The organism is Synechococcus sp. WC10meta (assembly GCF_047461475.1).
Genome location: NZ_JANSHF010000002.1, coordinates 1 through 175,377, shown reverse-complemented (window position 1 = coordinate 175,377; position 175,377 = coordinate 1). Strand labels below are relative to the sequence as shown.

The following is a 175,377-nucleotide window of genomic DNA, read 5'->3' as shown; positions in this document are numbered from 1 at the left end:
CGTGGAAGCAGGAAGAAAGCGTCAACCTGGAGCAAAAGTCCGCTTTTGTCCAGCGTTGTATAAGTCTTTCAGAGCGGATCTCACCCCCTTACAATAGACAGCAACTTGATTCCATCTTCATGGCCTTGCTGCTTGCTAGGTCGGCAGCAGGGGTTGCTTGAGTCGAAGTCTTTCGGGAAGCTTGGGTGTTGAGAGCGGTGAAGTATTCCCAGAGTCTTTGCTTGCCTTGGCTGGGGGCAAGGTTGGCTTTGGCAGGCCTAGTGGGATCCCTGCTGTTGCTCCCTTCGGCAAGGGCGCAGTCGGGCTTTGTCATCACTGGCAGCGAGGGGGTGCCTGTCCTCAGCTATCGGCTGGATTTTCGCGGCATTCGCGGCCGGCTGGATCGCTATCGCCTGAAGATCCCACCCCAAAATGTGGCAGTGGCAGAGGTGCAGATCAAGGCGGATAGCAATTTCGATGCCGTCATCGACCCGAAGAATGTGCGCCTAGAGGCGGAGGGCAAGCCGGTGGAGCTGGCGGAAGTGTACTGGAACGAGGAGTTTCGCTCTTTGGAGGTGGTAGCCCGTCAACCCATTGCCGCCGGCCAGGAGATCCGCTTGGTGCTCTCCAATGTGCGCAATCCTTCCGCTGCTGGCATCTACCGGGTAGAGGCGCGGGTGCGGGGGACAGAGCCCAACCCCCTCTTCCGCAAGGTGGGCAACTGGCTGATTACCATCGACGATCCCGAGCGGCTCACGTTCTAAGGGGAACTCTCCTCCAGACGGCAGCCTGGTCTATCGAGAGAGACGGTCTTTGGTGCTGGCCGACCTCTGGTATCCCAATTGGTGGCAGGCCCTGCTCTTAGGCATGGTGCAAGGGATCACCGAGTTCCTGCCCATCAGCAGCACAGCCCACCTGCGGGTGTTTCCAGCTTTGCTGGGCTGGCCAGATGCGGGAGCTTCGTTTGCGGCGGTGATCCAGCTGGGCAGTCTGGGAGCAGTGTTGATCTACTTTGCCTCTGACCTGCGCCAGTTGCTCCTCGGCTCCTGGAAGGCTTGGCAGGAGCGAGACTTCCAGCAGGAGTCTTGGCGGCTGCTCACGGGGATCCTGGTGGGAACGTTGCCGATTGGGGTGGCCGGATGGGCCGTCAAGGCCATTTGGGGATCTCCGCCCCGCCAGTTGTGGGTGATTGCTGCTGCCGCTATTGGCTTGGCCCTGGCTTTGGGCTGGGCGGAACGGGTGGGGAAACGCCGGCGAGGCCTAGACAGCCTAGGCATTTGGGACGGGATCTGGGTGGGGCTGGCCCAGGCCTTGGCTTTGATCCCAGGGGTATCCCGATCCGGCGTGACGCTGACGGCGGCTCTGTTGCTCGATTTGCAGCGCTCGGCTGCCGCCCGCTACTCCTTCTTGCTGGGAATCCCCGCCCTCGTTTTGGCCGGGGTGGAAGAGTTTGTCTCCGAGTTCAGAACAGAGGCGCTGCTAGCGCAGGGGCTGGGGGCGCTCTCGGCCTTTGTCTTCTCCTACTGGTCCATCGATTGGCTCATTCGATTTTTGCAGCGCAGCAGCACCTGGCTGTTTATTGTCTATCGGATGGGTTTTGGCCTGTTCATTTTCTTGGGGCTGGCGCTGGGGTTCTTGCAACCTTAGACCGACTTCTGTCCCCGCAGAATCTGCAGCGCTTTGGGCAGGTGCTCCGCTAGGTGGGCCGGATCCACCCCCGTCGGACCCCGCTCCCCCACCAGCTGGATAGCTGCCTGGGCATGCCACCACACCCCGGCACAGGCGCAACTCAGTAGCTCTGAGATCCCCATCGCCTGACCCAGTTGGGCCCTTCTGCGCGCCACTAGTCCACCAATTAAGCCAGTTAAAACATCGCCGCTGCCGCCGCGAGCCAAAGCTGGTGTGCTCTCCGGGTTTACCCAGCATTCCCCTGTGGGAGAGGCGATTATCGTCCGTGCCCCCTTCAAGACCACCACCGCCCCACTCTGGGCTGCTGCCTTTTGGGCTGCCTCGAGGCGATCCTCAAGCGAGATCCCAGGAAAAAGCCGGCGAAATTCCCCCAGGTGCGGGGTGAGGATAGCTTGGATCCCGTTTTCTGGCAGGCGCTCCACCCCCATCTCCGCTAAGGCATTGAGGCCATCGGCGTCGATCACCCAGGGGATCCCGGCCCAATCCCGCAGCAAGATCTCCAAAAGCAGCTGGCGGGTTTCCCCGAGGCCCGGCCCCACCGCCACCGCCTGGAAGGGCTTCTCAGCTACTAGCGGCAAAGAAGGGATCCCTTCCCAGTGGTGCACCAACACCTCCGGCAAAGCGCTGTGGATGATCCCCTTTAACTCCGCCGGCACCACTAGGGTTACCATGCCCACGCCGCTGGCACGGGATCCCAGGCCGGCCAACACTGCCGCCCCGGCATAGGCCGTCGAGCCTGCTACCAGCAGCAGGGATCCCTGGCGGTACTTGTGGGTGTCCAAGGGCGGGTCGGGGGGGAAATGGGGCCAGGGTTGCAGCAATAGCTGGGGAACCGCCTCCGCCGGGCAGGCCCAAGGGGGGATCCCAAAATCAATGCGACGCAGCTGTCCTACCCAAGGCAGAGCTGCCTCCTGCCACAGGCCCCGCTTCCAGAAGCCCAGGGCATAGGTATGGCTGGCGCGGATACAGCAGCCCCAGATCTTGCCTGTCTGGTCGTTGAGGCCAGAGGGCAGATCCAGGCTGAGGATGGGAATGCCGCTGCCGTTGGCCCACTCCACTGCCTCTGCCCAGGGATCCCCCAGGGGTCGGTTTAGGCCAATGCCAAACAGGGCGTCAATCAGTAGATCGCAGTCGGCCAACTCCTCCAGCCGATCCACAAACTCCGCCCCCAGCGCCCTGAGATAGCGAGCGTGGTCGGCAGTCAGGGGCTTGAGATCATCCGGCTTGCCCAGCCAAACCTTCACCCCCTTTTGGGCCAGCCGCAGCTCTCGTCCAACCACCAAGCCGTCGCCGCCGTTGTGCCCTGTCCCGCAGAGGATGCCGATGCGCTGCGCATGGGGGAAATCCTGCCGCAACTGGGCAAAAACGGCCAGGCCCACCTTTTCCATGAGAGCGGCCACAGGCATGCCGGCAGCGAAGATCTGCTCCTCGAGGCGCCGCATTTGGGCCGAGCTGACTAGGGCAGTGGAGGGGTCAAAGAGGGGCAGGGCGCCGCGCCGCTGGGGCGAACAGGGCACTGTCATCGCAGTCATGGCTGAGGAGGACTTAGGGAGCTTAGCTCGATCACGTTCCCGTCGGGATCCCGAACAAACAGCGCCGCTCGCCCGGAAGCGCTTGGCTGCACCTCGTAGCCTGCCTGCAGCAGGCGGGCCTTTACCGCTTCCAGGTCTTCCACGCCCAGCGCCACATGGGGAAGGCGCCCCCACTTCGCCTTGCTGCCCCCACTGGCTGGCTGCCCTTGCCCAAGCGGCTCCTCAGTAACAATCAAGTGAATCTGAGAGGAGCCCACCTGGTACCAAGCGCCGGGAAAGTCAAAGGGAAACCGCTCTGCTTTGGGGAGCCCGAGCACCGTCCTGTAGAAATGCTCAGCCCTGGCCAGATCGCTAACCCAAAGGGCAGTATGTAGGTGCCGATAGGCAGTCATGACGTTAGGTCTAATGAAGTTCTTCTGAAGTTCTTCTCTGAGGGTCTGTTCCGCCTGTGCGCTAAGTTGGAGCTAGGGCAACGAGTGTTTGGCCTTGCCCAGGGGTTGGTCTATGGGATCCCGCACCAAGTTTTTCGGCACTGTCCTGGCCATGCTGGCCGCCAACAGCATCTATATGCAGTTGCAGCAGCTTGCCCTGCGGCTAGAAGAAAAGGTGAAGCCAGCTCCCTCAGAGCAAGCCTCTCCAGAGCCTCAGAGCAACGCGCAGCCGCCGGATCGCTGAGAGCCTCTGGCCCAAGTTTTCCGGAGGGTGCAACTGGCCAGGGCCGGCTTTGTCGGGATCCCCTAGAAGCCGGGTGGTGCTTTGCAAAGGGGATCAAACTCCGTACCATAGAGGAGCAGGCTCCCCTGTTTTGCGGTTTACACCTTGGGTACTCACCATGACTCAGCCCTCAGCAGCTTCTGGGCAAAAGCCGATTGTCGTCGCCCCTTCTATTCTTTCAGCCGATTTTAGCCGCTTGGGGGAAGAAGTGCGGGCAGTGGACGAGGCGGGGGCCGACTGGATCCACGTAGATGTGATGGATGGCCGCTTTGTGCCCAACATCACCATCGGCCCGCTGGTGGTGGAAGCGCTGCGGCCGGTTACGGCCAAGCCTCTGGATGTCCACCTGATGATTGTGGAGCCGGAGAAATATGTGGCCGACTTTGCCAAGGCGGGGGCCGACATCATCTCCGTTCACGCCGAGTCCAGCTCCACCATCCACCTGCACCGCACCCTCAGCCAAATCAAGGATCTGGGCAAACAGGCAGGTGTGGTGCTTAACCCGGCCAGCCCTCTGGAGCTGATTCAGTACGTGCTGGATCTGGTGGACCTGGTGTTGATCATGAGTGTCAACCCTGGCTTTGGCGGCCAGAGCTTCATCCCGGCGGTGGTGCCCAAGATTCGCCAGTTGCGGGCCCTGTGCGACGAGCGGGGCTTGGATCCCTGGATCGAGGTGGATGGCGGCATCAAGGCCAGCAACGCCTGGCAGGTCATCGAGGCGGGGGCCAATGCCCTGGTGGCGGGCTCAGCCGTATTCAAGGCCAAGGACTACGGGGAAGCCATTCGCGCCATTCGCCACAGCCGCCGCCCCGAGCTGGTGACGGTTTAGGGCTTTCTTCCCGTAGGCCGGCAACGCCGCAAGCAGCCCCAGCTTAAGCCCTAGCCCGCGCAAAGCTTTAGCGCAGAGCGGCCGTCTTCTTCTGGGCAGCGGCAGGGGAGGCACCTGCTTCAGCTTGACCTAGGCAGTGAGGAGGCGCAGAGGGGGGAACGAGCGGCTGAGGCGAGGTAGGGCTGAAAAAAACCTGGCAGAAGGGCAGGCGGCTGTTGCGCTGAATGTCGGCAAGGTAAGGGGGAGGGATGGTGCCCCAGTAGGCTCTTAGGACATGCTGGTCGGGATCCTCTGGCAGCACCTGGTAGTGCAACATTAGGCGGTTATCGGGAAACCAGGCGCGAACAAGCCTTTGCAGTTGCCTGAAATTGAAGCCTGGCTCTTCCGGATTGTAAATGAGGTGCATCCCCACTAGCCGCCCGCCCATGAAGTAGGCCTCTACATAAAACCCGCGGGCATAGAGGGGGGGCTCTGAGGGATCCCGCGACGGAGGGGCATCCGGCGGATAGAGGGCCTCACCGCCCGGTCGCAGTTGCCAGCGGCTCCAGCGGGGATCCTCTCGGTCGCTGGAAATAGTCTCCCAGTTGTTGGCGTGGGCGTAGCCTAAGAAGCGCTCCTCCACCATGCCTAGATAAAGCATCTCCATCTGCAAGGAGGGTCGGGCCCGCGTTTGCAACAAGGGCAGAGTGCGCACTTCTCCTTGCTTGAGCACCAAAACTTCCGCCAGGGCTGGACAAGGTTTCCACGCCAGCAACGCCGCTAGGACCCCTGCCCCAACTGCCCGGCCCAGGTAGCCGAGACCAGGCTTGACCAAGGCAAGCAGCCATGGGGCTAGCCTCGGGAGCTGGAGAGACAGCCTAAGCTGAGTGTCCAACCCAACAAAAGCTGGAACGTAAGATGAGATCACCGCAATTTCAAAGAGCCCAAAGCTGTTAGGAAGTCTATTCTAGCCACAGAGCTAAAGCCTTTTAGAAATTTTGTTGACTTGCATAAATTTTTGCAGGTTCTGAATGTCTGCCACCCAGTACAACAAGTAACACTTCCGGCATGGTAACTCCAGGCCTAATTGTTATTGCCGGCCCCACCGCCACTGGCAAGTCACGTCAGGCGCTGCTGCTGGCCCAGCGGCTGGGATCCCCTCTGCTGAATGCCGACTCTCGCCAGGTCTACCGGGAGTTCGACATCGGCACTGCCAAGCCTACCCCCGCTGAGCGGGCCCTCTGGCCGCACGAGTTGATGGACTTTGTGGATCCCCGCCACACCTACACCGTGGCCGAGTTTCAGCAGGCGGCCCAGTCGCGCATTGCCGAGGCCCATCGGCAGGGACAGACTCCCATTCTGGTAGGGGGGACGGGGCTCTACATCCAATCCATTACTGCAGGGTTGGGGATCCCGGCAGTTCCGCCGCAGCCCGAGTTGCGCGCTCAACTAGAGACGTGGCCGCCCGAGATCCGCTACGCCTGGCTGCAGCAGTTGGATCCCGTTGCCGCCGAGCACATCCATCCCCATGACACGGTGCGCACCCTGCGGGCTTTGGAGATCATCTACACCACCGGCAAGCCAGCTTCCCGCCTGAGGCAGGCCCATCCTCCCAGCTACCCCATCCTCATCTTGGGGCTGCGCTGCCCAATGCCCCGTCTGGAACAACGCATTGCTCGGCGCACGGCAGAAATGCTGGCAGCAGGCTGGATTGAGGAGGTGAAAACGCTGCGGGAGCGCTACGGGCCAGACCTGCCCCTCTTACAAACCTTGGGCTACGCGGAGATTGGCGCCTACCTAGAAGGGCGGATCCCAGAAGCAGAGCTGCAGCCTTTGATTGTGCGGCGCACCCGCCAGTTTGCCAAGCGGCAGATGACCTGGTTTCGGGCCATGCCAGGGATCCAATGGCTGGACTGCGAGGCCGAGGATCTGCCGGAGCAAATCTGGAGCCGGGTTACGGCGTGGATGGCCGCTCAGACCAGCGCTGAAACCAGTCCTGCCGTCGCTGCGCGTCCGCCCGCCGATCCGTAAGGATCTCCAACACCCGCACCCCCTGGGTCGGCAAGGGATCCAAGGCTTGGGCCAGCTCCTCCCAGGTCTCTATCCGCCGGTGGGGGATGCCATGGGCCTGGCAGAGGAGGGCAAAATCCACGGCCTGGGGGGTGGCAAAGTAGGTCTCAAAGGGAGGGTTGGGCTCCTGGCGAGCCGCCTTGGCAATGGGCAAGAGCTCAAAGATACCGCCCCCCTGGTTGTTGATGAGAAGAATCGTCAGGGATCCCTGAAGGCATTGGGCAAGACGCAGGCCACCGCAGTCGTGCAAAAAGGCCAGATCCCCGGTCAGCACCACCGTCGGGCGCTGGCGATGGGCCACCCCAAAGGCGGTCGAGAGGATGCCGTCGATGCCGTTGGTGCCGCGGTTAAAGTAAGGCCGGATGCGGCGGTCGTTGGGTGGCCAAAACCACTCCACATCCCGCACCGGTGTGCTGTTGGCAATAAACAGCGGCGTCTCCGGCGGCAGGTGATGGGCCAGCCACCAGGCAATCTTGCCCTCAAACCACTCCGGCAGAGCTGCCAGCAGCCGATCCAGCTCAACCCGAGCTTTTGCTTCCGCCTGCAGCCAGGTTTGCAGAAAAGCGGTTGTTTTGGCTTTGCCTACTGGGATCCCTGCCGCCACCTCCTCCAAGGCAAAGGGCAAGTGGGTCGTGGAGTTGTGGAGAGGATCGGCGTTCTGGGGCCGAGGGTCGAGCAGCCAGGTGCGGGGTCGGGCTTGGGCCAGGGCTTGCCGCAGGGCCTTGCTGGTGGGCAAGGGTCCCAGTTGGATGACCTGCTCCGGCCAAAGATGGGGCTGCTCTCCCTGGAGGAGAAAATCGTAGGTGGTGATGAGGTAGGGGTTAAGGGAAGCGTAGTTGCGCAGGGGGGAAAGGCCTTCTGCCAACACCGGCCAGCCCAGGGCTAGGGCCAGACGGGCCACCGCCTCAGCGTAGGCGCGGGGATCCGCCGCTTGGGCCGGCCCTGCCAAGATCGCTCCCCGCTCACAGCTGCACCACTCCTGCCAAAAGGAAGCCCTCTCCATCTGAAGACTGCCCCGCAGCGCCTGGCAGGAAGACCCGGCCGGAGCAACCCCCCGAAAAAAGGTCTTCTCGAACTCCGGATTTTTCTGCCAACGGGCCAGGGGCGCGGTGCTGCCGTCAGCAATGGGAGCCAAGGGCTCCCGCAAGGGCACGTTGAGATGCACTGGACCCGGGAAAGGGTAGAGGGCACGCTCCCAGGCGTGAATGACGGTCTGGCGCAGGTAGGCCAGAGCTTCTAGGTCGGCACTGGGCAGGGCTAGCTCCGCCTGCCAGTTGGGGTAGTGGCCGTAGAGCTTCACCTGGTCGATGGTCTGCCCGGCACGGCAGTGGCGCAGCTCCGGCGGCCGATCCGCCGTCAAAACCAAAAGCGGCCAACCACTTTCTGCTGCCTCGATGAGAGCGGGAAAAAAATGGGCGCCGGCACTGCCAGAGGTACACACTAGCGGGATGGGCTGCCGTAGCTGCTGGGCCAAGCCAAGGGCAAAGAAGGCCGCCGACCGCTCATCCAGCACCGGAATGGCCTCGATCTCAGGGTGCTGCGCCAGAGCATAGGTGAGGGGGGCAGAGCGGGATCCCGGACACACCACGGCCACCCGACAGCCCAGCCGGCTCAAGGTCTCGGCCAAAACGGATCCCCAGAGGGTGTTGAGGTTGCGCCAGTCCAGCCGTTGAGGACAAGGCGTGTCAGCCATTCCAGCCACAAGAGGTAGCGGGAGAGAACCCAAGATGGGCACATCCTGTTACTCTAGGCCCATCGACCACCCCGGGGAAGCCCCCTCTCCTATCCACCGCTTGTTATGGCCTCCTGCCGACAGGAGGAGCCGGAGGTTGGTCAAGTTTCTCGAAGGGGGGAATAATGTTTATCGACCTTTGCTGCAGCCAAGCAGGAGCGCCCATGCCCAGAAAACCCGATGGCTACCTCGTTCACATCATGCTGGAAGGGGGTCAGACCCTACAGGTACGGGTCAAGGAAGCCAGAGAATACACAGAGCTGATCAACCAACTGATGGTGGGTGGGGACGAGTTCATCACCTTGCCCAAGCAAATGGACAATGAGTACATGATCGTGCGTCCCCAGCGGGTGGCCGGTGTGTCGGTGGAGGCAATCTACAACTCCAGCGTTGGTATTGACTTGTAGGAATCCCAAGAGCCAAGCCAGGGATCGCGCCCGAAACCCCCAGCCTTGAAGCTGGGGGTGCTAGGAAGGCTTTCTACAGACTTAGATTTTAGGATTGCAAGGCCGAGAAGACTATTTCTCCGGTGGCAGGAGGACTTTGTCAATGACGTGGATAATGCCGTTGGAGGCTTTGAGATCGGGGGTTGCCACCTTGGCGTCGTTGACCCGGATCCCATCCTTGACGGAGATCTCCACCGGCACTTCAGCAAGGGTAGTCACCTTACCGGCCTTTAGATTTTGAGAGAGAAGCTCGCCAGACACGACATGGTAGCTGAGCACTCGCTTCAATTTCTCCTTGTTTTCTGGCTTGAGCAAGTCGTCTAGCGTGCCTTTCGGCAGGGCCGCAAAGGCTTCATCAGTAGGGGCAAAAACGGTGAAGGGGCCCTTCCCAGAGAGCGTCTTCACCAGGTCAGCAGCCTCCAGGGCTTTGAGCAAGGTGGAAAAGGAACCAGCCTCAGCAGCAACATCCACAATGGTTTTGGCTTTTTGGGCAGGAGCCGCAGTCTTCGCGCTTGCAGGCGCTGGGCTAGGGCTGGGGCTGCTAGCCTGGACTCCGGGAGCTGCAGCCAACACCGTGGCCGAGGCAACGGCTAAAGAGAGCGTGAAGAGCTTACGAACCATGGAATGTAACCCTCCGTAAAGAGTAGGTTTACACCTCTTTACGACGGACAGCCTCTGGCTCGAGTTCCTTACTTCCCGTGGTGGAGCTGCTAGCTGTTTAGGCGTTGCCCCTGCGGCTTGCCGAGGGATCGCCGCTGCTTTCGGCTGGGTTGGGACTGGTCAAATCGTTGAGGCGGCGCAGGATCCCCCATCCCTGCAGGGCTTCCAAGAGGGCCTCCCGCACAACGGCCACGGTTTCTTGGTCAAGGGCCAGGCGCAGATAATCCACTGCCAGCCGAGTTTGTTCGGGATCCAGATGGGGCAGGCGGCTCTGCAGCCGGCGTACCCCCAGCAGCCGCCTGTAGGGATCGGGGGAAGCAATGTCGCTAAGATCCCGCTCCCATTGAGAACGCTGCCGCTCTTGCCGGCGGCTGAGCCACTCCCAAAACAGCAGTGACAGCAGGGCAAAGGTGGCTAGCCCCTGCACAATGGCGCCCGTGGCCAGCCAGCGCTGGTTGGCTTCTGCCCAGATTGAGACTGCAAGGTAGGTGCCGAGGGTGGCGGCTGCCCCACCAGTAACGGCTAGCAAAAGGGAGCGGTCAGCTTGGCGAAACCAAGCCTGCCACTCCTGCCAGCGGCGGCTAAACTCAGGGCTGCAAGCCGCGTACACCCCTAGCATCACCCCAGTGCCCACTGCTAGGGAAAGGGCCAGGCGCCAGTGCCAAAAGGCTAGCCCCGCCAACGCCAAGCCTGACACCGCCAAAACCCGCCCCTGCGATCCCCCCAGCAGCCACCCCGCCGCCTGGGCTCCCCTTTCCTCTGCCCCTTTCTGAACCCGCTGAAGATACTCCTGCCAGGATCCCTGGCCAGAAGAGGGGCGACTGGATCCCTTCTTCACCGCCGGCAACTCTCCCAACTTTTTCTCTGCCAAGACAGGTCAACGCTTTAATTATGCTCTGTCGGCAGAGCGGAGATAGGCTTTCCACCCCTGAGCTTGCAACTGGGCATTTTTCTCCTGCACAGCCTGCTTGAGGTTTTCCCGGTAGGCAAGCACCCGCTGCAGCAGTTCAGGATCCCCGCTGGCTAGGATCTGCACCGCCAAGAGACCGGCGTTATAGCCGTTGCCAATGGCTACGGTAGCCACGGGGATCCCCTTGGGCATCTGCACTATCGAATACAGGGAGTCCAGCCCCTGCAGGGACTGGCTGAACACCGGCACCCCGATGACTGGCAGAGGGGTAAGGGAGGCTACCATCCCCGGCAGATGGGCCGCCCCGCCAGCGCCGGCAATGATGACGCGGATGCCGCGGGTGTGGGCACTGCGGGCAAACTCCACCATCGCTTCGGGGGTGCGGTGAGCGCTGAGGATCTGGAGGAGATAGGGGATCCCAAACTCCTCGCACACCTGAGCGGCGGGGGCCAAGGTGGGCAGATCCGAATCGCTGCCCATCACGATGGCGACAAGAGGGGAGTCTTCCATGGCTTGCTGGCCCGTCGTAGCCGATCCATAATCGCATAGCCCAGCCCTGTCAAAACCGGGGGGGGCTCAGCCAGCAGCAGGGTGGCTGCCCCTTCGTCCAAGCGGCGCAGGCTGGCAAAGAGAGCCCGCGCTGCCGCAGTGGGATCCGGCCCCAGGCATTCAAAGGTCAGCGCAACTCCCGGCCAGTGGTGGGCAAAGCTTTCCGCCAGCGCCTGGGCATCGGCTGAGAAACTGAGGACGCCCAGGTGGGCATGTTCAGCTGTCTCCTGCCGCAACCGCTGCCACTCCTCAGGGCGGAGCTGGTCAAAGGCAACAGGCAACAACCAGAGGGGCTTGGTGGGGGCGTAGTGGCTGCTAAGCCCTCCCGGTGCCTCGGGCCTTAGGTTGCTGTCCGGTGCAGTCTGGAGGGGCAGGCCGAGATGAGCTTCCAGCACTTCCCGCGGGATCCCGCCAGGGCGCAACAGCGTGGGCGTGCCGTCAGGGCTGAGCTTAAGCACAGTCGATTCCAAGCCCACGCTGCACTCTCCTCCGTCCAAAATGTAGGGGATCCGCCCCGCCAACTCGGCATAGACCGCCTGGGCGGAGGTGGGGCTGAGGCGGCCAAAGCGGTTGGCGCTGGGGGCAGCTAAAGGCACCTGAACTGCTTGCAGCAAAGCCTGGGCCACGGGGTGGGCAGGCATCCGCAGCGCCACTGTAGGCAAGCCACTGGTGACGAGATCCAGCACCCGGGGTCCCTTGGGCAGCACCAGCGTCAGCGGGCCCGGCCAGAAGGTGTCGACAAGGGATCCCAGCCGAGCGCGGGCGGCGGCAGTAAAAGCCGACAGATCCACCAGCTCCCCGTCCAGCGCCTCAAGGCAGACCCCAGCTGGCAGGTGCAAGATCAGGGGATCGAAACGGGGGCGCTCCTTGACAGCAAAGATGGTGGCCACCGCCTGTTCGTTGAAGCCGTGGCCCGCCAGGCCGTACACCGTCTCCGTAGGCATGGCTACCAGTTGACCTTGCCGCAGGGCTTCAGCGGCTAGGGCAAGGTGCTCGGGGGTGGGGGGAAGAATCTGCGTTGGCATTGGGCGAGCGGGAGATCCCCTTCCTACCTCCATTGTCAAGCCAGGGGGAGGGCAATGTCTCCTTCTGCAGCTCAGCGCTTGCTCTCTTCCTCCACGTGGGTGTGCAGCACCCTGCCGCGTAGGGTCTTGCCCAGCCAGGGAGTGGCCTGCGAGTGGGAGCGGAGCGTGGCTGCCGAAACTGTCCAGGTATGGGTTGGATCAAAGAGCACCCAATCGCTGCCGGGCTCCAGGCTGGGCGGCTCCAACCCCAGGCAGCGGGCTGGGTAGAGGCTAAGGGCCGACCAGAGCTGTAGCGCCGTCAGCGCTCCCGTCTCCACCAGGTTCTGCCACAGCAGCGGCAGGGCCAGCTCCAGACCCATGGCCCCAGGGGGTGCGTCGGCAAAGGGCAGGGTCTTCTCCTCGTAGGTGTAGGGGGCATGATCGACGGCAATGCCCAGGCTACCGCTGCGGATCCCAGCGATGAGGGCCTTCCGGTCGGCGGCGTGGGGAAGAGGAGGCAGTAGGCGCAAGTTGGGATTGTAGCCACTCTCGAAGACAGCTTCCTCAGACAGGAGGAGGTGCATCCAGGTGGTACTGGCGGTAACCGGCAGCCCCTCTGCCTGCGCCTGCTGGATAAGCTCCAGGCTGCGGGCCTGGCTGAGGCGCATCACATGCACTGGCGGCGGCGAGGGAACGCTGCGCAGCACTTCCAGGAGGCGGGCTAGGGCGGCGGTCTCGGCACTGGCTGGGATGCCCTTTAGCCCCAGCCGCAGGGCCCACACCCCCTCGTAGAGACTGCCCGAGCCAGCCAGGGTGGGATCCCAGGCCCAAACCAGCAGGGGCTTGTTCCAGGGCCGCAAGTACTCCAGAGCTTGTCGCACCAGGGCCAGGGAGCGCAGCGACTCTGCTCCCCCAAGCCGGGTCACAAAGCCAATGGCTCCAGCGCGGGCCAGCTCTCCCCAGGGGCTGGGAGCTTCTTCCCGCCCACCCAAGCTCAAGGCAGCCCAGGGCAGCCAGCGAGGATCCCCAGGCCGGCGACGATAGCGACCTAGCTGCTCTGGCTGATCCAGCACGGGAAAGGCTGCCGTCCCCGCAAGAGGAGTGGGCAGCAGGCCAACTTGGGTAAAGCCGCCTGCCCGCGCCGCTGCTGCCAAGGAAGTGAGAGTCTCGCGGCCAGCGGAGAGGCCATTGTCTTCCAGCTCGCCACTAGAGGTGTACAGGTCGATCAGGCCTGGGCCCAGCACCCAGCCGGCGGCGTCCAGACGGGGGATCTTGGCGGGGATTGCCGTTGCCTCGACAAGCAGGAGGCGGCCCCGACGTAGCCAAACGTCAGCCACGCCATCGCGCTGGCGGCAGGGATCCAACAGGCGTACCCCTTGGAGGCAAATGTCTGGCAAACCCAGGTCGGCAAGGAGAGGGGATCCCATCTTTTACCCCCTAGAGAGCGCCCGCCGTGGTGCAGTCGAAAATCTGGCCGGACAGGTGGGTGGTGAGGTTGAGCACTCTTAAGACTGGGGCACCCTCCTTTCCTTCCGGGTAGTCGATGACGGTAATGCCGCCATTGCCTTGCTTGAAGATCCAAAAGGCATGGGGAGAAAGGTCGAACAACTGGCAGATGATGGCTTTGTTGATGGCATCATGGGCTACCACCACTGCCGTACCTTCAGGAAACTGAGCAGCAGTAGTGGCCAAAATTTCTTCCCAGGCTGAGCGGGTGCGGGCCCAAACTTGGTAGAGATTTTCCCCGTTGGGCATCTGCACAGCCGCAGGATCCCGCTGCCAGCGCTCCAGCTCGCCGGGGTATTGGGCCTCCACCTCGCTCTGCAGCTTGCCCTCCCAGTCGCCGTGGCAGATTTCTTGCAGCTCCACCATTGGACGCAGGATGAGGTTGGGGTGGTAGCGACAAATGGCATCAGCAGTAGCCCAGGGCCGCTTGAGGGGGCTGGAAAAGGCTAGATTCAGCGGCTGATCCGCTAGAAATTCGGCTACCTTGGCTGCCTGCTCCTCACCGGTGGCGTTGAGGGGGATATCCCGCTGCCCCTGGAAGCGTTGCTCCCGGTTCCACTGCGTCTCGCCATGGCGCACGAGCAGAATGCGCATCCCCTGCTTGCGCTGGGGCAGGGATTGGCCCAGGTGGGCGGTGATGTTCCAGGATTCCAGTTGGGGTGGCCCCCCCAGACCCTGGGGAAAGTTGAGGACGCTAATGGCACAGTTGTTTTGCCCCAGGCGGTGGTAGTGGACTGGCCCCAAGCCAATGGCCGTGCTGACCAGGGCACGGTTGAGGCCGCTGTGGCCGACGATAAGAACGTTGAGGGGATGCTTAGGATCCCCCCCCCGCTCTGAGCGGGGATCCGCCTGCACCTGCTCAGCCAACTGTTGCCAAAAGCGCTGGGCTTGCTGCCAGAGATCCCGCACTGGAAAGCGTCCCCCTAGCTCCAGCTCGTCGGGATGGTACCGCCATCGGGAGTACTCTTCTGGGTACTTTTCCTTCACCTCGGCAAAGGTCAGGCCTTCCCACTCCGTTAGGTCGATCTCCCGCAGCTGCTCGCTAATCAACAAAGGGACTCCCGCTCGCTCCTTGAGAAGAATGTGGGCAGTGTCGAGGGCGCGGGAGAGAGGGCTAGAGTAGACATAGTCCAAAGGGATCCCGGTCAGGACCTCAGCTACCCGTTGCGCCTGCGCTTCTCCACTGGGGGTGAGGCGAGAGAGATCGGAGCGGCCTTGGATGCGGTTTTCGACGTTGAAGGTGCTCTCACCGTGGCGCACAAGCAGGATGCGCAGGGCAGGCTGAGCCATCGTTTGCACCGGTTGAACTCGAGAACACCTTACTAGAGTATCGCCTAGAGCCCTGCTGTGGGGTTTGGCTGGCCTCCCTAGAGATGAGCCGCTCACAAAGGGGTAAGCCGCGCTAGGAAAGCCCCCTCCGCCTCCTGGTAGAGAATTTGTCCTTGCCAGCCGTTGGCGTGGGCATAGTGCAGCAGGGTTTCTGGGTCCACAAAAAGCCAGGGGAAAGGATCCCCGCGCCGGCCGTTGTATTCAGCCACAAAGTTCACTACCTTGGTTTTTGCTTTCCCCCCCTCTAAGTCCCTAGGAACGGTCGGCTCTGGATCTGGCAGCAGATCCTCCAGAGGCGCCGAGTCGCCCTCTTCGCTGAAGTCGCTGAGCTCGGTGGAGTCCACAAGCAACTGGCCGGTGGGCTGAATCCAATGGCGAGCCCGGCACAAAAAACGCTCCAACCCCGCTAGGGATCCCAATAGGCCAGCGCCGTTCATCAGCAACAGCAGCGTGTCGAAGGGCTCTTCCGGCCCTGCCCAGTGGAACAGGTCGGCAGCAATGCGGCAGCGCACTCCCCGTTCGGCCATGATCTGCAACGCCACCGGCGAGCGATCCAAAGCGGCCACCGCCAACCCTTCTTCCTGCAGCAGCAGGCTGTGGCGGCCTGTGCCAGCGCCCAGGTCCAACACCCGACCCCGACAGAGATCCAAAGCCAGGGCCTCCACCTCCGGCAGCTCTTGGGTGAAGAACACCTCGGGGGAGACCACCTGGGGCTCTTCCGCCAGAGGGATCCCCTCCAGACTGTAGGCGTACAAGCGCAGGGATCCCTTGGCCTGGCCGCGGTGCCAGTCCCACAAGGCCTGCTCGAGCGGATCCTGAGGCCAAGGGTTTTCGACAACCTCTACCATGGGAAGGCAAACTAGCGTCTTGCCCTGCTGGCCCTCGTCGCCTTTCCTGGCGCTGCTGCTTTGGGATCGCTGCGGTGGTTTGGGCCACGTCTAAGCTAGCTCCAGGCGAATGGAAAGCTGGAAGCCCCACCTAATTGTGGAGCAACTGAAGCGCCAAGCCGCCAGTCTAATCCTTTGGCCAGAAGGGATCTCTCTGCCTCAAGTGTCGCTAGGGCGCAGGAGCTGCTCTTAACTAGCGGCGAGCGCACCCTCTTTGCCGATAGCAGCCCCGCTGCCGTGGCTGCAGCAGAGCTAATCCACTAAGGCAATTTCAGGGCAGCGATCCCGGTGTTGGAGGGGTGGAGTTCGACCCAATAGCAGCCGACCTCAACGCCCAAACCAGCCTGCGGAGAGCTGTAGAACAGGGATCATCCCAAGTAGCTTTTCTAGCTCCCACGGCTTCTGTGGCCGAAAAAGCGCTGGCCTGTGGCCTGCCAGAACGCTGCCCTCGGCAAGCCCCTTGCGTTGGTGGGAGGGGATGTGCTCTTCAGCCTCACCACGCTCAAAGATAAGGAGTGGTACCTGGCATCCCGATCTGCCCCGCAACTGGGGCTTTGCCCGGAAGGCAGCCGAACTTTGGGGAGGGCAGGTCAGTTGGCGCACGGCATGGGCCTACGACGCCAAGCGTGCTTTTTCACCGGCTATCCACCAGGGATCCCCCAGCCGCAGCGCTGTGCTCGCCGCCCTGGGCGACCCGAACTTCCGCTTGCCGGACGGCGCTTCCGGAGAAGTGCGCTTCTTGCCCTCCGGCGACCGCAATGCTCCCCATGTGCTGGTGCGGGTTGAGCCCGGCAACCGCTCCGGTACCGGCTACGATTTTGTGCCTCTCCCCTAGGGATCCCGGCAGACGCTACAGTGGGGGATGCTCTCAATCTCCTCAGAATCGAATGGATCCCATGCCCACTCGGATCACAGCCTGCTTTCAGGCGCTGCGCAGCCGTGGTGAAAAAGCCCTCATCCCCTACCTCACCGCTGGGGATCCCGACTTGGAAACCACCTTTGAGGCTTTGCAGGTTCTGGATCAGAGCGGCGCCGATCTTATCGAGCTGGGGGTACCCTACTCGGATCCCCTCGCCGATGGGCCAGTGATCCAAGCAGCAGCTAGCCGTGCTCTCCGGCGGGGCGTGACCTTGGGCGCCATTTTGCAGGGTCTGCGGGGCCTCTCGCTGCAGGCCCCTCTCATCCTCTTTACCTACTACAACCCCATCTACCAGCTCGGCATTCCCACCTTTGTGCAGCAGCTGCGCCGGGCCGGCTGTGCCGGCTTAGTCGTCCCCGACCTACCCCTAGAAGAGGCTGAACCCCTGCGGGAAGCGACGCAGGCAGAGGGGATCGACCTCATCTTACTGGTGGCCCCCACCAGCCCCCCTGAGCGCATGAGGCGCATCGCCCAACACTCCAGCGGCTTCATCTACCTGGTCAGCACCACCGGCGTTACCGGCGAGCGATCCACTCTGGAGCAGCGGCTCCCCGCCTTGCTGCAGCAGTTGCGCCAATCCACCTCCCTGCCGATTGGGGTGGGCTTCGGCATCTCTACCCCTGAGCAAGCCCGCCAGATCGCCCTCTGGGGAGCAGATGCAGCTATTGTTGGCAGCGCCTTTGTGCAGCGGCTGGCCAGAGCTCCCACCCCTGCCCAGGGGCTGCAACAGATTGCCTACTTCTGCCGCGATCTCAAGGCTGCCCTGCAAGGAGTGGGAACTCTGCACCTTTGACGGCTGCAGCCGGAGCCCTCAAAGGGAATGAAACAAATATTTACATCCTTTTAGCCCCCTGCCGGCCAATTCCCTGCTCGCTGGACTCTAGAACTGGAAACTCGGCAGCCGACTAGACCTTTCGGTGTCGGCTTGTTTGTAAATCTTCACAAAATCCTCATCGCTCCCGCGCTATAAAATTGACCTGGATGCTCGGCTGTCTGAAGGTTGCAGGAGTTCTCGACCGATCTCAAACTCTGGGGCTTCAGTGGGGGAGTTTCAAGCAACCTCCACGGGATCCCCGGTTTTTGGGAAACGGATTCCGCATCCAGCAAGGCTCGGTAGCTGGCTTTTGAGAGGATCAGCCAGTCGCTCATCCTTGACTTTGGAAAAAAAACAAAAGGAGATCCATTATGCAAGACGCCTTTACCCGGGTGATTACTCAGGCAGATGCACGTGGGGCTTTTCTAAGCGAACAAGACTTTGCCCGTTTGGAAGCTTTGGTGGCAGAAGGCAACAAGCGCCTGGATGCCGTCAATCGCATGACCAGCAACGCTGCCCAAATTGTGGTCAACGCAGCCCGTTCTCTGTTTGCCCAGGAGCCAGATCTCATTGCTCCTGGCGGTAACGCCTACACTAACCGTCGCATGGCTGCTTGCCTGCGCGACCTTGAGATTATCCTGCGCTACATTACCTACGCCACCTTGGCAGGGGACAGCTCAGTGCTGGAAGATCGCTGCCTGAACGGTCTGCGAGAAACTTACATTGCCCTGGGGGTGCCCACCAGCTCCATGGCCAATGCCATTGCGGCTATGAAGAGGGAAGCCCTGGCCAAGATTATGGATCCAAACGGCATCACCCCTGGCGACTGCTCAGCAATCCAAAGCGAAGTGGCCAGCTACTTCGATAAGGCGGCTGCTGCCATTCTGTAAGGTATCTCGGTTTTCGGCGAGGGTCAGTTTCTTTCATAGCCAGCCGAGAATCTAACGGGGCAGTAAAGGAGCTGCCTGTTGGTTGCTTTTACTAACAGTCAACGTATTGAGGAGTTGCAAATGAAAACCGTTATCACCGAAGCAATTGCCGCTGCTGACAATCAAGGGCGCTTTCTCAACGCCAGCGAGCTGCAGGCGGTGAGCGGTCGCTACCAGCGGGCTGCTGCCTCTCTAGAAGCGGCTCGGGTGTTGACCCAGAACCAGCAGACGCTGGTGCGCGAAGCGGTGCAGGAAGTGTTCAAGCGCTTCCCCTACTTGAGCCAGCCGGGTGAAATGGGGCATGGCGAGGTCTTCCAGGCCAAGTGTGCCCGTGACATCGGCTACTACCTGCGCTTTATCACCTACTCGCTGGTTGCCGGTGGCACTGGTCCTCTCGATGAATACCTGGTGGCCGGTCTGCGGGAAGTGAACCGCGCTTTTAACCTTTCCCCCAGCTGGTACATTGTGGCTCTGCAACACATGAAGAGCCGTGCTCTGGGCATGCTGAAGGGCCAAGCGGCCAATGAAGCTGCCATCTACTTCGATTACGCCATCAACGCCCTTAGCTAGGGGAGGCTAAGCTAGGCCTCCTTAGGCAGGAGGGCAATTCCTTCTAGCAGTTTGCCTGGCAGGCAGCAGCCTGGAGAAAGCCGGGTTGCTTGCCTGCAGGCTCAGGCCAGAGGGAAGGCATTCCTAAACTTGCTGCAAAGCAGTTTGATAGCGCTTTGGAAAAGCTCCTTTTTGCCCATGCGACTTTGATAAGCGGGAGTGTTAACAGCGGGGGAAAGCCATGTTTGGTCAAAGCACCAGCAGCCCGGAAGCTCTAACGGAAGCCGGTAGCCGGGTTTACAAGATTGAGTACACTGGCCTCCTTAACCCGCCCGACGCCCTGACCACCTCAGCGAAGGTACGCCGCAGCACTGCTACGCTTACAGTTCCCTACAGCCGGCTGTCTGCTGAGATGCAGCGCATTCTCCGGATGGGTGGCAAGGTTCTCCGGGTTACTCCTCTTACGGGATCTCCTACTTCCCAGTGAAGGATCTGGCTGCGCTGGAGCGTGGCTCTGGGCAAGCAGTCGTTGAGAGAGCTGCCCTAGTTTCATGAACGGTTCGGCAACAGCTCGCATAGCCTCCAACACGGCGGTGCTGCCCCAGCAGCTTACCTGGGAGCAGGCAATAGCCTGGCTGCAAGGAGACGATCCGCAGGATCGCTACTATGCAGCCTGGTACCTGGGCACGACTCGCGAGGCGCGGGCAGTGGAGCCTTTGCTGTTGGCGTTGCAGGACGAGCGGGATCGCACGGCGTTGGGAGGCTATCCGCTGCGGCGTAGTGCCGCTAAAGCTCTAGGGCAAATTGGCGATGTCCGGGCGGTACCTGGGCTAATTGAGGCGCTTAGCTGTAGCGATTTGCTGGTGCGAGAAGAGGCGGCCTACGCTCTAGCCCAGTTGGGAGATAAACGGGCGGTGCAGCCTCTTTTAGCTTTGTTAAGGTCGCAAGAGGAGCAGCCTTGGGAGGCTTTCATTGAGGCGCTGGGCCACCTCAACGCCACAGAAGCGGAAGCAGCCATTCGGCCCTTCTTAGATCACCCCTCAGAAAGAGTGCGCTCGGCAGCAGCTTGGGTACTCTATCGCTTTACCCAAGCGGAGGAGCTGACCCAGATTTTGGTGGCGCTGCTAGCCCACCCCAACTTCAGCTTGCGCCAGGCGGCCCTCTTTGATCTGGCTGAATCGGGCTGGCTGGCGGGGGCATCCCTGCTGGCAACCGCCAACGTAGCCCTCAACCTGCGCCTCAATGCTTTAAAGCGGCTGTTTGACGTGGCCTTGCAGTTGGGGTGGGTGCCGCCAGATCAGGTGGCAGCGGCAATTATCCCCCAGCTGGACAAGCTGTTTTAGACCTGGAACCTCTAACCTTACTACCTTAGCTTCTAGGCTGGTCATGTCCTCTTCATCAGCTGCACAAGGGCTTCCTCCTGCTGTGGCCCAACTGGCTACCCAGCTGGAGCAGGCCACTTCAGAGGCAGAGCTGCTGGGGGTGGTGCGAGCCCTGGGATCCCTAGGACAGGTAGAAGGGATCCCCCTGCTCATTCGCGCTTTTGGCTTCAACCGTCCTGCTGTAGGGGAGGCGGCTCTGGAGGAGGTGCTGCGCTTTGGAGAAGCGGCAGTACAGCCCTTGCTGGCCAACATTGACGGCTTTGACTACGGGGCGCGGGCCTACTCGGTGCGAGCTTTAGCCCGCATTGGCCATGGGGATGCCTACCCCTTTCTGGTTGAGGCCATTGTGGCCGATTTTGCCCCCAGCGTGCGGCGGGCAGCAACGCGCGGGCTGGGACGGGTGGCTGCCCAGCGACCCCTGTCCGATCAAGAGCAAGCTTTGCAGCTACTGCGGCAATGCCTGGGGGATGCCGATTGGGGAGTGCGCTATGCCGCCGTTGTAGCCCTAACGGATCTAGCCCGCCTGGGAGAACTTTCTCTGCGAGCTGCTGCCGAGGCAGCCCTTCAGATAGCTTTGCAGGATGCGGATCCTCTGATCCCTCTCCGCGCCCGCCTAAGCCAGCAGGAACTGGCTAGGGAGGCGTAGGCTCTTTTCTTTGTTGTTTGTTTCTTGTTAGGAGCACAGCCTATGTCTCTTCCGTTGATTGCCGATCGCCCCACTACGCAAAACGAGCGGGTAAACCGCTACTTTGTACCCAGCGACGAAACTCCGCCCGTCTACCGCCCCGATGACCCGGCGGGCATTGAGAATGTTATCCGCGCCGCCTACCGCCAAATCTTCAGCGAGCACCTGATGCTGGAGAGCTACCGGCAGAAAGCGCTGGAATCCCAGCTGCGCAATGGAGCAATTTCGGTAAAAGAGTTTATCCGGGGCCTGGGCAAGTCGGAGGTCTACCGCGACTTGGTCATGGTTCCCAACGACAACTACCGCTTCGTTGAGATCACCTTCCAGCGCTTCCTGGGTCGGCCCACCTACAGCCAAATGGAGCGCATCAAGTACTCCATCATTCTGGCCACCCGCGGCCTAGACGGCTTTATCGACGCCATTGTCGATAGCGAGGAGTACGACGCTGCTTTTGGGGACGATGTGGTGCCCTACCAGCGCCGCCGCCTTTCGGAGAAACCGACCAACTTGGTTACCCCCCGCTACGGAGCCCGTTGGCGGGATATCTCCGGCGTGAGGCCCTCGGCTCGGGAGGTGGTGCGCACCTATCGGGTTGTTCGCTTGCCTAAGCCCGGTGATCCGGAGAACTTCCTCAACATGGCTCGCATGCTCAACCCCAAGCCGGCAGCGCGGCAAAACATTAGCGTCTTCGATCTGAAGATCCCCGACATGACCACCAACCGTCGCTAGCCCTAGACAAGCTCTCTAGGACAATTGCTTGCGGGACTGCCGGGCCGATGCTCCGAGGCTGTTTGGCTGGGGGGGCTCGGCAGTTCGGCTGCGGCAAGATTCGTTATAATCTGGGTGATGCTTCTTAACACTTGGGCTGCATGAGGAATCCCGTTGTGCGAGCTTTTTTCGTCGGCAAAGCAGTGGCCGATGTTCTGCGCGAGCGTTGGGAGGGCGCTCTTGCCGACCTTGCTGCGGAGGTGGGCAAGCTGTGGGCAGAGCTGCAGGAGGGCTGGCAGACTTTTGCCCAGGATGTCATGGCCCGAGCTGAGGCGGAAGCATCGCTAGCTACCCAAGAGATGGCCTCGTCCACCTACAAGGTGGAGGATTTGCAGGCAACTCTAGATGACCTGCGGGCCGAGGTGGCGCAGCTACGCTCTGAGTTGCAGAAGTACCGGAATCGAAGCGCTTGAAGGCAAGCACAGCAAAGGGATCCAAGCCTGCTAAGCCCTACACCGCCTACCGGTGGGCCCGAGAGAACTACAGCCGCTGGGGCCGTCTTTTCGACATCTGGCGCTTTGTGCTGACCTGGCTCTTCTATCTCTGGCTGGATCAGCAGGCCTGGAGCTATGGGGGGCAGCCCACGCCAGAGCGAAAGGCTAAACGCCGCCGCGCCCGAGCCATTTGGATCCGCGAGACGTTGCTCCACCTCGGCCCTACCTTTATTAAGGTGGGGCAGTTTTTCTCCACCCGCGCCGATCTCTTCCCCTCCGAGTACGTCGAGGAGCTGTCCAAGCTGCAGGATCAGGTGCCCGCCTTTGGTTACGAACAGGTGGCGGCCATCGTGCAGCAGGAGCTCGGCAAGCCCATTGAGCAGATTTACAGCTACTTCGATCCCACCCCTTTGGCAGCAGCCAGCTTGGGGCAAGTGCATCGCGCCAAGCTGAAAAGCGGCGAAGAAGTGGTGGTGAAGGTACAGCGACCGGGCTTGGTGCAGCTATTTACCATTGACCTGGAGATCGGTCGCGGCATTGCTGAGTTTTTTCAGCACCACACCCCGTGGGGTGGAGCGGGCCGCGACTGGCTTGGCATCTACGAAGAGTGTCGCCGCACCCTCTGGGAGGAGGTGGACTATCTCAACGAGGGCCGCAACGCCGACACTTTCCGCCGCAACTTTCGCGACATGCCCCAGATTGCTGTTCCCAAGGTGTACTGGCGCTACACCTCCCCCCGTCTGCTGACATTGGAATACCTGCCAGGGATCAAAATTAGCGACTACGAGGCACTGAGCGCGGCGGGATTGGATCGCAAGGCTTTGGCCCGCTTGGGGGCGGAGGCCTATCTGCGGCAACTGCTCAAAGACGGCTTTTTCCACGCCGATCCCCACCCTGGCAATATTGCCGTCAAGCCAGATGGCACGCTGATCTTCTACGACTTCGGCATGATGGGGCGCCTTCGTCCCGGCATCAAGGAAAAACTGGCAGATATGCTAGCAGCAGTGGTGGCCAAGAATGCCGACCAGGTGGTAGCCCTGTTGGTGGAGCTGGGTGTTCTAGTACCCACTGCCGATCTGGCACCAGTACGCCGCTCGGTGCAGTACCTTCTGGATCACTTCCTAGACAAACCCTTCTCCAGCAAGCTGGACGAGATCTCGGTGGCGGCCATCAGCGAAGACCTCTACGAGCTGGCCTATGAGCAGCCGTTTCGCTTCCCCGCCACCTTTACCTTTGTCCTGCGAGCCCTCACGACCCTGGAGGGGCTGGGAAAAGGGCTGGATCCAGAGTTTAACTTTATTGAGGTGGCCAAGCCTTTTGCAGAGGAGCTCATGAACAGTAGCCACCCGGAGAGGGAAACCCTGCTGGCTCAGGTCAGCCGCCAGGCGGTAGAGTTTACCAGCACCAGCCTCAGCCTGCCCCGCCGCCTGGAGACGGCCTTAAGTAAATTGGAACAGGGGGAGCTGCGCCTGCGGGTTCGCTCCAGTGAGACGGAACGCCTGCTGCGTCAGCTCAACTCGACGGGCTGGGGCACCACTTACGCGGTGCTGTTTGCAACTTTTTTTCTTAGCGCCACGCAGCTATTTTTGGCTGGGCATGCTACTTTAGCGATGGTCACCCTGGCCTTGGCTGTCTTGGCCGCCGCGGCGCTGCTCAGGGTACTCTTAAAGGCAAAGGAATTGGATCGGCTGAGGTGATGCGACGCTATGCTGGCGCTACGGATCCGGGCAAGGTTCGCAGCGGCAATCAGGATGCTTACTACTGCGATCCGGAAGGTCGCTACTTCATCGTTGCCGATGGCATGGGTGGACATGCAGCAGGAGCCGTAGCCAGCCAGCTGGCAGTTGAGACCATTCGAGCCTATTTGGATCGAGGCTGGGAGATGGTGCCGGCGCCCAAGCTCCTTAGCGAAGCAGTGGAAGCCGCCAACGAGGCCATTCTCAAAGATCAGCGGGAAAACCCGCAACGGGCAGACATGGGCACCACTGTGGTGGTGGCGATGGTGGATCCCAAAAACAATTGCTGGAGTGCTCACATCGGCGACTCCCGCCTCTACCGCCTGCGCGGATCCCAGCTGCAGCAGATGACGGAAGATCACACGCTAGTCGCCCGCTCGGTTCGCCAGGGGGAGTTAACCCAAGAGCAGGCCCGCATCCACCCCTGGCGGCACATCCTTGAGCGCTGCCTGGGCCGGCCTGACACAGGGCCACCTGCTATCCAACCCATTACCCTGCTTCCTGGGGATCGCCTCCTGTTGTGCAGCGATGGACTAACCGAGGAGCTGGACGACGAAGTCATTGCCGAATATTGCTTGAAGGTGCCAGACTTGGAGCAGCTTGTCCTCGAGTTAATCGAGGCAGCCAAAGAGCGAGGAGGTCGGGACAACATCACGGTCGTTGTTGCCGAGTACGCGTGACGTCCTCCCCTCAATCAAGGTTGGCCTTACCCCAAAATCCAACGAGTGGGAGTTGCGCTGGCAGTGAAAAGCAGGGGCTTGCCAGTCATCTCCCCGGCAAACCCCTACTTGTCGAAGACAGCAGCCCAGTCTTTAGCTCTTCGGCTCAAACACCTTCAAGTCTACGATCTTCCCGCCCTTGAAGGTCCAGTGGGCAAAGGTTCCGGCTACGTCTCCCTTTTCATCGAAGTCCAGCGAGCCAGAAGCGCCAGTGTAATTGATGTCTTCCCCTTTCTTCAGCAGCTCCACCGCCTTGGCCCACTCGCCAGGCAGGATTTCGGTGCCAGGGGGATTGGCCACTTGCCGCAGGGCATCGCGGATAGCAGTGCCATCGGTGCTGCCTGCTTTTTGGATGGCCAGAGCCAGAAGGAAGGCAGCATCGTAGGCAGTGTCGATGTAGGGAGTGGGGGGCACTTCCCCGTAGGCAGCTTTGTAGGCTTGAACAAAGCTCTGGTAAGCCTTGGTGTCAGTACGGGCCTGGGGCGAAGTGCCAATGGATCCCTCTAGCTTATCTGCCCCCACCTGGGCAGCCAGATCAGGAGAGCGCATGCCGTCTGTTAAGACAAAGCGCTTAAATAGCCCCCCTTCCAAGGCTTGCCGCAAGATAACCGCGCCGTTTTCTGGATAGCCAATGACCACCAGCGCCTGGGGGTTCCCTTCCTTGAGCTGATCCAGCTCGCCGCGGTAGGAAGCTTTGCCTGGCTCGTAGGGGACGGCCTTGGTGATCTTGCCCCCCCGCTTCTCAAAGGCAGCCTTGAAACTGTCGGCTAGACCCTGGCCGTAGTCGTTGTTGATGTAGATAACAGCCAGGCGATCCAGCTTCTCTTCACGGGTAATCTGCGCTAGGGCTACCCCTTGGAAAGCATCGGAAGGAACGGTGCGGAACAAAAAGTCATTGTCGTCCAAGGTGGTGATGGTGGGCGCGGTAGAGGCCGGTGAAATTTGCGGAATCTTGCTGGGAACCGTTACTGTCGTGGCCACCGGAATGGTAACGCCACTGCCCAAAGCGCCAACAATGGCGGCCACCTTCTCCACGTTCACTAACCGCTTGGCCGCATCAATAGCCGGCTGGGCTGACGTCTGGTCATCCGCTTCCACCACTTGAACTTGAGATCCGAGGACGCCGCCAGCTTCGTTGATCTGCTTGAGGGCCAGCTTGATGCCCTTGAGGCAGTTTTCCCCATAGGCCTGCAGGTCGCCCGTCAAAGACAGCAGCGCTCCTATCTTGATCGGGGCTTTGGCTGCTTGCTGAGCTGTGCTTGGCAGCAGGGTGGTGGCCAGCGCCGCTGCCGTCAGGGCTGCCGCCGTCGCGAAGGCCCGCCGGGTCAGTTTGTGCATGGGAGACATAACCAAGAACCTCCAATGAGGGAATAAAACTGCAATTCTCAAAGGTCGGTGGTATAGAGGCAGACGCTGGCCCACCTCGAAGAGTTCCCTCCAAGAGCCAGCCCAACCCCCGCGGAAGGGCTTCTTGGCAAACCTACCCGCATTTGGTTAAGCAAGCTTCTTTACCCTACCATGAAAGCTCATAAAATGGTGAATCCATTCGGGAATGGAGCTTTCCCAGGGTAGCGGTGTGATCGTTATTGACAACATCTCCAAACAGTTTGGCGGCGTCAATGCCCTAGATCACTGTTCCTTCCGCATCGAAGCTGGTCGGATCACGGGCTTGATTGGTCCCAACGGGGCGGGGAAAACAACTCTTTTCAACATCATCGCCGGTTTTATTCGGCCCAATAGCGGACGCATCTGGCTAGATGGGGAAGACGTCACGGGCTTGCCTCCCCACCAGTTGTTTCGACGTGGGCTGGTGCGCACCTTCCAGATCCCGCGGGAGTTTGGCCGCATGACTGTTCTGGAAAACTTAATGGTTGTTCCTCCCCATCAGGCTGGAGAAAACCTATTTAACGCCTGGTTCCGCTGGCGGCGAGTACAGCGGCAGGAGCGCCAGCTTCAGGCTCGGGCTGAAGAAGTTTTGGAACGGCTCAACCTCATCCACCTGCGGGATCAACTGGCAGTCAACCTTTCGGGCGGGCAAAAGAAGCTGCTGGAACTGGGACGCACCCTGATGACCGATGCGCGGGTCATCCTCTTGGACGAGCCGGGGGCTGGGGTCAACCGCACGTTGCTGGCAGACCTAATCCGCTTTATTGAGTACCTCAACCGCGAGCGCGGCTGCACCTTCTGCATCATTGAACACGACCTGGATCTGGTGACCCGCCTTTGCCACCATGTGGTGGTCATGGCAGGGGGAAGGGTGTTAACCCAAGGATCCATGCAGGAAATTCGGCAAAACCCTGCCGTGCGCGAGGCCTATTTGGGATCCATCGCTTTGGCAGATGCCCTCAGCTCGGGGCCAGCCTCCACCCTCTCGCCGGAGGGATCCCCGCCATGACTCCTTTGCTCGAGATTCAAGATCTCTATAGCGGCTACCGCGGCGTGGACATCCTCAAAGGGATCCGCCTCAAGGTCAACCTGGGGCAAATCGTGGTGATCATCGGCCCCAACGGAGCGGGCAAATCGACAGTGCTTAAATCCCTCTTTGGGTTGGCCACCATCCGCTCGGGCCGAGTGCTGTTCCAAGGTTCTGACATCACGCATCTTGCTGCCGAGCAACTGGTGCGGCGGGGGATCGGCTTTGTGCCTCAGACCAACAATGTCTTTCCCTCCCTCACCGTCGAGGAAAACCTGGAGATGGGGGCCTTTATCCGACGAGACGACTACACTGCCCAACGGGAGCGGGTTTACGAGCTGTTTCCGCCGCTAAGGGAAAAGCGAAAGCAAGCGGCGGGATCCCTCTCCGGCGGGCAGCGGCAGATGCTAGCCATAGGGCGGGCGTTGATGGCGGAGCCGCAACTGTTGTTGCTGGATGAGCCGACAGCCGGCCTGTCGCCGCTGTATGTCGAGCAGACCTTTGCCCTCTTGCAAGAAATCAACCGCCTTGGCGTCAGCATCCTGATGGTGGAGCAAAATGCCAAGCAGGCCCTGAGCTTAGCGGACTGGGGCTACGTCCTCTCGATGGGAGAAAACCGCTTTGAAGATACTGGCCCCAACTTGTTGCGCAACCCCCAGGTGCTGGAGCTGTTTTTGGGGGGCTGAGACAGGAGCTAAGCAGAGCTAGCTAGTTGCAGCTGGCGCAGTTGGGCTGCTTGCTTGAGAAGAGCTTCCACGAAGCTCATCGCTTCCTGGGCGGAGTGGCCGGCAGCCAGTTGGGCCAGTTCTTCCCGGCGCTCCTTTTCTCCTAGAGGATCCACCCGCACGCAAGTTCGCCCTTCTTGCACCACTTTGTGAACCCGCAGGTGGTGATCCGCTAGGGCAGCAATCAAGGGTTGGTGGGTAACGCAGAGAACTTGGTGGCTACGGGCAAGCTGGTGCAGTTTGGCGGCAATGGCCTGTGCTACCTTGCCGGATACGCCGACGTCGATCTCGTCAAAGACCAGAGTAGCCACCGGATCGACGCGGCTGAAGACTGCTTTTAAGGCCAGGAGAAAACGGCTCATCTCGCCGCCGGAGGCAATGTCGGCTAGCGGTTGCAGGGGCTCCCCAGGGTTGGGACTAAACCAAAAGCTCACCTGATCCACCCCTTCGGCAGTGGGAGATCCGGCTTGAATCTGCACCTGGAACTGCACGCCGCTCATCCCCAGGGGTCTGAGTTCCTGCAGCAGGGCTCTCTCCAGTTTCCGGGCTGCCTGCTGCCGCAGTTGGGAGAGCCTCTGGCAGTGGTGCTCCAGCTCCTGGGCTGCTTGGTTCAGCTGCGCCTCTAGTTCCTCCAAGTCGGTGCTCTCGTCCCGCAGGCGGGCTAGCTCCACCTGGACCCGCTCCGCATGAGCCATCACCTCCGCCAAGGTGGGGCCGTATTTGCGGCAGGCCTGGCGCAGTTGAGCTAAGCGCCGTTCAATTTTGCTTAACCGACTGGGATCGGCCTCCAGGGCCTCGCCGTAGCGCAGCAGCTCCCGCCCCGCTTCCTCTACCTGCACGAGGGCGTTGCTAACCATTTCCGCCAAGGGGGCAAGCTCGGGATCCCGTTGAGCCATGCTCCGCAGCAGCCGCTCGGCCTGGGCCAAGAGATCGGCAATGGCTGGCGAGCCGCTGTCATTTTGGTAGAGCAGTTGGTGGGCGGCATGGCTTTGCTGCCGCAACTCCACCCGGTGGACTAGGCGCTCCCGCTCCCGCTCCAGTTTGCTCAGCTCCTCGGGATCCTCCAGGCGCAGGGCAGCCAGCTCTCGGGCTTGCAGCTCTAATAGATCTAGGCGCTGCAGGCGCAGTTGTTGAGTCTGCTGCCGGGACTCCATTTCAGCTTTGAGCTGGCTCCAGGTCTGGTAGCAAGCTGCCACCTGGGTCCGTGCCCGCAGCAGCTCTTCGCCGCCAAAGGCATCCAGCCAGCGGCGCTGGGCTTGGGGAGACTGAATTTGAGCCGTTTGCCCTTGGGCAGTGATCTCCAGCAGTTGGGAGCGCAGCCTGAGCATCTGGGCTTTGTTGACCACCACCCCGTTGACTCGCAGGCGGCTGGTGAGCTTGCCGCTACGCACCACCAGTTCGCGGCTGCAGACCAGGCCCTCTTCCAGGGGCTCGATCTGTTCCTGCTCTAGCCAGGCTTCCAGATCGGCATTGGGTTGAAAAATAGCTTCCACTAGGCCCCGCTGGCTGCCACTGCGCAAAGCCCGCGCTGGCCCCCCCAAAGCCGCATCGAGAGCCTCGAGAATAATGGACTTGCCTGCCCCCGTTTCCCCGGTAAGCACGTTGAGCCCTGCCCGAAAGGGGATCTCCAACTGCTCAATCAGGGCGAAGTTTTCAATCCGCAACAGGCGCAGCATACCCCACCTGCCCGACGCGTCGCTAGCAGTGGCTAGGGCAGTTCTGTCTCAGGTTAGCGCAGCTGCTCCTGGAGCGAGGTTAGAAAGGGAGGTGCCCTTAAGTCTCCGGCGTTTCCCCTGGCTTATCGACTTGCTCGGGCGCTGTGTCGAGGGTTTCGGGGGTTGCCGTTACCTCCTGAGCAGGAGGGCTAGGCTCGGCTTCTGGCTCTGGGGCAGCAGGGGGGATCCCGGCTTCAGGTTCAGAAGCAGCAGCGGTGGAGGGAACGGCTTCTTCTTGCTTTTGCCGCTCGTAGCGGCGCCGTTTGAGGGCTTCGTCCACCCAGACATAGACCAAGCTGAGAAGGGAGAGCCCTGCCGTTGCCACTAAAACCCAGAGTAGAGTGTTGTCTATCGCCATTAGGTGCAATCCACCAAACGCTGCTGCCTGTGGAGAAATGCTGCTTCCTGAATCTTACCGTCGAAGCTGCTTTGCCCAATCTTAAAAGACGGGATCCACACTTTTGCCATGCGCTACCTCAAGTTTTATAAACCCTACGGCGTGCTCACCCAGTTTACCGACCCGGCAGGGCGCCTCACCCTCAAGGCCTTCATCCCAGTGCCCAGCGTCTATCCGGTGGGGCGGCTAGATCGCGATAGCGAAGGACTGCTCTTGCTCACCGATGACGGCCAGCTCCACGCCCGCCTGATCGATCCCAAATTTGGCCACAAGCGCACCTACTGGGTGCAGGTGGAAGGGATCCCTACGCCGCAGGCTCTGCAACAGTTGCAAGAGGGAGTGATCATCCAGGGGCGAAAGACCCGACCGGCTGAGGTTAGAGTTCTGGCCGAGGAGCCGGATCTGCCACCGCGGGATCCGCCCATTCGCTTTCGCCGCTCCATCCCCACCACCTGGCTGGAGCTGACGCTGCGGGAAGGTCGCAATCGCCAGGTGCGCCGCATGACTGCTGCGGTCGGGATCCCGACGCTAAGGCTGGTTCGGGTAGGACTGGGCCCCCTTTCCCTAGCGGGGCTGGCTCCTGGCCAGTGGCAAGATCTCAGCGAGGCGGAGTTGGCCCACTTGCGGCAGTGCTGTTTTGGCCAGTCGCGCCGTCCTCGGCTCGGGCGGGAGTTAGGCTTACAGCACTCCTTTTGAGCTAGGGATCCCATCTTGTCGGCGCGGATCCCGTTCTACGGCCATGCGCAGGGCGCGGGCAAAGGCCTTGAAACTGGCCTCGACGATGTGGTGGGCATTGAGACCCGCCACCTGGCGGATGTGCAGGGTAAGCTGGGCGTGGTTGGCCACCGCCTGGTAAAACTCGCGCACCAACTGGGTCTCGTAGCGGCCAATGCGTTCGACAGTCAGCTCCAGACCATAGCTGAGGTGGGGGCGCCCGGAAAAGTCCAGCACCACCTGCACCAAGGCCTCATCCAAAGGCGCCCAAAAATGGCCAAAACGGTAAATGCCGCGCCGATCCTGCAGCGCCTGCGCCAGCGCCTGTCCCAGGGCAATGCCCACGTCCTCATTGGTGTGGTGGTCGTCGATGTGCAGATCCCCCACGGCCTTGATCTGGAGATCAATTAGCCCATGGGTGCTGAGCTGAGCCAGCATGTGGTCCAAGAAGGGGATCCCAGTGTCGATCTCGTACTGCCCTCTGCCATCGAGGTTGAGATGCACTTGAACGTCCGTTTCGTTGGTGCGGCGGTGAACCGAGGCCGTCCTGGGCTGCAGTAGGCGGGGGGAGTCGATGGCTGTCATGGCAAGGGTAGGGGAGCACTAGGAAGTCCCAGCTCTAGGATCGCACAGGTAGGGGTGTCAGAATCAGCGTCTTTGGCAAGGGGGGCAGGCGGGCTCAGGTTGCAGAGGGGGAGAGTGTTCCTTGCAGGATTGGCAGCAAGTTCAACGGGCCCTCAAGCAGTACTGGGGCTACGAGGCGCTACGCCCACCTCAGGAGCAGGTCATCCGCGCCTTGCTGGAGAAGCGGGATGCGCTGGTGGTGTTGCCGACGGGTTTCGGCAAGTCTCTGTGCTTTCAACTGCCGGCTCTGCTGCAGACAGGGCTGACCCTGGTGGTCTCGCCTCTGATTGCCCTGATGGAAGATCAGGTGCAGGATCTCTGGAAGCGCCGTCTGCCGGCGGCCTGTTTGCACAGCGAGCTGGATCCAGCTCTGCGCAAGCGGGTGTTGCGGGCTTTGGAGGAGAACCGGCTGCGTCTACTGTATCTGGGGCCGGAAACCCTCTTCAGCCCGCCAGTCTGGGAGCGGCTGCAGCAGGTGCCCCTCAACGGCCTCATTGTTGACGAGGCGCACACCTTGGTGCACTGGGGGGGATCCTTCCGGCCCGACTACCGCCGTCTGGGGTTGGTCCGCCCTGCCCTGGGCCAGCCTACCTTTCCCATTGCCGCCTTTACCGCCACTGCCGATCCCGAAACCCTCAGCCGCCTGCGCCACATCCTCGACCTGCAGAATCCGGAATGCATTCGCGCTGACCCGCTGCGAACCAACATTTCTCTCAACGTGGCGGTGGCCTGGAGCCCAGCGGATCGCCGTCGGCGCCTGCTGCGCTTTCTGGCGGAAAACCCCGGCTCGGGCCTGGTGTACGTGCGCACGCGACGGGATGGGGAGGAGCTGGCCGAGTGGTTGGGCCGCCACAACCAGAAAACCGCCACCTACCACGGCGGCCTGGAGGCGGGATCCCGCCGTCGGCTGGAGCGGGCCTGGCTGGAGGGCGAGCTGCGCTTTCTGGTCTGCACCAACGCCTTCAGCTTGGGGATCAACAAGCCCGACGTGCGCTGGGTGCTGCACTTTCACCCGCCCCCCAACTTAATGGACTACCTGCAGGAGGTGGGTCGGGGCGGGCGGGATGGCGGCCCTTGCCAGGCCCTGATGTTGGTCTCCGAGCCGACAGGCCTCTTGGATCCCACCGATCGCCAGCGCCAAGCCTATTTCTATTCCCAGCAGGAGCGCTTGCTGGCCCAGGCGCGGCGTTTGCTGCAAACGCTGCCCCCCCAGGGATCCTACGCCGACTTGCCCCCCGGAGAGACGCGGGTGGCCCTGGGCCTGCTGCAGGAGATGGGCTGTCTGCACTGGCCAGATCCCTTTCACTTTCAAGTGCTGCACCGCCGCTGGCAGCCGCCGCCGCGCCAGGATCCCTGGCGGGGGATGGACGACCTCATCCACAGCCGCGGCTGTCGCTGGCAGGTCATCCTGCGGCATTTTGGCTACCCTGAGAACCAGCCTGGTCTGCCCTGCGGCACCTGCGACCGCTGCCGGGCTTCCCAAAGGCGCTGATGGGTGCTTGCCCAGCCTTGTGGCCAGCGATAGGATCCCCTCGCTGAGGCTTTCCTGGAGTGTCCATGGGTGGTTCTGGATCCCCGGTTGCAGCGCTTGAGCAGCCCTTGTCCCTGGCAAAGCAGGTGGCGCAACTGCTAGTGGTGCCGGTCTCGGCCCGCCTGGGATCCCAGGCTCCTCCCCGAGAGGTTCTCAAGCGGCTGATCCAAGAGGTGGGGATTGGAGGCATCTGGATTACCGATGGCCATGTGGCTGAGGCCCTGCTCCTCATTGAGGAGGCGCAGTCTTGGGCGACTCTGCCCCTTCTTGTGGCAGCCGAGGCCAGTCGCGGCCTGGCTCTGCAGGGAGCCACTTCCTTCCCCCACCCCCTGGGCCTGAGCCGCCTGGGCTCTGAGGCCGAGCGCTGGGCGGAACAGTGGGGAAGGATCACGGCGCGGGAGGCGGCGGCCATCGGCATCAACTGGCTGCTTGGCCCGGTGGCTGAGCCCCTGGGGCAGGGTCTAGCAAGACTGGCGCTGGCAGAGGAGCCACAGCTGGCGTTGCAACTGGCGCGGGCCTTTGTGCGCGGCTGCGAGCAAGCGGTTCCGGAGGGGATTCTAACCACCGCCAGAGCCTTCCCCGGCCAGGGCTGGGCAGAGGGGCGGGCCAACCCCCTGCTGTTGCTAAAGCCAACTGCTGACCCCTGGTGTCCTCGCCTAAGCCTCACCTTGGAGGAGCTGCAAGCAGGACCCTGGCTGCCGTTCCGCGGTCTGGTGGACCAGGTAGGAGCCATCTCGGTTGCGCCAGTGGTGCTGCCGGAGTGGGACGAGCGCTGGCCGCTCTCTCTTTTGCCGGGGCGGCTGACCCAGCTGCTGCGCCAAGAGTGGGGGTTTAGCGGTCTCATTGTGGCAGAGGGCCTCGACCAAAACTTCCTAGCCAACCTGGCTGATCCCCCCCTGCTGGCGGTGCGGGCTCTCCAGGCCGGCGCCGACCTCCTTTTGGCCCCTCCCGACCCTTTGGCGGCTGTCGCAGCCATTGTGGAAGCTGTGCAGCGGGGATCCCTAGACCCCCAGGCCATTGCCCAGTCGGTAACGCGGCTGCTGCGGGCCAAGCAGCGGCTTTTTCCCTCCGCCTCGGCCCTACTCAAGCAGGTGTGGCCGCCCCTGGCAGAAACGGACTTTAGCTTGCTGCCTGGCTGGATGGGGGCTCAGGTCAACCGCGGTTTTCCCGACGAGCACCTAAAACCCCTGCTGCTGGGGGATCCCCTCGCCAAGGATTCACCCCTTGCCAAGCTGTTTAGCGCCCGCTCCCACCTTCCTAGGGCTGCCCAATTGGGATCTCTTCTAGCCGAGAGCGACATTGCCCCTTGTCAGGCAGCCATGGCCCGCGGCGGAGTGACCGGCGGTCAGCCTCTGCCTCTCCCCTTGCCGCCTGGCAGTTGGAACTGGATCTGGCAAGATCTCTCCCTGGGCGCTGAGGCAGTGCTCCTAGCCGAGTCCCCTGCCCTAAGCATTCCCGCGAGCTTGGGTCTTCCGCCCCTACTCAGCCATTCCCTTACCCCCTTGAGCTTGCTGGAGGCAGCCCTCAGTAGCGGCGGCCAGTTGATTTTCCAGGCCTTTGTCCACGAGGCTCTGCCCAACTACGTGGTGGATTGGCTGGGGCGGTGGCGGGAGCGGATAGCAGCCGTTGTTACTTATGGAAACTTGGCGGTTTGTCATCGCCTCCAGAGTTACTTTCAATGGGCCAACGCCATCCACAGCCTCAACGCCGATCCCCTTGCTCAATTGACAGTCATGCGACGCCTGTTTCCCAGCCGACCCCTGCTGGCGAAGGGCAGGCTTCAGCAAGCTGCTGCAGATCATTAAGAGAAAGTAAATGCCGTTACGGATTGTTGGCAGGAAGGGGCTCCTAAGCTATTGTATTGGTGGAAATGTAAAAGATTGAAACGTCTCTCTCAGGGTTGTCGGCTGTGCCTTTCTTTTTCCCCCACCTCGACATTTCCGGTAGCCCTCGCTTGGCTTCTGGCGGGGGAGGAGGGCAAGCCTGCTCTCAGCCCTCCAGGTGGCAGCCCCTGAGCCCATTTTTTGCCCTCCTGCAGGCGATGTGGTCAGTTGACTGGGCGAGGAACCTGGGATTGAGTCTAGCTCTTGTGGGTCTAGCGGTCTTTGGCTGGAGTTGGCTAGCGGCAGCCATGCGGCCGGATCCCTACACCGAGGCTGTTTTAAGTCTAGAAGGGCAAGCCAGCAGGGGAGCCTCGCTATTTGCCCTTAACTGTGCGGCTTGCCATGGCGAAGAAGGGGATGGCCGCGTGGGCCCCAGCCTGCGGGGAGTAAGCAGCCGCCGCTCCGACCGGTTTATCATTGACCGAGTAACTAGCGGCAAAACCCCGCCCATGCCCCAGTTTCAGCCCGATCCCCAAGCAATGGCAGACTTGCTTAGCTACCTGAAAACGCTCTGAGGCCGGCTCATGGGCCTGACACAGCAGCTTGCTTGCTATGCTCTCTGGCTGGCCTCCGTTTTTGCTTTTGCGGAATGGCTGCGCTCCCAGCAGGTAGACGGCGAATGGGTGCGCAAAGTTATCCACATTGGCGTAGGCAACATCATCTTGCTGGCCTGGGCCCTCCAGGTGCCCCGCTGGGTGGGAGTGGGGTTCTCCCTGGTGTTTGCGGGCTTGGCGCTGCTCTCCTACCGGGTGGCCATCTTGCCTAGCCTAAACGGCGTTGGGCGGCGCAGCTTCGGTACTTTTTTTTACGCTGTCAGCGTTGGTCTATTGCTCTTCTGGTTTTGGCGGCCCCAGCAACAAGTTTTCGCTGTCATTGGCATTCTGGTGATGACCTGGGCCGATGCCCTGGCAGGGCTGGTGGGCAAAAGTTGGGGCAAACACCTGTATCGACTGGGATCTCTCCAAAAAAGCTGGGAGGGATCCCTGACCATGTGGGTGGTGAGCAGTTTGGTGATGGCACTGCTGCTTGTGGGGTACTTTGGCTTCTCCCCCTTGTTGCTTGCTGTCAGCGTCGGGGTGGGGGGGGTGGCCATGGGCTTGGAGATGTTGTCTTGGTGGGGGCTGGACAATCTGACTGTGCCATTGGGCAGCGCCAGTCTCTGCTTTGCTCTGCTGCAGCTTCTCAACTATTTGTAACGCTTGCTATCAGTTACATGGCCAGACTAAGCCCAGGCCCAGCAGGGGCTGCTCTTCCTGCTGCTGCAAACTAGAGGTGGGACTCGTCGCCGCTCAGCAGCCAGGTAACCGAGACTCCCAGCGCCTTGGCAAAAGCCACCAGTTCTTTGTCGATGACGCGCCGTTTGCCCTTTTCCACCTGGCCAACCTTGACGTAGTCCAAATGCACACCGTACTTGGCCAGGCGACCCGCCAGTTGATCCTGGGTTAGCTGCAACTTCTCTCGTACCCAGCGCACCCGCTCTCCAATCAAGTTGGCCGCAGGGCGGTGCTGGTCCTTTCCAGCTTGGGGGGTCTGATGGCTTCTCCGGCGCCCCATGGTAGCCTAAGCTAGCACGATTTTGTCGGAGCAGGTAGCCTAGCTGTCTCCTAGGCATCCTACATCAAGCTCTGGATCGAAAATTGCTCACAGCCGTTTATGTCCAGGATGCTTGACCTATCAATCTCCGTTACTCCCGCCTACAGGGAAGAGAATTCTTAGCAAGAATGACTAGCATGATCGATTTTCGCTTACACAGGAGGAGAAACTTTCCTAGACTAGGGAGTGAAGTTCTCTCCTCAGGTGGCTGTGGTTTTCTCTCGTCCTTTATCCCCTCAGGAGCTCGAGGAGCCCTGGCCGGAGGCTCTGGATTCGGCTGCAGAGGCTGATTTAGAGGCCGGTAGCCGGCGCCTCAATGAAGATGCGGTCGATCACTACTTGAATACGATTGGCCGGGTGCCCCGCATCGATCACGCGGAAGAAATCGAGCTGGCGCGCAAAATTCAGCAGAAGCTGCTCATTGATCAAGCCCGCAAGGAATGGCGGCAGCAGCGGGGGCAGGATCCCAGCGATGAGGAATTGGCGGCAGCCCTGCAGATCCCTGTAGCTACTCTGCGCTCGCGCATCCGCCAGGGAGAGCAAGCTCAGCGCAAGCTCATCAACGCCAACCTGCGTCTGGTGGTCAGTGTGGCCAAGAAGTACCTCAACCGGGGGGTGCCCTTTCTGGACTTAATCCAAGAGGGCAACATGGGCCTCATTCGAGCCACTGAGAAATTCAATGCCGAGCGAGGTTTTCGCTTCAGCACCTACGCCCACTGGTGGATTCGCCAAGGCATTACCCGCTGCATTGCCAACCAAGCCCGAACCATCCGCCTGCCAGTGCACATGGTGGACAAAGTGCGCTTGCTCAAGCGCACCAACCGCGAGCTCATGAAGGCCCGAGGACGGCGGCCTACCGAAGCCGAGCTGGCTGAGGCACTGGGCATCAAGATCAAGAAGTTGCGCCTGATCCAACAGGCTGCCGCTTTGCCTCTGTCGTTGGATGTGCCGGTTGGCCAGGAAGGGGAAAGCCGCCTGGGAGATCTGCTGCCGGATGAACGGCAGGAGCAACCCTTTGAGGAGATCCTGGAGCAATCCCTGCGGCAAGATGTGCGTTCTGCCCTGCAGACCCTGAAGCCCATTGAGAGGCAAGTGTTGGAGTTGCGCTATGGGCTAGACGGGCAAAGGGCAAGAACCCTGCAAGAAGTGGGGGATCACTTTAACTTGACGCGGGAGCGGATTCGGCAGATCGAACGGGATGCCTTGCGCAAGCTACGGGTGGGCCGTTCTTCGCGAACTTTGGTGCAGTACCTTCGCTAGGTTTGGCTCCAGGGGCTACTAAGGACTCGCTACAGAGATAGACCCAGCTTCAGGCCCAGCAGGGCATGGGTAAAGAGCAAGCAAAGAATGAGGCTGCCCAAATAGGCATGGGCTGTGCGCCAGGTCTCACGGTTGCCGCCAAAACCGCTCAGGGACAAAGCACTGTTGGCCGCCAGCAGCAGCAACACCAGGGATCCCGTCCAGAAGTGAGGGCTCCTCAGCAGGGGCTGGCCCTGCATCACAAGAGAAAGAAGGCCGCCGGTGTAGCCCAAGGCAATGAAGGTGGCCATCCAGGGGGCTACTTTGCGGTGATCCAAGAGGGGCTTTTGGGCCGATTCCGATAGGGAGCCCCCGCCTGCCAGGCGCAAGACCCGCCCCCGCCAGCCCGTTAGGCCAACAAAGCTGCCCATGACCACTACCACAATGCCCATCATCAGAGGATGTCCCCATTGCACAACTGGTTGGGGCAGGTTGAAGCCAGCAAAGAACTGGGCTACTGGCTGCAAGGCAGCCGTCAGCGACTCGGAAACTGCCGACAGATCGGGCAAGGCCAAGCCCAACATCGGGATCCCTCCACTAGCGCCACAAACCCACAGTCTGTAACAAATCTACAACAAACCTACCCTGGATGACAGCGGCTAGCCAGAGGCTTCAGGGGAACACCTGGCGACGGTAAAATGTCTAGCGGTGAAGGGGCGGCCGAGGGCAGATCCCTGGCTGCAGACGCTAGCGAGCACAACGGAGTTATTCCCATGGCCAAGTTGTTGTTGGGGGATCAGTCCTTTGAGGTGGAGCTGCTAACGGATGTGCCCACCAATTGGCCTGGAATTAAAGTCATGTCCAAGGGAGCTAAGCTAGATATCCCCCCAGGAACGGTGGTGAGGGTGGAGTCCGAGGATGACCACATAGCGGGCTCCTACAAGGTGGTCTATCGTTTGGCACCTGCCTATCCCCGCAGCTGGCGACTCCTCTTGGAGCGGGCAACTGCCGAGATCCCTCAGGAAGCTGCAGCTTCCCCATCCAAGGCTGCCCCAGCTAGCCCTGCCTCAGGCCCCTCGGCGTCCAACCGCGATAAGGTCTTTACCATCAAGGTATCCGGCCTGGTAGGAGGAGGCGTGCGCAAGAGCGTTGTCGAGTACAAAGTGCCCTTCAGCCGGCTCTCCCAAGAAGTTAAGCGGATTACCCAAATGGGAGGCAAAATCGTCAGCATTACGGAGTCCAATTTGTTGAGCAACCTCAGCTAACTTGCCCAGAAGGCAGCTGGGGCGGTGAGCTGTGGCTCTGCTGGATCCCCACCAGCAGATGAGGGTGGTAGGCTAACGCTGGTTTTGCCGGTGAGGAGGAGAACATGACGTCTCGACAGCCGCCGAGGCGCTGGGGTGGCTATCCAGTCCCTAGCGCAAAAAGGGGAAGCCAGCTCCCTCCTTCCTCCTTCCGCCACCGAAGTTTTTCTGCTTCCGTACGGCAACTGCCAACGAAGTTGCGCTTCCGGCTCCTCGGCTTGTTGGCCTTATTAGTCACGGTGCTGGGGTTTGGAGCCGGCGCCCTAGCGGCCTGGGTAACTGCTCATCCCAACTGGGCCAGCCGCCTGCTGGGGCTAGGGCCTGCAGCCGAGATACCAGCTCCCCGCGCCCAAGCCAAGGCGGCCCAACAGCGCCTGACCCTTCCCCAAGAGCCGCAACTGAAGCGAGATCCCTTCGTTCTTCATCCCACAGCCAGCTTCTCTTACGTGCCGGCCATCATGTACCACGACGTGGTAGCTGGCCGCAAACAGGTCTGGTTTGACACCACGGTAGCCGAGCTGCGGCAGCACTTCGAGGCCATTAAGCAGGCGGGGCTGACCCCCATCCACATTGACCAACTGTACAAACACCTACGCGACGGGGATCCCTTGCCGGAAAAGGCTATTTTGCTGACCTTTGACGACGCCTACCTTGGCCTGTACGAGAACGCCTACCCGCTTCTAAAGGAGTACAACTACCCCGCCACCTACTTTGTGCAAACTGGCTTTGTCGGCGTGCCCACCGGCAAGGATCACTTTACCTGGGATCAGATGCGGGAGATGGACGCCAGTGGGTTGATCGACTTTGCCGCCCACACCGTTAACCATCCTCCCGACCTGCGGGTGCTGGACGACGACCGTCTGCGGCGAGAAGTGTTTGACTGCAAGGCCAAGCTGGAGCAGGAGCTGGGCCACCCCATCTACTACTTTGCCTATCCCGAAGGCAATCGGGACGAGCGGGTGAAGCGGTTTCTTGCCGAGGCGGGCTACCGGATGGCTTTCACCATGGATCCTGGCTTTACAGGCCAGTCTCCCAACCTGCTGGAGGTGCGCCGCTTCAACCAGTTTCGCCTCACCGAAGCCATTATTGGCGCTCGCACCTTCACCCTTGGCCGCAGCCCCGACTACTGGCTGGATGTTACTCAGCCGTTGGCTTTGACTGACGAAGTGATTGACGGGGTGCGGGTACTCACCATCCGCGGCGGACGGCCAGCCACGGTGCACGCAGAACGGCGCTACGAGGTAAGGACCCTAGTCCAGCGCTACCAGGCCGATGCGGGCATTAACGGCAGCTTCTTCTCCATTCCCTGGATTAACTCCGCTAGCAACGTCATGGTGGGGCCGGTGATGGCTGCCAACCACAAGACCTTCATCCCCGGTCGCCCCGAAGATGACAAGGTGCTGCGGGGTCGCCCCCTGGTGCTGCTGGGCAGGGATCGGCTGCGCTTTGTGCCCTTTGATCCCGACACTATGACCCGGCTTGAGAACATCCGCCAGTTGATGCCGGATGTTACGGATCTGTTTGTGGCGGGCCTGTGGCTGGTTAAGGACGGCCATGCCCTCTCCCAGGCGGAGATCGATTCCTTCCGCCTCTCTAGCGCCGCCGAGTTTCGCCCCAGGGCTTTCTTTGGGGTGGACAACCAAGACCAGGTAGTGATCGGAGTTACCAAAACCCACGTCAACGCCGCCATCCTGGCCCGTCTTTTGCCCAAAAGTGGGATCCGCGAGGCGGTGCTGCTGGACTCTGGCTTTAGCACCTCGCTGGTCTACCAAGGGGAGATCCTCGCTACTGGCCATGCCGGCCCCAACCAGCCCAGCCGCCCTGTGCCCCATGCCATTCTGCTCTACGACCTGAACCGCCTATGGGCAAGGGATCCCCATCCAGAAGCCGAGGCTGGCTCTGAGGGAGATCGGCTGGAAGGGCTGGTGCAACTTTTGCCGGCTAGCGACCAAGAGGCAGCCAGGGCCCAACTGAAAAGCATTCTGGCCGGCCAGCGCACTTTGAGGCAGGGGGATCGGGGCCCGGCCGTAGTGGCGGTGCAACTGGGGTTGAGCCACCTGGCTGCTCAGCAGGGACGGCTGGATCTGCTCCCCTCTGGCCCCGATGGCGTGTACGGCCAAGAACTGGCCCAGGCAGTGGCGGAATTGCTGCTAGCCGAACCTGGGCGCAGTGAGGAGGGATCCCCTCTAGCAACCCCTACACCCCTAGGCGCGGGAACTGCCCCTCTGTCTGGAGGCGGGGACGCCATCGACGCCCAACTGCTGAAGCGGCTGCTGGAGCGGGTGGACTTCTCTCCTAGCGCTGTGCTGGTGGATACGCGCCTGGAGCGGCCAACTTGGCCTCTGGAGCGCAAGCCAACCCGGAAACTGCTGCCCAGGGTGGCTCTAGATTGAGCTATGGCTGCAAAGAGTCGGTGAGCGCAGCATTTAACCTCAAGCTGAGGCCAAAGCTAGGCCAGGTTCCCTTGGTTTGCGGGGTGAAGTTTGTCACCCCCTGGGTTCTGACAGCAGCCGGGCTGATTGCGACTGTTGAAAGTGGCCAAGGGGGGTTGGGACCTGGAGGGATATCCTTTCTGAAGCTGGTTTTGCTATCTTGCTTTCAATACTTTTCTGCTGCTTCCTATGGCTTCTTCTGCTTCAGCAGATCTGCCTCGCCCTCTTCTACAAGCAGAGGTTGCTCGTCTAGACAGCCTCCGCTACAACGAACAGGGTTTGATCCCGGCCATCGTGCAGGACTACCTGGATGGGACGGTGCTGATGATGGCCTGGATGAACCGGGAGTCCCTGCAAAAAACTTTGGAAACAGGCCGCACCTGGTTCTGGAGCCGCTCGCGGCAGGCGCTGTGGCCCAAAGGAGAAACTTCTGGCCACGTCCAGTGGGTCAAGCAAATCCGCTACGACTGCGACAGCGACGCGCTGGTCATCTTGGTGGAGCAGGTGGGGGATGCGGCATGCCACACGGGGGCACGGAGCTGCTTCTTCCGCCCGCTGCAAGGGGATCCCATTCCGGCAGCCGATACCCTGTCGCAGGTGTTTGCCGTCGTCAAAGCCCGCCAGGCGGATCCCCGGCCCGATTCCTACACCAGCAGCCTGCTGGCCAAGGGAGACAACGCCATCCTGAAAAAACTCGGCGAGGAGACGGCTGAGGTGGTGATGGCGGCAAAGGAGGGGGACAAGACAGCCCTGGCCCGCGAGGTGGCGGATCTCTGGTACCACTGCCTTGTGGCTCTTGCTCACTATCAGGTGGATATTCGGGATGTCTATCGCCAGCTCCAAGCCCGTCGTTCCCCTCAGTGAAGGTGCTCTGTCCAAGGGAGGGGAGCCGCTTTTGGAGGAGATGGATCAGCCCCCAGCCAAGACCCCCTTGGAGTTGCAGGCCGGGCGACGGGGCCAGGTGGATCTGGAAACCGATCGGGAGACGTTGGCTTGTTACCTGCGGGGCCATGGCCAGTGGATCCAGCGCTGCTTCCAGCCGTTGCGAGTGGAGCCCCTCTCTGCTGAAACCTACAGGCTGCAGTTCTTCCGCATGGGCGGCCTAGGATTTGAGCTGGAGCCCAGCTTTGGGATCAAGATTTGGCCGGAGGAAGATTACCTATTTCGGCTCACCTCCATTGAGCTGCCGGGGGATGCTGCCCTGCCCTATCGGGTGGATTGTCAGGCCAGCTTCCGGCTGGAGGAGCTGCCGGGATCCCCTGCCACCACCCGTGTCCACTGGGATCTCCATCTGGATGTGCGCCTGCATTTGCCCAAGTTTTTGCACGTTCTGCCGCGCAAGTTGGTTCAGGGAGTGGGCAGCCAAGTGGTGCAGCAGGTTACCCGCAGCCTCAGCAATCGCTTTACTCACAATGTCTGCAGCGATTTCTACCGCTCCGTTGGTCGTCCCCATCACCCCTATCGCTTGGTTACGGTGGAGGATAGGGCGTGATGCCGTTGCGGGCAGGCTGCTCGGCCTTTCCCGCCAGCCGGTGTAAACGTCGTGCTGTCCTCAAAAACACGACCTTGATGGGAGGTGCGGAGGAACCATCAGACGCGGAAATCCTCCGCTAGTTGTGCCGTGGAAGAGACAGCCGCTGCCAAAACTGAATCCTGTTCCCGCCGAACCTCGCTTGGGTCTCCCCGCGCTGCGCAAGAGGTGGGCAGACCGCGGTAACGGGAGAATAGCGCCCTTCAGGGGTAGGTGGTGGCATCCACCTCGGCGCACCGGTGTAGCCTGCAAGGAGTAAGTAAAGAATCCCACCTCCAGGGTTGGGGAGAATGCCAACCCCTTATTGGGGCACGTGCCTACCATTCAACCCCTGCCAGAGCTTCTTCCGGCCCCACCAGAGCAATGGCTGCGTTAACTAGGTAGGTTTTTGCGGCCTGCTGGAGCTGGGCAGGTGTGAGCTGCCTCACCCTCTGCAAATACTGCTGGTCGAACTCCATGCCCAGGCCCAGAATCTCGTACCAGCCGGCCAGCTGCGCCACCTGGGCGTTGGTCTGTTTGCTGAGGGCATGTTGGCCCAACAGCTTGCGCTGGGCCATCTCCACTTCCTCATCGCTAAGGAGGGTTTTGTGTAGGCGATGGATCTCCGCCTGGAGGCGCTCCAGGGCCACTGGAGTGTTCTCCGCTGCCGTGCCCAGGTAGGCCACAAAAGGGGCAGGATCCCGGCGGGTGGCAAAGAAGGCCGAGACCTCATAGGCCAGGCCACTGCGCTCCCGCAGCTCCACAAACAGGCGGCTGGACAGGCCGCTGCCTAGGTAAGTGGCCAGCAGCTTCAGGGCCGGATAATCCGCAGAAGCAGCGGGGGATCCGCGAAAGCCAAGCACAATCGTTGTCTGCTGGGTGGGTTGGAATAGCTTTCGCAGTTGCGGCTTCTCCAAAGGGGGCAGCGACAGGTCTAGTTCAGGGGCAGGCGGGCTGGCGCTCACCCAATCTCCCAGGACAGCTTCCACTTGGGCCGCCATCGTCTCCGGCAGCTCTGGACCGATTACCGCCATCACCATTCCCTCCGGGCGGCAGTAGGTGGCGTGGTAGACCAGCAAGTCCTCCCGGGTCAGGGATCCCACCGTCTCCAGCCATCCCAGCTCGGGAAGGGCATAGGGGTGATCCCCATAGAGGGTCTGCTGAACCTGGTTGAAGGCAAGGCTGAAGGGTCGCTCCTGTTGGGCGCGAATGGTCTGCAACAGCAGCTCCCGCTCGCGCTCTACCTCCGCTTCCGGAAAGCTGGGCTCCCGGAGGATTTCCGCAAGCAACCTCAGCAGCTCGGGGAAATCAGCCGCCACACACTGTAGCGCGACCTCGAGACAGTCGGCAGAGCTTTCCACCCCAAGCCCAGCCCCTAGGGATTCCACCCAGGCAGCAATGGCCTGGGAGTCGCGCTGCTGGGTGCCCTTGGTGAGGACAGCCGCCAGCAAGTGGCTCAAGCCTGCCTGCTGCGGTCGCTCCACCCGGCTGCCGCCGCGAAAAAAACAGTGAGCAGCCAGGATTTCCGTTGCCGGATTCTGGCCCAACAGCAGCGTGATGCCGTTGCTCAGGCGAAGGCGCTGTAAACGGCCACGTTGCATGGCAAAGAGAGGGAAGCTCCTAGGGGCAAGGGATCTACCGGCAGGCCAGTTGCAGCTCCGAAGCTGCAGCAGCGCCAGAGGCAGCCGGCTTGAGCAAGACCACCACGTAAGCCTCCGGAGAGAGGTACTGCTGAGCTAGCTCACGGACTTGGGCTGGGGTAAACGCTTGCAACAGCTCCAGGTACTCCTGCAGGCGCTGCACCCCAACCAGGGTCTCGTAGTAGCCGTAGATGCTTGCCAGTTGGCTAGGCGACTCGGCAGAGAAGAGGAGTTCGTGGGTCAGCAGGCGCCGCGCTCGATCTAGCTCAGCCTGACCGATACCCTCCTGCTGCAGCTTCTCAATCTCGCGCAAGATTGTTGCCTCCACCCGCTCCAGGTTTTCCACTTCCAGGCGAGCACTAATGCAAAAAAGCCCCCCCTCTTTCAGCACCAGTGAAGAACAGCCCACCCTCCTCACCCAGCCGCGCTGCTCTCGCAACAGATGCACCAGCCGCGAAGTACGGCCTCCCCCCAGTACCGCGGCCAACAGCTCCAGGCCGCAAACCTGCTCCCAGGCCTCGAGGCTGACGGTGGGCCAGGCCAATTTTAGACGAGCCTGCTCCAGGCGGGTATGGGTGCTCTCGCGGCGCAGGATCCCTTGGGGACGAGGCTGAGGCGGGATTGGGGGCCTTGTCCAGGCAGAGCCGCTGGCAGGATCCCCAAACTCTCTTTCCACGAGCGCCAGCACCTGGTCCGGATCAATGCCTCCCGTCACCACCACCGTCATGTACTCGGGTCGGTACCAGCCGCGGTGGTAGGCGCGTAGCAGCTCTGGGGTCAACCCCATCAGGCTTTCTGGCGTGCCCAGCACGGGTCGCCCATAGGGGTGCTCCACCCCAAAGGCAGTTTCCAGGAGAAGCTGATAGGCCGTGTGCCCTAGGTTGTCGGCAGCGCGGCGAATCTCCTCCAAAACCACCTGGCGCTCCCGCTCCATCTCCTCCGGAGGGATCCTGGCCCGCAACACTGCCTCCGCCAGATAGGGCAAGGTATCCGGCAGGTCGGTGGCAGCTACGGTGATGTAGTAGTGGGTGTAATCCTGGCCAGTGGCAGCGTTGGTGATCCCTCCCCGCCCTTCAATAACCCGATCCAGCTCCCCGGGGGCCAGCCGCTCGCTGCCCTTAAAGACCATGTGCTCCAGAAAGTGGGATATGCCCAGCCACTGCGGCGGCTCGTTGCGCCCGCCTGTTTGGACCCAGACGTCCACCGTGGCCGAATCGGCAATGGGAAGGGGGTGAAGAATGACGCTTAGCCCGTTGTTTAGGCGATGGGTGTAAGCAGGAAGAAGACGCGGTGCGCGGCTCAAGGTCAAAGTTCTTAATCAGCAGGGAACAAACTTAATCTTACTCGCACAACCGCCGCTGAGAGCCTTCAGGGAGCAATTGGGTTCATCTTTACTAGTCTTGGGAAGGGGTATCCGTTGATCCTGGCCGCAACAAGCTGGGGGATCCCTCGCCAACTAGGCTCTCTTCTACCTGAAAGCCAGGCGGCCATTCTTCACTTTCACGCACCCGCTGCACCACTTCCTTAGGCAGGGTCACTCCCAGCTCCCGCGCGGCTACGGCCACCACGTCTCCCCGATCGATCAGGCCGGCAATGGCGCCGCTGGGGGTGAAGACCAAGACTCGGCGCGACTCCGCCTGGCCCATCATCTGGATGACCTGGACAATGGGAGTTTCCTCCCGCACCCCTTGAAGTTGCTCCATTGGCTTGAGAATGGCTTTGAGGGTGAGGTGATCCCACTGGCTGCGCTCGATGTCGTTGAGCAGTTCCGGCCTAACCAGGCCCCGGTAGCGACCGTCTTCCTCGGCAAAGTACACTTCCTGAACGCCTCCTGCGGTCTCTGGCTGGAGGGAGGCAGGGATCAGGTAGCGATCGACAAACTCCCGCAGGCTCATGCCCGCATCCACCACGCGAAAGCGGCGGCTCATGACATCTGCGGCCTTCAGGCGAGCCAACACCCGCTGCAGCTGCGCATACTGCTCGTAGCGACGGGCGCTATTTAAAATAAACAAGCCAATTAGCCCCGTCCAAAGGCCATTGAGGCTCCCCAAAAATACCACTACTAGACCCAGGCCCACCAAGCCCCAGCCCACTCCCTGGCCAGCTCGAGCTGCCCACAACATGCCCTTTTGCCGATCCCCTGTCCAACCCCAGATGGCTGCTTTAAGCATCTGCCCCCCATCCAGGGGCAGCCCTGGCAGCAGGTTAAACAGGGCAATCACTAGGTTGATGGCAGCCAAGCTGGCAAGCATTGAGGTCAGCGGCGACCCTGGCCCAACCCAAGCTCCAGCCACGCTGAAGAGGACAAACAAGCCCAAACTGAGAAGGGGCCCTGCCAAAGCCACCCAAAAGGCGCCCAGGGGGCGAGGCACTTCCCGCTCAATGGCCGCCATGCCGCCAAAGATGAACAGGGTGATGGAGCTCACCCGTACTCCATAGGCCCGGGCGACTAGGCTGTGGGCCAACTCATGGGCCAATAGCGAAAGAAAAAGCCCCACCGCTGGCACCACCCCGTAGGAGAGCACCAGCAGCAGAGCCGCTGGAAACCAGGTGTAGTCGAGGAACAAGGGGATCCCCCACAAATTCCCGATGCGCAGGCGACTGGTCATGGCCTTAACTCCTACACAGCTCTTGCCCAGGAGGGCTTTTAGGACAGCAGGCAACCTTTCTCCTTGGGATCCCTTTCTTTCCACTCTAGCCCTTTCCGGGACTTCGCAGCGAATCCTTGTGGTACCCTGGGTAGCTGTCCAGCAAACCAGGCAACCCTGCTAGAGCGGCCGGGTTAGCCACAGTGACCCTATTTTTTTGTCCCTCTTTCTGGGGGACGACGGAAACAGCTATGGTATCGACTTCCTCCTACGAGCAGAGCAAAGCGGTACCCTCGCCCCAGGAACAAGCGCCAGGTTTTGTAGACGAGTTCCCCGCGACAGCCCCAACGGCTGCCCCAGTGTTCTACCGCACCTATAGTCGGCGCCGCCCCGATGGCAGCCGCGAGACTTGGAGTGACGTCTGCGATCGCACCCTGGCCGATATTGCCCGCCTAGGGCGCCTTACTCCCCAGGAGCGGGAGCTGTTGGAACGTCTGCAGCGGCAGTTGAAAGCGTTGATCTCAGGTCGGGCCCTGTGGGTGATGGGCACCGAGTGGATCCAGAAGCCGGAAAACTACTCCGGCGCCTACAACTGCACTAGCCTCACCGTGGTGGACTGGCGCTCCTTTGGCCTGATGATGGATCTGGCCATGATGGGCTGTGGCACGGGAGCGGTGCTGGAGCCTCAGTTCATCAGCCAGTTGCCCCCCATCCTCAACCGCCTAGAGGTGCAGGTAGTAGGATCCATTGGTGCCACCCCCCCCGAAGCGCGGCAGGAACACACCCGCATCCAGCGCCAGGGCTCTCACGTGCACATCCAGGTGGGCGATAGCCGCCGCGGCTGGGTGGAGTCTTACCAAGCTCTCTTGGAGCTGGCGGCGGATCCCAGTTTTGGGGGTCAGGTGGAGGTGACGGTGGATCTCAGCCATGTGCGCCCCGCTGGGGAGCGGCTAAAAGGGTTTGGGGGCGTGGCCAACCCCATCAAGCTGCCCGGCTTGTACCAGCGCTGTGCCGCCATCCTCAACAAAGCCGTGGGCAGGCAACTGAACTCGGTGGAGTGCTGCCTGCTCATTGACGAGGCGGCCGCAACGGTGGTGGCGGGGAATATCCGCCGTAGTGCAGGTATGCGCCAGTTTGCCGCCGACGACGAGCTGGGATCTAGCGCCAAAGACAATCTCTGGCAGCAGGACGAGCAGGGCAACTGGAGAATTGACCCTGAGCGAGATGCCCTGCGCATGGCCAACCACACCCGGGTATTTCACCGCAAGCCAACGCGGGAAGAGTGCATTGCTGCCGTGCGCAAGCAGTTTTACTCCGGCGAGGGGGCTATCCAGTGGGCTGGGGAAGCCGTAGCGCGGGCCAACGCCGACCTAATCAACACCCCCGAGCTGAAGCGGGAGTTCCTCAACGTCTATGCCTCGGAGGGACCCGAGGGAGCTAGGCGCTGGATAGAGGAGCGGCAGGCAGCTAGTAGCTCTCCGTCTGTCCAACCGCCAACGTGGCATAGGGTGCAACGGTATGGGCTGAACCCCTGCGTTACCGCAGACACTTGGATCCACACGGGCGACGGCCCGCGCCAGGTGAAAGACCTTATTGGCAAGCAGCACAGCACCTACGTCAACGGCGAGCTATTCAGCACGACCCCAGAGGGGTTTTTCTACTCCGGCACCAAGCCCGTGCTCAAGCTGGTGACCCAGGAGGGATTTTCTCTTCGGCTGACGGGCAACCATCGTGTTCTCAAAGTCATTGCCCAGACTCCAAAGGCGCAATACACGGAATGGGTGCCGGCAGAAGAGCTCCGCCCGGGCGACCGCATTCTGCTGCACAACCATCGCGACCTAACCCCCTGGGATGGTGAGGGGACCTGGGAGGAAGGCTGGCTCTTGGGGCATTTGCTGGGCGACGGCAGCCTTGCCACAACCCAGTGGAATGACACGGCTGTACTGCGCTATTGGCAGGATACGCAGCAGGAGATGAGCCTACACGCGGCTCGGTTGCTGCAGGCTGCGGTAGGGTACGAACCTCGCCGGCCAGAGACCTGTTATCACCCCAAGCTGAAGTGCCGGGTTATCCATTCCACCGGCTTGGCGAGACTGGCGGCTAAGTTCGGCATGGCTCCAGGACAGAAGAAAATGACTGCGGCACTGGAAGCCACAAGCTTTGATTTCCACCGCGGCTTTTTGTGCGGCCTGTTTGACGCAGACGGCAGTGTGCAGGGCGGTCAAGAGAAGGGAGTTAGTGTGCGGCTTTCCCAAAGCAACCTGGACACCCTCAAAGCTGTGCAGCGCATGCTGGCGCGTCTAGGGATTGTCTCGGTCATCTACGAGAATCGCCGTCCCGCTGGGTATCGTCTGCTGCCTGATAGCAAGCGCCAGCCAGCCCCCTACGCCTGCAAGGTGCAGCACGAGCTGGTCATTAGCGGGGACAACCTGCACCAGTTTCAGGCAGTGGTGGGCTTTCGAGAACCGCGCAAAGCTCAGAAGCTAGGTGAACTGCTCGGCAGCGACCAGCGCCGGCTCAACCGGGAGCGGTTTACGGTTACAGTTGCAGCCCTGGAGCCTGACGGCGTGGAACCGGTCTATGACTGCACCGTGCCCGGCCCAAGCTGCTTTGATGCCAATGGGTTGGTTGTCCACAACTGCGGTGAGATCATCGGATGCGACTTCCACTGCAATCTGGCCGAGATCCACCTCAACCGGCTAGATCCCCACAACCGCCAGGAGCAAGAGGAGGCCTTTACGGCAGGGGCCCTGTCGGCTGCGGCGCTATTGCACCACCGCTTTGTTGAGCCCCGCTTCCAGCGCTCAAGGGAATGGGATCCCATTGTCGGCGTCTCGTTTACTGGTCTATTTGACTTTTGCGTCAAAGCCTTTGGGGTGGACTGGCTGCGCTGGTGGCAGGAAGGGAGGCCCGATACGCCTCTGGGGCGGGAGTTTAAGCAGCAGGAGCGGGAATACCTCAGCTTCTGGAAGGAGGTCGTTCACCGCGTGGTTTGGGACTACTGCGACCGTCACGGGTTGCGCCGCCCCAACCGCTGCACCACCGTTCAACCTGCCGGCACCAAGTCGCTCCTGACCAACGCCTCCCCTGGCTGGCACCCGCCCAAGGCCCAGCGCTACATTCGCCGCATCACCTTTGCCAAAAACGACCCCGTGGCCCTGGCCTGCCTGGACTACGGCTACTCGGTGGTGCCCGCCCAGTCGGACAAGGATGAGCACGGCAACCTGCTCAACGACCCCTTTGATCCCCGCTGCACCGAGTGGTTGGTAGAGCTGCCGGTGGAGGTGGAGTGGGCCAATTTGCCGGGCGCCGAGGAGATTGAGGTTGAGCGCTTCTCTGCCCTGGCTCAGTTTGACTTCTACATGCAGGTGCAAAAGTACTACACCACCCACAACACCTCCGCCACCATCGAGCTGCGCGAGGACGAGATCGAAGCGCTGGGATCCCGCATTTACGAGGCCATCCGCGACGACGAGGGCTACATCAGCGCAGCACTGCTGGCCCGCTTCGACGCTCCCTTCCCCCGCTTGCCCTTCGAGAAAATCGACAAGGCCACCTACGAGCGGCTGATGGCCGAGGTCAAGCAAAGACGAAAGACCGACAACTTTTACGAGGCGCTGGCGCGCTATGACCGCAACCTCGCCCTAATAGCAGAGGGGCCAGCAGGGTGTGATGCCCTCGGCTGTCTGATGCCGGAGGCTAGCCCGCAGGGCGAGAACCCGTCCCGCTAGCAGAGGGGGGGATCCCGCCTCGGGCTCTGGCTACACTGTTCTTGGCCGGGAATCCGAGCACTGCGCGCCTTGGCAGCCCCCTCGGCAAGCTAGGGGCAGGGGGGGTTGGCACAGTCCGGTTTTCCCTGCTCGAGCGTTTGGTGGCTGGAGGATCTGATGCAGACAGGAGCGCAGCTCCCGAGGAAAGCCTGGACAAGGGAAACCTGGCGCAGGCTGAGGGGGCTGGTGCTGGCGCTGGTGGTGCTGCTGGGGATCGCCTGTTCTAGCCTCAAGGGCTCTGGGACCTCCCCTCCTGGATTGATCCCTCCTCCGCCTGAGCCGGGCAGCCGGTCGATTCCTCTAGCGGTGCGCACTCTGGGCACCAGCCGCTTTAAGTTGCTGGGCTTGACAGTGGGTGTGGCTGGGAGCGAGGCTGAAGTGCTTCTGGATACCGGCTCAGCAGGGCTGCGTATTCTGTCGTCGGTGGCAGGGCGCTTTGGCTTAGAGCGGACGGGGATCCCTTCCACGGTAACCTTCGCCGATGGCACGCAATTTATCGGTGTGCTGGCTCGCGCTCCCTTCAGCTTGGGTGGGATCCAAAGTCGAGAGCCAGTCACAATTCAGTTGATTGACCAAATTACCTGTGTGGAGCCGCTGGTGGCCAGCTGTTCCGACAGGCTGTTTGGACCAGGGCGGCCCTTTGCCGGGATCCTGGGCACCTCTTTGGACGAGCGCAGCCCTAATCGCGACCTGTTTAGCCCCCTCACTCGCCTGCCGGGCAATTTTCGCTCGGGGTACATCATCCAAACCGGCGGCTTTGAGTCTGCTCAGGGCCTTTTCACCGTCGGCCTGACCGAGGCCAACACCGCTGGCTTCAGTTTTCGGCAACTGCCCCAGTTGGGAAGCTTTCCCGATGGCACGCCCATCTGGCGGGATGAAGCTCTGCAAGTGGCCTACAGCATCAGCAATACTTCTATCCAAAATGTCCTCAGCCCCACCGTATTTGACAGCGGCGCTTCCGACATCTTCCTCAACGTTCGACTATTGGGATCCGCTCCTTTTCCCACCGCTACCCTACCCCCAGGCTCGGAGTGGCGAGCTGTGCTGGGAGGAGCCTTTGACTACCGCATCCGGGTTGGCTTTCCGGTAACGCCCAGCCGGGATCGGATCTTTGTCAACGGCAACCAGAGCGTGCAACTGTTGGGCATGCCCCTGTTTTTCAACGCCGACGTTGCTTTCGATAGTGAACGTGGTCGGATTGGCTTTCGCCTGCGTTGAGACCAAGTTTTGAGTTGAACTGGGGAGGAAACCAATGCTTGCCCAGGACGGGATCCCTGCGCGCAGAAGGGCACGTCGCTGGCCCTGGATCTGGGTTCTGCTCCTAGTGTGTTGGCTGGGGTTGGGCGGGCCGGCCTGGCCAATTGGTTTGGGAGATCCCTTGCCGGAGTGGGCTCAGTCTATGCAAGTGGGGCGGCAGCGGCTACGCGGCGTGGAGCAGTACCAGGGTCAGGAGCAGATCCGCGCTTACGGCAACCAGGCAGGGCGGGTGTTTTGGATTCAAATCGAAAGCAGTGCCGACCTGCCGCCGGACTACCGGGAGTACTTGGGCGAATACCAACAATTTCCAGTAGAAGTTGTAGCTGTGGTGCCGTTGCGGGCTCGACGGCTGCGCTTCCGTCAGGGGAATCGCAGTGCTGAGTGGCAGGTGGTGGGCATGAGCGGCCACTTTGAGGCTGAGGCGCTTAGCCACGACCTGGCTCCGCCCGAGTTGTTTCAGCTCTAACCTAGGGGGATCCCCAAGGCGCGATCGGGAAAATTAGGGCTTATTCTAGAGAGAAGCTTGAACTCAGAGTTTGCCAATGAGACTGCTTCAGCAGGAAGTCCCAGTTATCCTCAATCGCTTTCTTGTTAAGGAGCTAACTCAGGAAGACCTCACCTTTTATGAGTACAACTGTAGGCCAAACCCCCTCCCAGAGCCAGAGGATGTGCGGAAAACTTTTTCCAAAATCTCCAGGATCTGTAATCAGCTAGAAGTGCTAGCTGTTCGTCTGGGAAATCGAATTATAACTCAGGAAAAAGTTCCAACCAGTAAGCTCAGGACAGAGGGTTGGGAGTTAGAAGAGCTAGGGCCTAGGGTTTTAACCTGTACCGATGTCCAAGAAAGAAGCGCTCTCGAAAGCTTTGAGCGCAAGAGGATAGAGTCCCGCCTTAAGTCTCTGTTCAAAAAAACTGAAGTTGAATCAACAGGGGGAGGCTTGCTCTGGTGGATTACTAGTCAGGAAGGGGTAGAACTTTTCGGGGATGGCTGGGAAATCCACAGAGGAAGAATGATAGATGTTGCTGTTGAAACAGACGGAAAGCTTTATTTAGAAGTCGATATTCATTACCGTCTCTACACACCGTGGACTTTGCATGAATGGCTGGAAAACTATCCAGATGTTCCAATCAAGTTGGTTCGGAACACATACGATAAACACCGGACTTGGAAATATCTGGGTATTCTTTCCAACCGGTCGCCGTGGGAGGTTCCGCTGGCAGGGCTGAACATTAGTCTGGCGGAGTTTCATTTGCGAAAATACAATGCTCCTCTAGAAGAGGTGGAAAGCTCTTGGGTAGTCGAGGTAGCTTCAAGGGAAGGGCGTTTTCCCCATCTTTCTCGAAGACTATCGCCTGTCCTAACCTTGGAAATACTAGCCAGTCTAGAGTGCAACAGTAGCCTCGCTAAAAAGGTTAGCACCGCTGTTACCGAGCGTATTAGAAAAAGTTTACAAGAACGACTGCAAGAGTCTAAAAAGACAGCAAAGACTATTATAGAGAGCGTCTACAACCTTATCAGAAGGGAAATTGAACCACTGAAGACTAAGGGCTACATCTTGCCCAAGCCAAAGCTATTGGGATCGGGTCACAGGCAAGTCCAAAATCCCGCCCGGGTTAGGTACCAGGGATGTGCGAAGGTAGGCGAGACTAAGTTTGGATGTCTAAACCTCTGCGACGACAAGCAAGAGTATCCTAGCGAAGTGCGCAAGTGCTTGCTTGAGGTAGCCCAAAAAAGCGGAGTAAAAGTCGACGTAGACTTCTATGCTACTCGGCAGGACTACTTGCCTAAGAACGAGCTCGCCCGAAAAAGATTCTGGCAAAGCTGGGCTGAGCAAGGGATCAAAACCGTTTTGGTCGTTATGCCGTGGCCACCCAATGAGGACAAGCAAAAGATCCGTGTGGAGGCTCTCGAAGCGGGGATAGCAACTCAGTTTATGATCCCTGGCGCTGATTCCTACAAAGCCCTAAACGTCGTCCTAGGCCTTCTGTGCAAGGCAGCATGGCAGCCCGTACTCCTGGAACCCCTCGACCATCCTGAACGCCCTGAGCTGATCATCGGCTTCGATGTGGGAACCGATCGACAGCTGTACTACGGAGCCTCTGCCTTCGCTGTTCTTGCTGATGGGCAGAGCTTAGGTTGGGAGCTCCCTGCTGTGCAAAGAGGAGAAACCTTCTCTGGTGATGCAATTTATCAGACTGTGTCCAAACTTGTCAATAAGTTTCATAAAAAGCTCAGTCGATATCCCACCAAGGTTCTCTTAATGAGGGATGGTTTAGTGCAGGAAGGTGAATTTGGAAAGACAATTAAGGAGTTAGAAAAAGAAAAGATTGCTGTGGATGTTGTCGGAATACGCAAAAGCGGTACAGGAAGGATGGGGATAGAGGAAGAAGGTAAGTACGAAGATGCCAAAATAGGTACTGTTGTTTTCGACTACTCGCGAAAGTCGTTTACTCTGGTCACAAGCCAGCCCATTAGCAGGGAAGGCACGGGCTCCATTGGTAGCGCAAGACCCCTGCGAGTTGTCCACGAATATGGCAGTACGCCTTTGGAGATCTTGGCCCTGCAGACTTACCACCTTTCCCAGCTTCATCCTGCCAGTGGATTCCAAGCCTGTAGGCTTCCCTGGGTACTTCATTTTGCTGACAAGAGCGGCAAGGAGTTCCAGAACCTCGGCAGCAACATCTTCAGTGTCCTGCAAAACATAGATCGCCAGAAATTGATTGCCGTCTAGCAGGGTAGGGGGTTCTTCCCTGTGGGCCCTGCTAGGATGGGGAAGGGTTTGAGATGCCAACTATGTTTACTCACAACGAGGTCTGGAAGACTTTTCTGAGCAACCCTGTTGTCTTCTGCGGGGGCTTTCTCAGCGGCCTGCTGCGTTTGGATGTAAGGCAGGATCCGCTGCGCAGTTGGCTAGAGTCGCAGGGCTTGAGGGTGGAGGATCCGCCTGCCTCCACGCAAGGCCCCCAGTCTATTGCCATTGAGTAGGCATGGAGACAGGAGAGAGCCTCCCCATTCAGCAAAGTAGGCCAAGGTGAGCTGATGTCCCCCGGACAATCTGTAAGAAGGTGGCGACGGCAGGGATCCCTCTATGGCTATCTGGGCGGGGTTGTGCTTTTGCTTGCGGGGCTAGTTGGCTTACCCTCAGCAGATTTGGCTTTGGCCCAAGCGGAGCTCATTTCCTCGAGAGGCTCTGACCAGGATCCCCAGCTTTGGCTGGAGCGCTACAACGCTGCTTTGAAGCAACTGCCCCCTTTGCCCAACTTGCAGTACCGCCAGCAGGTGCGGGTCGAGGGATCCCAAACCTTTACAGCCACCCTGGATGTGCTCCGCCGCCGCGACGGCAGTTGGCAGGCTTGGGTAGCCGAAGGGGATCGCGTCCGCCTGTTGGATTCGCGGCAACTGGAAGCGGTGAACCAATCGGACTTACTCAGGCTGTATTCGGTGTACGTGAGCCGGCCCGAAGCGCTCCTGCCCTCGGTGAACTTTCACTTAGAGGCTGATCCCACCCGCTACCGCGTCCTCTCCTCAGAACGGGCGGATCTGGCGGGATCCCCTGTCCAGCACTTGCGCCTGGAACCCCTTCAAAAAGGCCAGGTGCGGGAGCTATGGCTAGATCCGGAGTCGGGGCTGCCGCGGCAGGTGCTCTTGTTTTTGTCAGGGGTGTGGGGACAGGCCTACGTCCTCATGGGGTTTACGGCAGTGCCCGCGCCCGAGGGAGGCCTTCGCTATTGGCTGCCGGAGAGCACCCGCATCAACCTGAGCTATGGGTTTTGGACGCTGGAGGGCCTGACCCGCCGCGTGTTCAGAGGATCCCTTGCCATCCGGCACGACTACCAGGACTATCGCATCTTGCCGGAAGGAGTGCAGTTGCGCTTTTTGCCCTCGCAGCCGCCGCTGGATGCGCCGCCAGTGGTGGCCGGCCTGCCGGAAAGCGCGCCCCAACTGGAGCTGGGGGATGTGCAGGTCTTGGGGGTGGATGAGCAGGGGAACCAGCAGTTTAGAATTGGCCTGGGCAGACGCACTGCTGCAGAGACCCCCTTGGAAGACCGCATCGCCGCCTTTAACCTCACCCGACCGGCCAGCCGCAATGCTCTCACCCAGATCGATACCGTGGCCTTTTTGTCTTTGGGGAGCAGTCAGTTGCCCATCTATCTCTTTCAATTCGACACGGGTCGTCCTCTCTATCCCCTGCAAGGGGTGGGGCAGCCGCGGGTGGATCCCAATGAGGTCTTCGATCCCAGGCCGCCGGCCATCAAGCTCTTTGGAGATTAGGTGGGGAAACCCCAGGGAGCGCTGTTGGGAGGGGCTAGAATAGCCCTGGGATCCGGAGGAGAAGCAAGGCGTGATCAAACCCTACTCTGCCCATTTGTTGACCCCCGACTTTCGCCTCAGTCTGGCAGTGTTGGTTTTGGCAGTGCCGCTGTTTTGGCTTTCGCTTTGGGCAGGGCTGGCCATGGGATTGTTTGGCCTGTTTTTGCTGGTGCAGACTTGTCTTATCGGGCTGGCCTTTACCCGCACAGCCCTGCAAGTCTACAGCGGCTCCCGGCGCATCCGCGAGTTCCCCTACAGCGAGTGGCAGGATTGGCAGATTTTCTGGCGGCCTGTACCCATTCTCTTTTTCTTCCGGGAAAACCGAGGCATCCACTTTCTGCCAATGCTCTTTAACCCAGTTGAGCTGCGACTTTGCCTAGAGGAGCACGTGGGACATCTGCACGCCCAGAGATCCCCTTTTCGCGGCGTGGGCCGATGAGCAGTTCGGAGGGCTGGGTTTGGCAAGAGCAAGGGGGGTGGCGTTGGCTGCAGTGTCAGCTCTTGGCAGACTGGCCGCATGCTTTTGGGTGCCGGCGCAGCTCCTTCTATCAACCGGCTGAACTGGCTGAGCAGCTGCGGCTGACCCCCGAACGGGCAGCTTGGGGCCACCAGGTCCACGGCTGTCAGTGGATGTGGGCCGATGCCCTCACCACGATCCCGGCAGGGAAAGCAGAAAGCAGGGTTCAGCGTCCTGCAGTCGATGCCGTAATTGCCCGCTGCCCAGAAGACTCTGCCTGGGTTGGTACTGCTGACTGTGTGCCGATTCTGGTTGCCAGTCGCCGGTGGGTGGCAGCAGTTCACGCTGGCTGGAGGGGGACGGCTGCCGGCATCTTGCCCAAGGTGCTCCAGGTCTTTCTTGGGGGGGGGATCCCTGCCGAGGAAATCCGCATTGCCCTGGGGCCAGCTATTTCCGGGCCAGCTTACCAAGTTTCCCAAGCAGTGGCTGACAAGGTGCTGCAGGCGCTGCCGGCAGGCGTGGATCCGCAGCTTGCCCTCTGGCCTGATCCCATCCCTGGCAAGGTTCGCCTGGATCTGCGCTGGGTCAACTCTGCCCAGGCCCAAGCGCAAGGGATCCCGCCTGAGCACATTGCCATCAGTCCCCACTGCACCTTTGGCCAGCCCCAGGATTTCTTTTCCTATCGCCGCGAGGGATCCCTGGAGGATGAAGAGGGCCGCCGTTGCGTGCAGTGGTCGGGGATTGGGCTGCCCAAAGCGGCCTTGGACAAGCCGCCAGCTGCCCAAGAGAGCTGCTATGATTGAACAGCCCTCCGCTGCCCAGTCCCAAGATGCGCCGTGCTGCCCTTGGGGGATTATCGTGGATAGCTTTGTCCCTCTTGCTTGTTGGTGGCCAAGCCGCGGCCCAGACCTCTGTGACAGGCTTCAACCGCGACAGCGTACGGCAACTAAACCTTGAGAAGAATTCAAGTCGCGAGCCCAGCATTCCCTCGGCGCAGAGGCGGGCGAAGTGGCATACCCGCGCCAATGTCTGCAGGGGCAACTGTCAGAGGAAGTTAGCCGTATCGCCTAAGCAAGCAGTTAGGGTATTAAAGGAAGCCCTCAGGTCGCTGCAGCATGGATTGGGAGAAGCTCTTGGAAGAATGGGTGGCAGCCTTTAGGCAGGCGGCAGAGGCAGGCCTTGCTGCTCTAGAAGCCGCCTTGAGGGAGCTGGGAGAACAGCTGGCCACCCCTATCGAGCAAACCCTCAGGCAGTGGGAAACCTTTTGGCGGCTGGAGGAGGAACCCGAGCGCCCAGAGGAAGCGTCTAACCCTGCCGAGGGGCAGTCCTTTAGCACCAGCCGCTTTTTCGTTAGCCCCTGGGGATTTGGAGGCGTAGTTGTCTATACCTATATCGCTTCGCCGCCTGGCTGGATTGGGGATCCCACCTGTCGCTACAATGCCCTTTCCCCGCAACTGCGCTGTGCCGTCAACCCCTATGGCCCTTGCAAGGGCTGTCCTCACTATGAGCCGCGGGAGGAGGGCTCTACGCGCTAGCCGGCCTGAGGGCGTGGGCTATGCAGGATAGCCGCCTTATTGTTGCTCTAGATACCTCCTCCCTTGAGGAGGCGCTGGAGTGGGTGGAGCGCTTACCCCAGGTGCAGTGGTGGAAGGTGGGCCTGGAGCTGTTTACGGCAGTTGGCCCTCCAATTCTGCAAGCCCTGAAGGAGCGGGGCAAGCGCATTTTCTTGGATCTCAAGCTGCACGACATTCCTCGCACAGTGGGGCGGGCAGTCCAAGTAGCCGTTGGCCATGGGGTGGATTTGCTGACCGTCCATGCGGCCGGCGGGAGCGCCATGTTGCACTCAGCCGCAACGGCCGTCCAGGGCAGTTCCTGTCGGCTGTTAGCAGTTACCCTTTTAACCAGCCTTGGCCCTGAACAGGTGCGGCGGGAGCTGGGCATCGAGCGGGATCCCGGCGACTATGTGTTGCAGTTGGCCCAGCTGGCCTTGGAACAGGGCTTGACGGGGCTGGTCTGTTCTCCCCAGGAGGTAGGGCGGCTGCGCCAAGCTCTGGGGCCGAAGGTTCTGCTGGTAACCCCAGGGATCCGACTGGGGGATCCAGAGGCGGGGGACGACCAGCGGCGGGTCTGTAGCCCTGCAACAGCTCTGCAGGCGGGGGCGGACTATCTGGTGGTGGGTCGCCCCATCACGGCAGCTACCGATCCTCTGGCAGCCTGGCAACGCTTCCAGGCGCTGGTGGAGACTGCGGGCTGAGGGTTGGGGAAATGGCGTTGGGAGGCAGGCGGGGAGCCGCTCTAGCAGTGGTTTTGGGACTGTCCGGCCTGGCTCCTACACTAGCCAGGGGAGAAGTCTGTGCCAGCGATCCCCACACTTGGTCTGAGGCCCTGACGGCCCAGTTGCCTTTGTTTCTCAATTTAGCCCTGAGCCGCTCCCGCTCAGAGTTTCAGGTGGTGCTCGTGGGTCAGCCGCAGGTCGAGCCTCTTGCTGCCAAGGAGTTGGCGGATAGCCCAGCCGCTTCCACTGCCCAGGGCTTTTGCCTCTACTTCACCACGCTGGAGCGCCGCTTGGTTCTCCCTCGGCAGCCGCCGCAGCCGGACAACCCGCTAGCGGGACGGCGCAGCGAAACCCTGCATCTGGCCTATGAGGCCTGTGTATTGCGGGATAAACCAGGAGACCCCTGGCAGTTGGTGCGCCTCCGAGTAACTGGAGCCGGGATCCCCGTTCGCGATGTTACAAACGGGCTCACCGCCCAAGCTATCCGCCGCTGGCAGCAGTCGGGGTGTCCCTCAGCAGGCGATCTAGAGTTGACTAGGCCCTCTTCTCCGTGAGGTTTCCTCCCGCCATGCCTCCTCAGGGCAAACGGCTACTCCGGCGCCGGCAGCCGGCCAAGCTGAGTTGGATAGGCCCCTGCCTGCTGTGTGGGGGAGTGGGACTGCTCTTTGGGCAACGGCTTCGCCTTCTAGCAGAACCGGCTCAGGAAGCGTGGTGGCGCGTTTTGCCTGCCAGTAGCTCTGGGGGATCCCTTGCTCCGCTGGAACTCCCCCTCTACCACTGGCTGGCAGAGAGACTTTTGCCTTGGCTAGGGCAAAAAAGCGGGATCCCGCCGCAAGGACTGCTGGCAACCTTGTCGACCCTAGCCTGTCTGGCCATCCTACTGTTGTGTTGGAGCTGGGGCAATTTCTGGAGCGCCGGCCTGTGGGGGCTTAGCCCCTGGGTGCTGACCCAGGGGTTGGAGCCGAGCAGCGAGATCCTCGCTCTCCTGGTCTTACTAACTAGCAGCGGCATTAGGCCGGGATCCCGCCTGCGCTGGGAGGGGTTGGCGCTGGCCTGTGGGCTGAGCTACCGAGTTTGGCCCTTGGCCTTGCTCTGGGCGCTGCTGTGGATTAGCCAACACCGGCCGCGGCAAGGGTTGCAGGGATCAGCCTTGCTGCTGTTGGTGATGGGCCTCTCCTGGCTCGGGGGAGCGGAGGGGCTTGGGGATCGCTTCCGGGGAACAGAGACTCTCTCTCCAGCCATGGGATCCTATTCGCCCAGAGGCCCAACTGGCCTGCCTACGCTGGCTACTTTGATGTTGCCCCTAGGGCTAGCCTTGGTGCGGCTGGGCTGGCCTTGGGAAGAACGCCAACAAACTTTGCTCAGCCTGGCCGGCTTGGGCCATGCCCTCTGGATGGGCCTGCTAGCAACTTGGCTGGAGGGTCGGGGGGAGCCGCCCCTGTACCTCCTGCAACAAAGCGCCCGCTGGGGCCTAGTGGCCCTGCCCTTCTTGTGCCTGAGCGCTGGCGGTGTCTTGGCGGAGATTCCCTGGAGGGGCTGGCGGCGGCTGTTGGGATCCCTGCTTTTGGTCAGCTCGTTCTTGCTGTCGTGGCAAGCGTTGGCCTAGGGCACTCTTACTCGCTGAGGGATCCCAGCTCCAAACCCGAGCGCTGAGGCGCCCCAAGTTAGACCCTTAGCCTCTTGCCCCAGGTCTTCTAGGGGGATCCCTTTTGTTAAGGAAAAGGACTACAGTTAAGGTCGAGGCGGGTCAGGTGTTCAAAAACGCCACCCCGACGACCCAAGCAGGAGAACAACGTAAGAGATGATGACGGTGCGGGTGCCCCTCGACTACTACCGAATCTTGATGCTGTCGCCACGGGCAGACAAGCATCAGATCGAACAGGCTTACCAAGAGCGCCGCGAGCTCAGGCCAGGCGAACGTTCTTGGCTAGTGGGGTTCTCGCCGCAGGCCGTGGAGGCTCGTGCCCAGCTTGTCCAGGAGGCCGCTTCTGTGCTGCTCGACCCTGAGGCACGGCGCAGCTACGACGAACACCTAACCCTAGCGCATCCCACCCTGACGGTGGACGAGGCCCTTCTGCCGGGAGTGCTGTGCCTGTGCTGTGAAGTTGGAGAGTACCCAGCGGCTTTAAGCTTGGCTCAGCAAATGCTTGATCAAGGACACCCCGCCCGTTCTGATGCCATTTTGGGGCGGGCCGTGGCCCGTTTAGAGCTAGGCCGGGAAGCCTGGCGACAAGGAGCCTATGAAGAAGCCGCGCACTCTTTGCAGACAGGCTTGGCCGAACTGGAGGAGTGTCAGGCTTTTCCTCAGCTCCAGGCAGAGCTCCGCATCGACCTGGGCAAGCTGCGCCCCTACCGCATTTTGCAGCTCCTTGACCCCAATGCCCCAGCTGCCATGGGCAAAGGAGTAGCTGCAGCTCCTGCCCTGGCGCGGCAGCAGGGGCTGGCTCTCCTCAAGGCCATGCTCGACGAGCGGGGCGGCATTGAGGGCGGTGGGCAAGATGGCTCTGGCTTGAGTACGGAAGATTTCTTACGCTTCATCCAGCGCGTGCGCCGCTACCTCACCCTGCAAGAACAGCAGGAGCTTTTTGAGCAAGAGGCGGAGCGCCCTTCCTTGGTCGCTGCCTACTTGGCTGCGCAGGTGCTGCTGACAGCGGGCTACGTGGAGAAACGGCCAGCTCTAGTGCGGCGGGCGCGCGGCTACCTGGTTCGCCTCGCCCAGCGGCAAGATGTGCATCTGGAGCAAGCTATCTGCAGCTTGTTGTTGGGGCAAACTGAAGAAGCCCTTAGTCACCTACGCGCCAGTCAGGAAACCGAAGCCTTGCAGTTTATTGAGGAGCACTCTGCCGGATCCCCGGATCAATTGCCAGGCCTCTGTCGCTTTACGGAAAAGTGGTTCCAGGATGAGGTATTCCCAGAGTTTTACGCCTTGGATCCTGCCCAGGCTAGCCTGAAAGCCTACTTCGACAACCCTCAGGTGCAGGCTTACCTGGACGAGATGCCTAGCCGCGAGAGCTCGCCAGCAGGTACCCTATCTCCACCTCCTACCCTGCCTCTATCCCAACCGCCCGCTGCTGGGGGTGCTAATCACCCGCCTGCTCCCTTCCCGCAGGGAGTTTCCCAAGAGCCGTCGCACTTGCCCAAGTGGCCTGCTCCATGGGACGGGGAGCCAGCCAGCTCTCCCCCATCAGAAGGGAGCCTTCAGGCCTACAAGAGGGGATTGCAGGAGGTGGAGCGTCACCACCGCAGCCACTTGGGTTCTAGACGAAGTCGGCCTGAGCGTCCTGCCTCCTCCCTCCACCTTCGTTTGGCTGCCGTGGTCGGCGGGGGCATTCTCTCCCTCGTGGTTAGCTGGCAGATACTGCGCAGCCTGTTCACCCCACCACCGCCGCTGGAACAGCCCCAGGTGCAACTGGAGCAGCCACCGGTTACTCTTGAGAATTCGGATCAGGCCAAGCCCTCGCCTGAGCCTGAGTTGATTGGCCCCCTGGCTGAGTGGCAAGGAGTCCAACGGGTGCGGGTGATCTCCAACGATGGCATCAATATCCGCCAGCAGCCTAGCCTAAGCGGAGCCATTGTCGGGACGGCCCCCCGCCAAGCTTTACTGCGGGTGGTAGAGGTGCGAGTAGGTGAAGGACAGGTACCTGTCTGGTTGCGCGTCGAGCAAGAGGGGGCGCCAGGAGGGTGGATTGCCGCTCAATCGGGCTCAACTCGCCTGGTTGAGCGACTCTAAGCCTCTTCTGCCATTTGCCTTGCCTAGGCAATAGCTTGTTTCCCGCTTTCCGGTGGTGGATATTCTGCGCAATGCCCCGCTAGGGATCTATCTGGAAGAGCCGCGCACCTGGCTGCACTGTCTTGACCCGCGGGTGAAGTTGGCCTGGTTGCTTAGCTTTCTCCTCAGCCCAATTTTGGCCAGCAGTGGCTGGCGGCTGGCCGTGGTGGCGGTTCTCCTGCTCTTGACGGTAGCAGCCCGTCTGCCGCGCCGGGTCTGGTCGGGCCAGCTTTCGCTGGTGTTGGCCCTCAGCCTGCTTGCTTTTGGGATCACCAGCTTCGCCCCCGATGGCTTAGGGGTCTTCCCCCAGCCGCAGCGGCAGGACGCGCAGGTGGTGGGCTATGGACTTATCTCCAACTCCAACCTGGAGGTGAAGGAGAGGGCAGCGGCCAGACAGGCCTGGCAGCAGCAAACCCGTGCCTGGCCAGCCCCCTACCGCTACCGCTTGCTGCAGGTTTCCCTGCTAGGGCGAACTTTTCAAGTCTCGCGGCGTTCCCTCTCCGTAGCTCTGCGGCTGGGTACCCTCATCTTTACCCTGCTCTATGCCACCAATTTGTTCTTGCTGACCACCGCCCCCGAGGAAATTACGGCAGGGATTGCCCGGCTGTTACAGCCTCTCAAGCGCTGGGGCTGGCCGGTTGCGGAGGTGATTCTCACCCTCACCTTGGCCCTCCGCTTCCTGCCGCTGGTGATGGAGGAAGTCCAGAACTTGGTGCGGGCGGTGCGCACCCGCGATGTGCGCTGGGGATCCCTCAGCTTTCGGGGTGGAATGCAAACCCTTCTGGCTTTGGTGGAGCGCTTTTTTGAAAACCTGCTCCTGCGAGCGCAGGAGATAGCGGCGGCCATGCAAGCTCGAGGGCTAACTGGTCCCGACCATCCTCTGCGCTGGCACCGTCTGCAGCTACGGCGGCTAGATCGAGGAGCGCTGGCCCTCCTGCCCCTGTTTTGGCTGCTGAGAGCTTTGTCGCCCTAAAGATAGCGGCAGGAGCAGCTGGGAAACCGAGCGCCCATCAGAGGAGAGGTAGAAAGACAGCTGCCCCCCCAGGCGCTGCACAATCCGCTGGCAAAGGCTAAGCTCCAAGCCGGGGCTGGCCGCTAGCGGGGACTGGAACAAGGGATCGGCAGAGACGACCTGCCGGGGATCCCCTTGCAGGGCTGCCAGCAGGTGGGGATCAAAGCGGCCTTGATCCACCACCAGCAGTTCTGCATAGCCAGAGTGCTCCGCACCGCTCTCGCCAACGGCGACCCGGCTCCACAGATCCAGCCGCCCCCCCTCCGGGCTGCGCAAAGCAGCGGCAACCAGCACCTCCCAGAGGACCATCTCCAGGCGTCCGGGATCCCCCCAGACGGTAAGGCTCAGGTCGCCGTGGGCGCGCGGCCACAGCTTGCGTTTCTGGGCCAGGCCCCCCAGCCGGCGCAGGCTCTTGCGCACCAAAGTAGCCACAGACAGCGACTGCAACTGCGGCTGCGCCTGCCAGGTTTCTGCCTGCAACAAGGGCTCCACGGAGGCGGCCAGATCCCGCAGCCCTCTGGCAATTTCCACCACCTTTTGCCAGCGCGTGGCCTCGTCTCCTGGCGTTGCTGGCACCTGGCCTAGGCGGCGCAGGCTGTCCAGCAAGGCGCTTTGCAGATCCAGCAGGCGGCGGTGCTTGTACCAGTTCAGCTCGCTGAGCACCTCCTGCCGCTCCTGCAGCGTTTGTACCCAAAGCAAGCGCCGCAGCGTCCAGCCGCAGGTTTGGGCAATCACCGTCGCTGCCGCCTGCTCCTCCGGCTCCCAAACCTTGTCTGCCTCTGCTCCCAGGATCAAAACCCCCAGTGGCTCCAGACCAGGGGAGTCGCCAGTCTCGGGGCCGCCCTCGCCCAGCGGCAGCAGCAGCCAGGATCCCAGGCCCGTCGAGTTCAACCAGGTGCGGCTGGCAGCTGGGATCTGGTCTTGGGAAAGCTGGAGGGGTCCTCTTGCCTGCAGCGCACGGGTCAGCAAGGGATCCTGGCGATCGATCTCAGTGGGGCCGGTGGGGTAAAACGCGGGGGCGGCGGCAAAAGGCGGCTGCAAGCGGGCCCGGCTCTCCCCTGGCTGCCAACTAACCACCAGCGCCAAGGGGATCCCCAACGCTTGGGCCGTCTGTTGGACGGTGGCGGCGTAGAGCTCCGGCAGGGTAGTCAGGTTCTGCAGCGTCAGACAGGCAGCAACCAGGCCGTTGAACAGTTGCTCTTGCCGTTGCCGCCGCTGTTCCAGTTGGATTTGCCTCAGGATCAGGCCCACGGGTTGGGCGATCCCGCGCAGCAGTTGCCGTTCTTCCCGGCTCCAGGCCCGCCGCTGGGGATGGAGCACGAGGATCAGCCCTTGCGGAAGGGCAGCGGGAGTGGCAGAGCCGCCGACTTCCGTGTGGGTGAGCATGAGGGAACGTACCCCCAGAGGGGCCAGTTCCTGCCGCCAGGAGAGCAGGCGCAGATCTTGGTCGTAGTTTTCTGCCACCACCACCTCGCTGCGCAACAGATCCTGCCAATCTTGCTCGCTGAGGGAGCTAAACTGCTGCGGCAAAGCCTGCTGGCCCTCGCTGCGGTACTCGTAGAAGAGGCGGGGGATAGGTTGGTTGGGATCCAGCGTCAACACCGCTACCGCGGCGGCTTGCAGGCGCTGGCCCAGGCCAACCACCGCTTGCTGGAGAGCCTGCTGCAGCTGAGCCGGGTTGGAGAGGGCCTGGCCTACCTGGTGCACGAACTCCTGGTCGTCGGCCAACTGGCGGAGGCGACGATCCAGATTTTCCAGAGGAGTGGCCAAGGCCAGCCCATGGGCGGCAGCGGCCACCAACTGGCGCTCGGCAGCTTGCCAGGTGCGGGGCACCTCCGACTGCACCCAGATAAACCCCAGCAGCTCCTGCTGCAGCCGGATCGGGGCGGCCAAAGCCGACTGCGCTCGCCATTGCTGCATCAACTTGAGGGGAACCTCGGAGCGCGCTGTCCTCAGGTCGCCCACCACCACCTGGCCTGCCGCAAGAGAGGAGTACAGGTTTCCCAATTCCCGGAGCGCAAGGCTGCCCTCTTCCATCGGGATTACCCCGGCTTTGGTTCCTCTGGCAGTGGGGGCAGGAGTAGGCCTAGCGGCGCTTTCATGGGGAACAAACCGTCCCTCGCTGGGCTTGTGCCAGTACACCTGGATGTGAACGGCGCCCAAGCAGGACTGCAGCTCCTGGGTAACCAGGCTAACCCGTTCTTGCAAGGATCCCGCCTGGCACATCGCCGCCCCCAATCTCAGGAGCGACTCTTCAAAGCGCTTTTCGGCCTGCCGTTTCCAGGCATCTTCCAGCTTCTGCAAAGAGGCTGCCAACTGCCCCAGCAAAATCCCCAGGAGCGCCTTTTCCTCCTGGTGGGTGGTAGCGCCCCACAGTTGGGATCCCAGCATCAGGATCCCCAGGCAGCGCCGCCGCCCTACCGTAGAGAAGGGGTAGATGAAGCAGCCTTGGATCCCGCCCAGCCGCTTGGCTTCTCGCTGCCAAAGACCCATGCGCGGCTCCTGGGAAAGGTCGGGCACGCTGATGGGCCGCTGCTCGAACACCACCTGCTCGAGGATCTCCCCCGGCTGTAGGGGATACGCAGCTTGCAAGAGAGGTTGATCCTCCTCTCGCAGGGTCACGCCACCTTGGCCCACCAACTGGTGATTGGCATGGTCGTAGAGGGCTAGCCAGATCAGCGGCGCCCCAAGCACTGCCTTGACATACTCCAGCGTGAGCTGAATCAGGGCCCTAGCGTCGGTCTGCTCCCGCATCTGCTGCAAGGTTGCCTGTAGGGCCACCAGCGGAGAGACTGCCCCCGCTCCACTAGAGTGAGGAGAAACAGACTGAACCATAGTTCAAGCATTGGCTGGGCAGGTTTGAGGGAAAGCAGGCCCAGCCCCCTCTTGGCTCACCTTAACCTTGCTGTTTCTTGGAAGCCAACACTTCCAAGGCAGTTGGAGATGCCCCTGCAGGGTATTGTGCCGTCAATAGAGCTAACTTGCAGTCCTCACTGCCTGGTTACGAGAGGGATCCCGCGCAATTTGGACGTATTGGTTACCAGACTTTGCACAAAGCGCTGGAAGCGCTGCCGCAGGTTTTCGTCCCTGAGGTTGCCCTGCTCATCGAAGGCACTCCAAGCCCGCCCGATGGCAATTTGCTCTGGGATCGCCCAACCGTGCAGCCACCGCACAATCAGGCGCATTTGGTTAAGGGTGTCGCTGTTGCTCTCGCCGCCCAAGACACTGATGAGCCCAAAGACCTTGCCCTCCAAGTGCTCAAAGCTCAGCAGATCCAGAGCATTCTTCAGGCTGCCGCTGATGCTGCCGTGGTACTCCGGGCTGGCCAGAATGATCCCATCGGCCTGCTTCATCGTTGCCCGCAAAACCTCCACATCGGGATAGTCGGGGTAGGATTCCGAACCATCGGCAAAGGGCAACTTCATCTGCCGCAAATCAAGAAGGTGCAGCGGTATCCCCAGCTTCTCGAACTCGCGCCGCACTACCTCCAGGGCCCGATAGGTCAGGGAGTTGGGCCGCAGGCTGCCACCAATGGCCACAAAGCAAGGTGCAGAGGCCGCGGCCAGGACGGTTTGAGAATTGGCGGTGGGGGCTTGCCCAGTTGAAGAAGACATAAGCCGTGCTCACGGATAGATATCAGTTACGCTGCAAACAATCATAACTCATACTAACTCTGTCCTGTGGTCCCTCCCCGATTTCTGCCAATTCCACCCCTCCTAGACCAAGAGCTCTAGGACCAGCGGAGCACCTGCAGCAGGTTGGAAAAATCATCCCGCCAGAGGGGATCCCCGGCTTGGGGCAGAAGGGGCTGCCAGGGATCCCCGTCGAAGCTCTGCAAAGCAAGGGAACCTCTGGCCATCAGCACCCAATGGGAAGGGGCCAGCCCCGCCTGGCGCTGGGCAGCGGTGAGATCTTCCTGGGCTTGATGCCAGGCAGAAAGCTGCAATTCTCTGGCCAAGGCAGCCAACACTGGCGCCAAGTTGAGGTGGCGGTTGGTGATGTTAAAAAGTAGCCAGCCCTGGGGCTTGAGCTTGCTGAGGTAGAGGGTCAGGGCCTCCTGGGTGAGCAGATGCAGGGGCACAGCGTCAGAGCTAAAGGCATCCATCACCAGTAGGTCATAGCTGCCATCAGGGATCCCTTGCAGGCGGAGGCGGGCATCGCCCAGGATTACCCGCACCCGCGCCCGCTGGCTGGCCCAGTCGAGGTAAGCAAAGTAGCGGCCTGCCCAGTCGGCTACAGTGGGATCCAGCTCGAAAAAGGTCCACTCATCCCCCGGCTCGGCGTAGGCGGCCAAGGTGCCGATCCCCAGCCCCAACACCGCAACCTGAGCCGGAGAAGAGCCTAGCTGCGCCCGCCACCGCTGGAGCGCCTGGCCCACCGGCCCTGGGCGGGAAAAATAGGTGAGCGGCTCCAAGGCTTTCTGGGGATCCAGGTTTTGGCTGCCGTGCAGCGTGGTGCCGTGCAGGAGGCTGCGGAAGGATCCCGCCTCGTTGCGGTACTCCACAAGGCGATGGAGGCCAAAGACACTGCGCTCGCTGGCTACCACCTGCAGCCCCGGTGGCAGCCAAGGCTGTCCCAGCAGCAAAACCAAACCCATGGTCACCCCTAGGCGGCGCGGCCATCCTCTCCTGCCTTCTCCCCCTAGGGCCAGCACCGCCCAGCCCAAGCCCAGCCCTACGGCTGCTCCAAGGTGAAAGAGCGCCTGGAAACGAAAGTGCACCAGCAAAAGGGGCAGGAGCAACCCCAACCCCAGCCCTAGGCCCAACCGTCCTCCCTGGGGCGCCAAGGCTGCCAGCGCTAGGCTCAGGAGGAGTGGATACTCCAGCACCGCCTCAAACACCTGGGGTGCTAGCAAAGCGGCAAACAGGCCCCCCAAGCTCCCTCCCAAAGCCAGCCACAGGTAAAACCGGGTCAACTGCTGGGCTGGCGGCCGACAGCGGACCAACTGGCTGTGGCAGGCCCAGCTCACCAAGCCAAAAGCCCCTAGATGTAGAGGCAACACTGCAGACCAAGGCTTCAACCAGCCCATGACCTGCGCCCCTATCGCCCCGCAGGCCAGCAAAGCTGTCGTCCCCAAAGCCAACTCGTTGGGATGGATGCCGCCGAAGGCCAGCATAAAGGTCACTAGGTAAATGCTCAGGGGGATGGCCCACAGCAAGGGCACCGCCGCCACATCGGTGGTCAGGAGGGTGGTGACTGCCACCACCAAACCCGCCGGTAAGAAGGCCCAGCCAGCCCAGCGCCAGCCCTCCCCCGGAAAGCTAGGCTCCGCCCTGCCCATTGCAACCGGCTCCCCTAGGACAGAGGGATCTGTCCCCTGTCTTTTTAGCAGCAGCCCCACCCCGCCTAGGAGCACCAATCCGGCCACCAACGCATAGGCTCCTCTCCAGAGCTGGGTTTGCTCAGCCAAAGACAGCCGCGGCTCCAAGAGCAGCGGATAACCCAGCAGTCCCGCCAAGCTGCCGGCATTGCTGGCTCCATAGAGTCCGTAGGGATCCCTCTTACTCTTGCCCAGCCCCCGTTGCAGCAGTGGCGACGTTCCCGAGAGGAGCAATAGAGGCACCCCTGCTCCGACTGCCAAGTTGGCCAAGAGAACTAGCGGAGGAAAGGCCTCCTCCGGCTGCGGGTGGCTCCTGAACTCAAAAGGCAAAAACTTAAGCCCCGCCAGCATGAGGATCCCGTGGATCAGCACGCCCCGCTCGGGATGGCGGCCCCGCCCCAGGCGATCCGCCCACAGGTAGCCCAACAGCAGGACAAGCTGGAAAAAGGCCAGGCAGGTATTCCACACCAGGGGGGATCCTCCCCACAGCGGCAGCAGCAACTTGCCCACCAACAACTGCCCCCAGAAGAGGCAGAAAGCGCTGGCAAACAACGTAAGGCCAACCAGCCAGACCACCGCTGCTCCCTTCAGCGGGCCTTGACTTGCAAGGGGAAGCGCTGCCTCAGCTCCTCTTCTACCTTAGACAGCCATTCTTCTTGGAACACCCACACTTGCCCTTGCTGCACGCGGCCATCGGGGTTTTGCGTCAGCTCTAGCCAATACACCAATTGCTTTCCCCGCAGCACCACGCCTTGCGTGGCCAAGGCAAGGCTATAGCTGGGATTGCCAGCCAGGGCCGCAGGGGCCGGGTAGCGGATGACCTCCACTGCCTGATCCAAATCGGCGGCGATCTCCGGGCCATAGACCTCGCGAATAGCCCGAAAGAGATCCTCTGCCGTCAGCCCTTGCGGGCGAAAAAAGGTCATCCGTTCCGAGCGGATCGTCTCCCGATCCAGGGGGTTGATGATCCGGCCTGGCGGGGCGACTGAGGCCAAGAAAGTAAACCGGGATCCATCCGGCTCCACCCGATGGATGTTTAACGTCTCGCCCGGGCGGGGCCGCAGCACCGGGTTGTTTTTTACCCAGCTAGCCACCTGACTTGGCGCTTGCCCAGGGATCCCCCAAGCGGCTGCCGAAAGGCCCACTGACCAGCAGGTGAGGGCCCAGCCTACCCCCAAAGCCAAACGCCGTTTTCTGCGATTTGGATCTCGACCGGCGAGTTTCCTGCCTTGCTTGGCACCCAAGACCCGCCATGGATTGAAGTCCACCTTCTCACGCCTCCGCACAAGCGAACCCAAGCAAAATGTCAAGCAATACTCCTCCAGTGTATCTGGGGCTCTCAGGCCGCCTGGTGCGCCTAAGCGTGGGCATTGCAGCCAACAGTGGCAGGGATTTTTCAGCGAGATCCCCAAATCCTGGGATCTTGTCCCGCAAAACGTAAAAGATACCTTAGGATTAACAGTAAGCAAATCTCAAACGCATCAAGTCAGCACCTCAGGAGGTAAGCGATGGCTCTTGTTCCCATGCGCATCCTGCTGGATCATGCCGCCGAACATGACTACGGCATTCCAGCTTTCAACGTCAACAACATGGAGCAGATCCAAGCAATCATGCAGGCTGCCCATGAAACCAACAGTCCAGTCATCCTGCAAGCCTCTCGAGGGGCGCGCAAGTATGCGGGCGAACACTTTTTGCGCCACCTGATCCTGGCGGCGGTGGAAACCTATCCCCACATCCCCGTGGCCATGCACCAAGACCATGGCAACAGCCCCGCCACCTGTTACTCTGCCATCCGCAATGGCTTCACCAGCGTCATGATGGATGGCTCCCTCAAAGAAGATGCCAAAACCCCGGCCAGCTATGAGTACAACGTAGCCGTTACTGCTGAGGTGGTGAAGGTGGCCCACGCGGTTGGCGTGACGGTGGAAGGGGAACTGGGCTGCCTGGGGTCACTAGAGACGGGCCGCGGCGAGGCGGAAGACGGCCACGGCGCCGAAGGGGCTCTTAGCCGCGACCAACTGCTTACCGACCCGGATCAGGCGGTGGACTTTGTGGAGCAAACCCAGGTGGATGCGCTGGCCGTAGCCATCGGCACCAGCCACGGCGCTTACAAGTTCTCCCGCCGGCCTACGGGGGATATCCTAGACATCGATCGCATTGCGGAGATCCACCGCCGTCTGCCCAACACTCACTTGGTGATGCACGGCTCCTCCTCGGTACCCAAAGAGCTCATTGACATCATCAACCAGTACGGCGGCTCCATCCCCGAAACCTACGGTGTGCCCATTGAAGAAATCCAGCGGGCCATCAAAAATGGGGTGCGCAAAATTAACATCGACACGGACAACCGCCTAGCGATTACGGCTGCCGTGCGCCGCGCGCTGGCCGAGAACCCGAAAGACTTTGATCCCCGCTCTTTCCTCAAGCCTTCCATCAAGGAAATGCAAAAGGTGTGCGCCGAGCGCTACATTGCCTTTGGCTGCGCCGGTCACGGCACCAAAATTCCTGTCGTTACCTTAGATGAGATGGCGGCTAAGTACGCTTCCGGCGCTCTGTCGGCTCAGGTGAAGAAGACCGCTGTGGTCTAGGGATCGCTTGCCCAGCTTCTCATCGCTCCCCTCTCCTCTGTAAGGAGGGGGCTATTTTTTGCACCTCAAACCCTGCCCCTGGCAGTGCGGCAGCTCCAGGTGCAGTTAGCTCCAGGACTCTTGAGGGATCGGGCCTAGGGCCATTGCCTCCCAGAAAGGGGCCGAAGGCTGGTGCAGGACGATGCGATTGCCATCGGGATCCCGCAGCTCCACCTCTTGGCCGTGAAAGGCCTGGCGCAGAGGGGAAGGGGAGATTTGGTACTCGGCTAACACCGCCGCTAGGGATCCCAAGTATCCAGCTAGATCCCGCACCTGCAGGCAGAGGCTGGCTGCCCCCCCTGGGACTGCCAACTCCGGCTCACGGCTGTGGTAGAGGCCCAGTCGCAGTCCCGGCAGCCGAAACTCCCCATACACTGGCTCGCCCTGGGGAGGAACCCGAACCTGGGGCGGGATCCCCAAAAGGGCTTGGTAAAAGCGCAGCAAGCGAGGTAAGTTGGGGGTGGCCAAGCTGAACAAAGCCGCGGCAATCTCCATGGCAACCCTAGCCCCCTTTTGCTTTTCCACTCTCTCCCAAGGTTGAACTATAGTAGGTAGCAAGACTTGCTGCCTCTTTACAAAGCAAAAAACTGGAGCAACCTACCGTGCTGGGGCTATTTAGCCGCTTTTCCCGTGACATGGGCATTGACTTGGGCACGGCCAACACGCTGGTCTACGTGGCCGGGCGCGGCATTGTCCTGCAAGAGCCTTCTGTAGTGGCCATCGACCAAAACACCAAGCAACTTCTGGCGGTAGGGGAAGAGGCCAAAAAGATGCTGGGCCGTACCCCCAGCAACATTGTTGCCGTGCGCCCTCTGCGGGATGGCGTGATTGCCGACTTTGACACGGCAGAGATGATGCTCAAGCACTTCATCCAGCGGGTACACGGAGGTCATTACTTGATTGCGCCGCGCATTGTCATTGGCATCCCCAGTGGGGTGACCGGTGTGGAGCGGCGGGCGGTGATGGAGGCAGCCCTGCAGGCGGGGTCGCGGGAAGTGTACCTGGTGGATGAGCCGGTAGCAGCGGCAATTGGGGCTGGCCTACCGGTGCAGGAGCCCGTAGGGAACATGATTGTCGACATTGGCGGCGGCACTACTGAGGTGGCTGTCCTCAGCCTGCAAGGGATCGTGCTAAGCGAATCGGTGCGGGTGGCAGGAGATGAGCTGAGCGAAGCCATCATCCAGTACATGAAAAAAGCCCACAATCTTACCATTGGAGAGCGCACCGCCGAAGAGATCAAAATTCAAATTGGCTCTGCCTACCCCACTCAGGAAGAGCTGAGCATGGAAGTGCGGGGGCTGCACCTCCTCTCGGGCCTGCCTCGCACCGTGACGGTCAAAAGCACGGAGATCCGCGAGAGCATGGCCGAGCCTCTCTCAGTCATTGTGGAGGCCATCAAGCGTACCCTGGAGCGCACGCCGCCGGAGCTTGCTGCTGACATCATTGACCGTGGCATCATGTTGGCAGGAGGCGGAGCCCTGCTCAAGGGCCTGGACGCTCTGATTAGCCATGAAACTGGGATCATGGTTCACATTGCCCCCGATCCCCTCAGTTGCGTGGTGCTCGGCACGGGGAAAGTTTTGGAGGATTTCAAAACCCTGGGTCGGGTGTTGAGTGCCAGCTTCAAGGCCTAGCAGGGTTTGCAGCTCTCAATTTTGGGTGGGAGTGGAGTGGTTAAGAGGAGTAGTGCTTGAGTCGGCTACGCCAATGGAGGCGCAAGGTTGGGGGACTGCTCCTGGCTACTTTGGCCCTAGGGGCCGCCCTAAGTCTGCGCCAAACGAAGGGATCCCTGCTGGTAGAGGTGTACACCTGGCTCACGGCCCCACTCCGTCCAGCCGTGAATCCCGAGGAGGTGCTCCGGCAGGCTGCTACCCGTGAGCTACAGGCCCTAGTAGCCGAGTTGCAGCACCAAAACCGCGAGCTAAGGCGGCTGCTGCAGCTTGCCGAGCAAGGGCCCCAGGTGAAGATCCCGGCAGCCGTAGTGGGCCGCAGTGCCGATCACTGGTGGCAGCAGCTTACCCTTGACCGCGGCAGCCGGCAAGGGATCAAGGTAGGGGATGTGGTGGTGGCGCCGGGAGGATTGATTGGTCGGGTTGAGGCAGTAACCCCCAACAGCAGTCGCGTGCTGCTCATTAGCGATCCCACCAGTCGAGTGGGGGTGACGCTGAGCCGCAGCCGGCAGATGGGTATCTTGCGGGGCACTGGCAGCCAGGAAGCTATTCTGGACTTTTTTGATAAAAATCCTCAGGTAGAGGTGGGCGATGTGGTGGTCACCTCGGGGCTGAGCAGCCTCTACCCCGCCGGGATTGTCGTGGGAACAGTTCGGGCAATTAACTTAGATGCTAGCCCTGCTCCCCAGGCCACTGTTGAACTGTCGGCGCCGCTAGGGTTTCTAGAATGGGCCTTGGTCTACCCCTATGCTCAACCTGCGGCTTCCCCCTCTTAAACCTCACCTCAACTGGCTGGTTACCGTCCTGTCAGGGCTGTTAGCAGCGGTGGCTCCGTGGTGGCGGGGGCCGGGCTTGGAGCTGGCGGGCTTGACCCCCGATTGGCCTTTGATTTGGGTGGTGTGCTGGAGTGTGCGGCGAAAAGCTTGGCAGGGGGCTGTTGCCGGGATCACCCTGGGGTTTCTGCAGGACGCCCTCACCAACCCCTATCCTACCCATGCTCTGGGGTTAGCCGTGGTCGGGATCCTCGCAGCCAGGTTGCAGAAACAGCGCTATATGCACGAGGACTTTATCTCCATAGCTTTGATTGTCTTTGGCATGGTGGTGATTGCCGAAACGCTGATGGCGTTGCAATGGATGTGGCTGACGGCCTTTGCCCCGGCAGGCATGGCAAGTTCCCCGCTAGGAAGCCTTGGCAGCGCCGGCCCCCGCTCCCTAGAGAGCATCTGGTGGAACCATCAACGCAATGTCCTTACCTCGGCCATTTTAAGTAGTTTGTGGGCACCGGCTCTGTACTGGCCTCTTAGCCGTTGCTGGCACTCCCAAGAGCGGGATCTGCAGTAGCTGCGGAGGGAAGAGCAAGCTAGCCCAGCACCCAGCGCTGCAGGGCAATGCCAAGGAGCAGGCCCAGGCCGCCAAAGCGCACCACCTGCCAAAAGGTTGCAGGGAGAAACACTTCCAGCAGATAGGCTTGCAGCCGTTCTTCTAGCTGGCTGACTTCCGTCTGGAGCTCAGCCCATTGGTCAGGGGAAAGCTGCGACAGGCGCTCCAGCTGGCGCAGGTCGGCTAGCCGTGCCTGTAAGATCTCAAGCCTTGCTTGCAGAGCCTCAAGCGGATCCGGGGAATCGGGAGGAGCTGTCACGGCTGGGTCTTGGCTGGAGTGAAAAATCCGGTCTGAATTTCGTTGAAGGGCTTGGCTTGGATCACCCCCGGGGGAAGGGGATCCAGCTGGAAAAGAGCCCGAATGGCGTTCTCCACTTCCGTGATGGGGCGGTTGCCGATGGAGTGGTAGACAAGCTTGCCCTGGGAGTCAAAAAGAAGGGTTTGGGGAACTCGGCCGCTATAGTACTGGCCGCGCTCATCGCCTGGCAAAAGAGAATCCACTGAGTAAGGAATGAAATAGACTGCCCGGCCATAGCGAACCTGCAAGCTGGAGAGAGTTGCCGCGTACCGTTTGCAATCGCTGCTGTCGTCGATGTAGTAGACAAGAAGGGCCGGGATCCCTTGTTCCTTCGCCTGCTTTAGGGAGACGCGCGGCGGAACCATGCCCCCATTGGAGCCGTAGAGGGCAAAGATGTTGCCGTCGTAGCGGTCGTCGTTGAGAAGAGCATGGGCAGGCGGAGACAGCCAACCCGTTAACAGGAAACAGGCAACCAGCAGGAGAAGACGGAGCTGCCGCATATTCAAGAGGGGGCCTGTCGGACAACCCGGCAAGGGGGGACTTCCTCATTGTGCCACTTGCGCGGCGCCGCCTTGTTCCCCTGGGCTGGGATCCAGCTTGGGAGCGGTGGATGATGGCCTCCGCCCATCGTAAGGTAGCCGGCGCTATTCGTGCCCCCTAGGCATTGCCAGCAGGCTACGCAGGAGGTTAGCTTTTGGAACAGTCTCCTGGCAGAGCGACTCTAGAGATGCTGCTCTGCGGAGGCCAGCCTAGATGGAAAGCTGTCCATGGGAGGGTCTTGGATCCGGTGTTGCTAGCTGTCGAAGCCGCTGCTTCCGTTGAGCCGCCAGGGGGAGACAACCTCGCTCCTGTGATCTTGGTGGCGGTGCTGCTGGCACTGGTGGTTATCTACTTGGTCAGCCGCATTGCCGGGGAAATAGCCGTTCGCTTCGGCTTTCCTCCTGTCCTAGGAGAGCTAGTGGGGGGTGTCCTGGTGGGCGGTTCTGCCCTGGGGCTGCTGGTTTTTCCCGAGGGGCCGCCTTCTGCTGAGACGTTGCCTGCTTTGGCCCATGCCTCGGCTCTTATGCAACTTTTACAGGCCACCGCTGGCCTTGACGAGGGATCCCTGGTGCCGGTGTTTGCCTCCCAGGCTGAGATCATCGAGGTCCTCTCGGAAATCGGGGTCATTATCCTCCTCTTTGAAATTGGCCTCGAGTCCGATCTGGGGGAACTGTTGCGGGTTGGCCCCCAGGCGGCGGCTGTAGCCGTTATTGGGGTTGCTATCCCCTTCGCGGCGGGAACACTGGGCCTGCTCTACCTTTTTCATGTGCCCGTCATCCCCGCCATCTTTGCGGGGGCAGCTCTGACGGCAACCAGCATTGGCATCACCGCCCGCGTCTTGGCCGAGCTGCAAAAGCTCACCTCCCCCGAAGGCCAGGTGATCCTTGGCGCTGCCGTGCTGGACGACGTGTTGGGCATTATCATCTTGGCCGTGGTGGCGAGCTTGGCCAAAACCGGCGAGGTTGATGTCGCCGATGTGGGCCTCATCCTTGTCAGCGCTGTCGTCTTTCTGGTCGGCTCTATTGTCTTGGGGCGACTCCTCAGCCCCTACTTTGTGGCTCTCCTCAGCCACCTGAAGACCCGCGGCAACCCCCTTCTGCCGGCTCTGGTGTTGGCTTTCCTGTTGGCCTACGTGGGGCAGGCCATCCACCTAGAGGCGATTCTGGGCGCCTTTGCCGCTGGCTTGATTTTGGGGGAAACGGACAAGCGCCAAGAGCTAGGAGAACAGATCAAGCCCGTTTCCGACCTGCTGGTGCCCATCTTCTTCGTCTGTGTTGGGGCCAAAACCAACCTCGCCGTCCTTAACCCCACCCTCCCTGCCAACCGGGAAGGGTTGATCATTGCCGCCTTCTTGGTTAGTGTTGCCATTTTCGGCAAGCTGGCCGCTGGCCTGGGGGCGTTTGGCAAGCCGGGCCTCAGCCGTTACGCTGTCGGCGTGGGCATGATTCCCCGCGGTGAGGTGGGCCTGGTGTTTGCTGGGGTGGGATCGGCCAGCGGTGTTCTTTCCGACGCCCTCGACGTCAGCATCGTTGTCATGGTGATTGCCACCACCTTCGTTGCCCCCCTCTGGCTGCGGGGAGTGCTGGGGGGTGGAGAAGCAACAGCAGCCACCACGGCAGCTCCAGAGGCCCCTTCCTCTCTCCTAGAACTCCAAGCCGAGGTTACAGAGCAAGATCGCAAAGGGGCTGAGGGCACCCTAGAGCCTGTCCCTCCGGCCTCGGAACGGCTGGGTATTCCCGAGAGTTAATGGAACGGTTGCCGCTCCGCCCATAGGCGCCGCCAGATGGCCTGCACCAGCAGCCGGATAGGATTGCGCCAGCTCGGCTCCCCTTCTGCAACCTTGGCCGCTGCCTGCGCCGGCGGTGCTACTTGGACTGGGGACGGCTCGAACCGCTGCAGCGTGGTTGCCCGCCGATCCAGGACTTGGGTCTTGAGGCTGCGGAAGCTCACCTCCTGGAGGTACTGCTGCAAGTCGGCCTCAGAAGAGCGGCGAACGTAGTCTTGCAGCCGCACCTGCTCTCCCAACAGGATTTGATCCCCGTCTTTGAGTCCCAGCTCAAACATCTCTGCCCGTTGACCGAGAGGCCGTTCGTGCTGCGCTTGCCCTCGATATTCCCATCCAGCAAGCGGTAGGTGTACTGCCCGTCCTTTTGCGGTAGCCGCAAGAGCAGGGCGTGTTGCCGAGAAACAGCCGCCGAATGAATGACAATGGCGTTGCTGGGATCTCAGGTGGCGGCACTGAGGGCCAAGGCTCGCCTTCCCTGCTCGTCGTCGATCACCAAAACGTGCCAAGTTTGGGAAACTGGGTCGGCAGACATGGCTTGGGGTTAGCTTGGCTAGAGACGGAGAGGCCAAAGAGGGCCTTCCCTATGCCCCTATAATAGGGTAGGGCTTTTTGCCCGCGAGGAATCGTAAACACCGGTCATGACTGCACCTTCCTCCCTTCTCCAGGAGCTTCCTCCGATTTACCCTGGCGTTGCCGTGCGGGTCATCAACCCCAACGATACCTACTACCTCTTTGAGGGCCAGGTGCAGCGGGTTACCGACGACCACGCTGCTGTCCTTTTTGAAGGCGGCAACTGGGATAAGTTGGTAACCTTCCGCCTCACGGAATTGGAAGTGGTGGACAAGTCCCGCCGCTAGCTTTGCTTGGGTGTCCCGGGGACTTCCCATGCGCAGCCACTGGCAGGAACCTTTCCTCTGGATCCACGCTGCGGGGATCCTCCTTTTCCCCCTGTGGATAGGGCTAACTGTCATTGGGTTGGCCACGGGGGATCCCCTCCTGCCGGTGGGCGTGGAGCAGGCCGCAGTGGCGGTGGCAGGCATTGGGCCGGTTTTAGCCATGCAGTGGCGCAAGCCCTTCAATGTCTTCAGCCTGTGGGTGGTCGCCTTTCCTCCGGAGGAGCTCTCCCCTGACCAGCGCCGCATCCTGGCTGCTTTTGTGAGCCCGGAACACAGGATCTTGACGGTGTTGGCGGCGTTCCTACTGCTAGAGGTTCTCGAGCGTCTTTACGACTTGGCACCTCTCTTTGCCCCCCTTACTCCCGGCGATGGCAGTCGGCTAGCGGGTCTAGTCATTGCTGCCTTTGGCTTTTGGGGAGCCAATGTGTTTTTGCAGATCCCTCTTGCTGTAGCGCGGGTTCTTTTCTTGAGCGATCTGGAGCTGGCCCAGATCGACCCCATCCCTGCTGAAGAGATTGAAAGCCGCTTTTCCAGCTTCGGCAATCGCCATAACCTTTTGCTGCAGCGGCTGCTGCGCCGTTTGGCCAGGGTCCCAACCCAACCATAAGGCAGAGGTGGAAACTGGTCTGGAGCCCAAATCCCCAGGGCCAGCTTCCTCGGCCAAGACAGCCACACCCTAAAGCCCAGCTTTTCTTTAGCCGAGTTTTGAGGGCAGGTTTCTGCCCCGAAGAGGCTGCAGCTCGATGTTAGATTGGTGGATGGGATCCAGACCATCGGCATTCTCCCGACTTCGAGGCTACTGCACCGGCCATGGCGAGCAACTTTTCCTTCCGCTTCAGGCAATTTGCCCAACGCCTCCGAGAAACCACCCAGCTTCCTTCCTTTTTCACTGACCAAGCCACCAGCGAAACCCAAAACCTGGCCCGGGAGTTGGCCTTGGTGGGGGAATATGCCACCCAGCTCAGCCAGGTGGTGATGGAAGTGGACTTCCTCAACCAGCTCTATACCCGCCTCTTGAACGAGCGAGAAGTGCTGCAGCAGGAAAAAGAGAACTTGGAGGCGCGGGTCTTTGAGTTGCAGCAGGAGCGCAACGAGATCGAGCCCCAGGTGATGCACCTGCGCGAACAACTCAGCCAAGTTGCCTTTCAACTGGAGCAAACCCAAAACCGCGAGCGCAGCCTCAGCGAACGGGAACGACAGCTCTCGGAAATTGTTGCCCAACTGGAGCGCCGTCGAGCTGTGCTCAACCAGGCCATTGAAAACCTTACCAACCAGGAGGCCGACTACACCGTCCGCAACAAAGAGCTGGAAGCGGTGATCAAAGACAACGAGCGCAAAGCTCAGCAATACCTAGAGGCCGTCAACCACTACCGCGCATACTTGGAAGAGCTAAACGCCCAGATCCAAGAGGCCCAGGCCAAGCTGAAAAGCCTCGGGGTCGAGCCCAAACCCGCTAACCTGCCGCGGCTTGAGGATATGGAAAAGCCAACTCCCATCCCCACACCGCCGCCTTCCCCTCCAATTGGCTACCCACCGCCCCCACCTCAGCAGTCTCCTCCCACCCAGCCAGGTGGCTATTGGCAGGAGAGCCCCTTCGACGACGATCCCTGGGCCTAGCCTGCCGGCAGTTGCCGTTTTGCAGCGGAGTTCAGCGTTCCCTCTTCTGACCTATCTGGGGAAGGGGTGGGATCCAACATCACAAACAGAAACGACTCCAGCCCTGCCAGGTAGGTGAGCACCTGCTCCTGAGCCGCTTCCTGGTCTATTCGATTGGCTTGGGCTGCTTGCTCGATGAGGCTGGCCACCGCCGTTGGCCCCTGCAACAGGGATCCCAGCCAGGCCATCTGGGCCCCGGGAATGGTTAGGCGCCCACGGCTAGCCCCTGGCCAATTCATAGCAAACTCCTGCTTTTTTTCGTGGGCCTGGGCGAAGTTGTGGCGAAATTCAGCGTTGTCCGCCAAGATGGGGTTGAGCTGTACCCTGCCTCTCAGCCAGTCTTCATCACTCCAGGGCAAGACCAGGGAAGAGCCAGGGTGCTCCGCCCAAAAGTCGATGAGGCGGTGGTTGGGGCAGATCAGCTCGTAGAGGTGGTTTTGCTCGGCGGGAGAGAGCTTGTCCAGCTCCGCCTCTAGCCAAGCCGGCATGGCTCTGTCTTTGAACAGCAGCGCTGGATCCCAGTCAGCGTAGTCCACAAGGCAAACCAAGCCCAGCTCTGCCTCTTGGAGCATGCGCATTAGGTCTGGGATCAGAAATCCCTTGTCCCCAGGCAAGAGGTAGTTGGCCCGGATGTTGCCGTCGTCGCTGTAGATCTTGGGATCCCAGTGCAGGGCAGCCCGCAGCTCGTCGGAGGCCAGGCTGGCCATAAACTCCCGCACCCGCCGGCAGGCTTCGGGGGTGGGCAGCTCAAACAGGCCCAGCAGCCGGAACGCCTCCTGCATGCGGAAGATCACCTCCCGCTGGTAGGCGTGGTGTAGGTTGGCCCGCAGGATCCCGTTTGGCTTGAGCACTCGCTTGAGGGCCTTTAGCCCAGCCACCGGGTCGTCCAGCAAATAGAGCACATCGTTAAGGCTGATAAAGTCAAACTGCAACCCGAGCCGTTCGACCTCCAACAAGTCTAGGGCGTAGAGCTCCACCTCCCCGAACCCGTGGTAGCGCAGGCGCCGCTCGGCTGCTCGCACTGACTCTGGCGCCAGATCACAGGCCACCAGCCGCGCCCCTGGATTGGCCTCCGCCAAGAGCAAGGTCTCCCAGCCAGAGCCACAGCCGACATTGAGGATGGTGATCCCCTCGCTGGGCAGGATGGCGCGGGTACGGGCGTATTGGGCCGTCGTCCAGCTCAGGCGGTACAGGCTGTCGATGGCGTTGCGGCCTGACGTCTCGAGGGGCACGTTGGGATAGGGCAGTTCCTCGTAGAGTTGCCGCAAAGACTCAGTCGTGCTGCCAGCCATGGGATCCGCTCCTAGGAAGCTGCTTCTTATGCTACTGCCCCAGGAAGGCCGCAATAGCGCCGGCAATGGCCTCATTGCCCCCGCGATCCAGCCCCTCCGGCGCCTGGGGAGGGTGAGGGGGATCCCGCAAGAAGTCCCAGGATCCCTCGAAAAACTCCTCGGCAGAGAGGATGCGATGCCAGCCGTAGCGCCGCAATCCCTCCACCAATAGGGGCGACTCGGCAAACCCAAAGCGGTTGACACAGGCCATGGGCGTGCCACAGCGCAGTGCCTCTGCCAAGGTGCCATAGCCCGGCTTGGACACCACCCAGCGGCAGAGGGGCATCACATCCACTGGCCGCCACACTTGACCGTCTAGGACTCGCAGGTTGGGCAAGGCAGGAGCCTGCTGGTCAAAGGTGAGAAACTGCCAGTCGGGAAAATCCTCCAGCCGCCCGTAGGGCAAGCCCTGCAGCCCCAGCCCGCCAAAGGTCAACAAAACCGTGGGTCGCTCTCGCTCTAGCCCCAGGCGCTGGGCCACCTCCTCTGCCAAGTAGCGCGGATCCGACCCCGTCAGCCCTACTGCCTCTTGGCAGGGAAAGGCGCCCATGGGCTCGGCAAAGGGCAGGCGAAACAGCCGCTGGCACCGCCCGTACAGCTCGCGGATCCAGACCACAAAAGGCTGGAACTGGGGGCCATACTCTTGATAGATAAAGTCCCAGCCGAAGTTGCTCGCCATCCAGCAGGGGATCCCGGCGGCCTGGGCAATTGCTGCAGCCAGCGGCGGCACGTCCGCCAACACCAAGGGTATCCCCTGGGCGCGAATGAACTCCGCTTCTTCCTGAATCAGTGCCTCAGCCCCGGCTTTGAACGTCTTGAGGGCAGCTAACGTAGCCGGCAGATCTGCCTGCAGACCATCGGGCTGCACCACGCCTACATCCAGGGCCCGCTGTCGATGGAGAAACGGCCCCTCCACATAGCGCTCCAGGAGCCAGCGGGGGGCTGGTGTCACCCAAATGGGCAGGACATTGGGATCCCGCCGCCGCAAAGCGTTTACCACCGCCGCCAGGCGGGTGACGTGCCCAAACCCATGGGCCGTTGCCGCCACATACAGAGGGACCGGCTTCACTGCCATAGCCTCAGGAAAGAACAGGCTGAGGTCTTTCCCGCCAGGAGACCCAGAGGTTGCTGGCCAAGATGAGAACTAGGCCCAGCACGGAGCCGGGAGCGATCTGCTCCCGCAACAGCACCGCAATCAGCCCCAGCGACAAGAAGGGTGTTACATAGACCCAATTGGCCAGGGATCCCCGCTCGTTCGCTAGCTCCAGCGCCCGCAACCAGAACACAAAAGTCAGGCCCATCTCCGCCAAGCCGATGTAGGCCGCCCAGCCCAGCCCTGCCATTGTCCACCTCAGCTCCTGAAACGGCAACAGTAGCAGACAGTAGCCGCTGCCGAAGAGAAATCCCATGAACAGCTTCAGCAGGGCATCCCGTCCATCCCGCACATTGAGCAGCCAGTAGAGAGCCCAAATAGCGGCGCTGCCCACTGCCAGCACCACTCCCCAGGGATCCTCCACCTGCAAGGTGCCCCAGGATCCCCCCGTGGCCACCAGCACCACCCCCAGCAGGCTTGTTCCCAAGGCCAGCAGTAGCCGCCCGCGCAGGCGCTCCCCCAACAGCGGCACCGCCAAGAGAGCCAACACCAGCGGCCAGGTGTAGTTCAAAGCCAGCGCCGCCTGGGCCGAGAGGCGATCGTAAGCCTGGAAGAGCACCCCGTAGTAGCCAAACGGGTTAAGCAGCCCCTGCAACGCCGACAGGGCAAGCTGGGATCCCTTCTGTTGGGCAACAAGATGCGCCCGCCCTGTTACCACCAGAGCCATCCCCAAGATTAGGCAGGAGCTGCCCGCCGAAAGAATCAGCAAGGCCGTCGGCGCAAGGTGTTGCAAGCCAAACTTAAAGGCGCTGGCTGCCGTGGCCCAACCCAAGATGGCTGCCGCCAGATAGGCATAGGCTCGGCGGGGATCCCTGGGCATTAGAAGCTGTCGAGATCTCGATCCTCCGGCTTCGGCTTCGCTTTGGTGGAAAGGCCCAACCGCGGTGCCACCACCCAGGCGTAGAGCAGGTAGCCCAGCCCCGCCACCACCGCCCACCTGAGAAGGGTGACGAACACCCGAAAGACTAGCCCAACCAGCAGGATACAGCCCAGGATGACCAGAACCGGCAGCAGGGGGCGCCCCCACCTCCCAACCCAAGCCCAAAGGGCAGCTTTGTCCTGGGACGAGCTCCGCAACTTGGCAGCGGCCGCAGTCGCCTGCTCCAGTTCAAGCTCAAGCTGTTTCAGCCGTTCTTGCTCTGACATAGGGAGCAGTCTCTAGGATCCAGAGCCACCTCCATCTTACGGGCTGCTCCTCACAAAGTCGGGCAACCTAGGCCCGCGCCGAGAGGATCTCTTGGGCCATGGCGCGGAATGAATCCAAAGCTGGGCCGGGGCGACGGTTGGGACGCGGAGCCGGGATCTCGTTGGGCACAAACGGCTTCTCGACCACCACCTTAGGCTTAGCAGGCGCAGCCGTTGGGGCAGGCTTGGAGGAAGCTGCCGGCTGGGTTGAGGCCGGGCGAAAAGGCCCGGTAATGAAATCCACTAGGCCGCCGAAGAGGATGCCAAAGAAGGAAAAAAGACCACCAAACAGCTTTTTGAGAATGCCCATAGCCAATTGCGAAAAAGAGGTAAAGCTATGCAACTTAGCACTCATTATTGAGAGGAACGAGCATCTTGGCTATGGGTAAATGTTCTTAGACTCAGGGATCCCCCACCTCTCTGCCAGTGGCGTCAAAGCGCCGTAGGGGTAGGGCCAGCTCCAGCTCCTGCAGCTCCAAGGGTTCCAGCGGTTCCAAGATGACCCGGCTGCGCCCTAGCTCAAAGCTATCGGCTGCTGCCGGATTGACCTTGTAGCCGATATCCGCCATGGCTCCCACCGTGAGGATGCTCAAGGGATTGGGCACGCCCCGGTCGAGACGGCTGGTCATCAGCTCGCGGCCCAAGACACTCTCCCGCCAGTGGGAATCGCGGGATCCCACCCCAAATTGGTTCTCCAGCGGCACAGAAGGGGCATTGCCTCCTAGCGTGGAGAAAGCCTCAACTGCCCGCGGGCCGATAAAGCGGGGGTCATAGCCCGGCGGCGTCGGCTGATCCCGCCCCACCAAGCCCACTGTCAGCCCCTTGGGATTCCAGACACTGGGCAAAAAGCCAAGGGCATGGCCCAGCTCATGCAGGGCGGTGATGGGCAGATCCCCCCGCTCTTCCAAAGCCGAGAGGTTTTGGCTGTTGAACACAACAACGGAGTAGAAAGGCAGGCCATTGGAGGCCCGCACAAAACAGGGAGCGGCTCCCCCTAAAATCCGCTCGTTGCCCAGGTTTCTCGCCCGCACCTCCACCAGCAGATCGTCGATGGGGAAATCAAGGGGGGTGCTGGGAAACCCCGCATCGCACTCGTCGGCCCGGATGGTGGTAGGCGGCAGATCCGGCTGATCCTCGATGATGATCTCCTGCCACCTCAAGGCCGCGCTGCGGACAATGGCTTGTTGGCTGGGAGTGAGGCTGTTGTCGGGGAAACGAACGTCAATGGTGAACTGGGGAACAGGGGCAACTGTTGGCGAAGGCAGAGTTGGAGGAGGAAGGGCTTCTAGGGAAGAGAAACCCCCTCTTCCCCCGCACGCTTTGAGGAGCAGTAGCAGCACAGCCATGAGGAATCCGAGCAGGCGCAGGCTCCAGGTTCGGCGCCCAAGTTGCCGCAGCCCCAGGAAATGCTTCGCCCTCTTCTTTTGAACAACCATAGCTGGGCTGGCCGTCAAAAAGCCTCCGAAACGCTAACATTGGCTGCAGCGCTAGGGATCCTCGGTGTACATCAGCGTCATCATTCCCACCTACAACCGCCTTCCCATCTTGCAGCAGTGTCTGCGAGCCTTGGCGCAACAGCAGCCCGGCCCCTACGACGGCTACGAGGTGGTGGTGGTAGACGACGGCTCCACCGACGGGACGGTGGAATGGCTGCAGAGCCAGCCGCCGGCCTTGCCGCCCCTGAAACTCTTGTGCCAAGAGCACCGCGGCCCTGCTGCAGCTCGCAACCTGGGGTTTCGCCACGCCCAGGGATCCATCATCGTCTTCATCGATAGCGACCTAGTGGTGGTGGATCACTTCCTGGCCGCCCATGCCCAGATGCTGCGGCGGCATGGGGTTACCGGCAATCCCAACTCGCCCCACGAAGCCAAGGTCTTCACCTACGGGCGGGTAATCAACACCTGCAACTTCCAGGATCCCCGCTCCGAGCCTTTCAAGCTCACCGACTTTTCGGCCGCTTTTTTTGCCACCGGCAATGTGGCTATTGCCCGCCACTGGCTAGAGCAGGTCTGCGAAACCCCCGCCGGCCCCTTCGACGAGCGGTTTCACCTCTATGGCTGGGAAGACCTGGAGCTGGGGGTGAGGCTCAAGCGCCTGGGTTTGCGGCTGGTCAAGTGTCCCCAGGCCACTGGCTACCACTGGCACCCCCCCTTTGAGCTGCAGCAACTTCCAGCGCTCATTGAGCGGGAGCGGCAGCGGGGCCGCATGGGCATCCTTTTCTACCAAAAACACCCCACCTGGGCGGTGCGTTTCATGATCCAGCTAACGCCCCTGCACCAAATCCTTTGGGGCCTGCTGTCGCTGGGGGGCTGGTTGAACGAAAAGCGACTGGAACCGCTGCTGCGCTGGCTAATCCAGAAGGGACAATCCCAACTGGCCCTAGAGCTGTGTCGGATTTTCTTTCTCAACTGGTATAACGTGCAAGCAGTTTATGCCGCTTACAGGGAAATAAAGGCGCGAAACAGCGGCACCCACTTGGCCTGAGCCACCAAGAGCGTCGGGTAGGTCAGCTGGCCATAGTCCTTGCCCACCCTCAAAGGCTGGCCGGGATCCGGGTCAGCCGGGCCCAGAGGCTCCCACACTGCGCCAGCTCCTTTCGCAATAGCCCACACTGCCGCCACATCCCAGATCTTAGGCGAGCGCTCCACCGCGCCCAAAAGGCTGCCGCTAGCCACCAAGAGCAAGTTGTAGGCAGCTCCCCCTAGCATGCGCGCCTTGCAGGGAAATTCCGGGCTAATCCAATGGCCGCTGCGGGAGCAAAAATTAAACAGTTGGTTGGGGCCAGGTGGAGCGGTGCTGGGGCGGATGGGTTGAGGACAAGCAGGATGCTGGTCGTGGCGGGTGAGGAAAGCCCCTGCTGGGGCATCCCCGGGAAACTGGGGCCAATAGCCGTAAAAAGTCTGGCGGATAGGTGGCAAATGGACACAGCCAAACACAGGCAGGCCCCAGTGCAGCAACGCCAGCGAGCTGCCCCAGATGGGGATCCCGTGGGCAAAATTGGTGGTGCCATCGAGGGGATCCACCACCCAGCACCACTCTGTCTCGGGGAAGATGTGGTTTGACTCCTCGCTCAAGTAGCCGTGATCCGGATAAGCAGCGGCAATTGCCTCCTGAAAGGCTCGATCGGCCCACTTGTCGGAAGAGGTTACTAAGCTGCCATCCGCCTTTTCCGTGGAGCGTGCCTGGCCAAAGTCGGCTAGAAGCTGAGAGCCCACCCGGGCTGTCAGCTGGAGGGCAAACTCGGTGACCTCGCGCCAAAAGGAGGAAAGCTCCATGCTCTAATCCTAGCGGCAGCCTAAGTAGCCCAGGATCAGCCAGATCCTCTCTTCCCCGACCGCCTTCAGCTCCAAGCCGACTAGAATCGCTGACAGGTCTGCCACAGCCGGCCTTCCTCCTCCATGAACCCGCAACTGATTGGACAACTGATTGGCAACCGCTACCGGCTGATCCGACCCATCAGTGAGGGGGGGTATGGCCAGGTGTTCGAGGCAGTGGATACCCAGCTTGGCAACGAGGTGGTAGCTGTCAAGTTGCTGCGCCCGCCGCCGCCGGACATGGGGCCGGAGTACTACCAGCAACTGCAGCAGCGTTTCCTGGACGAGGCAAGGGTAAGTGCTTTGCTGGGGGAGCACCCCAACATTGTGCAGGTACGCTCCTACGGCCTGTACCAAAACCAGCCCTACCTGGTGATGGAGTACCTAAACGCCAAGCCCTACACGGGCCAAGGTTTGGACTCCGTGCTGGCGCAAGAGGGCCCTCTGCCTCCTGAGCGGGTGGTGAACTTGGCCTTGCAAATTTGCTCAGCCTTGCACCATGCCCACAACTTCCACATGGATCTAGGCAAACACTCCATTCGCGGCGTTATCCACCGCGACATCAAGCCGAGCAATATCTTCGTGCAAAAGGGTCCTGACGGCAAGGAGCGGGTCAAAATCCTCGACTTCGGCATTTCCAAGCTCATGGGAGAAGCCTCTCGCCGCTTGACGCAGACGGGCTATTTTCTGGGCACGATGGTCTACGCCTCCCCGGAGCAAATGCGAGGAGAAAAACTAGATGCCCGCTCCGACATCTACTCCCTGGGGGTGGTGCTGTACGAGTTACTCACTGGCAAGCTTCCCTTCGAGCCCGACACCGATACCTTGCAGGGCTGGTACCACGTCCATAACTTTCAGCAGCCCCGTCCCCTGCGAGACCATCCCCTGCCTCACCCTATCCCCGAGGCGCTGGAAAAGGTGGTGCTGCGTTGTTTGGAGAAAGACCCTGCCCTTCGCCCCGCCACTATGGAAGAGCTGGCTCAAGAGCTCCAGGCTGTGTATTCTCCGCGGCATATCCCCGCGGGCTTTGGCGGGCAAGGGACTCCACAGGCTCCCTCCAGCTCGGAGGCAGATGAGAAAAAGCTGCAGCAAGCCGTGCATTGGATCGAGGCAGGCGAGTACAAGAAGGCCGTCCGCCTCCTCAGCGAGCTAATCCAGAAAACTCCCAACGACGCCCGCTACTATCTCTACCGCGGCCTGGCTCACCAACGGCAAGGCCATTGGGGTCTTGCCCAGATGGACTACCAAGGGGTGCTGCGGCTGGAACCGGGCAATCCCTTTGCAGAACAGGGGCTACGCGAGGTCGAGCAGCAGGTGGGTTCTGACCACAGACCTACCCTGTTTCCTACAGCTACACCTCGGCGGGGCAGAAGGTTGGCCTGGGCTTGGCTTTTGGCCAATGGGGCAGCAGCTGGCGGCGGCTACCTAGGGTTGGCGGCTTTGGCTCCGCTGCTGGTTCCTTTCGGATCCCTCCAAGGGGCGGTGGTTGGGGCTGGTCTTGGCCTGATGACGGGGCTACTGCAGTGGGCAGTGCTGCGGCGGCAGGTCTCTTGGCGGTGGGTGGCGGCTACGCTGCTGGCTACAGCTGTGGGTTGGCTGGCAACAGATCTCCTAGCTCCTCAGGTGGAGGGGGTGATCCCTGTCTTGGATCCGAACGATCCCTGGATCCAGAGGATCCTCCCAGCGATGGCTAGCCCCCTACGCGGCTTGCTGGTGGGTCTTGGCGTCGGTGGGCTGCAAGGGATCCTACTGGCTCGACAGGGGAAAGTTGCCTGGGCCTGGCTCTTAGCAGCAGGGGCAGAAGGGGGAGGAGCGGCTTTGCTCATGGGCTTGCTGTTGGCTAGCTCTGCTGGGAGCCCCTGGTTGCTGCTCCTTGCAGGTCTTTTGGCCTCTACCCGTCCCCTTAGCGCTCTTGTGCTTTTGTATTGGTGCCGCAAGTAGTAAAGACTCCAAACAACAAGAAAGCCCTCTCCTGAGGGCCTCCTTAGGGATACTGTTTGCGCCGTTTTACCGTTGTTTTCGACCTGGAAAATCCACGATAGGACATCGGGGATGATATTGATAGTTTCCAAACCAAGTTTGGCTTACTACTCTCACATCCACACCCGTCCTAATTGCCAAAGGGTATCGATCGCAAAAACATAACGGCAGCCACCAACGCCTCAGTATCCTCTGGCCATCTTACCCCATTCCCCTGCGGGATCTGTCAAGGGCCTACCAAGAAGTCACTCTTCGGATCCCCTGCTCTGTGGCTTTTTGGGGTACGGTAGGAGCATGCGGGTTAGGTAGCTCCCGCAAAGGGGAGAATCTCTGCGTGCATCCGTTTTGGAATGTCCCCATTGAAACGTCCTTCTAGCCATGCTGGGTTCTCTGTTGGACAACATCTACGGCGCCTGGTTCCTGCCAGAACGTACCTTTCGCTTGCTGCGGCAACAGCCTGTCCTCTGGCAGGCGTTTGGGGTGGTAGCGCTGCTTAACCTCCTCGAGGCCATTCGCCGCTTCGGGTTCAACCTGCCGAGCCTAGTACTGGCAGTCCTGGCGGGATTCCTGGGCTGGGTGAGCTTGGCAGCTTTGTTGCAGGGCCTGGCCTTTTGTTTTGGGCGGGCTGCCCCCTCCTTTGCGGCCCTGCTTTGCCTGACGGGTTTTGCCGGCCTGCCCTGGCTCCTGCTAGGGCCTGCCCAAGCTTTGGGCGGGGTTGCCGGATCTCTGTTGGGCTTGGTGGCCCTGGTGTGGTTCGGGGTTTGGCAAGTGCGGGCGGCGGCGGTGGCCCTGGATCTGGAGTGGTGGCGTTTGGTAGGCCTGATCCCGATGGCCTTTCTGGGAGGGATCCTCTCCCTGAACTGGTTGACCAGTGGCCTCTTGGCCTTGGCCTCTCTGGGCTAGAGGTTAGCTAGGTACTCGTTGCAGCTCCGGTCTTTCCTCAGGGAGGATGGCGCCCTCTACGGGGCAAACCTGGAGACAGATGCCACAGTCAATGCAAGCAGCAAAGTCGATCCAGAAGTAGTCGGTGCCTTTGGCATTTTTGCCGTTCCCAGGGTGAATACAGGCAACCGGGCAAGCCTCCACGCAGTCGGCAACGCCTTCGCAAACGTCAGTAACAATGGTGTGCGGCATGGATCCCTCCCGCGGACGCTTCTTAGTCCTGTTGGCCAAGGCAGCTAGCCTCAAGTCCGTCCGCCCTCTGCCCCTGCATGGCGGATGGCTTTGTCATTCTAGGCGAAAACGAGCGTAAATTCTTGGGGAGCCACCGCCAAAGAGCGCACCCGCAACTGCTAGCGAAGGCGGGGAGAGAGGGTGGAAGTTTGGGCTAAGCTTTCCCTGAGGGAATCCAAATTAAACGGGAGCGGCAGCCATGCGGTGCTCGTGGCCCCTGGCGCTAGGCCTAGGTTGGGTGCTCACCTGGTCGAGTGCTAGCCTACCCACCTGGTCCCAAGGTGTGCAACAGCAAGCCTCGCTGGCCTGGACTGAAGCCTACGTGGCAGCGCTGGAGCGCCAAACAGACCTGGTGCTGACCCGGGAGCCACTGTCAGCCCCTCTCACCCGCCTGGAATTGGCCCGGTGGTTAACCGAATTTTTCGGCTACGTGCCCAACCCCAAGCAGGTGCAAGAGATTCGCGACCTTGAGCCCAATACCCCTGACTATTGGACGGCGCAGGCGGTGCTACAGGCAGGGGCCATGCGTCTTTACGAAGGCAACGAGTTCCGCCCCCAAGGGGATCTCACCCGCCTAGAAGCTCTAGCCATCCTGGTGCGGGCCTTGCGATTGCCTGCTCCCAGCCAGGCTGACATCGAGCGCTGGATGGCTCTGTACACCGACGCTGCTGAGGTGCCAGAGGTGGGGCGAGCTCTTGTGGCTATGGCAGGGGAAGCGGGCCTATTGGTGAATGTGCCGGATCCCGCCAAGCTGCGGCCCAACCGGATCCTCAGCCGTGGTGAAGGAGCAGTGCTGCTGCACCAGGCGCTGGTACATCGCGGAAAGCTGCCGCCTCTGCCGCCTCCAGTAGCCCAACTGCGTCCTTCCCCGGCGCCAGTGGCCAAAAGCGTTCAGCCTGAAATCTTGCAAACACGAGTCATTCCTGAAGCGGGAGTGGTGCTGCCAGGGCAAACCCTGACGGTCGAGGCCCAGGGCACCCCCAACGGCAAGGCCAGCGTGGATATCGGCGACCTGGTGCGGGGCTTGCCCATGGAGGAGGTGCAGCCTGGCTACTACCGCGCCGTTTACACCCTTGGCCCCCAAGACAGCGCCCTTAGCCCCGACATCCGCATTCAACTTAGCCTCAACGGGCTGGAGACCCGTGTTCAGCGGCGGCTCCCCCAGTTGGCCTTGGGCAAGGTCGCTCCCCCGAGAGTCGAGCCGCTGTTTCCTCCTTCGACCCCTCTGCCCCAGCCGGCCCCTGCCCCTCCTACCCCCCTGGCCGCCAGCCACGGCCCTCGCATCACGGCCATTCGCCTGCATCCCCAGCGCGACCTAGTGGAAGGAGATATCCTCACCATCGCCATCTGGGGAGACTCAGGAGGAGTGGCCCAATTTGACCTGGGCAACCTGGCCCTAAACCAGCCAATGCGGGAGGTGCGGCCTCACCACTACGAGGGCACCTACGTGGTGGCTCCCACCCACCAGGCCACCAATCCCACCTTGCGGGTTGTGCTTACCAAAGACGGCCTCAGCCAGGAGTACCGGGAGATCTTTCCTTTCTCAATCGATGGATCCAAAGGAACCCGCCCCACCATTCAGCCGGCTTCTGGGCCTGTGGTCGCCGGGCCGCCTCGGATTTTCAGCGTTACCACCAACAGCACCAACCTGCGCAGGGGCGAGATCCTCAGAGTAACAATGCAAGGGGATCCCGGAGGGCGGGCCGCTTTTCGTATTGTCGGGGTAACTCCCGAGGTAGAGATGCGGGAGGTGGCACCGGGCCTCTATGAAACTCAGCAGCAACTGCCCTCCAACATGCAGCCAGTTAACAACGGCATCATCGAGGTAATCTTGGAGCGGGGCGGGCAAAGGGCCATCCAAACCAGCCCCTCGCCCATTACCATTGCTCCTTGACCATGCGATCTCTCTAGGGCTGGCCCGTGTGGGAGGGGCCAACTAAAAACAGCATGATTCCTGACGCAGGGAGATCTAGTACGCCTTTGCCGCTTTTTCAACCAACACCCCATAGACCTTGGGGCTACAAAGTCAAGGATGGTATGTCCCATCGGGAAGAATCGTGCCCGTCAAATCTTTGAACCATCCCCATCCAAGATTGAGCCTGGCACCTGCTAGGTTGGCTTCCCTAAGCTGAGTGCCCAGCAGCTTGGCCCAGCTCAGGTCGGCCCCACTTAGGTTGGCTTGGCTCAAATTAGCCTCGTCCAAATCAGCCCCAATGAGCTGAGCTCTGCTCAGGTTGGCCCCAGTGAGGTTGGCACCTCTTAGGTTGGCGCCTCTCAGGTCGGCCCCAGCCAGGTTAGCTTCTTGCAGATGGGCTCCGCGCAGGTCGGCATCGCGCAGATCGGCCCTGCTTAGGTCGGCCCCAATTAGGTTAGCGTCGCGCAGGTCGGTTCCATATAGGTTGGCTTCACCCAGGCTAGCTCTGCTCAGGTTGCTCCCGCTCAAGTTGGCCCCGCTCAGGTCAGCTCCGCTTAGGTTCTTCAGGCCGGCCTGACTGTTGACGATTTCCCAGACTAACCGCCACTTGGTGTCTAGCTGGGTTGTCTCAGAAACAACTGACCTCCTTAGGCCAGCTCTGTCCAAGTCAGCCTCCCTTAGGTTGGCCCCGCTTAAGTTAGCCCCGCTCAGCTTGGCCCCCCTTAGGTTGGCTCCCCATAGGTAGGTTCCGCTCAGGTTGGCCTCACTCAAGTCTGCTCTGCTCAGATTGGCCTCGCTTAGGTTGGCCTTGGTCAGGTCAGCTCCGCTCAGGTCAGCCTTGCTCAGGTCGGCTCCACTTAGGTTCTTCAGGTTAGCCTGACCGTTGACGATTTCCCAGACTAGCCGCCACTTGGGGTCTAGCTGAGTCGTTTCAGAAATAACCGACCCCCTCAGCTTGGCGTTGCTCAGGTCAGCCCCGCTCAGGTTGGCCTCCCTTAGGTTAGCCCCACCCAGATCAGCCTCCCTCAGGTTGACCCCGCTCAGGTCGGCACCGCTCAGGTTGGCTCTGTATAGATTCTTTAGGCTGGCCTGACCGTTGACGATTTCCCAAACCAGCCGCCACTTGGGATCTAGCCGGGTTGTTTCAGAAATAGCCGACCCCCTCAGCTTGGCCCACCTCAGGTTGGCTCCCCTCAAGTCGGCCTCACTCAGGTTGGCTCCGCTCAGGTTGGCCCAGGTTAGTTTAGCTCTGCTCAGGTTGGCCTTGCTCAGGTTGGCCCCCCTCAGGTCGGCACCGCTCAGGTTGGCTCTGCTCAGGTCGGCCCCCCTCAAATTAGCCCACCGGAAGTCTCGCTCGCTAGCGCCATACTTCGCTCGAATATCTCCAACCTGTCGCAGGGGGATCTGGTACTCCTTTGCCACCTGCACGTGCCGGGGATCAAGCGATTTCAGGAGTGTCTCCCAAGCAGCAAACTTCACTTCCCAATCCCCATCTTCGTGCAGGGCTTTGATGAGAAGCTGCGCCCCTTCTTCTCCATGGTGGAGAGCCTCTTTAAGGGCCTCGATGCGGACCTGGGGATCCGGACTGGCCAGGGCTTGTCGAGTAGCCACCAGGTTACCCAAGGCTCGATCCAATCCGCCAGGCCCTTGTCCGCCCGAAACAGTATTGAAGTTTTCCGCCACCGTACTGCCTCCTGGCTAGACGTTAGCTTGGCCTCAACAGCCACATGCTGCCTCGTGAGAGTAAGTCAGCCCCCTCGAAAGCAGGGATTCTTTCAAGCACTCTGGGCCGATAGAGACGAGCACTTAGTGGAGCCGAGCCCAGATAGATCCCACCCAGCCGCCATGGAAGTGAAATCCACACCCACAAATTTTTGCCGTAATCAGCAGACCCTCCAACTGTCGCCAATTCCAACAGTCTGAGTAGAGCCAAGTCTTGAGTCTACTTGTGCAGAATGTACTCCCTGGCTAGACGGCTACCTCAAAGGGATCGGCGCTGGGCTGGATCTGGGTGGACAGTTTGGGAATTACCTGCAGCTTGAACTGTTGCTCGAAGACCTTTTTCTTCTCGTTCAAGCTCCACAGCTCTAGGGCGCAGTCGTCGTTGGGATGCTTGGGATCCAAAATTAGCTCCATGCGGCGGGGGCCCTCTCCCAAAAGCTGGAAACGGCAGTGCACCGCTTGGATGGCCTGCAGGCGGCGGCGATCAAGAGCACAGGCTATGCGCAGCAAGGGGCTAAGTTCCAGTACCACTTGGCGATCCCGCTCGTTGGTGAGGCGCTGGAAGTTCTCGTGCTTCTTCTTGGGGGGCGACTTACGGTGGTAGCGGGCTAGGTTGGCAATCACCTCCACCTCTTCCTCGTTGAAGCCCAAGAGTTCCCCGTGGCGGATGAGGTAGTAGGAGTGTTTATGGTGGGCGGCATGGCTGATGAAGTGGCCGCAGTTGTGCAGCATGGCCGCCGCCCAGAGGAGAGCTCGCTCCCGGGATCCCCAGCCGTGCAAGATGCCACGGGTTTGATCGAAAAGGCTGAGGGCAAATTCTGCCACCCGCTCGGCATAGGGGATCTCGACTTGGTATTTCTCTGCCAACTTGAGGACGCTACGCCGCCGCACCGAGCTGTGGTAGCGCAGCCGATCTTCAATTAACCCTTGGCTGATCATCCAATCCACGATCAGCCCTTCCCGCAAGGCCCGCTCGCAAAACTGGATCTGCTCCACCCCCAGCAGGGTCATCACTTCCTCCAAAATGACCGCCCCAGCTAGGATAATCTCTCCCCGCCTTTCCCCTAGGCCAGGTAGCTTTTGCCGCTCGGCCACGGTGAGGGAGCGCAGCTCCTTGATGTAGCCGCGCAGGGCTTCCAGGCTAAACCTGTACCCGTGCAGGCGAGTGGGGGGATCGCCCAGGCGGCGGCGGGCATCCAACTGGGCCAGGCACTCCACGGTGCCGGAGGTGCCCACCAAGGCCAGGGATCCCGCCTGGGGGGACGACTCGACAATGCGCCGCATCTGCTCGATGGGAGCTTCCAACATGCCGCGAATATGCTGCCGCAGCGCCTGCAGCTCACCAGCCGTAGGCGGGTCGTGGTGCAGGAAAGCTTGGGTCAGGCGCACCGCTCCCACCTTGATGCTGCGCAGAAACTCCGGCTCTTGGCCGTTGCCCAAAATCAGCTCAGTGGAGCCGCCACCGATATCCACCACCGCGTGCAGCCGGTTGTGGAACTCCATGGCCGAGAGCACGCCCAGGTAGATGCGGCGGGCTTCCTCCTGCCCTGAGATGAGCTCCACCCGCAGGCCCAGCTCCCGCTCAATCCGCTTCAAAAACTCCGGCCCATTGGGGGCTTCGCGCACGGCACTGGTGGCCACCGCAACAATATCCTGCACCTGAAAGCTTTCGGCAATGCGGCAAAACCGCTCCAGAGCCGTCCGCGCCCGTTCCATGGCAACAGGCGTAAGGGCACCTGTCTGGCTGCAAAACTCCCCCAGGCGGACGGTGGCTTTTTCGCGGGAGATGATGGTGAAGCTGGGGATGTGGGGGTTGATGCGCACCACCACCATGTGCAGAGAGTTGCTGCCCACATCGATGGCGGCTATGACGGGGGCAGCTCCCGCGTCTGCAATGGAGAGCGGCTTCAGTTCAGAGGCCGCAGAGCGTGTAGCGAGGTTGGCAGGCGAGAGGCTCATGAAGCGAAGGTAGGGGTGGCAACACTTCTAGAATACTGTGCGCTTTTGCCCCTTTTTCTTGGTCAACCGCTGGCTTTAAGGGCATCTCAGCCAGCCAGCTGTTGGTTGTCCTCCTTGGGGCTGCCCTTGCCTCAGCCTAAGATTAAGTACGAAGTTGTTACCGCGGGTTCCGATGTCTCGACCAGCCGAATCGCCTCAACAGGCCAGTAGTCCTCTCAAGCTGCTGCGTACTCAGGAGTCTCCCAAGCTGGAGCGCATTCGCCATACCACCTCCCATGTGATGGCTATGGCGGTGCAGAGGCTGTTTCCCAAGGCGAAGGTAGCCATCGGCCCGACAACCGACTACGGCTTCTACTACGATTTCGACCACCCCGAGCCCTTCACGCCAGAAGATCTGGAGCGCATCAAAAAGGAGATGCAGGCCATTATCAAAAAAGGCTTGCCGGTGATCCGCGAGGAGGTGACTCGAGAAGAAGCTAGACGCCGCATCGAGGCTCTTGGCGAACCTTACAAATTGGAGATCCTTGAGAGCATCCCCGAAGGCGAGCCAATCACCATCTACCACCTGGGGGACGAGTGGTGGGATCTCTGTGCTGGCCCCCATGTGGAAAACACCAACGAGCTCAACCCCAAGGCTTTTGACCTGCTCAGCGTGGCCGGCGCCTACTGGCGGGGAGATGCAACCAAGCCTCAGCTACAGCGCATCTACGGCACGGCCTGGGAGACGCCGGAGGAGCTAAAGGAATACAAGCGGCGGCTGGAAGAGGCCAAGCAGCGGGATCACCGCAAGCTGGGCAGGGAGCTGGGGCTATTTATCTTTTCCGACGAGGTGGGACCGGGCTTGCCCCTTTGGACTCCCAAGGGAACCCTTCTGCGCTGGGTGCTGGAGGATTTTCTCAAGCAAGAGCAGCTCAAGCGGGGCTACTTGCCAGTGGTCACCCCCCACATTGCCCGCGTGGATTTGTTCAAGATCTCCGGCCACTGGCAAAAGTATCGGGAAGACATGTTTCCCCTGATGGCAGAAAGCGAGGAAGCGCGGGCGGCAGAGCAAGGCTTTGTCATGAAGCCGATGAACTGTCCTTTTCACATCCAGATCTACAAATCGGAGCTGCGATCCTACCGCGACTTGCCGCTGCGCTATGCCGAATTCGGCACCGTCTATCGCTACGAACAGTCGGGGGAACTGGGGGGCCTGACCCGCGTTCGCGGCTTTACGGTGGACGACGCCCATCTCTTTGTCCGGCCCGATCAGTTGGAGGAGGAGTTTCTCAATGTTGTGGATCTAATTCTGGTAGTCTTCGACAAGCTCAAACTCAAGAATTTCCGTGCCCGCCTCAGCTTTCGCGATCCCAAGTCTGACAAGTATCTGGGATCGCCGGAAGAATGGGACATGGCTGAAAATGCCATTCGCCGTGCTGTGGAGAAGTTGTCGATGCCCTATTTTGAAGGGATCGGAGAGGCAGCTTTCTACGGGCCGAAGCTGGACTTTATCTTCCGCGACGCGCTGGATCGGGAGTGGCAGTTGGGCACGGTGCAAGTAGACTACCAAAACCCGCAGCGCTTTGATTTGTACTACATAGCTGAAGACGGATCCCGGCAGCGGCCGGTAATGATCCACCGCGCTCCCTTTGGCTCGCTGGAGCGGCTCATCGGGATCCTCATTGAAGAGTATGCGGGGGATTTTCCCTTTTGGCTTGCGCCGGAACAGGTGCGCATTTTGCCCGTTTCCGACCAATACCTGGGCTATGCCATCCAGGTGCGGGATCAGCTGCGGGAGCACGGGATCCGCGTCCACATCGATGCCGACAGCGAGCGCCTGCCCAAAAAGATCCGCAATGCCGAGAAGGCCAAGATCCCCTTCATGCTTATTGTGGGAGAACAAGAACAGGCAACCGGCACGGTAAGCGTGCGGCAGCGCCACGGAAAAGACCTGGGATCCCTGACAGTGGCTGAGTTCCTGGCTAAGGCGCAAGCGCTTGAGTAGAACCTGCCTGGGAATGGCTTCTTGGGGCTGCTGCAGCCGCCCGTTCCTGGGCCAGGGCCGCCCGCCGTTGTTCTAGATCATGGGGAGAGATGCGTCCATAGGTCACGCTCATCTCGGCCAGCCGCTGGGCCAGCTCTGGGCGCAGCATCTCCTCGCGGTAGCGCCAGGCCCAGTTGTTTTCGGCTCTGCCGGGAAAGTTCATGCGCGCCTCTGCCCCCAAGCCCATTACGTCCTGGAGGGGAATAATGGCCAAATCGGCCACGGAAGCAAGGGCCAGGCGGATGAGATCCCAGTGGATGCCAGCGGATCCCTGGCAGCCCAGGTAGCGCAGCAGGTTCTGCTTCTCCCACTCCGGGCGATCCGGATCCTCAAACCAACCCACTATGGTGTTGTTGTCGTGGGTACCCGTGTAGACGACGAAGTTGCGCTCGTAGCTGTGGGGCAGGTGGGGGTTGTCGGGGCCGGCGCCAAAGGCAAACAGCAGGACCTTCATGCCGGGCAGGCTGAATTGATCCCGCAGTTGCACCACCTCTGGCGTAATCTCTCCTCCTAGATCTTCGGCAATGATTGGAATTTCCCCCAGCTTGTCGGCCAACGCCTGAAAGAAATCCGCTCCCGGTCCCTTTTGCCACTCGCCTTCCACCGCCGTTTCTGCCTTGCTGGGAATAGCCCAGTAGCTCTCGAAGCCGCGGAAGTGGTCAATGCGCACATAGTCCACCTGCTTGAGGATGGCCTGGATGCGCCGGATCCACCAGTCGTAGCCGCGAGCCTTAAGCACCTCCCAGTTGTAGAGGGGGTTGCCCCAGCGCTGCCCAGTGGGGCTGAAGTAATCGGGGGGGACGCCGGCTACCCATAGGGGCCGCCCCTCTTCATCGAGCTGAAACAGCTCCCGGTTGGCCCACACGTCAGCACTGTCGGCGGCAACATAGATGGGTACATCGCCAATGAGCTGCACTTGATGCTGGTGGGCATACTCCCTTAGGGATCTCCACTGCTGGGCAAACAGATACTGCCAAAACATCTGGCGGGTGACTGCGTCGGCGTAGCGGTCGCGGGCCTCCTGGAGAGCAAGGGGATCCCGCTGGGCTAGGGCTGGAGGCCACTGAGTCCACTCTTGCTCGCCATACACCTCTTTGAGAGCCATGAAGAGAGCGTAGTCCGGTAGCCAATCCGCCTCCTCGGCACAGTAGGCGTGAAAGGCTTCCCAGTCAGCAGCGCTAGCCTTTTCCTTGAAGGTGGCCCAGGCCCGCTGCAAAAGACCCAGCTTGAAGGGGATGACAATCCCGTAGTCCACCCGCTCAGCATCCCCCGCCTGGATGGCCGGCCACTGGGGCAGATCCTCCCAGGCGTTGGCCTCCAGCCAGCCAGCTTCGACCAGTAGCTCCGGGCTAATCAGCAGCGGGTTGCCGGCAATGGCAGAAAAGCTCATGTAAGGGGAGTTGCCCCAGCCAGTGGGCCCCAGAGGCAGCACCTGCCAGAGGCGCTGGCCGCTTTCTACCAGAAAATCCACAAACCGATAAGCAGCCGGCCCCAGGTCGCCAATGCCAAAGGATCCCGGCAGCGAAGTGGGGTGCAAGAGGATCCCACTGAGTCTGCCCCTGCGCATGGCTGTGCCTTTTTGCCCAAAAGGTATTCCACCGCCTATGCTGTCACTTTTGCAGCTTGATGGAAAGTCCCCGCACGCCCAAGCTAGCTCCTCAAGCCTTGACCGACAGCCCGGTGGCAAGCCCGCACCTCTTCGAGAGTAAACAGGCGGCGAAAGGGAATCCCCATCTGGCAAAAGCGAGCTTCTGCCCCTTCCTGCCGGTCGACTAAGGCGAGGATTCCTTCTGCCCGATAGCCTGCCGCGCGTACCCGCTCTACAACCTTGAGGGCAGAGCCACCCGTAGTGACGACATCCTCCAAGATCCACACTCGACTCTCGGCTGGCAGTTCTGGCCCCTCGATCCAGGCCTGGGTGCCATGAGCCTTGGGCTCTTTGCGGACAATCAGGGCTGCTAGGTTAGCCGGCTGGGCATAAAGAGAAGCCAAGCTCACTGCCGTCACCAGGGGATCTGCCCCCAGCGTCATCCCAGCAACCGCCGCTGTTTCAGGAGGCAATAGCCGATGAAGCAGGGATCCAGCCAGGTAGGCCCCCTGGGGGTGGAGGGTGACCGGCTTGCAGTTGATGTAGTAGGAGCTCTGCCGCCCGGACGTGAGGGTAAAGGATCCCTCGCGGTAGGCCAGCTGTGCCAGCAAATAGAGCAATTTCTCCCGCGCCTCAGCCGGGGAAAGGTTTAAGGGGGAACACTCCAGTAACAACACAGCAGGGATCCAAGTTTTTCCACTGCACCCGTTGCAACGATAAACGATAGCCGAAGACGGCAGCCCAACAAAGAAGCCCGATCCAATCTGGAAGGGCAGGTACTTTTACCAACGGAAGGAAAGGAGTAGAGTAGAACAGCAGAGTCTCTCAACTACGAGGATCCCATGACGCGAGGCTTTGGACCCTTTGGCAAGATTCAGGAAGCCCTCAAAAAAGCTCAAGAGGTGCGCGACGGCGCCCAAAAGCTGCAAAAAGAGCTAGAAGAAATGGAAATTGTTGGCGAGGCCGGCAATGGCTTGGTGAAGGTGACGGTCAACGGCAACCAGGAGCCCCTTAAGGTGTCCATAGATCCCCAAGTCCTCCAGGAGCCAGTGGATGTGGTGGAGGACTTGCTGCTGACGGCAATGGTGAATGCCTACACCCAGTCGGCTGAGACGATGCGCAAGCGCATGGAGGAACTGACGGCGGGTATCAGCCTGCCGGGGCTGGGCTAGTCCTGTGTACACTCGCCCTTTGGCTCGCCTAATCGAGGAGCTACAGCGCCTGCCCGGCATTGGCTCCAAAACCGCTCAGCGGCTCGCCTTGCACTTGCTCAACAGGCCCGCCCACGAGGTCGAGGCCCTGGCCCAGGCCCTGCTGGAAGCCAAGCAAACCGTTAAGCACTGCTCCATCTGCTTTAACTGGTCGGCAGAGGATCCCTGCGAGATCTGCCGCTCCCCCCAGCGGGACCGACTGCTCTGGTGCGTGGTGGCCGATGTCAGGGATCTCATCGCCGTAGAGCGAACGCGCGAGTTTAAGGGTCTCTACCACGTATTGGGGGGCTTGATCTCGCCCATGAATGGGATCGGGGCTGAGCAGTTGCGCATTCGCGAACTGGTGGCACGGGTGGCGCGGGAGAAGCCCCAGGAGCTCATTTTTGCCCTCAGCCCCAGTGTGGAGGGGGAGGTCACCATGCATGTGGTTAAAGATTACCTGAAGCCGGTTGCCCCCAACCTGCGCATGACTCGTCTAGCTTTTGGCCTGCCCATGGGATCGGAGTTGGAGTATGCCGACGAGGTTACCCTGGCCCGAGCCTTGGAAGCGCGGCAGGAGCTGTAGCAGCAGGCTGCCGGAAGGACTGGCTGGGGAGCTAGTCGGTGAAGCCCAGGATCCAAACTCTCCTAGATAGGATCAGAGCTGGCAAGGCGTTCCGGGAGGCGGGTGGTGGCGCTAAACACTCTGCCCAAATAGCCGCAAGTAGCTCTCTAGCCCCCCAGCCAAGAGGGGCCTTGCCAAGTTAGCCAGCAGGGATCCCACCTCTAGCCTGGAGGTGCTCTCGGCAAGCCTTAGAGGAACTGATGGCTCTCTGGCTGCAGCACTACCTCATTGGGCACGGCATTGGCCGGCAGGGTGAGGACAAAGCGAATGGCCTCGGCAGCCGTGGCGGGGCTGAGCATTTTGTCCCTTTGCACCTTGAGGCTGATGGGATCCCAAAAGGGCGAGTCGATGCCGCCAAAGTAAAACAGGGTAAAGCGCACCCCAAAGCGCTTTAGCTCATCGGCCATGCACTTGGTAAAGCCGACCACGCCAAATTTGGCAGCACAATAAGCCGAGGCCATGGCCATGGGGTGGCGACCCAGAATGCCGGGGAAGTTGAGAATATGGCCGGACTTCTGCTCCCGCATGGCGTTGGCCACCAGTTGGCTGGTGTAGAAGCTGCCCTTGAGGTTGACCGCCAGCATCCGCTCCAGGTCAGCGGGGGTAATTTGCGGGGCAGGTTTGAGGATGCCGGCGCCGGCCAGGTTGATCAGCACATCGATCCGCCCGTGCCTCTGCAGCGTTTGGGTCACCAGCGCCTCGACCTGGGCGTAGTCGGTTACATCCGTGGGGATCCCTACTCCAGAAGCAGCCCCAAGAGCTACTGCTTTCTCGGCCAAGGTGGCCAGGGGCCCTTCTCGCCGCGCCGCCAGCACTAGATGGGCTCCGGCCTGGGCCAAGAGAGGCACAAGGGCACTGCCAATTCCCCCTGTGGCCCCTGTCACGAGAACAACTGCCTGGGACAACGGAGACACTTCACGTTTCTTAAACTCTTTCCCCCATCATACCTGGGGATCAGCCTTGCTTGAGTGCCGAAGACGAGGGAGCCTAAACGCGACGCAACCGCAGTCGCTGCACCCATTCTTCCCCAAAGCGCAGCCAGTCTGCCATTTTTTCTGGAGTCTCCAGTGGTGGGTAATCCCGCCAAATGACAAGCTGCGGCCCGAATCCCTTCGCATAACAAGGAGGATGCTGCTCCAAGAAGTTGAGGAAACTGGGATGGAAGCGCAGGCGAATCTTAGCCTCATCTTCTCCGCGCAAAAGGTAGCGGCGAGAAAAGTCGGGATGGTTCTCGAAATTGATATCCTGCATGCCAAAAGCTTCAGCAACGTCGTCGAACAAGGGAACTTCTGGGCGCAGCCGAAAACGAGGTAGCCGTAGGTCTTCGCAATAGGCCCAGAAAACAGACAAGTAATAATTTCTTCTTCTTCTGGAATCCTTCCAGCTGTAGTCAAAGATGGCGATTTCGGTTCCATCGTTCAGTCGTTTGAACATCGAGTTGTAGAAACGAGCGCCGCTTCGTTGGAAAAAGCCAGCCTGAAGCAAGCGGGATCGGATCCCTTCGGGTAGCTCCGCCGAAAACGACATTCCCAACCTCCTGGCTACCCGCTCCAAGGCTTTTCGACGCCACTTCTCTAGATAGGTATGCCCCAGATAGATAAGCGCCAGAGGGCCTAAACAAATAATAAGAGCTATAAGCCATTCCATCCAAACCCCCCTGAGTTTGTAAACTCAGCACCCCCACCCAGAGTACCATAGCAGGCACAAAAAAGGGATCCCTCCAGCAAGAAGGGATCCTGTTCAAAAGCCTTGGTCGAGAACTAATGCTTTAGATGAAAACCTCGATTAGGCGTCGAAATAGAGGGCAAACTCGTAGGGGTGAGGCCGCAGGTTAATGGGGTTGATCTCGTTGTCGATCTTGTACTCGATGTAGGTCTCGATGAGATCCTCAGTGAAGACGCCCCCCTCCAACAAGAAGTCGTGATCCTTCTGCAGGCTTTCCAAAGCATCCAGCAGGGATCCGGGCGTGGAGGGGATCTTGGCTAGCTCCTCCGGCTCCAGATCGTAGATGTCTTTGTCGAGAGGCTCGCCGGGGTGGATCTTGTTCTTGATCCCGTCCAAGCCAGCCATCAGCATAGCCGAGAAGGCAAGGTAAGGGTTGCAGGTGGCATCTGGGCAGCGAAACTCCAGCCGCTTGGCCTTGGGGTTTTTGCCCGTTACCGGAATCCGAATGGCTGCGGAGCGGTTGCCCTGCGAGTAGGCCAAGTTTACCGGCGCCTCAAACCCAGGCACCAGGCGCTTGTAGGAGTTGGTGGTGGGGTTGGTGAAAGCCAGAAGGGCTGGTGCATGCTTGAGGAGGCCGCCGATGTAGTAGAGAGCTATCTCGCTGAGATCCGCGTAGTTGCCTTCTTGGTAGAAGAGGGGCTGGCCGTCTTTCCAGAGAGACTGGTGCGTGTGCATGCCGCTGCCGTTGTCGTTGAAGAGGGGCTTGGGCATGAACGTCACCGTCTTGCCGTGCTTGCGAGCCACGTTCCGGATCACGTACTTGTAAATCATCATGTAGTCGGCAGAGGTGAGCAGGTCGGCAAAGCGGTAGCCCAGCTCTCCTTGCCCGCCAGTGGCCACCTCGTGGTGGTGCTTTTCGATGGGCACCCCCAACTTGGCCATGGTTAGCAACATCTCGGTGCGGAGGTCTTGGTGGGCATCGGTGGGCGGCACAGGGAAATAGCCTTCTTTGTAGCGCGGCTTGTAGCCCAGGTTGCCCCCTTTCTCCTCCCGGCCTGAGTTCCAGCGGCCCTCAATGGAATCGACGAAGTAGTAGCCGGCGTTCTGAGTTTGGTCAAACCGTACATCTTCAAAGATGAAAAACTCCGCCTCGGGCCCAAAGTAAGCCGTATCGGCAATGCCTGTCGATTGCAGGTAAGCCACAGCCCGCATGGCTAGGCTCCGAGGACAACGGCTGTAGGGCTGGCCGGTGCGGGGTTCAATGATGTTGCAGATGAGGCTGAGGGTAGGCACTTGGAAAAAGGGGTCGATCCAGGCCGTTTTGGGGTCTGGCACCATGTACATGTCCGACTCGTTGATGGATTTCCAGCCCCGGATGCTGGAGCCATCAAAGGGCAGCCCTTCGCTAAAAGCTTGCTCCGTCAGCATTGAAGAGTGGAAGGAGACATGCTGCCAGGTGCCAAAGAGATCCACAAACTTGAGATCCACCATCTGGATATTGTTGTCGTGGATCATTTGGAGCACTTCTTGTGGGGTGGATGCCATGCCTTTCTCCTAACTTGACTTGGGTTGCGGTTGAAACTAAGACAGGCCGAAAGCGCTCACCCATCCTAGAAAGGCCGACACCAGCTTTTTGTATCTTCTGATACAAAGATGACCTGGTTCCAGCCTTCCCTTCGTCAAAGAGCAGCTCACCGGCAGTCTGCAGGAGAACGAAAATGAAACTGACAAGCCCTGGCCTCCTTGAGGCGGCGGAATCGTGTTAGGCTAAAGCGTAGTCATTACGAGTTTGACTTAGCAGTTCCGTTGCAGAAGGAGAGATAGAGCAATGACAAACCAAGGTCGTGTTGAGAATGTGGTCATTATTGGCTCGGGCCCTGCTGGGTTGACTGCGGCCATTTACGCTGGGCGTGCCAACCTAAAGCCGGTGGTGTTCGAGGGGTTTCAAGTGGGCGGGATCCCGGGTGGGCAACTGATGACCACCACCGAGGTGGAGAACTTTCCGGGCTTTCCCGAGGGCATCAGCGGCCCCCAACTGATGAAGAACATGCGGGCTCAGGCCCAGCGGTGGGGGGCGGAGCTGTACGCCGAGGATGTCACCTTTGTGGATCTCAGCCAGCGGCCTTTTGTAGTCCGCTCTGACGAACGGGAAGTGCGCACCCACAGCCTCATTATTGCCACCGGGGCTATGGCCAAGCGCCTGCACCTGCCTGGAGAGGAGATCTACTGGAACCGGGGCATGTCGGCCTGTGCTGTCTGCGATGGGGCCATGCCCATGTTCAGGGGAGTGGAACTGGTGGTGATTGGCGGTGGCGATACCGCCTGTGAGGAGGCCACCTACCTAACTAAGTTTGGATCCCATGTCCATATGCTGGTGCGCAGTGGCAAGATGCGGGCCAGCAAGGCCATGCAAGAGCGGGTGCTCAACCACCCCAAGATTACGGTGCACTGGCACACGGAGGTGGTAGAGGTTCTGGGCGACGGCCAGCGCCTGACGGGCGTGAGGGTGCGCAACAACCAGACCGGCGAGCTGCAGGAGATGGCGGTAGGGGGGGTATTCTACGCCATTGGCCACAAACCCAACACGGACTTGTTCAAGGGGCAACTGGAGCTGGATGAAGCTGGCTACATTGTCACCCGCCCCGGTTCTGTAGCCACCAGTGTGGAGGGGGTATTTGCCGCTGGGGACGTGCAAGATCACGAGTTTCGTCAGGCCATCACCGCTGCCGGCACCGGCTGTATGGCAGCCATGCTGGCGGAGCGCTGGCTCTCGGAGCGAGGTCTAGCTCAGGAATATCCCGTTGTCCCGCCGAGCCAGCCGGAACTTGCTTCTGCTGTCGAGGTAGAGCCTGCGGGAGGCTCCGCTGTCGAGGAGGCCGGTTTTGAGCAGGAGGTGCAAGAGGACCTCGACTTCAACCAAACTTGCCATGAAGGGGGCTATGCCCTGCGGCGGCTTTACCATGAGAGCAATCGCCTGCTGATGGTCAAGTACACGGCTCCCACCTGTACCCCTTGCCATGCCCTCAAGCCAATCCTGAACAAGGTCATCGAAGAGTTTGCCGACAAGCTGCACGTGGTGGAGATCGATATCGAGAAGGAGCCGGAGATTGCCGAGGCCGGCGGGGTAACCTGTACGCCAACGGTGCAGTTTTTCAAAAACAAGGAGCTGGTGGCCCAGGTGGTGGGCGTCAAGCCCAAGTCCCACTACCGCGAGGTGATCCAAGCCAACTTGTCCGAATCAGCCTAGTCTATCCAGCTAGTCGGCAAAGGCACTGGAGTAGGCGGCCTGTAGAGCTGCCAAAGAGACCGACAACACGGGATCCCCTTCTGCAGTAGTCACCACCAAGGGATCCGCGGGCCCGCCCACCTGTCCTAGAAGCTGCCACTGGCGGGGAAGCTGCGACTCTAGGTAGGCTTCCCAAGGAGAGTGCTGGGCTGGATCGACGGAAACGAGGATGCGGCTGGATCCCTCGCCAAAGAGAGCTAGATCCCAACGGGTAGACGGAGAGGGGATCCAGATCTTGGCTCCTCGTCCGCCGCTGAGGCAGGCTTCCGCCAGCGCCACGGCTAGTCCCCCCTCACTGCAGTCGTGGGCAGAGCGCACCCACCCCTGCCGAATGCCGTGGCGGCAGGCCGCTTGCACCTGCCTTTCCAGTTCCAGATCCACCGGCGCGGGCCGGCCTGTAACTTTCTGGTAAATGACCGCCAAGTACTCACTCCCCCCCAGGCTGGTGACGGCCTGGGATCCCAAGAGGTAGATGAGATCCCCTTCTTGCTGCCACCCCTGGCCACAGATGAATTTCAAGTCCGAAATGAGACCCACCATGCCGATGACAGGAGTGGGGTAGATGGCCTGGGATCCCTTCTCGTTGTAGAGGGAGACGTTCCCCCCGGTTACCGGCGTGCCCAGGGTGCGGCAGGCATCCCCAATCCCCCGACAGGCCAGGGCCAACTGCCAGTACACCACCGGATTTTCCGGGTTGCCGAAGTTAAGGTTGTCGGTTACGGCCAAGGGATCTGCCCCCACGCAGGAGAGGTTGCGGGCGGCTTCGGCCACCGCAGCTTTGGCCCCCTCATAGGGATCCAGGTACACCCAGCGACCATTGCCGTCTACGGTGGCGGCAATCGCCTTGCGGGAAGCCTGCAGGGGTGGCACCTCGCCTACGCCAAATTTTTGGGGGCGGATGCGGATGACTGCCGCATCTCCCTGTCCCGGCCAAAGGACGGTGTTGTTTTGCACCTGGTGGTCGTACTGGCGATAGATCCAGGCTTTGCTGGCCAGGGTGGGGCTTGCCAAAAGCTGTAGCAGCACCTGCTCCCACGCCAGCGTTTTCTGGGGTAGGTGGATCCCTTGCCGGTCGCAGGGGGGAAGGGTACTGGGATCCCATTGCCAGGCTGCCTGCACATACTCTGGCGGCTCTGGCAACACGGGACGGACGTATACAGGGGTATCCTCCGCCAAGGCCCGCGCCGGCACTCGCACCACGCAGGATCCCTGGTGCCAGATCTCCACCAGCGGCTCGGCAATGACTTCCCCAGCCACGCTGGCCTGCAGGCCCCAGCGGTGGAAGATCTCTATGACCTCTGCTTCCCGGCCTTTCTGCACCACCAGCAGCATCCGCTCTTGGGACTCCGAAAGGAGGTATTCCCAAGCTTCCATGCCGCTTTCCCGGGCCGGCACCCGGTCGAGGTCGAAGCGGATCCCCACCCCTCCCTTGGCCGCCATCTCCGCGGTGGAGCAGGTGATCCCGGCAGCGCCCATGTCCTGCGCGGCCACCACTGCTCCTGTGGCAAAGGCTTCCAGGCAGGCCTCGATGAGACATTTGCCGAGGAAGGGATCCCCCACCTGCACGGCTGGCCGGTCTTGGTGCGCATCTTCTTTCAGCTCGGCGCTGGCAAAGCTGGCCCCCCGGATCCCGTCCCGCCCGGTGGTGGCGCCGACATACAAGACAGGGTTGCCCACCCCCTGCGCTGCCGACTTCACCACCGCTGGCGTCTCCAAAAGCCCCAAAGCCATGACGTTGACCAGAGGGTTGCCGCTGTAGCAGGGATCCACGGCCACTTCCCCCCCCACCGTGGGCACTCCCACGCAGTTGCCGTAGTGGGCGATCCCCTCCACCACTCTGGCCATCAAGCGGCGGTTGCGGGGATCCGTCAGCGGCCCAAAGCGCAGGGAGTTGAGCAGGGCAATGGGGCGGGCGCCCAGGGTAAAGATATCGCGTAGGATGCCCCCCACGCCGGTGGCCGCCCCCTGGAAGGGCTCCACGGCTGAAGGGTGGTTGTGGGACTCGATCTTAAAGGCCAGCCAGTCCCCATCCCCCAAATCCACCACGCCGGCATTTTCCCCCGGCCCTACCACCACCCGCTCGCCCGCAGTGGGAAAGTTCTTCAGCAGAGGGCGAGAGTTCTTATAGCAGCAGTGCTCCGACCACATCACCCCAAACATGGCCAGCTCGGTGGGGTTGGGATCCCGGCCCAGTTGCTGTTGGATCTGTTGATACTCCTGGGAAGAGAGGCCGTGGAGCTTCAGCTCTTCAGGGGTAGGGGGCATAGGCACCAAGGCTAAGTCAACAAAGCTGGCCCTAGAAGGCGGGCCTGGCGTTCTTCCAGTATGTGGCGCAGGCGGGGCCACTGCTGCAGCTCAGGGTCTTGGGCAATCAGCTGCTCTGCCGCCTGGCGGGCCAACTGCAGCACCTCTTGGTCGTCCATGAGGCTGGCCAGGGCAAAGTCGGGCAGCCCCGACTGGCGGGTGCCCATCACTTCCCCTGGGCCCCGGAAGCGCAGGTCCATCTCGGCAATGAAAAAGCCATCGTGGGACTGCTCTAGGACTTTGAGGCGGCGCAGGGCCTCTTCGCTTTCGGAGGAGGTCATGAGGATGCAATAGGCCTGGTCGGAGCCCCGTCCTACTCGTCCCCGCAGTTGGTGGAGCTGGGAGAGGCCAAAGCGCTCGGCATGCTCCACCAGCATCACCGAGGCATTGGGCACATCCACCCCCACCTCCACCACCGTGGTGGAAACAAGAATATCCAGCTCCCGCCGGCGAAAGGCCTCGATAACCGCCTCTTTCTCGCTGCTGCTCAGGCGCCCGTGCAGCAGGCCCACCCGGAACTGGGGGAAGACTTTCTCCTGCAGGCGCTGGTGCTCTTCGATGGCCGACTTGAGATCCAGCTTCTCCGACTCCTCAATCAAAGGCAGCACCACGTAGGCCTGCCGCCCCTGGGCAATTTCCCGCTCGATAAGCCGCACCACCTGCAGGCGATCCCCCGGTCGAGCTACCACCGTATGCACCGGCTTGCGCCCCGGGGGCAACTCGTCAATCTGGGTTACGTCCAGATCCCCGTGCAGGGCCAGGGTGAGGGTGCGGGGGATGGGCGTGGCTGTCATGGTCAGGACATCGGGGTGATCCCCTTTTTGTTGCAGGGCAGCCCGCTGCTCTACCCCAAAACGGTGCTGCTCGTCGATGACTACTAAGCCCAGGTTGCGAAACTGCACCGCCGGCTGGATGAGGGCATGGGTGCCGACTACCAGGGGCAGCTCCCCGGTTTGCAACTGCCGCAGGATCTCGCGCCGCTTGGCGGGGGGTGTGGAGCCAGTCAAGAGTTCAACGGGCACTTGCAGTTGGCTGAGCCACTCCACCAGTTTGCGGTAGTGCTGCTCGGCCAGGACTTCGGTGGGGGCCATGAGGGCCGTCTGCCAGCCGGATTGAATGGCTGCCAGCAAGGCCGCCACCGCCACCACGGTTTTGCCGGATCCCACGTCCCCCTGCAGCAGGCGGTTCATGGGCAAGGGATCCCGCAGATCCGCCAGGATCTCATCGATGGCCCGCTGCTGGCCCGCAGTAAGCTGGAAGGGCAGGATCTGGTAGAAGCGATCCAAGAGCTCCCCTCTGGCCGGCTGGTAGCGAGGTACAGCCTGAGCTTGGGCGCGGTAGCGCTGCCGCCGCTGCAAGAGGCTAAGTTGCAGATAGAAAAACTCGTCGAACACCAGCCGCCGCCGGGCTTGGGCCAGCAGCTCTCGCGTTTCAGGAAAGTGAATCTGCTGCAGGGCAAGGGGCAAGTCCAAAAGCTGCAACTGCCGCTTCAGGTTCTCTGGCAAGGGATCCTCCACCAAGGCGGCTGCTGGCAGGGCAAGCTGGACGGCCTTGCGCACCAGATCGGCGGGGATCCCTTCTGAGAGCGGGTAAACGGGCAGGATCTTGCCCAGCTTGTCCGGATCCTCGCCCTCTCCCCCCAGCACCTCCAGTTGCGGGTTATCCAGCGTCAGGCCAAAGCGGCCTTTCTTCACCAAGCCACTGGCCGCCACCACTGCTCCCTTGGGGTATTGCCGCTCTAGGGCTGCCTGCCAACTGCGCTGGGCAAATTGCCGCCCGCTGTAGAAGCGGCTGAGGGTGACTATGCCGCTTTTGTCGGCAATCTTGAGGTTCAAAATGGTCAGCAAGGGGTTCTTGGGGCTGGTGAAGCAGCTGCAGCTTTTCACCGTCCCCACCAGGGTGACCGTCTCCCCCACCTTGGCCTGGCGAATGGGCACCCGGCGAGAATAGTCCAGGTGATCCCGGGGGAAGTAGTAGAGGGCATCGCGCACAGTATGCAGGCCCAGTTGCGCCAGCTTCTCCGCCGACTTGGGGCCAATGCCTTTGAGAAATTGCAGCGGCTGCTCCAAGCTGAGGCCCTTGGGCGGGGGCAAAGCAGGGCTGGGTGGGGCGGAGTGGGCTTGTTCTTGCTGCCGCCGGAGACGCTCCAGCCAGCGACGGGTTTCTGCCACCAGGTGCTGCCGCTCCGACAGCTCTAGCTGGGGGTAGAGGCGATAGCGGGATCCCAGCTCCCGCCAGCGCCGTCGGTCATCCCCATCCAGGCTCCAGTGGGAAGGCGGATCTTGACCAAAGATGCTTTGCAAAAACTGGGAAAAGGTTTGCTCTCTCCCTCGCAGGTCGGTAAACCCCACCTCTGCTTCTAGAGAAAGGGCGCGCTGAACTCGCTGGAGATCCACCTGGGTCAAGCTGCTTCCGGGCTGGCTGCTGGTAGTATCTCTTATCCAACTTTAGCCAATAGCAACACTCACCCATTTGACCACTAAAAAGGGCCTACCCAGGGGTAGGTCCTGCAGAGCAGCCTTTTGCTAGAAACTAGCTGCGAGCCAGGGCGGATCCCAGGAGCACGGCCATCACTGCCGGCACTAGGGCAATGGCCAGGATGGTGAAAACCTGTGCGTCGGTCATAGCCAACTCCCTAAAACCCTGCCCCCCACTTTACCTTGGCCAGCGGCCAGACCCAGGGCCGAAAAACATTCTTTACAAAGCCTCCCCTGGCCCCTGGGGATCCCCTGGTCTAGCCCCCCTGTGTTACGATGTTGCTCCGTAGGACTGTTGCGACGGCAGGGCGCTGCTGGGCTTTTTTTGTTGGCAACGTTTGCTTTTGGTGTCACCATGGTAGCCGCTCCCCAAAGCTTGACCACTCCCCGGGACAACCTGGCCATCTTGGCGGAAACGGATCCCCTCGTTTACCGCCTGATTCAGCAGGAGCTGAACCGGCAGCGGGATCACCTGGAGATGATCGCCAGCGAGAACTTCACCTCGCCGGCTGTCCTGGCGGTCCAGGGATCGGTGCTCACCAACAAGTACGCCGAGGGGCTGCCCGGCAAGCGCTACTACGGTGGCTGCGAGTTTATCGACGAGATCGAACAACTGGCCATCGACCGCGCCAAGCAACTGTTTGGAGCAGCCCACGCCAATGTGCAGCCTCACTCCGGCGCCCAGGCCAACTTTGCCGTTTTCCTGGCCCTGCTGCAGCCGGGAGACACGATCATGGGCATGGATCTCGCCCACGGTGGCCACCTTACCCATGGCTCGCCAGTCAATGTCTCCGGCAAGTGGTTCCGCGTGGTGCACTATGGGGTGGATCCCAAGACGGAGCGAATCGATTTTGACCAGGTGCGGGATCTGGCCCTGCAGCACCGGCCCAAGCTCATCATCTGCGGCTATTCGGCCTATCCTCGGGTCATTGACTTTGCCGCTTTCCGTGCTATTGCCGACGAGGTGGGGGCCTATCTGATGGCAGATATCGCCCACATTGCCGGCCTGGTGGCCACTGGGCACCACCCCAACCCCGTGCCCATCTGCGATGTGGTAACTACCACTACCCACAAGACGCTGCGGGGGCCACGCGGGGGCCTGATTCTCACCCGCGACCCGGAACTGGGCAAAAAGCTGGACAAGGCGGTGTTCCCCGGCAGCCAGGGTGGGCCGCTAGAGCATGTCATTGCCGGCAAGGCGGTGGCCTTTGGGGAAGCGCTGCAGCCTAGCTTTGCCCAGTACTCAGCCCAGGTAATCGCCAATGCCCAGGCGCTGGCGGCGACTCTGCAGCGGCGTGGCATCCGCTTGGTTTCGGGGGGCACCGACAACCACCTGATGTTGTTGGACCTGCGCTCGGTCTCGGCGGTGCTGGAGAAAAACGGGGCAGCAGATCCCGTGATGACGGGCAAGCGGGCGGATCGCCTGATGGACGAGATCCACATCACCGCCAACAAAAACGCCATCCCCTTCGATCCGCAGCCGCCCCTTGTGGCCAGCGGCCTGCGTCTGGGATCCCCGGCCTTGACCACCCGCGGCCTAGGGCCGGCAGAATTCGAGGAAATCGGGGAGATCATTGCCGATTGCCTGTTCCGACCGGAGGATCCAGGCGTTCTTGAAGACTGTCGTCAGCGGGTTGCTCAGCTCTGCCGCCGTTTTCCGCTCTACCCTCACTTGGGATAACCGCCATCCTCGCTACGGCCTGCCATGCCCTACTTGGTTGCCTTTCTCGCTGCTGCCTGTGTGGTCTTGTGGGCAACCCCGGTGGTGAAGGCGGTCGGGATCCGCAGCGGCCAGTTGGATTTTCCTGACGAGCGCAAGATCCACCGGCAGCCGATGGTGCGCCTGGGGGGGGTCTCCATCTTTTTCGGCAACCTGGTGGCGCTGCTTGTGCTTTGGGGAGCCGGAGCCTTTGCCGGCCTGCGCCCCGAGCAGGAGTACGAGATCTGGGGGGTGACGATTGGCGGCGTTTTGTTTTTCCTAATTGGCTTGGCGGATGATCTGTTTCAGTTGTCGCCTTTTTCGCGCCTGGCGATGCAATTTGGAGTGGCTGCGGCGGCTTGGGGAGTGGGGGTGCGCATCGAATTTATCAACCTGCCGCGGATCGGCATCTGGCCGTTCCCTGCATGGCTGAGCCTAGTGATTACCTTGCTGTGGCTGGTGGGGATGGCCAATGCCATCAACTTTATGGACGGGCTGGATGGCTTGGCGGCAGGGGTGTCGGGGATCGCGGCAGTCGTGATGCTGATGGTAACCCTGCTCTTGGATCGGCCGGCGGCAGCCATGCTGGCGGCAGCCTTAGGGGGGGCTTGTCTGGGGTTTTTGCGCTACAACTTTAACCCGGCGCAGATCTTCATGGGGGATGGGGGAGCCTACTTTCTCGGCTTTACCCTGGCCGGGATCGGGGTCATTGGGGTGGCCAAGGGGGTGACCACCCTGGCGGTGACTCTGCCGTTTTTTATCCTGGCCGTGCCGATTCTGGATATGTCTGCTGTGATCCTCAAGCGCTTGGCCAGAGGCAAATCCCCTTTCCATCCCGACAAGGGCCACTTGCACCATCGCCTGCTCAAGGCTGGCCTGTCCCAGCGGCATTCGGTGCTGCTGATTTACGCCATGACCCTCTGGGGGGGATCCCTGGCCCTGGCCTTGGCGGGCTTGCCGGCAGGGGGCACCTATCTGGGCGGGGCCTCGCTGGTGTTGGCGGGGGTGGCTTGGGGAGCTTGGCAACGGCATCGCCAGCGGCAACAGTCTTCTGAGGATTCCGAAGCTCAAGCAGAGCCAATCAACTCAAAAAAGGATTAAGCTCGGCTTGTTCCCAGCCGCCTGCCTGCCTAGACTGGAGGGGATCCCGTCTGCCGCCTTGACCAATGCGTCCTACACCGGAGCTGGCAGCCCTTTTGCGCCGCACCGCCGATCGCCTGCAAGCTCAGCACTGGGGTTTTTGGGATCGCGAGTACTGCTGGCGGGATAGCACCCGCTGCAATTGTGGCCTTTTGGTGCGGGAAGCCCTGGGCTGGGATCAGCAGCAGCTTAGCCTGCACATCCACCGCGGCACCTGGCGCTCCATTGCCCAAACGGCCTACCGCACCGCTGCCTATGTCGCGAGGGATCCTTCCCACTGCGAGGCTACGGGCCTACGGCTGGGATATGTGTTTGAAAAGATGGCAGAGCTGGGGTTTGACCAGCCAGAAGACTTTGCCGCCCTGGAAGAGCTAAGCGATCCGGTCATCCTGGCCCGCCTGGCCGAAAAAGGGGTAGAGCCGCTGCGGCGCGACTACGCCCCCCACGTGGCCCTCTACATGCGGGAGCTGGCCGACTGGATTGAGGAGCAACTGCAGGCCCAGGCTCAGCTCAGCCCCTTGACTCAACCTCTGCCCAAAGCTAAGGCAACAGAAGTAGCCGTCCGCCAGCCGCTACGCCTGCGGTGAGGGGCAAATCCCTCAGTTGGAGTCTTCCACCATCAGCACGTGGGTTGGGATTTGTGGAGGAAGAAGCTTGCGGCCCGACAAGAAAGCTAGCTCGATTAGAAAAGCAAACCCGCCTACCTGGGCGCCACTCTGAGCCACCAGTTCAGCTGTGGCAGCGGCGGTGCCGCCAGTTGCCAAGACGTCATCGACAATCACCACCCGATTGCCAGGGCGCAGGGCGTGGGCTTGTAGTTGGAGCTCGTCTTGGCCATACTCCAGCGTGTAGGTTTGGCTGAGCACTGGCGGCGGCAGTTTGCCGCGCTTGCGAACGGGGACAAACCCCAAACCCAGGTGTTGGGCCAAGGCAGCCCCCAAAATAAACCCTCGCGACTCAATGCCCACCACGTAATCTAGGGATCCCATGGTGGCAGTGCCGGCGGCCAACTGTTCGATAGCGGCCCGAAAGCCCGCTGGATTCTGCAGCAAGGGGGTTATGTCGCGAAAGAGGATCCCGGGCTTGGGAAAATCGGGCACTAGGCGGACAAGGGGGCGCAGATCCATGAGTTCTCCTGGCTTAGCAGTGGCCAGCTCAAAGGGTGTAGAAGGCCGCTCCCAGCAACCCATCATAGCCGCTCAGAGCCTTAGCGAACGGGTTTCCTTTTGGCCAAGCTGGCAAGGCCGGAGATTATAATTGCAAGGCTAGGGGCCGCGGCTCATGCTTTTTGTTCCTGACCTTGGAGATTTCCCATGCGCTATTACATGGCCATTGACTCCAACCCCCTGGCAAGTTTGCCCCTGGCGCTGTTTGGGGTAGGCAGTGAGTCGGCCTACGTTGACCTGCTCCAGGACAAGCTAGTAGTGCGGGCGGGCAACTTGTTCAACGAAACCTTTTCTCTAAGCGAGCTGGGACGCGGGGAGCGCTTCTCTTGGCCCTGGTTCTACGGCCTGGGCGTGCGCACCGATTTCCAGGGACTGGTTGGCGCGGTAACCAGCACCCAGGGGGTGATTGCCATTCCGCTGCTCCAGGAAAAGATGCTTTTCATTCCCTTGGTAGGGCCGCTGGGGCTGCAAGTACCCTGCAAAAAGCTGGTCTTCAGCCTCCGAGATCCGGATACCTTTTTGGCCAATTTCAACCAGGAGCGCCCCAATGGCGGGCCCAAGAATGTGGTGATCGAGTAGCTAGGGCCGGCTACCTTGACAAGACCAGCACCTCGGTGACGGGACCCCGCTTGCGGCCGTGGCAGTTGATGGCGCGGCTGGCCACGATGGTGTGGATAGGATAGCCCCTGTACAGCTCTCGCACAAAAGTGCAGTCTGAGTTGGACAGCAGCACGTGCACGCCTCGGTCGGCCAGGATCCCAAAAACTTCTCGCAAGCGGATCTGCTCCGCTTGGCCAAAGGCGTACTGACTATAGGCGGTAAAGCTGCTGGTTTCTGAAACCGGGTAGTAGGGCGGATCCAAATAAACAAAATCGCCGGGCTGGGCCCGCTCCAACACCTGCTCAAACGACTGCACCAAGATCTTAGCCCGTTGCAGGACACGGCTAGCAGCCCGCAAGTTGTCGGCATCACAAATGCGCGGGTTGCGGTAGCGGCCCAGGGGTACGTTGAACTCGCCGCTGGCGTTTTCCCGGTAAAGCCCGTTGTAGCAAGTTTTGTTGAGGTAAATTAGCCGCGCCGCCCGCTGGACAGGGTCAACTGGCTTGGATGCCCGCAGGGCGTAGTAGTAGTCGCGGCTGTGGTGGGCCTGGTGGTAGGCTAGCAGTGCCACCACCTCCTCCACCCGATCCCTCACACAGCAGTAGGCGTTGACCAAGTCAGCGTTGATGTCGGATAGCACAAAACCCCGCTCAGGGTAAACCTGGGCCAGGTGGAAAAACACCGCCCCGCCACCCAAAAAGGGCTCATGATAAGTGCCCCAGTCGCGGGGGAAGAAGGGCTCGTACTGGCTTAGCAGCCCCCATTTCCCTCCTGCCCACTTGAGGAAGGGGCGGGCTTTGAGGTGCTCCCTCCCCCTCTGCAAGGAGCTCCTTCCGGCTACGCCAAAGGCCAGCTGGCCGCAGTCCCCTAGTTTTGATTCTCTTCCAGCAGCTCTTCCAGCACCTCGATCCAATGCTCCAGTTCCTCCAACCCCTGCAACACCTCCTCCGGCTCGCTCAAGTCCACCTGGAGCAACTGGGCCGATTCTCCCCAAGTCAGGGATCCAGGGGGGCTAGCCAGCCAATTTAGGTAGCGGGGCAAAAAGGTACGCGGAGACAGATGATACTGGCGGTGGCAGGCCAGGGCCACTAGGCTGGCCAGGCTGACCTGAGGGGCGCTGAAGGGTCGCAGAAACAGCTCCGGCATCCCCACCCAGCAGAACTGGTCTTCCGGCAACAGCTCCACCGCATCGCCGCACAGCTCCTGGATCAGCTTTAGCCACTCTTCGCCGACCCAGGAGGTAGGGCTGGCCTTGGAGGAAGCTAGTGGAGCGGTGTTCTCCGAGCGGTAGAGGAGCAGCTCCAGCCGGGCAATTAGGCTCTGGTAAAACACGGCCTGTAACTGCGCCTCCAGGTGGTGAATCAAGAGGGCCTGGGCCAAGGTAAAGACCTCCAGCCCGCTTGCACGATTTCGAAGAGGGGGTGGCGCCGGTGTACCCCGTGCCGCTCCAAGCAGGTAGTCTAGCAGCACCTGCTGTAAAAACGCGGTATGCACCCGAATTTCCCAGGAGGGCTGGACAGATCCCTGCAGCTCCTCCAGATCCAGCCAAACTCGAGGCTCCTCAGGCCGGAGCCGCCGGCTGAGGGCTTCAAGGGCTTGCAGCAGGGAGGCAAGGGGTTCACTTCCTGGCCATGGCCTCTCTGGATCGCCAGGGGGTGCCTCCCGTTCGGAGCTGACTTCCAGTAGCCAGGGTTTGGCGTGGGCCGCGCACTCAGGGCAGAACTCTTGCAGGGCTGCCCAGACCAGGGAGGTGGCTTCGGCAGCAGCAAGAGGTGGGACGGGCTCCCCCCAGGGTGCGTAGAGGTCGCAGAGGCGAATGGAGCGGCTCATGGCGCGGCTTTTCAGGCGGTAGTAGCGCTGGAACAGGTCGAAGCGATCGTGGATCCCGTCCAGCAGATGTTCCCAAAAGGGCTGGCTGAGGCCGTGGCGAGCCAGGTAAAGGTCGGCAGCAGAATCGTAGCCCCGCCACTGGGCCTCCCAGAGGTGGTCGCGAACTAGGATGCTGAGAATAAACCCTCCCAGCTCCGCATGGGCTTCCAGATGGTGGCACAAGCGCTGGTAGGCCGCCCAGCGAACCTCGGCACTGGGATGGGTTTGCAGGTTCTGGAGGTGGGCGAGGGTGTTAGCTGACTGCTGTTGGGGAGGCAACAGGCCCTGGTCGCCGAGGGAGCTGAGGGTGACTTGCCACAACTGCCGCCAGGCCAAGCGTCCAGCCAGGCGCTGCTGGTGCAGTAAGCGCTCTAGAGGCTCCGCCTGTCGGTGACCCCGCTGGTGGAGGAGGCCACACAGAAACTGACGAAAGGGGCGTAGCCGCGGCTCGACATGGGCAGCAGCTAAAAGATCCAAGCGCCCATCCTCTGGCGGCAACTCGGCGGCAGAGTCGTCGGGGGAACCAGCCAACAGCGACTGTAGCTCTAGGGAGAAAAACAGCAAGTGGCTTTGCAGGGAGATAGCCCGCTCCAGATCCCGCCAGCTTGGGATCTGAACAGAGGTAGCCGGGATCCCTTCCCTGCCCTCCGCAAGCTGAGCCGCCAGAGCTTGCGTTAGCTGCGACAAGACTTGCAGCGCCTTCCCCAGCTCTGGTGGGCTGAGCTGGGCCACCTGCCCCCGGTAGCAGCGGGCAAACTCCTGCACCTGCTCCTCCAGGTCCTTCCAGGCTGGGGCGCCTTCTTGCCCAGAGCTGGAGAAACGCTCAAAAGGGGGTTCAGCAGCAGAAGAGACCACTGGCACCAGCCTCCTAGAGATGGGGGCAACCCCTCCGTGGCTTGGCGGCTGAGCAGACCCAGTAGCCTCTGATCCCAGTCAACTCTAGAGTCACCGCTTCCCAGGAATAAGCCTGCACAAGCCAATGTACTTCCTCCAGGATAGGTGTCGGGAGACAATCATTCGGTGGAAAAGCTTTCCGGAGGAGGCGACGCCTTTGTTTGCTCAGGTCACTGCTGCTGCTCTCCTGGGACTCAAGGCCGTGCGGGTCACGGTGGAGGTGGATGTGGGCGGTGGCTTGCCCCAGATTATCCTAGTGGGGCTGCCAGACACAGCCGTTCAGGAGGCCAAAGAGCGGGTGCGGGCGGCCATCAAGAACTCCGGCTTTGCCCTGCCGCAGCGGCGGATCATCGTCAACTTGGCTCCCGCCGATCTGCGCAAAGAGGGCCCCAGCTTTGATCTTCCCATCGCCATCGGCATTCTGGCTGCTGCCGGGGTCATCGAGAAAGAAGCGCTGGCCAACACCCTGCTGGTGGGGGAATTGGCCCTGGATGGCACCTTGCGACCCGTGGCCGGAATCCTGCCCATTGCCGCCGGTGCCGCTGAGATGGGGATCCGCCGCCTGGTGGTGCCCCAGGAGAATGGCCCAGAGGGGGCTTTGGTGCAAGGGATCCAGGTGTACGGGCTGCCCTCCTTAGCGGCGGTGGTGAGCTGGCTGCAAAACCCCCAGGGGGTTGAGCCGCTGCGGATCCAGCCGGAGCAGCTGCTAGCAACTGAACCAGAACCCCTGTTGGATTTGGCCGATGTGAAGGGGCAAGAACAGGCCCGACGGGCCTTGGAGATTGCGGCAGCCGGCGGGCACAACCTGCTGCTGGTGGGCAGCCCAGGAGCGGGCAAGACCATGCTGGCGCGTCGTCTGCCCGGCATTTTGCCTCGGCTGCAGTGGGAGGAAATGTTGGAGATCACCCGCATCTACTCAGCAGCTGGCCTGCTGCGGCAAAACCTGCACCTGGGAGGCCAAACCCCCCTGATCGCCCAGCGGCCCTTCCGTGCTCCCCACCATTCGGCCTCGGCAGTGGCGCTGGTGGGCGGTGGCCCCTACCCCAAGCCTGGCGAGATTTCCCTGGCTCACCACGGTGTCTTGTACTTGGACGAACTGACGGAATTCCGCCGCGAGGTTTTGGAGGTGCTGCGCCAGCCCCTGGAAGACGGCAAGGTTACCATCTCCCGCGCCCGCCTTTCCCTGGAGTTTCCCGCCCAAACCACCCTGGTGGCCTCCACCAACCCCTGTCCCTGCGGCTTCTACGGGGATCCTGTTCAGCCTTGCACCTGCACGCCGCAACAGCGGGAGCGCTACTGGTCGAAGCTCTCCGGCCCTCTGCTAGATCGCATTGATTTGCAGGTGTGGGTCAACCGCCTCAAGCCGGAAGAAATTGTCCGCCTTCAGGGTGGCGAGTCGTCCCAAGCGGTGCGGCAGCGGGTGGAACAGGCGCGGCAGCGTCAACGGCAGCGCTTCCAGGACGAGCCCGGGATCCACTGCAACGCCCAGATGCAGCCCCGCCACCTGCGGCAGTGGTGTGCTCTCTCGGATCCCTGTCGCAAGCTCCTCGAGAGCGCCATCCAAAAGCTGGGCCTCTCTGCCCGGGGGAGCGACCGCATCCTCAAGGTGGCCCGCACCATCGCCGATCTAGAGGGTGCCGAGGCCATTGCCCCCACCCACATCGCCGAAGCCATTCAGTATCGCAGCCTGGACCGCGGCCGGCCTGCTTTAAGCTAAGGGGAGGGAGAAATTTGCCCCTTGTGCACTTGCAGGATTTGCGCTCCCTTGAGCCAAGCGGCGTCGAAGGAGCCCAGGTGGGTGGTGGTTACCAAAGTTTGCACCCGCTCTTGAATGGCCTCCAAGAGCTGGTTTTGGCGGTGCAGGTCCAGCTCCGCCAGCACGTCGTCCAACAGCAGCAAGGGCGGATCCCCCTTCACCTGCTCGATCAGCTCCAGCTCCGCCAGTTTGAGGGCCAAGACCAAGGTGCGCTGTTGCCCCTGGGATCCGTAGGCGCGGGCAAGCTGTCCGTCGAGGCTTAGCTCCACCTCGTCTCGGTGAGGGCCGACTAGAGAGGTGCCCAGGGCCCGTTCGGCAGCGGCCTTGGCACGGATCTCCGCCAACAACTGGGCTTGAACCCCTTCGGGATTGGCCTGGGGATCCAGCAAAGGCACCTGCGGACGGTAGGCGAGGCTGAGAGTCTCCCGACCACCGCTGATGACTTGGTGCCAGTGGGCGGCTAGCGGCTCCAGACGCTGCAACAGCCGGGCGCGGCGGCGCATGATGCGACTGCCACTGGTGGCTAGCTGAGCGTCCCAGAAGGCCATCTGCAAGTCCCTGTCGCTGGCAGCAGCGGGATCCTGTTTTAGGAGGGCATTGCGCTGCTTGAGGATCTGGCGATACTGCTCCACCAGGCCAAGGTAGGCCGGCTCCAGCTGCAGCAACACCCCATCCAACCAGTTGCGCCGCGCCTCTGGCCCCCCTCGCACCAGCTCCAGATCCAGGCTGGAGAAGACCACCGCATTCACTTGCCCTAAGAACTCAGATTGTCGCCGTAGCGCCTGGCCGTTAACCTTCAGGGAGCGTCCCCCTTGGCTGCGTAGCTCCATCACCAGCTCGTGGGCTACCCCTAGCCGCTCCACGGTGGCGGCAATCCGCGCCTTCTCTTCCCCCTGCTGCACCATCTCCCGATCGCGACCGGCCCGCCGCGAGCGCAAGGTGGCCAAGAGCTCCACTGCCTCCAAGAGGTTCGTCTTGCCCTGGGCGTTTTCCCCCACCAGGATGGTCTTGGGTGCCTCGAAGGGGATCCCTTGATCCCGGTAGTTGCGAAAGTGCCACAGATGGAGGAAACATAGGTACACTTGGTGCGCCTTTGGCTTGGGGGAACGGCCCTCGCCAAGGAGGGCTTCCACTTTAACGCATAGCCTAGGACCAGGAGCACCCGGCTTCAGCAAAGGAGGGGCTGACCGAGAAAGCTGGGCTCCTGGACGCAACAGCTGCCAAGTCCAGTCACTAGAGCTGCGTCAGCTAGTGAACCAGGGGTTGGAGCAGGTGCAGCTTGTTGCGGCAGGCGTAGGGCTGTCAAGTTTAGGCGGGAAATCCCTGTTGGCGCAGGGCTTCAAAGAGGGCAATGGCGACTGCATTGCTGAGGTTAAGGCTGCGCACCGGCCCGCTCAAGGGGATGTGCACGCTGGGATAGGTTTCCAAGAACATGGGATCCAAGCCCCGGCTTTCGCTGCCAAACACCAGCCAGTCTCCGGGTTGATAGGACACCTCGGTGTAGAGGGCCTTGCCGCGCACGCTAAAGCACCAAAATCTTGCCTCGGGGTGGGCTTGCACCAGGGCCTCCCAAGAGGGGTAGCGATGCAGTTGGACGTGCTCCCAGTAGTCTAGCCCCGCCCGCCTGAGGTAGCGATCCGAGAGGCGAAACCCCAAGGGATCCACAAGGTGGAGGGGCGTGCGGGTAGCGGCACAGGTGCGGGCGATGTTGCCGGTGTTGGCCGGGATCTCCGGAGCCACCAAGACGACGTGGAAAGGCATAGGCTCAGCTCACTTGCTGCCAAAGCCGCGGCTGTTGCCCCCCTTTTTGCCCCCCCCTTTGTCTGGCTTGCGGCTGGACTGCGAACGCCCTCGCCATTGGGGGCCACCTGCCGGCAGCGGGCCCCGTCCGCCCAGCATGCCCGGAAAGCCGCCCATGCTCATGGAGCGCATCATGTCGCGCATGCGCTGGAAATCGCTCACCAGGCGGCTGACATCCTCCAGCTTGTGGCCAGAGCCCAGGGCTACCCGCCGCTTACGGCTGACGCTGCGGGCCAGCAGATCTGGGTTGCGCCGCTCCTCTGGCGTCATGGAGTTGATCATGGCCTCCGCCCGGGCTAGTTGCTCTTGGCCTTTTTGCAGCTGCTCGTCGCTAATTTTGCTCATTCCCGGCACTAGCCGCAGCAAGCTGGCTAGAGACCCCATGCGCTTGATGAGGCGCATTTGCTTGAGAAAATCGTTGAAATCGAACTGGGCGGTCATCATCTTTTCCGCCATGGCGGCGGCATCTCCCAGGTCGATTTCCTCCTGGGCTTTTTCCACCAAGCTGAGAATATCCCCCATGCCCAGGATGCGCGAGGCCATGCGATCCGGGTAAAAGGGATCCAAGGCCTCCACCTTTTCGCCAACCCCGATAAACTTAATGGGCTGGCCGGAAACCTGGCGAATGGAAAGAGCTGCCCCGCCGCGGGTATCGCCGTCCAGCTTGGTGAGGATGGCGCCGGTAAGGCCCAGCCGCTCGTGGAAGGCCTGGGTGAGGTTGGCCGCCTCCTGCCCCATCATGGCGTCCACCACCAGCAGGATCTCGTGGGGCTGCACCGCGGCCTTGATCTGCTCCAGCTCTGCCATCATCTCCAGGTCGATCTGGAGGCGACCGGCGGTATCCAAAATAACGTAGTCGTAGCCCTGTCCCCGCGCAGCTGCCACCCCCTGGCGGGCAATCTCGACCGGATCCGTCTTGCCCAGCTCGAAGACAGGGATCTGGATCTGCTGGCCCAGGCTCTTGAGCTGGTCGATGGCCGCTGGACGGTAAATGTCGCCTGCCACCAGCAGCGGCTTTTTGCCTTGCTTGCGCAAATACAAAGCCAGCTTGGCGCAAGTAGTGGTTTTGCCAGATCCCTGCAAGCCAACCATGAGCACAATGGTGGGGGGGTGCTCCGCCTGGGCAAGGGGCACGTTGGCCTCCCCCATTACCTTCACCAGCTCGTCGTAGACAATCTTGATAAACTGCTGATCCGGCGTTACCCCCGGGATCACCTCAGCGCCCAGGGCTGCCTGCCGCACCTCCTCGATGAACTGCTTGACCACCTGCAGGTTGACATCGGCCTCCAGTAGGGCGCGCCGCACTTCCCGCAGGGCTTCTTGGATGTTGGTTTCGGTGATCCTGTCCTGGCCGCGCAGCTTTCTCCAGGCCAGTTCCAACTTTTCGGCAAGGACATCAAACATGGGTGCTGTTGGTCAAGGGCTGCTAGGGCATTTCCTACCATAGTCCAGTTGGAGCCGCTCCAGCTTGGGGATCCCGGCCCCAGCGGCTACCTAGGCCGAGGAAGGCTAGCGACTTTACGAAAGTTTAAGCAACAATAGAAGGCGTCGCTTGCAGACTGGCCATGGTCAGCGTTGCTTCTTGCTCCTACAGCATCTCCGACTGGCAGTTGGGCTATCGCTCTTTGCGCCAGGAGTACGACTACTGGGTAACGGAGATCGAGGGGCGGATCCCCAAAAGACTGCAGGGAACCCTCTTTCGCAACGGGCCCGGCAAGCTGGAAGCGGGATCCCAGCGCTATGGCCATCCCTTCGACGGCGACGGCATGGTCTGCGCCATCACCTTTGTGGGAGGGCGGGTGCATTTCCGCAACCGGTTTGTGCGCACACCGGAGTTTGAGGCAGAGGAAAAAGCTGGCCGAGTCCTCTACCGCGGCGTGTTCGGCACCCAGAAGCCAGGAGGCTGGTGGGCCAATTTTCTCGATTTGCGCTTTAAAAATCCGGCCAATACTAACGTCATCTACCACGGCGGCAAGCTCCTAGCCCTTTGGGAAGCCAGCGCTCCCTACCGCCTAGACCCAGCCACCTTGGCCACCGAGGGGGTCGAGACCTTTGGCGGTGCCCTTGCTCCTAATCAGCCATTTACAGCCCATCCCCGCCGCCATCCAGAAACCGGAGATCTCCTGGCCTTTGGGGTGCGGACGGGCCCCCCTTCTACGCTTCTATTCTACCGCATTGACCCCCAAGGGCGGCTGGTGGAAAAGTGGGACTACCGCCTGCCAGATTTTGCCTTTTTGCACGACTTTGTCTGGACGCCCCGCCACTGGATCTTCTTCCAAAATCCTGTGGCCTTCAACCCCTGGCCCTACATGCTGGGCCTGCAGCCAGCCGGCACTTGCCTGACCCTTAAAAAAGGGGAGCCTACCCGTATCTGGCTATTTCCTCCCAAGGAAAAGCCGCTGCAGCTGGAAACGGAGCCGGGGTTTGTCTTTCACTTTGTCAACGGCTACGAGGTAGGGGAAAAGGTCCTAGTCGATGCCATCCTCTACGAGACCTACCCCGCCCTGGAGCCCGGAGCCGACTACCTGCAGATTGACTTTGCCCAGGTGCCAGCGGGCAAGCTGTGGCGGTTTGAGCTGGATCCCAAGGCAGGCAAAGTCAAGCGGGAGCTGCTTCTGGATCGTTCGGTGGAGTTCCCGGCTATCCACCCGGCTTGCGTTGGCCGACCCCACCGCTACCTCTATGTTGGCGCTACCCATGCTCCCGGCCCCAACGCACCCCTGCAGGCCATCCTCAAGCTAGACACCGCAACAGGCCGCAGCGAGCAGTACAGCTTTGCCCCCCGCGGCTTCGTGGGAGAGCCGGTATTCATCCCCGATCCCGAAGACGCTGCGGAGGAATCCGGATGGGTGGTAACAGTGGTCTTTGATGCAGCTAGTCAGCGCTCGCAGGTGGCGATCCTAGAAGCCGCTAACCTGGCAGCCGGTCCAGTGGCCCGGATCCCCTTGCGGCATCACCTTCCCTATGGCCTTCACGGCAGCTTTACCCCCTGCCTCTGGGCTGAGCCGGACAAGAGGTAGAGCCCTGTCCGCCCCAGCAGGTGTGAGGCTATAATGGTCGGCGGAGGTGTGGGGCTAGGGGCCAAACTTCTCTTCGGGGGGGAGGGTGTCAGAATGTCCTCTGGTCTGGAATCTTCCCTCCATGGGCTAAGCCCAGTCGCAGAGCCAAAGAGCTCCTCTGGACTAGAAGCAACGGTTGGCGTTAGCAATCTGCCGGTCTCAGAGGGGGGAGTAGCCTCTACCTTCTTCAACTTAGGTGATGCCGCCACGTCGGGAGAAAAAGCAACGGTGGCAAGACAGCGACCCTGCCTAGAGCCCATCCCTCCCCCAGGGGAAGTGATGCAGTATCGGGCCATTGGCCTCATTGAGGGTCAGTATATTCCTTCCCCAGATCGCTTTACGCGGGGGGTTTTGCGCACCTCAGATGGTCTGGATATCCATGCTGTCCTCCTGGGCCGGGTGATGAGCCTAGTGCGCAAGCACCTAAGGCCGGAGCGCAACTACCTGTGGGTGGTCTATCCCCGCACCCGCGACAAAGGCCAAAATCTCCACGTCCAGCTGATGGGAGTCTGGGCCCCAGAGGAGATGGGGCAAACCCTGCCTGAGGGCTCCTGCCCAAGGGTGGTGCCGGACTGGTTTTCCATTCGCGGCGAGGTCGTTTTTCAATCCCAGGAGAGAGGGTTCATCATCGTCAAAATTCGCCGCTCCCATCCCCAGTTGCCCTCCCCTACTCATCCCCTGCCAGCCGCTAGCTCCAGCAACCAGCAAGTAGCTAGTCCGGGGGGCCAGCAGCAAGCAGGCTCTGCTTTGCCGGCAGCGCCCCAGGCTTTTAAGTTGCGCCTCCTTGGATCCCTGCCAGGCAAAGGAGTAGGTATCTTCTGGGATCTGCAGGCGCGCCGCCGCGGCTCCCAGCTCTACATAGAGTTGGCAACTCCTATTGGCCCTGTGCCCAGAGAGCGGCCACAGCCCCAGGCAAAACGTTCAACTTCCCCTTCCAAACCCAAGAAGAAACCTCCCAGCGCCCCAAGGCGCGCGCAACAACCGCTCCCCAGTCAGCCTGGCCTGCCGCTGGATCCCGCCAAGGCAGCCAAACCTCCCAAGCCCACTAAGAAGAAACGTCCATAGTTTCTACCTTCGCCATGACAGAGTCAAACCCTCCTCCCAGCAAAGATGAATTCATCTCCCCCCGCTACCCCTACTGGGGCGAGGTCAAGCCGCAGAACTTGGTTTTTGATGCCAATTTACAAGAATTCAGCCATAAGGTGTCCCTAATTTGTAGCTTAGAGACAGGGGGCAAGATTACCCCAGAAGAAGCCTACCGCCAAATTAAAAAGCTGTGGAAACAACTCAAACAAACCAAAAAAGCTATCCTGGACGAGCCTAAGTGGAACGAGCCTCCTCCCAAGTTGCCAGAAGAAGAGTGAGTTAGGGCTTTCCTCTAGCCCTCCTTCGGGACAGTGCTGCGGAGCAGCTTTGTGGCACCCTGGGCAACCTCGCCAACGAAACAAGCTAGCAACTTAGCACGTCCGTTTCTTCTAGTAGGTTTAAAATCGGGTCTCAAACTCGATGGAAAGGGTGTTGTTGCCCTGGAAGTCGGTGCTGGCGCGGGTGAGGGTTTGGTCGCTGAGGCGGTAGCGGGCGCTGTAGCGGGTGGGCTGCAAGGGATCCGTCAGGTTGCGTTGCACGGAGACGGAAGTGGTCGGCCCCAGATCGCGGGCTACTTCCAGGACCAGGCCCACCGAGGAGCGTCTGGGAGCACGGGTGTCAACTGGGGGAACGGGGCTGAGGCGAACCTCATCCAAGCCAAGGGTGTCCCCCAGCGTTTCCACCACATCGTTGAGTAGGGCCGTTCCCGCCAGCCCGGCCACCCCTGCTTCTGGGTTGAGTCGGGCCAAAGCTGTTCCTCCTAGCAGGGCGACGATCTCTTCTGGGGATCTGCTGGGACTGCTAGAAAGCGTCAAAACCCCGTTGCGGGGATCCGCAGCCGCAAGCTGGCTGGCCCGCCCGTTGACGGTGGCCCAGATCTCGATGCTCTGCTGGGATCCCGGCAGGTTGCGGTTGGTGTCGAAGGGAGACAGCTCCTGGGGAAAGCGGTAGACCTCGAAGGCTTGGGTCACCAGACGCAGGTTGAGGAAAGGATCGAAGGGGTTGTCCAGGTCAAAGGTGGCGGTGTTGGGGCGGGAGCGATCCAGGCGAAAGTTGGCAATGGGCAGGCTGACGCGGCCTCGCTCCAGGGCGATAGTGCCCGCCGGGCGGAGATCTGAGGGGGTGCCGAACAGGCGCAAGCTGCCGGTGGCGTTGAATTCAAACAGGTTGGGGCGCTGCACGCGGATCCCGGGCCCTAAGACCAGCTCCAGCCCGTTCAGCCGCGGCTGCCAGAAGGGATCTGCCTGAGTCGAGTCGGCGGGAGCTGCCGCTTGGCGGGGGCTGACCTCGATAATCCCATTGGAGGCCTCTAGACGACCCTCGAGCAAAGGACGCAAGAGCAAGCCTTCCACCAATACGCTGCCTTCCAAGCGGCCGGTGTAGAGATTGGGCAGGTTGAGCTGGATCCCTTGCAGTTGCAGCGTTAGGGGTGGCGAGGTTTCGTCCATCTGCAGGGCGCCGCGAGAGTTGACAGGCAAAACCCCTCGAGCCACCAGGGATCCGCCCCCTACCTGTCCCTGTAGCTCCCGCACCTCCAATTGGTTGAGGTTAAAGACAATTTGGCCGGTCAGGTTGGTGATAGGCTCCGGCAGGGCAGCCAGCTTGAGGATCCCGGAGCTGAGGTTGAGGTTTCCCTGCAGGCTAGGCTCTTGCAAGGTGCCGCGGATGGCCAGCTCCAGTTGGCTTTGGCCACCTTCCCAGCGCACCTGGTCGGTGAAGAGGTTGATTAGGCGCAGGCCGTCCTTCTTGGCTTGCAGGGTAAGGTCGATCTGATCCGAGACAGCCCGCACTTGGGCAAAGGGCAGGGTGTAGGGCACCAGGCCGGAAAGGCGGATTGGCTCGTCGCTGTTGGCTAGGAGAGCACCCTCCAGACGCAGTTGACCCTGGTTGTAGTCAAATTGCCCCTTCACCTCCCGCAGCGGCACCTGGTGGATCCGGGCGTTCACCACCGTCAGGGAGCCGCGGGCCCGGGGATCCCGCAGGTTGCCCGCTAGTTCCACATCCAAGTTGAGATCCCCTTGGAGTTCCAGCCCCTCGGGCAAGAAGCGATCCAGCAAAGCCAGAGGAAACCCCTGAATTTGCAGGGATCCCGACTGCTCCTCCAGGCCCAACTTGCCGGTGAAAAGGGCTTGGCGTTCCCCACTGCGCAACAGCAGCGGCTGTAGCACCACCGCCCCCTCGACTAGGCTGCCGACAGCGGTGAGGCTTTCGACCCCAAACTCCTCTGCTTGCCAATTCCAGCCCTCCAGGTGAAAACTGACGCTGGGCTGGTCGAGACTGCCAACCAAGCTGAGGCTGGCCTGGAATTCTCCTTGCAAGCTGGTGGGTGGCGGGATGCGGGGATCCATGCGGCTGGCCAAGGCCTCCAGGTGGGCGGCCAGGACCTGGGCGTAGTGCTCCAATTGCTGCAGCAGGGGAGAACCGGGCAGGCCAACCGGCTCTGTCTCTAGCACGGCAGCAGGGCCTAGCGGGGGCAATTGCAGGCCGCGGGTGGTGAGGTCTTGCCACTGCCGCCACTTAAAGGCAGAGACAATATCTTCCAGGCGACCCTGGCGGGTGCGGATCTGCAGGTCAATTTGCGGAACGGGAAGCGCCGAGGCGGGCTTCAAAGCAGCCTGGAAGGAGGCCGCCGGCAGCTCCAGGGTGCCGCTGGCGGTGTAGGTGCTCTTGAACAACTCCAGTTGGGCTTGGGCAATGGTCAGGCAAGAGGGGCTGGAGCTGTCTCCAGGACGGTAAGCGAAATCCACGGAGAGGCCCTGGGCTTCGATCCCCCCTAGCCGCAGATCTGCCACCGCTGCCCGTCCTCGGGTAGCGCCGCTTGCCAGGTCAACGGTCACCTCCCCATCGAGGCTCCCCTGCAGACTGGCCCACGGCCCAGCAGCCACTCCCCCCAGCAGAGCCAGCGGCAAGCGGTTCGCCGCCACCTGAAGCTTACCTTGGTGGCGTTGGCCGCGCAGTTCCCCCTCGCCCAGCTGCAGCTCGAACTGCAAGGGCCGAAACTGGGGATCCAACTGCAGCGCCAGCCGCTCCCGCGTCCCCTTCAGCTCCACTGTCATCCCCTGGCTAGACCCCTGAAAGGGCCCGGCCAAGTCAGCAAAGGCCACCTCTCCCACCCGCAAGCCGCGCACCTTGGCCTCGCCGGCCACCTGCAGGTTGTCCAGAGATCCGCGGAGCCGCCCCGATCCCTGCAGCACTCCTGCCACCCTCGGCGGCAAGCCGGGCACTTTGGCTAGGGGGATCCCGTCAGCGGCAAAGTTGAGATCTAGAGACCCCACCTGCAAGGTCTGCGGATCCGCGAGGATGCGCCCCTCTACTCTGCCCAAGCGGGTGGTGTCGGCCAAGACTTCTGCTGCTCGGATTGCCAAGCCCCTGCCATCCCAGGCCACCTGGCCTCTAATGGAGTCAACTAGCCCATTTTCCTCCCCAAGCCGCGACAGGGTCAGGGATCCCTGGGCCCGCAGCGCCGCCAGGAGACCCACCTCCGCCGCCTCCCCTGTATCCACCTGCGCCGTCAGCTCCCCAGAAACGGATCCGGGCCAGTGTGGGTTGAAAAATGCCAGCGGCACAGCCTGAGGAACCACCTGCGCCTGGAGCTGTCCTGCCTCCCACCGCCCCGCCGCCTGGATCCGGCCCTCCCCTACGGCCAACACTGCCTGGGGCACCTCCACCACCCAGCTGTCCCTGCCAGGCAGGATCTGCAGCTTTCCTCTTCCAGCGAGCTCCCCTCCCTGGATTTCCCAAGTGGCCTCCACCTGGGGCTGGGATCCTGCCAGCACCACCTGGGCCTGAGCAGTTACCCGCCCCGCCCAAGGCAGCTTGCCCCTCTGTGGCAGGTTGACGCCGTAGAGGGACAGCACCTGCCCCGCGTCGGCCGCGGTAACCTGCAGATCCAACTGGCCTGCCAAGCCGCCAGCCCACTGCAGTTGGCCGGATCCCTCGAGGCGTCCGCCTGCAGCTTGCAAGTCAATGGCCTCAAAGGCCAAGGTCTGGTCGGCCAAGCGGAAGCCAAAAGCATATTGCGGCACCGGCAGGCGATCCACCCGACCTGGCGAGATCCCTTGCAACTGCCCTTGGATCTGCGGCCCCTCCAGGGGGCCGGTGACCGCTAGGGATCCCGCCACCACCCCTTCTGCCGCCACTGGCAGCTTGAAGTTGAAAGTCTCCTGGATTTGCTGCAGGCTGGCCGGGGCGATGGCGGCTTGCAGATCCAACCCCTTGTCGCTGAAGGCGATGGAGCCGTTGAGATCTTCAAAAGCAAGCTGGCCAAAGCGGCCGCTTATCCCCTCCAGTTCCAGCTCCTCCAGGGTAAAGCGAACAGAGCCCCTCACCTCCTCAAAAGGACGAGGCAACCTCTCTAGCCTCAGCCGCGCCTGCTGAACTTGGGCTTGCCCCGTCAACTCCAAAGGGCGTTTGTGCAAGCGGGACGGCGTCCCTTCTCCTCCCCAAAGGACTTGCAGAGCTAGACTGGCTTCCCCCTCCACCTCCGCCCAAGGCGCTGCCGGCAAGATGCTGGGCAGCAGATCCAAAGGCAGGCGAGCAGCAGCAACCGTCACCGAACCAGAAACCTGGGCAAAATCCGCCACCCCCCGCAACTGCAGAGGGTACCTCCCTCTACCTGCCAGCGGGCGCAGGACCGCCGAAAGCTGGAAACTGGCTCGTCCTCCGGCTTTCTCCCCCGGCAGGGCACTCAGCCTCACCTGCACCTGGCCCTGCAGCCCCTCGAACTGCCGTCGCTCCCCTACTAAGGGGATGGCCGTCAGGGATCCCCCCCGCAAACGGATGTTCAACCCCTGCAAGGGCAGGGATCCCTCCCCTTGAGGCAGTTGAAACTGCACGTCTGCCCAGCCGCGATCCAGCGTTTCCATGAGCAGCAACTGGGGCTGGTTTAGGGTAACATTGAGCACCCACTCGCCGGTTTGTAGCCATGTCCAGAAGTCGGGGCTGAGGTCAATAGAGCCAATGCTGGCCAAGTGTTCAATGAAGCTTTCTCCCAGCCGCACTCCCCAGGGAGCCACAAGCCTCACCTCTCCCAATTCCACCCGCCGGCGCATCGCCTGCGAGAGGGCAGCTTCCACCTGGGGCAGCACTTGGTTCTGAAAGTAGATGCCAGTTCCCCAGGCAGCGCCAAAGGCGGCAGCCGTCAAGCCCAAACCCAGGCTCGCCCCTATCCTTGCCCAAGTCTTGTAGGAGAGGGGAAAGGGTTGCTGCGGCACTTCACCCTCTTTGTTGCGTCGCTCTTCGCCCAACACCTACCCTCAGGATCCAAAGCACCCCCCTTGAGAAGCCCTCCTTGGGGATAGCCAAAGCTGCCCCCATCCTACCCAAGGACTCCTGGCTTGCCATGAGGGGCCAGAGAGAAGAAATCCCTACTCCCAGCCGCAATCCCCTGCCCATGGACATTGCTTGATCCAGCCCTCTACAATGAGGCCCACGGGTGGTTTGTCTACACCCCCAGCTTGCCCGGGGGATCCCTCTGGCAGGGCAGTGTGAGCTACCACGTAAGTAGGGAGCAGTACGAGGGGCTTACAGTTTTGTCCCCTGGTGTGTTGTATAAGGTTGTATAAGCCTTTTGGAGCAGTCGAGATAAAGGAGAGAAGCCATTCCGGAGCCTCTGTCTTTGACAGTTAGCTTGCGTGGTAGCCACGAGGCCCTGGAAGACTGCCAGGTCTTCCACCTAGCCGGCCTTCTGGATGCCTTCTCTGAGCCGGTGTTCGTGAAAGTGGTTACCAGGCACCTAGAAAAGGGATCCCCCAACCTTATCCTGGACTTGACAGGGATCGATTTCATCGACAGCTCCGGCGTCGGTGCCCTGGTGCAACTGGCCAAACTGGTGCAAGAGCGCGGGGGCATCTTCCAGGTAGTGAGCAATCCTCGCATTACCCAAACGGTAAAGCTGGTGCGGCTGGAGAAGTTCTTGTCCCTGCGCAATTCACTCCAGGAAGCTTTGGATTATCTAGCTGCAGAGAGCAAAAGGCGCTCCGAGCAGGCCTCTCCCCCCTCTGAGGCTGGCTCCGAAGCCGCCGGATCTAGCCCGGAGGAGCCCAAGGGCGAAGCTTCCTAGGCCGCTGCTGGGATATTGGAATGGGTCTGGGGACTTTTTGGGGCATCAGCGCCGGCGCCGGGGATCCCGAGTGGCTGACCCTAAAAGCTGTTCGGGTTCTCCAGGCTGTCAACTGGGTGGCCTGTCCCCAAAATGCTGCTGGCCAGCCTGGTTTGGCCTACCAAATCGTGCGTCCTTGGCTGCAACCGGGACAAACGCTCTTGCCCCTGCCTTTGCCCTTTGTTACCCAGCCTGAGCTCCTCCAGGCGGCGTGGGAGGCGGCTGCCGAGCAACTAGCTCCCCTTCTGGAGCAGGGAGAAGATGTGGCCTTTGTCTGCGAAGGGGATGTGGGCCTCTACAGCACCTTTGCCTACCTGGCCCAGGCCCTGCGGCAGCGGCTCCCTGACCTGCCCATCCAGGTCGTACCGGGGGTATGCTCTCCTCTGGCTGCTGCGGCGGCTTTGGGATCCCCTTTGGCCCTCGGCCCCGAGAAATTGGCAATTTTGCCCGCTCTTTTTGCCCTAGCAGAGCTGGAGGAGGCCTGTGCTTGGGCTGAGGTGGTTGTCCTCATGAAGGTGGCTTCCGTCTACCCCCAAGTTTGGCAGTGGCTGGCCGAAAAAGGCTGGCTGCAGCGGGCTAGCCTAGTGGTCTGGGCCGGCTGGCCCCAGCAAGCCCTTTTCCCCACCCTCGACGGATTGGCCGACTACCGCCCCCCCTACTTTTCCCTATTAATCCTGTGGCCTCAGAATCGCAGCTCTCCTCGAGTGGCTGACTTGCCAAAAAGCTCCTAAAAAATGAGCTTTTCTCCAGGAGAAAAAGCAAGAAGATTTGACCGCAGGATCTGCGTGTAATACCCGTGAAGAAAGATGGAAATCAAATTGAAGAAGTAACATAAACTGTTAAAAACAGTTGCCAGCCGCTACAGGGGTAGGCGGCCTGGGCTAGATTAGAGGTGTAGTGATTCAGGAAAGGAGGTAGATCCAGCGGAAAGGTAAGACACCGGCTTGCAACTTGCTCAGCCTCAAAACTGCCAGCAAAACAACCTCTCAAGTTGATCCCACGTAAGCTCTCAATTGGCTGTGCTGGCAGGTGTATCAAGCAAGGGGTTGTCTTGCCTAGTGGAGCACCTGGCCTCTCCGACAGGTTTTCCCCCAAGCTAAGGGACATGGGAGTTAAATCAAATAGCGGCTGGGTTTACTGAAGCCAGGCACTGTAGCGTGAGGGGTCGCTTACCTCGTCTGGAGTGGTGAAAAGACAGTAAGTTCTGCTGCTTCTGGAAGCGCCGGCCTGCTATTTCGAGTCTCCAGCAAGAATCAGCGAAGAGTGGAGAAGACGTGGAAAACCGGTGCTTCGGTGAGGTTCAGGTGCTCCTCCTGCAGGCTCTAGCGAGCCGAGATTTTTAGTAAAACTTGAGATTTCTTGAGGTGGGGGGTCTCTATGTTTACCTTTCTGTCGAAAATTGCAAGAGCAGTTATTCGCGTGTTCACCCCTGCCAAGTCCGACCTAGTGGAAGTCGGCTACCAGCCCATCACAGATGATATCTATCGCGGCAAGCGCTCGGCTCGCTATGCCGGTGAGCTGTAGGACGAGGGGGGGAAGGAGAGGGGTTTGCCACGTCCAGGGGTTGAGCTCCTAAGAGGTGGCCAGCGGGTTGGTCTTCGTTTCAGGGCTGTTAAGCTCTGACTTTGGTGCTGGGGTGGCGGTTCCCGAGCAAGGGCCGCCACTTCGCATTGTTTGCGAAAATGGTAGGGATACGTAAGCGCTCCTTCCACAGTGCCCTCCCTCGTGGTCTATCCCGCCACAGCCGTCGACCTGGATCCTGTGGTGGAGGTTCTTGCCCAGGTCTTTTACCCGCCCCTAGGCCTGCAACGCTGGCTGCACCCCATTCACAAACGGATCATTCGTCAGGATTTACGCCTCAAGCTGGCAGCCAGGGATCCCTACTACTGCTGCTTAGCGGCGGCGGTGGAGTCGAAAGTGGTGGGGACTGCTGAGATCTCGCTGCGGGCGATGGCCCACGGGAAGTATCCCTACCTTTCGAACTTGGCGGTGCTACCAGAGTGGCGACGGCAGGGAATTGCGCGACAGCTTCTGCTCAGCGCCGAGGAGGTAGTGCAGAAGTGGGGCTATCGCCGGTTACAGCTGCACGTCCTGGAAGATAACTTGCCCGCCCAGCAACTCTACACCCAACTGGGCTACGTGCCCCTCGAGCGCACCCCTCAGCTTTGGCAGTGGCTGGGGATCCCACCCCAGCTTTTGCTCTGCAAGTGGCTGCCGTAAAGTTATGTAAACTAGAGGGAAAAGGCGAGAGAGGCGTTGCCGTGGACGTTGAGACCGTAAGCAGGAGGGGCTGGGGGGCCGTATTTGTAGCTTTGTTTGCAGCTTTGCTGGTTAGCTTTGGAGGGGTTCAGGCCGCCTTTGCCCAGTGGGGCACTACTCCCCTGCCCTCGATTGGGGCCCCAGCGCCGGAGTTTGAACTGCCAGATCAGTCGGGCCAGGTGCGGCGCCTGGCGGATTTTCGCGGCAAGTGGGTTGTGCTCTACTTCTACCCCCGCGACTTCACTGCCGGATGTACGATCGAGGCCCGCCGCTTCCAGCAGGATCTGCCCAAGTTCCAGGCCCTGGGAGCGGAGATTGTGGGCGTAAGCGCCGACTCGGTGGACTCCCACCGCCGTTTTTGCCTAGCAGAGGGGCTGCAGTTTCTTTTGCTGTCGGATCCCCAGGGCACGGTTAGCCGCGCCTACGGCTCGTGGATGGGGGATATGGCCCTGCGCAACACCTTTCTCATTGATCCCGATGGGATCCTGCGGGCTATTTACCCAATCGTCAACCCCTACCGGCACAGCGCCGAGGTCTTGGCCCAACTGCAGGAGCTTACCAAGAAGGGCTAGTCCTGGGGGCCAAAGGTCTGCTCGAACTCTTGCAGCAGCTCGTCAATCTCCTCTAAGGCTTGGTTGACATCGACGCGCAAGTCCCCGAGATCCGGCCTTTCCAAAAGCTTGACCAGGACGGGCCGGCGCTCGCGAATACGTCTGATGCGCTCTTTTAGGGCGGCAATTTCCGCTGGCTCCATAGCTGCAGTGGTTGCCTCAGCTCCTCCAGCTTATCGCTTTCCTAGTCAGATCGCGGCCTTTGCTAACCCCTGCCCTAGACCATGGGCACAAATTGCACGGGGAAAGCTTCCTTTTGCACCACTCCTTCCGGCGTTTTGTGGAGAATGAGCAGGGACTGGGATGCCTTGCTTTCGCCTACCGGTACCACTAGGGTACCTCCCACCGCCAGTTGATCCAGAAGCGCTGTCGGCACGGTTGGGGGTGCGGCTGTAACCACAATGGCGTCGTAGGGGGCGTGTTCCGGCCAGCCCTGGTAGCCATCTCCCTGACGCACCTCCACGTTGCGGTAGCCAAGGGAGGCCAGAGTTTGCTGAGCGCGGGTGGCTAGGGGAGGCAGCCGCTCCACGCTGTACACCTGTCGGGCCAGCTCAGCCAAAATGGCCGCTTGGTAGCTGGAACCAGTGCCGATTTCCAGCACCACCGACTCAGGCGTGAGGCGGGCTGCCTCGGTCATAAAGGCAACGATATAGGGCTGAGAGATCGTCTGGCCGTAGCCGATGGGCAGGGGGCAATCTCTGTAGGCGCGATCCCGCAGCTCGGGGGGAACAAAAAGGTGACGCGGCACCTTGCGCATCGCCTCCAGCACCCGGGGATCCCGGATCCCGCGCTGAAGGATCTGCTCCCTTACCATCCGTTCCCGTTGGTCAGCCCAGGGATCCAAGCCACTCTCGGCACAGGGCTGAGGAAGGCGAACCCCACCCGTCCTGCTAAAGAGGGACGAGAACAACCTTACCATTGGCGCCTAACCTCCAAAGCTAACAGCTTGCCCGGATTTCCCTGGAATGCTGCGCCGTAACTTGGGATCCCTCACCTCGATCCTGGCCCACTTTTAAACCTGCTGCCACAAATTTCTCCCGGAAATTCCATAGCCCCGGTCCTGCAAGGGCCCAGGGTGGCCAAAATCCGTTGGGGTGAGTCGTTGCTAGCGAAGCGGCATCGCCGGGAAGTTTCCCTCCTCCCCCGCCAAGAAAACCTGACAATTCCGGCTTTTCCCCGCAAGGGGATGGAAGAATCTAGGAGCTACAGGAGGGCTTAGCGGTGTCTGTCGAACCAGCGCATCAGCATTGCCGCTAGGCGCTCAGGGTTGTGGCGCACCAAGCCAGTTTCGGGATCCTCTTGCATGACGTTGGCCAGAACGGCCCGGCAGCCCAAGTAGGCTAGCTTATCCGGGTCCAAAACCACAAACTCGGAGCCGTTGCGGCGGTAACGCTCTAGGGTGCGAGGGGAGGGGGGATCCCGTTGCACCAGGACGGCATCGAACAGGCGCAGGCCCGCCACCCGATCCAAGGCCATGACGTGATCCCCAACGGTGTAGCCGTCGGTTTCCCCCGGCTCCGTCATGATGTTGCACACGTAGATGTGGGGCGCCATGTTTCTGGCCAGGGCTTCGACAATTTCAGGGATGAGGAGGTTGGGAATGATGCTGGTGTAGAGGCTGCCCGGCCCCAGCACTACCAACTCTGCTTTCTCAATAGCCTCGATTGCCTCGGGCAAGGCGGGAGGGTTGGGGGGATCGCAGCCAATGCGGCAGATGCGCCCCCTAGCTTTGGTGATGTTGGACTCACCCACGACGCGGCGGCCATCGCTTAACTCGGCCCAGAGGGTGACATCGGCTAGAGTAGCCGGCAGCACCCGTCCCTGAATGGCCAAAACCTGAGAGGTAGCGGTGATGGCCCGGACCAGGTCGCCCCCGGTTACCGCGGTGAGGGCGGTGATGAACAGGTTGCCGAAGCTATGCCCGCTCAGCCCTTCCCCCGCCTGGAAGCGGTACTGGAACAGCTCGGTGAGGAGCTTTTCCTCGTTGGCCAAGGCCGTGAGGCAGTTGCGGATGTCGCCAGGGGGCAACACGCCGATCTCCCGCCGCAGGCGCCCTGAGGAGCCGCCGTCATCGGCCACGGTAACGATGGCGGTGATGTTGGAGCTGTAGTGCTTCAGCCCCCGCAGCAGGTTGGAGAGGCCGGTGCCACCCCCCAACACCACGATGCGAGGGCCACGGCTTAGCCGCCGATGCGATAGGAGCTTATCCACCAGCGCTTCGTCCCCTTCCGGGATCAGCACATCTTCGATGGAGCGCAGGGCGCTGCGAAAGCCCAGCACCGCCATCACCAAGCCAATCCCGGTTACCAAGGGACCACTGATGTTGTTCGGGATCCAGGTGGTGATCCAGCGCAGGGTAATGTCGATTAGCCGCTTCAGGCGAAAGATGGGGGTCAGCTCCGTCCAAATGGCAATGCCCAGCAGCATCAGGAGTACGCCTCCCACGGCCAGGCTCAGCCAGCGTTTGACGGCCAGGCCAGGGAAGAGCCATTTCCAGCCACTTCGCCACCAGGCAGCCTTGCGGCGGCGAGGTCCCCGGATGGGGGACTTGTTGCGGAGCTCAGGTTTACTCATGGGAAAGAACGCCGGCCAAAGGGATCCTAGCCTCTGGCTGCTCCTTGCTGGGGCCAGCAGGCGGTGCTCCAAAGCAGGCTTCCAGCTCCCGCTGCGACTCCAGCAAATGGCAGTGCTGAACCTGGAGGTTGAGCTCGGGCAGGCCAGAGCCGTTGGCAGGAAGGGTCCAAGGCTGCAAATCCTGGGCCAAGCGTTCCACCAGGGCCACGGAGCGGTGTTGTCCGCCGGTACAGCCGATGGCGACGGTTAGGTGAGGCCGCCGTTCTGCTCGATAGTGGGGCCACCAGGCCCGGAGGAGGGAAAAGATCTGCTGGTAGGTGGACTGGGTCAGCGGATCAGCAAAGAGAAACTCCTGCAGCAGCCGATCCTGGCCAGTGAGGTGGCGCAGATGGGGCTGAAAGAAAGGGTTGGGCAGAAAGCGCACGTCAAACAGCAGGTTGACCTCAGGAGGAATGCCGTACTTGAAGCCAAAGCTCACTAGCCGCAGGTTGAGGGGTTGGGGGAGCCCCTGCACCAAGGCTTGCAGTTGCTGCCGCAGTTGTTGGCTATTGAGCTCCGAGGTATCCAGCAGGTGGGTGCAGCGCTGCCGGATGGGGGCTAGTTCGCGGATTTCTTGCTCGATGGCTTCCAGCAGGCCGCCACCGGTGTGGTGGGGGTGGGGGCGACGGTGGGCGCTAAGACGCTTGAGCAAGACCGAAGGCCGGGCTTCTAGGAACAGGAAAGGGATCCCCTGGGCTCGCATCCAGGCATCTAGCTCGGGGAGCTGCTCCCGATACTCCTGGGCGTGGAGATTTAAACTCATGGCCAAAGCGGCGTGGTGGGGCCGCATCGCTTCAACCAAGGGGATGACCTGGGCAGGCGGGATCCCTTCCAGGCCGGTGTAGCCCAGTTGCTCGAGTTGCTGAATGGCCAAAGTTTTCCCTGCTCCGGTCAGGCCGGCAAGCACCAGAACGGCTGGGGCCGCAGGGGTTGGTTTTGTCGGCTGATTGTCCATGCAGCCTATTCTAGGGCGAGGGGGGATCTACCTCTACTTGCTAGCGGCAAACTGTCAGGGCCTGGCCACGCACCGAGGGATCCACCTGGCCGTTTTGAAAGACGATCTGCCCGCCCACAATGGTTAGCGACGGCCAGCCCACCAACTCCCAGCCCTCGAAGGGGCTCCAGCCACATTTGGTCAGCAGCTCTTCCCGTCGCACTGGCTTAGGTGTACGGCGATCCACCAGCACCAGGTCGGCGTCGTAGCCCACCTGCAGCCGCCCCTTGTTGGGGATCCCGTAGAGGCGGGCCGGCGCCTCGCACATCCACTGCACCACCTGGCGCAGGGTACAGCGGCCCTGCTGCGCGGCCGTCAGCATCAGGGGCAAGGCCGTCTCCACCCCAGGCATGCCAGAGGGGGAGTGGGGGTAGGGCTGGGCCTTCTCGGCCAGGGTGTGGGGGGCATGGTCGGTGGCGATGCAGTCCAGAATGCCGTCGTGCAGCCCCTGCCAGAGTTGCTCCAAATTGGCGGGATCCCGCAGCGGCGGGTTCATCTGAGCCAGGGAGCCTAGGCGAGCGTAATCGGCAGTGCTCAGCAGCAGGTGTTGGGGGGTAACCTCAGCGCTGACCCAGGCCGGCTTGTGCTGGCGCAGCAGCTCCACCTCCAGGCCAGTGGAGAGGTGCAAAATGTGCAGGCGGTGGCGGTAGCGGGTGGCCAAGTCTAGAGCTCGGCGCGAGGCAATCAAGGCTGCTTCTTCGTCCTGAATGAGGGAGTGAACCGCCACATCCGTACGTCCGGCAAAAAGAGCTCGGCGGGCCTGAATCCGCGCGTGATCCTCAGCGTGGACAGCAATGACCAGGTTGGGATCCGTTTCGGCAAAGATCCTCTCTAGAGCAGCCTGATCATCCACCAATAGGGGGCCATGCATGGATCCCATGAAGATCTTGATGCCGCAGGCTCCTTGCGCCCGTTGCAGCTCCTTTAAGTTATCGGCAGTGGCTCCAATGAAAAAGCCGTAGTTGACGACGCACTTGCTGGCAGCCCGCGCCAATTTGTCCTCCAGCGTTCTCTGGTCAATTGTTGGCGGATCCGTATTGGGCATCTCCAAAAAGCTGGTTACCCCACCGCGAGCGCAAGCCCAGGATCCCGTCTGCAGGTCTTCTTTGTGCTCGCGGCCTGGCTCGCGGAAGTGAACCTGGGGATCAATCACCCCCGGCATTAGGGTATGGCCCTCGGCATCGATGACCCTAGCCACCCCTTCTGTGGAGAGATGTTGGCCAATCTGGGCAATCCGCCCGTCCTGCACCAGCACATCTCCCACCCAGGGATCCCCTTCCGGTACCACCAGCTCGGCATTGCGGATCAGCAGGCTACTGGCCAAAGCTCCGCTTCCCCTTTCACAGGCGCTTTCAAGATAACACCTGTCGAGCAGGTTAAGAACCGGCCAATCGATGGAACAGCTAGTCGGCAGCTCAAGCTCAAGTTGCCCAAGTCTTGTCTTCCTAGCGATAGAGGTTGCAAGAGCTGCGCAGGTCGTAGCCAGAGGCCAAAACCTCTTGCTGGCGATCCCCTAAGCCAAGGTCGCAGCGCAGGAGATCCCCACTAACAGTTGTATGTGTGTGAGACTCAGTCATCCAACGAACGCCGCTTGAGCTGGCAGTGGGAGGAACAACTTCAGGAAGACGATAGTTGGGGGCTTGCCAAGGATCTTGCAAATAGCGATCCCTGTGGATCCCGCCAAATTCAATATCGGCGTAGGCAGGAGGATAAACCATGAAGTCCATTCGGAAAACTTCTGAAGCACCGCCGATAGCTGCTAGAGCTGTCTGGGCTTCTGCAACTCTGGAACGGCGAATGTGGTTAAGAAAATTGGGAATGCTAATAGCAGAGAGAATGCCGACAATTACGATTACCGCCAGCAGCTTGATCAAGGTCATGACGTGCGGAGCTTTAGTTGCTCGACGGCAGAGCATTAGATAGGCTTTATGAAGAGAAAGTCAGCTCATAGCAGCGTCTGCTTCCCCTTTGGAGCGTCAGTATCCAAGTGCAAACGACTCGGGGGCCTTTCTCCCCTATGCAGCTTGATCTCAGGTTGCCCTTTACAGACCTAAAACTTTCCTCGCCTCGTCTAGCAGGACGGAGCCTTTAGGAGCACTCCTTGCCTGTTTCTCCCTTGCTTTGCCTAGAGACCTAACCGCAGTTGGCAGGAGGTGGCTATGCTGCTCAAGCATTCCTCCTATGATGTTTCCGCATAGTGAGGAGCAAAAAGTAACGCAAGCTACAAAAGTTCCAGGTCAATGTCTCTAGGCTGGGGCGTTGGAACTTGTGAGAACCGCGGCAAGGACAGCTAGATAAGCAGGCCTTAGGCCCAACACCCCTAGCTTCTTTCCCTACGGCCGCCTTGCCCACACCAAGCCAAGTAACAACAGAGGGGGAACATGGATAACGTACGCAGCCTTTGTCCCTACTGTGGGGTTGGTTGTGGCCTAGAAATTCTGGCCGACGGCACAAAAATTCGCGGCGATCGAGCTCATCCGTCCAGCCAGGGCATGGTTTGCGTTAAGGGTGCGACTCTCCTGGAAACCCTCGATTGCAATCGGGCTACGGTGCCTCTCTATCGCCCTAGCCTCAGCGAGGATTTCCAGCCGGTGAGCTGGGATCAAGCGCTGGATTTAATTGTCGAGCGCATTCGCCAGACCTCTCCCGAAAGGATTGCCATCTACGGCTCAGGGCAGTTGCTAACCGAAGATTACTACATTGCCCAAAAGCTACTTAAGGGGTGTCTAGGAAGCAATAACTTCGACAGCAATTCCCGCCTCTGCATGTCTTCTGCCGTAGAGGGCTACAGCCAGAGTCTCGGCTCGGACGGCCCCCCCTGTAGCTACACGGATCTCGATAGCTGCGAGCTGGCTTTTTTGATCGGCACCAATACCGCTGAATGCCACCCAATTCTGTTCAATCGCTTGCGCAAGCGCCACAAAAGCGACCCAAGCCTAAAGATTGTTGTGGTGGATCCCCGTCGTACGCAGACGGCTGAGGAGGCCGATTTGTATCTGAGGATTACTCCAGGTAGCGATATTGACTTGCTCAATGGCATTGCTCACCTACTCATTCAGTGGGGCGCCATCAACCATGACTTCATTGCCCAGCACACCGAAGGCTTTGAAGCCTATGCTGCCCTGGTTGCCGACTACACCCCTGAGCAAGTAGCCAGCCGCTGTGGCCTAGAAGTTGAGGAGGTACTTGCTGTTGCGCGACTGTGGCAGCAGTCGCAGAAAACGCTTTCCATGTGGTCGATGGGGCTTAACCAGTCCAGCGAAGGCACGGCCAAGGTGACCAGCCTCATCAATCTCCATTTGCTCACCGGCCAGATAGGGTTTGCAGGGGCAGGGCCCTTTTCGCTAACAGGTCAGCCCAATGCTATGGGCGGTCGAGAAGCGGGCGGCTTGGCACATCTATTGCCCGGCTACCGCAAGGTTACGAATCCAGAGGATCGGGCAGCAGTGGAGCAGCACTGGCAGCTTGGCCCAATTAACCCTGAACCTGGCCTTGATGCGCTGGGGATGATCCGTGCCCTCGAAGCCGATGCCCTCGATATTTTCTGGATTGCCGCCACCAATCCCCTGGTGAGCCTGCCTGATCTACGTCGGGTAGAAGCAGCTCTGGCGCGGTCGCCCTTTACGATTGTCCAAGACGCCTACTTCCCCACCGAAAGCACTGCCTATGCCCATCTGGTACTCCCTGCTGCCCAGTGGGGCGAAAAGACAGGCACCATGACCAATTCGGAGCGCCGCGTTACCCTCTGTCCAGCTTGGCGTAACCCTCCTGGTGAAGCGCGGGCTGATTGGGAAATTTGGGCGGAAGTAGGCCGCCGCCTGGGCTTTGCCAAGGCATTTGACTTTGCCGATAGCGCTGAGGTCTTTGCCGAATATGTGGGTCTAACTGCCGGGCGTCTCTGCGATCAGTCTGGCCTCAGCCATGAGCTCCTGCGCCAGGGGCCTCAGCAATGGCCATATCCGCGCACAGGTTCAGTGGAGACCCGCAACCTCTATACCGATCACCGTTTCCCAACGCCCACAGGTCGTGCCCGCTTTATCCCCAGCCATTCCCGCGGCCTTGCCGAGCCGCCCGACCCTGAATATCCCTACATCCTCACCACAGGACGTCTCTATGGCCATTGGCACACCCAAACCCGCACTGGACATGTCGCCAAAATCCGAGCAATGCACCCCCAACCCTTTCTCGAAATCCATCCCCGCGATGCCAGCAAGGTAGGGCTAACTGAGGGTGACTGGGTGAGGATTGAATCACGGCGCGGCAAGGCTACCCTGCCGGTTAAAATTACCTGCGCCATCAGCCCTGGCACAGTGTTCATGCCCATGCACTGGGGGGCATTGTGGGGCAATGATACAAGCTGTAACGCTCTCACCCACCCGGTTGCCTGCCCCAGCTCAAAGCAACCTGAACTCAAAGCCTGTGCCGTCAAGCTTAGTCGCATCGAGCTGCCACCAAAATGATCTTTAAGTTTGAGCAAGACTTTGCCGACAGCCTTCGCTGCATTCCCATGATCGTGCGCTTAAAGCTCGATCAGTGCGGCATCAAGCTCAAGTTACATCAGTGGCTGCGTTTTAGTTACCAGCAGCGCCAAAGTTTGGTTGACCTGCCAACGGATACCGCTGACAACCGAGCTGCCTACCGCGCCTACCTAATTCACCTTATCGAAAGTGTCTGCCAAGAGCAGGCCGCTGAGGTAATTGTTGATCCAAACCCTGCCTGGGAAGACGCTACCACCATCCCTGACTGCGTTCTTGAGCAGGCGGCAGCCAAGGGGGTCGTGCTGACTCTTGAGCTATGGCAAAAGCTGACCCCGTTGCAGCGCTTTGCCCTCATTAAGCTCAGTCGCCCTGGCCACGAAAACCGCAATTTCCTACCCGCCTTTCAGGAATTTTCCGCACCCCACACCTATGGTCACTGTCCAGGAAGCTGAAGCCATTATTAAAGACCACTGGCTGCCAGCCAAAACCGAGTCGATCCCGATTGCAAGCTGTGTGGGGCGGGTTTTGGCAGAGCCGATCTACGCCGATCGGGACTACCCGCCAATTAACCGGGTCCTGATGGACGGTATCGCCATCAACTATGCCGCTTATGCTGCTGGGCAGCGAAGCTTTGCTGTTGCAGGCATAGCCCCTGCGGGGACAAGCCCTGCCACCCTGCCCGATCCGCAGCAGTGCTTGGAAGTGATGACTGGCTGTGCCCTGCCGCTGGGTAGTGATCTCGTCATTCCCTACGAGCAAATTCGTATCGAGGGAGGAATTGCCACCATCACCCAGGAAGTCGAACGCAACAGGGGTGATTTTGTTCATCCCCAAGGTAGCGATTGTTCTGCAGGAGCGCTGGTTCTCCGCCCCGGCATTACCCTCAAGAGCATCCACGTCGGGATCTTGGCCTCCTTTGGCTACAGCCGCATCCAAGTTGAGAGGACTCCTCGCATCAAAGTTGTGGCAACTGGCAGCGAATTGATTCCCATTGAGCAGACCCCTGCACCCTACCAACTGCGGCGCTCCAACGCTGAGGCCCTCCGAGCGGCTCTTCTTGCCTACGGGTATACCGAGGTTGAGACCGATCACCTTCCGGACGATCCTGCTGCCATTGCCACCCACTACCAAGCCAATACCCCAAACTACGACCTCTTGATTTACTCTGGGGGTGTTTCAAGGGGAAAGTGTGACTACTTGCCGGCCATCTGGCAAAGCTGTGGTGTTACTGCCTACATCCACGGCGTGGCGCAAAAGCCAGGCAAGCCAATGTGGTTTGGCATCGACCATCAGGCCAATACTATAGTTTGGGGCCTCCCAGGCAACCCCATCTCAGCTCTTGTATGTTTGCATCGTTATCTCCTCAACCGTAACACTGACTCTGGGCACCTAAGTGAAGTCATTACCTTCAAACCCAATCTCACTCTTTTTGTGCCCGTTAAGATGAGCGCCAACCGAGTCTTTACACCGATTATGCCTAACAACTCCGGAGACTTCATCGCTCTAACAGACAGCGATGGCTTTGTAGAGTTACCCCCGGCTCAAACTATCCTCAGCCCCGAGCAAAGCATCCAATTCTATCCGTGGTACTAAGATGCAGCTAGTGGATCAATGGAATCGTCGCATTCGCAAGCTAAGGGTTTCTCTAACCGATCAATGCAACCTTCGCTGCCGCTACTGCATGCCTTTGCATCCAGAATTTCTGGACAAAAGTAGCTACTTAACTCCGCAGCAATACAAAGAAATTATTGGCGAGTTGCTGGACTATGGCATTGAAGAAGTTCGCATTACAGGTGGTGAGCCTCTGGTTCGGCAAGACTTTGATGAAGTCATTCAGGAACTTGCCAAGCTGAAGATCCCGTCCCTCAGCCTAACAACCAATGGCCTGCTGCTCCACCGCTACTGGGACGTTCTCAAGGCTGCCAACGTTCTCAACCTTAATGTTAGCCTCGATAGCCTACAGCCCTCCACCCAAGCTGCAATTGCCCGTCGCGACTGCCTGGCGGATATTCTCCGTAATATCCAGGAGGGTATTGCCCGGGGATTTAGCCTCAAAGTCAATACGGTTGTAATGCGGGGGATCAACGATTGCGAGCTATTTGATTTCGTTGAGTTTGCCCGCAAGACAGGCGTGACAGTTCGCTTTCTGGAGCTGATGCGGGTCGGCTATGCCAACTCTCTCTATGAAGAACACTACGTTTCAGCGCAAGAGTGCATTGCCCGTCTGCAAGAACGCTATACTCTAACCCCCCTTCCAGCGGCACCTGATTCGACAGCGTTTTACTTTACAATCGACGAGAATGTTAAAGTTGGATTTATTGCCTCTGAGTCTCAGCCCTTCTGCAGCAGCTGTTCCCGGTGGCGCTTGACAGCCGATGGTCGTCTCTTTGCCTGCCTATTTAGTGAGGAGGGTCTCTCGGTTCGAGACAAAACACCAGGCCAACGTCAGCAAATTTACCAGCAGCTTTTGGGGATGAAACCACTGCGCCGGGTTGAGCAGGTCTCACACCCAATGTACGGCTTAGGGGGCTAGCTCTATGGACAAAGCTGATCGTACATGGGCCCATCTTAATGCTCAAGGCCATCCGCATATGGTAGATATTAGCCACAAATCGGTGTCTTTGCGAACGGCCACAGCACGGGCAAGAGTTCAACTGCCACCTGCTCTCAGATCCTATGTTGTTGGCCAAGATATCCACCTGAAAAAAGGACCGGTATTTCAGACAGCAACCATTGCTGGTACAATGGCTGTTAAAAGAACTGACCAACTGATCCCCTTTTGTCATCAGATCCCTGTTGAAGACTGCACCTTTGATATCACAATTGATGATCACTTGCTTGTAACCATCCACTGCACTGTCAAGACCAGCGCTAAGACAGGGGTTGAAATGGAAGCTCTCTGTGGTGCGGCAACAGCAGCGCTGACAATCTATGACATGTGCAAGTCGGTGTCGCCCCATATCTGCATCCAGGAGACCCGCCTAGTAACTAAGTCCGGCGGCAAAAACGCCCTCCTGGAACGTCCCCTCTATGGCTTGGTGCTCACAGGGGGACGTAGCAAGCGCATGGGTCGCGATAAAGCGCTGCTGAACCCTTTTGGCAAACCCCACGCCGCCTATCTCTATGAACTGCTGCAGCCCTACTGCCAGCAGGTTTACTTGTCAGCGCGTGCCGGTCAGTGGTCGGGCACAGCTCTAGAGCTCTTGCCCACACTACCAGATCTAGTAGAAAGCGTTGGCCCGATCAGTGGCCTATTGACTGCCTTGAATACTCATCCTGAAGCTAACTGGTTGGTTGTTGCCTGTGATCTACTGAACCTTCGGTCAGAAACAATCCAAAAGCTGCTGGATCACTACCAAGCCGAAACAATCGCAACTTGCTATGTTAACCCCGAGCGCGGCTTCCCGGAAGCTCTTTGCGCCATCTATACTCCTCAAGCTGCAGCGGTACTAGAAAGGGCTTACGCGGAAGGGGTGTACTGCCCTGTGGAAATCCTCAGCAGGCAGCCCTGCACCCTAGTTACCCCCAACCATGAGGTCGAGCTCATGAACGTCAATACCGCCGAGGAGTATGCCACTTTCCAATCAGTTTGGGGTAGTTGCAGCCATGGTAACTCAATCTGTCCTAAGTAAGACCGTAACAATTCAATATGTAGCAGTGCTGCGGGAACAGGCTCAGCGGAGCAGCGAAGTGCTGCAAACCAGTGCAGCAAACTACCTAGAGCTCTATCAGCAGCTGCAAGCAAAGTATGGATTTTCGCTAGCAGCGGAGGACGTTAAGGTTGCTGTCAATCATGAGTTCTGTGACTTGACTAGGCCGATAGATGAAGGTGCCTTGGTAGTTTTCATTCCACCAGTTTGTGGGGGCTAAATGCTGCGTTTTCTAATTGTGGATAGCACCATCCAGCCAGCTGAACTCAGTCGTTTGCTCGTCAATAACACAGCGGGTGCCTTAGTAACCTTCGAGGGCTGGGTACGCAACCACAGCCAGGGCAAACCTGTTCTCAGCTTGGAGTACGAAGTCTACGAGATCCTTGCCCAGAAGGAGGGCGAGAAGATCCTCCGAGAAGCCCACGCCAAGTTTGGCCTCTGCGGTGCTGTTGCCTGTCACCGCCAGGGTCATCTTGCAATTGGTGATATTGCGGTTTGGGTTGGTGCTACAGCTGAACATCGCGGCGCCGCTTTTGCTGGAGCACGTTACATCATTGATGCAATCAAGGAGCGCTTGCCCATTTGGAAAAAAGAGTACTACTGGGGTGAGCCGCCGCGTTGGGTTTTATGTCAGAAAGCAAAGCCTTTGTTCCAGCAATTCCATAAGAACGCTATTGCTCGGCAGCCTTGCGGCGATACCCCCTAGCCTCTCTGCTAGTATCAGTGAGGTACCTGACCTGGGGCTGTAGCTCAGCCTGGATAGAGCAAGCGCCTCCTAAGCGCTAGGTCGGCGGTTCAAATCCGCCCAGTCCCGTCAGCCCTGCTGGTTTCCTAGCGGGTTCTTGGAAAAGTCTTCGGCTAGCTGCTGGAGCTGGAGGGGGCCTGGCGAGCTAACTGTCTGAGGAAAGCCAGGGGATGGCCGTTCTGGAGCTGCTGCCTCAGCCGCTCTTGCAGGAGCTCCTCCTGCCAGGGATCCCCTGACTGCAGCCACTCCAGGTAGCTGAGCCCTGCCACCCGCGTCAGATAGGCTCCGCTAGCTGCCTGCAGAGGGATCCCCATGAGCATCCAGGGGCTGGCTTTGAGGGCAGAGCTGAAGGCATGGGTAGCTAGCTCCAGTCCGCCCAGTTGCACAATCATTTGGGCCAAGCGGTGAGCAATTGCCTGAGCCTGCTGCAGGGTAATGCGGCGATCGAAGACTTGGTGCAGCTCTCCAATCATGCGGGCCTGAATGGCCACCCCCGCCAGGACATCCAAGGCAGGGAGGGGGGTTACCGCCAGAGCTGCAGCCGTTGCCCACTGCATCCGCTCCACGATCTGGCGGCCCCGTTGGCGGCGCTCTTCCCGCAGGGCTTGCTGGACAGCCTCGCTCAAGGTTCGGGTTTGCAGCAGGGCGTTGGCTAGGCGCAGATGGGATCCCTTTTGCTGCAGTAGGCGGGCCATCTGCTGGATGAGGGCGGCGGTATCAGGGGGCTGGGGCTCCCAGGTCTCCTGACGGGATCCGTCCGGGAAGCAGTAGCGGACTTTCAAGGGCTCGGGGTCAGCGGCAATGGCCACCACCTGCTCAGGAGGGATGACACCGGCAGTGCGGCGGCGCAGGTGGGTTAGGACGGTCTCCACATCTTCCGGCAGCATTTGATCCGTCTTGTTGAGGGCCAGGATAGTGGCTTTTCCCAACCGAGCCAACTCCAGCAGCTCCGCGTATTCCGAAGCCAGCAGATCCCCGGCCACCACCACAATCAACAGATCCGCTTTCTGGGCGAGGGCGCGGGCCTCTGCTTCGCCGGCACCGCCGATGGTCAATAGCCCAGGGGTATCGGTGAGGTAAATGGGGCTGTTCCAACCTTCCAGTTGATAGGTGTGAATGGAGCCCTGCTGGGTGGTGCCCAGAGTGGGGGCAGTTTCCCCAACCGGCCGCCCCAGCAGAGCGTTGATGAGAGAGGTTTTGCCAGCAGAAGCCGTGCCAAACACCACTAGGTGCAATGCCTCCTCAGCCAGCCGCCGATCGATCTCCTGTTTCTTGGCTTGCAGGGCACGGCGGCTGATGTCGTTTTGCAACTTCTGGATAAGGGAATCGACATCCTGCAGATCTGCCTGCACCTGAGCCCGCGTCAACTTAACCCGCCGCCGCGGCTTGGCCCCTGGGGTGGGCTCCCTTTGTCCTCGGCAAACCTGCTGCCACCAGTGGCGCACCACCAGCCCCGTAGTCACCGTTCCTCCCAGAATGCCGGCCACGGTCAGGTCGGCCAGCGGTTCCGAGTAGGAGGCGATAGAGCTGTGGATGCCGCCAACCCACTGCAGGTACTGGCTCAAGGCCACTAGTCCTAGCCCTGTCAATAGCCACAGCCAAGTGGAGCGCGACAACACTATGCCAACTCCCCGTCTGCCCAAATGTTTCCCTATCTCCCCCCAGCCGCTTCTTGAGCAGGGGGCGTGCTGTAGCTGAGCATACAGTCAATCGCTCTCAGCTAATTCAGGCCAGGGATCCCTGCCAAGACGCTCAAGACCCCTGGTGGCTCCGACGGCGCTGGCAAGAACTTACCCCCGCGGTAATCCAATAGCTGCGTCAGCAACAAATAGCCCACCCCCAAAGCAATGGCCAGAACTCCCGTAATAATGGCTACCCACTTGGGCCGTTCCACGCCGGGCCTCCTCAATCAACCGCTAGACTTATCTTATTGCCCCAAAGCTCTGGCGATGACGTAGATGAGGCCGTTGACGGCTCGAATGTAGGACGGGGCTTTATGCCCAGTTTTTCGGCAAAGTTCGGTATTCTGAAGGGGGTTGCTGCAAGGGGAAAAGGGGATGAACCGGATCCCGTCTTGGTGGCGGCAACTGCGCCGTTGGCTGCCCTGGGCCGCCCTGCTGTTGATCCTGGTAGCAGCTGGCTACGGGGTAGGCCCTCGGCCCTCTCCCCAAGAGCCAGAGCTGCCCACCCTGGCCCCTCTGCCGCAGCACCCCCGCATCCGGGTGGCGTTTAACCAAAGCCGCGAGAGCACCTATCGGGATCCCTATCGCCAGATCCACCGCTACGGCTACAACCTGGAGGAGTTGATTATCTCCCAGATTCGTTCTGCTCGGCGGTCGGTGGATGTGGCGGTACAGGAGCTAAACTTGCCCCTCATCGCCCAGGCCCTTGCAGAGCGGCGGCAGGCCGGGATCCCAGTGCGCGTGATTACCGAAAACACCTACGTGCGGGCCTGGCACCGGCTGACCCCTGCCGAAGTGCAGGCGCTGGACGAGCGCAGCCGTCAAAAGTTCGAAGAGTATCGCCGCCTGGTGGACGTAAACCAGGACGGGCGGTTTTCCCCCGAGGAGGTTGCTAGCCGGGACGTGTACGCCTTGCTGGATAGAGGCCAGGTGCCCTGGCTGGACGACACCGCCGACGGCTCCAAGGGCAGCGGCCTGATGCATCACAAGTTCGTGGTTATCGACGGGCAGCGCGTGCTGACTGGCTCAGCCAATTTCACCCTCTCCGATATCCATGGGGATTTCGATGCTCCTGGCAGCGTGGGCAATGCCAACCACCTGCTGCTACTGGATAGCCCCGAGCTGGCCCGCATCTATACGGAGGAGTTCAACCTCATGTGGGGGGACGGGCCGGGAGGGCTGCCCGATAGCCGCTTTGGCGTGCAAAAGCGCAAGCGACCCCTGCAGACGGTGTTGATTGACGATGCCGTCGTGGAGGTGCATTTTTCCCCCGCCAGCCGTTCCCTGCCCTATGAAGCTACTTCTAATGGCATTATTGCGGCCACCCTGGCCCAAGCGCAGAAGCGGGTGGATCTGGCTCTGTTTGTCTTTACCGACTCCGGCATTGCCAACCAGCTCCGGCAACTGCACCAGGAGCGCAAGGTGGAGATCCGCGGCCTGTTTGATCCCGGCTTTGCCTTCCGCGACTACAGCCGCACCCTGGAGATGTGGGGGTTGGCGCTCCCGGACGAAAACTGCCGCCTGGATCCGGCCCGCCTGCCCTGGCAGCAGCCCCCCCAAGCCATAGGCATACCCAACCTCGCCCCCGGCGACAAGCTACACCACAAGTTCGCTATTCTCGATCCCGGCACCCCCCAGGCCACGGTGATCACCGGCTCCCACAACTGGTCAGTCTCGGCCAACCACCTCAACGACGAAAACCTCTTGATTATCCGCAATAGGCAGGTGGTGGATCACTTTGTGCGAGAGTTCGAGCGGCTCCTGGCCGAGGCCCGCTTTGGCCCCAGCCGTCGCTTGCGGGAGGAAGTAGAGGAAGCAGCCCGCCGCTGCCCCAACCCCCTTCCGCTTGCCCCTACTTCCCCCACAGTAGAGCCGGAGCTGCTAGAGGCCACCTCGAGGTCCTCCCCTTCGCTAGCTACCCCCAGTCCCCCTCGCGTTAACTTGAACACAGCCACGGCAGCCGAACTGGAGCAGTTGCCTGGCATCGGCCCAGACCTGGCGCAACGGATTATCGAGGCCCGCCCCTTTTCTTCTTTGGAGGATCTGCAGCGCGTTAAGGGCATCGGCCCAGCCAAGATGGAGCAACTGCGGGGTCGAGTAACTTGGTAGGGATCCCCCCTTTGGCAAGCAGAAACGCCGCCTATGGCCCAGTGGTCCCTCCATCCCTGCTCCCAGTCCAGCGCCAGGGTTCTCCTCATTCCCACTGCCTTTGGCCCGGATACCCAAGCTCCGTTGACCATCCTCAATGCAGGTGCAGAACTGTGTGCTTTTGAGCCGCGCTTGGGGATCGATGTGGATCAGCTGGCGGTGGCGCAGTTGCCGGGGCTGATGGATGAGCCACCCTATGGCCTGTGTGAGGCAGCAGTGACCCAGGCCTGGCGACGACAACAGTGGCCGGTCTTGTTGCCTTCGGTTCTAGCAGCCAGTTGGGGGGCCATTCGTGCCCTTTGGAAGCACTACTTGAGTCTCAGTGTGGTGCATTGCAGCGCTCATGCCAACTTCATGCCCCCCATAGAGATGACCCAGCCAGATCAAGATATGAGCTACGGCAACGGCGCTTGGGTAGAGCTGCTCTACCAGCACGGCCTGCCGGTAGTGCACGTGGGGCTGCGCAGCAGCAGTGCCCGCGCCTACGCTTGGCTAAGAGACCACCACAGCCCCATTTTCTGGGCTCAAGAGGCCTGGGATCCGCAGCAGGTCGTCGAGGCTTTGCCGGAGCAGCCAGTGTTTTTGGTGGTGGACTGTAGCGTGCTGGATCCCTCGCTAGCACCAGCAGTGCACCACCCAGAGCCAGGGGGGCTGAGCTGGTTTCGGTTGTTACAAACTTGTGAGGCCATCTTCGCTGCTCGTCCTGTGGTCGGCGTTTCCCTGGGAGGGGTGGCGGTAAGCTCGGCAACGCGACCAACTGCCCGCATTGCAGCTCGTCTTCTCAATTGGCTGCTGGCCTGTTACGGCCTCTACTCCCTGAAGCTGGATCCCAACCCCGCTAGTCTCGAGCGGCTGGAAAATGAGTCTGGCATATGAAGTCTTTCGCAGGTGTTCTTCCGGAGTTGGGGTCTACCAGCAGCACCTTTTGGCCCAGCTTCACCGTTGGTTGGCCAAGGGCGGACGCTGGAGATAGCTTCACCCCCGAGAGCATGGCTGCTTAAGAGGCCGATGCGGCTGACGGCTCTGCCTTGGATTCTGCCGGAAGCGGGAAACTGGGCAAGAACGAGGCCCGCGTCAAGGGTTGGTCAAGAATCAGCCCTTCTCCCCCTAGCACTTCGAGGGCCTGTCCCTCCACTGAGATCCAAACCCGTGCATTAGGGTTTTGGCTAGTAACCGTGTAGAGTACCTGGGCAATCCGACCCATCATTGCGGTGGATCCCCCCCCTTGCGTAAATTCGGGGGAGAAGTTCAAAAAAATATCGTCGCCTTCCACCCGTACATCCAGCACCCGCGTCTGGGGAGGAATAGCGGTGGTGAGGCGGGGATCCTTGGGTCCAGCGATCAACTCCTCCAGAGCCCTACGAATGGCCTCTTGGGCGTCGAAGGCGCGAAGGGAGCGCTCCTGCTGCACGTAGTGGATAGAGTTGTCAACCGTGGTCAGCCAATACAGGGAAAAAGTTTGCCGCGGCCCCCTGCTGTACCACCAGGCTCCTCCCACAAGCCCCAATCCCACCAAGAAGCCAAGCACTCCCACCTGCAAGGCCTGGCCACGCGGTCGGCGGGGGCGTTGCTCTCCCTCCTTGAGGAAGCCGAGTTGGGCAGGACGCCCTTCGTAGTGGCTCATTGCTGCCAATCTCTTTGCTTTACTAGCTCTAGGGTAGCGGAGAAAAGCTCCCTCTGCCGGGAGACAAGCCTAAGAGAAGCTCAATTGACGTTCTCCGCAGGCCTAGAGGGGGATCCTTTCTCAGCTTGCTCTCTCAAGAGCAAGGGGCAACTGCCGTCAGCTCGAGCCGGGGGAGATTCCTCTAGGGGGTAGTAGCCGGTTGTGGAAGCAGGAAGAAAGAAAAGTCCGCTCCAGAAGAGTGGCACGCCAGGGCCTACGCCGCCTTGGTCAACCTCAACCAACGCACAAGCCGCCGCAGCTCTACTAGCAGCACACCAGCTACACCGGTCAGGATCCAGCCCAGCCACTCGGCTGCCGTGCCCAGGTAGCGCACTTCCACGCGATGCTCTCCCGGGGGAATCCGTACCTGCAACAGCCCCCACCCGTCGTGTTCGGCAGCCTTAAACTGTCCATCAATTTGAACTCGCCAAGCGGGATAGTAAAACGTGCGCAAGACTACGGGCTGCTCTTGAGTCGTGGGATTGATGGCGCGAAAGCGGCGATAGCCATAGCGCCACTCTTCCACCTGTAGCTGCGCGGCCGGATCCTCCAGCTCGCCTTGCCACTGGAGCAGCGGATCCACCTGCAGGGGCGGCATGGGCAGCGTGGCCTGGCGGGGCCGGTATTCCTGCGCATCCACCAGCGCCAGCCCATCGGGAAAGCGCCAGTGCAGGTGCAAGAAAGCAATGCCGGGCCTCTCTTGGGGCTCCTTGGGAAACTGCTTAGCTGTAGCCAGCTCTTGAAAAGTTTGAACAAGCTGTGGATCAAAGCTGGCCTTGGACAAGAGTTGAAAGCCCTGCCAAGTTTGCACCCCCATAGCTAGTCCGATCCCCACCAGCAAGAGAAGCCGCAGGCGCCTTTGCCCCCATCCCCAACCCGCTAGAGACCCCAAAAGCCAGGGCACGGTTACCGCCGTCACTGCCATCCAGCGCCAGGAAAACTGAATGCGCCGCAGGGGCAAAAACCACTCGTAGAGCCAAGCCAGCAGATCCGTCGTCATCAGCAGCGCCACTAGGCTAGCCCCAAAGCTGTAGAGCAAGGTAGCTCTGGCAAGGGATCCAGCCGCATCAAAACTCCTCCCCGGCCGGCGGACCAGCCATTCTAGAAAAACTAAGATCCCAACGCCCACCACAACCGCTGCCATCCAGACCCAGTACCCCACCAGGTTGCTCTCAAACCAGTGCTCTGTCCAGCGCGGCTGAAGCTGAGTTAGCCCGCTCAGCATTAAGCGATGCTGGGGCATGTATTCCTCGGCAAAGTTGACAAAATCCACCTGGACATGGCGCTGATCCCAGAAAGCCGGCAGCAAATAAAAAGCCGCCCACCCCAGTCCCAGACCAAATCCCAGGTAGCAGCGTCCCACTCTGGGCCAGAAGGGATCCCTTCCCCCCACCACCCACGGTAGGGGCAGCCAAACCAGAGTAAAAATCAGCAAAGTGGGCAAATGGGACAGGGCCAGTAGGCCATAGCTAACGGCCAACGCTCCAATTGGCCAAAGGGACTGAGGCCGGCAAATCACCTGTAGCGAGGCCCAGAAAACCCAGGGGGAGACGGCAATGGCCCACACTTCTCCAATTGCACCCCGTTGGTAGATATCTACCAACCAATAGGGGCCGGCCATGCTCAGCAGGGCCAAGACCAGCGCCAAAGCCCAAGGAAGCACCTGCCGCAGCAGAACGTATAGCCCCAGCCCAAAGACCGCCATCGCCAGACCCATGCTGGCCACCAAAGAGCCGGGCAGGTCCAGCCCCAGGGCGCGAAAGGGCAGGGTGGCTACCATACACAAAGGCGGGTAGAAGGCAAAGGTGGGATTGCCGTAGCCGAAGTTGGAGTACTCCAGCCAGCGGGGGTAAAACTGCCCGCCGAAAAACTGGCGCTGATACTGAAAGGCCCAACTGAGGTTGAAGTGGGTGGAGTGAGTCATGGGATAGCCTTGCTGCAGCATTGGCCAGAGCAGGGCCAACACTCCGGCCAGCAGCGCAAGCCCGACCAACAGCCCCGGTTGGCGCAACGCTTTCACCATTTCCAAGAGCCCGCCTTTCGCGCACCGGGCAGATGTTTTCGATAGCTCCAGGCCGCAGGTCAACTTCCAGCTTCTGTAGCAGGCGTTAGCCAGACAGACAGCCTTGGGCCCACCTCCCTCTTTGCCGGGAACTAATAGCGAATCCAAGCATAGGCAGCCTCAGAGAGCACCGGCACCTCGGCGTAGCGGCCACGCAGGTTCTGGGACCAAGCGTAGAGAGTAACAGCCATCACTCCCAGAAGGGCAGTGTTGGCCAAAATGCTGCCCACTGCCCCTAGCGCTAGGCTGCCAAGGAGCCTACCCAACACCTGCAGCAGCACTTGCACCAAGAACAGGGCAATGTTGAGCAGCAGCGCCTGCATGGTATTGAAGCGAACAAAGTGGGCGATGCGGCCGTTGCGGATGACGAAAAAGAGGAGGGCAAAGAACAGCCCCATCCCCAGCCAGCCTGTGACCAGAGGCAACAAATGCAGTAGCGGTAGAAAGATAGGGATCAGTCCTGGCAGGGATTGAAACAGCCCCGAGGGGACAAAGCCCAAGGGCAAAGCCGATACCAAAGGCAGAAGGTAAGGAAGGGATCCCCACAGCCGTTCGCGCCAGCGGGCCGGAGGCCTTTCGCTGGGAGTGATGTTGCTGCGCCAGGTCATGTCCTCGAGTCCCTCAGCTCACTGCAGTGGTCGCTAGAGTCTGCTTGTTTGGGCAATGCCGCTCCCTTGCCAGAGGAAAAGGGCAGACAAGCCTTGGGCCCATTGTAGTCGTTCGCGCAGCGGGACGGAGTCCTTTGGGTTTGGGGGGCTCCACGGGCTGGCTCGAAAGCCAGCTTCCCTTTTTTTGCGGCAAGACGTTCAGGGCGAGCATTCCAGCCGTTCGCGCAGCGGGACGGAGTCCTTTCTGGACTGGTATAATCGACGCCAACTCTTGGCTGTGCAGAGATCTATGAAAATCTCATCCTCTCCCCCTACTCGCCTCGTCGCCGCCTTGCTCTGGAAGGCCTGGTCTGGGCTCATCGGCTTTCTCAACGACCGTCTGTTGCCGGAGCGCTTCCACGTTCGGCCTGAGGCTTTGCCGGAGTGGCTGGCACAACTCTGGGGTCGCTATCTGCGTTACCGACAAGCCTCTCGTCCAGGGAAGATCCAGTTTCGCGGCCTGACGGTGGATCCCAGCCAAGGGGAATCCTCAGCTTCACTGGTCGGGTCTAGCTTGCTCCGCTACCGTGGCTGCCCTCTGGAGAGGGTTGCCCACCCCCTCCCCTCTCAACCCTTTCCCGTTCGCGTCAGCGGGACGGAGTCCTTAACCCCTTTTGTGCCCCCCTACTGGAGGCTGCTCAATACGCTGCGCTTGAAGTTGAGCCTGGCCGATGTCGATAGCTATTCGGTCACGCCGGCCCTACAGCGGGTTTACCGCGGCCAAGAGTTCTAACGCCAGCCCAAGAGCAGCGGAGTAGAGGGCGGGGATACGCTTCGACCCACGGAAAGCTGAGAATTCCTTTCTCGCTAGGGGCTAAGACCTTCTACAGTGGATAAGGAAGGTCATTGAGCTTGTTATGTCCAAATGCGGCGTGCTCCTGCTGAACTTGGGGGGGCCAGAAACGCAGGCTGATGTGCAGCCCTTTCTCTACAACCTCTTTGCCGATCCGGAGCTCATCCGGCTGCCCTTTCCCTTTTTGCAGGGGGCATTTGCCTGGGCCATCTCCATCCTGCGAGCGCCCAAATCCCGGCGCAACTACGCTGCCATCGGGGGGGGATCTCCTTTGCGGCGCATCACCGCTGAACAGGCCCGAAAGCTGCAGGCCCAACTGGTGGCGGCGGGCTACGACGTGCCAGTGTATGTCGCCATGCGCTACTGGCACCCGCTCATTGAGTCTGTGGTGCAGCAGATCAAGTCGGACGGGATCACCCGCCTGGTGGTGCTGCCGCTGTACCCGCAGTACTCCATCAGCACAACTGGCTCCAGCTTCAAGCTCCTGGATCGCCTCTGGGCCGAAGACCCAGAGCTGGCCCGCATCGAGCGCCGCCAGATCTGTTCCTGGTACGATCAGCCCCAGTATGTCCAGGCCATGGCTAGGGCCATCCGGGAGCAGTTGGACGCCTTCGAGGATCCCCTAGAAGTGCATGTGCTCTTTAGCGCTCACGGCATTCCCGAAAGCTACGTCACCCAGGCCGGGGATCCCTACCAGCAAGAGATGGAGGCCTGCGTCGAGCTCATCTGGCGCCAGGTGGGACGCCCAAATGGCTACACGCTCTCCTACCAGAGCCGGGTGGGCTCGCTGCGCTGGCTGCAGCCCTACACCGAGAGAGTAATCCCAGAGCTAGGCGCGCGGGGAGTAAAGCAACTGCTGGTGGTGCCGATTAGCTTTGTCTCAGAGCACATCGAGACCCTGCAAGAGATCGACATCGAGTATCGAGAGCTGGCCCACCGGGCTGGGATCCGCGATTTTCGCCGTGTGCCCGCCTTGAACGCCGACCCGCTATTTATTGCTGGCCTGGCAGCTCTGGTGCAGCCCCATCTGGTTCCCTCAGCACCTGCTTTTGTGCCGGCTGCGGTGGGCAGCTCGCTGCTGGAGCGTTAGGCAAAAGGACTCTAGGCGGGGGGCAGGCCACAGTTAGCACCTGTTTTTGCCCAGCGGTTAGGTGCAGGCACGGCCTGGCCAAGTACTTGTGCTCTGGGGATCCTAGCCTTTAAATCAAAGTTTCCCCCTGTGCAAAATCGATGAGCGAAGCCCTGCTGACCGAGTGGCTGCTGGCCTATTTCCACCAACGGCTGCCCTTTCCCAAAGAGTGGCTGCCCCAGGGGAGCTACTGGGTGGGGGGATCCCTGCGGGATGCCTACCTGGCTTGGCTGCGAGGCCAGTCTGGAGACTCCCAGGGGCCAGTGGATTTGGATTTAATGTGTCCGGCGGATCCGGTGGGGTGGGCAGCAGGGGTGGCGCGGCGGCTGAAAGCCGGCTTTGTGGTGCTAGATGCGGAGCGACAGATTGCCCGTATCGTGCTGGGCCAAGGAGGGGCTTCCCCTCCCACAGCGGCGACGGTGGACGTAGCCCTGCAGGCGGGCCCCACCCCGGCGGCGGATCTGTGGCAACGGGACTTCACCTGCAATGCCCTGGCCCTGGAGCTGCGGGAGGGGCAACTGTTGGATCCCACAGGGGGGCGGGCGGACATTCAGCAGGGGTGTCTGCGCATGGTTCACCCCGACAACCTCAGCGCCGATCCGGTGCGGCTGTTGCGGGCCTATCGCCAAGCAGCCCAACTGGGGTTTGCGCTGGATCCGGCCACGGCAGAGGCGATTCGCCAGCGGGCTCCCCTCTTGGCCAATGTGGCAGCAGAACGGGTGCGGGCCGAGGTGGTGACCCTGTTGGAGACGGGGATCCCGGGCCTGGCCCACCTGCAGGCAGCCGTGGCGGCAGGTCTGCTGGCGGCTTGGCTGCCCCGCCTAGCCCCCCAGAGCCCTGGCTTTGCCCAGGCCCAAGCCGTCTGGCAATGGGCCGAGATCTGGCAACCCCAGTACCCCCGCACTCTGGCGGAGCTGGCTCAGCCTTTGGCGGATCGGCGCAGCAGCCTGTTGGCGACGGTGTTGGCAGCCCTGCTCTGGGATCCGGCAGGCACCCCTGCCGAGACGGTGGAAACCGAACTGGAACGGCTGCGCTTTAGCCGGGCCGAGATGCGGGCCGTCCAAAGGCTGCACCAGCTTCTGCCCCACTTCCAGAGGCTTTTGGCCAGCTCTCCCACCCCTCCCCAGCAGTGGCGGCTCTACCAGCAGGCGGGATCCCTCTTTGGCGGCCTAGCCCTGCTGGCTGCAGCCACCGGCAGCTCGGCAGAGACGATCCAGCTTTGGCTTAGCCGCTACGAAGATCCCCAGGATCCCCTGGCCCATCTGGTGCCCCTGCTGGATGGCCGCGACCTACTGCACACCTTAGGTGGCCAACCTGGCCCCTGGGTAGGCCGGCTGTTGCAAGAGCTCCAGGAGGCCCAAGCTTGGGGCCAGATCCAAACCCGCGCCGAGGCCCTTTCCTTTGCCCGCCGCTGGCGCGAGAGAAGCTCCCAAACCTAGCCAAAGCGATAGCCAAAGCCGCGCACCGTTACCAAATACTCGGGGTTACTGGGATCCACCTCCAGCTTTTCTCGCAGCCAGCGGATGTGGACATCCACGGTTTTGCTGTCGCCCATGTAGTCGGATCCCCAGACCCGCTCCAGAAGCTGTTCCCGCGTCCAGACGCGGCGGGGATGGGACATGAACAGCTCCAACAGGCGGAACTCTTTAGGCGAGAAACTGACCTCCACCCCCCGCACCAACACGCGGCACTCCTGGGTAAACAGGCAAATATCCCCGTAGCGGAGCACTGTGGCCTCGCTGGTGTAAGCCTGCTGCCGACGGCGCAACACAGAGCGACAGCGGGCAATCAGCTCCCGCATGCCAAAGGGTTTAGTTAGGTAGTCGTCGGCCCCCAGCTCCAGGCCCACCACCCGGTCAGTCTCGCTGCTTTTGGCCGTCAGCATCAAAATAGGAAGGGTGTTACCCTCCCTACGCAACAGCCGGCACAGATCCAAGCCATTCAAACTGGGCAGCATCAGATCGAGGATCATCAAGTCCAGCCGCTCGGCTGTATGCACCAGCTCTAGTGCCTCCCGGCCGTCGGCAGCTTGCAAGACTCTGTACCCCTGTTCTTCCAGAGCAAGGGCAACGGTTTCCCGGATCGCATCCTCATCCTCCACCACCAGCAGAGTCTCCTGAAGGGGGGAAGCTTCCTTAGCTTGGGGAAGTTGACTGGTCATGGAAAGCAAACTCCGCCTTGCGCTCCCAGGGAAAAAGCAGCCGCCCGCTAGGATATCAAACTTCAGGGTTGGCCAACAGAGAGGAGAAAAGGTGTCAAATCGCGATTCGAGGTTCCAAGACGTCAGGTTGAACCCCGAAGGTTCCAACATCGGTTGGTTCAGGATGATTTAAGATTGGGGTGGAGCCGAAGCCACTGGCGCGGCCGGGCATGCTTGCTTCTCTTTCTGCACTCTGGACTACTGGCGGAGCAATTTTACGGTTGCTGCGCTGGCACAAGCCGGCAGGACGCTTGATTTTGATGATCCCTGCTCTGTGGGGAGCTTTCCTAGCCGGACGCGGAGCGCCGCCTTGGCCATTGGTCGGGATTCTCGTTCTAGGCAGTTTGGCCGCTAGCGGGGCAGGCTGTGTAATCAACGACCTCTGGGATCGGGACTTGGATCCGTTGGTGGAGCGCACCCGCACCCGCCCCCTAGCCAGCCGCGAATTGAGTGTTGGCGTCGGCATCGCAATGGCGTTGCTCTGCTTGGCCTGTGCGGGAGGGCTGGCGCTGTTGCTCAACCCCGTTAGCTTTGCCCTCTGTGTGGCAGCGGTGCCGGTGATTTTGCTCTACCCAGGGGCCAAGCGGGTTTTTCCAGTGCCCCAACTGATCCTGGCGTTGGCCTGGGGATTTGCCGTGCTCATCAGTTGGACAGCGGTGAGAGGTCAGGATCCCCAACTACCCCTGTGGGAGGAGGGGCTGGGCTGGCTGTGGCTGGCCACGGTACTCTGGACTCTAGGGTTTGATACGGTTTATGCTCTCTCGGATCGCGAGGACGACGAGCGAGCTGGGATCCACTCCAGCGCCCGTTTCTTTGGCCGGCAAACCCCAAGGGCGGTGGGGCTCTTTTTCCTAGGCACCACCATTGCCCTCTTGGGGGTGGGGCTTAGCCTGCAGTTGCACGCGATCTATTTCCTCAGCCTGGCAGTTGCCGCCGGCCTCTGGGCTCGGCAAACCTGGCAGCTTCACCGGGTCCATTCCTCCCCCGGCCTCTACCCAGCTATCTTTGGCGAGAACGTGGTGCAAGGCTTTATCCTGCTGGCGGGGATGATTGCCGGCTGCCGGCTAGCCTAGTTGGGATAGATGCGCAGGCGGCGGTTGGGCTCTTCGCCAAAGCTCTGAGCGCGCAAGTGATAGGACTCAACCAGCTGATGCTGCAGCTTGCGGATGTGGGCAGAGCGGGGTAGGAGCTCCACCGGCTGCGACTTGGGGATGACGATTTGCTCCACCGCCAGGCGAGCTTCTTCCAGAGCTTCTGCTTCTTCTGCTGTGCTAGCCTGAATAAACAGCTCCAGGTCTGACTGGGCCCCCTCCTCACTTTCAATGTTGAGGATGCGGCGCAGGGCGCCGGCCAGAGCAATCAGGGTATTGGCCTTGACGGTATGAATGGGGATCTGGCGGGAGTGGGCCAGTTGCTGAATCTTGGAGCGGCTGCGCACCTGGGATCGCAAAGCCAAGACAATATCGGCCTCATCCAGGTCTTTGGTAACCTGCGCCGGCAGCTGCAGGGTCCGGATGACCTGCTCTAGGTGGAAACGGCTAACCCCATAGGGGTAGATCCTCAAGGGCCCCTCTGGGTCTTGCGGGAGCTCCGCTTCCTCCTCAGATTTGGACTCTGACTGGGAGTTAGCTAGCGGCTCCGCCGAGGAGTCTTCCTCCTTCGCTAAGGGCGAGCTAGGCTGCTGCAGACGGGTTGCAACCGGTTCCAAAGGTAAAGGCTCCAGGCGGCCGGAGGATCCCCAAGTGCCCCCCCCAGCAAACAGGGCAGTGTCGGCAGGGGGCCACTGGGGTCGCAAGAGGCTTGAGCGTCCGTTCATGCCAGTGGTACTGCGCACAATCACCACTTGGCCGCGTTCGTCCAGGCTGCGTATTTGGATTGACGCCTCGCGGTTACGTAGGAGGCAATCCACTGTGGCTGCCACATCTTCGTGGATGACCCAGCGATGCCGCTCTAGCATCTCCACCGCAATCTCAAAAGTCGGGGGAGCCTTGCGCTCCAGGACACTCTTCTGACAGCCCCGCCGCCGTGCCTCCTCGTCCCCCAGCGTGACGGATTGGATCCCGCCTATTAGATCCGAGAGGGTGGGGTTTTTAATCAGGTTTTCGATGCGGTTGCCATGGGCAGTGGCCACCAGTTGCACCCCTCGCTCGGCAATGGTGCGGGAGGCTAAAGCTTCCAACTCTGTGCCAATCTCGTCGATGATCACCACTTCCGGCATGTGGTTTTCCACCGCCTCGATCATCACCTTGTGCTGCAACTCTGGGCTGGCCACCTGCATGCGTCTAGCCCGACCGATCCCTGGGTGGGGCACGTCGCCATCCCCGGCAATCTCGTTAGAGGTGTCGATGATGATGACCCGCTTGTGCAGCTCGTCTGCCAAAACGCGGGCAATTTCCCGCAGGGCAGTGGTTTTGCCTACTCCTGGCCGGCCTAGCAACAGCATTGAGCGGCCCTGCTCCACCAGATCCCGGATCATGTTGATGACACCGACCACGCAACGGCCCACCCGACAGGTAAGGCCAATGATCGTGCCCTGGCGGTTGCGGATGGCGCTAATCCGGTGCAGTGTTGAGGCAATGCCAGCCCGGTTGTCGCTGCTAAACTCCCCCACTTGGCTGATGACCAAATCCAGGTCGGCGCGGCTAACTACTTCCTCGGAGAGGTACTCCGCAAAGCCGGGGAAACGGGCTTCCGGGCGGCGGCCCAGATCCAGCACCACCTCCACCAGCTGATTTAAGTGAGGATGCTGCTGCAGCCGCTCCCGGATGGCTGCGGGCAGAACGTCCAGGAGCTTGTTTAAGTCGTCGTTGTAGAGGACTTGTCCGGGAAAGGAGGTGGGTTCCCTGTTCAAGGGCTGGGCTGGGAAACTCATGGTCAAGCGACGCTGTCAAGCACTGGAAAAACAGCTCGGTCGGAGGGCAACTGGCCGCTGCTTTACCTGCTGCACCAACTGCTTGGCTAACAGGATCGCTGTGGTCAGGCCAGATCCTTCCTCTAGATGGGCAGCCACCAACTGGCGGGCATAACTGCCAAAGGCGATCCCCGCCACTGGCCAGCAGGGATCCAACAGCGACACTGTTTGCGCATTGGTTCCACCTGCCAATTGCACATAGCCAGGTAGGCCCATGTCCAGCACCTTGCGGGCCAGCTTTAGGGTGGCCTTGCTGGTGCCAGCCCCAATATCTCCGCTCATGGGCCGGCCGTCCACCTGCCAGATCAACACCTCCGGCACAGGATCCATCAGGGTTAGCAAATCCCGCAAATAGGCCTCAAGGCCCGGACCATCGTTAAAGCTAATCGAGACGGCCTGCAGCCGTCCCAGCCATGGCTTCAGGGCTCTCCACACTTGCTCAAACTGCTTCTGCCGGCCGATACAGGTGTGGATTTCTACTGCCTGAACGCCCAGCTCCACTAGAGACGGCAAGACCTCCGCTACTGCCACCTGATAGCCAGAGGTAACAATGCGCCGGTAGGGACAGACGGGCTCGCAGCGGCCACAGCCGTAGCACAGCTCCGCCTGGATGTAAACCCGGGCAGAGGGGCCTAGAGGCACCAAGGCATGGGGCGGACAGACCGCCACACAAGGCTGTGGACACTCGGCAGGGCAGGTGGGCTCTGTCAGGGCTGCCTTGCGGAAATGGACATCCTCGCCGTCGTTAAGGCTAACCATCAGCCAAGGGGATCCCGCTTGCGGGTCTTCTGCTTGGGCTCGCTGGATCCCTTGTTGGGCAGCTCGGACAATAGCCGGCTCAGCGGCAACGTCGATGCAATCGGCCCCAGCTAGGGTGTAGAGAAAGGCTAACTCCCGAATTGAGGGCAAGTGGTGGAAACTTGCGCCACAGATGAGCTTGAACCAAGTGCCCTGGTGCAGCGAGGCTTTCGGCAAGGTCACAGGTACAACTAGCCACCAGCAAGGCCGCCTACTTGAGATGGTAGCAAAGAATCTAAGCCAATCCTCAGGCGCTCTGCAGGGCGCTCTCTAAAGGTTGCCAGCGAATTGACCGCTCTCGAGCCAGCTCCACCACAAATTTCACGCCCTTGTCTTCTTGGCTTAACTTCACCAAGTAGGAGAGTTCTTGCCGGCTGAGGACATGCCCTTCGTAAAACCAAAAGACCAATCCCTTGGCCTTGGGGGGCAAAGTGGCCCGGTACTGCTCAATTAGCGAAGGGTAGAAGTAGGTGCGCCGCTGCGACTTGCCTAGGGTGGCAGGCCGCACCCCATGGCTGCGCGTCAGATAGCTGGCCAGATCCCCAATTCCCTTGCTAGAGAGGGTAACCACCTCATAGCCGGCCCCGCGCAGCCGCCGCAGGTAGTGTCCTTCGGATCCCCCTTCCGGCGTGACAAACATGGCCAAAGCCCCAGCCTGCTCGAGCTGTTGCACAAACTTGGCACCTGAGCCGACTAGCAACATAAGAAGCTCCGTCTTTGCCTGCGCCCATTGTAGCGGGAGTATGCCCCTAGCCGAGGATAGAAGTTTCCGATAGAACTCCTAGAAACTCCCCGGTTCTCCCCGACGTGCCGAAGAGCGGAGGCAGAGCAGGAAGAAGCGTTAGAATTGAGGACGACAGGAGAGCAACCACCAATGGCTCAACCAAGCTACCCCGTAACCAAAAGCGACGCCGAGTGGCGGCAGCTGCTTACTGAAGAACAGTACTACGTGCTGCGTCAAGAAGGGACTGAACCCCCCTTCCGCAATGCCTACTACAACAACAAGGCCCCAGGGATCTATGTCTGCGCGGGCTGTGGGCAGGCGCTGTTCTCTTCAGAAGCCAAATACGACAGCGGCACCGGCTGGCCCAGCTTTTGGCAGCCAATTGCTCCAGGGGTGATTGGCACCAAGACCGACTGGAAGCTGCTTGTGCCCCGCACCGAGGTGCACTGCTCCAACTGTGGCGGTCACCTGGGGCATGTGTTTCCGGATGGCCCCCCGCCAACAGGCTTGCGCTACTGCATCAACTCGGCAGCTTTGAAGTTTATTCCAGCCAACGCCTAGGCCTTTAAGCCGCCTGCCGGCTGAGCATGTCGGACTACACTTTCCTGGATGCTACCTCGATCCTGCTGCGGGAGGGTCTGGAAGCCCTTCTGGTGCTGTTAGCTCTGGTGGCGCTTCTTGGGAAGAGCGGGCAGTCGGCCCAGCAGCGCTGGGTGTGGCTAGGAGGAGCGGCGGGTCTATTGGCAGCGGTGCTGCTTGGTCTCTTGGTCAAGCTGTTTTTCCAGCAGCTACTTACCCATAGCCGCCAGGAGGTGCTGGAGGGGATCACGGGGCTGGTGGCAGCAGGTCTACTGTTTTCGATCAGCCTCTGGCTGCACCGGCGGTCGGCCACCGCTGCCTGGCAAACTTTCGTCCACGAACAAGCTCAAGTAGCCCTTGCCAGCGGTCAGGTTTTTTCCCTAGCTTTTCTGGCCTTTACAGCCGTGTTTCGCGAAGGGGCGGAAACGGTGGTGTTCTACGTGGGATTGGCGCCTTCCCTGCCGGCTCGGGATCTCTGGCTTGGAATTGGCTTGGGAGCTCTTCTGCTTGCAGGAGTGGCAGTTTTGCTTTTGCCCTTGGGTCTAAAACTGCCCTTGGGGGCTTTTTTCCGGGGTTTAAGCCTGCTGATCTTTTACTTGGGCTTTAAGTTCCTGGGCAGCAGCCTCCACGCTTTGCAAGTTGCAGGCTGGCTTCCGACGACCCCCTTATCCGGGATCCCGAAGCTGCGCTGGTTGGGGATCTATCCCACTTGGCAGACGCTGATCCCGCAAACGGTGCTGCTGGGAATAGCCTTTGTCTTTTGGATGAGGCTATGGCTGCGGGCTGATTCTGCTCAAAAGCTCTCTCCGTGAGAGAAAAACAGAGCCCGCCCCTAGAGAGCTGGCAGGCTGCTGCGTTTTAACCCAGAAATCAGGTGTCGTAAACGCGGCACTCGACGGCGTCGGGGTTTTCAGCACAGTGCTGCTCGAGGCTGCTGGGGGCCTTTGGCTGGTGGCTGCGGGCTGCCAGCACCTCCTCTACCGCATCCCAGGCTGCACGGCAGTGGGGATCCCCTTCGCCGTACTCAGAGCAGACTTTGCGCGCGTTCTCCAGCTCTTTGGCAATGACTTCAGACAGTCCCATATTCTCAAGCTCCTTTCGACCGGCAGGGCTCTTCACCCCTGGGTTGGTTGACGCAGATTGTCCACGGATAGGTTGAAGATGATACCGTTGGCCAACCAATCGCAGTGAATCTACTACCTACTATTCTATGTAGCCCCCGCCGGAGGGTGTTGCCATCCTTTTGCGATCTCTTTGGGATCACCTCAAGCCGCCAAACAGTTGGCTAATCTGCTGCCGCACCTGTTCCGGGGATCCCTGTTGGCGTACCTGTCCTTGCGCCAGAAAGATCGCCCCGTCTGCCCATTCCAGCTCTGCCAGCCGATGGGTGACCCAAAGAGCAGTGATCCCCTCTTGATCCACCAGCTGGCGGACGCAGCGCAGCAGATCCCTCTGGCTATCGGGATCCAAGAGGGCCGTCGGCTCGTCCAACAGCAGTACTTCACAGCGCTGGGCCAACGCCCCGGCAACTGCTACCCGTTGCTTCTGCCCACCGCTGAGGCCGTGGATAGGCCGGCGGATCAAGTGGCGCAAGCCTACCTGCTCCAGGGCTCTCTCCACCCGCTCCTGGATTTCTTCCAAGGTGAGGGGCTCTGCCCCCAAACCAAAAGCTACATCGGCCCCCACCGTTGGCATAAACAGTTGCTGATCCGGGTTCTGAAACACGTAGCCTAGCCGCCCCCGCACCTCCCAGAACCCCGCCAGGGGCTGGGGATGGGTGAGCACTCCCGACAGGAGCTGCAGCAAGGTCGATTTGCCGCTGCCATTGGGCCCCAGCAGCATCCAGAGCTGGCCCTTGGGAACAGCAAAGCTGCACTCCTGCAGGACCGGCGGACTTCCTGGCCAGGCAAAGGTCAAGCCCTCTACCCGGATAGCCAGCGGGGATTCTCTCCCAGTGAGGGAACTCATAGACCCCTAAGAAGCTGGCCTTAGCCCTGCAACTGGGCCAAGAAGCCAGGGCGGACTCCCATGGGCGCGGTGCCGGACTTGGAGGTTATTTGCACACCACAGAGCTCGCCAGTTAGCAAGAACACCTTCTTGCCCGTGCGGTCGCAGGTCAGCTCTAGGCTCTGAGGGGATCCGTTGCGAAGAGCCTCAACCACACTTTGATAGGCGCGGTTGGCCGCTTCCTCCTCTTTTTGGTGGATGACGATCGGGGTAGGATTCCCTTTCAGGAGCAGTTCCAGAGTATACATGGCTGACCGTTTGCGTAGTGGGCTGTGGACACCTGATCCCAGTATCGCAGGTTAGGGCGAGAGCTGGAGATCCCTGCCCTAGGGACAGGGGAAGGTGGGAGCGGGATCCCCTTCATTGAGGCCGGCAAACCAACTAGAAAGGACAGCTGGCAGGCACAGGCCGGGGTTGCCCCCAATGTGGAGCCGTTCTAGCCGCGGCAGTTCTGCCAAGAAGCTGGGCAGCTTGCCTGTGAGCTGGTTACGGGCCAGGCGTAGATCCCGCAATTGCTTAAGCTGGGCTAGCTCGGGGGGTATGGGTCCGCTGAGGCGATTGTCCGACAGGTACAGATTTTCCAGGTTGCGCAGTTGCCCCAGTTGGGGCGGAATGGGCCCAGAAAGCTGGTTGCGATCCAAAAACAGCCCCTTAAGAGAGCTGAGCTGGCCGAGTTGGCTAGGAATGCTGCCACTGAGCTGGTTATCTTGCAAGCAGAGGTTTTCTAGGCGGCTGAGCCGACCTAGCTCTGGAGGAATGGATCCAGAGAGCTGGTTGTGATCCAAAAACAGTCCCCGCAGCTTGCCCAGTTGTCCTAGCTCCGGCGGAATGGGGCCAGAGAACTGGTTGTAGTCGAGAAAAAGCTGTTCCAACTCCCTCAACTGCCCCAGCTCGGCGGGGATAGGGCCGGAAAGTTGGTTGTAGCTTAGGGACAGAGCCCGCAGCCGGCGAAACTGGCCGATCTCCGGTGGCAGGGATCCCCTTAGCCCGCGGCGATCCAACACCAACTGGACAAGGCACTGATCTCTATCAAACAGAGCTACTTCCTCCACCACCACCTCAGGCCGGCCCATTGCGGCCAAGATTTGCCGGAGGAAGAGAGGATCCTGGCAGGAGGCAGCAGGCCAGGCCATCCTCCCCCAGCTCAGCCAAGCCCAAATCACCACTAGACCCAACACCCACCACCGCTGCTGAGCTTTTCCTAGCCCCTGCCCCATTGCCCTGCTCCCGAGGATCCCTGTTCCCCAAAGTGGCCGTGCCAGCCTCGAGCTTGCCCGACGTTGCCTTAAGGGAGCATAGCTCCAGAGGCCTCCCAACTGCCAGGCAGCCTCAGGAATTGGCAGCAGCAAGTTGCCAGGGAATAGAAGAGCAATGAGAAGATTGCCGCGACAGCCAACAGCGGCAAAACTGCTAAGATGAGGGCCTAGAGCTTAACTGCCTGGGAGCGCTGGATCACCTCAGCTTCGCTTAGAGGGGTGGGGGCGTGAAAAGACAGGCACCAGGGAGTTTGGATTTTGCAGGGCGGGTGAAGCTGCTGCGAGGAGAGATAAAACTGTCCCACCTTTAAGACAGCCACATCTTCTCCGCTTCCTCCCCGCTGGGCAATTTGCTCGCGCACTACCTCAATGGCTGCCGGAGACGTGACTCGGCCAAAAAACTGGGTGGAGCAGTTGGCGATGACGTTGTGGTCGATGCTCTTGGGTGCTTGGGTAGCAAAAATGAGACCCAAGCCGTATTTGCGCGCTTGGGCGGCCAGGCGCAGCAGGCTCTGCTTGCAGGGGGTAGTCCCCTGGGAGGGCACAAAGTCTTTGGCCTCGTCGATGACCAGCAGCCCGCGCACTGGCGCTTCCGGCGGGGCGGGGTTTTTCTTGATCCAGGTAAACAGCGCCATGGCCAGTTGATTGAGAAATTGCTGCTGTTCCCCCAGGGTGGGAAGGCCCACCAAGTTGACAACCGACACCCGGGTTTTGCCGTAGTCTGAGCCCAGCCCCAACAAGATGGCCGGATCCAACGCCATCCCCTGTTGATGGAGCAACTTGTTGTTAACCATGGCAGCCTTGAGGAGATTAGCCATCTGCAGCGCCAGTTGCGGCGCCTTGCTGATACCGGCTCCTGCTTCCGGAGGCAGGTCCGCAAGGAACTCGGCAAAGTCAGCTAGAGATCCCGGCTGGTGGGTGGCAAAGTATTTCAAAGCTGCCTTAAGAACCCCCCGCTTCAGCTCGTCGCCGACGGTCTTGCCGGGGGCCACGATCTCCTGGAGGGCGCCCCAGGCCATGTCGACGGCCTGATCCAGCTCTTCGGGATCACCGGCCAGCGCAGCAAAGTCCGGCAGGGGGGCAAGGGTGAGGGGGTTGCCCGCCGCCAGCCCAGGGGTCCAAACCACCACCTCGGTTTGGGCAAAGTAGCGCTCTGCCTTGGCTTGATCCTCCTCTGTCCAGCCTTCGGGAGCGGCAGGCCAGGGATCCCCCAGCCGGGCCAAGTCGTTGGCTGCATCGATGACGATGGAAGGGATCCCTTGCAAGGCTGCCTCTTCCACCATTCGCCTCAAGAGCACCGTTTTCCCCGAGCCGCTGCCAGCCAAAATCACAGTGTGCCGCACCAGCTCCTCGATGGGCAGAAAAACTGGCTCACCCTCCCGGTTGGCTATCCAGCGTCGTCCGACAAACAAACCTGGCGAAGGTCTCGGCGGCTGCAAGTCTTGCTTGGCTTCAGGAGCTTTGCCGTTGCCTGCCCTAGGAGGGGAGGAAACTCCCTTTTCCTCAGGCTCAGCTCTCGTAGCCCAGTCAGCCGGGATCCCTTCCCTCAGCCAGGCAAGGATTTTGGCCAGCCCCGAATCCAACTCAGCATTTGCCAGGTGGGTAAGAGGTTGCCGTTCCGCCAGCCAATCTCTAAAATCGTGTCTGGATTTGAGCTGCTCTAGGGCCAGCAGAACCCTGATTTCCCTTTCACTGGGCCGCCAGTGGATCCCACCCTCCTCAAGGAACTTTTGCCACAGTTTCTGAGTACGTTCGCCTCCTGGTAGGGAGGTAGTGCGCACCACTACCAACTTGCGAAATCGCAGGGCCGCGTCGATCCCGGCTGCCGTCCTAGCAGCTACTAAGCGAGTTTGGAAAGATCTAGGATTAGTTGATTGAATAGCTGTAAAACAAAGGTGCCTTTCCCGCTCGTTTGCCTCGTAGAAGATTAGCCGCAAGCGAGAATGCAGAGGCGAGAAACTTCTGGATCCAGGGAAGTCAGTTTCCACTTGGCTGCCAATACTAGCCGGCAACTTTTCCTGCCAGACGAGAAAGTTGCACAGAGAAGCTAGGGGCTCTTTCCATATCTCGCTCTCGTTTTCCTGTAAATACGGGGAAATATCAACCTTTTGCTTGGCCTCCTCAAAGATTCGATCTAGTTCCTTCAGTGGAGGGGGACTTGGAGTGATAGGAGCAGAACTTGGGACACCTAACTCGGTAACTCTCCCTTCCCGTAGGCATTGCTCCCTGTGCTCATGACATTTCTGGAGGAGCTGCCGAGGATAGATATCCTGCTGGAAGAACTCCGGCTTAAACGGGTAGGAAGGATAGGGAGGGATAAAGCCCACCTTGTGGTAGGCAGCCTGCAGGCGAGGAACAACAACTGCCTCAGCGACACTGGCCGAAAGAAGAGGCGTCAAAGCTAAAGGCGGCTCAAAGCGTCCTGTAAAGGTTTTAACAGCTGTTTTCGTTAGAATTTCCCAAGACTGGTTTAGGCACGAGATGATGACAAGGGATCGGGAGAGGCAGTCCCGTAGCCCAATGAGGCCACCTGCGATGTTATGAATGATGTTTTGGGAAGCTTCTCTTTCTGTCTCTGGCGAGAGCTCCTGCAAGGATGACGAAGGACTAGGACTTGTTTGAGATTGCACAACAATGGGATCCAACTGATCCAAAGCAACTACAGTGGGTCCCCTTAGGCTCATCAGCCAAGAAAGCCCTGCAACAACTTGACTAGGATTTAAGCTGGCGTTGGTAAAACCGAATTGTCGGGCAACCTCTGATTCCACACCTAGGCCCTGTATCCAGCTAGTACCTATTGACGCCAGTGAAAAATCATTCGAATTAGCTAGAATGGCAGCTCGTACACAATCTTGGTACTTGATGGTGTGCTTGCGATCTTGAGTGAATAGCCATTGCAGAGTTTGTCTAATGACGTCGAGCAAAGATTCGTGGGAAAAACTGGCGATCTCCTTCGCCTGCTTGGGAGTAGAGAGAGCTCTCAGAAAGACCAGATCGAGAATTTTTTGGAGCTGGCTAGTGCCATCAGGCTCTTCCTGAAGCAGAGAGGTGAGGTAGCCCTGGATTACGGTTTCCCAAAAGTCTTTCACATCGGTCATGTCCACTAGGACAAATCCCACCCCTTTTTCAAAGCAGTGCTGTCTTAAGACCCTGAGAAGGTGGGTTTTGCCAGAGCCACCATTGCCAAGCACAGGGATTCCAAAGGGTGTCTCCATCTGGGGAGATTGGATTAACTTCTCCAGCCGGCTGAATAGCTTCTCCCTGACATCCCGGTTAAGCTCAGGAACGTCAAAATCCGGAGGTTGCCAGATTTTTCTAAGATGAACTGTCCAATCAAAATCAACCTCCTTGAGGGCTTCTAGAGCTTTTTGTTGGTTGATTGAGAAAGAGGTACTTTCCTTGGAAGTCATGGCTAGTTCCTAACACGAAGAACGTGCTTGTCGTAGCCGTACAGGTTAATAGCGGCGGCTTTGATTTCAGGAGTAATGGACAGAGGATCGTCCAGGTTCATCAGCACTATCTTGGCTTGGCGGTGCAAAGTCAGGAGCGCCTGATCCAATAGCCAGGAGGGAACATCGGGAAATCTTTTGCGCAAGTCGGATAAGTAGACTAGGTAGTAGCGCCCTCCCATCTCCTCGCAGGTGCGAAAGACCTTCTCGAGGAAGTCAGGATCAACCTCCCCTTCGCTAACTTCCCAGGGCTGCGTTTGCCCAGTAGGAACAGGGGCTGCTCCACCGAGAGAGGGTCTGTTTGCGCTCCGCGCCGCTATCGCGAACGCGCCACTCGGTCGTAGGCCTAGAATCCGCGCCAAGGGAACGTTCTCCCGCTGTGCGTAATCCACTAGGGTTGCCAACGCCTTTTGCAAAACAACTGCTGCCTCTGGCGACTTGGAGCGGGCGATGGCTGTTGGAGGTGTGGTAGAAGCCCAGTCCCAGGCCTTGTCAGTCAGCACAAGCCGGGTTATCCTCCTTCCCTTTTCGACTACAGTCTTGCATTCAATGAGGCCCTTTTCCTCCAACAGCTTGAGCTCTTTGGCCCTATGCTTTGGCTTCACTTGCGACTTGGTCGGTTCTTCCCCTGTTAGCAGGAGCTTCCAGAGCAAGATTTCGCTTTTGGGCAACAAAGCGGTCATTTCCTCAACCTCCAGCCCTGCCTCAAAGCCGGCTCTGTTGCAATTGAACCACCTTGCGGATCATCTCCACCGCCCGCTCGCAGTCGGACATCACCAGCTCATTGGGAATCCGCAACACCAAGTAGCCGGAGATGAGCAACTCGTAGTCCCGCAGGCGATCCTGGTAGTAGTGGTTTGGCTCGCGGTGCTCTGGCCCATCCACTTCCACCACCACCTTACCCTCCCGCCAAAGCAGATCCGCTCGGAAAGTGCGTCCGTTAACACTCTGTACAGTTTGGTTGAATTCCAGCAAATTCTTTAACTGCGCATCTGCTGCCACCCGGTCGGCCAGCTTTCTCTCGGCGGGACTGAAGGGGTGAGGGGATCCCTTGTAACCCACCACCACCTGTACCGAGCTGTCGAACTCCTTTAGCCTCTCAGGAAGCGGCAGTCGAATGGCACCGTAGCTCACGGAGGCCAATTCGGGGTGATCAGTCAAAGCGCTCGGCACCACCAGCACCAGCCGTGCCTGACTGTGGTCAGCCAACCAGATAGCTGCCTTGGCCAAGCCGAGTAAGTAGCTGGGCGCCGGCTCCGTCTCGTCGGTTGCCAAAGCCAAGGTCAGCTCGCGAGGGGCAATGGCCTTGGCCAGTTGCTGCACCTGGATCGCCCGCTGGATCCCTGGCAGCAGAGGCAGGCGTTGCTGTTGGCACAAGTGCATGGCCGCCTTGAGCCAGGCGTTGGCAATGGTGGGATCCTGTTTTGCTGGTAGCTCTTGGGCGCGGAGACGATTGTGAGCTTGAACCTCTGCCGTTGTGCCCGGCTCAAACTTTTCCCCATACCAATAAGGCCAGAGGGATAGAGCTACCCTCGCCAGCACCTGCAGACACTCATCGAGGATGGCATCCTGGGCAGGAATTCGGTGCCAAAGCTTGGAGACAAAGACCGTCTCTCGAGTTTCAGCCTCCTCCGCCAGGCTCGCTAGCGCTTCCTCCACGCACGGCGCCAGCAACAGCTTGACCTCCCCCTCTTTGCCTAGGTCTTGCCACGAAAGAACGGCCACCCCGCCTCTCCCACCTGCCTACTGGAATCCTAGCTTAGGCTGGGGCAGGGGAGAGAGGGCATTGAAAGCTGGGTCGGCAGGGATTCGAACCCTGGGCCAATCGGTTAAAAGCCGAGTGCTCTACCGCTGAGCTACCGACCCGAGTTTACACTTTCGTTATGATAGCAGGACTTTTGTCACATTCGCAAAGACTCTAGCCGGATCCCCGAGAGTTTTGCTAGTCTAGGTGTAAGCTAACCCCGGGGCTGTAACGGTTTCGACGGGGTGGCGAACAAGGGTTCATGATGCAGGTCGGGCTTGAGCTTATCCCGTTACCACTAGGCTCAACAAAGTAGGTGCGAACAACGTCGTACCTTTTGCTCGTAAAGCAGCTGCTCTGGCTGCCTAAGGCTCAGTAAGAGAAGTCTGAGCTCGAGGATCCTCCCACGACCCCGTTAAGTGGGCGGGTCACAACCCCAACGGGTGCAGCTCTCTTCTCCGGCTCCGTCGAGGGAGAGCCTAAGCTTAGGCGGAGATCTCCCATCGCCGGGATCTAAACGGCGATCCCCGCCTTGAGGGTCAGAAAGGCTAAGCCTGTGAAGGAGTGAGCCCCCAGTACCCATCTCGGACACGGGTTCGACTCCCGTCAGCTCCACTCCTTTGCCAGTTGGCTGCCACTGGTTACCTAGCGGTGAGCGCGCGGGTGGCTGCACTTGGCCGACGACTGTGTTTCCTAGTAGTAGGGCACCCTACAATAAAGCAGGGTGTTGGAAAAGAGGTGGCGATGCGGCTCGTCGATGAACGGGGGCGTCTGCTGGGGAAGGTCAGCCTTCTGGATCTGGGGGCGCTGGCCATTGTAGTAGCGGCGATTGTGGCTGTCCTGTTTTTCCCCGGGCGGCAGGTGGGCAGCGTCGTCCAGGTGGGGGGTGGCCCCACGCTGCCCGTGGAAGTGGATATGATTGTGCGGGGAGTCAGCAGCCGATCCCTGGAACCTTTTCAAGCAGGTCAGAAGGCTGACTTGATTATCCGCAACCAACCCTACGGCCAGGTGGAGGTGGTGCGGGTGGAAAACGTCAGCCGCACTGTGCCGGTGGTTTTTCCCGATGGACGGGTTGAGAACTTGCCTGACCCAGAGCCCTACCGCTTTGATCTGGTGTTTACCTTGCGGGGACGGGGCCAGCAGACAGAAAATGGCATTGTCCTAGGCAACAACCGCGTCAAAGTCGGCGTTCCCCTGGAGCTCGAGACCTTTAGCTACAACTTGCGTGGAACCGTGATGGATGTGCGGCTGCTGCAATCGTAGAGGATCTCAAGCCCAATGCAGCTACAGGAGATCGCCCAAAAATTGGGATGCCCCTACGAGGGAGATCCCACCCTAGAAATTCACGGCGTGGCTAGCCTAGCAGAGGCGCGCCCAGGAGAGCTGAGTTTTCTCAGTGAAGCCCGCTACCTACCCTTGCTGGAGCAGACCCAAGCCAGCGCCGTCATTGTGGAGGAATCGCTGGTTCTGCCCCGCCCCATTGCTTGCCTGCGAGGGAAGGATCCCCGTCTGCTCTTTGCCCAGGCCATCGAGCTGTTTTACCAGCCCTATCGCTTGCCTGTTGGGATCCATCCCAGCGCGGTGATTGATCCCAGCGTTGAGTTGGGAGAAGGTGTGGCCATTGGGCCGCATGTAGTGGTGATGGAAGGGGTGAAAATTGGCGACTACACCCAAATCCACCCCAACGTAACCATCTACCCCCACGTGCGGATTGGATCCCGCTGTCAGCTTTTCGCCAACTGCGTCATTCACGAGCGCACGGAGATTGGGGATGATTGCCTAATCCACAGCGGTGCTGTCATCGGCGACGACGGCTTTGGCCACATTCCTCTTCCCGACGGCTCCTGGCGGCGCATGCTGCAGGCAGGCCGGGTGGTGCTGGAAGACGGCGTAGAGGTGGGCAGCAACACCACTATCGACCGGGCCGCTGTTGGCGAGACCCGCATTGGCCGGGGCACCAAGATTGACAACCTAGTGCAGATTGGCCACGGCGTGAAGACGGGATCCCACTGCTTGATCGTGGCTCAGGTGGGCATTGCCGGCAGCACCCAATTGGGCCACCGCGTCATCTTGGCTGGGCAATGCGGCCTGGC

164 protein-coding genes, 2 tRNA genes, 2 other RNA genes and 1 pseudogene are annotated in these 175,377 nt (G+C 60.7%); 91 read left to right on the top strand and 78 right to left on the bottom strand.

Features of this window, described 5'->3' with window-relative positions:
- Nucleotides 1-185 precede the first annotated feature (185 nt).
- Both NW804_RS02195 and NW804_RS02190 read left to right on the top strand, forming a co-directional pair.
- Complete coding sequence (locus NW804_RS02195; protein ID WP_414393321.1) at nucleotides 186-743, top strand: DUF2808 domain-containing protein; 558 nt, start codon at nucleotides 186-188, stop codon at nucleotides 741-743.
- 52 nt (nucleotides 744-795) lie between these two features.
- Nucleotides 796-1,626: an undecaprenyl-diphosphate phosphatase gene (locus NW804_RS02190; RefSeq protein WP_414422748.1), complete on the top strand. Its 831-nt coding sequence runs from the start codon at nucleotides 796-798 to the stop codon at nucleotides 1,624-1,626.
- Here the strand turns inward: NW804_RS02190 and NW804_RS02185 are convergent.
- Nucleotides 1,623-3,200, bottom strand: a complete 1,578-nt coding sequence (locus NW804_RS02185) for an NAD(P)H-hydrate dehydratase (RefSeq protein WP_414422743.1) — start codon at nucleotides 3,198-3,200, stop codon at nucleotides 1,623-1,625. The genes NW804_RS02190 and NW804_RS02185 overlap by 4 nt on opposite strands.
- Nucleotides 3,197-3,592, bottom strand: coding sequence for a VOC family protein (locus NW804_RS02180; RefSeq protein WP_414422742.1), 396 nt, complete (start codon nucleotides 3,590-3,592; stop codon nucleotides 3,197-3,199). Before NW804_RS02180 ends, NW804_RS02185 begins: the two co-directional genes overlap by 4 nt.
- Before the next feature lie 112 nt (nucleotides 3,593-3,704).
- On the opposite strand from NW804_RS02180, the gene NW804_RS02175 reads away from it, so the two are divergent.
- Nucleotides 3,705-3,875 (top strand): hypothetical protein, encoded by a 171-nt coding sequence (locus NW804_RS02175; RefSeq protein WP_414420312.1) that lies wholly within the window; start codon nucleotides 3,705-3,707, stop codon nucleotides 3,873-3,875.
- A 157-nt stretch (nucleotides 3,876-4,032) separates the two neighbouring features.
- Entirely contained in the window at nucleotides 4,033-4,743 is a 711-nt protein-coding gene (gene rpe, locus NW804_RS02170) for a ribulose-phosphate 3-epimerase (RefSeq protein ID WP_414405388.1), read from the top strand.
- A gap of 67 nt (nucleotides 4,744-4,810) precedes the next feature.
- Here rpe and NW804_RS02165 read toward each other — a convergent pair whose 3' ends face one another.
- Nucleotides 4,811-5,557, bottom strand: coding sequence for a hypothetical protein (locus tag NW804_RS02165; protein WP_414422741.1), 747 nt, complete (start codon nucleotides 5,555-5,557; stop codon nucleotides 4,811-4,813).
- Between the two features lie 233 nt (nucleotides 5,558-5,790).
- Here NW804_RS02165 and miaA point away from each other — a divergent pair, with 233 nt between their 5' ends.
- Nucleotides 5,791-6,753 (top strand): tRNA (adenosine(37)-N6)-dimethylallyltransferase MiaA, encoded by a 963-nt coding sequence (gene miaA / locus NW804_RS02160; protein WP_414393310.1) that lies wholly within the window; start codon nucleotides 5,791-5,793, stop codon nucleotides 6,751-6,753.
- Here the strand turns inward: miaA and menD are convergent.
- A complete protein-coding gene (gene menD, locus NW804_RS02155) occupies nucleotides 6,677-8,485 on the bottom strand; it encodes a 2-succinyl-5-enolpyruvyl-6-hydroxy-3-cyclohexene-1-carboxylic-acid synthase (protein ID WP_414422740.1) in 1,809 nt (602 codons plus the stop codon). The genes miaA and menD overlap by 77 nt on opposite strands.
- 203 nt (nucleotides 8,486-8,688) lie before the next feature.
- Here menD and NW804_RS02150 point away from each other — a divergent pair, with 203 nt between their 5' ends.
- A complete protein-coding gene (locus NW804_RS02150) occupies nucleotides 8,689-8,931 on the top strand; it encodes a hypothetical protein (protein WP_414393306.1) in 243 nt (80 codons plus the stop codon).
- A 111-nt stretch (nucleotides 8,932-9,042) separates the two neighbouring features.
- On the opposite strand, the gene NW804_RS02145 is transcribed toward NW804_RS02150, so the two are convergent.
- The 7 genes from NW804_RS02145 to NW804_RS02115 form a co-directional block, all read right to left on the bottom strand.
- A complete protein-coding gene (locus NW804_RS02145) occupies nucleotides 9,043-9,591 on the bottom strand; it encodes a fasciclin domain-containing protein (RefSeq protein ID WP_414422739.1) in 549 nt (182 codons plus the stop codon).
- 97 nt (nucleotides 9,592-9,688) lie between these two features.
- Nucleotides 9,689-10,501: a hypothetical protein gene (locus NW804_RS02140; protein WP_414422738.1), complete on the bottom strand. Its 813-nt coding sequence runs from the start codon at nucleotides 10,499-10,501 to the stop codon at nucleotides 9,689-9,691.
- 18 nt (nucleotides 10,502-10,519) lie between these two features.
- Entirely contained in the window at nucleotides 10,520-11,050 is a 531-nt protein-coding gene (gene purE, locus NW804_RS02135) for a 5-(carboxyamino)imidazole ribonucleotide mutase (protein ID WP_414405382.1), read from the bottom strand.
- Entirely contained in the window at nucleotides 11,020-12,114 is a 1,095-nt protein-coding gene (locus NW804_RS02130) for an L-threonylcarbamoyladenylate synthase (RefSeq protein ID WP_414405381.1), read from the bottom strand. The genes purE and NW804_RS02130 overlap by 31 nt, the downstream gene beginning before the upstream one ends.
- Before the next feature lie 71 nt (nucleotides 12,115-12,185).
- Nucleotides 12,186-13,520: a dihydroorotase gene (locus NW804_RS02125; RefSeq protein WP_414420306.1), complete on the bottom strand. Its 1,335-nt coding sequence runs from the start codon at nucleotides 13,518-13,520 to the stop codon at nucleotides 12,186-12,188.
- A 10-nt stretch (nucleotides 13,521-13,530) separates the two neighbouring features.
- Nucleotides 13,531-14,889 carry a histidine phosphatase family protein gene (locus tag NW804_RS02120; protein ID WP_414420305.1) on the bottom strand — a complete coding sequence of 453 codons (1,359 nt, stop codon included), beginning with the start codon at nucleotides 14,887-14,889 and terminating at the stop codon, nucleotides 13,531-13,533.
- Nucleotides 14,890-14,981: 92 nt separating this feature from the next.
- Nucleotides 14,982-15,776 (bottom strand): class I SAM-dependent methyltransferase, encoded by a 795-nt coding sequence (locus NW804_RS02115; RefSeq protein WP_414422737.1) that lies wholly within the window; start codon nucleotides 15,774-15,776, stop codon nucleotides 14,982-14,984.
- Between the two features lie 517 nt (nucleotides 15,777-16,293).
- Between NW804_RS02115 and NW804_RS02110 the strand changes: the two genes are divergently transcribed.
- From NW804_RS02110 to NW804_RS02060, 11 genes are all read left to right on the top strand, one after another.
- Nucleotides 16,294-16,650 carry an ABC transporter substrate-binding protein gene (locus NW804_RS02110; protein WP_414422736.1) on the top strand — a complete coding sequence of 119 codons (357 nt, stop codon included), beginning with the start codon at nucleotides 16,294-16,296 and terminating at the stop codon, nucleotides 16,648-16,650.
- Nucleotides 16,651-16,711: 61 nt separating this feature from the next.
- Entirely contained in the window at nucleotides 16,712-17,527 is an 816-nt protein-coding gene (trpA, locus tag NW804_RS02105) for a tryptophan synthase subunit alpha (RefSeq protein ID WP_414422735.1), read from the top strand.
- Nucleotides 17,528-17,919: 392 nt separating this feature from the next.
- Nucleotides 17,920-18,438, top strand: coding sequence for a phycocyanin subunit beta (locus NW804_RS02100; protein ID WP_414393286.1), 519 nt, complete (start codon nucleotides 17,920-17,922; stop codon nucleotides 18,436-18,438).
- Between the two features lie 120 nt (nucleotides 18,439-18,558).
- On the top strand, nucleotides 18,559-19,047 hold the full coding sequence (locus tag NW804_RS02095; protein WP_414359365.1) for a phycocyanin subunit alpha: 489 nt from the start codon (nucleotides 18,559-18,561) through the stop codon (nucleotides 19,045-19,047).
- 220 nt (nucleotides 19,048-19,267) lie between these two features.
- Complete coding sequence (locus NW804_RS02090; RefSeq protein WP_414393284.1) at nucleotides 19,268-19,513, top strand: phycobilisome linker polypeptide; 246 nt, start codon at nucleotides 19,268-19,270, stop codon at nucleotides 19,511-19,513.
- A gap of 64 nt (nucleotides 19,514-19,577) precedes the next feature.
- On the top strand, nucleotides 19,578-20,369 hold the full coding sequence (locus NW804_RS02085) for a HEAT repeat domain-containing protein (protein ID WP_414393282.1): 792 nt from the start codon (nucleotides 19,578-19,580) through the stop codon (nucleotides 20,367-20,369).
- Between the two features lie 43 nt (nucleotides 20,370-20,412).
- Complete coding sequence (locus NW804_RS02080) at nucleotides 20,413-21,054, top strand: HEAT repeat domain-containing protein (protein WP_414422734.1); 642 nt, start codon at nucleotides 20,413-20,415, stop codon at nucleotides 21,052-21,054.
- Between the two features lie 42 nt (nucleotides 21,055-21,096).
- Complete coding sequence (locus tag NW804_RS02075; protein WP_414393278.1) at nucleotides 21,097-21,822, top strand: phycobilisome rod-core linker polypeptide; 726 nt, start codon at nucleotides 21,097-21,099, stop codon at nucleotides 21,820-21,822.
- A gap of 140 nt (nucleotides 21,823-21,962) precedes the next feature.
- Nucleotides 21,963-22,274 carry a DUF6825 family protein gene (locus tag NW804_RS02070; RefSeq protein ID WP_414409672.1) on the top strand — a complete coding sequence of 104 codons (312 nt, stop codon included), beginning with the start codon at nucleotides 21,963-21,965 and terminating at the stop codon, nucleotides 22,272-22,274.
- Complete coding sequence (locus NW804_RS02065; protein ID WP_414422733.1) at nucleotides 22,271-23,992, top strand: ABC1 kinase family protein; 1,722 nt, start codon at nucleotides 22,271-22,273, stop codon at nucleotides 23,990-23,992. Before NW804_RS02070 ends, NW804_RS02065 begins: the two co-directional genes overlap by 4 nt.
- A complete protein-coding gene (locus NW804_RS02060; RefSeq protein ID WP_414409720.1) occupies nucleotides 23,992-24,711 on the top strand; it encodes a Stp1/IreP family PP2C-type Ser/Thr phosphatase in 720 nt (239 codons plus the stop codon). The genes NW804_RS02065 and NW804_RS02060 overlap by 1 nt, the downstream gene beginning before the upstream one ends.
- Before the next feature lie 132 nt (nucleotides 24,712-24,843).
- On the opposite strand, the gene NW804_RS02055 is transcribed toward NW804_RS02060, so the two are convergent.
- Complete coding sequence (locus NW804_RS02055) at nucleotides 24,844-26,088, bottom strand: ABC transporter substrate-binding protein (RefSeq protein ID WP_414422732.1); 1,245 nt, start codon at nucleotides 26,086-26,088, stop codon at nucleotides 24,844-24,846.
- A 214-nt stretch (nucleotides 26,089-26,302) separates the two neighbouring features.
- On the opposite strand from NW804_RS02055, the gene NW804_RS02050 reads away from it, so the two are divergent.
- Nucleotides 26,303-27,145 carry an ABC transporter ATP-binding protein gene (locus NW804_RS02050; protein WP_414422731.1) on the top strand — a complete coding sequence of 281 codons (843 nt, stop codon included), beginning with the start codon at nucleotides 26,303-26,305 and terminating at the stop codon, nucleotides 27,143-27,145.
- The gene (locus NW804_RS02045; RefSeq protein WP_414420295.1) at nucleotides 27,142-27,849 is read left to right on the top strand and encodes an ABC transporter ATP-binding protein; all 708 of its coding nucleotides are present in this window, start codon (nucleotides 27,142-27,144) and stop codon (nucleotides 27,847-27,849) included. The genes NW804_RS02050 and NW804_RS02045 overlap by 4 nt, the downstream gene beginning before the upstream one ends.
- 8 nt (nucleotides 27,850-27,857) lie before the next feature.
- Here the strand turns inward: NW804_RS02045 and recN are convergent, their stop codons facing one another.
- Both recN and NW804_RS02035 read right to left on the bottom strand, forming a co-directional pair.
- Nucleotides 27,858-29,564, bottom strand: a complete 1,707-nt coding sequence (gene recN / locus NW804_RS02040) for a DNA repair protein RecN (protein ID WP_414422730.1) — start codon at nucleotides 29,562-29,564, stop codon at nucleotides 27,858-27,860.
- Between the two features lie 97 nt (nucleotides 29,565-29,661).
- Entirely contained in the window at nucleotides 29,662-29,961 is a 300-nt protein-coding gene (locus NW804_RS02035; RefSeq protein WP_414420293.1) for a hypothetical protein, read from the bottom strand.
- Between the two features lie 108 nt (nucleotides 29,962-30,069).
- Between NW804_RS02035 and NW804_RS02030 the strand changes: the two genes are divergently transcribed.
- Nucleotides 30,070-30,696 (top strand): pseudouridine synthase, encoded by a 627-nt coding sequence (locus tag NW804_RS02030; protein WP_414409679.1) that lies wholly within the window; start codon nucleotides 30,070-30,072, stop codon nucleotides 30,694-30,696.
- Here the strand turns inward: NW804_RS02030 and hisB are convergent.
- Nucleotides 30,679-31,299 (bottom strand): imidazoleglycerol-phosphate dehydratase HisB, encoded by a 621-nt coding sequence (gene hisB / locus NW804_RS02025; RefSeq protein ID WP_099812743.1) that lies wholly within the window; start codon nucleotides 31,297-31,299, stop codon nucleotides 30,679-30,681. The two genes, NW804_RS02030 and hisB, sit on opposite strands and share 18 nt — an antisense overlap.
- 121 nt (nucleotides 31,300-31,420) lie before the next feature.
- Here hisB and NW804_RS02020 point away from each other — a divergent pair, with 121 nt between their 5' ends.
- The 4 genes from NW804_RS02020 to NW804_RS02005 all read left to right on the top strand — a co-directional run bounded on the left by NW804_RS02020 (nucleotide 31,421) and on the right by NW804_RS02005 (nucleotide 35,948).
- Nucleotides 31,421-32,830: a RecQ family ATP-dependent DNA helicase gene (locus tag NW804_RS02020; RefSeq protein WP_414422729.1), complete on the top strand. Its 1,410-nt coding sequence runs from the start codon at nucleotides 31,421-31,423 to the stop codon at nucleotides 32,828-32,830.
- Between the two features lie 107 nt (nucleotides 32,831-32,937).
- Nucleotides 32,938-34,674, top strand: coding sequence for a glycoside hydrolase family 3 N-terminal domain-containing protein (locus tag NW804_RS02015; RefSeq protein ID WP_414422728.1), 1,737 nt, complete (start codon nucleotides 32,938-32,940; stop codon nucleotides 34,672-34,674).
- Between the two features lie 236 nt (nucleotides 34,675-34,910).
- On the top strand, nucleotides 34,911-35,267 hold the full coding sequence (locus NW804_RS02010) for a c-type cytochrome (protein WP_414420289.1): 357 nt from the start codon (nucleotides 34,911-34,913) through the stop codon (nucleotides 35,265-35,267).
- A gap of 9 nt (nucleotides 35,268-35,276) precedes the next feature.
- The gene (locus NW804_RS02005; protein ID WP_414420288.1) at nucleotides 35,277-35,948 is read left to right on the top strand and encodes a diacylglycerol/polyprenol kinase family protein; all 672 of its coding nucleotides are present in this window, start codon (nucleotides 35,277-35,279) and stop codon (nucleotides 35,946-35,948) included.
- 70 nt (nucleotides 35,949-36,018) lie between these two features.
- On the opposite strand, the gene NW804_RS02000 is transcribed toward NW804_RS02005, so the two are convergent.
- On the bottom strand, nucleotides 36,019-36,306 hold the full coding sequence (locus tag NW804_RS02000) for a helix-turn-helix domain-containing protein (protein WP_414405467.1): 288 nt from the start codon (nucleotides 36,304-36,306) through the stop codon (nucleotides 36,019-36,021).
- Nucleotides 36,307-36,531: 225 nt separating this feature from the next.
- Here NW804_RS02000 and NW804_RS01995 point away from each other — a divergent pair, with 225 nt between their 5' ends.
- Nucleotides 36,532-37,605, top strand: a complete 1,074-nt coding sequence (locus NW804_RS01995) for an RpoD/SigA family RNA polymerase sigma factor (RefSeq protein WP_414393253.1) — start codon at nucleotides 36,532-36,534, stop codon at nucleotides 37,603-37,605.
- 29 nt (nucleotides 37,606-37,634) lie between these two features.
- On the opposite strand, the gene NW804_RS01990 is transcribed toward NW804_RS01995, so the two are convergent.
- Nucleotides 37,635-38,168: a DUF4079 domain-containing protein gene (locus NW804_RS01990; protein ID WP_414393251.1), complete on the bottom strand. Its 534-nt coding sequence runs from the start codon at nucleotides 38,166-38,168 to the stop codon at nucleotides 37,635-37,637.
- Nucleotides 38,169-38,282: 114 nt separating this feature from the next.
- Here NW804_RS01990 and NW804_RS01985 point away from each other — a divergent pair, with 114 nt between their 5' ends.
- The 4 genes from NW804_RS01985 (at nucleotide 38,283) to NW804_RS01970 (ending at nucleotide 42,812) form a co-directional block, all read left to right on the top strand.
- On the top strand, nucleotides 38,283-38,849 hold the full coding sequence (locus NW804_RS01985) for a phycobilisome linker polypeptide (RefSeq protein WP_414409683.1): 567 nt from the start codon (nucleotides 38,283-38,285) through the stop codon (nucleotides 38,847-38,849).
- A gap of 257 nt (nucleotides 38,850-39,106) precedes the next feature.
- Complete coding sequence (locus NW804_RS01980) at nucleotides 39,107-41,281, top strand: polysaccharide deacetylase family protein (RefSeq protein WP_414422727.1); 2,175 nt, start codon at nucleotides 39,107-39,109, stop codon at nucleotides 41,279-41,281.
- 228 nt (nucleotides 41,282-41,509) lie between these two features.
- A complete protein-coding gene (hisIE, locus tag NW804_RS01975) occupies nucleotides 41,510-42,184 on the top strand; it encodes a bifunctional phosphoribosyl-AMP cyclohydrolase/phosphoribosyl-ATP diphosphatase HisIE (protein ID WP_414422726.1) in 675 nt (224 codons plus the stop codon).
- Nucleotides 42,144-42,812, top strand: a complete 669-nt coding sequence (locus tag NW804_RS01970; RefSeq protein WP_414422725.1) for a DUF1997 domain-containing protein — start codon at nucleotides 42,144-42,146, stop codon at nucleotides 42,810-42,812. Before hisIE ends, NW804_RS01970 begins: the two co-directional genes overlap by 41 nt.
- 356 nt (nucleotides 42,813-43,168) lie before the next feature.
- Here the strand turns inward: NW804_RS01970 and NW804_RS01965 are convergent, their stop codons facing one another.
- The 3 genes from NW804_RS01965 to NW804_RS01955 form a co-directional block, all read right to left on the bottom strand.
- A complete protein-coding gene (locus NW804_RS01965; RefSeq protein ID WP_414422724.1) occupies nucleotides 43,169-44,431 on the bottom strand; it encodes a M16 family metallopeptidase in 1,263 nt (420 codons plus the stop codon).
- Between the two features lie 34 nt (nucleotides 44,432-44,465).
- Nucleotides 44,466-45,773, bottom strand: a complete 1,308-nt coding sequence (locus NW804_RS01960) for a M16 family metallopeptidase (protein ID WP_414422723.1) — start codon at nucleotides 45,771-45,773, stop codon at nucleotides 44,466-44,468.
- A gap of 91 nt (nucleotides 45,774-45,864) precedes the next feature.
- Entirely contained in the window at nucleotides 45,865-47,079 is a 1,215-nt protein-coding gene (locus NW804_RS01955; protein WP_414422722.1) for a site-2 protease family protein, read from the bottom strand.
- 230 nt (nucleotides 47,080-47,309) lie between these two features.
- On the opposite strand from NW804_RS01955, the gene nrdJ reads away from it, so the two are divergent.
- From nrdJ to NW804_RS01885, 14 genes are all read left to right on the top strand, one after another.
- The gene (gene nrdJ / locus NW804_RS01950) at nucleotides 47,310-50,789 is read left to right on the top strand and encodes a ribonucleoside-triphosphate reductase, adenosylcobalamin-dependent (protein ID WP_414422721.1); all 3,480 of its coding nucleotides are present in this window, start codon (nucleotides 47,310-47,312) and stop codon (nucleotides 50,787-50,789) included.
- Nucleotides 50,790-50,945: 156 nt separating this feature from the next.
- Entirely contained in the window at nucleotides 50,946-52,046 is a 1,101-nt protein-coding gene (locus NW804_RS01945) for a hypothetical protein (RefSeq protein WP_414422720.1), read from the top strand.
- Between the two features lie 34 nt (nucleotides 52,047-52,080).
- Nucleotides 52,081-52,551 carry a hypothetical protein gene (locus NW804_RS01940; RefSeq protein WP_414405476.1) on the top strand — a complete coding sequence of 157 codons (471 nt, stop codon included), beginning with the start codon at nucleotides 52,081-52,083 and terminating at the stop codon, nucleotides 52,549-52,551.
- A gap of 76 nt (nucleotides 52,552-52,627) precedes the next feature.
- Nucleotides 52,628-54,817 (top strand): argonaute PAZ domain-containing protein, encoded by a 2,190-nt coding sequence (locus NW804_RS01935; protein ID WP_414422747.1) that lies wholly within the window; start codon nucleotides 52,628-52,630, stop codon nucleotides 54,815-54,817.
- Between the two features lie 53 nt (nucleotides 54,818-54,870).
- Nucleotides 54,871-55,071, top strand: a complete 201-nt coding sequence (locus NW804_RS01930; RefSeq protein ID WP_414405478.1) for a hypothetical protein — start codon at nucleotides 54,871-54,873, stop codon at nucleotides 55,069-55,071.
- A 54-nt stretch (nucleotides 55,072-55,125) separates the two neighbouring features.
- A complete protein-coding gene (locus tag NW804_RS01925; RefSeq protein ID WP_414422719.1) occupies nucleotides 55,126-56,358 on the top strand; it encodes a hypothetical protein in 1,233 nt (410 codons plus the stop codon).
- Nucleotides 56,359-56,428: 70 nt separating this feature from the next.
- The gene (locus tag NW804_RS01920) at nucleotides 56,429-56,836 is read left to right on the top strand and encodes a DUF3119 family protein (RefSeq protein WP_414409694.1); all 408 of its coding nucleotides are present in this window, start codon (nucleotides 56,429-56,431) and stop codon (nucleotides 56,834-56,836) included.
- Nucleotides 56,833-57,657 carry a polyphenol oxidase family protein gene (locus NW804_RS01915; RefSeq protein ID WP_414422718.1) on the top strand — a complete coding sequence of 275 codons (825 nt, stop codon included), beginning with the start codon at nucleotides 56,833-56,835 and terminating at the stop codon, nucleotides 57,655-57,657. The genes NW804_RS01920 and NW804_RS01915 overlap by 4 nt, the downstream gene beginning before the upstream one ends.
- A 312-nt stretch (nucleotides 57,658-57,969) precedes the next feature.
- Entirely contained in the window at nucleotides 57,970-58,389 is a 420-nt protein-coding gene (locus tag NW804_RS01910; RefSeq protein ID WP_414422717.1) for a DUF6464 family protein, read from the top strand.
- A gap of 20 nt (nucleotides 58,390-58,409) precedes the next feature.
- Complete coding sequence (gene pyrF / locus NW804_RS01905; protein ID WP_414422716.1) at nucleotides 58,410-59,108, top strand: orotidine-5'-phosphate decarboxylase; 699 nt, start codon at nucleotides 58,410-58,412, stop codon at nucleotides 59,106-59,108.
- Nucleotides 59,109-59,119: 11 nt separating this feature from the next.
- Nucleotides 59,120-59,683, top strand: coding sequence for a hypothetical protein (locus tag NW804_RS01900; RefSeq protein ID WP_414393219.1), 564 nt, complete (start codon nucleotides 59,120-59,122; stop codon nucleotides 59,681-59,683).
- Between the two features lie 14 nt (nucleotides 59,684-59,697).
- Nucleotides 59,698-60,735 carry a hypothetical protein gene (locus NW804_RS01895; RefSeq protein WP_414422715.1) on the top strand — a complete coding sequence of 346 codons (1,038 nt, stop codon included), beginning with the start codon at nucleotides 59,698-59,700 and terminating at the stop codon, nucleotides 60,733-60,735.
- 195 nt (nucleotides 60,736-60,930) lie between these two features.
- On the top strand, nucleotides 60,931-62,859 hold the full coding sequence (locus NW804_RS01890) for an SH3 domain-containing protein (protein ID WP_414422714.1): 1,929 nt from the start codon (nucleotides 60,931-60,933) through the stop codon (nucleotides 62,857-62,859).
- A gap of 55 nt (nucleotides 62,860-62,914) precedes the next feature.
- Nucleotides 62,915-63,871 (top strand): energy-coupling factor transporter transmembrane component T family protein, encoded by a 957-nt coding sequence (locus tag NW804_RS01885; protein WP_414420355.1) that lies wholly within the window; start codon nucleotides 62,915-62,917, stop codon nucleotides 63,869-63,871.
- Here NW804_RS01885 and NW804_RS01880 read toward each other — a convergent pair.
- The 4 genes from NW804_RS01880 to NW804_RS01865 form a co-directional block, all read right to left on the bottom strand.
- Nucleotides 63,809-66,745: a GAF domain-containing protein gene (locus tag NW804_RS01880; RefSeq protein ID WP_414422713.1), complete on the bottom strand. Its 2,937-nt coding sequence runs from the start codon at nucleotides 66,743-66,745 to the stop codon at nucleotides 63,809-63,811. The genes NW804_RS01885 and NW804_RS01880 overlap by 63 nt on opposite strands.
- Nucleotides 66,746-66,900: 155 nt before the next feature.
- Nucleotides 66,901-67,524, bottom strand: coding sequence for an NADPH-dependent FMN reductase (locus tag NW804_RS01875; RefSeq protein WP_414420268.1), 624 nt, complete (start codon nucleotides 67,522-67,524; stop codon nucleotides 66,901-66,903).
- Nucleotides 67,525-67,640: 116 nt separating this feature from the next.
- Complete coding sequence (locus NW804_RS01870) at nucleotides 67,641-69,806, bottom strand: fused MFS/spermidine synthase (RefSeq protein WP_414422712.1); 2,166 nt, start codon at nucleotides 69,804-69,806, stop codon at nucleotides 67,641-67,643.
- An 11-nt stretch (nucleotides 69,807-69,817) separates the two neighbouring features.
- Nucleotides 69,818-70,414, bottom strand: a complete 597-nt coding sequence (locus NW804_RS01865) for a hypothetical protein (RefSeq protein WP_414422711.1) — start codon at nucleotides 70,412-70,414, stop codon at nucleotides 69,818-69,820.
- Between the two features lie 324 nt (nucleotides 70,415-70,738).
- Between NW804_RS01865 and fba the strand changes: the two genes are divergently transcribed.
- On the top strand, nucleotides 70,739-71,818 hold the full coding sequence (gene fba, locus NW804_RS01860) for a class II fructose-bisphosphate aldolase (protein WP_414393205.1): 1,080 nt from the start codon (nucleotides 70,739-70,741) through the stop codon (nucleotides 71,816-71,818).
- 105 nt (nucleotides 71,819-71,923) lie between these two features.
- Here fba and NW804_RS01855 read toward each other — a convergent pair whose 3' ends face one another.
- Nucleotides 71,924-72,382, bottom strand: coding sequence for a VOC family protein (locus tag NW804_RS01855; RefSeq protein WP_414422710.1), 459 nt, complete (start codon nucleotides 72,380-72,382; stop codon nucleotides 71,924-71,926).
- 80 nt (nucleotides 72,383-72,462) lie between these two features.
- Between NW804_RS01855 and NW804_RS01850 the strand changes: the two genes are divergently transcribed.
- The 3 genes from NW804_RS01850 to mreD are packed head-to-tail and all read left to right on the top strand — an operon-like array spanning nucleotide 72,463 to nucleotide 74,868.
- Entirely contained in the window at nucleotides 72,463-73,491 is a 1,029-nt protein-coding gene (locus NW804_RS01850; RefSeq protein WP_414393785.1) for a rod shape-determining protein, read from the top strand.
- Between the two features lie 56 nt (nucleotides 73,492-73,547).
- Nucleotides 73,548-74,303 (top strand): rod shape-determining protein MreC, encoded by a 756-nt coding sequence (gene mreC, locus NW804_RS01845; protein WP_414409706.1) that lies wholly within the window; start codon nucleotides 73,548-73,550, stop codon nucleotides 74,301-74,303.
- A complete protein-coding gene (mreD, locus tag NW804_RS01840; protein ID WP_414420264.1) occupies nucleotides 74,275-74,868 on the top strand; it encodes a rod shape-determining protein MreD in 594 nt (197 codons plus the stop codon). Before mreC ends, mreD begins: the two co-directional genes overlap by 29 nt.
- Nucleotides 74,869-74,887: 19 nt before the next feature.
- Here the strand turns inward: mreD and NW804_RS01835 are convergent, their stop codons facing one another.
- Nucleotides 74,888-75,166 (bottom strand): hypothetical protein, encoded by a 279-nt coding sequence (locus NW804_RS01835; protein ID WP_414405491.1) that lies wholly within the window; start codon nucleotides 75,164-75,166, stop codon nucleotides 74,888-74,890.
- Entirely contained in the window at nucleotides 75,163-75,705 is a 543-nt protein-coding gene (locus NW804_RS01830) for a thylakoid membrane photosystem I accumulation factor (protein ID WP_414420262.1), read from the bottom strand. The genes NW804_RS01835 and NW804_RS01830 overlap by 4 nt, the downstream gene beginning before the upstream one ends.
- A 227-nt stretch (nucleotides 75,706-75,932) precedes the next feature.
- On the opposite strand from NW804_RS01830, the gene NW804_RS01825 reads away from it, so the two are divergent.
- Nucleotides 75,933-77,492, top strand: a complete 1,560-nt coding sequence (locus tag NW804_RS01825; RefSeq protein WP_414422746.1) for a cation:proton antiporter — start codon at nucleotides 75,933-75,935, stop codon at nucleotides 77,490-77,492.
- Here NW804_RS01825 and NW804_RS01820 read toward each other — a convergent pair.
- Nucleotides 77,489-77,809: a hypothetical protein gene (locus NW804_RS01820; RefSeq protein WP_414422749.1), complete on the bottom strand. Its 321-nt coding sequence runs from the start codon at nucleotides 77,807-77,809 to the stop codon at nucleotides 77,489-77,491. The genes NW804_RS01825 and NW804_RS01820 overlap by 4 nt on opposite strands.
- 50 nt (nucleotides 77,810-77,859) lie before the next feature.
- Nucleotides 77,860-77,910: pseudogene (locus NW804_RS01815) on the bottom strand (hypothetical protein); the annotation flags it as partial.
- 259 nt (nucleotides 77,911-78,169) lie between these two features.
- Here NW804_RS01815 and NW804_RS01810 point away from each other — a divergent pair.
- The 3 genes from NW804_RS01810 (at nucleotide 78,170) to NW804_RS01800 (ending at nucleotide 80,044) form a co-directional block, all read left to right on the top strand.
- Nucleotides 78,170-78,388 carry an NAD(P)H dehydrogenase subunit NdhS gene (locus NW804_RS01810; RefSeq protein WP_414393193.1) on the top strand — a complete coding sequence of 73 codons (219 nt, stop codon included), beginning with the start codon at nucleotides 78,170-78,172 and terminating at the stop codon, nucleotides 78,386-78,388.
- Nucleotides 78,389-78,398: 10 nt separating this feature from the next.
- Complete coding sequence (locus NW804_RS01805) at nucleotides 78,399-79,034, top strand: low-complexity tail membrane protein (RefSeq protein WP_414422709.1); 636 nt, start codon at nucleotides 78,399-78,401, stop codon at nucleotides 79,032-79,034.
- Nucleotides 79,035-79,237: 203 nt separating this feature from the next.
- Nucleotides 79,238-80,044, top strand: a complete 807-nt coding sequence (locus tag NW804_RS01800; RefSeq protein WP_414422708.1) for a hypothetical protein — start codon at nucleotides 79,238-79,240, stop codon at nucleotides 80,042-80,044.
- On the opposite strand, the gene NW804_RS01795 is transcribed toward NW804_RS01800, so the two are convergent.
- The 6 genes from NW804_RS01795 to NW804_RS01770 form a co-directional block, all read right to left on the bottom strand.
- Complete coding sequence (locus tag NW804_RS01795; RefSeq protein ID WP_414422707.1) at nucleotides 80,041-81,375, bottom strand: class I SAM-dependent methyltransferase; 1,335 nt, start codon at nucleotides 81,373-81,375, stop codon at nucleotides 80,041-80,043. The genes NW804_RS01800 and NW804_RS01795 overlap by 4 nt on opposite strands.
- Before the next feature lie 31 nt (nucleotides 81,376-81,406).
- Nucleotides 81,407-82,489 carry a glycosyl transferase gene (locus NW804_RS01790; RefSeq protein ID WP_414422706.1) on the bottom strand — a complete coding sequence of 361 codons (1,083 nt, stop codon included), beginning with the start codon at nucleotides 82,487-82,489 and terminating at the stop codon, nucleotides 81,407-81,409.
- A gap of 4 nt (nucleotides 82,490-82,493) precedes the next feature.
- A complete protein-coding gene (locus NW804_RS01785) occupies nucleotides 82,494-83,387 on the bottom strand; it encodes a DMT family transporter (protein ID WP_414420257.1) in 894 nt (297 codons plus the stop codon).
- Complete coding sequence (locus NW804_RS01780; protein ID WP_414411029.1) at nucleotides 83,387-83,713, bottom strand: hypothetical protein; 327 nt, start codon at nucleotides 83,711-83,713, stop codon at nucleotides 83,387-83,389. The genes NW804_RS01785 and NW804_RS01780 overlap by 1 nt, the downstream gene beginning before the upstream one ends.
- 67 nt (nucleotides 83,714-83,780) lie before the next feature.
- Nucleotides 83,781-84,107, bottom strand: coding sequence for a hypothetical protein (locus NW804_RS01775; protein WP_414411028.1), 327 nt, complete (start codon nucleotides 84,105-84,107; stop codon nucleotides 83,781-83,783).
- A gap of 46 nt (nucleotides 84,108-84,153) precedes the next feature.
- Complete coding sequence (locus NW804_RS01770) at nucleotides 84,154-85,098, bottom strand: leishmanolysin-related zinc metalloendopeptidase (RefSeq protein WP_414422705.1); 945 nt, start codon at nucleotides 85,096-85,098, stop codon at nucleotides 84,154-84,156.
- Nucleotides 85,099-85,252: 154 nt separating this feature from the next.
- On the opposite strand from NW804_RS01770, the gene NW804_RS01765 reads away from it, so the two are divergent.
- Nucleotides 85,253-86,236, top strand: coding sequence for a glycosyltransferase family 2 protein (locus NW804_RS01765; protein WP_414422704.1), 984 nt, complete (start codon nucleotides 85,253-85,255; stop codon nucleotides 86,234-86,236).
- Here the strand turns inward: NW804_RS01765 and NW804_RS01760 are convergent.
- The gene (locus NW804_RS01760; protein WP_414411025.1) at nucleotides 86,191-87,027 is read right to left on the bottom strand and encodes an inositol monophosphatase family protein; all 837 of its coding nucleotides are present in this window, start codon (nucleotides 87,025-87,027) and stop codon (nucleotides 86,191-86,193) included. The two genes, NW804_RS01765 and NW804_RS01760, sit on opposite strands and share 46 nt — an antisense overlap.
- Before the next feature lie 123 nt (nucleotides 87,028-87,150).
- Between NW804_RS01760 and NW804_RS01755 the strand changes: the two genes are divergently transcribed.
- Nucleotides 87,151-89,007 (top strand): protein kinase domain-containing protein, encoded by a 1,857-nt coding sequence (locus NW804_RS01755; RefSeq protein ID WP_414422703.1) that lies wholly within the window; start codon nucleotides 87,151-87,153, stop codon nucleotides 89,005-89,007.
- A 45-nt stretch (nucleotides 89,008-89,052) separates the two neighbouring features.
- Here the strand turns inward: NW804_RS01755 and ssrS are convergent.
- Nucleotides 89,053-89,238: non-coding RNA, 6S RNA (gene ssrS / locus NW804_RS01750), on the bottom strand.
- A gap of 186 nt (nucleotides 89,239-89,424) precedes the next feature.
- Between ssrS and NW804_RS01745 the strand changes: the two genes are divergently transcribed.
- Complete coding sequence (locus tag NW804_RS01745) at nucleotides 89,425-89,949, top strand: hypothetical protein (protein WP_414393172.1); 525 nt, start codon at nucleotides 89,425-89,427, stop codon at nucleotides 89,947-89,949.
- Between the two features lie 3 nt (nucleotides 89,950-89,952).
- Here the strand turns inward: NW804_RS01745 and NW804_RS01740 are convergent, their stop codons facing one another.
- Entirely contained in the window at nucleotides 89,953-90,180 is a 228-nt protein-coding gene (locus NW804_RS01740) for an indolepyruvate ferredoxin oxidoreductase subunit alpha (protein WP_414393171.1), read from the bottom strand.
- 238 nt (nucleotides 90,181-90,418) lie between these two features.
- On the opposite strand from NW804_RS01740, the gene NW804_RS01735 reads away from it, so the two are divergent.
- Nucleotides 90,419-92,113: an S-layer homology domain-containing protein gene (locus tag NW804_RS01735; RefSeq protein ID WP_414422702.1), complete on the top strand. Its 1,695-nt coding sequence runs from the start codon at nucleotides 90,419-90,421 to the stop codon at nucleotides 92,111-92,113.
- Between the two features lie 132 nt (nucleotides 92,114-92,245).
- Here NW804_RS01735 and NW804_RS01730 read toward each other — a convergent pair whose 3' ends face one another.
- Both NW804_RS01730 and NW804_RS01725 read right to left on the bottom strand, forming a co-directional pair.
- The gene (locus NW804_RS01730) at nucleotides 92,246-93,817 is read right to left on the bottom strand and encodes a pentapeptide repeat-containing protein (protein WP_414422701.1); all 1,572 of its coding nucleotides are present in this window, start codon (nucleotides 93,815-93,817) and stop codon (nucleotides 92,246-92,248) included.
- Between the two features lie 285 nt (nucleotides 93,818-94,102).
- Entirely contained in the window at nucleotides 94,103-95,815 is a 1,713-nt protein-coding gene (locus tag NW804_RS01725; RefSeq protein ID WP_414411412.1) for an HD domain-containing protein, read from the bottom strand.
- 172 nt (nucleotides 95,816-95,987) lie between these two features.
- On the opposite strand from NW804_RS01725, the gene thrS reads away from it, so the two are divergent.
- A complete protein-coding gene (gene thrS, locus NW804_RS01720; protein WP_414393164.1) occupies nucleotides 95,988-97,799 on the top strand; it encodes a threonine--tRNA ligase in 1,812 nt (603 codons plus the stop codon).
- Here the strand turns inward: thrS and malQ are convergent.
- A complete protein-coding gene (gene malQ / locus NW804_RS01715) occupies nucleotides 97,777-99,405 on the bottom strand; it encodes a 4-alpha-glucanotransferase (protein ID WP_414420246.1) in 1,629 nt (542 codons plus the stop codon). The genes thrS and malQ overlap by 23 nt on opposite strands.
- 83 nt (nucleotides 99,406-99,488) lie before the next feature.
- The gene (gene pyrE, locus NW804_RS01710; protein WP_414405508.1) at nucleotides 99,489-100,103 is read right to left on the bottom strand and encodes an orotate phosphoribosyltransferase; all 615 of its coding nucleotides are present in this window, start codon (nucleotides 100,101-100,103) and stop codon (nucleotides 99,489-99,491) included.
- Nucleotides 100,104-100,268: 165 nt separating this feature from the next.
- On the opposite strand from pyrE, the gene NW804_RS01705 reads away from it, so the two are divergent.
- Nucleotides 100,269-100,598 (top strand): YbaB/EbfC family nucleoid-associated protein, encoded by a 330-nt coding sequence (locus NW804_RS01705; protein WP_414411018.1) that lies wholly within the window; start codon nucleotides 100,269-100,271, stop codon nucleotides 100,596-100,598.
- A 4-nt stretch (nucleotides 100,599-100,602) separates the two neighbouring features.
- Nucleotides 100,603-101,202, top strand: a complete 600-nt coding sequence (recR, locus tag NW804_RS01700) for a recombination mediator RecR (protein WP_414393157.1) — start codon at nucleotides 100,603-100,605, stop codon at nucleotides 101,200-101,202.
- Between the two features lie 227 nt (nucleotides 101,203-101,429).
- Here the strand turns inward: recR and NW804_RS01695 are convergent, their stop codons facing one another.
- The 3 genes from NW804_RS01695 to glnA form a co-directional block, all read right to left on the bottom strand.
- Nucleotides 101,430-102,155, bottom strand: coding sequence for an SDR family oxidoreductase (locus NW804_RS01695; protein ID WP_414420245.1), 726 nt, complete (start codon nucleotides 102,153-102,155; stop codon nucleotides 101,430-101,432).
- A gap of 73 nt (nucleotides 102,156-102,228) precedes the next feature.
- The gene (locus NW804_RS01690) at nucleotides 102,229-102,768 is read right to left on the bottom strand and encodes a hypothetical protein (RefSeq protein WP_414420244.1); all 540 of its coding nucleotides are present in this window, start codon (nucleotides 102,766-102,768) and stop codon (nucleotides 102,229-102,231) included.
- Between the two features lie 258 nt (nucleotides 102,769-103,026).
- Nucleotides 103,027-104,451, bottom strand: coding sequence for a type I glutamate--ammonia ligase (gene glnA, locus NW804_RS01685; protein WP_414393151.1), 1,425 nt, complete (start codon nucleotides 104,449-104,451; stop codon nucleotides 103,027-103,029).
- Nucleotides 104,452-104,734: 283 nt separating this feature from the next.
- Here glnA and trxB point away from each other — a divergent pair, with 283 nt between their 5' ends.
- A complete protein-coding gene (gene trxB / locus NW804_RS01680) occupies nucleotides 104,735-106,153 on the top strand; it encodes a thioredoxin-disulfide reductase (RefSeq protein WP_414422700.1) in 1,419 nt (472 codons plus the stop codon).
- Nucleotides 106,154-106,162: 9 nt separating this feature from the next.
- Here the strand turns inward: trxB and purL are convergent, their stop codons facing one another.
- From purL to psaM, 3 genes are all read right to left on the bottom strand, one after another.
- Nucleotides 106,163-108,457: a phosphoribosylformylglycinamidine synthase subunit PurL gene (gene purL, locus NW804_RS01675; RefSeq protein ID WP_414422699.1), complete on the bottom strand. Its 2,295-nt coding sequence runs from the start codon at nucleotides 108,455-108,457 to the stop codon at nucleotides 106,163-106,165.
- An 11-nt stretch (nucleotides 108,458-108,468) separates the two neighbouring features.
- Complete coding sequence (recG, locus tag NW804_RS01670; protein ID WP_414422698.1) at nucleotides 108,469-110,892, bottom strand: ATP-dependent DNA helicase RecG; 2,424 nt, start codon at nucleotides 110,890-110,892, stop codon at nucleotides 108,469-108,471.
- Between the two features lie 136 nt (nucleotides 110,893-111,028).
- The gene (gene psaM, locus NW804_RS01665) at nucleotides 111,029-111,121 is read right to left on the bottom strand and encodes a photosystem I reaction center subunit XII (RefSeq protein WP_414332959.1); all 93 of its coding nucleotides are present in this window, start codon (nucleotides 111,119-111,121) and stop codon (nucleotides 111,029-111,031) included.
- Nucleotides 111,122-111,328: 207 nt separating this feature from the next.
- Between psaM and glyA the strand changes: the two genes are divergently transcribed.
- The 3 genes from glyA to NW804_RS01650 all read left to right on the top strand — a co-directional run bounded on the left by glyA (nucleotide 111,329) and on the right by NW804_RS01650 (nucleotide 114,399).
- The gene (glyA, locus tag NW804_RS01660; RefSeq protein WP_414422697.1) at nucleotides 111,329-112,654 is read left to right on the top strand and encodes a serine hydroxymethyltransferase; all 1,326 of its coding nucleotides are present in this window, start codon (nucleotides 111,329-111,331) and stop codon (nucleotides 112,652-112,654) included.
- A 24-nt stretch (nucleotides 112,655-112,678) separates the two neighbouring features.
- Nucleotides 112,679-113,773 (top strand): glycosyltransferase family 4 protein, encoded by a 1,095-nt coding sequence (locus tag NW804_RS01655; RefSeq protein ID WP_414420241.1) that lies wholly within the window; start codon nucleotides 112,679-112,681, stop codon nucleotides 113,771-113,773.
- A 65-nt stretch (nucleotides 113,774-113,838) separates the two neighbouring features.
- Nucleotides 113,839-114,399, top strand: coding sequence for a hypothetical protein (locus tag NW804_RS01650; protein WP_414406246.1), 561 nt, complete (start codon nucleotides 113,839-113,841; stop codon nucleotides 114,397-114,399).
- A gap of 12 nt (nucleotides 114,400-114,411) precedes the next feature.
- On the opposite strand, the gene NW804_RS01645 is transcribed toward NW804_RS01650, so the two are convergent.
- Entirely contained in the window at nucleotides 114,412-114,939 is a 528-nt protein-coding gene (locus NW804_RS01645; protein ID WP_414346831.1) for an adenine phosphoribosyltransferase, read from the bottom strand.
- Nucleotides 114,940-115,125: 186 nt separating this feature from the next.
- On the opposite strand from NW804_RS01645, the gene NW804_RS01640 reads away from it, so the two are divergent.
- Nucleotides 115,126-115,557, top strand: a complete 432-nt coding sequence (locus NW804_RS01640) for a hypothetical protein (protein WP_414422696.1) — start codon at nucleotides 115,126-115,128, stop codon at nucleotides 115,555-115,557.
- Between the two features lie 10 nt (nucleotides 115,558-115,567).
- Here NW804_RS01640 and NW804_RS01635 read toward each other — a convergent pair whose 3' ends face one another.
- Nucleotides 115,568-116,401, bottom strand: coding sequence for a DNA adenine methylase (locus tag NW804_RS01635; protein WP_414422695.1), 834 nt, complete (start codon nucleotides 116,399-116,401; stop codon nucleotides 115,568-115,570).
- A gap of 44 nt (nucleotides 116,402-116,445) precedes the next feature.
- Entirely contained in the window at nucleotides 116,446-118,302 is a 1,857-nt protein-coding gene (locus tag NW804_RS01630) for a peptidase M3 (protein ID WP_414422694.1), read from the bottom strand.
- A 196-nt stretch (nucleotides 118,303-118,498) separates the two neighbouring features.
- Here NW804_RS01630 and NW804_RS01625 point away from each other — a divergent pair, with 196 nt between their 5' ends.
- Nucleotides 118,499-120,058, top strand: a complete 1,560-nt coding sequence (locus tag NW804_RS01625; RefSeq protein WP_414420237.1) for a YifB family Mg chelatase-like AAA ATPase — start codon at nucleotides 118,499-118,501, stop codon at nucleotides 120,056-120,058.
- Here the strand turns inward: NW804_RS01625 and recF are convergent.
- The 3 genes from recF to ffh form a co-directional block, all read right to left on the bottom strand.
- Nucleotides 120,055-121,179, bottom strand: a complete 1,125-nt coding sequence (recF, locus tag NW804_RS01620) for a DNA replication/repair protein RecF (protein WP_414393779.1) — start codon at nucleotides 121,177-121,179, stop codon at nucleotides 120,055-120,057. The genes NW804_RS01625 and recF overlap by 4 nt on opposite strands.
- A gap of 226 nt (nucleotides 121,180-121,405) precedes the next feature.
- The gene (locus tag NW804_RS01615) at nucleotides 121,406-121,858 is read right to left on the bottom strand and encodes a tRNA (cytidine(34)-2'-O)-methyltransferase (RefSeq protein WP_414422693.1); all 453 of its coding nucleotides are present in this window, start codon (nucleotides 121,856-121,858) and stop codon (nucleotides 121,406-121,408) included.
- Between the two features lie 9 nt (nucleotides 121,859-121,867).
- On the bottom strand, nucleotides 121,868-123,301 hold the full coding sequence (ffh, locus tag NW804_RS01610; RefSeq protein ID WP_414406243.1) for a signal recognition particle protein: 1,434 nt from the start codon (nucleotides 123,299-123,301) through the stop codon (nucleotides 121,868-121,870).
- A 161-nt stretch (nucleotides 123,302-123,462) separates the two neighbouring features.
- On the opposite strand from ffh, the gene NW804_RS01605 reads away from it, so the two are divergent.
- The 3 genes from NW804_RS01605 to NW804_RS01595 all read left to right on the top strand — a co-directional run bounded on the left by NW804_RS01605 (nucleotide 123,463) and on the right by NW804_RS01595 (nucleotide 126,320).
- On the top strand, nucleotides 123,463-124,917 hold the full coding sequence (locus NW804_RS01605) for a carotenoid oxygenase family protein (RefSeq protein WP_414422692.1): 1,455 nt from the start codon (nucleotides 123,463-123,465) through the stop codon (nucleotides 124,915-124,917).
- A gap of 267 nt (nucleotides 124,918-125,184) precedes the next feature.
- On the top strand, nucleotides 125,185-126,021 hold the full coding sequence (locus NW804_RS01600; protein WP_414422691.1) for a hypothetical protein: 837 nt from the start codon (nucleotides 125,185-125,187) through the stop codon (nucleotides 126,019-126,021).
- A 14-nt stretch (nucleotides 126,022-126,035) separates the two neighbouring features.
- Nucleotides 126,036-126,320 carry a hypothetical protein gene (locus tag NW804_RS01595; RefSeq protein ID WP_414410588.1) on the top strand — a complete coding sequence of 95 codons (285 nt, stop codon included), beginning with the start codon at nucleotides 126,036-126,038 and terminating at the stop codon, nucleotides 126,318-126,320.
- Between the two features lie 120 nt (nucleotides 126,321-126,440).
- Here NW804_RS01595 and NW804_RS01590 read toward each other — a convergent pair whose 3' ends face one another.
- Nucleotides 126,441-131,288, bottom strand: a complete 4,848-nt coding sequence (locus tag NW804_RS01590) for a translocation/assembly module TamB domain-containing protein (protein ID WP_414422690.1) — start codon at nucleotides 131,286-131,288, stop codon at nucleotides 126,441-126,443.
- 371 nt (nucleotides 131,289-131,659) lie between these two features.
- Here NW804_RS01590 and NW804_RS01585 point away from each other — a divergent pair, with 371 nt between their 5' ends.
- The 5 genes from NW804_RS01585 (at nucleotide 131,660) to NW804_RS01565 (ending at nucleotide 134,973) form a co-directional block, all read left to right on the top strand.
- On the top strand, nucleotides 131,660-132,103 hold the full coding sequence (locus NW804_RS01585) for an STAS domain-containing protein (RefSeq protein ID WP_414393124.1): 444 nt from the start codon (nucleotides 131,660-131,662) through the stop codon (nucleotides 132,101-132,103).
- A 20-nt stretch (nucleotides 132,104-132,123) separates the two neighbouring features.
- The gene (locus NW804_RS01580; protein WP_414410586.1) at nucleotides 132,124-132,873 is read left to right on the top strand and encodes a precorrin-2 C(20)-methyltransferase; all 750 of its coding nucleotides are present in this window, start codon (nucleotides 132,124-132,126) and stop codon (nucleotides 132,871-132,873) included.
- A 646-nt stretch (nucleotides 132,874-133,519) separates the two neighbouring features.
- Nucleotides 133,520-133,666, top strand: coding sequence for a hypothetical protein (locus NW804_RS01575; protein ID WP_414410585.1), 147 nt, complete (start codon nucleotides 133,520-133,522; stop codon nucleotides 133,664-133,666).
- A gap of 189 nt (nucleotides 133,667-133,855) precedes the next feature.
- Complete coding sequence (locus tag NW804_RS01570; RefSeq protein WP_414410584.1) at nucleotides 133,856-134,362, top strand: GNAT family N-acetyltransferase; 507 nt, start codon at nucleotides 133,856-133,858, stop codon at nucleotides 134,360-134,362.
- A 41-nt stretch (nucleotides 134,363-134,403) separates the two neighbouring features.
- A complete protein-coding gene (locus NW804_RS01565) occupies nucleotides 134,404-134,973 on the top strand; it encodes a peroxiredoxin (protein WP_414422689.1) in 570 nt (189 codons plus the stop codon).
- Here the strand turns inward: NW804_RS01565 and NW804_RS01560 are convergent.
- From NW804_RS01560 to NW804_RS01535, 6 genes are all read right to left on the bottom strand, one after another.
- On the bottom strand, nucleotides 134,970-135,155 hold the full coding sequence (locus NW804_RS01560) for a hypothetical protein (protein WP_414393115.1): 186 nt from the start codon (nucleotides 135,153-135,155) through the stop codon (nucleotides 134,970-134,972). The two genes, NW804_RS01565 and NW804_RS01560, sit on opposite strands and share 4 nt — an antisense overlap.
- Nucleotides 135,156-135,229: 74 nt before the next feature.
- Nucleotides 135,230-135,826, bottom strand: coding sequence for a protein-L-isoaspartate(D-aspartate) O-methyltransferase (locus NW804_RS01555; RefSeq protein ID WP_414422745.1), 597 nt, complete (start codon nucleotides 135,824-135,826; stop codon nucleotides 135,230-135,232).
- A 401-nt stretch (nucleotides 135,827-136,227) separates the two neighbouring features.
- Nucleotides 136,228-137,586, bottom strand: coding sequence for a gluconeogenesis factor YvcK family protein (locus NW804_RS01550; RefSeq protein WP_414410581.1), 1,359 nt, complete (start codon nucleotides 137,584-137,586; stop codon nucleotides 136,228-136,230).
- Nucleotides 137,579-138,580 carry an RNase adapter RapZ gene (gene rapZ, locus NW804_RS01545; RefSeq protein WP_414422688.1) on the bottom strand — a complete coding sequence of 334 codons (1,002 nt, stop codon included), beginning with the start codon at nucleotides 138,578-138,580 and terminating at the stop codon, nucleotides 137,579-137,581. The genes NW804_RS01550 and rapZ overlap by 8 nt, the downstream gene beginning before the upstream one ends.
- A gap of 40 nt (nucleotides 138,581-138,620) precedes the next feature.
- Nucleotides 138,621-139,943: a dihydroorotase gene (locus NW804_RS01540; RefSeq protein ID WP_414422687.1), complete on the bottom strand. Its 1,323-nt coding sequence runs from the start codon at nucleotides 139,941-139,943 to the stop codon at nucleotides 138,621-138,623.
- A gap of 121 nt (nucleotides 139,944-140,064) precedes the next feature.
- Complete coding sequence (locus NW804_RS01535; protein ID WP_099812592.1) at nucleotides 140,065-140,499, bottom strand: type IV pilin protein; 435 nt, start codon at nucleotides 140,497-140,499, stop codon at nucleotides 140,065-140,067.
- A gap of 501 nt (nucleotides 140,500-141,000) precedes the next feature.
- Between NW804_RS01535 and NW804_RS01530 the strand changes: the two genes are divergently transcribed.
- The 8 genes from NW804_RS01530 (at nucleotide 141,001) to NW804_RS01495 (ending at nucleotide 147,561) form a co-directional block, all read left to right on the top strand.
- On the top strand, nucleotides 141,001-143,079 hold the full coding sequence (locus NW804_RS01530; protein WP_414393104.1) for a molybdopterin oxidoreductase family protein: 2,079 nt from the start codon (nucleotides 141,001-141,003) through the stop codon (nucleotides 143,077-143,079).
- The gene (locus tag NW804_RS01525) at nucleotides 143,076-143,549 is read left to right on the top strand and encodes a nitrate reductase associated protein (RefSeq protein ID WP_414410577.1); all 474 of its coding nucleotides are present in this window, start codon (nucleotides 143,076-143,078) and stop codon (nucleotides 143,547-143,549) included. Before NW804_RS01530 ends, NW804_RS01525 begins: the two co-directional genes overlap by 4 nt.
- Complete coding sequence (locus NW804_RS01520; RefSeq protein WP_011429092.1) at nucleotides 143,527-144,690, top strand: molybdopterin molybdotransferase MoeA; 1,164 nt, start codon at nucleotides 143,527-143,529, stop codon at nucleotides 144,688-144,690. Before NW804_RS01525 ends, NW804_RS01520 begins: the two co-directional genes overlap by 23 nt.
- Nucleotide 144,691: 1 nt before the next feature.
- Nucleotides 144,692-145,630, top strand: a complete 939-nt coding sequence (gene moaA, locus NW804_RS01515) for a GTP 3',8-cyclase MoaA (protein WP_011429091.1) — start codon at nucleotides 144,692-144,694, stop codon at nucleotides 145,628-145,630.
- Nucleotides 145,631-145,634: 4 nt separating this feature from the next.
- Complete coding sequence (gene moaC / locus NW804_RS01510) at nucleotides 145,635-146,729, top strand: cyclic pyranopterin monophosphate synthase MoaC (RefSeq protein ID WP_011429090.1); 1,095 nt, start codon at nucleotides 145,635-145,637, stop codon at nucleotides 146,727-146,729.
- Nucleotides 146,668-146,967, top strand: a complete 300-nt coding sequence (locus tag NW804_RS01505; RefSeq protein WP_346426097.1) for a MoaD/ThiS family protein — start codon at nucleotides 146,668-146,670, stop codon at nucleotides 146,965-146,967. Before moaC ends, NW804_RS01505 begins: the two co-directional genes overlap by 62 nt.
- Nucleotides 146,968-147,453: a molybdopterin synthase catalytic subunit gene (locus NW804_RS01500; protein ID WP_011429088.1), complete on the top strand. Its 486-nt coding sequence runs from the start codon at nucleotides 146,968-146,970 to the stop codon at nucleotides 147,451-147,453.
- A 33-nt stretch (nucleotides 147,454-147,486) separates the two neighbouring features.
- Nucleotides 147,487-147,561 (top strand) — tRNA-Arg (locus NW804_RS01495).
- 44 nt (nucleotides 147,562-147,605) lie between these two features.
- Here NW804_RS01495 and NW804_RS01490 read toward each other — a convergent pair.
- Both NW804_RS01490 and NW804_RS01485 read right to left on the bottom strand, forming a co-directional pair.
- Nucleotides 147,606-149,111, bottom strand: a complete 1,506-nt coding sequence (locus NW804_RS01490) for a DUF697 domain-containing protein (RefSeq protein WP_414420224.1) — start codon at nucleotides 149,109-149,111, stop codon at nucleotides 147,606-147,608.
- A 101-nt stretch (nucleotides 149,112-149,212) separates the two neighbouring features.
- Nucleotides 149,213-149,386, bottom strand: coding sequence for a hypothetical protein (locus NW804_RS01485; RefSeq protein ID WP_414393095.1), 174 nt, complete (start codon nucleotides 149,384-149,386; stop codon nucleotides 149,213-149,215).
- A 163-nt stretch (nucleotides 149,387-149,549) separates the two neighbouring features.
- Between NW804_RS01485 and NW804_RS01480 the strand changes: the two genes are divergently transcribed.
- Both NW804_RS01480 and NW804_RS01475 read left to right on the top strand, forming a co-directional pair.
- Nucleotides 149,550-151,283, top strand: coding sequence for a phospholipase D-like domain-containing protein (locus tag NW804_RS01480; RefSeq protein WP_414422686.1), 1,734 nt, complete (start codon nucleotides 149,550-149,552; stop codon nucleotides 151,281-151,283).
- 33 nt (nucleotides 151,284-151,316) lie between these two features.
- Nucleotides 151,317-152,198 carry an arginase family protein gene (locus NW804_RS01475; protein WP_414420222.1) on the top strand — a complete coding sequence of 294 codons (882 nt, stop codon included), beginning with the start codon at nucleotides 151,317-151,319 and terminating at the stop codon, nucleotides 152,196-152,198.
- A gap of 121 nt (nucleotides 152,199-152,319) precedes the next feature.
- Here the strand turns inward: NW804_RS01475 and NW804_RS01470 are convergent, their stop codons facing one another.
- The 3 genes from NW804_RS01470 to NW804_RS01460 form a co-directional block, all read right to left on the bottom strand.
- On the bottom strand, nucleotides 152,320-152,946 hold the full coding sequence (locus tag NW804_RS01470; protein WP_414422685.1) for a GerMN domain-containing protein: 627 nt from the start codon (nucleotides 152,944-152,946) through the stop codon (nucleotides 152,320-152,322).
- Between the two features lie 253 nt (nucleotides 152,947-153,199).
- Nucleotides 153,200-155,008 carry a hypothetical protein gene (locus tag NW804_RS01465; RefSeq protein ID WP_414422684.1) on the bottom strand — a complete coding sequence of 603 codons (1,809 nt, stop codon included), beginning with the start codon at nucleotides 155,006-155,008 and terminating at the stop codon, nucleotides 153,200-153,202.
- A 131-nt stretch (nucleotides 155,009-155,139) separates the two neighbouring features.
- Entirely contained in the window at nucleotides 155,140-155,655 is a 516-nt protein-coding gene (locus NW804_RS01460; RefSeq protein WP_414410569.1) for a Tic20 family protein, read from the bottom strand.
- A 289-nt stretch (nucleotides 155,656-155,944) separates the two neighbouring features.
- On the opposite strand from NW804_RS01460, the gene NW804_RS01455 reads away from it, so the two are divergent.
- From NW804_RS01455 to NW804_RS01445, 3 genes are all read left to right on the top strand, one after another.
- Complete coding sequence (locus NW804_RS01455) at nucleotides 155,945-156,427, top strand: hypothetical protein (RefSeq protein ID WP_414422683.1); 483 nt, start codon at nucleotides 155,945-155,947, stop codon at nucleotides 156,425-156,427.
- Nucleotides 156,428-156,551: 124 nt separating this feature from the next.
- Entirely contained in the window at nucleotides 156,552-157,577 is a 1,026-nt protein-coding gene (gene hemH, locus NW804_RS01450) for a ferrochelatase (protein ID WP_414393084.1), read from the top strand.
- 140 nt (nucleotides 157,578-157,717) lie between these two features.
- Nucleotides 157,718-159,055: a CCA tRNA nucleotidyltransferase gene (locus tag NW804_RS01445; protein WP_414422682.1), complete on the top strand. Its 1,338-nt coding sequence runs from the start codon at nucleotides 157,718-157,720 to the stop codon at nucleotides 159,053-159,055.
- On the opposite strand, the gene NW804_RS01440 is transcribed toward NW804_RS01445, so the two are convergent.
- Entirely contained in the window at nucleotides 159,052-159,777 is a 726-nt protein-coding gene (locus NW804_RS01440; protein WP_414410566.1) for a response regulator, read from the bottom strand. The two genes, NW804_RS01445 and NW804_RS01440, sit on opposite strands and share 4 nt — an antisense overlap.
- Before the next feature lie 209 nt (nucleotides 159,778-159,986).
- On the opposite strand from NW804_RS01440, the gene NW804_RS01435 reads away from it, so the two are divergent.
- The gene (locus NW804_RS01435; protein ID WP_414420215.1) at nucleotides 159,987-160,889 is read left to right on the top strand and encodes a 4-hydroxybenzoate solanesyltransferase; all 903 of its coding nucleotides are present in this window, start codon (nucleotides 159,987-159,989) and stop codon (nucleotides 160,887-160,889) included.
- Here NW804_RS01435 and NW804_RS01430 read toward each other — a convergent pair.
- The 3 genes from NW804_RS01430 to ndhN all read right to left on the bottom strand — a co-directional run bounded on the left by NW804_RS01430 (nucleotide 160,886) and on the right by ndhN (nucleotide 164,228).
- Nucleotides 160,886-162,688 carry a R3H domain-containing nucleic acid-binding protein gene (locus NW804_RS01430; RefSeq protein WP_414420214.1) on the bottom strand — a complete coding sequence of 601 codons (1,803 nt, stop codon included), beginning with the start codon at nucleotides 162,686-162,688 and terminating at the stop codon, nucleotides 160,886-160,888. The genes NW804_RS01435 and NW804_RS01430 overlap by 4 nt on opposite strands.
- A 15-nt stretch (nucleotides 162,689-162,703) precedes the next feature.
- Nucleotides 162,704-163,708, bottom strand: coding sequence for an LdpA C-terminal domain-containing domain (locus NW804_RS01425; protein WP_414393076.1), 1,005 nt, complete (start codon nucleotides 163,706-163,708; stop codon nucleotides 162,704-162,706).
- Between the two features lie 64 nt (nucleotides 163,709-163,772).
- Entirely contained in the window at nucleotides 163,773-164,228 is a 456-nt protein-coding gene (gene ndhN / locus NW804_RS01420) for an NAD(P)H-quinone oxidoreductase subunit N (RefSeq protein ID WP_414393074.1), read from the bottom strand.
- Nucleotides 164,229-164,399: 171 nt separating this feature from the next.
- Here ndhN and msrB point away from each other — a divergent pair, with 171 nt between their 5' ends.
- The gene (gene msrB / locus NW804_RS01415) at nucleotides 164,400-164,810 is read left to right on the top strand and encodes a peptide-methionine (R)-S-oxide reductase MsrB (protein WP_414410563.1); all 411 of its coding nucleotides are present in this window, start codon (nucleotides 164,400-164,402) and stop codon (nucleotides 164,808-164,810) included.
- 26 nt (nucleotides 164,811-164,836) lie between these two features.
- Nucleotides 164,837-165,640, top strand: a complete 804-nt coding sequence (locus NW804_RS01410) for an FTR1 family protein (RefSeq protein ID WP_414422681.1) — start codon at nucleotides 164,837-164,839, stop codon at nucleotides 165,638-165,640.
- A 58-nt stretch (nucleotides 165,641-165,698) separates the two neighbouring features.
- Here NW804_RS01410 and NW804_RS01405 read toward each other — a convergent pair whose 3' ends face one another.
- From NW804_RS01405 to NW804_RS01370, 8 genes are all read right to left on the bottom strand, one after another.
- The gene (locus tag NW804_RS01405) at nucleotides 165,699-165,911 is read right to left on the bottom strand and encodes a CP12 domain-containing protein (protein ID WP_011429904.1); all 213 of its coding nucleotides are present in this window, start codon (nucleotides 165,909-165,911) and stop codon (nucleotides 165,699-165,701) included.
- 177 nt (nucleotides 165,912-166,088) lie between these two features.
- Nucleotides 166,089-166,796 (bottom strand): energy-coupling factor ABC transporter ATP-binding protein, encoded by a 708-nt coding sequence (locus tag NW804_RS01400; RefSeq protein ID WP_414420212.1) that lies wholly within the window; start codon nucleotides 166,794-166,796, stop codon nucleotides 166,089-166,091.
- Between the two features lie 20 nt (nucleotides 166,797-166,816).
- Nucleotides 166,817-167,083: a hypothetical protein gene (locus NW804_RS01395; RefSeq protein WP_414420211.1), complete on the bottom strand. Its 267-nt coding sequence runs from the start codon at nucleotides 167,081-167,083 to the stop codon at nucleotides 166,817-166,819.
- A gap of 78 nt (nucleotides 167,084-167,161) precedes the next feature.
- On the bottom strand, nucleotides 167,162-168,052 hold the full coding sequence (locus NW804_RS01390) for a hypothetical protein (protein WP_414422680.1): 891 nt from the start codon (nucleotides 168,050-168,052) through the stop codon (nucleotides 167,162-167,164).
- A 206-nt stretch (nucleotides 168,053-168,258) separates the two neighbouring features.
- Complete coding sequence (locus NW804_RS01385; RefSeq protein WP_414422679.1) at nucleotides 168,259-171,501, bottom strand: helicase HerA domain-containing protein; 3,243 nt, start codon at nucleotides 171,499-171,501, stop codon at nucleotides 168,259-168,261.
- Between the two features lie 2 nt (nucleotides 171,502-171,503).
- The gene (locus NW804_RS01380) at nucleotides 171,504-172,043 is read right to left on the bottom strand and encodes a hypothetical protein (RefSeq protein WP_414422678.1); all 540 of its coding nucleotides are present in this window, start codon (nucleotides 172,041-172,043) and stop codon (nucleotides 171,504-171,506) included.
- A 202-nt stretch (nucleotides 172,044-172,245) separates the two neighbouring features.
- Nucleotides 172,246-173,265, bottom strand: coding sequence for an endonuclease domain-containing protein (locus NW804_RS01375; protein WP_414420207.1), 1,020 nt, complete (start codon nucleotides 173,263-173,265; stop codon nucleotides 172,246-172,248).
- A gap of 69 nt (nucleotides 173,266-173,334) precedes the next feature.
- Nucleotides 173,335-173,406: transfer RNA gene (locus NW804_RS01370), tRNA-Lys, on the bottom strand.
- Between the two features lie 100 nt (nucleotides 173,407-173,506).
- Between NW804_RS01370 and ssrA the strand changes: the two genes are divergently transcribed.
- From ssrA to lpxD, 3 genes are all read left to right on the top strand, one after another.
- Nucleotides 173,507-173,902: a transfer-messenger RNA gene (gene ssrA, locus NW804_RS01365) on the top strand.
- 126 nt (nucleotides 173,903-174,028) lie between these two features.
- Nucleotides 174,029-174,547 carry a DUF4330 domain-containing protein gene (locus NW804_RS01360; protein ID WP_414422744.1) on the top strand — a complete coding sequence of 173 codons (519 nt, stop codon included), beginning with the start codon at nucleotides 174,029-174,031 and terminating at the stop codon, nucleotides 174,545-174,547.
- Between the two features lie 15 nt (nucleotides 174,548-174,562).
- Nucleotides 174,563-175,377 (top strand): UDP-3-O-(3-hydroxymyristoyl)glucosamine N-acyltransferase (gene lpxD, locus NW804_RS01355; protein WP_414422677.1); only part of this gene is annotated, 815 nt, incomplete at its 3' end.

Bases quoted from the DNA above. Each gene is read 5' to 3' on its own strand.
- NW804_RS02000 (WP_414405467.1), bottom strand. From the start codon at position 36,306: ATGGGGCGCCGGAGAAGCCATCAGACCCCCCAAGCTGGAAAGGACCAG.
- NW804_RS01755 (WP_414422703.1), top strand. From the start codon at position 87,151: ATGAACCCGCAACTGATTGGACAACTGATTGGCAACCGCTACCGGCTG.
- NW804_RS02060 (WP_414409720.1), top strand. From the start codon at position 23,992: ATGCGACGCTATGCTGGCGCTACGGATCCGGGCAAGGTTCGCAGCGGC.
- NW804_RS01760 (WP_414411025.1), bottom strand. From the start codon at position 87,027: ATGGAGCTTTCCTCCTTTTGGCGCGAGGTCACCGAGTTTGCCCTCCAG.
- NW804_RS01770 (WP_414422705.1), bottom strand. From the start codon at position 85,098: ATGGCTGTGCTGCTACTGCTCCTCAAAGCGTGCGGGGGAAGAGGGGGT.
- NW804_RS01895 (WP_414422715.1), top strand. From the start codon at position 59,698: ATGCCTCCTCAGGGCAAACGGCTACTCCGGCGCCGGCAGCCGGCCAAG.
- NW804_RS01790 (WP_414422706.1), bottom strand. From the start codon at position 82,489: ATGGCAGTGAAGCCGGTCCCTCTGTATGTGGCGGCAACGGCCCATGGG.
- hemH (WP_414393084.1), top strand. From the start codon at position 156,552: ATGTCCAAATGCGGCGTGCTCCTGCTGAACTTGGGGGGGCCAGAAACG.
- NW804_RS02055 (WP_414422732.1), bottom strand. From the start codon at position 26,088: ATGCACAAACTGACCCGGCGGGCCTTCGCGACGGCGGCAGCCCTGACG.
- glnA (WP_414393151.1), bottom strand. From the start codon at position 104,451: ATGGCATCCACCCCACAAGAAGTGCTCCAAATGATCCACGACAACAAT.
- fba (WP_414393205.1), top strand. From the start codon at position 70,739: ATGGCTCTTGTTCCCATGCGCATCCTGCTGGATCATGCCGCCGAACAT.
- NW804_RS02150 (WP_414393306.1), top strand. From the start codon at position 8,689: ATGCCCAGAAAACCCGATGGCTACCTCGTTCACATCATGCTGGAAGGG.
- NW804_RS02035 (WP_414420293.1), bottom strand. From the start codon at position 29,961: ATGGCGATAGACAACACTCTACTCTGGGTTTTAGTGGCAACGGCAGGG.
- NW804_RS01965 (WP_414422724.1), bottom strand. From the start codon at position 44,431: ATGCAACGTGGCCGTTTACAGCGCCTTCGCCTGAGCAACGGCATCACG.
- NW804_RS02130 (WP_414405381.1), bottom strand. From the start codon at position 12,114: ATGCCAACGCAGATTCTTCCCCCCACCCCCGAGCACCTTGCCCTAGCC.
- NW804_RS02085 (WP_414393282.1), top strand. From the start codon at position 19,578: ATGAACGGTTCGGCAACAGCTCGCATAGCCTCCAACACGGCGGTGCTG.
- thrS (WP_414393164.1), top strand. From the start codon at position 95,988: ATGTCTCGACCAGCCGAATCGCCTCAACAGGCCAGTAGTCCTCTCAAG.
- miaA (WP_414393310.1), top strand. From the start codon at position 5,791: ATGGTAACTCCAGGCCTAATTGTTATTGCCGGCCCCACCGCCACTGGC.
- NW804_RS01810 (WP_414393193.1), top strand. From the start codon at position 78,170: ATGACTGCACCTTCCTCCCTTCTCCAGGAGCTTCCTCCGATTTACCCT.
- NW804_RS01955 (WP_414422722.1), bottom strand. From the start codon at position 47,079: ATGACCAGTCGCCTGCGCATCGGGAATTTGTGGGGGATCCCCTTGTTC.
- NW804_RS01735 (WP_414422702.1), top strand. From the start codon at position 90,419: ATGCGGTGCTCGTGGCCCCTGGCGCTAGGCCTAGGTTGGGTGCTCACC.
- NW804_RS02075 (WP_414393278.1), top strand. From the start codon at position 21,097: ATGTCTCTTCCGTTGATTGCCGATCGCCCCACTACGCAAAACGAGCGG.
- NW804_RS01740 (WP_414393171.1), bottom strand. From the start codon at position 90,180: ATGCCGCACACCATTGTTACTGACGTTTGCGAAGGCGTTGCCGACTGC.
- NW804_RS02185 (WP_414422743.1), bottom strand. From the start codon at position 3,200: ATGACTGCGATGACAGTGCCCTGTTCGCCCCAGCGGCGCGGCGCCCTG.
- NW804_RS02180 (WP_414422742.1), bottom strand. From the start codon at position 3,592: ATGACTGCCTATCGGCACCTACATACTGCCCTTTGGGTTAGCGATCTG.
- NW804_RS01430 (WP_414420214.1), bottom strand. From the start codon at position 162,688: ATGAGTTTCCCAGCCCAGCCCTTGAACAGGGAACCCACCTCCTTTCCC.
- NW804_RS01395 (WP_414420211.1), bottom strand. From the start codon at position 167,083: ATGTATACTCTGGAACTGCTCCTGAAAGGGAATCCTACCCCGATCGTC.
- NW804_RS01445 (WP_414422682.1), top strand. From the start codon at position 157,718: ATGAGCGAAGCCCTGCTGACCGAGTGGCTGCTGGCCTATTTCCACCAA.
- NW804_RS01985 (WP_414409683.1), top strand. From the start codon at position 38,283: ATGTCTAGCGGTGAAGGGGCGGCCGAGGGCAGATCCCTGGCTGCAGAC.
- NW804_RS01360 (WP_414422744.1), top strand. From the start codon at position 174,029: ATGCGGCTCGTCGATGAACGGGGGCGTCTGCTGGGGAAGGTCAGCCTT.
- NW804_RS01780 (WP_414411029.1), bottom strand. From the start codon at position 83,713: ATGTCAGAGCAAGAACGGCTGAAACAGCTTGAGCTTGAACTGGAGCAG.
- NW804_RS02120 (WP_414420305.1), bottom strand. From the start codon at position 14,889: ATGGCTCAGCCTGCCCTGCGCATCCTGCTTGTGCGCCACGGTGAGAGC.
- NW804_RS02005 (WP_414420288.1), top strand. From the start codon at position 35,277: ATGGGCCTGACACAGCAGCTTGCTTGCTATGCTCTCTGGCTGGCCTCC.
- NW804_RS02090 (WP_414393284.1), top strand. From the start codon at position 19,268: ATGTTTGGTCAAAGCACCAGCAGCCCGGAAGCTCTAACGGAAGCCGGT.
- ffh (WP_414406243.1), bottom strand. From the start codon at position 123,301: ATGTTTGATGTCCTTGCCGAAAAGTTGGAACTGGCCTGGAGAAAGCTG.
- NW804_RS01460 (WP_414410569.1), bottom strand. From the start codon at position 155,655: ATGACCTGGCGCAGCAACATCACTCCCAGCGAAAGGCCTCCGGCCCGC.
- trpA (WP_414422735.1), top strand. From the start codon at position 16,712: ATGCCCACTCGGATCACAGCCTGCTTTCAGGCGCTGCGCAGCCGTGGT.
- NW804_RS02145 (WP_414422739.1), bottom strand. From the start codon at position 9,591: ATGGTTCGTAAGCTCTTCACGCTCTCTTTAGCCGTTGCCTCGGCCACG.
- NW804_RS01640 (WP_414422696.1), top strand. From the start codon at position 115,126: ATGCGCTATTACATGGCCATTGACTCCAACCCCCTGGCAAGTTTGCCC.
- NW804_RS01440 (WP_414410566.1), bottom strand. From the start codon at position 159,777: ATGACCAGTCAACTTCCCCAAGCTAAGGAAGCTTCCCCCCTTCAGGAG.
- NW804_RS01580 (WP_414410586.1), top strand. From the start codon at position 132,124: ATGGGTCTGGGGACTTTTTGGGGCATCAGCGCCGGCGCCGGGGATCCC.
- NW804_RS01390 (WP_414422680.1), bottom strand. From the start codon at position 168,052: ATGGGGCAGGGGCTAGGAAAAGCTCAGCAGCGGTGGTGGGTGTTGGGT.
- moaA (WP_011429091.1), top strand. From the start codon at position 144,692: ATGCAGCTAGTGGATCAATGGAATCGTCGCATTCGCAAGCTAAGGGTT.
- NW804_RS01435 (WP_414420215.1), top strand. From the start codon at position 159,987: ATGCTTGCTTCTCTTTCTGCACTCTGGACTACTGGCGGAGCAATTTTA.
- NW804_RS01470 (WP_414422685.1), bottom strand. From the start codon at position 152,946: ATGAGCCACTACGAAGGGCGTCCTGCCCAACTCGGCTTCCTCAAGGAG.
- NW804_RS02080 (WP_414422734.1), top strand. From the start codon at position 20,413: ATGTCCTCTTCATCAGCTGCACAAGGGCTTCCTCCTGCTGTGGCCCAA.
- NW804_RS01400 (WP_414420212.1), bottom strand. From the start codon at position 166,796: ATGAGTTCCCTCACTGGGAGAGAATCCCCGCTGGCTATCCGGGTAGAG.
- NW804_RS01935 (WP_414422747.1), top strand. From the start codon at position 52,628: ATGAGACTGCTTCAGCAGGAAGTCCCAGTTATCCTCAATCGCTTTCTT.
- NW804_RS02115 (WP_414422737.1), bottom strand. From the start codon at position 15,776: ATGGTAGAGGTTGTCGAAAACCCTTGGCCTCAGGATCCGCTCGAGCAG.
- NW804_RS02175 (WP_414420312.1), top strand. From the start codon at position 3,705: ATGGGATCCCGCACCAAGTTTTTCGGCACTGTCCTGGCCATGCTGGCC.
- NW804_RS01875 (WP_414420268.1), bottom strand. From the start codon at position 67,524: ATGTCTTCTTCAACTGGGCAAGCCCCCACCGCCAATTCTCAAACCGTC.
- NW804_RS01880 (WP_414422713.1), bottom strand. From the start codon at position 66,745: ATGGTTCAGTCTGTTTCTCCTCACTCTAGTGGAGCGGGGGCAGTCTCT.
- NW804_RS01560 (WP_414393115.1), bottom strand. From the start codon at position 135,155: ATGGAGCCAGCGGAAATTGCCGCCCTAAAAGAGCGCATCAGACGTATT.
- NW804_RS01575 (WP_414410585.1), top strand. From the start codon at position 133,520: ATGTTTACCTTTCTGTCGAAAATTGCAAGAGCAGTTATTCGCGTGTTC.
- ndhN (WP_414393074.1), bottom strand. From the start codon at position 164,228: ATGTTGCTAGTCGGCTCAGGTGCCAAGTTTGTGCAACAGCTCGAGCAG.
- NW804_RS01655 (WP_414420241.1), top strand. From the start codon at position 112,679: ATGCCCTACTTGGTTGCCTTTCTCGCTGCTGCCTGTGTGGTCTTGTGG.
- NW804_RS01705 (WP_414411018.1), top strand. From the start codon at position 100,269: ATGACGCGAGGCTTTGGACCCTTTGGCAAGATTCAGGAAGCCCTCAAA.
- NW804_RS01930 (WP_414405478.1), top strand. From the start codon at position 54,871: ATGCCAACTATGTTTACTCACAACGAGGTCTGGAAGACTTTTCTGAGC.
- NW804_RS01615 (WP_414422693.1), bottom strand. From the start codon at position 121,858: ATGCCTTTCCACGTCGTCTTGGTGGCTCCGGAGATCCCGGCCAACACC.
- NW804_RS01650 (WP_414406246.1), top strand. From the start codon at position 113,839: ATGCGTCCTACACCGGAGCTGGCAGCCCTTTTGCGCCGCACCGCCGAT.
- NW804_RS02110 (WP_414422736.1), top strand. From the start codon at position 16,294: ATGTGCTCTTCAGCCTCACCACGCTCAAAGATAAGGAGTGGTACCTGG.
- NW804_RS01825 (WP_414422746.1), top strand. From the start codon at position 75,933: ATGCTGCTCTGCGGAGGCCAGCCTAGATGGAAAGCTGTCCATGGGAGG.
- rapZ (WP_414422688.1), bottom strand. From the start codon at position 138,580: ATGGACAATCAGCCGACAAAACCAACCCCTGCGGCCCCAGCCGTTCTG.
- NW804_RS01940 (WP_414405476.1), top strand. From the start codon at position 52,081: ATGCTTGCCCAGGACGGGATCCCTGCGCGCAGAAGGGCACGTCGCTGG.
- hisIE (WP_414422726.1), top strand. From the start codon at position 41,510: ATGGCTTCTTCTGCTTCAGCAGATCTGCCTCGCCCTCTTCTACAAGCA.
- recN (WP_414422730.1), bottom strand. From the start codon at position 29,564: ATGCTGCGCCTGTTGCGGATTGAAAACTTCGCCCTGATTGAGCAGTTG.
- NW804_RS01830 (WP_414420262.1), bottom strand. From the start codon at position 75,705: ATGCGGCAGCTCCGTCTTCTCCTGCTGGTTGCCTGTTTCCTGTTAACG.
- NW804_RS01550 (WP_414410581.1), bottom strand. From the start codon at position 137,586: ATGAGTAAACCTGAGCTCCGCAACAAGTCCCCCATCCGGGGACCTCGC.
- NW804_RS02125 (WP_414420306.1), bottom strand. From the start codon at position 13,520: ATGGGATCCCCTCTCCTTGCCGACCTGGGTTTGCCAGACATTTGCCTC.
- NW804_RS01455 (WP_414422683.1), top strand. From the start codon at position 155,945: ATGAAAATCTCATCCTCTCCCCCTACTCGCCTCGTCGCCGCCTTGCTC.
- mreD (WP_414420264.1), top strand. From the start codon at position 74,275: ATGCTCAACCTGCGGCTTCCCCCTCTTAAACCTCACCTCAACTGGCTG.
- NW804_RS02095 (WP_414359365.1), top strand. From the start codon at position 18,559: ATGAAAACCGTTATCACCGAAGCAATTGCCGCTGCTGACAATCAAGGG.
- NW804_RS01970 (WP_414422725.1), top strand. From the start codon at position 42,144: ATGTCTATCGCCAGCTCCAAGCCCGTCGTTCCCCTCAGTGAAGGTGCT.
- NW804_RS01795 (WP_414422707.1), bottom strand. From the start codon at position 81,375: ATGGCTGGCAGCACGACTGAGTCTTTGCGGCAACTCTACGAGGAACTG.
- NW804_RS01385 (WP_414422679.1), bottom strand. From the start codon at position 171,501: ATGACTTCCAAGGAAAGTACCTCTTTCTCAATCAACCAACAAAAAGCT.
- NW804_RS02010 (WP_414420289.1), top strand. From the start codon at position 34,911: ATGTGGTCAGTTGACTGGGCGAGGAACCTGGGATTGAGTCTAGCTCTT.
- NW804_RS01785 (WP_414420257.1), bottom strand. From the start codon at position 83,387: ATGCCCAGGGATCCCCGCCGAGCCTATGCCTATCTGGCGGCAGCCATC.
- purE (WP_414405382.1), bottom strand. From the start codon at position 11,050: ATGGAAGACTCCCCTCTTGTCGCCATCGTGATGGGCAGCGATTCGGAT.
- malQ (WP_414420246.1), bottom strand. From the start codon at position 99,405: ATGCGCAGGGGCAGACTCAGTGGGATCCTCTTGCACCCCACTTCGCTG.
- NW804_RS01690 (WP_414420244.1), bottom strand. From the start codon at position 102,768: ATGTCGTTTTCGGCGGAGCTACCCGAAGGGATCCGATCCCGCTTGCTT.
- NW804_RS01910 (WP_414422717.1), top strand. From the start codon at position 57,970: ATGGATTGGGAGAAGCTCTTGGAAGAATGGGTGGCAGCCTTTAGGCAG.
- moaC (WP_011429090.1), top strand. From the start codon at position 145,635: ATGGACAAAGCTGATCGTACATGGGCCCATCTTAATGCTCAAGGCCAT.
- NW804_RS02030 (WP_414409679.1), top strand. From the start codon at position 30,070: ATGCGCTACCTCAAGTTTTATAAACCCTACGGCGTGCTCACCCAGTTT.
- NW804_RS01505 (WP_346426097.1), top strand. From the start codon at position 146,668: ATGCCACTTTCCAATCAGTTTGGGGTAGTTGCAGCCATGGTAACTCAA.
- NW804_RS02100 (WP_414393286.1), top strand. From the start codon at position 17,920: ATGCAAGACGCCTTTACCCGGGTGATTACTCAGGCAGATGCACGTGGG.
- rpe (WP_414405388.1), top strand. From the start codon at position 4,033: ATGACTCAGCCCTCAGCAGCTTCTGGGCAAAAGCCGATTGTCGTCGCC.
- NW804_RS01800 (WP_414422708.1), top strand. From the start codon at position 79,238: ATGGCGAGCAACTTTTCCTTCCGCTTCAGGCAATTTGCCCAACGCCTC.
- pyrF (WP_414422716.1), top strand. From the start codon at position 58,410: ATGCAGGATAGCCGCCTTATTGTTGCTCTAGATACCTCCTCCCTTGAG.
- NW804_RS02045 (WP_414420295.1), top strand. From the start codon at position 27,142: ATGACTCCTTTGCTCGAGATTCAAGATCTCTATAGCGGCTACCGCGGC.
- NW804_RS01405 (WP_011429904.1), bottom strand. From the start codon at position 165,911: ATGGGACTGTCTGAAGTCATTGCCAAAGAGCTGGAGAACGCGCGCAAA.
- NW804_RS01525 (WP_414410577.1), top strand. From the start codon at position 143,076: ATGATCTTTAAGTTTGAGCAAGACTTTGCCGACAGCCTTCGCTGCATT.
- NW804_RS01820 (WP_414422749.1), bottom strand. From the start codon at position 77,809: ATGTTTGAGCTGGGACTCAAAGACGGGGATCAAATCCTGTTGGGAGAG.
- trxB (WP_414422700.1), top strand. From the start codon at position 104,735: ATGACAAACCAAGGTCGTGTTGAGAATGTGGTCATTATTGGCTCGGGC.
- NW804_RS01775 (WP_414411028.1), bottom strand. From the start codon at position 84,107: ATGAGTGCTAAGTTGCATAGCTTTACCTCTTTTTCGCAATTGGCTATG.
- msrB (WP_414410563.1), top strand. From the start codon at position 164,400: ATGGCTCAACCAAGCTACCCCGTAACCAAAAGCGACGCCGAGTGGCGG.
- NW804_RS01745 (WP_414393172.1), top strand. From the start codon at position 89,425: ATGCTGGGTTCTCTGTTGGACAACATCTACGGCGCCTGGTTCCTGCCA.
- nrdJ (WP_414422721.1), top strand. From the start codon at position 47,310: ATGGTATCGACTTCCTCCTACGAGCAGAGCAAAGCGGTACCCTCGCCC.
- NW804_RS01900 (WP_414393219.1), top strand. From the start codon at position 59,120: ATGGCGTTGGGAGGCAGGCGGGGAGCCGCTCTAGCAGTGGTTTTGGGA.
- NW804_RS02050 (WP_414422731.1), top strand. From the start codon at position 26,303: ATGGAGCTTTCCCAGGGTAGCGGTGTGATCGTTATTGACAACATCTCC.
- NW804_RS01500 (WP_011429088.1), top strand. From the start codon at position 146,968: ATGCTGCGTTTTCTAATTGTGGATAGCACCATCCAGCCAGCTGAACTC.
- NW804_RS01520 (WP_011429092.1), top strand. From the start codon at position 143,527: ATGGTCACTGTCCAGGAAGCTGAAGCCATTATTAAAGACCACTGGCTG.
- hisB (WP_099812743.1), bottom strand. From the start codon at position 31,299: ATGACAGCCATCGACTCCCCCCGCCTACTGCAGCCCAGGACGGCCTCG.
- NW804_RS01535 (WP_099812592.1), bottom strand. From the start codon at position 140,499: ATGACCTTGATCAAGCTGCTGGCGGTAATCGTAATTGTCGGCATTCTC.
- NW804_RS01945 (WP_414422720.1), top strand. From the start codon at position 50,946: ATGCAGACAGGAGCGCAGCTCCCGAGGAAAGCCTGGACAAGGGAAACC.
- NW804_RS01915 (WP_414422718.1), top strand. From the start codon at position 56,833: ATGAGCAGTTCGGAGGGCTGGGTTTGGCAAGAGCAAGGGGGGTGGCGT.
- NW804_RS01555 (WP_414422745.1), bottom strand. From the start codon at position 135,826: ATGGTAAGGGAGCAGATCCTTCAGCGCGGGATCCGGGATCCCCGGGTG.
- NW804_RS01480 (WP_414422686.1), top strand. From the start codon at position 149,550: ATGAACCGGATCCCGTCTTGGTGGCGGCAACTGCGCCGTTGGCTGCCC.
- NW804_RS01410 (WP_414422681.1), top strand. From the start codon at position 164,837: ATGTCGGACTACACTTTCCTGGATGCTACCTCGATCCTGCTGCGGGAG.
- NW804_RS01605 (WP_414422692.1), top strand. From the start codon at position 123,463: ATGGTCAGCGTTGCTTCTTGCTCCTACAGCATCTCCGACTGGCAGTTG.
- NW804_RS02070 (WP_414409672.1), top strand. From the start codon at position 21,963: ATGAGGAATCCCGTTGTGCGAGCTTTTTTCGTCGGCAAAGCAGTGGCC.
- NW804_RS01990 (WP_414393251.1), bottom strand. From the start codon at position 38,168: ATGTTGGGCTTGGCCTTGCCCGATCTGTCGGCAGTTTCCGAGTCGCTG.
- NW804_RS01925 (WP_414422719.1), top strand. From the start codon at position 55,126: ATGTCCCCCGGACAATCTGTAAGAAGGTGGCGACGGCAGGGATCCCTC.
- glyA (WP_414422697.1), top strand. From the start codon at position 111,329: ATGGTAGCCGCTCCCCAAAGCTTGACCACTCCCCGGGACAACCTGGCC.
- purL (WP_414422699.1), bottom strand. From the start codon at position 108,457: ATGCCCCCTACCCCTGAAGAGCTGAAGCTCCACGGCCTCTCTTCCCAG.
- NW804_RS01725 (WP_414411412.1), bottom strand. From the start codon at position 95,815: ATGAGCCTCTCGCCTGCCAACCTCGCTACACGCTCTGCGGCCTCTGAA.
- NW804_RS01890 (WP_414422714.1), top strand. From the start codon at position 60,931: ATGATGACGGTGCGGGTGCCCCTCGACTACTACCGAATCTTGATGCTG.
- NW804_RS01475 (WP_414420222.1), top strand. From the start codon at position 151,317: ATGGCCCAGTGGTCCCTCCATCCCTGCTCCCAGTCCAGCGCCAGGGTT.
- psaM (WP_414332959.1), bottom strand. From the start codon at position 111,121: ATGACCGACGCACAGGTTTTCACCATCCTGGCCATTGCCCTAGTGCCG.
- NW804_RS01595 (WP_414410588.1), top strand. From the start codon at position 126,036: ATGACAGAGTCAAACCCTCCTCCCAGCAAAGATGAATTCATCTCCCCC.
- NW804_RS01645 (WP_414346831.1), bottom strand. From the start codon at position 114,939: ATGGATCTGCGCCCCCTTGTCCGCCTAGTGCCCGATTTTCCCAAGCCC.
- NW804_RS01465 (WP_414422684.1), bottom strand. From the start codon at position 155,008: ATGGTGAAAGCGTTGCGCCAACCGGGGCTGTTGGTCGGGCTTGCGCTG.
- menD (WP_414422740.1), bottom strand. From the start codon at position 8,485: ATGGCTGACACGCCTTGTCCTCAACGGCTGGACTGGCGCAACCTCAAC.
- NW804_RS01530 (WP_414393104.1), top strand. From the start codon at position 141,001: ATGGATAACGTACGCAGCCTTTGTCCCTACTGTGGGGTTGGTTGTGGC.